The organism is Aliikangiella coralliicola, from assembly GCF_007004725.1.
GTDB lineage: Bacteria > Pseudomonadota > Gammaproteobacteria > Enterobacterales > Kangiellaceae > Aliikangiella > Aliikangiella coralliicola.
Genome location: NZ_ML660170.1, coordinates 115,343 through 337,161, shown reverse-complemented (window position 1 = coordinate 337,161; position 221,819 = coordinate 115,343). Strand labels below are relative to the sequence as shown.

Below are 221,819 nucleotides of genomic sequence, written 5' to 3'. Positions count from 1 at the left end.
GCGAATACGTTTCAGGAATGAATAGACAGTCACGAGTTTTGCGGTTGAGGAGTTAAAGCCTGACACCAATGCGGTGACTGTCTGCTAAAGAGTGCACTAAACGCAGAGACCAACAATATTGAGAAAATAAGCGACTGTCTGTTAATAGAGTTAATTTAGAGCATAGGGGCGCGTAACCATTTTCTGTGGTTTGGAGTGACCGAAAATCTCTCTGTAGCATCCTTCGCAAATTTTTAAGTCAGGATATTCTGAGAGTAGTGTTGCTAACGCATTTGTAATTTGATCTTTGGCCGAGCGCAGATGCGGGTGGTATTCAGAATTACTTCCGCTGAGATGGGTAAGCGATATAATAACTTTGTGAGCCTGCAGTAGAATATTGCAGGCCATTTCTACCTCGCCTTGGGCAGTGTAACTTTCGCTGTAATATTGGTATGAAGTTGTAACACACGCGATAGCTTCTTTTGGTACCGGCCAACGATAGTATAGATATTTTGAACGCTCCAGAGCTTTCAAATACTTTTGTTGGGATAAACTATACTGCCCGGCATTATAAAGTTTGTTGCCGTCTCTTATAAGTTTCTTCCATATGTCCACAATAATGACTCTTATTATTTGCTAATGAGAATCATTATCGTTAATAAGGGAAGAGTTGTCAATAACTCATTCGCGATATTAATTAACCATAATTTAAATTAGGAGCAAGCCATCTTTCAGCTTGTTCTAGACTCCAATTTTTTCTCTTGGCATAATCTTCAACTTGTTGTTTGGAGATTTTTCCAACACCAAAATATTGTGATTGGGGATGCGAAAAATACCATCCTGAAACCGCTGCAGTAGGAAACATTGCGAAACTCTCAGTGATGTTTAATTCAATATTTTCGTCTGGTTTTAACATTTCCCAGAGGGTCGCTTTTTCAGTATGATCTGGGCAAGCAGGATATCCTGGAGCGGGGCGAATACCTTGATATCGTTCTGATATAAGTTCTTCATTCGATAGATTTTCATCAGTAGCGTAACCCCAGAACTCTTTTCTGACTCTTTCATGCATCCTTTCTGCGAATGCTTCTGCTAATCTATCGGCGAGCGCTTTGAGAAGAATGCTCGAATAATCGTCATGTGCCTCTTCAAATCGTTTCACGTGCTGGTCAATGCCAATACCAGCGGTCACAGCAAACGCGCCAATATAATCGGTTACGCCACTATCTTTTGGCGCAATAAAATCTGCCAAAGCATGATTTGCTTTGCCTTTTCGTGTCTGCTTTTGCTGTCGTAAAAAATGGAGTTTATGAGAGACGTTATTTTTAGATTGATCTTCGTAAATCTCGACGTCGTCATGATCGACACTATTCGCGGGATAGAAGCCAATTACCGCTCGGGCGGTTAACCATTTTTCAGTGATAATCTTATCGAGCATTTTCTGGGCGTCGTCGTACAATTTTGTTGCCGACTCTCCAACCACTTCGTCTGTTAATATTCGCGGGAATTTACCCGCTAGTTCCCAGCTGCGGAAAAAAGGCGTCCAGTCAATTCTATTTCTCAAATCGTCGAGCGGATACTCATCAAATACCTTTGTCCCGAGAAAACAGGGTACAATTGGTTTGTATTCTTGCCAATTAATATCAATTTTATACTTGCGAGATTCGTCGAGATCTGTCGACTTTACTTTGGTTTGTTTTCCCTCTCTCTCTACTCTTAGAGTTTGATATTCAGTTTTTACTTTCTCGACATATTCAGGTTTGTGATCGTCGCTTAACAATTGACTCGCAGCGGTAACAACTCGTGACGCGTCGGTAATGTAAATGACAGAATGTTCATAGTTAGGTTCAATTTTCACTGCAGTGTGAATTTTAGAGGTTGTCGCACCGCCGATAAGCAGTGGAATGTTTAACCCGTGACGTTGCATTTCTTTAGCAACATAAACCATTTCATCAAGAGAAGGGGTGATCAACCCGGACAAACCAATAAGATCACAATTTTCTTTTTTAGCGACTTCAATGATTTTTTCACAGCTAACCATAACGCCTAAATCGATCACTTCATATCCGTTACATTGAAGCACTACACCAACAATATTTTTTCCAATATCGTGCACGTCTCCTTTAACTGTTGCGAGCAGGATTTTTCCATTTGATTTGGTTTCAAGGTTGAGCGTTTTCTTTTCTTCTTCCATAAACGGTTCAAGATAGGCTACGGCTTTTTTCATCACTCTTGCCGACTTAACCACTTGTGGTAAAAACATTTTTCCAGAGCCGAAAAGATCGCCAACAATATTCATTCCATCCATTAATGGGCCTTCGATGACATGCAGCGGCCGATCATATGATTGACGTGCCTCTTCGATATCTTCATCGATAAACTCGGTTATTCCTTTCACCAGAGAATGTTCAATTCTTTGATTTACAGGTTGTTCTCTCCAGGCAAGACGATTATCTTCTTTTTCAGAATCGGATGTTGCTCGAAAACTCTCAGCGATTTCTACTAACTTTTCAGTGGCTTCAGGATCAGCGTTTAGCACAACTGCTTCGACAGCTTTTTTCAGCTCAGGATCGATTTCAGAATAGACCTCCAACTGACCCGCGTTAACAATTCCCATGTCCATACCAGCGCTAATTGCATGATATAAAAAGACGGCATGGATGGCTTCTCTGACCGGATTGTTTCCCCTGAATGAAAACGAAACATTTGATACGCCCCCAGAGACCATCGCACCTTTTAGGTTTTGTTTAATCCAGCGGGTTGCTTCAATAAAGTCCACTGCGTAATTATTATGCTCTTCAATTCCTGTGGCTATCGCGAAAATATTTGGATCGAAAATAATATCTTCCGCAGAAAAACCAACATCTTTAGTTAAAATATTGTAGGCTCTTTCGCAGATTTCTATTTTTCTCTGATATGTGTCCGCTTGACCTTGCTCGTCAAAAGCCATTACGATCACTGCTGCACCATAACGGAGTGCTTTTTTTGCATGTGAAATAAATTCTTTTTCGCCTTCTTTAAGTGAAATAGAGTTGATAATTCCTTTTCCCTGAATACACTGTAATCCGGCTTCAATTACTTCCCATTTGGAAGAGTCGAGCATAATCGGCACGCGAGAGATATCTGGCTCGGCAGCTATGAGATTGAGAAAGCGTTTCATACTTTCAACAGAATCAAGCATTCCTTCATCCATATTGATATCAATTATTTGAGCGCCGTTTTCAACTTGATCTCTGGCAACGTCAAGTGCAGTTTCGAAGTCATTTTCTTTAATCAGCCTGAGAAACCTTGCAGACCCAGTTACATTGGTTCGCTCTCCAACATTAATAAACAGACTTTCTTTATCAATTGTCAGCGGTTCTAATCCTGACAAATGGCAAGCTGCTCGAAGCTCTGTGATTTTTCTTGGCGAGTGATTTTCAGCGAGCTGATTGAGCGCTTTGATGTGGGCTGGCGTTGTCCCACAACAACCACCGACAATATTGAGTAATCCAAGTTCAGCCCATTCTGAAAGTTCGTTAACCATATCTTCAGGAGTTTCATCGTAACCGCCAAATTCATTGGGTAATCCGGCGTTTGGATGGGCTGATACATAGCAGTTGGCCACACGCGAAAGCTCTGAAATATATTGACGAAGTTCTTTTGCTCCCAGGGCACAATTTAAACCAAAACTAATCGGTTTCGCGTGTTGCAGAGAGTTGTAAAAAGCTTCGGTAGTCTGGCCGGTCAGTGTTCTTCCCGAGGCATCAGTAATAGTGCCGGAAATCATTACTGGACGACGGATATTTTCATTTTCAAAATATTCTTCTACGGCGTAAATTGCGGCTTTAGCATTGAGCGTATCGAAAATCGTTTCGATTAAAATAATATCTGAGCCACCTTCAACAAGTGCTTTTGTCGATTCATAGTAAGCGGTCTTTAGCTCTTCAAAAGTAATTGCTCGATAGCCAGGGTCATTAACGTCTGGTGAGAGACTGCTGGTTTTATTGGTAGGTCCTAATACACCAGCAACGAAGCGCGGTTTGTCTGGAGTAGAAATTTCTTGCGCAACTTGCTTCGCTAATCGTGCAGATTCGAAATTAATTTCAGCACTAATCGCTTCCATTTCATAATCTGCCATTGCAATACTTGTTGCGTTAAATGTATTGGTTTCGATAATATCTGAGCCAGCTTCCAGGTACTCACGATGGATCGATTTTATGGCTTCAGGTTGAGTAATACTGAGCAGATCATTATTGCCTTTTAAATCACAATGCCAGTTTTTGAAACGATCGCCGCGGTAATCATTTTCTTCAAACTGATAAGACTGGATCATTGTGCCCATTGCACCGTCTAACAGCAGAATTCGTTCTTGAAGTAGTTGATTGAGTAATTCAGTTTTGTCGCTCATAGATCACGTCAGTATTTGTTAAACCAGGACTTATTTAAACTAGATTTATTATCAGCCCTTTGATCAATTTTTTATTGACTGGTTAGTAATAACTGACGATGGAAGCAGGTATTTTGCTAACCACCAGCTATTACTAGACCAGTTCATAAATACAGTTAATTCGCTTTTCTTTGTTAGTGTATCAAGTGCAATACTGATGATTGACTGACTACGCATTTCCTATTCGATGCATCGGAAGCGATTGTTCTTCTCCCTGACTGATAATGCCGCCGTCAACCGGGATTTCTTTATTGACATATCCGTTGAGCCACTCGCGTGTGATATGAGGTGCAAACAACTCGATAAAACTATACATGTAGCGGCGTAGCAATAAGTTTTTATTAAACGCAATCCAGGTCGTGCAGCGGGGTAAAATATTTTTTGCCGAAAAACCGATCAAGTCTTGATCTGTTCTTGGGTTAAAGGCCATGCTCGCAATAATTCCAATGCCGAGTCCATTGCGCACATAAGTTTTTATAACATCGGCATCTCTCGCAGTGAAGACAATGTTAGGTTGTAATCCTTTTGCTTTCATTGCTTTGACTAAGCTTGACTCGCCAACAGCTGGTTTTTTATAGGTGATGATTGGATACTTGGCAATGTCTTCAATCGTTGGTTTTGTTAAGTCTCCCAAAGGGTGGTCTTGTGGAAAAACAATAACCCGATCCCAATGATAACAAGGGATCTTAATTACATCGGGAGACAAGTTGGTATTATCAGAAGCAATTGCAAAATCAATTTGTTTTTTATCCAGAAGATCACTCATCTGTTCTGCTGAGCCGTGCTGCAGATCGATTTGTAAATTGGGAAAACGAGCGTGAAAGCGTTTAAAAACTTCTGGTAATACATATTTGGCTTGAGTTTGAGTTGTTGCCAGGCTAAAGCTACCTGACTCAACTTTGTTTTTATCTTGCGCAATTCGTTTAATATTTTCGACTTCTTGAAGTGCTCGACGTGCGTGTTTAACAACATCTTCGCCAAGGGCGGTTAGCCCGATTAATTGTTTGCCGCTACGCTCAAAAATTTTCAGGTCTAGTTCGTCTTCAAGCAAGCGTAATTGCTTGCTGATCCCAGGCTGGGATGTATAAATCTTTTCAGCGGCAGTTGTAATATTAAAATTGTTTTCAACTATCGCTACCAGGTACTTCAATTGGTGTAGCTTCATCGTATTCACTTCATCTATGGTTTGGTTACTGCTTTTATACAACTAAATCGCTATTTAGACGTCTAGACGTAAAGAAGGCGCAAATTTAACACCCTTTGTAAAGAATATCAACTTATTATTAATAATAGATATTAACAGCAATTATTACCATCAAACGCCCGTCGTTGTGCGGTATTTCCACTGGTTATGTATAAAGAGCGAATGTCTATTTCTTGAATTTGAGAAATAGTGGTCTTATGGTTATCGCAAAGAACTATCGGAAAATGTTGTGGATTACTTACCAATTACAGTACAAATGAAAGGTCGGCGTTGCCTCATCGTAGGCGGCGGAGATGTGGCTGCACGTAAATTAAAACATTTGCTAAAGTCAGACAGCCTGGTGACTATGGTAAGTCACGATTTTTGCGAAGAAGTGGCTGAAATAGCTGAAAACAATGGTGTTGAGCTTATTCGTGGAAGTTTTACCCCCGATATACTCGATAATATTTACCTGGTAATAGCTGCAACCGATGATCGAATGGCTAATCGCCAGGTGAGTATCGCAGCACAACAACGTAATGTGTGGGTTAATGTTGTCGATGACCTGGAATTGAGCACATTTATCATGCCCGCAGTGATTGATCGATCGCCACTACTAATTGCTGTTTCCAGTTCAGGCGTTTCGCCGGTTTTGGCAAGAAAAATTCGTGAAAAGATAGAGTGGTTACTTCCTAGATCGCTTGGTAAGTTATTGTTAAAACTTAAGGGTTTAAGGCCGGAAATTAAAAAAAAGTTTAAACAAATGACCGATAAACGCAGTTTTTCGGAATGGTATATCGAGTCAGCATTAAAAGATGAAAACCAGCTTGAGAAAGATACTCATTCTTTATTTGAAGATTATCAAAATAACCATCGACCTACAGGCAAAGTTTACATTGTAGGGGCAGGGCCTGGTGCCGTTGATTTATTAACCGTAAAAGCACTAAAACTCATCCAGAAAGCTGATGTTGTGTTACATGATGCGTTGGTAAGTGAAGAGATTTTAGCCAGTGTCCGTAAAGACGCTACTCTTGTTTATGTTGGCAAAAGATCGAGTCAACACTTTGTCACTCAGGACCGTACTAACGAACTACTAGTTGAATATGCTCAGAAAGGACTATCTGTCGTCAGATTGAAAGGAGGCGATCCATTTATCTTTGGGCGAGGTGGTGAAGAAATTCAAGTTTTAGCTGAACATGGGGTCGATTACGAAGTTGTACCGGGTGTTACTGCGGCAGCTGGTTGTGCTAGCTACGCAGGTATTCCTTTAACTCATAGAGATCATTCTCAATCTGTACGATTCGTTACAGCGCACGAAAAGGGAACTGACAGCAAAGTTGACTGGCAAAGTTTGGCGAAAGAAAATCAAACCCTTGTTTTTTATATGGGATTGATGCGAAGTAAAAAAATATCTGACTCGTTAATTAAGCACGGCGGTAAGCCCAGCACACCTGTCGCGATAGTCGCAAAAGGGACAACATCAGACCAAAAAGTCGTCGTTGGCGAGCTTCATGAACTATCATTAATGGTTGATAGATACTCTATTCAAGCACCAGCCCTAATCATTGTTGGCGAAGTCGCCAAGCTAGCGAAAGATTTACACTGGTTTAAACACGGTCAGCTGATCGAAGCGAAGCCAGAACTCAGTAAGATCGTTAATCAATAAACTTAATATCCAATCTTTAATACGGGAAATACTACTATGAAATACGAGTCAATTCTTGACACTATCGGTAATACGCCAATTATCAAGATTAATCGTTTGGCCCCGAAGCATGTCAATATGTATGTTAAACCTGAATTTTTTAACCCATTGGCGTCGGTTAAGGATCGATTAGCGTTTGCAATTATTAACGATGCGGAACAAAAAGGGCGTTTAAAACCAGGTCAAACTGTCGTAGAGGCGACTTCAGGTAATACCGGTATCGCGTTAGCGATGGTATGCGCCGCGAAGGGCTATCCTTTTGTTGCAGTAATGACTGAGACCTTCTCTGTTGAGCGCCGTAAAGTTATGCGTGCCCTTGGGGCCAAAGTTGTTCTAACTCCAGCAGCTGAACGTGGTACCGGAATGGTGCGAATTGCAGCGGAACTTGCGGAAAAAAATGGATGGTTCCTGGCGCAACAGTTTGAGAATGAAGCTAACCCAGAATACCACCGCAATACAACTGCTCCTGAAATTTTGCGTGATTTCGCTGGTGAACGGCTAGACTACTTCGTCAGTGGTTATGGTACTGGCGGTACAATTACAGGCGTTGGAGAGGTGTTGAAAGTTGCGCGCCCTGAAGTGCAAGTGATTGGAACAGAGCCTGAAGGTGCTGCGTTACTAAGTGGAAAAGATTGGGCTCCGCATAAAATCCAGGGTTGGACACCTGATTTTGTCGCGGAAGTACTAAATCGTGAAGTCATCGATCAGGTTATTCCAGTTAATGATGAAGTCGCACGGGATACCGCCCTTGAGCTGGCGCAAAAAGAGGGTATTTTCTGTGGTATTTCATCTGGTGCAACATTTGCGACTGCACTTAAAGTTGCTGAGACAGCGCCTGAAGGCTCAACCATTTTGGCGATGCTACCTGATACAGGAGAGCGTTACTTAAGTACTTTCTTGTTCGATGGAATTGCGGAAGGTTCTGATGAAGAAATTCTTGAGACCTTGAAATAGTCTGATTGTATTAGATACAAACTGATGACTGGCATCTCATAGAAGAAATTACCACGTTGAATATAAGCATATTCAACGTGGTTTACCAATATTTGATTGTAAAATATAAGCTGTATGCTCCAGTTCAGGTTTTTATTATTCCGGTGACTTTCATATCTAAGAAGTAACCAGAATATAACCTGAGGTGCCTTAAGTAACGACACAGAGTTCTAGCTTAAAGCAAAAAATCCATTTATTCTTAGTGCACTTATCAAGAACTTTTGCTTATATACTGGTTAGACCTTCCTTGCGCTATTCTGCGCTTTCATTGGACTCAACATACTCAAGGATATAGTCAGTTTTTTCCTTACTTAAGTCTTCGTCACTTGGTAGCGGCTGCCCAGTGTAAGCATGTAAAAACGCCTCACACAAAAGCTCGCTATTCGTTGCGTGGCGTAGGTTTGACACCTGACGGCGAGTTCTTTCATCCGTCAAGATTTTTAGCACCGAGAATGGAATTGAGACGGTAATCTTTTTGACATTCTCTTTTTTCGCACCGTGTTCAACATAGGGATTAATGAATTCCCCGTTCCACTTTTTAACCATAGAAACCTCAATTTTTAATAATCCACCGTTATTTTACACAATTTTAGCCATCTAAACATCTTGACATGACAAGAATAATGAATATACTGCTGGCCATATAGACGTCCAAACGGCTTTATGGGTATTAGCCTAGCTGTTTGAACTAGATAAACAGCTAATTGATATTCGAGGTAACAGCTATGACAACTTATAACTCTTCAGAATTCGCCAGCGATACCATCGCAGTACGAGCTGGTATTGAAAGCGATACTCAGCATGGTGCGATAACTCCGCCACTATATCTTTCCAGCAATTATAGTTTTGCAGGTTTTGATGAGCCGAGAGAGTTTGATTACACCCGATCCGGCAATCCTACTCGCCAAATATTAGGCCAGGCAATCGCAGATCTAGAAAAAGGAGCGGGCGGTGTCATTACCTCGAGTGGCATGTCGGCTGTTTTTTTAGTTCTACAGTTATTGAAAGCCGGTGACAAAGTTCTAGCGCCACATGACTGCTACGGCGGCTGCTTCCGACTTTTTCGCTCTTATAACGAGAAGGGCATCATAGATGTTGACTTTATCGATCAATCTGATGAAAACGCATTATTAGCTGGATTAGAGAAAAATCCTAAGATTGTCTGGATTGAAACCCCAAGTAATCCATTGCTCCGTGTGGTTGATATCGAAAAGATTTCTGCTTTGGCTAAAGAAAAGGGAGCACTAGTTGTTGTCGACAATACTTTTTTGTCACCGGTTTTACAAAAGCCACTGTTATTAGGTGCAGATATTGTTCTTCATTCAACCACTAAATATATCAATGGTCACAGCGATGTTGTTGGTGGCGCTGTTGTCGCAAAAGATGAAAAAGTGTATGAGGATTTAAAATGGTGGGCAAATTGTACTGGAATTACCGGTGCGCCATTCGACAGCTTTTTAACGCTTCGTGGTCTGAGAACCCTTGATGTTCGGGTGAAGCGTCACTGTAAAAACGCGGCCCGTGTTGCTGAATACTTACAGGCCCATCCGCAAGTAGAGAAAGTTTATTATCCTGGGCTATCAGATCATCAAGGTCATGAAATCGCAGCTCGTCAACAAACCGGTTTTGGGGCGATGATTTCTTTCAAATTAAAAGGTGATGTTGAAGATGCTAAAAAGTTTCTTTCCGGGTTAGGTGTATTTTCGCTAGCAGAATCATTAGGCGGAGTGGAGAGTCTTATTTGCCATCCTTCAACCATGACTCATGCTGCGGTAGCACTTGAAGATCAAGAAACTGCAGGTATTACTCAGAACTTGCTCCGTCTGTCAGTGGGTATTGAAAATATTGAAGATATTTTAACTGACTTGGATAACGGTTTTGAAAATTGCCGTTTACACGAGGTCAAAGAAGTTTCTAATGGCTAACGAAGTAGGTCTAATATTAACTCCCGCCCAAACTTTTGATCGACAAGCGATAGCCGTTCATAAGTTTGGTGGTTCGAGTTTAGCTAGTAAAGAACGACTAAACAATGTTGCTCAAATCATTGAGCAACAGACTTTGGCTGAAGATTTTATCGTTGTTTCTGCAAATGGAAATATAACAGATTGGTTGGTAGAGTTTTCAGAGGGAGAAAAAGAAGCATTAGATAAAATATCAGATTACTACCAGGAGCTTGTTTCACAAACTCTCAACAAGCCCGAGAATTGCTTAGCTGATTTTCAAAGAGATATCGATGAATTGAAAGTAAAGCCATTTTCTTCAGAGGAAATTTTGGCGAATGGCGAAATTTGGTCAGCAAAATTATTGGTAGAGTTACTCAATGAACGAAATGTCAGTTCGCTTTTTATTGATGCGAGAAGCATTTTGTCAACTGATTCAATTGAAGATTATCGTCATTTCGATGTGGACTATTTCGATAAAGGAATAGAAAGAGAGATTTATGGCAATTTTGGCAAGCGCCTTATTGTCACAGGATACATTGCGCAAGATTTTTGCGATGAAACTATCACTCTCGGTCGTAATGGAAGCGATTATAGCGCAACTCTTTTAGCGCGTTTTGGAGAAGCCGAAAGCGTGACTCTATGGACCGATGTTTGCGGTATTTATACTGCTGACCCTCGTCTGGTAAAAAGCGCGCATCCGGTTAATTTTTTGACCTACGAAGAAGCACGAGATCTTGCTTCTGTAGGCACTAATGTGCTTCACCAAAAAACCATAAGCCCGCTAGTTGATAAGAATATCCCGTTATTTATTCGTTCTTCACTTGAACCACAAAAGCAAGGTACGAAAGTTTGTTCTCAGTGTGATAGTGAGGAGAGGGTTAAATCAATCGCATTGAAAAATGACCTATCCAAAATCAATATAGCTTTCAATCAAGATATTTGTGTTGATACTCTATTACATCAATTTTTTGAAAAGCACATAGTTGCATTGATTTGTGAACACTCGTCAAACGATAAAAAGATATCACTACTTATCGGTAAGGCCGATTTACCTGCTGCAGAAAACATTTTGGAGCAAGAATCGTTACAACGAGATACGCTAACTTTTGAAATTCAGAATGAAACTAGAAGTTTGATATCTATCGTTGGAAAAGGCGTTTTGCAAAACTCAAAACTTTTCGAAAGCCTGGAGTTCAATCTTAAAGATAAAGTTCAGTACCGATTTTTTCAAGGAACTCAAAAAAACGCGATTAACCTGGTGATTCAAGAACAGGATGCAATCTCAATTTTAAACCAGGTTTATTCAGCATGCTTTGAACTTGAGTCGGAAAAGTCAACACACGCGAATCGGCAGTTTTCGAAACAGTCTAATTCTCTAGCGTTAAACCAACATCCACAAAAAATTGCAGAGGCGGTTGAATATGGGATTTAATCACGCGCAACAAGTTGAAATTTTAAACCAGAATTTGTTCGATCTTTCCGGCAAAGTAAATGTTTCGTTTGAGTTTTTTCCACCGAACAGTGCCGAAATGGAGAAAACGCTTTGGAATTCGGTTAAACGTCTTGAAGGGTTATCTCCAAAGTTTGTTTCCGTCACCTATGGAGCTAATAATTCGACACGTGAAAGAACCCACAGAATTATTTCGAGAATTCAACAAGAAACTGACTTAGTGGCTGTGCCTCACTTAACTTGTATTGGGGCTAGTCGTGAAGAACTAGTAGAAATAGCGCAGGAGTATTGGAATTCAGGTATCAGGCATATCGTTGCATTAAGAGGTGATTTACCTGATTCAGATAAAGTTGGGCAGCAAGCCGATATGTATGCCTTGGATTTAGTGAAGTTATTAAAATCGGTTGCCGATTTTGAAATCAGTGTCGCCGCTTATCCGGAAATTCATCCGGAAGCACCAAACCCGCAGTTTGATTTGATTAATTTAAAGCGCAAAGTTGATGCCGGAGCAAGCCGGGCGATTAGTCAGTTCTTTTTTGATACCGAGACCTATTTGCGCTATCGAGATAGATGTTTAGCATCTGGTATTGATGTCGAAATTGTTCCGGGAATCTTACCTGTGACTAATTTCAAACAACTGTTGAGATTTTCTAAAATGACGAATGTTACGGTGCCCGGTTGGATGCACCGTCTGTATCAGGGGCTTGATGAAGACGCAACTACTCGAAACTTGATTGCTGCGAATGTTGCGATTGAGCAAGTTAAAGTTCTCGCGAAGGAGGGCGTTAGAGATTTTCACTTCTACACACTGAACCGCTCTGATCTCACATACGCTATTTGTCACTCTTTGGGCGTTCGGGAAAAAGCGTTTGAACCACAAGCAATTGCTGTTTGATAAATTCAAGGGCACGTAAAGTGCCCAGCTTTCCTTAGATACATCAGTTCTATATCGCCGTCTATCTCAAAATCATTTCTGCATCGCTTTTCTATACCTAACCATCTCCAATTTGCTAGAATGCCCGACATTAATCTTTGTGGTTTTGTTTGCAGGTAATTCATGTCTTTAATTCGTGGTGACAAGCTATCTTTGTCTTTTGGCCCTCAGGTGTTATTAGAAAACGCTTCTTTTGCGATTGAAGAGAAGCAGAAAGTCTGCCTCGTAGGTCGTAATGGAACAGGTAAGTCTACTCTTCTCAAACTAATTAATGGCGAAGCAATGCCTGATGACGGTCTTATTAACCGTTCTCGTAGCCACCGTGTCGGTTTTTTACCCCAGGCTTTACCTGAAAAGTCAGCGTTATCTATTCGGGAGTACGTTGAATCTGGTTTGGCAGACGTTAAACAATGGGTCGAAGACTACCAATCATTGATTATGCAAGATGTTAATTCGCCAAAACTGGCCGATTTAGAATCGAAAATAAACACGCATGATGGTTGGTCCATCGAAACGCGGGTAAAACAGACGCTGTCTCGGCTGGATTTAAATGGTGATATTAAAATGTCGGACCTGTCTGGAGGATGGCGCAGGAGAGCTGCGTTGGCAAAAGCGTTAGTGCAAGACCCAGATTTACTGATTCTCGATGAGCCTACTAACCATCTTGATTTGAGTAGTATTCAATGGCTGGAGGAGCAATTGGTCGTATTTAAAGGTGCGCTCTTGTTTGTTTCTCATGATCGTCATTTTGTCAATAAAGTCGCCGATACGATTATGGAACTTGACCGGGGTACTTTACGTCTTTTTCCAGGCAATTATCAAAAATACACAGAGTTAAAGGAACAGCAGTTGAAGGATGAAGAGAAGGTCAACATGGAATTCGATAAAAAGCTGGCTGCGGAAGAGGTGTGGATTAGACAAGGAATTAAGGCCCGAAGAACGCGAAATGAAGGGCGAGTTAGAGCGTTAAAAAAAATGCGTCAGGAACGAAGCGAAAGGCGTAATCAATTGGGAACCAGTAAACTTCAAGCGAGCGTGTCTGTTGCAGGTAGTAAAATTGTCGCCAAAATGCGAGATCTTGAAGTAGGGCATGACCGTAGTTTAATTCTTCCTTTTAATTCAATTATCCAAAAGGGAGACAAGATTGGAATTTTAGGAGATAACGGTAGCGGCAAGACCACTTTCATTAAAACTCTTCTTGGTCAACTTCCTGCCTTTGCAGGAGAATTAGAAGCGAGTGACTCATTGGAAATCGCTTATTTTGACCAACTTAGGCAAGCTGTCGATTTGACAAAGACGGTGTCAGAAAATATTGGCGAAGGTAAAGAATTTGTCGTCGTTGACGGCAAAGAAAGGCATGTTATTAGTTACATGCAGGATTTTAATTTCACCGCTGACAATGTGAGGGCGCCAGCCAGTTCGTTATCTGGCGGAGAGGTTAACCGTCTTCTATTAGCAAAATTATTTACTCGGCAGGCCAATTTATTTGTATTGGATGAGCCGACAAATGATCTTGATGTTGAAACACTTGAAATTCTTGAGCAGATGTTAGTTGAGATTAAAGCAACTGTCATTATTATCAGTCATGACCGGTTATTTCTTGATAATTGTTGTTCGTCTTTATTAGTGTTCGATAATCAATTACCGCCGCTATATCAGGTTGAGTCGGATCAATATCAAATCATCGATATTGTCGGGGGCTACCAGGACTGGTTACATTATTTTAATAATGCGATGCCTGTAGAAAAGAAAAAAGAGACTGAAAAGAAAGAGAAAGTTAAATCTAAGTTAAAACCGGCAAAATTGTCTTATAAAGAACAAAAGTTACTCGATGAACTACCCGAGAAAATTGATGAGCTAGAAGGAAAAATCGCGGAAATTGAGAGCGATATGGGAGCACCGAACTTTTATCAGGATAGGGAAAAAGCTGATGCGGTGGTTAAGGAGTTTGAAAAACTTCAACAGCAACTCAGCGATGATTATGAGCTTTGGGACGAATTAGAGGCGAAGAGGGATGCGCTTTCAAAAAATTGATTTTATTCCGATAAATCTAGGCAAGAGTCAGGTTTTTGTTAAGATTCATTAGTTTGGTAATTGCCCGCTAATAAAGCAATTGCTTCGAGGGATACTCTATTTAATTATGTTCTGGAACCGTGCAGCGATAGTCGCAAATCAAGCATTGGCTAATGGCGATTTAATGCCAATAGCTACCGAGCCAATGACAGTCAGGCAAAATAATACTGATTTCGTTGTAAGAATTCGAAATGAAAACATGGAGAAGAAATTTACGCTCTCTAAGGAGCGTGGCAACCCTTTTTTACCTTATGATGATAGCATGTACGTACATGCCGCGGGCGACTCTCATGTTTGCCTCTTAAACAAGTTTCCGGTTCTGTCACCTCATTTACTAATTTGTTCTAATGAATTTATCGAACAAACAAAGCCACTTGAAAAAATCGATTTTAAAGCCTGGCTACTAGGGTTTTGTGAGTCTGATGTGCTTGGTTTTTACAACAGTGGCGGTGATGCAGGGGCGAGCCAACCGCATCGACATATGCAGCTAGTAAAGACAGGTATTCCACTTAGGTCAACGATTGAGAGTGGCGAGCTGCCATTCAATCATAAAATTGCGCGTTTCGAAGAGCTTGATGCGGAGCTGATACACGAGCGTTATCTAACGGGAATGCAAGAATTAGAGTTATATGACAAGAATGTTTGCAAACCACACAATTTGTTACTCACCTCAAACTGGTTGCTGATAGTTCCGCGTAGTCGTGCGAGTCTCAATCACATTTTTGTTAACGGATTAAACTATGCGGGCCAGTTTTTGGTCAAAGATCTGCAAAGTAAAAACCAGCTAGAGGCGCAAGGTATATTGAATATCCTCAAAAAATGTAGTGAATACTGAATGATTCCGAATTCAATTTAAGTCAAAGAATACTATTTACTAATTTGAAGAAATAAATCACGAAACACGAATTGATTTTACTGGTATCTCAAAATGAGAATTGATTAACTGTGGTGTCAGTAGTATAAGTGGTTTATCTAAATAGCCTCGTTCTGCAGTAACACGCGATTAGCTGATTGCGTTAAGAGCTAAACTGTAAGGACACATTCCACAAAATTTTTTCGTTAGTGAACTCTTCCTGAATCAGTTAGGCAAGTTTTTATTTAGATCAAACGAAATTGAGAACATGACTTAATAAAGGACTGAAACCATGCTATTTATTACCAATAGAGAACCTAAAGGATCAATTCGATTTAAAAGAGATCGCACCTATAAATTTGATTTAGACAAAAATGCGCCTTCAAATTCCGTTTATTATTGTGAGCGACTAGAAAAGGATAGCTATAAAGAAATCGGCGCAAATAACCTGTTGAGCCGATTGAAAGATTGTGAGGCGAAGCAGTTATTATTTTTTATCCACGGATTTTCAAATTTACCAGAAAAGCATATATTTCCAAGAGTGGAGCAACTACAAGGCTATTTTGATCAAAAACAAGCAGGTTTGATAGAAGTCGTTCCGTTGATTTGGCCTTGTGACAATGATTTTGGAATCATTAAAGATTATTGGGATGATCAAAAATCCGCGGATAATAGTGCGTTTGCTTTTTCTCGTGTGTTGCAGAAATTTATGGCGTGGCGCGACGAAGCAAAAGAAGATGACCCTTGTTTAAAGAGAATTAATGTTTTAGCCCATTCGATGGGAAATCGAGTGCTTCGAGAAACTTTGTCTAAATGGGACAAATATGATTTGGCTAACGGCGTTCCTTTATTATTTAGAAATACTATTTTGATGGCTGCAGATATTGTCAATGAGTCTTTAGAAGAAGGTGAGAAAGGTCGTTTGATCAGCCAATCTTCAAGGAACGTATCTGTCTATTATGCATCAGATGATCTCGCGTTACGCTCAAGTAAAATTTCTAATCTGAAAAATAAAGTCGCTTCGCGAAGACTTGGTCATACAGGCCCGGAAGATATGCGTAAAACCCAATCGAACGTGTACGCTATTGATTGTGATAACTTCAATAACAAATATGATAGGCCGAAAGGACATTCTTATTTTCTTGATAATGGTGATGATCAAATTGGCGCTGTTTTTGAACATTTATTTAATACTATTAAAACTGGCCGAGTCGACGTCGAAGGTAATATTAATCGGAAACATATACTAGGCTAACCTGCATTCTTATCTAGAATTTTAGCTAGCTTACTCAAGTAACAACAGGAAAGTTATTACTTGTGGTAGTCATTTTACTAAGTTAAGTGTTTTTGACTCATAAACGACACGGATTGTCGTGATTGAGTTTGATGGACAACATAAAACCGATAATATGCACGAGGTAGACCCTAAACTGAGAGGCTAGCGTTGAAGCGGTCTTTCCTGTATTTATTAGAATGAACGGATGATTAATATGAATAAAATAGTATCAGTATTAGTTTGGCTGTCATTACTTGTTGTAGCATCAGTGTTAAAAGCGGAAGTCCCTGTAGAAATAAAGCATGCGGTGGCCAGTAAGGAAAGAGCTCAATCTGATAAGTCGAGAGATCAGCATCGTAAACCTGCTGAGATACTGGCTCTGGCTGGACTTAAACCTGGAATGAAGGTGGTAGACCTATTGTCGGGCGGTGGTTATTACACGGATATTATTTCTAGAGTTGTTGGTGATAAAGGACAGGTTATCGCTCATAACGCTCCTTACGTAGTCAATCGTTTCGCGAACTTTTTTAATGATCAGGAAAAAGGCTGGCCGGCCAAGTTTCGCTCGCCCCAATGGAAAAAAAATGTGGTAAAAAGTATTGAAGAGTTAGACACGATTAATTTACCTGTTCAACTCGATGTTGCTTTGATGGTTTTGTTTTATCACGATACGGTATGGCAGGGGGTTAACAGGGATATGATGAATCGTCGCATATTTAATGCATTAAAGCCTGGCGGTGCTTATGTAATTGTTGATCATAGCGCGAAGGCTGGCTCAGGAATTAAGGACGTTAAGAAATTGCATCGTATTGACAAACAATTCGTGATTGATGAAATTACCAAAGTTGGATTTAAACTTGAAGCTGATTCTAATCTTCTTTCTCACCCGGAAGATACTCGCGATTATATTTTTACCAGGGACAGACAAACGCGACGTGACCAGACCGACAGAATGGTTTTGAAGTTTGTTAAACCGGCAGAATAGAAAAACGTTAGGTTTAAGATTGATAGGCGGCATATCTTAAGCATTTTTCTCAAGTTTGCTTTAATGGTTTTGCCGCCGATTGCCTGTTAGAAACTATTTACAGGTTATTTAAACCAGCGGGTAATTTGAGAGCTAATGGCGTTCATTAAATATTCCCGGTCTTCCTGCAAAATTTGAGTGTGTTCAATATTTGGAATGTGATCGACGGTGACTTTGTTAGCGAAGTCGATACCGTTAAACATTTCCGCCAATTGTTTTCTGTGATTAAACTTGGGTAGCATCGCACCGGTATAAATGTAGTGAAGTAGTGTTCCTCGACTAATTAACCCTGACAATATATTGCTCGACTCGGAGAAATCCATATATTGGTAATCAATTAAACTACGAGACTGTTGTTGCTGCTCGTGATCTGTTTTCTTATTTTTTTGCGTTAACTTATCCCATAAATTCATGAACTTGACGATAATTTTTTTTACGGTAAATGTCCCAAAATATTTTCGTCGATGAAAACCTGGAGTCTGGTAGCAATGGGGATCGATCATGACAACAGCATTAATGCGTGGGTCGAGACTGGCATAGCGAAAAGAATCTTCTGCGCCGGAACATAAGCCGCATAAAACAATATTTTCTGAATTCTGTTCGTTTACCAGGTAATCCACAGCATTCTCGATATCTTTGTTGGTTCTTTCTTGTAAAGTTAAGCTTGGGTGAATTTGTTCACTATTACCAATTCCACCCAGATCAAAACGCAAAGTTGAAAAACCATCCTCAGCCATCTTTCTGGCGAGTAAAGTGTAAAGGCGGAAGGGGCCTGGTGTCGAGAGAAAGCCGGCATTAACCAGAATAATTGATGCGCGTTTTTCCTTATTAATACCTGGTTGAGTCAAAATACCATGAAGTCGATTTTGTTGCCCAAATTGACAGCTTTTTTCAATCATTCTGGTTGATCCGTTATTAAGTTAATTAGTTCACTTAAAATTTGGTGATTGGTCAAGGCATTTTCGGTTTTCTGGTAGTCTGTCCAATGACAATTTTCCGTTAGCTCAACTACCTTGGACTGATCTAGATTGCCCACAAAATTTTCATACTCAATACTATTTTGTATCGATTCACTGGTTTTCAGTAGTGCTACTTGTTTGTGGTGATTTAACTGACATTGCGAGATATCAATTGAAGTTATTTCTTTGAGTAGCTGTTTGCTGTAGTTAAAGCCGATAAATTGATTTAAGTGAGGGTTGCGTTTGATCTTACTAAACAGTTTAAGAAAGCGCAGTTCTTTTATCAATTCCTTCTGGTTAACTTGTTGCTGATTTAAATATTCAGTGCCGTTTACAACAGGGTCCCATAATATGAGTTTTTCAAGATGACTTTCACTGAAAGCACTTGCAGCTATTGTCGCGCCCAACCGAACGCCCAGCACGACAAAATTATCAAATCCAGAGCGAACACTAAGTTCACTCAACGCGAGATTTTGATCTTGTTGCCATCGTTGAATAGTCGCCTGGTAATCAACACCGAGAGAATCACCGCAGCCAAAATAATCGAAACGCAATACAGGATGTCCTGATGCGGCGAGTTTTGTTGCCATATTTTTAAGGAAGTAATTACATCTGACGTGCTCTTGCCCAACTGGTGGACAAATAAGAACAGCCGTGTTTATCGCACCTGATTCGTTTTTAACGGGGCGGTGATAAGTGCCGTACAAACTTTTTTCATCGCCAAAATAAAAAGATTCTGTTGGATTTATCGTTATGGTTTTTACTGGTAGTTCTGACGCTTGTTCCTGGTGTTTGTCCGTTTGACAAATATTAGCTAATACACCCAGACACTCACGTGCAACGTCCAATCCGTATAATGATACGCCTAGCGTTGATTTAACTCGAGCAATCATATCAACCGCGAGCAATGAGTCTCCGCCGATATCAAGGAAGTTATCTTCAAGAAAAACATCTTTCAAGCGCAAGACGTCACACCATATTTTAGCAAGTTGTTTTTCAATATCTGTTTGCGGTTTAGTTCCAGATGAAGATGAGACTGAGCGGTCAACCTCGCCTGGATCGGGAAGGGCATTACGATCGACTTTAAGGTTATGGTTTAAAGGCAAAGCCTCTAGTCGAACAAATAAACTCGGCACCATATAGTCAGGAATATTATTTCTTAAATATTCTCTGATTTTTTCTGAAATCTTATTGGAGTCGGTGTCTGCGCCTTGCTCTGTTACATAGTAGGCAACCAGTGTTTTGTCTGTATTGCCGACAGCTTTTAACGCCGCAATTGCATCTCGGACTCCATCAACCTGTTTAACGTGATATTCAATTTCACCGGGTTCGATGCGCATTCCTCTGAGTTGAATTTGAAAATCAGAACGACCAACCAATTCCAACTGACCTTGGTAAGAAATTTTGCCTCTGTCACCGGTTCTATAAAATCGTTTTCCATCGTGTTGGATAAATTTTTCCTGGGTTAACTTTAAGTTGTTTAAGTAGCCGGTCACAATCCCGTCTCCGGCAAAACAAACATTTCCAGTTACACCGATTGGCACGGGTTTATCATAATCATCAAGTACAATGACATGAGTATTGCTGAAAGGTTTTCCCACAAAAGTTTTTTCAATAGCACCTTCGGTTGGCACTGGCCAGGTACAACCCATACAACTAATTTCGCTACATCCATAAATAACAAAAAGTTCAGCATGAGGAAACAACTGCCGCGCTATCTGCAAAACTTCCGGCGGAATCATATCGCCACCTGAAGACAGATGTCTTAGCTTTTTGAAGCTGCTATATTCCTGATAGTTGGACTTAACAAAATTGAGTAATAACTTAAGTAAGCTAGGGCCCATATGCAGAAAAGTAATTTCCTGTAGTGTTTTGGCCATGTGCTCGACATTGAGTATATGTTCTCGTTTTAAGATCTGTAATGTCGCCCCGTGAGACAGTGGAAACATCAGTTCGAACATGTTGATACTAAAAGTGTAGCGTGCACACGAAGCCATGATATCTTGATTATTAATCGCATATTTTTCCTGGGCGGAACGAATATAGTTAATCAAGTTATAGTGGTTCGCTAATATACCTTTTGGTTTGCCCGTGGTGCCGGAGGTGTAATAAATGTAGGCCGTTTGTTTCAGATCATAGTCTAATTTAAAGTTTTCTGTCGGTTGCTCAGAAAGTTGTTGTGAGATTTTGTCAATCGCAATGGTTTTCTTTTTGTCGAAATCCAATAACTCCATAAGATGAGATTGAGTGATTGCGATTGATGGACAAATGTCGTCGATAATTGTTTTAAGACGGTTTTTGGGAAACGATGGATCGAGCGGAACGTAAGTGCAATTATATTTTAAGATAGCCAGTAAGCTAATCGCGATTTCAAATCCAGGTTCGACAAAAACCAGAATTCGACTCCCAGGTTTGATTCCTCGCTCAATCAGGTAATGTGCAAGTTGATTCGCGTTAGCATTGAGCTCAGAGTAACTCAGCGTTTTGTTTTCATACTTAATTGCCGGATGGGAAGGTTGGTTTAGTGCGAGTTTCTCAATTTCAAAATGTAATGGCGTTTGCGGGTATTGACATTGACCACCGTCGCCAAAGGTATTTAACCAATTTTTCTCACTTTCGGAAAGAAAGTCTATTTTGCTTATCGCCCGGTCGACTAATTTCGGCGTTTGGATAATCAGTGAACGCAAGTTACCCGCCATAGACTCTAAAGTTTTCAAATGAAAAATCTGTTCGTTGAAAATCAGCGCAACAGATAGAGAATCTTGTTTTTTAACGATGGTGATACATAGGTCATTGTATTCATCTTGTTGCGATAAATGCTGCCGGGTTTGCTCGGTCCATTCTTGTACACTAATATTTTCTTGCGCTATATCGTGGCAGATTAACCGCAATGGGCTAGTTAATTCATTTTCTGCAAAACTTGGCTGACCTGGTGAGAAATCCCGTTGTACCTTTTCACATTGTGCTTTTATAGATTTTCTAACGGATTCAAATAATTCGTCAGCATTAAAATCTAATAAATATTCATGGTCAGGTAGTTTGATCCAATTGGTATCAAGTTTAAGACAGAGTGGAAGTTGTGACTGGCCGGAATATTTAGAAATAATAAAACCAACTGCCGCAACTAATAAACTCCATTGGTCACCACTTTGTTGCTGTTGCTCACTTCCCAATGGGCTAAGTTGCGTGCCATCAAGATTAAATTGGACACAAGCTTGCTGATAAGGTGTACCTGGCGTTTTTAAGTGCGAGTAGGGTAGTTGTAAGTCACAGTCACTTAAACAAGCAGAAGCGGCCTGATTTGCGCTGTTATCGGCTGGTAATGCGCTTTCGCTATTTAAGCAAGTTGCTTCTACCTTCTCTGACGCTAATTTTTTTGTTTTTAATTGATCGGAATGGCCGAAAACTTGTTGCCTTGATTCCATTTTCTTTTGCACTATTTAGTTCCTTGGTAGCATTAGACGTTTGTGAATCACTTTTGTTACATTATTGTTGAGTGTTAATGTTTAAACAATAATGAGACGAATAAACTCAACTAAAAACTTTGGGCAAAGAGAGCATTACTTGAATGAACTCCCTCCTTAATTGTATGCCTTATTGACAAAAAAATCTCAAATATAGACATTAGAATTAATCGAATTGACTTGAATTCCTGCAGATCAGCACAATGAAGAGAGTGTTGATTGTTGGGAGTTAGAATTCTTTTTATGTTTCCTATCATTGTTATTAGTGCTATTACATTATCTTTAATTGGATATATCGTATTTAAACCTAAATGGCGAGAATATCAGAGAAAGAAAATCAAATCGCAACCCTTTCCTAAATCCTGGCGTAGTATTCTTCGAAAAAACGTTCCTTACTTTTACCGAATGCCTGCTCATCTTCAGTTACAGTTAAAGCAGCATATTTTGGTGTTTTTGGCGGAAAAGCGTTTTTATGGTTTTGAGGGAATTGAAATTAACGATGAAATAAGAGTAACAATCGCTTCTCAGGCCTGCCTGCTGTTACTGAACAGGAAAACCGATTATTACCCAAAGTTACAATCTATTTACGTGTACCCTGCGGCTTTTATCACCAACCACCAGGGGGTTGACGCCGCAGGTGTGTTACAAAGCCAGCATCGAGTGCTGAGCGGTGAGTCATGGGAGCTGGGGAAAGTGATACTCTCATGGAAGGACGCGCACGAAGGCGCGAAAGATTATCTGGACGGTCAGAATGTTGTCATACATGAGTTTGCTCACCAACTGGACCAGGAAACGGGGGCCGCTAACGGTGCGCCTTTTTTACGGCATAATAACCGCGACTGCTGGTCTAAGGTGCTTTCCGATGAGTTTGAAAAACTGCGTCAGCAGGCCTTAAAGCAAGAAGATTCTTTGTTAGACCACTATGGCGCGACTAATCCCGCCGAGTTTTTCGCTGTTGCAAGCGAAGTCTTTTTTGAACAACCTCAGTTGATGTTTTCACGCCATCCTCAGTTATATAATCAGTTAAAAGGTTTCTACCAGGTTAGTCCATCGGACTGGCAGTAGATCACGGCTTCCTTTGCTTATTTCCGTTCTGGAGCGAGTATCGTATTTCTAAAATACACGAAGGTTAATCGCTTTATATTTGAGTCGTTCCGACTTTACTCACTTGTATTTTCCAGTTCTTGGTGTCTGTTTTGTAGCGGGATCTCAGGCTCGGCTGACAGTATCTTTTGTTGAACTCGCAGATTGACGGTTGCAGCTGCAATTATATCGTTGAAAAGACAATTTAACTTATCTTATAATAAATACCATCAATTTCAGGTGTTCAAAAAAAGACCTAGCTGTTGGTTTATATTGTATAAAATATAGCCATAGGCGGTGATTTAATTATCTTTTGAGGATGGTAATAATGGCTGTTGAAGCAATCGACATTAATTCCCCAAACCCCCACTTTGACTGGGAGAAAGTAGCCTATACTTTGCTTCTGTCGCGCGCGATGGATGATATTGAAGAGCAAAAACTGGTTCCGGCTAAACTGGTGTTTAATCAATTTTCTGCCCGAGGGCACGATTTAGCGCAAATTCTGATTGGTTCATTACTTAACCATCCCCACGATGGTGCTACTGGATATTACCGCTCAAGGCCTTTTGTGTTGTCATTGGGTCTGGATATCGTTGATGCGGTTGCATCACCCATGGCTAAATCTGGTGGTTATAGTGATGGCAGAGATATCGGTGTGGTCTGCAATTATCCCAATGTAAAACGGGAAGGTGCCATGCTGTTTCCTATGTGTGGTGGGGTTGGGTCACAATACTCTCCAATTTCTGGTTGGGCTCAGTCGATTTTATACCATCGTGATGAGCTGAAAGACGAGCGATACAGGGGCGCAATCGGTATATCAATGGGAGGCGATTCTTCCATGTCAACCAGTGGCTTCTGGGCGGCATTGAATATATCAACAACCAACAACCTGCCACACCTTTTTTACATTGAAGATAACGGCTATGGCATTTCGGTTCCACAAGAGGTGCAAACGCCGGGAGGCGATCAGGTTGCAAATCTTGCGGCTTACAAAAACCTTAAAATTGTTGATGGCGACGGCACCTGTCCGATAGAAGCGCCCAAGTTAGTGAAAGAAGCGGTTGATTTTGTGCGAGCGGGCTTAGGTTCCTGCGTTTTACGTCTAAAAGTGCCACGGCTATGCGGCCACACCTTTCAAGATACACAAACCTATAAGCCTGAGGCAATGATCGCAGAAGAGCTGGCGAAAGATCCGCTACCTAAACTGAAAGAGTACCTGGACGAATATGGCGTCATTTCCACGGCTCAATGGATCGCGCTGGAAGAGAAAGCTTATTCTGATGTGGAACAGGCAGTTGAAAAAGCGAAAGCGAGGCCAGAGCCAGATATTAGTAAGCTAAAGCGATACGTATTTGCAGAAAAAGATAACTACGATAATCCTGAAATTCAGCTCCGTGGCGGATTACATGCAGACGATCATCAATTTCCGGCGGTAACCGAGACACCTGCGCCGCAAGGGCCGCGTTTAAATATGCTCACGGCGATTCGCAATACGCTGGATTATGAATTGCAGACTAACCCTAAAGTGCTAGTATTTGGAGAAGATGTTGGTCCTAAAGGGGGCGTCCATGCGGCGACGCTTGGGTTAAATCAGAAGTATGGTAATAACCGTGTTTTTGATACCAGCTTATCTGAGGAAGGAATTATTGGGCGTTCAGTGGGTATGGCGTTAGCTGGTTTAATGCCGGTTCCTGAAATACAGTTTAGAAAATATGCAGAACCGGCCGCCGAGCAAATAACAGATACCGGAATCATGCGTTGGCGAACAAACAATCAGTTTGCTTCTCCGATGGTGGTGCGGATCCCTGGTGGGTTTGCAGGCAGAGGCGATCCCTGGCACTCAATGTCCGATGAGGTAGAGTGGGCACATAAAACAGGTTGGCAAGTCGTGATGCCGTCAAATGCCGAAGATGCGGTTGGACTATTGCGCTACGCGCTGCGGGATAATAACCCGACTATATTCTTTGAACATCGTTCTTTACTCGATAACCGCTGGGCCAGACGACCCTACCCGGGAGACGATTATGTCATTCCCTTTGGCAAGGCGAACACGCTGACAGTCGGACATAAGCTGACCGTTGTCACCTGGGGGGCGATGGTAGAACGCTGTGAGGCTGCAGCACTAGAGTTGGCCAATGGTGTTGAAGTGATTGATTTACGCACTATTCAACCGTGGGACAAAGCAACTGTGTTAGCGTCAGTTAAAAAGACCGGCCGTTGTCTGATTGTTCACGAAGATAATCTGACCGCAGGTTTTGGCGCGGAAATATCCGCGACCTTGGCAAAAGAGGCATTTTTCGATCTGGATGCACCGATAGAACGACTGACTATGCCTGATACGCCAAATCCTCACAACATCCACTTACTCAACGCTGCGGTACCGACTCAGGAACGTATCCAAGCGGCAATGAAAGACTTATTAGAAGTTTAACCCGGAGAGTTTATTAATGAGTAAAGTAGTTGATATCGTTCTACCGGAAGGACAACTGGAAGGGACTTCTGCCACGCTTGCAACCTGGTTGGTAAAAGAAGGAGACCGGGTAAAAGAAGGCGATCCGGTTGCAGAATTAGAAACTGACAAGGTAGTGATGGAAGTTTGCGCTGTGGAAAACGGTCAAATTCAGAGTCTTTCCGCGAATGTGGGCGATGATGTTGTTACCGAGCAGGTGCTAGGAAAAATCACAACGGAAGTTGGTGCAGGTTCGATCAGCCCGCAACAAGATAAAGGCGAAGAAAACAACGTCGTTAACCTGGAATCTGCGACTAACGAAACCGATGGTGAGCCGGGTGGCGCACATGAACATGCAGAACAACAAAGTGCCCGAGAGTTTATCAGTCCCGCAGTAAGGCGTTTACTGAGAGAAAATAACCTGACAATCGACTATATTCGTGGAACTGGAAAGCGGGGCAGGGTCACTAGAGACGATGTCATTGCCTACTTAAAAAATCCGACGCCAAAGCCAGCACCTAAAACAGAAGGTTCGGTTGTTTTGCCAACAAAAAGTGAGAAGCAGCCAACAGTCAGTCCAGGCACACCTGCCGCAAAAACTGCGTCTGGCACCTCACCATATTCTACCGTTGCGAACAGAGAAAGTCGTCCACTAGAAGGAACCAGGGTACCTCATTCGCAAATGCGCAAATCCATTGCCAGTCACATGGTAGAAAGTTTATTACATACTTCCCCCCATGTGACCAGTGTTTTTGAAATGGATATGACCAATATTATCGAGCATCGCAAATGGCATAAGAAAGAGTTTGAAGCGCTCGGCGTTAAATTAACTTTTACAGCATATTTCCTGTCAGCGATGGCTGCCGCAGTTAAACAGGTTCCGCAAGTTAATGCCAGGTTCCATGATGATTCGCTAGAGATTTTTAATGACGTCAACATTGGCGTTGGAACAGCGCTAGGTGATTCAGGATTAGTCGTACCTGTGGTTGAACAAGTTCAGGAAATGAATCTGTTTGAAATTGCACAAAACTTGAATAAGCAGACCGAAAAAGCAAGAGATGGAAAACTGACACCGGCGGATATGAGAAACGGGACGATTACTATTTCAAACCACGGTGTGAGTGGCAGCTTGTTCGCCGCGCCAATTATCATTAACCAACCTCAGGTGGCAATCTTAGGTGTCGGAAAGCTGGAAAAAAGAGTTGTGGTCGAGCCGGTTAGCGGTGTTGATACTATGGTGATTAAACCTAAGTGTTATGTTTCGCTGAGTATCGATCATCGCGCCTTAGATGCCCATCAGACTAATCTCTTTTTGAGTGCATTCGTTGAAATCATCGAAAACTGGGGGCAGTAATAGTTTCAATCATTGTCTTGCCTGTATTAGTTATTTATCCTGAACTCAGGTTATCTAATAGTGTCAGGCGTCGATTTCATTTTGACTTGAGTTTTTATTTGAGCCCTGGTTTTTATTTCAACTTTGGCGGTTTATTAAAAATTATTTAAAACTCAAACTTAGCATTTTAACCCTTGTGTTATGAACCCTGAAAAAATAATTTTCAGGGACAATTATTCAGGAATAAAACATGAAAATACAAAGTTATTTAGCTGGTGAATGGTGTAGTGGAGACGGTCGTACCGACACGCTGGTTAATTCTGTTAACGATGCATTCATCGGTGAAGTAAGTTCTTTGACCAGCGGCTTCGATCAATTCCTCAATTATGGTCGTACGGTCGCTGGACCGGCGTTACGCCGATTAACCATCCACGAACGAGCTGAAAGAATTAAATTTCTGGCAAAATATTTGTTAGATCGTAAAGAGGAGTTTTACCGGATCTCTTCAATGACCGGCGCTACCAGAGCTGATTCGTGGGTTGATATCGAAGGTGGTATCGGAACCATGTTTAGCTACTCAGGTATCGCAAGACGCGAATTAAATAATGATACTTTTGTGGTCGAAGGGAATGTTGAGCCATTGTCACAACAGGGAACATTTGTCGGTCAACATATTCTCACCTCGAAGGAAGGTGTTGCGGTTCATATTAACGCGTTTAATTTCCCTGTGTGGGGCATGTTAGAAAAAATTGCACCCAGCTTAATTGCCGGTGTTCCCGTTATTGTTAAACCTGCGACAGTGACCTGTTATTTGACTGAAGCTGTGGTTAAAGCCATTGTCGAGTCGAAGATTTTGCCTGAGGGCAGCGTGCAACTGATTTGTGGAAGCGTTGGTGATACGTTTGACCATTTAACCGAACAAGATATTGTGACTTTTACCGGTTCAGCTTCTACCGGACAAATGTTGCGAGTTCACCCGAATATTATCGCGAAAAGTGTTCCCTTCACGATGGAAGCAGATTCTTTGAACTGTTGTATTCTTGCACCGGATGTTTCTGTCGAAGATCCGGAATTCGATCTTTATATCAAAGAAGTTGCGCGTGAAATGACGACTAAAGCGGGCCAGAAATGTACCGCTATTCGCCGCGCAATTGTTCCCCAGGATAAAGTTGATGCCGTGACTGAAGCATTAATTAAAAGGCTTACCGGCACAGTAATTGGCGACCCTACTCAAGAAGGTGTTCGTATGGGCGCGTTGGTCGGCAAATCTCAGCGAGAAGATGTATTAGCAGCGGTTGAGCAACTGAAGCAGAGTAGTGAAGTTGTACTCAACGGCCTGGATAATTTTCAATGTGTTGGCGTTGAAGGTGATAAGGGCGCGTTTATGGCGCCGACGCTGTTACATTGTAAAGAACCACTCGTTAAAACAACCTCTCACGAAGTCGAAGCTTTTGGTCCGGTGAGTACTTTGATGCCTTATCAAAATCTTGAAGATGCAATCCAGCTGGCAAAAATGGGCAAAGGAAGTCTCGCTGGTTCGGTGTTCACAGCAAGTCGAGAAAATGCGCGTGATATTATTTTAGGAACGGCATCGCACCATGGTCGAATGCTAGTGATTGATAGAAATTGCGCCAAAGAATCGACCGGTCATGGTTCGCCACTCGCCAGTTTGGTGCATGGCGGCCCTGGCAGAGCCGGTGGCGGTGAAGAATTGGGTGGATCTCGCGCAATTAAACATTATATGCAACGTACTGCGATTCAAGGTTCACCAACGTCATTGATGGCCGTTACCAACCAATATGTCCGTGGCGCAGATGTTAAGCGCGATCGCGTTCATCCCTTTAGAAAATATTTTGAAGAGCTAGAAATTGGTGAGTCATTAACGACCCACCGCCGAACCGTTACTGAAGCTGATATTGTTAATTTTGGTTGCTTATCGGGCGATCATTTTTATGCACATTTTGACGAAATTGCGGCCAAGGATTCGTTTTTCGAAAAAAGAGTGGCGCACGGTTATTTTGTGATCTCTGCGGCTGCGGGAATGTTTGTCGACCCAGGACAAGGTCCGGTGATCGCAAACTATGGTATCGATAACTTGCGCTTTGTTGAACCGGTTGGGATCGGCGATACCATTCAGGTCAAGCTGTCGGTAAAACGTAAGATTAAAAAATCGAAAAAGCCAGATGATAAATATGTCACCGGTGTTGTTGTGTGGGATGTCGAAGTGGTTAATCAAAATGATGAGCCGGTCGCTATCTATGATATTTTAACGCTGGTGGAAAGACAAAACGAAGACTAAGAACGCTGTGCAAAGTGCGTGGGTTAAAGCTCCCTCCTTTAGCAAAGGAGGGCCGGGAAGGATTTAAATTGATGGAATTTTATCAAGCTAACTAAAAATTAATTCGGTGTATTAGCTTTTTGTCTGGTGAATTGAATCTTGAAAGCGTGGTCTGTTCGGTTGTTCTTCAATTAATGCTTCAGTGATTCGCATGGTGTTAATTGAACGCTCAGCGAGGTCAATATATTCTTGAGTACCTTGGCCTTTCCAGTGAATTTCCTGCTCGGTCATTTGCCGAATAACTTTCGCAGGAATTCCCATAACCATTGAGCGCGGCTCGCACTGGAATTTGGCACGAACAAAAGAGCTCGCTGCCACCATCGACTCTTTGCCGATAACAGTATCGTCCATGACGACGGCGTTCATGCCGATGAGAGAGTTTTCACCGATGCGACAACCATGTAAAACGGCACAATGGCCAATATGGCTATAAGGCTCCAGAAAACAATCTTTATCTGGGAAGCTATGAAGAACACAGTTGTCTTGAACATTACTATGATGGGATACGTGAATTCGGCCAAAATCTCCGCGTAATACCGCGCACGGGCCGATATAACAGTTTTCTTCAATGATAACATCACCGATAATCTCGGCGCTGGGATGAACATAAGTATTAGGTTTTACGACCGGAATAAAATCATCGATAGCGTAGATCGGCACGGTGGGTTCTCCAGTAATGGGCGGTAGTTTTAAAAATTGCGTAAATTATAAATGAGGCATCAATATGTACCAAACGATAGTTGTTGAAAAATCAGACGGGGTCGCAAAACTTACTCTCAACCGTCCTGACCGATTAAATAGTTTTAATGTCCAGATGCACGAAGAATTGCAAACTGCACTGGACGAAATATCGACTGATAAAGCGGTTCGCTGTTTATTATTGACCGGTGCAGGCAGGGGGTTTTGTGCCGGTCAGGATTTAAACGACAGGGCCGTCAGCGCTGATCAGGCGCCACCGGATCTGGGAATGTCGGTGGAGAAATTTTATAACCCGTTAATCCGGCGAATCACGAATTTGAAAATGCCGGTAGTTTGTGCACTCAATGGTGTCGCGGCGGGTGCCGGCGCCAGTCTGGTCATGGCATGTGATATTGTGGTTGCAGCTCGTTCATCGTCGTTTATTTTATCTTTTGCTAAAGTTGGGCTAGTACCAGACTCTGGAAGTTCGTGGCATTTTGCCAGAGCGATCGGCCTGCCTCGGGCAAAAGCAATGGCGATGCTGGGTAATAAAGTGAAAGCTGAACAGGCTGAACAGTGGGGATTGATCTACCAGGTTGTTGATGATGATGCGTTAACTGAAGAAACTGACGAGTTGTCAAAATACCTGGCAAAGCAACCCACTGAAGCACTAGCGAATATCAAGACGTTGGTTCACACTGCTTTTGACTTTAGCATGAACGAGCAGTTAGAACGGGAAAGACAAGCAATGCAACATTTGGGGAGAAGTCACGATTATAGTGAAGGTGTTGCAGCGTTTATTGAAAAACGCGAGCCAGATTTTAAAGGAAGGTAGGCTCTTCAGGTAAAAATCAGGACTATGTTGGTAAAATCTGGAAACTGCTGCTGGCCGATTTTGCCAACTGGCAATGGGCAGGTGTGCCGATTGCGAGCTAAACTCATGAAGCTATATTGGATGAAAATTAGGCGAATTGTGCATTGGGGAAGGTGATTGCTAGCGGCCATGGTCGATATTTGCGATTTTATTCAACATTAACTAATTTTTCGCAATTGCTTAAAAGCATGTATACTTTACGTTAAGGCTTGCTGCTCGATGCTGAGCCGGGGTTTAAAACGCTGTGCATCGAACCTATCAAAGTTGAGCAAGTCTAAAGTATCGCGTCATTTACGGAGATCTGCGTCTGTATACTTTTGTAAGCTAAGGTTTGGACTAGCAGTGTGATCCAGGGTAGAAGTTTAGGAATTCAGAAGTTCAGGAAGTTAGTTTTTGCGATTGTCGATAGCTTTTAACATTTTTATATTGCTTATTATGGGAGTCCTTCCCAGTGTTGCGGCGGCTTCGGATTCGGCTTCCGTGACCAATAAAATAGCAATATTTTACCCTGACGCCAAAAATCCCTATCGTTCAATTTATCAGGAAATCATTTCAGGTAGCAAAAGTCACAGTCACCTCGAATTTCACGAATTCCTGATAAAAAGAGATTTTGATAGCAATCAAATTATCGAGGAATTACGTAAGCTCGGTATTAAAAAAGTAATTGTCCTTGGCAGGCTCGGTTTTAGGCTGGCTAAAAAACTTCCTGAGGAATTTAGCGTTGTTTCAGGCGCATTACCCATTTCACCTAATGGTGTTTCTGGTATCAGTTTAATTTCTGACCCGGCCAACCTGTTTGATTATTTGAAATTAGTTGCACCGGAAGTTAGAAGGGTTCATGTTGCATTTAGCAAAAGAAGTGAATGGCTAATTAACAAAGCCAAAACAGCGGCGAGCGCACGAGACCTGGAATTAGTTTCTATAAAAGTGAGCGAAACGGCCGAAGCAGTCAAGTTTTATGAAAATTTGTTTGAGTCAGACATTTCAAGTCAGGACGCCATCTGGTTACCTGTTGATAAAATCTCTTCTCACGATAAAGTGACACTTCCATTTATTCTGGAGAAAGCCTGGTCTAAAGAAGTCGTGGTTTTTTCGAGTAAACCTTCTCATGCAAAAAGGGGGGCATTATTTTCTACTTACCCAGACAATTTTGGTCTTGGGAAACAATTATCATCAATGGTTCAGGAGTTAGCGGAAAAGCCAACTGAAAAAAAGTTTGCCGCGCTTACTTCTCTGCAACTCGCCGTTAATTTAAGGACAGCCGCACACCTCGGCTTTAAGTATAGCTCGGAGCAACAACAGAATTTCAAGATGACGTTTCCGGAGTAATTGCTGTTATGGTTATGGGATACGTCACATTTAAATCGTCGGCAACACTAAAACGTCAACTACTCAGTTTTTTTATTGGTAGCGTGGTTATTCTTTCGCTAACAACTTCAATTATTACTGCGTGGCAAACGAGCCGAAATGTGCGCCTGGAAACGATTGAAAATGGTTTACAAATCGTTCGAAATTTCTCAGATCAGGCGATTCTTGCTTTGTTAACCGGTAGTGAAGAAAATGCACAAGAAGCCGTCAACAGAACTTTAGGATTTGAATCAATTAACGGGGTCGCAGTATTTAAACCTAATGGTGAGTTATTAATTAGTTCCACTAAAAGTCCCAATAGCCAGTTTTATCTTGACGTTACTAAGTTAACCGGTGAGCCGCAGTTAATCGATGAATATGAAGATCATTGGGTATTTAGTGCGCCGGTTATTTTTGTGGATGAGCAGTTTGATCCGGAAACATTAGATCCTGATGAAGAAACCGTCGAAGAACAACTCATTGGCCATGTGCTCGTGGATTACGATAAGCACAGTTTGCGGGAAATTCAACAATCAATTTTTGTTAACAATATCGTTATTGGTGGGGTTATTACCGTTGTTTTGGCGTTTTTAATGAGCTGGGGAGTCAATCGACTAACGCTGCCTTTATCAGCGCTGTCACAAACAATGGAAACTGCCAGAGATTCAGGAAACTACACCAAGGCTGATGTCAACGGAGCCAGCGAAATTCGTCAAATGGCAGCAGTGTACAATCAAATGATGACTCATCTGGAAAAACAGAAGTCTCAACTGGAAATGCATCGAGCAACCCTGGAGTCTGAAGTTGAAATTAGAACGCAGGAACTCAGAGTGGCGCGAGATACCGCACTCACTGCCAACCGCCACAAATCAGAATTTTTAGCCAATATCAGTCATGAGTTAAGAACGCCGTTACAGGCGATAATTGGTTACACTGATTTGGTTAAAGAAGATCTAGAGCTTGAGTGTATGGATGCGCAGGCTGAAGATTTGGCTAAGGCAATTCGTAGTGCAAATACACTGTTAGGATTGATCAACAATATTCTGGATCTTGCTAAGATCGAGGCGGGTCGAATGGATCTCTACCTGAAGCCGGTCGATATGGAATTTTTAATCAACGACACTCTTGAAACAGTGCAACCGATGGCGGCCGCGAATAACAATCAATTACTGATTGATAAAGGTAATCTCAATAGTACTTTGGTTGTTGATCGCCAAAAGTTAATGCAGATATTTCTTAACTTGTTAAGTAATGCCTGTAAGTTTACCAAGAATGGCAAAGTGACCTTCGAAATTCGAAATGACAAGAATTTTCTTTATGTTTCTGTGACTGATACCGGCGTTGGTATTCCAAAAGATAAGTTAAACTACATTTTTGAAGAGTTTACTCAGGTTGACGGAAGCCAAACAAGAAAGTTTGAAGGGACTGGATTGGGCATGGCGATTACTAAAAATTTCTGTGACATGATGCGAGCAAAAATCGAAGTTGAAAGTCAGGAAGGTGAGGGAACCAGATTTTCAATTAAGCTGCCATTGCAACCTGAACAGGAAACCAGAAGAGTCGACCTATCTTCAGCTTGAGAAAACTGTATTCTCGACTAAACTATTTAGGGTCTGTTGTTAAAACAATGAGCTAATTTATTGCGTTGTCCCCGTATAAACAAAAACATAAGGTGGTTTCAATGTTGTTTCCCCGCAAGCTAGTCAGCCTCTCAATTGCAATTGCTTTATCATTGGGATCTGCTGCGATTTTAGCTGATGAGTATGATGAACTCGATGAGCTTGAAGATGATTTGGCAGATTTTTACGGGGATGAAGATTTTATTTCTTTAGCGACAGGTTCTAAAAAGCTCATTCATAAAGCGCCATCAGTGGCAACGGTAATTACGGCGGAGGAAATCGTCAATACCGGCGCTATGGATTTAGACGATGTACTTGAGATGGTGCCAGGTTTACATGTATCGAAATTACCCAATGTTTATTTATCTATCTATACTTTCCGTGGCATTTATAGCAGCTTTAACCCACAAGTTTTGATGCTCATTAACGGGATTCCGGTCACTAATGTTTTTACTGGTAACCGCTCTCAACTGTGGGGCGGAATGCCTGTTCATGCAATCGAGAGAGTGGAAGTCATCAGGGGACCTGGTTCGGCAATTTATGGTGCCGATGCTTTTTCTGGTGTCATTAATGTGATCACGAAAACTTCAGAAAACATCGAAAAAAATACTGTCGGTTTTCGAGCAGGTAGCTATGATACGACTGATTTTTGGTTTTCTCATGGCGGCAAACTCGGTAATGTTGCGACGTCACTAATTGTTGAAGTTCATAAAACCGATGGCCACGATGAAATTATTCAAAGTGACGCACAGACAATATTGGATGCTGTTTTTGGTACCAATGCTTCACTAGCCCCGGGGAGTGTTAATAATAAAAGAGATAATCTCGATTTAAGGTTAGATTTAGCATTTGAAAAATGGAAGTTGAGAGGCGGGTTGCAAAGTCGTGAACTGGGAGCTGGTGTCGGGATTGCAGAAGCACTGGACCCGACGAGTGTTCAATCCAGTAATCGATGGAATATTGATCTTACGTATAAAAATGATGAACTGGCAAAAGATTGGAATATTGAAGCTTTACTCAGTCATCTAAATACCACACAAGAAATTGACAATAACTTAATTATTTTTCCTCCCGGCGCTGATATTGGTTTTGGAGCCCCGTTTCCCGATGGTGTCATCGGTAATCCTGAAGTATTCGAAAAACACAGTCGATTAAACTTTACGACTAGCTATAAAGGGTTAGATAGTCATGAATTAAGAATTGGCATCGGGCACAATTATAGCGATTTGTATAAAGTCAAAGAGTCTAAAAACTTTGCGTTTGGACCAAACGGCGAGTTTCTTGTCCCAGGTAGTCCAGTGGTTGATGTCTCTGATACGCCTTTCGTGTTTCTTACCGAAGGTGATCGCAAGAATAATTACTTTTTTGTTCAAGATATATGGGCGTTTGCCAATGACTGGGAGTTAACCGCGGGCATTCGCTACGATGATTATTCTGATTTTGGTTCAACCACTAACCCAAGGCTGGCGCTAGTCTGGTCATCTTCGTTGAACTTAACGACAAAGTTTTTATATGGTAAAGCATTTAGAGCGCCTTCATTTGCAGAAACGCGTAATATTAATAATCCGGTCGCGCTCGGTAACCCTAACTTATCTCCCGAGCGAATCGAAACTTTTGAATTAGTGATGGATTATCATCCACAAACGGGTTTTAGCAGTGGTGTGAGTTTCTTTTACCATGAATGGAACGAAATCATTCAATTCGTTCCCGATACAGGCGCTACCAGCAATACGGCACAAAACATCGGAGAACAAACAGGTTATGGCGTTGAAATCGAATTTGAATGGGAAGCAACAGAACATTTCAAATTGAAAGGAAACTATTCCATTCAGCGCTCAACCGATGAATTGACAAAACAAGACATCGCTTTTGTGCCACAGCAGCAATTGTTTTTGCAGGCAGACTGGCAACTTGAAAAAAGCTGGCATATGAACACCAAGTTTAATTGGGTAATGGATAGAGAAAGAGCTCAGATAGATACAAGAAGTGCGATTGACGACTATCAGATTGTTGATGTTACTATCCGATGGCAAGCGCCTGAAAGCAATTTATCATTAGCCTTAATCGCTCGTAATCTATTCGATGAGGATGCCAGAGAACCCACAGCGAACAGTGGCCCCATCGCTAACATTCCTTTTGATTTACCGTTAGCGGGCAGTAATTTCTTTGCCGAAATATCCTATGTATTTTAAAACTATCAGTTAAGTAAGAATTCCTGGCTGTTTTGCTTAATGCTGTTATGTTTCTTTCATTTGCTCAAATTGTTTCAGCTTGCCTAAGCTGATAAATCAAAGTGCTGTTGAATGAAACATAAACTGAGAATTTCGAGTAATATCGCTTCGGTGCTTGGCCATTTTTGTTCGGGTTGATTTGGCGCCTGGTCGAGCATTTCAATAATTTTTTTATTATCAAAAAATGGTACTTTATTCAGCAAATCACTTCGCAAAGTATCCTGAACGAGTTGGTGCAATTTTTCTCCCGGGGTGATAACTGAGGGTGGTGCCAGGAAAGGGTGCTTTTGGCGGTTATAAACTTCTTCGGTGACAAAAGGCTTTATCGCTTCTCTCAAAACATACTTTTCCCGCATACCTTTTATTTTCATGTTCACCGGCATTTTTACCACTTGCTCAATGACTTTGTGGTCAAGGAAGGGGAGTCGGCCTTCCAGAGAGTGTGCCATTTCCATTCTATCGCCCAGGTTGGTAAGTACATAGTTTGGCAATGCTGATTTTGACAACATATACATTGAAGTGTGAACAGGATTGATATTATTAATTTGAGTAAAATCAAGTTGGTTCAAAAAACTTTTGATCGGATGAGATTTTCCCAGCGCGTGCGATGTTTCTGAATTAAAATTGGTTTTTATTTCGTTAAATATATGAACCAACGGAATCAACCAGGCAGGTTCGTAACCCAAATAACGATTGATGAACTCGGTGGACTGTGAACTTTCTGTTGCCAGCATTAGTCCGGCGGTAATTTTATTTTTCTGTTTTAACTCATCGAGTAATTTTTCTGAATTTGCTTTATCATCCAGCATATTAAGCATATCGCTGCGGAAAGGGGGATAGCCGGCAAAAACTTCGTCAGCGCCTTCGCCGGTTAATACGACTTTAAATCCTTTATCGTGAACCGCACGACTCAACATAAACTTTGCGACACTGTGTGCATTCATGCAAATGGTTTCACTATGCCAGATAGACTTTAAAAAGTTGTCCGCCAGATCTTCTTGAGAAACTGAAATAATGTGATGCTTTGCTTTCACTTTCTCTGCCATACGAGTTGCAATAGATGCTTCATCGTAGTCTTTATTAGAAAAGGAAAGAGTAAAGGCATCAACGGTGTTTTCTCTGAGGTGCGAAGTCATTCCTAACACTGCGCAAGAGTCAATACCGCCGCTTAAGTAAACGCCCACAGGTACATCTGCTCTCAGACGAGTTTGCGTTGCTTCTAACAAACTTGCCCGTAGACTTTCAACAAATTCTTCTTCTGTTTTATGGTCGAGCTGTTGGTCACTGACGTAGCCAAAGTCCCAATATTTAACGAGTTTAAAGTTGCCTTTTGAAGCAAGTAAAAAATGCCCAGGGGGTACCTGACTAATGCCGCTAAACAATGTTTTATCGGTAAAATAAAAACTTCGTCTTAAATAAGATTCTTTATCCCAAACCGCCGGAACACCGGCGGCGAGAATGGCTTTGATTTCGGAGCCAATAAATAGCTTTCCCTGGTAGTGCGCGTAGTACAAGGGATTGATACCTAAACGATCTCTGGCGGCAAATAAAGTCTGGTTGTTTTGATCCCAGATAGTAAATGCAAATTCGCCTCGCAGGTGTTGCAAACAAGCGGTACCGTGTTCGTGATACAAGTGAAGAGCGATTTCACTGTCTGATTTGGTTTTGAATTGATAACCTTTTGACTGCAGATCTTTTCTGATTTTTTCGAAGTCGTAAAACTCTCCATTTGCAACCAGGTGAGTTGAATCGTCGCCGTTAGAAATCGGCTGATCGCCGGTACTCAAATCAATGATACTTAACCTGGTGTGACCGAGCGCAACTTGTTTATCTGGCGAAAGCCAATAACTGCTGTGATCGGGGCCTCTGTGGTATAAAGTATCTAGACCTTTCTGGATGGCTGATTCTTCGATTGGAGAATCCGATGAAAATACCGATAGTATTCCACACATATTTCACTCCACACCTTAATTGCGTTCGAATATTTAATCTATTGTTCTGATGGGGTGACCATCATATTCGATGTCATCACAACGTTGTGGTAAAAAACTACCACTCGTTCTTTCGTAATAGTCCACGTAACAAGCCGTGACGCCGCTGGCAACCATTAATGATTTAATTCGATAAACTTCTTGCGGAGAAAAGCCCTGGTCTGAAAGAAATGCACAAGAATAACCGGCGACGTTCATCGCCAGGTCATGGTGTTGCTCAAGATAGTCATTAATCTCCCAGGCGAGTTTAAGGTGTTCTCCCACGCTGAAGCCTAATTTTTCAGTCATTCGCTGATGGGGTTCCAGTCTTTCGTCGTTTCTTGCGACCGGACGGGCATAACCGGTAATTACTGGTTTTCCATTTTTGTAATTTGCATTTTTAATAATTTGTTCGAGTGTCATTCCAGATTGTTTCTGTTTGAGGGCATTTTGAATAAACTTCATGCCGTAAACGCTGGTTTGACTGCCGCCGTAACCACGAGAATCTGCCGCCAGTGTTCCTGCAACCGTCGCTGAGACAACCGACGTTTTTGTTGTACCGGCCAGTGCGCCAATTGTATTACACCAGATTCTGACGTCAGGGTAGCTGACACCAATAAAATTACCTTCTAGCCATTTGGCAACTTTTTCATCTACCAGGCGGCCGGTAATATTCAGTACCAGCATTTGCATGTAGGAAATATTTCCCAATAAATCTTTCATCATCAAATGACCGTGGCAGATAACGTCTTCTCCACCGGTCCACTTGCCAACGCTTGTCGAAATTTTATTTCGCCTGGTTGTCCAGAAAGATAAGTTCTTATCTTTTTTGCTTGAGTTCATATTGTGAATCTTCCAGGAACGGCATTGATGATAGTGGCTTGTGAGTTTGTTCAAGTGCGTGGGCCGCAATACCCGGCGCACACAATAGTTGATAAAGTCCGATTCCTTCTCTTGGCTTGATCCCTAAATCCAGAAAAGTAGCGGCAGCCAGTCCAACAGGTAACCATCCCGCACTATTATTTTCGCTGTCGATAATTTGAGAGTGGAGCCAATTTAAATATTTGGTTTCAGGAAAGGCGATCAGTTGTTCTGCGATTTGATGGGTGACTGGGCATCTTTGGCTAAAGTAGGATCCGAATCCCGGCGCAATTTTAAAGTCGCCCTCAGAAGTGTCTGTCTTATCAAAGTCAAATGACGAATAGAATCGATTGTTGTTTGAAAAAGCTTCTAAAATAAAGCTCATGGATTTTTCTACTTCGGTGGCTCCGCCATCTTCACCACCTAATACCATTAAGCCAATAGGTAGCAGGTGAGGCGTGTTTGACTTACTAATCCCGGCGGTCATTGCGGCTCGCACGGCTGGATTTCTTGGTCCTGGGTTTATTAATCCAACCATGAGCGCGTTCATCAATGCCATAGCATTTGCGTTAGGCAACTCTCCGGTAAAAAGTAAAATAAGCACTTCTACAAATGACTTTTTACTGGTGAGCTCGGTTAAGTTATACCCGTGGATATAAACTGACTCGGCGACAAAAGGGTTGTCTTCGTTCGGTTTTTCATAAAGGATGCTAGTGCTGGTTTTCTTTGCGTAGCCAAAGTTTTTTTTGTTACTCACTTTAGATTTTAGCCTCCCGGAGTAGCTGACTCATTGGCCAACCCTTTGACCCTTTGACCCATGGGTGGAATTTCCTCACCGTCAACCAACAAATCGATCATGGTTGGTCCTTGTTTTTCACCAAGTCTTTTCCAGTCAATATTGACCAAATCTTCAGGGGTTTCCACCCGGATACCTTCAATGCCCATTGCTTCGGCCATTTTTGCGAAATTGATGGGCGGCAGTTGAAATCCAATCTGTTCGGCGCCACCGAGTCGTTGGCCGTGCATGACCATTCCCAGGGCACTGTCATTGAAGACCACGTAAATCACCGGTAACTTTTGTTGCAGTGCGGTTGTGATTTCCTGACCAGACATTAAGTAACTACCATCGCCGGTAATACAAACACTCGGCTCGTTGCTACCTAACGCGTTACCGACCGAAGCGCCAATTGCCCAGCCCATAGAACCCAGGCCCATCGCGATATGATAGTGGCCTTTAGCACTGGCGCGATGGAAATAGTGAGTGAACCACGACCAGACGTTGCCGGCGTCCAGGTGAATTCTGAAAGTAGATGGAATACGCCGACTAAATTCTGTGGCGATACGCTGAGGTTTAAGCGGTATGTCATTGGAAAAGCACTTATCTGGCTCGTTCTGACGGATTTGGTAGCCGTGGTTGGTACTTGGAATATGATGATCGAGATAGTTTTGCTTAACTGGATCAACGGCATCCCAAGTGCGACCCCATTTTATTCCTAGCCTCACATTTTCATTCAACTGTTGAAATATAGATTTCAAATCACCGCAAACGTGCAGCTGCGCCATGGGGGAGCGGGAAAAATGCTCGACGGTTGAGTCAATATGCACAAGTCGATCACTTAGTAATGATGATTGCCAACCCCCGGTTCCCAGCTCGGTAATCTGTGTCCCGACGGCCAACACCAGGTCGATAGTATCATCCTTCATGGTTTCTTCGGCACTTTGATGTCCTGCAAAACCATAGACACCGCGGTAGAGGGGATGAAACCCATTGATCCAGCGTTTACCGGCCGGTCCGGTCATAATCGGTGCCCTGGTCAGCTCGGCAAATTCCATGATTTCATCAATTGAGCTTCCGCAACCTTTACCTAAAAACAGGGCGACTCGCCACGCGCTGGAGAGCATGTCGGTCAACTGTTCGACCGCGGCATTGTCCGTTAAGGTAAATTCTTGTTTCAGTCGTTCGGCTTTAATCTTCACATTTTCAGAAGGTTTTTGCCGAAGAATATCAGACGGAATACTAATATGAGATGGTCCCGATGGTACTCGGTTAGCCGACATGATTGCGCTAATAACTTTGTTGTTTAGCTGCTCGGTATGGGAGACGAGTGTATTATACCGGGTGCAATGGCGGAATATGCCGACGGTGTCGATGGCGGTACACGATGACTCTTGCAGCGCATTTTTCCCAAATTTTGGTAGTGGTGTTTGCGCTGTGATAACCAGCATGGGGACATTATCTGCGAAAGCCGAAGCCGTGCCGGTGAGCAAGTTAGTTGCTCCCGGACCTGTGGTTGCACAACAAACGCCTAGTTTACCTGTTTCCCTGGCATAGCCTTCTGCCATAAATGCCGCGCCTGCCTCATGTCTCGCAATAATGGCTCTGGGGCCTCCCGCGGCTTGACTTCGGGCCAGGGCATTATAAAGCGGTTCGATCGCACCACCAGGTACGCCAAATACATAGTCAACTTCCAGTGTTTTCAGATATTCGATAATTAGATCTGCGTTATCTTGAGGATGGGGCATCTGAGCCTCAGGTTTCGAGTCGTCGTTGGCGATCAGTGATAAATTCATACCATACCTCTTACATCTTATTGTCTGGTAACTGCAAAAACAAAGCGCCGAGAAAACACTCAGAGTTATAAGCTTAGAACAAAAATTAATCAGAAGAGATTTTTTTGTCAAACAATCTCAATATTGCGATAGCCTAAAATAACCTAAAATGGCCGTATTAGTCATCTCAAGAGTCAATAAAAAATATTAATAACCCTCGTCACTAGTGCACTGCGGCATTTATAAGGACTGTAAAAGGGCAAATTTAGCAGTGATCTGAAATTATTAGTGAAAAATTAGGAAAGCGATGTTGTCTTTGGCCATTTTGGCAAAAAACGGAATGTTAAAACTGCACTCGTTGATTGCCTTTGGGGGGCCTTGGTCGTCATGAATTCAAGCTTGAAATCATATTGTGAATTTTCACATTTCATCGACGCTGATAACTAACAAACGGCACTTTGAGCAAATAGCTTTTCTACTGGCAGCGGTTTACCCAAATGGTACCCTTGCGCATAAGTCACACCTATCTTCTTCAAAAGAATGAGGGTTTGCTCGTTTTCGACAAATTCGGCGACCGTTTTTTTGTCTAGCGCTGTTGCGACTTCATAAATAGCTTTAACCAGGGCCAGGTCGACCGCATTGGTCGTTAAATCAACAATAAACGAGCCATCTATTTTTACCGATTGGGCCGGAAGTTGTTTCAGATAATTGAAAGTGCTAAAACCGGTACCAAAGTCATCGATGGAGAACTCGCAGCCCAATTCTCTGATTTTTGAAACAATTTGTCTGGTGGCAGTAATGTTGCTCAAACTAGCACTTTCAGTGAGTTCAAAGATGATACGCCGACCGTCAACTCGGTGTTGTCTGAGTTTTTCTTTTATCAAAGGTACCAGCCTCTCATCGCCGAAACCTTGGGCGGAGAGATTAATGGCTATTTTGTTGAGAGAAGGGTAGTCGTGTAAATATTTGATCGCCTTACTGACCACTTGGCGATCGAGTAAATTCATGTCGCCCTCGCGTTCAAGCGCGGGAATAAATTCTCCAGGTGATACTACTCGATTTTCTATTTTCAGTCTGACCAGCGCTTCATGGTAAACCGTCTGCCGACTGGCAATTTCAACAACTGGCTGAAAATAAAGTTCCAGATTATCGTCTGCGACTGCCTGGTGTAGTTTTCGCGCCCATTCTAAGCTGGCTTGTAATGCTTTGCTATGAGTGTCATTTTTATCATAAACGTGGGCTAGATTTCGCCCTTGCTTTTTGGCCGCGTAGAGCGCGATATCGGCCTGTTTCATGTATTCTTCGGCGCTGGCTTCGACGCCGCTGATTTCAGAAATACCAATCGAACAGTTAACCTTAAACGATTGTCCTTCGAGGCTACATTGATAATCATCTAATAGTCGACAAATATCGTCGGCGATCATGAGTGCCGTTTGTTGATTGGTGTTAGGTAGCAACAGGGCGAACTCGTCGCCACCGATTCTGGAAAGAATATCTGATTCTCTCAATCGGGTGGTAACAAGCGATGAAATATTTCTTAATACGATATCACCGTGATGGTGGCCAAGTGTGTCATTGATAACCTTGAAATGATCAAGATCGATGTAAAGTAGTGAATGTGGGCCGTTTCCACGGGATGCGGTGGCTGTAAATTGTCTGAGTTCAGTTTCAAAATAGTGGCGATTAAATAACCCGGTTAATCCGTCATGCATGGCCAGGTATTCAAGATCTCTTTGGGCTTTTTTGCGCGCAGTTACATTATCGATGGTGCCGGAAATACTGCGAGACTTGTGATCTTTTGAAAGGGTAATTTCAAATCTTGCCTCAACCCAAAGCTCTTCTTTGAATTTATTTTTCAATCGGAATTCAAAGCGGTGAGAAGTAACATTACCAGATAAAACGGTGTCTAACTCATTTGAAATGTAGACTCCCGGTGTATCTGGTTTCACCATAAAGTCGAGCAGGGAGCGTTGATGGCATTCCTGTATGGCGTATCCCGTGAGTTTTTCCCAGGCACGATTTAGAAAACAGATGTGGCCGCTAGTATTGAGTTCGATAACGACACTGCCTAACTGATCGAGCAAATGTTGATGGGCTTCAAAAATACGTTTGTATTCTTTTCGGCTTCGGTTAAGAGAGTCTACCTTCGCTGCAAATTCTTCATTACTGATAATAAAATCTTCACGGCGTGCCGCCGTTTCGCAGACGCGTCTGAGTTGCTCCGCTCTAAAGGGTTTTGTGACAAAATCAGCGGCGCCCTTGAGCATCAATTCCTCGGCCAGCTCCATGGTATGGTTTGCGGTCATTATAACGACAGATTGAGAGGGGGTTTCTTTTAAAATTTCGCCCAAGACCTGATTTCCGGAAATACCCGGCAGCATTACGTCAAGAAGCACAAGTGAATAATTACGCTGCCGCCATTTCTCCAATCCTGACTCTCCATCTTCAGCAACTTCAATTTGAAAACGGTGATTTAATATTCTGGTCACTAAATGTCGTGTATCCTGATTGTCCTCAATCACCAGAACAGAAGCTTTTTTCATGTCTTCCAGGGGAGTTAACTGATCGCCATTAATAATATCGAGGAGTTTGGGGTTTTCTTCAAAAGCAATCAGTCGATTAATACCAAATTCTCTCGCTGTTGTGCTGGCGATATGTTGACACCAGGTATTAGCGACAATGACGAAGGGGGTATCTGCGGCACATCTTAGCACTCCGGAGCGGACTAAGCGCGCTAAACGCCAACCGTCAAAATCCGGTAATTTAATATTACTGACCACAAAATGGATTATTTCTGCTTTAAGAAGTTCGACGGCCTCTTTTGCATTTGAAGCTGTTAAAATCTCGAAATCGGTTCCATTCTTTAATAAAGCCTCTAATGTTTTGAGACGGTCAGGATTTGAATTAACTAATAATAATTGTCTAGCTTCCGCCAACTGCGCCATATTACCTCGACAAAAATGGTGAAATATTCCTTAAACTACAGAGCCAGTTCTAAAACGCTTGTCTCAGGTCACAGTATAAACCATATCCTCAATATTGGTTAGTTTTACGCTCGATTGGTTAAATCAAATGATGATCGAGATAATTATTTGAGATAGTGCTCAATGTTATTAAAATATAAGGCAAAATTATTAATTCTGTTATGACCTAAACGATGTTTGTTGATAGAATACGTAGCAGTAAAATTTATTGTTAATTTGCTTGGAGATAGAAATGAGAGAATTATTGGTTATTGCAGATAAGGAAGGCGGAAAGCAGTCAGCTTTTTATCATGCGTTAGAAATAGCTAAAAACACGGGAGCGAAAATCGAGTTTGTCGGTTTTGTTCATGCGCCGGGTGTCGATAGTTCTGAAATTCTATCTCATGAAGAAAAACGCAAAGTCCATCATAACTACATCGACCGCAAACAAGAGGTAATGGATACCTTTTTAGAAGGTATCGACTTGGGAGATGTTAAAATCCATGTTGATGTTGTTTGGGAAAAATCTTTTGAGCGTTGGGTTATTGCACGATGTGATCAAAAATCGTTCGATATGGTATTTAAATCAGGTCATCGCTCCGAAGCGTTTATGTATACACCATCTGATTGGCAATTAATGCGCCACTGTCCTGAGCCTGTGATGATTGTTGGCGACAAACCATGGAAAGAAGGGGGTGTAGTATTAGCAGCTCTAGATTTAGGTTCAACCAGCCAAAGAACACTCGATCTTAACGAAGATATTATGCGCCAGGCGATTAAATTAGCCGGAGCAACCAACAGTGAAGTTCATGCGTGCTATTCGATCGCAGTGCCGAAAGCTTTGGCTGACCTGGACTTAATTGATCCGAAAACTTACGAAGATAAGATGAAAGCCTCGTTAGATCCGATGATTCGTCGATTAGTTGAAGACGCAGGACTTGATCGTAGCAAATTGCACCTGGTTGCGGGTAAGCCGGCAAAAGAAATTTGCCGAATTAGTCAAAACATTGATGCGGATGTTGTTATTTTGGGTAATAAAACTCGCACAAGCTTAAGAGGGCGCCTGTTAGGTAATACTGCTGAAAATGTATTGCATAAAGTACCGTCTGACGTTGTCGTGATTAAATAAAAATCGAACTAGTTTTTCGTAAAAAAAGCGGGAGTTGCATCTCCCGCTTTTTTATTGCTTAATAATTATACCCGTGCTATCTGGAAATTCAGGATTCAGGTTGCACGGGTATAAGCCTGTTGCCGTCAGCAAGATTTTCAGTTGTTTGAGTATAAACTCAAAGAAGATCGGATATTCAATTAACTACTAGTTTGGTTGTGGAAATTTGATAGATGAGTAGAGATAAACAAGCGTATCAACAAAATAGTCAAAATGAACAGCAACGGCTGAAGGACAGGCAAGGAGTCGAGCAAAAACAAAATCAGGATAGCATCGGGTTGATGGTTCATGCCTATAATAATTTCCTGTCAGGTATGATGGGCTTTAATGAGTTGGCGTTACTCGAATGTGAGCAGAGTGAAGTTGAGGAGCGACTTCAGATGGCGCTTAGCTCCGGGAAGAAAGCAGTCATATTCGGCAAGGAGTTATTATCATCTATTTCCAGGCTGCAAGTCGTTATTTCCCCGGTTGAAATTTTATCTACTTTGAAATCTGTTTCGAGTGAATCTAAATGCCCTATTGATATTCAAATTGATGAAAAGATGCTTTTTGTTAATGCTGAGACAGAATGGTTTAAACACTGTTTAACTTCTCTGGTCGGCTTCTGTCGTGATTACCTCGCAAGTCATCATTCTTCTCAAGATAAATCTGATACTCAAAATTTTGATGGTGGCGATATTGAAATGAGCGTTTTGCGACAGGATGACGAGCTAATTATTACTGTGAATTCGACTGAGCTTAGTTTTGACGAGGAACAACAGGAAAACCTTTTTGTGCCATTTTATTCCAGTCGGAATCTGCTTGGACAAAAAGATGTTGGCTTGGCAATGATTAAGGGATTCCTCATTCAAATAAAAGGCACATTCGAATGGCAGGAAGACAAAGGCTTTTTATTAAAGATGCCGGTAGTGGAGTTAGGCACTGATTAAGTGCCTGGTTTGCTAGAAATTAACACTCAATAATATTCACTGCGAGTCCGCCACGAGCCGTTTCTTTATACTTGGTTTTCATATCTGCCCCAGTTTCTCGCATGGTTTTAATTACTTTGTCCAAAGACACTTTATGGTCGCCATCGCCCTGCATTGCTAAACGTGCTGCGTTGATGGCTTTGACAGCGCCCATTGCGTTCCTTTCAATACAAGGAACCTGAACTAATCCGCCAACTGGATCGCAAGTGAGCCCCAGGTTATGTTCCATACCTATTTCTGCGGCGCATTCTACTTGTGCAGGAGAGCCGCCGAGGGCTTCAGTTAATCCGGCGGCGGCCATTGAGCAAGCCACACCGACTTCTCCCTGACAGCCAACTTCTGCGCCAGATATGGAAGCGTTGAGTTTGTATAAAATTCCAATCGCTGCCGAGGTTAACAAGAATCGGCGAATATTTTCTTGTCCGGTCGGTTGGTAAAAGTGCTCGTAATATTTAATTACTGCTGGAATAATGCCTGCTGCTCCGTTTGTCGGCGCAGTCACCACTCGGCCGCCTGCTGCATTTTCTTCGTTAACGGAAAGTGCGTAAAGATTAACCCAGTCCATCGCTGCGAGCGGGTCTAGATTATTACCACGAGACAGTAATTTTCGGTGTAACGAAGGGGCTCTTCGTCTAACTTTCAGACCGCCGGGAAGAATGCCTTCGGTACGAATGCCTTTATCAATACAGCCGCTCATGGTGCTCCAGATTTCATCCAGGCGGGAATTAATTGCTTCTTCTTCCTGCCACACTTTTTCATTTTCCATCATCAAGCTGCTAATACTTAATCCACTCGTTTTTGTTAAGTTAAGCAGTTCTTCGCCAGACTGAAAATCATAGGGCAGTTTCAGGTGTAAATCTTTTAAAGGTTGGGTATTGGTTTCGTCACTGATGACAAAACCACCGCCGACGCTGTAGTAGATTTTTTCCGACAGTACATTGCCATCTACGTCAAAGGCTGTAAATTTCATGCCATTTGCGTGGCGCGGCAGGGTTTTCTTTCGGTGGAATATTAAATCGTTTTTATCATTATAATGAATCGAATGTTGGCCGTTCAGGTTGAGTTCGTTTTGTGTTCGTATTTCCTTCATTCTGCCTGGAACTGAATCTGTATCAACCAGGTTGGGTTTTTCACCTTCAAGACCTAACAACACAGCCACATCGCTGCCGTGCCCTTTACCGGTGTGACCAAGGGAACCGAACAACTCAGATAAAACCCTGTGGACCGGTTTTTCCAGTGACAGTGCATGTAAAATAAATTTGCGCGCGGCGCGCATTGGGCCCACGGTATGAGAACTGCTTGGACCTATGCCAACAGTAAAAAGATCAAAAACTGAAACAGCCAATGGATACCTCTAATTAATGTGTCTTATTAAAACGAGTTGCGTGCTTTTGTGAGCATCGACACCACCGCTGGTAACTATGATTTACCAAAAGTTGTGGCATGGTAATGCTCGTTCATTTTTATTATCAGAGCCTGATAAAACCAGGCACTAGTTATAGTTAGTTATCACCGTTATTGGTTTTAACGTAATTTGTTTATGCTTAATTCGTTTATGTTTAATTCTCGTCGCGGTTTAGGCGACGGGTAAAATTGACCAGAATTTTAGCAGTCGCTCCCCAGATATTATAATGCTTATATTGTATAACGTAGAAACTATATTGTTTGCCTTTGATGGTTTCTTCCACCTTTTTCTGATTGGTCTGATCAGTAACAAAGCTAAAAGGAGCAGTGAAGACTTCGGCCACTTCATTGTCGTCAATGGCCAGTTGATAATCGGGATCGATAATACCGACATAGGGAGTCACGTTATATTGGGATATCGTTTGCTGTTGTGGCAGCCGTCCTATTAATTGAATTTGTTTTGGAGAAATGCCGATTTCTTCGAAGGTCTCTCTTATCGCAGTGTCGCCCAGTCCGTCGTCTTGAACTTCATAACCGCCACCGGGAAAGCTGATTTGACCGGGATGATGTTTTAAGTGTTCAGCCCTTCGCGTGAAAATGACTTCCCAATCTCCGCTGTGACTATTTTTAACAATCGGCATGAGCACTGCCGCGCATTTTAACGAATCCGATGACTCACTGGGGGTCGAAAGCGGGAGTAATATTGACTGTATTTTTTCGATCATGCTGTTTTTCGTCAACCCTGTTTATTTGAGCGTAAGCGGTTTTCAATCACTAGTGTCGCTTTATTTTGCTTGCTGAGTTTATCTGTATTCATCCAATATCGGTAATATTTTTACCAACTTATCAAAAGTTTCCTGGTACTCTGTGAGCGCATCTGAATCTGCGACCAGGCCACCACCTGCCCAGCAGTATAGTCGGTTATCTTTCGCAATTAGGGTACGAATGCAGATATTCGTATCCATATTCCCGGCAAAATCAATATAGCCGATAATTCCGCAGTAAAGATTTCTTCTTACCGGTTCCAGTTCTTCAATTATTTCCATGGCGCGAATTTTAGGCGCACCGGTAATTGAGCCACCGGGAAGAGTGGTTGCTAGCAAGTCTAAGTTGTCGAAGTCTGAGCCCAGTTTAGATTCGATAGTTGAAATTAAATGATGGACTGATGCAAATTTATAATGTCCGAATAACTCGGTGACTTTAACACTACCCGTTGCGGCGGTTCGACTCAGGTCATTTCGCAGTAAATCAACAATCATCAGATTTTCAGCCTGATCTTTTTCACTGTTGATCAGGGCTTGTGCGAGTTGCGCGTCTTCTTTGGGATCATTACTTCTTGGTCGAGTTCCCTTGATTGGCTGTGTGATCACTTTGTTATCGTGGCTCTCGATAAACCTCTCAGGCGATAAACTCAGAATCTGGTGATCATTAAAATTAAGATAAGCAGAGAAGGGGGCTTTGTTAGCTTCAGAAAGCCCCTGATAGGCTTGAAACACATCACCTGAATAGTCAGCACAAAATCGTTGTGCGTAATTCACCTGGTAACAGTCGCCTTCACGAATGTAATTCTGAATGTGATTAAAAGCATCTATATAGGTTTCCTTTGTTGTATTACTTTTCCAATCGGAAACTATTTTGAAATCTTGAGGAGGTTCTTGCCTTGAATCTATAGGCTGGGATGATTCTGCTGTCAGGTATGTGTTAATCAGTTGATTAACGGAGTGCCACTCTTTCTCCGGCAAGCCAAAGTTATAAAGCGCGGTTGTCTGTTTATGGTGATCAGTGATTAAGGCCCATTGGTACAAACCCATTTTGATGGCGGCCAGATCAATGTCATCGGAGGCAATCTCGGGTATTTTTTCAAGATGTCTGCCAAAATCGTAGCTGACATAACCCAGCCAGCCGCCATTGAAAGGTAAATCTGTTGTCCGTTCTTTTTGTGCCGAGGGTTTTAAGGTATTGAGGATTTTTCGCATGCAGCTTAATGGCTCATCCAGTTTAAGCGCAGGCAGGTTTATTTTAGAGTCAACTTTAACCTTTTCATTTTTAAAGGTTAATTGTACTGTCGGCCGACAACAGAAAATATCATATCGGTTATAATTAATGTCATTTCCACCGCTATCGAGCAACATTGCCCAGGGATGTTTGAGTAGGCCAGCAAGTGATTTGAGCTTGCTTTCTCGACTGAGGTAGGGCAGGTTGATCCCGTTCATTAATACTGCTTTTCGTAATTAATTTATTATCCAACACAGCATTGTATCCCATTCAGCGAAATCGACAAAAATAAACTCTGTGTAAAGCGTGTTTTTGTGATTGCTTCTGGTTATTCAACTGTGTTCAGATCCCCAGAATAAATTCAATGGGTCTTTTATGTTGCATATTTTTTCTCACTTTTTTATTCCCGCTCTGGTTGCGGTCGCCATTAGCCGGAAAAATTGGTTTAAAATCTGGCTGGTTTTGTGTTTAACCATGTTGGTGGATCTGGATCATCTGTTGGCTGATCCGATTTATGATCTAATGCGGTGTAGTATTAATTTCCACCCATTACATTCATATTGGGCAATCGCATTGTATGTCGGCTTAATGTTCCATCGTAAAACTCGGTTAGTCGCAACTGGTTTGCTCATTCATATGCTGTTAGATTGGCAAGATTGCCATTTTAAGTTGGCTGATTGGCTTTAAGTGGCTATTTGATTTAAAAGCGTGTTTTATGTCTTCCGTTTACTAGCCGATTAAGATTCAATAATTAGACGTTTTTTCCTTTGAGAGCATTATGTGTATCTAAAAAGTAGATATAGTTAATAAAAAATAATTATATAGTTAAAAGTCAATTTACTTTTCCCCGGTTAGACGTTTTAATTCTTCGCATAAACACAAACTGTGGACATTCACTCTTGAACAGAGAAATTATTCCAAACCAAAAAATCAATGCAAGTATTCAACTACCTGGCAGCAAATATGTCGCTAATCGCTTAGTACCAATGTGCGCGCTGGCAACCAGCAAGTCAAAACTAACCAATGTGGTTAATAACAAGGATATTAATACCGCCATCGAAGGGCTTTCAAACCTGGGTTATCACTTTGAAAAGACCGCCGATGGCGTCAATATATTTCCCAGAGAGCAGGGGATCCAATCTAAAGCTTCGCTTTACACCGCCCATAGTGGCACATTTTCACGCTTTGTCGCGGCTGTTGCAGCGTTGGAGCAACATCCGGTATCAATTGGATGTTCCGATAAAATGGCGACACGGCCGATGGTCGAATTGTTTGATGCTTTGACTGAGCTGTCAGTCAAGATTGACAGCCCTAATCAGTGTTTACCCGCGACAATAACTGGCCCGGTCATAGGTAATGAGTGCCACCTTGACGCAGCTAGAAGCAGCCAATACTTGAGTGCCTTGTTAATCATAGCGCCATTGCTAGCCGACGGTTTACAAGTCAAGGTTGACGGAGAAGTCGTTTCTCGAGCTTATGTTGATATGACCATTCAGCTTATGCAAAAGATGGGCGTTGAGGTGGTAGAGCAAGACAACTGTTTTAGTGTTAAACCAAATCAGTCCTATCAAGGATTGAATTATGCAATTCCTGGTGACTCGGTATCTGCGACTTACTTTATGGGAGCTGCTGCGATTTCTGGTGGAAAGGTCACGATCAAAAATTTCGATCTGGATTCTGTACAGGGAGAAGCGAAGTTCTACCAGGTATTGGAATCGATGGGGGCCAGGATAGAAATCAATGGTGCTGACTTGACTATTATTGGGCCTGAAGAGCCGTCAGCCATCGAAGTTGATATGGGGGGAATGCCCGATGCGGTCCAAACATTAGCCGCTGTCGCTTGTTATGCCAAAGGTACAACTAAGATCACCAATATCGCTCATCTTGCCTTTAAAGAGTCTAACCGAATAGAAGATACAGCAAAGGAAATTCGCAAAACCGGCATTGAGGTTGAGTCGGGAGAAGATTTTCTTATCATTCACGGTGGCGCAGTTGGTCCTGCCGATATCAACACCCATGAAGACCATCGGATGGCCATGAGTCTGGCTTTGCTAGGGATTAAGACCGCGGGAATTCGTATTGTGGCGGCGGATGTGGTGGAAAAATCTTTCCCTGATTATTGGGAATATATGACACAAATAGGCATTGATAGTCGGTGTTTCTAACTTCCCATCAATTCAGTCGCAATATTAAGCAAGGAGAACATCGCGGTGAATCAACAACCAATGATCAACGTCGATGAATTAACGCTTGAAGAAATAGATAAGCAGATTCATTTATTGAATGAATATAAACAGAAGCTGGTCGCGCAGGAAAAAACAGAAGATACACCATCACAAAAATACGAATGTGTAAAAAACGGTAATCGAAAAGTGGTTGTGATAGGTGGAAAGGGGCAGCTTGGGCGCTTATTTGTTCGGCTGTTTCGTGATTCGGATTACCCGGTAGAAACTCTCGAGAAAGATGACTGGCCTCATGCTAGTCAACTATTAGCGAATGCCGCTCTGGTGATAGTCGCGGTTCCTATTCATCTGACAGATTCAATTATCAGCCAGCTTAAAGGTCTCGCCGATGATTGTATTTTGGCTGATATTACCAGTATTAAACAAAAGCCGTTATCCGCAATGTTAGATGTTCATGGTGGGCCGGTGGTTGGATTGCACCCGATGTTTGGGCCAGATGTTGAAGATTTTTGTGACCAGACGATTGTGGTTTGTCACGGCAGGGAAGAGGAACAATATGAGTGGTTGTTGAGACAGTTATTAATCTGGAGAGTTCGTATCCATCGAGTGACTGCAGCCGAGCATGATCAAACCATGGCGATTGTCCAAGTACTACGCCATTTTTCGACAGTTGCGTATGGCGTTCATTTAGCCAAAGAAAATGGGACGTTAAGTGATATATTGGCGATGAGCTCTCCTATTTACCGACTTGAGTTGGCGATGGTTGGTCGATTATTTGCTCAAAACCCTGATCTTTATACTGAAATCATTTTTGCAAATCAGGATAATGTCGATATGATGCAACGGTTTATCGATCGCTTTGGCGAGTTGCTTACACTAATCAAACTTGACGATAAGGCAGCATTTAAAAAAGCCTTTTTGCAGACCCGCGAATGGTTTGGTGAATACGCTGATCGTTTTTTAACTGAGAGTGGTCAAATGCTCGCCGCGGCTCACCACTCGATAAGAGATAGCAGGTGATTATCTTTTATCGCAGTCGGTCTTACTTAAACCAATTAGATTTGAGTGGCAAACTGGTGATTAGCCATTTGTCGAAAATTAAAATTATTTACTAAAAAAGAGTATTGCAAGAGATGTCTGGAGATAGTCTTGGAAAATTGTTTAAAGTCACCAATTGGGGAGAGTCCCATGGCCCCGCTGTTGGTTGCGTTGTTGAAGGTTGTCCGCCAGGAATTGAGCTTAGTGAGCAGGATATCCAACCCTATCTGGATAAACGCCGTCCAGGTCAAAGCCAGCTAGTTACACAGCGTAATGAAGCCGATCAAGTGAGAATCTTATCTGGAACTGTCGATGGAAAAACCACCGGCACTGCGATTAGTTTAATGATCGAAAATAGTAACTCGCGCTCCAAAGATTATAGCGAATTTGCCAAGCTTTACCGTCCCAGTCATGCGGATTTCACTTATCAGCAAAAGTATGGCATTCGAGATGTTGCCGGTGGCGGTCGCAGCTCTGCCAGAACGACGGCAGCAAATGTCGCTGCAGGCGCAATCGCGCAAAAAGTTTTGAGTGAGATTGGCGTTGAAGTGCTTTCCTGGGTTGAAACGGTTGGCGCAATCAAATCGCAATTACCGATTGAGCAGATCACTGAGTCTTTAGTTGAGAGTAATCCTGTTCGATGTCCTGATCAAAATATAGCAAAAGAAATGGAACAAAAAATTCTGGAAATACGCAAACAGGGAGATACGATTGGCGGTGTGGTTCGATGTGTAGTTAGAAATATGCCGGTGGGATTAGGTGAGCCGCTTTTTGACAAACTTGAAGCTGATCTGGCCAAAGCCATGTTATCGATCAATGCCAGTAAAGGATTTGAAATTGGTTCAGGTTTTGACGGAACGACCATGGTGGGAAGTGAACACAACGATATATTCTATCGCGATGAAGACGGTGCGATAAAAACTCACGGCAATAATTCCGGTGGCGTACAAGGCGGCATATCCAACGGCATGGATTTGGATTTCAAAGTGGCGTTTAAACCGGTAGCAACACTAATGCAAAAACAGAAAACCGTCGATTTAAACGGTGATGAAATAGAATACCAGGGAAGAGGGCGTCACGATCCTTGTGTGTTGCCAAGAGCCGTGCCAATTGTTGATGCAATGGCCGCGCTGGTATTATGCGATCATTTGTTGCGATACCGCGCTTATCGCGCTTAAATTTTAGTTGTTTATCTTCCAGGCTGTCTGATGAAGGTTCAACCTGACTATCATTCAGCCTGAAAAGCCTATTTTTTTGAGTCAGAACTTTTGGGCAGCTGCAATCCGAGTTGCTCACCACGCCATTTCGCAAAGTACATTCCACCGAATAAAAACATTGCCGCAAACACCAGTTCTAGCAAAATGGCTGCGAGTTCTTCAAAATTAGTAACCAATGATGTCAAAGCGTGACAAATATAAATCACAGCGATAAAGCCAGACCAGGCATGAGTGTAAGCTTTTCCTTTGATTAATCCATACAATGGAAATATCAGCGGAATTAGCCAGAACCCAGTCAGAACTTCATTCGAAAACTTATCCGAAGGATACCAGAGCAGGTTCCATATCGGAATCAGAAGAATCAGACCAAAATAGCCAATCAGGGTCACTCGGTGCGCTATTAACATTTGTGGTGTCGGGGCCTGTATACTCATAATTTGATGTTCGATGTTGATGGGGTTTAAGTTTTACGGTTCGGAATTTAGAACCACGTTAATCGTATTTTCAGTTGTCAATTTTTTAGTTTAACTGCCAATTGAGCAACTCGTTTTCCTTGCGCAATGGCTAATCGTTTTTCGTGCTCGCTGATAGCCTGATCACTATTATGACCATCCCAGTGGCTAACTCCATAGGGCGTCCCGCCGGATTGGGTATGCAATAAGTCCGTTTCACTGTAGGGAAGTCCGCAAACCAACATTCCGTGGTGTAAAAAGGGAATCATCATTGTTAAAAGTGTCGATTCCTGCCCGCCATGCATTGAGCTGCTAGAGGTGAAAAAACTCACTGGTTTATTCGCCAATTTTCCGTTCATCCATAATTCGCTAGTTTGATCAAAAAAATACTTTAGCGGCGCGGCCATGTTACCGAAGCGGGTTGGACTGCCGACAATTAACCCATCACATTCTGCCAGTTCTTGCTTGGTTACATAAAGGTCACCGGTTTCAGGTATCGGATTTTCAACCGCTTCCGTTTTGCTCGAAATTGCCGGAACTGTGCGAATGACCGCTTCAATACCTTGGTGTTCCATACCCAGAGAGCCGGGTTCTTGATTTTCGTGTTCAAGACTAAATTCTCCGACACCGCGAGCAATCAGGTGGGCAAGGCGACGGGTACTGCCGCCTGACGAATAATAAATGATGAGTACTTTCAGCATTATTTGATCAGTTCCAGTACATTTTCAGGTGGGCGTCCAATTACCGCTTTGTCGTCCTTGATAACAATAGGCCGCTCAATCACTTTTGGATAAGCAATCATCAGATCGAGTTGGCTGTCGATGTTCAAGTCCTGGTTATCGAGCCCCGATTCTTTATACTCGGCTTCTTTTTTGCGCATTATGTCTTGTGGCTTCATGCCCAGAGCCTTTAGAACTTTCTTAAGCTGCGCTTTGCTCGGCGGCGTTTTCAAGTACTCAAGGATCTCAACTTCAACGCCATTGTCATTGAGTATTTGGAGGGTTTGACGGGATTTTGAACACCGGGGATTATGATAAATTGTAAAGCTTGCCATTTGTTATTACCTTTCTTGTTAGGTAGTATCTTTTAAAAGCCGTTATTTTAGGACTAAGTTGTAATGGAAGAAAGGGTTAAATACCTTGGTGCATTTATTTCCTACATTTTTAAGCAATATTCGAAGGATCGCTGCTCCTCAATTGCGGCTGAGTTGACCGTTACCAGCTTACTGGCTTTAGTGCCGTTAACCGCAGTGGTTTTTGCGTTGCTTGCCTTTATTCCCAGTTTTCAGGAACTCGGGCAGCAATGGCAAACTTTGATTTTTAAGTACTTTGTTCCCGGAACCGGAGAAACCGTTCAGTCTTATATTAATGAGTTTGTCACTAAGGCGAGGGGGCTTTCTGGTGTAGGCTCTTTGATGTTGTTGGTGACTGCATTATTAATGATGCAAACGATTGATAGCAGTTTTAATAAAATCTGGCACGTCAAATCGAATAAATCATTTGTCAGAACTTTCCTGGTTTATTGGGCCGTTTTAACGCTGGGGCCAATTTTGTTGGGGTCTAGCTTACTCATCACTTCTTATATCCAGTCATTACCAGTTGTTTCCGATGTGGTGAGTGAACATGGTCAGTGGCTGACTTTGTGGCTACCTTTTTTAATGGCCAGTGTTGCGTTTAGCATCATGTACTACGTCATTCCCAATCGCAAAATTTTGATTGCCCATGCTATTTCATCGGGGGTTCTGACCGCGACGCTGTTTGAAATCGCTAAGTTTGGATTTGGATTGTTTGTGTCGAGTTTTTCCACTTACCAGATAATTTTCGGTGCGTTAGCTGCAGTCCCCTTATTTTTAATATGGATTTACCTCAGTTGGGGCATTATTTTGTTTGGCGCGGAGTTTTGTCACGGATTAGAGGCTTTTGAACTAACGTTGGAAGAAAAGCGGCAACATCCATTTATTGAGGTGGTTGCTGTCTTATTATTTCTGGCTGAATTTCAGGCTACTGGAAAAACTCTGGATGAGGAACAGTTAAAGCAAATTTCAAAAAAGGGAAAGCGTGAAATTAATATTGAATGGATGGAAAAGTTAGTTGCTAAAGGTATCGCGGTAAAAACCCAAGACCAATCATACTGTTTGACAAAGGCTTCAGATAGTATCGATTTGTGGGGGATTTTTCAGGTGGCTGATAGAAGATTTCCTTCTTCTTCACAAATAGAGAACGCCGAGCTGCCGGAACAAACCAAACGGCAGCTGATGGCTTTTTCAGAGGAAATGCAAAGAGTGCTTAGTGATCGCCTGGTAGTCTCAAATCATCAAGACTCACCGGCTTTGAGTCATCTTCAAGTTGAAACTCATCGTTGATATTACCTTTCTCATGAGGAATGGCGGTCCAGGGAATAACATCCGAGACTTCTTCTTGAACTTCTTCAGCTAACTCGTCACGCAGTTCATAGGTTTGGAAGAAAAACCGTTCGATACAAGGAGTTACTTCAACTTTGACTCGTGGTCGTACTTCGACCGGCTTTTCTATACCAAGCATGGCATAGACTCGATCGCCCTGATACGAACCTCTGGTAGTGATAATGGTTGAAGAATTGCTGCCTTCCACCACCGTATCTGACACAACGATTCCTGGCTGGCCACCTTTTTCATTTTTACCTTGATAAAGAATAAGGCGTACTGGCTGGTATTTGCCTTCAATATATTTCAGACCCAACATTGTTCCGTTATGCTCATCGCCAGTATGCCAACGACACACGGCTAATCGCCAATGAGGGGCGGGCTTTCCATCCATATACTCACGGATCAGCGCCAAATCACCCAGCGATAATCGAGGGATCAGGTATTGACGAGAACAGAGGCCGATACCACCGCTGCTCACATTAATTGCGTCCCAGCTTAAATGATCGGGATCTTTAATTTCGGTTAATGCACTAATTTCGTCAAAAGAAAGTGGCTTGCGGCCATTTTGTTCAGCCCGGCCGAGCACTCTGCTGATATCGCTAATTCCCCAAACTACGTCAACCTTAGTGACTATGGGATAACGCCGCGCGGTTCTTTCGATTCTTTTACGCCAGTGTTTGTCCAAATGCTCCCACAAGTATTTCGCAGACGCGAAGTTGACCGAACGATGAAAAGATTTTTCTGGGAGTTTTTTGGATTCTTCAAAACTTTCCAGGTCATATTTCATCTGGCGCAATAAGTCATATGTGAGTAGTAAGCGAATTTTAGGGTCTTCAGGGTCGTCGAGTTCACTGGTGACAAAATTGGGTTTGTTTTCACTAGTGACATCGATAATAAAACATTCTTCCTTGCGGAAGTCGTCAGGATCTTCTGATATTCGGGCAAGGTGAACCCAGTTTTGTAAATAATAGAACACTTGCCAATGTTCACCTTTGTCCAGGTGATATGGGTCGGCGAGGGCAATCAGACAGTTCCTTACATAATTTTGTTCAACTGTCGCCATACAGTAAGATTGTCCGGTTTCGATTTCAAAGTTTTCCAGTTCATCTTTGCCTGCGTGGGCAAACAGCGCGTTAATTTCTCTCCACAAATAAATAGGGATAGGCGTGTAGACTTCATATTGTTCTATCAGCATCATGCCAAGGTAGAAAATAGCAAATGCTGTAGCCTTAGCCTTTAACTTGTTTTTTCCCCAGAGTTGTCTTTTATGTTGGCTGTCATTAACAATGATCTTATGGGCAAAAGCCATTTCACGAGTGAGATTATGAAGTTTTTCCTGGCTTTCTCTTTCCGCTAGTAGATTTTTACCGGCAGGTGAAATCTTGGGGCGATAGTAATCGTGGATAAGTCGATAGGTTGAGTCAAATAACTCGACTAATTCTGCTCGCTGTTTATAGGATATTTCGGTTCGATTGAGACTTGAAATTGCGCGGGTTACTTCAGGAAGCGTCTTGGCCATATCAGCGAGAGGTAATGACCGTAACCAATCGGATAGCTTGGCACGATCGGTTTCAACCAGAATATGTTGCCCTTCCTGTTGTGAGGGGATAGTTAATCTTAGACTTTCCATGACTTATAGACTGCGCTCTTGTTAAAAAACTGACCTAACTTGCAATTATCTACTGACTCGAATTGCTCTACCTAAATGTACTGACTCTATTATTGCTATTTTGTAATTCTTATTTAGCTTACTCTTACTTAACTTATTCTCACTTATATTATTCTGGTGCTTACTAAGTCCGACTTTGACAGTTTGCCTCTTATTAAACTATCTTTTTTATCAAGCTTTTCTAGTATTGCTACAATTATTGCCACAATCATAATTCACTTGATTCTTTGACTAGTAATCGCAGGTTAACATCTAAACCTGTTATTTTATTTTGTTTTTTGTTAGCCAACTGCTATCCTGCTTTCGGCGATTTTCGAGGCATCCAAATCCCTGCACTAAAGACCCGACATAAAGCATCATAACATCCTGTTTTCTTTAGTAAGTCGGAAATGAACTTGCTTTTACGGTCGACAAATTAGCAAAGTCTGGGGCTTTAAACTTCCCATTCAAAATCAATACGATAACTAGCGAAATATTACCAGATCTATGAAAACTATAGCATATTTTTTTTGTTTAATTCTATTCCCAGCGGTTTTATTTATCTCAAGTTGCAGTCAAAATGGTCAATTTCAACTGTTAGACGGCAAAAAATATTCGCTTGATGATTTTGAAGGGCAATGGTTGATTATTAATTTTTGGGCGGAATGGTGCGCTCCGTGTTTAGAGGAGGTTCCAGCTCTTAATCAAATTGCAGCAAACGGCGAAAGTCTTAATCTAAAGGTTATCGGCGTCAGTTATGACCCTTTACCCAAAAACAAATTAATTGAAATTATCCAAAAATGGGAATTTAAATACGCTGTTATGTTAACTGAGCCCACGCCGATTCTGCCGTTTGGATTACCACCAACCCTGCCATCCAACTACCTTATTAGCCCTGATGGACAAGTTGTTCACAAGCTCGTTGGCACTCAAACAGTTGAGTCACTGGAAAAAGCGTTAAATCATGCAAAGCAACAATATAACAAGTGAAGTTTAATTTTCTGACGATAGATATTTGTGGCGTGTTTTAATTTCGAGCTCAGACTCGTTAAGTTATTGTAAATTAATTATTTGTGATGAAATTGAATACTGTCCAGCTTAAATGACGATAAAATGAGGACTGGTATAGATTTTTTTATATGAGCTTGAGATAAAATCTGGGCAAGCTTTCACTTTTTGCAGTGGCTAATTTGCTTGAATTTAGTAATTTAGTGAATCTTTACTAGCTTTGTCATACGCAATTGGCTATTAATAGACATTGTTATCAATTTGAATAAAAGCGATTAATATATTGGTTTTATTGGGAATATCTGGTTTTTGCAAATGCAATAATGACCAAGATAGGCCAAAGAAACTGATTTTAGATTAAACTGTTACTCAATATTTAAGATTAAAGCAGGTGACCTTGCTGAGCATTGGTTTCAGGCGGTCAAATAGTCTATGGTCTTGAGAACAGATCGATAATGCAAAAATGAAGCGTTAGAAAGAGCACTGATGTATAAAATACTGAAGTAATGTATAAAGTGTACTGTCAGCATGACGACTACGTTGTGTGTGCAACCTACTTTTGCAGAACATTTAGTCCGGCCAACACCTATATTGTCATTGGGAATTAGTGGATAAAAATGCAAACTCGTTTGACTTGTTTCAAAAAAATATTGAAAAAATTAGTTTTTTGCCTTCTCTGTCTATTTTCTGTTGTGGCTGGCGCCGCAGAAGAGCAGACTACCGCCGCTAAGCTAGAAGCACTTAAAAAAGAAGTTTTGAGTGTTAACAGGGATCTCTTTATTCTTGAAGAAGATCTATTATTTCCTGCTTCCACCCAGGTCGCTATTTATATGTCGGTTGATGTCGGGCATTTCTTTGCTCTTGATAACGTCAAGCTAAAAATCGACGATGAAGATGTGACCCACTATTTATATACTAAAAATGACATTGACGCGCTGCACCGTGGCGCAATTCAAAAGCTTTATCTCGGCAATTTAAGCACAGGTAAACATGAAATTGTTGCAATTGTGATTGGGATTGGGCCTCGAAAACGAGAGTATCGTCGCGCGATATCTTTCGACTTTGAGAAAGGTAATGAGGCCAAAGCATTAGAAGTTCAAATTCGAGACGATCAATCTAAGCAACAGCCTCGGCTAAACATTGTTGAATGGTAAGAGTTTTTAAATGAATCTCTCAAAAGTTATGCAATGCTTGTTAAGACCGAGCGTTCGAAACTGTTTATTAGCGATTACTCTGAGTCATGGGATGCTTGTGTCAGCGGCTGAGCCCTCTGTTGAGACGACATCTACCGAAGCTTCCGCAAATGAAGCTGAGCAACCACCTAAAGAAGACCTCAAGAAACCGGTTATTCTGGAAGATTTAGCTTATGGTAATATTTTGTTCGAATATTATCGAGGCAATACGATTGAAGCGCTTAATGCGATTTTAGTCGCAAACGAAAGGCAACAATTGCCAAACCATCGGCAAAGTGCTCAACTTTTGTCAGGTGTTATTTATCTTGATTTGGGCATGTTGACCCATGCGCAGAAAATATTTAACGACCTGTTGAGTGAACAAGATCTGAAAACTGAACTCTTGGCCAAGTTAGAGTTTTACCTCGGAAAACTACACTATCGACAAGGGGATTTCACCCAAGCTCAGTATCGATTAAAGCGAGTCGTTGATGCGTTAGAAGCTTCGTTAAAGGACGAGTGCTTGATTATGTTAAGCAACATGGCTTTACACGCTGATGAAAAAGAGCAGGCAAAAAGTTGGTTAGCGGGAATCTCTCAAGACTCGTCAATGGCAGCTTTCAGTCGTTTTAACCTTGGAATCTTATGGTTGCGTGAAGCCAATCTTGTGGAAGCGGAGAAGTTTCTCAACAACATTCATCCGAGCTACACAGAAGATAAAGTCATTAGAAGTTTGCAAGATAAAGCAAAGGTAGCGCTCGGCTATTTTTATTTATCACAGAAAGATTATCAGAAAGCGCGGATTAATTTACGTAAAGTTCGTTTAAGTTCTCCCTCATCCAATAGTGCACTGCTAGGCATTGGCTGGAGTTATCTTGAGTCTGGTTCTTACCGCATGGCTTTGTCACATTGGCTTGAATTGAGTAAACGAGATGTTCGTGATACTGCCGTTCAGGAAGCGTTGTTGGCAGTTCCTTTTGCGTATCAGAAATTAGATTCGATGCAACTTTCTCTGGATAATTATCTACACGCGTCGGATGTTTTCCAGCAGCAAATGGACTTAATTGATGAGTTGACACAAAAAGTTGAACAGGGCGATCTGATTGATCGATTTATTGATAAGATAGTACTTGCTCAAATGAACGATAACGATCTTTTTGGTAATAACAAAGACATTAGAGATCAAGGCATTCAGGACTCAAAATTATTTGGCGATAAATACGATTACTATTTATTTGAGTTAATTTCCCAACATCGTTTTAATGAAAATTTCAGAAGTTATCAAAAGCTCGGTAAGTTAGCGAACCTTTTGCGTCATTGGGAAGAACAGTTGCCTATTTTTGACGAAATTCTGAAAGCAAACACTTTACGTTTTGAAGAAAAAATTCCGCTGGTTGAGCGGTATTTAACTGAAGGCGCGTTTGATAAATATCAACAAGCGTTAGCCCAGTTAGAGTCTGATATTCAAGCATTAAAAAATAATGAAAAACTTCACTTATTGGCTGATGCTAGTGAACTTAGAACCCACGCACGTATTAGCCGGCTGATGGAAAAAGTGGCGAGAATTCCCGATGATATGTTGACGCCAGAAAAAAGACTCAAAGCAAAGAGAGCACAGGGGGTTTTTCAGTGGCAGCTGGAAAGTGGCAAGGTGGGAAAGATCTGGTTACTAGAAAAAGAAGCGAAACAAATTAAGCGGATACTAGCCGAAATCCAGTCCCGTAAAGGTGGTCTGGAAAGAGCGCGCGCAAGTGCTAAAGTTCGTTTTAGTGGTTACCAGGAAAAAGTAGATGTGGGTAAAAATCAGCTGCTTGGTCTGAGAGATAAAATACAACTGCATATTCGAATTCAAGCGGCAGAGCTTAAGTCTCAAATCCTCGCTGTTTTAGCTAAACGCAGAACAACAATCGATCATTACCTGTTGCAATCGGACTTATCTGTGGCGAGACTCCACGAAAAAGCGGTTGTTATTCCGGAGATTGATTGACGTGAGCATTAATGAGTTTTTCAATCATTCTAATTTATCGGTTGGGTCGGGTTTGGTATCAAAGTTTTCTTGCCTGGTTAAAAAAAATAGAAAAGCGGTAGCGAAAAAATTGTTCAGATTGAGTTTAGGAGTTTCGCTCGCTTTGGCTATCGCTTCGTGTGCCAGTATTAAGCGGTTAATTCCTATTAGCGAATTGAAACCCGAAGATCTTGAGCCGCGCGTTGAATTTATCGATCAACAAGTTGTTGAAGTGGAAACTTCTCAGATAAAAGGTATTGATGCGGAGCAGGTGGTCAAAAGTTACGAGCGACTACTTAACCGCGGTAATCCAACAATTCGAAGAGAGGCTTTACACCGATTAGCCGATCTAACTATGCGTTTGGCTGAAGCTAAGATGTCGGCGAGTGAGTCAAGTAGTCAAAGTAATCTAACACCAGCGATGAGAGACGCGTCGTTTAATAAAGCTATTCAGCTATATCAGACTTTACTCAACGAGCACCCTGATTATAAAGCAATCGATGAAGTAAAGTATCAATTGGCTCGCGCGCATTCTCTTAATGCTGACCCAGAATCATCACTGAAAGTTCTCGATCAAATTGCTGTAGTTCATGTGGAATCTAATTCCTATGTTGAGAGCCAGTTTCGCCGTGGCGAATCTTATTTTGTTCGCAAACAATACCAGGTGGCGGAAAAGGCATATGGAGAAGTTATCACCAAGGGAGTTAACACCCAGTTTTATGATAAAGCGCTCTATAAAAGAGGCTGGTCGCTGTTTAAACAGAGTTTATTTCTTGAAGCACAACAGGATTTCTTTAAATTATATGAGAGATTACTTTATCAGCAAAAACACGCGGCCAATAAAAACAAACTGACTGATGATTTGATCGTCGATACTGGCAGAGTGATAAGCCTGGCATTCTATAATATGGATGGGGCAGACTCAGTTAAGAAATATTTTGAAACCTATGGTCGCCAGCCTTTTGAAGATCAGATATATGCTGGGCTGGCGGAACTTTACATTGAACAAGAACGCTTTCAGGATGCTGCAGATACCTACATGGGATTTATCAATCGAAATCCTTTGTCCTTGTCTTCTCCAGAATTTCATTCACGTGTAATTGAGGTCTATCGAAAAGGCGGCTTCCCGAGTTTAATACTGCCGGCCAAAGAAAGTTTCGTGGTGAATTACGGACGCCAAAGCGCGTTCTGGCAAAAATATTCTGGTAAAGTTATTGATGATTTAAAACCTTTGTTACGCCTTCACCTTGATGATGTTTCTAAGTTTTATCACGCCGCCGCACAAAAATCTAAAAAGCCAGCTGACTATTTAGTTGCAGCTAAATGGTATCGAGAAATTCTGGCGACTTTTACCGATCCGCAGATCGATTCTCAATATCGGTTCTTGCTCGCAGAAACTCTAACCGATGGCGGTGACTTACTACAGTCGGCGAAAGAATATGAGATCGTTGCCTATAAGAACGCGAAGAGTAAATTTTCACGAGATGCCGGTTACCGGGCGCTAGTTGCATACCAGGGAGTTACGCACCCTAAAAACGCAACCACGCAAGAAAAACTCTTACCATCAATCTTAAGTGGATTAAAATTTAGTAGCACATTCTCTAACGATGCAAAGGCACCTGAAATTTTATCCAGAGTGGCTGAGCAGCAACTCTCGATTAATGATGTACAAGGTGCCATTGATTCAAGTAATAAGCTCCTTGTTTTGCCGGCCAAACCAAACAAAAAGCAAGCTGAACGGGCAAAAATCATTATTGCTAACGGACTGTTTGATCTGAAGCGTTATGCAGAAGCTGAAGTCGCAATTACTCAGTTGTTAAACACAGTACAATTATCTAAAAAGCAACGTGCAGAGTTCAGGCAGAGACGAGTTGAGTCGGTCTATAAGCTGGCGGAAAATGCGAAAGCAGAAAATAAGCTTGATGAATCGATTAACCTGTTTTTAAAAGTTAAGCAGCTTGAACCTTCATCAAAAATTGCGATTAATGCCCATTTCGATGCTGCAACATTGTTGTTACAGACAGAAAAATGGCAACGAGCCTCTCAACTACTGGAGTCTTTCCGTAAGGCTTATCCGAAAAACGAGTTATCGAAAACGATTCCAGAGAAGCTGGCTTTAGTTTATGAAAAGCAACAAGATTGGAATAAAGCAGCCAAAGAATATATTACACTCGCTGAAAATCAAAACGACCCTCAACTTGCTCGTGAAGGTCGCTGGCGCGTCGCTGAGTTATACTTGAAAGCTGACAACAGCAAGCAAGCGATTGCAGCCTACAAACACTACGTTTGGACTTACCCGAGTCCTTATCTTCTTTCTCAGGAAGGCAGAAATAAACTGGTTGAGCTTTACGAAAAAACTGGCGACATTACCAAGAGTCACTTTTGGCGCCAGAAAATTGTTGAGTTTTATGCTAAAAATAAATCTGAAAATAATACCCGAACGACGTTTCTTGCCGCAGAGTCGAAGTTTATTTTAAGTGAGTCTCTATTTAGCCAGTTTAAGAAGATTAAACTGAAGCTTCCATTAGCTAAAAGCTTGAAGAAAAAACGTGCTGCGATGAAAAAAGCGCTAAGTGCTTACAATTCGATTGCGAAATATAATGTGGCAAAATTTACGACGGCAAGTACGCACAAGGTTGCCCAAATTTACCATTTACTATCCAAAGATCTAATGGCTTCGCAAAAACCGAAAGGTCTGAGTGAAGATGAGTTGGAGGAGTATGGTTACTTACTTGAAGAGCAAGCATTACCTTTTGAAGATAAAGCAATCAACTTTTATGAAGTGAATGCGCAAAGGACCGTTGATAAAATTTATGATGACTCAGTGAAGGCGAGTATCAACGAACTGAAGTTATTGAAGCCTGCACAATACGATAAGTCTGAAAGATTGGAGGCATTACCTGATGTTCATTTTTAAACGCCTTCAGATGTTGAAAAATATTCAATTCTCAAGGTTTTGCGGAATTCCAAAGTCTTTTCGGCTACCGTTAGCCATACTTGCATTTTTGACTATCAGCGGATGTGCCGGTCTGTTGCCGGAAGAAAAAACACAGCCGGATCAGACTGTCGCCAAAGAGCAGGTCGATGAGGAGCAACCAGCTGATGCGGCTGGTGCAGAGCAGGATGCAACCAAGGTTGCAGCAATTACGAAACCTGATCCAATGAAAGAAAAGGTCGCGCCGCTTGAATTGGTCAAGGGATACGGCGCTATCAATCAACTTATTAAAGGAAAAAAGACCGGGGATGCCATCGCAAAGCTCCAACAGTTGCAAACAACGCACCCTGAGCAATCTGGGCCAAGCTATCGAATGGCAAGGCTGTATATGCAACAAAAACAATTCGAAGAGGCGTTGAAGGCTGTTAATGAGAGTATTAAAATTGATCCGCAAAACTATTATGCGCATAACTTAAAAGGCGTTGTTTTACGCGAACTGGGAAGTTTCGATAAAGCCAAAGAGGCTTATGTCACAGCGATAGACTTATATCCGGGTTATCCTAATAGCCATCTAAACTTGGGCATACTGGCTGACATTTATCTGTATGATTTGGGGTTGGCTCAGCAACATTACCAAGCCTATCTCGACCTGATTGGCACGGAAGATAAGAAAGTTTCAGGTTGGGTGCTTGATTTGCAAAGACGAATTCAGAGAGGCAATTAAAATGAAAGTAGTTACTGGTCGTCTAGTTTATCCGTTATTAATTGTTATCAGCATTATTTATGCCGATTTTTTACCAGCTGCCGAGAATAGTACCGTCGATACTGAGCAAGAACAGACTGAAACTGAAAGCCAGAATTCTCAGCAGCAAGATTCACAACCTGCTAGTCAGAATAGGCCTCGATCGGTGATAGAAGAAACGGTTTTGGGCATGAATGTATCGGGTAATAAAGAATTGCCCAATGTCCTTTATATTATCCCCTGGAAGGCAAATGCTACCCAGGCTTTGCAACCGCAGGTTAGCCGGTTGGTTGACGAAATTTATGCACCGGTTGATCCTGAGGTTTTTAGTAAGCAGGTTAAGTTTTACTACCAGCTCACTTCAGAAGGTGAAAACTCGAAAATTAAATCGGGCCAATCACAAGATAATAACTAAGAAAAAATCAATAGCTAGCACCTTTTAATGTGAACTGTTCATGCTTTTATAGCAAAAATTATCGACTATACTTGTGTGACATTGAAATTCTGTTATTTTTAGTCGAATAAGTTTTGTTTTGAATTGTATTTATTTAATTAACACCCCCTAGAGGAATACCATGGCTCAAGTAGAATCTACCAACCTTATCGCCGCAGCGGAGCAATCAGATCCAGGACTTTTTACAACGATTGTCAGCTTTTTCCAGGACGGTGGGGCGTTTATGTATCCAATTATGATTGTTTTCATTTTTGGCCTGGCAATCGCAGTTGAGAGATTCATCTTCCTGAATTTGATGAAAGCGAAAAATCAATCAGCGTGGAAAAAATTATTGCCAATTTTGAATCAGGGAAATTTCCGCCAGGCGATGGAAGTCGCATCGAGCTCTAAGTCTGCTGTTGGTCGAATCTTAGCTTATGGTTTGTCGAAGGTAGGCAAAGGCCGTCGTCACGATGACCTGGAAATGGCGATGGAAGAAGGTTTGATGGAGATTTTGCCACGACTGGAAAAGAGAACACCTTATCTGGCGACCTTTGCTAACATCGCAACCTTGTTAGGATTACTAGGAACCATTTTAGGTTTGATTAAAGCGTTTACCGCAGTTGCCAATGTGGATCCTGCTGAAAAAGCTAACATTCTTTCCGCCAGTATTTCCATCGCTATGAATACGACAGCATTTGGATTGATGGCAGCTATTCCTTTATTACTTGCGTTCACATTCTTGCAAACTAAAACGACTGAAATTGTCGATAGTATTGAAATGGCGTCAGTAAAGTTTGTTAACCTGATTAGAGATGCAAGACCGTCGGAATCTGCTAAAACACCTGCAAGCAAGCCGAAAGCATAATCAATATTTTAGTGTTAATCATGCACATAGACAGGTGTTTTAATGTTTAATCGTAAATCGAAACGATCAAGAGAAGCAAACGCTGAACTCAATATTACAGCCTTTATGAATTTAATGGTTGTGTTGGTTCCGTTTTTGCTGATCACAGCAGTGTTTTCTCAAGTGTCTATTTTAAACTTGAATTTACCCACCGGAACCAGTGAAGCATTGCCCACAGATGAAGAGCCGCCAAAGGCATTGGAGGTGGTGATTCGAGCCGATAAATTTGATGTACTGGAACGTAATTCAGGCCTACTGAAGCGAATTGAAAATACCGAAGAAGGATATGATTTTAAAGGATTAAACGAGTTTTTACAGCAGGTTAAAGCACACCCCGAATTTAATATTGATACGGGCGTGACCTTGTTGATGGAAATGGATACTGAATATGACACTTTGGTACAGACAATGGATGCGGTTCGTTTGATTGTTCGTGATGAAAGAGAACTCGACGAATATGGTAATGTCATCCAGGGTGAATTATTTCCCAATATATCGATGGGGGATGCACCACCTGAGGCAGCCGCGACCACGGAGGTAAAAAATCCATGAAGAAGTCCTATCGTGCCGTGCGAATGGAAAGACACCACAAGCGCTTTGGAAGTGGTGGCCTGAACCTGGTTTCATTAATGGACATCTTTACCATTTTGGTTTTCTTTTTGCTGGTTAACTCTTCCACCGTACAGCAACTTCCAAGTAGTAAAGCGGTGAAGTTACCAGAGTCTACCGCGCAACAATTGCCTGAAGAAACGGTAATTGTGTTAGTTAACAATGAACAAATACTTGTGCAGGGAAGAGTTATTGCGACGGTGGCAAATGTACTCAAAAATGAGGACGCGATAATTCCAGAATTACTCGCGGAAATGAAGTTTCAGTCACAAAATAGCTGGCAACCAGAAACTGCAAATGAAGAAGAAGAAGGGCTTGATGTGACAGTGATGGGAGATAAGAAAATCCCTTACAAACTCTTGAGAAAAATTCTTTCTACTTTGAGTCAGGCTAATTACACCAATATTTCGATGGCGGTTATGAAGCGCAGCGAATCAAAATCAGCGGGAAGGTGATAGATAGGTTATGGCTAGTTACTTGTTAAGATCTATTGTTGACCCAATTCTTCCCTGGGACACTGACGAAAAGGAAGCTTCACGTTTCCGTCGAATTCTGGTCAGTTTCCTGGTGGCAAGTTTAATTTTGAGTATTATTATTCCTTTTCTCGAAGTGGAAAAAGCTGATCGGAATAAACGAACCAGTATCCCACCACGCTTGGTGAAGATGGTGTTGGAGCAAAAGAAAAAGGAAGTCAAACCGCCACCGCCACCGAAAGAAGAGCCTAAAGAAGAAGAGAAGCCTGAAGAAAAACCGGAAGAGAAAAAGCCGGAGGAGAAAAAGGAAGAGCCTAAGCCAGAAGAAAAAAAGACCGCCAAAGAAGTGGCTAAAAAGCATATAGCGGTTTTCGACGCGTTGGCAGACTTGCGTGACCCTGATGACATGCAAGATTTGAAAAAGAATCAGAGCCTCTCGAATGATGCCGGTCAGGCGGCAACAGTGACCCGTTCTTTAATTACTAAAAAAGCCACTCAGGGCAGTGGCGGTATTAAGGTGGCCACTGCAAGTCAATCTTCGGGCACGGGAGCCCTGGCTGGACAAAATACAACCAATGTTAAGAGCGATATTGGTGATGCAGTAGAGAACACTAAACGTCGCACTAAATCAGGTACTTTGAAACGTAGCTCCGAAAATATCCAGTTAGCGTTTGAAAAACACAAACCAGCGATATTTGCCTTGTATCACCGAGCGCTGCGTAAAGCGCCAAGTTTGCAAGGACGAGTTAATTTCAGATTAACCATTTTGCCCAGCGGTAAGGTGTCTAAGTGTTCGATTGTTTCCAGTGAACTTAACGATCCAGCCCTTGAAAAAAGATTAATCGCGCGAATTAAGCGAATTAATTTCGGTGCGATGGATGTTGCTACCTGGAATGATACTTACCTGATTAACTTCTTACCCACCTAGATTTAACCTGGTTTGGTGCTGGCTGATCAGATGTTGGATTGTCTGCCACAAGTTTTTGATGAATAATTGCGTTTAATTGATTTTGAAACTTGTGGCGTCAGCTTCTAGCCACCAACGGAATAGAAAAATGTCTAATATTCGAAAATACCTGAAAGCATTTGCGTCCGGGCTGGTTTTGCTGGTTTTAGCTCAAGGGGTGAATGCCCAATGGTTTAATCATTCCTTTGAAGTCATGGGAACCCAGGCAAAGGTTGAGTTTGAGCATAGTGATGAAGCGGAAGCACAAAAGCTGATTGCGCAAGTTGTCGATGAGATGCACCGAATTGACAGAGCGATGAGCCCTTATAAAGAATCGAGTGAACTCTCCAAAGTTAACCGCGAAGCTGCCATTAAGCCCGTGGTGATAACCCCGGAATTATTCCAATTATTGCAACGCTCGCTCTATTTTTCCCGGTTAACCAACGGCGCATTTGATATCAGTTTTTCAAGTGTTGGCTATTTGTATGATTATCGCGAGTCTAAGAGGCCAGACGAAAAACAGATAACTGAGCTCAAAGATTATATCGATTATCGACGAATTCAGCTGGATGAGTCCAAATCCAGCGTATTTTTTACCGATAAACGGGTAAAAATCGACTTGGGCGGTATCGGTAAAGGTCATGCTGTGGATCGATGTATCCAGATTTTACAGAAAGCGGGCGTGAAAAATGCTTATGTGAACTCTGGTGGCGATAGTCGGCTAATTGGTAAAAAGGCGGATCGCCTCTGGTATATTGGTATCAAGCATCCACGGGATGAAAATAAATTAATCGCTAATTTGCCGTTAGAAGAGATTTCTTTATCGACTTCTGGAGATTATGAGCGATTTTTCGAGGAAGATGGGGTGCGATATCACCACATTATTGACCCGAAAACAGGTAAGTCCGCCTGGGAAATTCAAAGTGCGACCATATTAGCGAACGATTCCACCACCGCAGATGCGCTTTCGACCAGCATTTTTGTTCTTGGTGTAGAAAAGGGGATGGCGCTGGTGAACAATATGCCCGATGTTTCCGCCATAATGGTTAATAAACATGGCAAGTTATTCATCTCAAAAGATCTCGCCTCATCAAATTAAACACCACATTACGCAAGTTCATTTCCTAATTTTGAAAGTTTCGTGAAGTAACTGATTATTAAACAGAAAAAATTGATTACACTGCGATTTTAAAAGCCTTGGTTCTCATAGAAACTTCGATTATCATTGGCAGCTTACTAGTTTTGGGAAAAATATGAGAATTTCGACCATTAAAGTCGTGACGTCTAAAGTTATGACATTCAAAGTGATTTTATGGGCAATTGCCATTTTATCGGGCATTTATCAGCCGATAAGCGAAGCTGTAGAAGTCACTAATTTATACCAAGTTAAGGTAGCTGTACCAGACCAGTCTGCTAAAACCCGTTGGGGAGCATTCGTGACGGGCTTTAAAGAAGTGCTGGTGCGCAAAAGTGGCAGTCGAAATGTCTTAGGTGCTTACGAGGTGCAACAAGCTTACGGCAAAGTCAGCGCCTTTATTCAGAGGTTTCAGTACGCCACGCTAACCGAAAAAGACGCTGAGTTTTCATTTGAGTTGCAGCTGGACTTCGATCCTCGCCTGGTGGATGAGTTAATTCAAGAAGCAGGCATGCCTATTTGGGGCAGCAACCGTCCAGTAACAATTCTTTGGCTGGCCATTGAAGAAAATTTAAAACGCCAAATCATTAAAGAGGATAGCGCTGCGCAAAATAGTGCAGATAGCAGCCTGACTGAGCAGCAAAATAACCTCAAATCCTTCGCCGAGGTGTTCAACAAACATGCTGAAAGAAGGGGCGTACCTGTCATTTTGCCATTAATGGACCTCGAAGATCAGCTTAGTATCACGATCAGCGACGTTTGGGGCAGATTTATTACACCGGTTATCGAAGCAAGTAATCGTTATGCGGCAGACTCAATCATCGCGGGAAGATTGCTTAAAGTGGGAGAGCAATGGCAAGCACAACTTGTATTCGTGAATGATGATCGAGAAACTCGACTGGAATTCAACGAAGCGACACCTGAGCAGCTTTTTGGCACACTCGCCAATCGCTTGGCAGAACTATTGTGTGAAAAATATTGCGTAGTGGAGTTAGCGGAGTCAAATCAAATAGAGATTCAGGTATCAAATGTTAAGAACTTTGCTAGCTACAAAAAACTGCAGACGTATTTGGAAGGTCTTTCGTCAATTCGTAAAGTCGAATTAAGTAAAATTGCAGGTACGTTTGTGAAATTAAACCTGCGCTTGCTCGGCGATCTGGAAAGTTTGAAGGACGGAATAAGGCTGGGTAAAAAACTCATCGAAGAAGAAGCACATAAAGTTGATCCCTTCGCTATTTCAACCGAGGCTGCTGTCGACGAATTTGGTAACCCGGTTCAAGTTGTTGATTGGCAACTCGATAAAGAATCCGATACATTATTAACTGATCCTCAACAATCGACTGATGAATTGACAGGCGAGCAGGTGGCAACATCGGAAGTTAATCAACAAAATGCCGACAATACCGGTGAAAACGCTGAATTGGTGACGCTTGAAAATAGCGACACCGCTCAGAGTATTATTCTCTACTATCGGTGGCAGGAATGAATTGGAGCATGTTGCCTAACTTTATCACTCTGCTAAGAGTGGTTTTGTTGGTTCCACTGTCATTATTACTGCTCGATGAGAATTATACCTATGCCTTGATGCTATTCATTGTTGCAGGATTTTCAGATGCTCTCGATGGTTTTTTGGCGAAACACTTTAGCTGGGTAAGTCGTTTCGGCGCAATCGTTGATCCGCTGGCGGATAAAGCGTTACTTGTGGTTACCATGACGATATTGGTCATTAATGGTGTGCTAAGCTGGACGCTACTTATTGTGGTGGCTATTCGAGATATTTTCATTGTGGCTGGTGCGTATTACTATCACTATCGGCTTGGTCCATACAAAATGCAGCCGAGCTACCTCTCTAAGTTTAATACTTTCATACAGTTGTTATTGGTCTCTGGATTATTGGTTTCTCTTGGGTATCATCCGATTCCGCCGACATTTATTACGGTGCTTATCTGGTTGACCTATTTCACCACCGTCTCCAGTGGCGTGCATTATGGGGTTGTATGGGGGAAAAAATTCAAACAAGAACTCCAACTGAAAAAAGAGTCACAACACGGAAATGACGAAGCCGATAAGGCCGGCGAAAATTCAGGAGAAGGAGAGTCCGCTGGTTAATTTCTGAATGATCAGCGTTTCAGTATTATGCTTCAACTACCTCTCAATGTTCAGCTTAACGATAATGCTAATTTTGACAACTTTCTGTCAGGAGATAACTTACAGCTAGTCGAAAAGCTAACAAAGCTAACCGCGACCAGTGCAGAGTTTATTTTCGTCTGGGGATCGGCTGAAAGTGGAAAAACTCACCTTGCTCAAGCGTTGTGTAATCACTTTAACCAACAAGCTTGGTCGGCTGCTTACTTACCACTCGCCAACCGTGACTTAAGTGCTGAAATTCTTGATGGTATGAGTGTTATGGAGTTGGTTTGTATTGACGACCTGGCGTCAGTTGAGAAAGATAAAGCATGGGAAGAAGGGCTGTTCGATTTGTACAATAACTTAAAATTAGAACAGAAAAATCTGGTTGTTTTTAGTGCGTCGCCACCGGCCAAGTCTTCTATCAAACTCGCCGACTTAAAGTCTCGATTATCGGCGATGGAAATATACAAGATTGAACCTTTGAATGATGAGCAAAAAATTACCTTGTTACAGAAGCGTGCGGCCAATCGTGGAATGGATGTTCCGGCTGATGTCGCCAAGTTTATTTTATCTCGCCAAAGTCGTTCAGTATCTGATTTAATCGATATTCTTGATCAGATAGACCATTCAAGCATGGTTTTACAGAGGAAAGTAACGATCCCTCTGATCAAAGAGATATTAGACCTTTAGGGCCTGTTTTCAAGCAAGGCGGGATTGAACCTGTTTAGTGCTTGACCAAAATAAGGATTGTGTTCTCCCTCCCTTTTGGGAAGGAGCTAGAGGGAGGGAATATAATATAGCTATTTTGGCTAAATCTCGAACTCACAACACTGTAGCGTATCATTTCCGCTTAGGATTAATGCCTTGTGCGTTTTAACACGCGGTAAAATTCGAGCGAAATAAAAGGTCATCGTCTGTTGTTTCGCCTGTTTGAAAGCCTCGCTTCTATTCGTAGTTTTAACAATTTCTGCTTGTTGCAACAGAATGTGCGCAACTGAAAGATATCCTGAGTACATTAAAAAATCGAATGCTGCTGCGCCGACTTCATCCATATCTTCTGAGGCTTTCTGACCGATTTGTTGTGCGAGGCCCAACCATTCGTCACAGTAGTGTGCCAATTGCCTGGCTAGCTCAGAGTTAGTTTCAGAAGATTTTAATGCTTGAGTTTTTACTTCACTGACCCAGTCTGCCAGCGCAGCACCTTTGTCTCTAAGGACTTTTCGACCCAATAAATCCAGCGCCTGGATCCCGTTGGTTCCTTCATAGATCATTGCGATACGTGAATCACGTACCTGTTGTTCAAGTTCCCATTCTGAAATATAACCATGACCACCAAGCACTTGAACCGCATGATTCGTCGATTCAAATCCAATTTCCGACATAAATGCTTTACAGATTGGTGTGAGCAGGCTGAGACGTTGCTCAAACTTGCCATCAGAATCATGATGAGTTTCTACTTTATCTACCAGCGAAGCGACGTAGTAGGCTAACCCTCGAGACCCTTCAACTAATGATTTTTGCGTAAAAAGCATTCGTTTGACATCAGGGTGAACAATAATAGGGTCTGCAGGTTTTTCCGGCGCTTTAATCCCGGATAACGACCGCATTTGAAGGCGATCTTTCGCGTATTCTAAAGATGCCTGACGAGACAGTTCTGCAATGGCATAACCTTGGACACTGGTTGCTAATCTCGCGACGTTCATCATAGTGAACATACAGGCGAGTCCTTTGTTAGGTTGTCCAAGCAAAAAGCCTTTAGAGTTCTCAAAGTTAATGACACAGGTTGCCGAACCGTTGATCCCCATTTTGTGCTCGATGGCACTACAGGTAACCTGGTTGTCAGTTAGGGTAGACGAGGCATTTGTATCCAGTATTTTTGGCACCAGAAATAAAGAAATACCGGCGCTGCCCTCGGGCGCGTCGGGAAGTCGAGCGAGCACCAGGTGAATGATGTTTTGTGACATGTTGTGTTCGCCGGCTGAAATAAAAATTTTGGTACCGGTTATGGCATAACTGTCATCTTCTTGAGGAATTGCTCGCGTTTTTAATAGTCCAAGATCGGAACCGCAATGAGATTCTGTCAAGCACATGGTGCCGGTCCATTCACCGGTAATTAGGTTAGGCAGGTATTGTTGTTTTAATTCGTCTGTTCCGTGATGCAACAGCGCACTGATCGCGCCATGGGTCAAGCCCGGATACATACTCCAAGAGGCGTTGGCTGCCGCGTTCATCTCTGAAGTAACCACTGATAGAGAGTGGGGAAGGCCTTGACCGCCATATTGGGTTGGAAAAGCCAGCGCTGACCATTCGGCCTCGCAGTATTGTTGATAGGCTTCAACGTATCCCTCGGGGGTTACAACCACGCCATTTTCTATTTTGCAGCCTTGTTGATCACCAGAGTAGTTAATCGGAGATAGCACTTCACCGGCAAATTTTGCGGCTTCTTCCAAGATAGCGTTAACTAACGATTCGTCAGCCGCATCCTGATACCCGATGTTTTCATAATGGTTGGTAATATTAAGACAGTCGTGCAAGATAAATTGGATATCTTCAAGTGGTGCGGTGTATTGAGGCATTGATTAGCTCCTGAGAATATTTCCCTTAATCTAACTGGTCAGATGAGTGTGGTCAAGTAGCAATTTGGCAACATTCGCTTTATCTCGATCGGCCGATTTGTTCGGTGATATAATCCGCAGTCTTCTTTAACCGACATTAATTCATAAAAGGTAGAGGGTTTGCAGAAGGATCAAGATATACAGCAGGTTCAAGATTTACGACAGACTCAGTCTATTGAAGACAGCAGGTTTGGCGGTACGCAGCGATTATACGGAAAACAGGGACGGGAAAAACTGGCGAATGCCAGGGTCACGGTTGTTGGTATTGGGGGAGTTGGTAGTTGGGTCGCTGAAGGGCTGGCAAGAACTGCAATTGGCCATATTAAGCTGATTGATCTGGATGATATTTGCGTGACAAATACCAACCGACAAATTCATGCCTACCAGGAAAATATCGGTCGCCTCAAAGTAGAAGCAATGGCTGAACGTATCAAAGCCATCAACCCGGCTTGTAATGTCACCGCGGTGAGCGATTTTATTAGCGCTGACAACCAGGCCGAATTATTGAGTGATAAGCCTGATTTTGTAGTTGATGCAATCGACAGCGTTCCAGCGAAGGTCGCGCTGATTGCTTATTGTAAGCGCAATAAGATAAAAATTATCACTGTTGGTGGTGCAGGTGGCCAGCAAGATCCGCTAAAAATAACCGTGGCAGACCTGAGTAAAACCTGGCAAGACCCGCTTGCGGCACGGGTGAGAAGTGAGTTAAGACGAAAATATAACTTTACTAAAAACCCCAAACGAAGATTTGGTATCGAATGCGTGTTTTCGACTGAGCAGTTGAGTTACCCAACCCCTGAAGGGGAAGTTTGCCAGCAAAAACAGTTTTCCGATGGTAGTGTAAAACTAGACTGTAGTGGCGGTCTTGGAGCAAGCGTTGTAGTGACATCAACATTTGGCATGGTGGCCGCGGCAAGGGTTATCAATAAACTTTCGGAATGCTGATTTTTGGAGTAGCCCGGTATATACCACATTGATTAAAATGCCAGGTTCGACCTGGGTCACCGGTAATGTGGCGTGAATGAACAAATTGTATGACTTTTAGTCAGCTTACTGCGTAATCTACTGCTGAGCTGTGAATTGATTACAAATTTCGTTGGCGTTACGAATGTAAATAATCAGCTCGTGCTCTGCTTCCAACTGAGAGACGTAAGGGCCTTTTTCTGTCTTTTCTCTAGTTAGAAACCACCAGCCTTCGTTGGTGTGATAGAATCGATCAGTTCTAAACCAGGGTCTCGCAGCTTCTCCTGCTCGTGTACGCATGGTCGAAACCTCCTTTGCTAAGTCGTCCAGACCTGGGTATCAGTTTAGCTCAAAAATTCGGCAATTCCATAATAAGAATTGTCGATTAAAGCTTTTGCCTTAATAGACTGCAGGCATTAGCCCTAGAGCACCTTTTATAAGAGCATTTTCAAGCGATAGGTTCAAACAAAAATCACAATATGAGATTGTTGAGTTAGTGAGAAAGCGGCTTGGCAGACAACTATTACACAGTTTGATTATCGCAGGGCGAATTCACACTTTTTAGACTAAAATAACTAGTGCCTGTTGACCAACCGGCCTTAATCGGTAATATGTTAATTCACACAAATTATTGTATTTGTTAAGATTTCAAGGACATCTCTAAAAAAGGCATTCTCCAAATAATAATGATTCAAAAAGACGGGGTTCATAAAAGAAATTCATTAAAAGAATTCAAAAGGCGGTTTCGTTTTAACCAATAGCTTCGTTCGTTAATAGCGGATTTTGTTTTTAATGGCATGAAAATAATAATATTAATAAAGCAACTAATCGGGATAACTTTGTGAGCGCGATTGAAATTCCAGGATATAAAATTGTTAGAACTTTGGGTGTAGGTGGCCAGGCAACGGTCTATTTAGCGATACAACAAGGGTTTGACAGAGAAGTGGCGCTTAAGGTGATGTCGCCTGCATTGGCTGCTGATCCAACTTTCGGCGAGCGATTTGTTCGCGAGGCTAAAATTGTCGCCAAGCTTTCTCACAAGAGCATTGTGACAGTCTATGATGTCGGCGAAAGTGGGAATTTCTATTATCTTGCGATGGAATATCTGCCCGGCGGTGACCTGAAAAAGCGGATTTCCGACGGCATGAAGGCGCGCGAGTGCCTGGCGATTATCAGTAAGATTGCGAATGCGCTGCACTTTGCCCACGAAAAAGGGTATATCCATCGAGATGTAAAGTCTGAAAATATCTTGTTTGACCGGGATAATGAGCCGTTGCTCACCGATTTCGGTATCGCTAAAGCATCTAATTCTTCTACTCAAATGACTCAAACTGGCAAACTAATTGGTACGCCCGAATATATGAGTCCAGAACAATGCCGTGGTAAAACGGTTGATGGCCGTTCCGATCTTTATAGTCTGGGTATTATTCTGTTTGAAATGTTAACTAAAGGTGTTCCTTTCAGCGGCGAAGATTCGGTCGCCGTTTGTATTAAACATGTGACAAAGCCCATACCTGAACTGCCCGCCAGGTTAAAGCATTTTCAGTGGTTGCTAGAGCTATTGCTCGCTAAAGAGCCTGCTAAACGTGTTCAGACCGGGGTCGAACTCGTTAAAGTTATCAGCGACTTCAAAGACACAGGAAAGCGAACCGAGGTGCCCAAAGCTGAAGCGCCACCAATAAAAAAATCCCGGGCTAAAAAACAGAGTATCCAGAAAACCGTTGCGACCAATAAACTTGATGAGCACGACGATTTTGATGATTTGCATTCGGAACGTCGCTTTCACGTGCAAGAGAAGGAACCCAAAAATAAAGTTCCTTTATTTGTCAGTATTATTTTACTCACACTACTGGGAATTGGCGGCTTTTTCACCAAAGACAGATGGTTACCGGCAACTATGGCTTGGTTCGATGAAAATATTTCAGGAAATGCCGCGTCCGAAAAGTCGACTTCAACTGCCGAGCAAAAATCTGATAAAACTGTTTCAACCGATAGTGGCGGACCAAATTCTGCCACTCAAACAGATAGTGGTTCAGAAAATTTATCTGCGAACAAAAATGGCGGCCAGTCCGTTAGCGGCTCTGAAAGTAACGGCGTGAAAAGAACGGCAAATGTTGAGGAACTGTTGCAAGAAGCTGACACGCTGGTTCAATTTTTACCACAGAAATTAGATGATATTAAGCAAGCGCTCAAATTGCTTGCAACCGTTAACACTTTGCAACCCGAAAACAAAAATGCGCAATTGATTTATCAAAATATCATTAGTGTGAGTTTATCTGAGGCGACAACACTGGCTGAAAATAATAACTTTGAGCAGGCGGGGGAGTGGATCGCCTTGGTTGAGTATGAACAACCGCAACACACCTTGCTGGACGCAACCAAGCAAAACATTGCTCGCTTGAAAGTTGATTTTGAATCGAAGGTGAAAGAACGTGAACAAAGCCAGATAAAAATCGATGAGCTCATATCTCAGGGAAATCTGGCGCTAAAAGAAGAGAGACTGTCCTCTCCTCAAGACAACAATGCTATCTATTACTTTCAACAAGTTCTCAAACTTGAACCACAGAATCAAAATGCGAAAGAAGGGCTTGAACAAGTCACTGATACATACGCTAATTTAGTTGAAGCAGCCATTAGCGAAAATACTTATTCTCGAGCACGGACTTTGTTAGCTCGATTTAGTAGTCTTTCTGACGATGAAGCCAAAAAAGTGAGTTTGCGACAGAAGATTACCCAAGGAGAGAAAGCTTATAATATCGCCAGGAAAGAGAGACAAAGACTAGCGGCAATCGCCGAAAAGAAAAAGCAGGCGGAATCTGAAAGGCAAGCCAGATTAAGTGATCCTTTGGTGCAGATGCGATTGCAAGGTAGTCTGGACGCTGCAAAAGCACTTGAGCAACAAAATTTGCTGGTTGAGCCAGAAGAAAATAATGCGCTCGCGAAATATCGACTAGCACTGGAAATGGATGATCGCAACGAAGAAGCAAAAAACGGTGTTGTTAGAATAGAACAAGCTGTGCTAAGTGGTTTGACTAATAGCATTGCGGCGTCAAACAAATCAGAGGCATTTAAATGGTTAAATAAACTCAAACTATTTGATGCTAACCATCCTCAGTATGCATCGTTTAACCGGGCTGTGGAGGATATTATTGAGATAACTCCCCAAACTGAAGAAAAACTACCGACGGACTCTGAGAATAATAATACAACATTGGATATTAATGAGGCAGAGTTGAGTGTCGATTCATCTGAACCTATAAATAGCACCGAAGGTGAGAGCAATAGCGCTTCTACAGAAGCGGCTGATGAATTACTACCCCAAGAATCTAAAACTGCAGATGAAACCGCGGTAAAAGCTGAGTTGCCGCCAGAAACAAAACCACTATCAGAAGTTGGTTCGAATTCTGGCGACGAACTAAATACAGAAGAATCGTCTGCTGATCAGAACCCACCGCCAGTAGAGCAACAATCTGAACAAAAGAACGAAGATAAAGACAAAGACGATCCGCCTTCGGCTTCATAACTTGAGCCTTTTTGTGCTAAAGTATTCTCTACAAATAAAACGATAAATCATGCTATCTGAAAACTGGTTAACGGATTTTGTTATCGGTCGACAGTCAAATAAGCAAGCTGCTGAATATTAAGGTTTCAAACTCATGCAAAACAAATTAATTTCATTAATTACGGCTTCATTTCTTTGTTTATTGCTCGCCTGTGGGGGAGCCAATAAAGCACTTATTTCTCAAGCGGAGATAGATGCGGCTCGTCACGGTGGCTCATTGGAAAATTTGTATGATAAAGCATCGGGATTTGTTGCTGAAAGTAAGGGAAGTGCGAGGAAGGATGCGGTTGAACTACGTTCTAAAATTGCACAGCTTCTGGTTGTAGATAAAGGCCAGCAAGTAGAATCTGTTTTGTCTAAATTAACCGAAGATAATACAAGTATTACTCGGCAGCAATTGTTGCAAACTCAACAGTCGATAGAAGGAATGCAACAATGGTCTGCGACTGACTATACGCGCCTAAACACTAAACTCGCACGAGCAATAGAGTCTTTAAATCAAAAAATAAAGCGCTTTGTCGATGAATCTAAAGAGTCAGGTAAAGATCAAGTTGCCAGTGTACTCGCGCTCAAAAAAGCAGCAACCTTGGCGGGTAAAGAACAGCCTGAAACTAAAATGTACCAACAAACTCATGAAAAAGTGATTTCTCAACTACTTTATCAAGGGAATGATGGGCTTTCCAAGCGCTTGTTTAGTACGGTGGTTAGCGCGGCCAAATCGGGGTTGTTACTTGACCCTGGGAGTATTCAGTTTGAGTCAATGTTATCTCAAGGACAAGCAGGCTTATTCGAAAAAGATTTTCGTTTTGCACTGGAAAATGGTAAGCCAGAATCTGCCTACCAATCTTTACTGCAGGTAGCTGACGAACCTATCTTTTTACAGCTAAAAAAATCAATGGGAACTAGCATTCCTGTGTTGGCAACTTATTTTGCCGGCGCCGCTAAAAAAGCCTATGAAAAAGGAGATTTGTTAACGGCTTATCAGAACTTCCAAAAAGGTCGAACAGTTCAGGAAAAGCTGGATGTTTCGCAGAAAGGTTTTATTCAGGAAAAACGATTCCTTGATTTAGTGATGTCCAGAGCTCGGCAAGAACAGAGTGGGGATGGTAAACGACAGGCATTAATGCGGGTTGTGAATGAATTTGATCCCAACTACCCAGGATTAAAAGCAGAGTTTTTAAAGCTTAGTGACGAAGTAAAAAACAGGGCGATGACAAAGTTATCTGTTGCTGAATTTAAAGAGGTTCAGTCAGGGGATTCTGTTGTCGCATCTGTTGGAAGAAGGGTCGGTAGTAAGTTAGAAAAAATTCTCTTTGAACAATTAGGCAATGAAGTGCTTATTGTTACCGATACTCCGAATTCGACAGCACAAAACTATCAGGGATTACTTCTGAAGGTTGATGGGGAAATTCTGCAAGCTGCGATCGAAACTTCAGTCAATAATGGTCAAAGATCACAGCAGGTTCAAACGGGAATAAATCGAGTTGAAACCGAAGAGTATAAAAAATGGGCAAAGCGAAAACGTGGCGAAGCGCCAAAGCAGTACAATGAGTCTCCGATTGTTGAAGAAGTGGTACTGAGAGTTGAACATGTTCGTAAACAGGCGATTGCGGAAGTTGCCTTTAGAATTATTGAACCTTCGACTGGAAAAATTTTATTAACTGATAATTTTGTTAAAGAAGCAGAGCATGCCGGCGAGTCTATCAATGAATACCAGAAAGGAGACTTTCATCAGCCTTATGTGCGAGCAGATTTACCATCAGATATTAAAATAATGGATAGCCTTGCCACTGAACTGGCAGCAATGCTGGGTGAAAAGTTGAGCAATTATTTACGTAGTCCTGAGCAGGTTTTTCACCACAAGTATGTCGAAGCCAAAGCACAAGGTGATGTGCCTGGTGCCACCGAACTTTTAGCCAATGCACTGTCAATTGCCGAGAGTAAAGGAAAAGACATTGATAATTGGTACAGTGAAATAAAAACTTTGGTGCTTCAATAAACCCGCGAGGGTTTTTCGGGAGGTGTTGGCTCAACAGCTCCCGTTAGTTATGCATCTCTTGGCAGCATGTTGGTAACGCAATTAATTAGTTTTTGAGTTTTTTTATTGACCGTTAAATCATTTGATTGGCGATTTTTTAATTGTGAAATAGCCCAGTCAATGTGTTCGCAGACTAAATCGTTTGCTTCTTGCTTCTTGTTAACGAGTAACTCAATGGTTTGTGGCTCGTAGACAGAATTACCGATTGCCACTGCCAGATTACGCAGCCAGTTTTGATATCCAATTCTTCGTATTGGACTACCCTGAAAATTATCAAGAAACTCTTTCTCATTCCATTGCCATAACTGGAGCAATGAAATAGTGTCGAGATTATTTTTGGGTTGAAACCCTGTTTCCTTAGATATTTGCGCGTATCGATTCCAGGGACACGCCAACTGGCAATCATCACAACCATAAATCCTGTTACCCATTTTACTTCGAAGCGATATTGGTATGGGGCCTTTATTTTCGATCGTTAGATACGAGATGCAACGGGTGGCATCTACTTTCTTGGAGTCGATGATAGCGTCGGTAGGGCATAAACTAATACAGGCGCTACAGTTGCCGCATAAATCTTCAACGGGCTCATCAATTGGCAGCGGTAAATTAATAAATATTTCACCGAGGAAAAACCAGGACCCCGCTTTTTTGTTGATAATCAGAGAGTGTTTTCCCTTCCAGCCTAACCCGGATTTTTCTGCAAATGAAGTTTCTAACACGGGCGCGCTATCAACAAAAACACGATAATCAACGGCATCGCTTGTTTCAATTTCAGCTTGAAGCTGACGACAGACAGCATCGAGTTTTTTGCGCATTAATTTATGATAATCGCGTCCTAATGCATACCTCGATACATTGGCTTGCTGAGGATGTTTTAGCGGTTTCACAAAGCCTGCATGTTCGGGAAGGTAATCGTAACGTAAAGAGACAACTCTGAGTGTACCCGGGTGCAATTCATCAGGTGATGAGCGTAGATTTTGATTTCTTTCCAAAAAAGACATATCGCCGTGAAATCCATCGTTGACCCATTGTTTAAATTTTGCGAAATAACCACTGGTTGAGGTGTCAGACACTCTGGCGTCTTGAAAGCCGTGTTCTCTTGCCTTGATGACAAGTTTACTTTTTATTTCAGTGAGGGCTTCTGTTGACAGCATCGGCGCTAAATTTAACTTGAAGGAAAGCAGTGAGTAACGAATGAACTCATTATCTAATAAATTACAGGTAGGCTCCAGATTTCTGATCTTAGATTCATAAATACATTGATTTTCGTTCAAAAATTCAACACTTAAAAATCAAATTGATCCTAATCTGAAAATTAATGAGAAAATTGCTTGAGTCTTTTATGGCATTCAGTTAGATTAAGCGCCTCAACACGCGCCATTAGCTCAGCTGGATAGAGCATCAGGCTTCGAACCTGAGGGTCGGGCGTTCGAATCGCTCATGGCGCGCCAAATTTTGTTAGTAAATTGACACTATTTGTGTCGTTAAAAAAAGTAATATTGAAAAGGTCACCATTGGTGGCCTTTTTTGTTTTTGGATTTACGACTATCGAATCACTTTTTTAACGGTGTGTACCAGGGTTTCCGGGTTAAAGGGCTTAACAATCCATCCAGTTGCACCTGCTGCTTTTCCTTGGCCTTTTTTCTCCGCTGCTGATTCTGTGGTTAGGAGCAGAATAGGGACAAACTTATAGTTATCCAGACTTCTGAGTTCTGATGTTAGCTCAAAACCACTTTTATTTGGCATGTTAACATCAGATAAAATCAGTTCGTATTGGGTTGACTTGGCTTTTGCCAGGGCCTCGTTGCCGTCTTTGGCTTCTTCTACTTCATGTCCTGCAGCTTTTAGTGTAAAGCTGACCATTTGGCGCATACTGGACGAGTCGTCGGCAATTAAAATTTTGGACATTGTGCTTTTTCCCAAATAAATCGGTGTTTTATGTGAATCAAATGATCTTGTTTAGTTAAGAATAGAACATATACTAAAAATCTCACAAAATAATTGCCGAAATGAGTGCCCGTCAGTATACAATAATCCAAAGTTTCTCCAATTATAGATTGAATATCAAAGGGTTGTAATGCGATGCTAATTGACTATAAAACGCTGTCTGATGAAGCCTTAAAAGGGGTGTGTGAGCAGTACGTTGTAACCCATTTATCGGAAACTGAACAAGATCCAAAGTATTCCGGCTGGGTTGATAGTGTGATAGAAAAAGTTAAGTCGGGAGAGTTGATCATTGAGTTTTCGGAAGTTGACGAAAGCGTCACTTTAAAATCACGTGACGAAGTTTTTGTAGATGGAAAGGATGGCTAAGAATCAGACAGAAATATGGTTTGATCGATATCATGATTTGAAGTTCGATGAGATTAAATTTTAAAGAAATTAATCTGTCGAGAAATTAAACAAACAGAACGTTGAGCTGGCTCGACTAAATCACGTTAGCCGCGGAAAATACCCCAAAAGACTGAGAGGAAAAATTAATGAAACAAGCAAGCATTTACTCAAGTTTATTTCGTCTGGTTTTGCTATTGAGTTTCTTTTCACTCAATAATGCGTCCGCTGAAAACCAAGTTAATCTCTCAGATATTTCAATGAAAAATGCCAAGATTTTTAATGGCAAACTCATTACTGGCGGCCAACCTTCTGCGGAAGATTTGGCAAAGCTTAAAGCGATGGGCGTTAACAATGTTATTAATCTGAGGACCGAAGGTGAATTTAATCAGTTCGATGAGTCTGAGCAAACAAAACTTTTGGGGCTTAATTATACTTCCCTCGAAATTTCTGGCGCAACAGGCATTACTTTTGAAAATGCGAATAAACTCGACAAAATATTAAGTAGCCATCAGGGAATGACGCTGATTCATTGCGCCAGTAGCAATCGCGTTGGGGCGTTGATTGCTTTGCGTGCTTATGGTGTTCAGCATAAAAGCCTCAAAGAGGCTATCGCCGATGGCCAAAAAGCGGGACTGAAAAGCTTAAAAGAAAAAGTGGTTAAATTGATTAATCAACGAGAGCAATGATCATTTGCGTAAATTACTGACTAGCAAGGTTTTACCTTTTTCTTCTGGCCTGCTGCATTTGGCGGAAATAGGGCGGGGCTATCTGGCAGCCTGTTTAATGTCATCTTTAGGGGTCACAAACTCCAGTTTGTTTAAGGTAAGCACGACATCCGGTTTATCTTGCTCAACCTGGGCAATTTTAATGGGAAAGTAGTTATACTCCGGGCTTAGCCATAATGAGAAGCGACTGTCATCGCCGCTGATTCTATCGAGTCTAATGGTGTTTATTTCACCCATGGGGGTGATGATAGTTTCATCTCCGGTGATTTGATAGCTATAAGTTTTACGCTTACCTTTATAGCTGATGATGTAGTTAAAATCTTTAGCTCCCGATAATAAATCTGAACGCAATTTCACCAAGTGGGACATGCGGTCATATAAATGTTGATCCAGCGGTAACTGCCAATTTCGTTTTCCTTTTTTACCCGCTTCCATTTTTTGTTGCCAGTCAAAAGATTGCTCTACTTTACGCTCAGATTTAAAGCTAATTTTAGTAGACGTGAAAAACTCATTGGTAAATAACTTGTTATTTTGAATGACGAACTTAGAAAACTCCCTGCTTTTTAGGGTCAGCATCCATTTTTTCAATTTAGTCGAGACCTGCAGTTTCCAGTTTCCATCTTCAAAAAGCATATTGCGAGAAGCGCTACCCAACCTGTCACCGTCGGAGTAAATATCATAGGAAGCGTTATAAGCATGAAGAAAAACCCAGGGATTTTCACGTAGGCTAGAGGTTAGCCTGTTGTGCTCGTTTGCAGACAAGCCACTGTTATCCGGAGTTTGTGGGTTACTTTGTTCCGCTTTAAAATCATCAAGACTGTTATTACCTTGTCGGTGGTTTTCGGCACGAGTGTCGTCAGGAGCTTGTTTGTCTTCATTGTTTTTGACGATATCTTCATCAATTTTTTCACCACTTAACTCGACAGTACCTTCCTCTATTTGATCGGTATGTGATTGTGAACCGTCGCCCACTTGTGGATTGTTTAAGTTGTTGGGAGCGGTTGAAGAGTTTTGATTGACTGTTTCAACTGGTTGGGTTTGTTCTACAGCAATTTCATTGTCGTTTTGTGTTTCATTTGTTGCTGTTTTATCCTGGTTTTGATTTGCCTGTTCGTTTTGAGTTGGTGTACTGGAATTGTCAGGCGATGTTGGTTCGGCTAAGGAAACAGGGGAGTTTAACGAGAACAGCAAGGATGCAATCAGTAATACCGAGTTCAGGCTCGAAGTTGGGGTCAATTTTTTAGCTAATCCTTTGCATTCGACTAAACGCACACTTTTTGCCAAATGGCCAAAAAGCGACATATCAGTCGCCAAAAAGAATTGGTCTTTCCAGTTTTTTGTGATCAAAATAAACGCCGTCCTTTTCCATTGTTAGCCTGTTATTCAAGTACCAGGATGCAACTTCTGGATATAATCGATGTTCGAGTTTCTGAATTCGTTGCATGACCTGTTGTTCATTGAGCTCATTTTCTTCGTTGGATTCTGAACCTACGATTAATCGCATTTGAGATTGCGCAATAAGTGGACCACCGTCCAGCTCTTCTGTTACAAAGTGCACGCTGGTACCATGAAATTCATCATTATTTTCCAGCGCTTTTTTGTGAGTGTGAAGTCCAGGATATTTCGGCAACAGAGAAGGGTGGATGTTCAATAATTTACCACGAAAAGTTTGCACAAATTCGGGCGTCAAAATACGCATAAATCCTGCGAGAATAATTAGATCCGGTTGGTCCTTCTTAATTTCTTCTGCCAATTCTTTATCAAAAGATTCACGACTAGCGTGAGTTTTATGGTCTAGTGATACTGCTTTTATTCCTGCCTCTCGCGCTCTGGTAAGGCCATAAGCTTCTGGATTATTGCTAATGACCGAAACGATAGTACCGCCTAAACTTCCTTGTTGTTGCTTCTCGATAAAAGCCTGCAAGTTTGAACCACTGCCGGAAATCAGTATAACTAGTCGTTTACTACCCATTTTAGATCCGTTAATTCGTTTAATTAATTGTAAAGCAAGAAAACAATAAGATCGCGCGCAACAGGCCTACTTTAATAAAACGATTTCATAAAGGCCGTTTCATAAAAACTAGCTCATAAAGCGTATAAAAACTAGTTTATTGCCAGTTGGCACGACTAAGTTAGTGAGAATAAACTGTCTCAGTAAAAGTCACTGAACAAATCGTCAGACACAGAGTTAAATGAAAGTCACCTGTTGTGAGTTTTCAGCGCTAACAATTTCACCCAAATGCCAGGCATTTTCGCCAAGCTTTCTAAGGAGGTCTAACGCTGTTTCAAGCTCTTCTGAAGAAACGACCAGAACCATGCCAATACCACAGTTAAAGGTTCGATACATTTCCTGCTGTTCAACATTCCCGTTACTTTGCAACCAATTAAATATTTCTGGCATTTGCCAACTAGAACGGTTTATCTGAGCACAAGTGTTTTGTGGCAGAACACGTGGAATATTTTCGAGTAAACCACCACCGGTGATGTGGGACAAGGCCTTCAAATTAATATTTTTGGCAAGTTCCAGGACCGACTTTACATAGATTTTTGTCGGCTCTAGTAAAGTTTCCGCCAGTGTTTTTCCGTGGAAGTCTTGCTTGAGATCGGCACCGGAAACTTCAATGATCTTGCGAATAAGCGAATAGCCATTAGAGTGGGGGCCGCTCGAAGCTAACCCGATAAGCTGGTCGCCGGTTGCAACCTGAGTACCGTCAATGACTTTTGATTTTTCAACGATCCCGACGCAAAAGCCGGCTAAATCGTAGTCTTCACCGTCGTACATACCTGGCATTTCCGCAGTTTCACCGCCAATTAAAGAACAGTTAGACTGTTTGCAGCCTTCGCCAATTCCTGTAACCACGCTTGTCGCGATATCGACATCAAGCTTTCCAGTGGCATAGTAATCAAGGAAGAACAGCGGCTCTGCACCTTGAACTATCAAGTCGTTAACGCACATAGCAACCAGGTCAATACCGACTTTATCATGGATGCCTGCGTCAATCGCTAAGCGGAGTTTAGTGCCCACGCCGTCGGTGCCAGAGACTAATACCGGCTCTTGATAACCTTTCGGTAATTCAAACATTGCGCCGAATCCACCTAGATTAGACACAACTTCCGGTCGGCTAGTCGCTTTGGCGACCCCTTTGATTCTATCAACCAACTGGTTTCCGGCTTCGATATCGACGCCTGCGTCTTTGTAACTGAGTGATTTATCGCTTGTTTCTGACATACTTTAAGCTCTCATGGTATTGCGGCAATAATTTGCGCGTATTCTACCATGGCTTATGCTGAGATCGAGGGTTTTGAGAATTAATTTGAAGAATAATCCAATATCGGCGATAAGCCGATTTCCCTAATCGGTGTCAGGCGAAGGGGTATTTTCGTTTGTCAGATCGATCGAGCTTTGCTTGTGCTAACTGGCCTTGCGTTCAAGTGACATCAGCGCTTCATTCATCGCATATTCGTTAAATGCCGGATCTTGGCGATCGATTTCAAACGGACCTGTCCAATCTTCAGGTGGTGCAGTTTCAATGGGGACCAATGTTTTCCATCCGCTAAATTCGAGCTCCTCGATTTCTCCGTCGAAATATTGGATTTCGATGCTTTGTTCGTCGTAGTCAATGGCGACAACTTCAAATAGTGTTTCACTGGAAAATGGGCGATACCAATGTCCGATTTCTGCGGAGATTTGTCCAGACATCATGGTCAGACTCCTTAGTCTTTTTATTGCGGGAAAATTTTGATATTTAACGATCTTCCTTCAATCTTTAACAATATCTACTTTTGAGAAAACCTTTATATAACAGGCTTTTCACCATAATCATCGTCTAAAAAGAGACATTTTCCAAGGACCGTTTTGTTAGCAGTGGAAGAGCTATTAGAATGTTTTTTTATTAAGCAATTGCAAACTTGACACTTAGCGGCTCGCGGCGCCACTTTTTATTTCATTTAAGGATAAAATCGGGTAGCTATCTATCTGTGAGATGAATGTGGCTTGCTCTTTTTCTAAGTGGGCATAGATTGTTTGATACGTGAGTACGTTTTTGACGTATTCGCGAGTTTCTTTATAGGGAATTTGTTCAATCCACTGAATAGCATTTTGAGTTTTCGATTGATTTAACCACTCTTTAACCCGACTTTTTCCCGCATTGTAAGCAGCGGTTGCCAACACTGGATGCGCTTCAAAGCTGCGATACATTTGCCCAAGATGGGCGGTACCCAACTGGATATTGGTGTCGGCTGTCAGTAATTGCGAGGCTCGCCGATAAGATTTCGATTTGCCGGCAACCTGTTTAGCTGTGCTAGGCTTAAGCTGCATTAACCCCCTGGCACCGGCGCTTGAGATCGCATCAGTCTTAAAGGCACTTTCCTGGCGGGTAATCGCGTAAGCCCAACTCACCGGAATTTTATTTCGTTTTGATTCGGCTGCGTAGGTTTGATAAAGGTGGAGCGGGAATCTTTTACTAACGTCATTGATTTGTCGGCTGCGGGCGAAAGCTAAAATTGCCTGGTGTTGCCACCCCCAATTATGCGCAATGACGGCTAGCTTAATCTGGGCGTCTATCGGTGTTTGAGATACAAGTTGATTCCATTCGCGTCGAGCATCGGTGAGTCGATTGAGTTCAAAAAACTCTTTCGCTCTTTTGGCTGAGGGCAAGCGAGAGATTTGTTGAAGCGCATCTGGGTCAACTGTCACAGGACTATCTTGTAATTGTGGTTGCTGGTTAAGTTGTCTGGCTGCGAGAAAACCATAATAACTACGTCTATCGGCAATTGATGAGAAAAGTGACTTAGCTTTGTCTAAATTTCCGAGCTGAGTTTCGGCGACACCTTGCCAATATTTCCACTTGTTAAAGTCGTCTCCATGAGTGGCAAAGCTTTGAGCGTATTTGGAAATGCTGTGCCAATCGTTGTTATCCAGCGCGGTTGCCAATAGCCATTGGCTTACGGTGGAGTCCTTGTGATCAGTGACTGAGTTTAACCAGGCGTGGGCTTTTGGATCTTTGTCAATTGCAAGACTGAGTGCGATAGCACGACGAGTTTTTGGGAGAGGGAGGTTAAAGCCATATTTTTGACTGAGCTTTTTCCAGGTTTTAATGGTGTGGTTAGGATCTCGCCAGGCCAGTTTGTTTAATCCAATTTGAATAATATCTTCTGCTTTTGCGGTCAAGGGGACACGAAAAGTAATTTTGCTTAAATGCTTCGGCTGTTTAGCCACTTTCACAAGGAGCTTACCGGCACCTTGTTGATTGGCAGGCAGCTGGCGATTAAGATAGTCTGCTAGTTGGTATCGTTTATTTTTTACCGTCAGTAACAGACGTTTCCAAATGAGTTGTGCTGTTAACCCACCAGACTTTTGCCATCGTTTTATTAAAGTGTCGCAAGCTTTAGGTAATGAATTTCCGTTCAGCCAGATTTTTTCAATTTGAGGGTAAATATCTTGTCTGGGTTCGCTGGTATTCAGTTTAAATTGGAGCTGTTTGCACTTTAGCGGCGTACTGCCAAATTCTCGATAATGATGTAAAAATGTGGAGGTATACCCGTTATTTGCTAACCAATTCAACCACATATAACGTAATTTTCGAGCAACGGCATCGTTACTGTGTTGATTCAAAAAGCTTGCGATTGCCTCAGTATTTTCGATACTGAAGTTGCTCTGCAGTTTATCTCTTTCCAGATAAATTTGTAGGGGATAGTCGGCTAGTTGTTGATAGTTTCGATTAAAAAGAGACCAATTCTTGTCTTTTATGGCTTGTTCGGCTTGCAAAAACAGCTTTCGCTGCGACTTCAGTGAATCGTTGTTGGCAAATACAGGCAAACAACAAAAAACCAGCTGTGTAATGATTAGCTGTACGATTAGCTGTCGTGATGACAACGCCTATCTCCCGATTATTGATTTTGGTAATCTGGTCTTAGTAATTCTAAATCTATTCTACTGTTATCGCGCCAATTCACAATAAGTTTAGAACATTCTTAAAGTTGTTGGCCAAAATTCATGTTGTTTATCAGATTCATTCAACTAATTGGGTTTGACCAAGTTGTGGTGTAAAAGATTCAATTATCGTCATAATAAAAAGTTATTGCGATGGGATTGATGGCTTGATTAGGGGATTTGAAATAAAAAAGGCATACCAAGAAGGTATGCCAAAGGGTGGAGGTAGGGAAATAACCTCGTATGGAAAGATGATTAATCCGATTTCCTGATTTTAGTTTTGTGCAACCAGTTCGTCGGTTTGGGTAACAAAGTTCACGCTAACTTTTCGAGCCATTGCGTAGGCGTCCATATTACCTTCAATGCCCGTTCCAGATACTTCGCCATGGGCTTTGGCAATTACTCGGTCAGCGCTAATTCCGTAGGTTTCAAAAGCTTGCTTAACGGCATTGACTCGATGTTGCGACAATTTCAGGTTGCTAGCCTTGGTTCCGCGGGGGTCGCTGTAGCCGTCGAGCTGAATGTTTAATTCTGGAAACTTGACCATTAAAGCCGATAATTTTCTGACATTTGCAAAGTCATTGTCTGATAACTCGGACGAATTGGTGGTAAACATGACATTGAGTGTTAATCCTTCGGTCATCCATTGGCTGTCTATGGCCGATTTGTCAGTATTGGTTGAGCTATGCTCGAATTCCATGTTTTCTTGAATCATCGCTATCTCCTGGCTAAGTTGTTTTTCTCGATTAATTGAATCGGAAAGTTCTTGTTTAACTTCTTCAAGGTCGTTGGCTTTTTCTACCTGCTCACCAAGTATTGCGCCGGTAGCTGCGCCAATGATTAATCCAATTGGACCACCTAGCGCCGCGCCTGCAATTGCACCTGATGCGAATCCGACGTTTTCTTCCTTGCTGGCTTCGGCGTGAGCCTGGCCTGAGTTAACGATAGCTGCAGCGACTAATGTTGAGATAACGATTGCTTTTTTCATTTCAATTTCCTCTGTTCCGGTTTGTTTAATTTCTGGTTTGTTTAAATTTCTTCAGTTTAAAAATCTATTCGCACTAACATTTGATATTCAAAATTCGTAACGACTAACCTGCGAGTTGACTACTTTTGCTAGTTGACCATCCCTGGTCTTCGTCTTTGTCCTTAACATCGTTTGGTCAGGTTTATGTCTAAGTTATCCAGGAGAAAGTGGCTGATGTTTAATTCCTGTGAGCTACTCTATTTGCTTCCCTTCGTCTGCCTCATTTCCCTTGGATGATGCTATTAAACCGCAACAATCGGGCAGGGAAACGAGTCAAAAGAGGTAAGTTTTAGTCAGAATGTGGCAAAATAATGGCATTGCGACTGATTGAATGTCTTTGCCGATTGATTCGGGTATTATTCTGAAAACATTCATTAGGTTCTTAATTAATAAAGCAGGTGAGTTAATGGCTAAGAGAATTGCGCTGGTAGAGGACGAAAAAGCGATTAGGGAAAATTATGTGGCTTCATTAAGAAAACAAGGATATGAAGTATATTCGTACGAAACTAAACAAGAAGCTTTATCTGCATTTGAAACTCGACTACCTGATTTGGCGATACTTGATGTTGGATTGGGTGATGAGCCTGAAGGGGGCTTCGAACTTTGCCGCTATTTACGTGCACAATCAGCCACTTTACCTATCATTTTTCTGACGGCGCTAGATAGCGAGTTTGATACGATTTCGGGATTGCGCCTTGGCGCTGATGATTATTTAACCAAAGATATCAGCCTCACCCAGGTTCTGGTCCGTATTTCGGCTTTGTTTAGACGGATTGATTCGCTAAAAAATACTCAGGATAACGCCGATGAGTTGATTGAAGTGGCGGCATTGCAGTTAGACGTCAATCGGTTTACTGCCAGCTGGCAATCTGAGCCGTTAGAAATCACTTTAACTGAATTCTGGATATTGCACGCGCTGGTTAAAAGACCTGGACATGTTAAAAATCGCGACCAACTGATGGAAGCCGCCAAGGCCATTGTTGATGATAGTACCGTCACTTCTCACATAAAAAGACTACGAAAAAAGTTTGTTGCGATTGACGCCGAGTTTGATCGTATTGAGACCGTATATGGGATGGGATATCGTTGGAAAGCGTAAACCCGGCGCGTTGGTCCTTAAGGGCGAAATTCACCTCAATTGTATTGCTGGTTTTATTAATCCCGGTGGCTGCAGTCGTTCTGCTTAAAGAAGTTGAGAAGGCACTGGTTGAAAATTTAAAACACAATTTATTGTTGTCTTCTCGACTCGTCAGTTTGCAACTTGAAGCTAATCAATCTTGGTTCACAGAGAGCATCTTGCCCGATAGCCAGAACTTTGTCGCTGATGAGTTGTTTGTTTTTCCGCTCAATCAGCCGGTATTACTTGATGGCTTTTTTGAAGAGTGGTTATTTATTGAGAAATTTCGACAATCATTTAAAACTGAAAGTTCGGCCAGTCAGCAAGGCGCTTTTTCTGCGCTTCTCGCCAGCTATGATAAGCATCTTTATTTATCAATTGAAATTGATGATGAATCGATTATTTATCCCGAACCTGATCTTAATTATTTTTCCGATCAGATAACGATTGATTTTCTTGATAATGAAAGTGGGCTAGAAAGAATTTATATTTCGCCAAGGGCTCCGGGAAATATTCCCGTTAAAAAATTTGCCGATGGTGAAATCCGAATTGACTGGCGATATTCGGCAGTATGGCAAGAAACCAACGACGGATTTAATCTGGAATTAAAATTCCCTTCGGGTTATCAACCCAAGCAACTACGTATCACTTATCTTAACGTAAATAATAAAGGGCTCAGCGAAGCGGAAAGCGTTGTTTCAACCAGCCAGTTTGAACTTAGCCCGGTGGTATGGCCCTCAACGAATATTAATCATTTTGTTTCTGAGCTTGATTTGTTACCTGGCCAGCGGGTTTGGGTGCTGGATCCTGATGGGAGGGTGTTGGCCCGAAATGGCAACTTGCAAAATATCCCACTAACAGTTGATACTAATCCGTTAGTCAACTGGTTGTTGAGTAGTCAGGCTACCGAGGTGATTGATCGGCGAGATGATAGAGTCAGGCTTGATTCCACTGTCATCTTTGAATCATTAAAAGGGAGGCCATCTTCATCAGTTGAGTCTTCTAAAGATGGCTCTTATTCTATTGCGCTAGCGTCAACGCCCATTTTGGTTGACAGCCAGGTTATCGGTGCTGTTTTTATCGAAGAAAATGTGGCGCGAGTTCAACTGCTTCAGCGTAAAACATTGGGGCAAATGTTGTATGTCATGACAATTATTTTTCTCGCGATTCTAGCTTTAGTGGTGTGGTATGTGTCGCGCGTCACTTTGAGAGTGAGTCGCCTTAAAAACAGAGTTAACCAGGTGGTTGACGAACAGGGAAGAATGCTGGCTCCAATGGAAATCGAAGCAAAAGTTGGTGACGAAATTGATGACCTGACCAATGCATTCATTCAAATGGGTAATAAATTATTTGATTATAATGATTATCTGGAAAAGCTTGCATCAATGCTTTCCCATGAATTAAGAACACCCATTGCAATCGTTAGAAGTTCGCTCGACAATTTATTGATTAACACTGACGATGCACAAGCTAAAGAGACTATTCAAAGAGCATTACAGGGAACCCAAAGGCTGGGCGAAATCATTCGCCGAATGCGACAGGCGACAGGCATCAAAGAGGCCATGCAGTCGGCGCAGTTCGAACAAGTAGATTTAGTTGACTTCGTAAACCAGGTTATTGCAGGTTTTCAACACTCGTTCGCTGACTATCAGTTTAAGTTTGAAAGTGAACAGAAACAACTTGAGAAGTCTGTCTCGACAGATCTTTTAGCAGAGCTGCTGGACAAGCTATTGTCTAACGCGATGGACTTTTCGAGTGTCGATGCGCCAATCATTATTGGATTAGAACGATCGGACAATCAAGTTACTTTGTCAGTGACTAATTCAGGCCCGACAATTCCGCGTAAAAATCAGAAAAAGATTTTTCAATCATTAGTTTCAATCAGAAATCACCAACAACCAGGTGGTGCTAACGCTCAAAAAGTTGATTCGCACAGCCCAAACCTGGGGCTAGGTTTATACGTTGTGAAGTTAATCGCCGATTTTCATGAGGCCAGAGTGAAAGCTGAAAACCTGGCTGATGAAAGCGGGGTCAAATTTAGCTTAACCTGGCAACTCTAGGTTTTGAATTTTCAGTTAGATAGTTTCAAGTGTTAGATAATTTTAAGTGTTAGGTAACTTCACGTGTTAGATACAGGTGAGACTATTTATTCCGAACTCAGGTTATTTACTCAATAAAAGTTTTGAGCATTGATATGAGTTCTTCACTTTTAGCGACATAGTAGTCTGAGCGCCATTGTTGTGGGTCTTTATCTCCCGGATATCCCCATCCTACACTCATAGAAATCATATTTGCTGCATTGGCCGCAATAATATCTCTTTCGTCGTCACCGACATAAATTGATTTTTCAGGAGGAACTTCAGCGCGCAAACAAGCTTGAATTAAAGGGTAAGGATCCGGTTTTTTTTGTTGAAAAGTGTCACCGGAAATAATCACCGATGCGCGAGTTTTGAGTTCGAGTTTTGCGAGTAAAGGCTGCGTTAAGAAATCAGGTTTGTTGGTGACAATTCCCCAGGGAATATTATGTTTTTCTAATTCAGTTAAACAGTTTTGAATGCCTGGGAACAAATGTGAATGAGAGTCAAGTGCTTGTGCGTAGTAATCGAGAAATGATTGTTTCAGTTGTTCGAAATCATTATGCTCTGATGTGATGTCAAACCCCAGTTTTATCAATGCCGGTGAACCACCGGAAACATAAGGACGAATAATTTCCTGAGGAAGGGGGGCTTTGCCATGTTCTGTCAGAACTCGATTAATGGCGTTACCTAAATCACGTGCTGTATCAACAAGTGTTCCATCCAGATCAAAAAATACTGCTGCTATCATTTTTATGGTATCTATTTTTATTTATAACGAAGGTTTCAAGTGTGCAATATAATTGACATCAACACCAGCAGCCAATTTATAATTTTTGGTAATAGGGTTGTAGTGCATACCGATCATGTCTTTGATTTCTAAATTTGCGCCACGAGACCATCGTGCAATTTCGGAAGGCTTGATAAATTTGTCGTACTGATGGGTGCCTTTGGGAAGTAATTTTAATAAATATTCGGCACCAACAATCGCAAACGCGAATGCTTTGGCTGTGCGGTTGATAGTTGAAAAGAATACATCACCGCCAGGCTTCACTAACTTTGCGCAAGCAGTGATAACTGATTCAGGATCAGGGACGTGTTCCATCATTTCAAGACAGGTAACAACGTCGAACTCTCCTGCATGTTTTTCTGCCATCGCTTCAACCGTTGATTGAATGTACTCGACTTGTTGACCAGATTCTAACTGGTGAAGTTTTGCAACGGAGAGCGGCGCTTCCGCCATATCTATACCAATAACGCTAGCACCTTTTGCTGCCATAGAGTCAGTTAAAATGCCACCGCCACAACCAACGTCAATAACTCTTTTACCGTTTAATCCTTTTGCTAACTTTTCAATGTAGCCCAGACGTAACGGGTTAATTTCATGAAGTGGTTTAAACTCACTTTCTTTATCCCACCAACGAGAGGCAAGTTCTGAAAACTTTTTTATTTCGGCCGGGTCGACATTTTGAGTTGTGTTCATTAATTTTTTCCGTATGACTTTTACAGTGTCAATTCACTTTGTTAAAAAGCGATGACTTAAATAGTTTTCAATGACTCAATAGTTGAGAGCAGTTTTACTCTTGTAAGTCGTTATCGATTAATAATTTTGTGCCGCCAGTTTTGAGCGTGTTGTAATATTAGCGGTGAATTTAAGGTGCTTAACTCGCGGTCTTTGAGTAGTTGTTTACCGTTAACCCAAACGTTGGTGACCTGATCTCGACTTGCTGCATAAACGATTTGAGAGATTGGGTTGTAAACGGGTTGAGTTTCTATTCGGTTTAGGTCTATGGCAATAATATCAGCGGCTTTGCCGACCTCCAACGAACCTATTTTTTCCTGAAGGCCCATCGCTTTTGCTCCACCCATAGTTGCTGCGTACAGAGATTGATAAGCGGTTAGTGCTGTAGGATTAAGGTAATCAAGTTTAGCTAGTAGTGACGCCGACCGTGTTTCATCAATCATATCAAGATCATTGTTACTAGCCGCGCCATCGGTACCAATAGCGAGATTAACACCGGCCTCTATCAAGTGAATAGTCGGGCAAACGCCGCTGGCTAGTTTCATATTTGATTGTGGACAGTGAATGACATGACAGGCAGATTCAGCTAACCATTCGATTTCGCCTTCGTTAAGTTGTGTCATATGAACGGCATTTAGTAGCGGCGATAAAAGGCCAATTTCTTTTAAGCGAGCAAGCGGCCTAATTCCATGTTCTGCGACAAATGATTCTACCTCATTGGCTGTTTCGTGCACGTGGATTTGCAACGTAAGATTGAGCTCGTTAGATAATGTGCCGAGCTTTTCCAATGTGTTTTTTGAAACGGTGTAAGGCGCGTGAGGTGCGAAGTTAAAATTGATGGTATTACTATGTTTGAATTGATCGAAAACGTCGAGCCCTTTATCAATACATTCTTGCGCATTTTTTGCCCAGCTTGTTTCAAACTCAACCACAACTAGCCCTATATTGGCTCGAATTCCAGACTCTTGGGCTGCTTTCGCAATTTGATTTGGCATGAAATACATGTCCTGAAAGCAGGTTGTGCCGGAGCGTATCATTTCGGCAATTGCATGCTGAGTTCCCTGATAGACGAAAGTATCGTCGACAAATTGCGCTTCTACTGGCCAGATAGCTTGTTCTAGCCATTCTTTTAAAGGGAGATCATCGGACAGACCGCGCAACAGATTCATTGCGGCATGACAATGGCTGTTGACAAATCCTGGCATTAACACTTGCCCGTTTAGGGTTGTTATCGGTGCCTGAGGATACTTGTCAATTGCCTGATCTCGATGAAGAATATCGGTGATTTTGTTGCCGGTGATAACAATCGCGTGATGTTCAAGCCAGTGATTAGCCTGGTTCATCGGAATTAACCAATCCGCGGTTATTATTTGCTCAATGTTTTGCTCTCTGGAATCTATCTGCATCAATTTGCCATTTTTTCTGTTGCACGCGGTTTAACTGACTGATATTTTACCTGTTTTTAGGTTGAGTCAAAAGCAGATCTAAACGCTAAAGGTGATTTAGTTTGTTAAATTCACCTGATGAAAGATCCTGATTTGACCCTTATTGTTCATCTATGATGAATCTTACTTAACTGTCGGAAGATAAATGATGGGAAAGGATAGTAGAGCAAAGACGCTGCGAATGCCGATTACGAATGTGTATGCAAGAGGTGGTTTTTCGGTGACTGTGAGTTTTGGCAGCGAAACTGATACTGCAGAGCTAGTGCTTGATACTGGAAGCAGCACATTGGTGGTTACTCAAGCGGCGTATGAGACAAAAATTGATCAGGAATTAAAACCAACGACTTATGCTCAATGTATACAATATGGCATGGGTGGTTGGTATGGGCCGGTTGTTAAGACTGGCGTTGATATGATTACACATAACGGTAGCATGCTATTAGACAACACTAATGTCTCGGTCGCGACTGTTTACTCTGAAGGCTCATTTGCCGATGCTGATGGAATATTAGGATTGGCATTTCATGAGTTAAATGATGGACACAATTTACAGGAATATTTGGTAGAGAAGCAGGTCAATCCAGAAGTGACGTTTCCCTGGCAAAACACAGGAATAGAAAAACAATCCGTTAGTGATTTTAGAAAATTTTTGAGGTCTCAACCAAAGGAAGACTTGAAACCTTATTTTACTAAGTTGGAAGAACAGGGAGTGTCCGCTAATAAGTTTTCCTTTGTCACTCGGCGCTCAAGTATTCATCACGCTGCGCCGAAATTAACTAAGGAAGAACTTAAGAAAGATCCGCTAAATCAGGGAATGTTTATTTTAGGGGGAGGCGAGGAAGACACCGATCTCTATGAAGGCGAGTTTACTCGTATAAAAGTGATTGACGATGTTTACTATAATGTTCGGTTGTTACAAGTAAAGGTTGGAAATTGCGAACCATTTGATGCGCCTCTACTTAAAGGCAAAAAACTAGAACGACACCATTCTAATGCTTTTGTTGATACAGGCGCTTCTTTAATGGTTTTGGATAATGTTGTTTACAACTACATCATTGATTGTTTTGAGAAAATAAACCCAACTTTTAAAGAAATCCTCGAACCATTTTTGACTTTTGAGTATAAGGAAGAGGGAATTCCGCTTGAAAAGTTAAATGTTGAAGAATGGCCTGATATTGAGTTTATTTTTGAAGCCTCGGAAGACTGTCAGGAAAAAGAGGTTAGTTTAATCTGCCGTTCAGACGACTATTGGCAAGTTAATGCACCGCAACATGGGCAGGCATCTTTTAAAATTATCTCGCAACTGGAAGGATGGCCTGATCAATCAATTTTAGGTTTGCCGTTACTAAGTGACTACTATGTGATTTTTGCTCGTTTTGAAAATGAGTTTGGAGACATAAAAGTTGCGAAAGCTAAGATCGATTGATTTAGCTTTAAACGTATAATTATGCAAACAGACATTCGATCTGGAGAATTAATTCTTAAGCCGGTGGAGGAAAGTGACGAGCAATTGTACATGTCACTTTTCCAGTGTTCACGAACGATGAAGCATGTCAGGTTTTTGAGTTTAACTGAAATTTCTTCAAATTTTAATTACATTGTTAATAATTCAAGAGAGTTATATTTCTCCATTTATCGAGAGGATTTGGGAAAAAAACTGGGGCTAATAGGAGTCAGTCTCGACAAAAAAAACGAAAAAAGTGGTGAGTTAGGCGTTTTATTGTTGCCGAAAGTTAGCCCAAAAGGGACGGCGAAGATTGCAATGATTACCTTGATTACCCACCTGTTTGATAGCACAGATATTGATGAAGTCAGGTATACAGTTGCCTTGGATAATAAAGCTGCGATTCGCTCTTGTCGATCTATCTATGTTGATTTTAGTCAGTCTGAATTTGACAGCGATCCGCAAATTGGTTGCATTAAAAAAAGTAGCTGGAAATTGTATTAATTAGGAAGTTTGTAATTATGGTTGAAAAAGATGGCGGGTTAGTTTTTGTCGGCACTGGTATATTGCTCGGCGGGCATATGACACCGCGTGCGAGAGAGTATATCACCAATGCTGACATTGTTTTTATGTCGGTTTCGAGCGGGATTATGGAAGCCTGGATTAGTGATATGAACCAGGATGTCCGAAGTTTACAGGTATTTTATAAAGAAGAGGTTTCTAGGAAAGAAACTTATAACTCGATGGTTAACGCAATTTTGAGTGAAGTTAGAGACGGAAAAAGAGTGTGTTGCGTACTGTATGGCCACCCAGGGGTATTTGCTTACGTATCACATAGAGCAATAGAATTAGCCAGGAATGAAGGGTTTACTGCAAAAATGGAACCGGGCATATCTGCGGAAGATTGCTTGGTTGCTGACTTAGGGATTGATCCAGGAAAATATGGCTGCCAGCAATATGAAGCCACCCAGTTTATGCTTTACCAGCGCAAAATAGACCCATCAGCTTATTTAATATTATGGCAGATTGGAGTCGCAGGTGATATTTCGTTGAAAAAACTTGAAACTAAAAGCTCTCATCGAAAAATTCTACTCGAATTATTAAGTGAACATTATCCTGATGACCATGAAGTCATTGTCTATGAGGCGAGTAGTTTACCGCTTAGTAAAACTCGAATTGAAAAAATACCATTAAATCATTTAATTGACATAAAGCTGCACGATTACTCAACATTAGTTATTCCACCAAGTTTACCATTGTCAATTAATAGTCGAGTTGAAGAAAAGCTAAGGCAATTTTCATACTAATTGTTTGATTTACATCGTTAATAACGTATTATTGACGGTTCCAAGCACTTGAACTTTATAATTAGGAATAAAAAATGAAAAAAATTCTTGAAGCTATCGAAAAACTAGGTTGCGGTGTGTCTTTTGATGAAGATTTTGCTAGTTTGGATAAGGTTTTGGGTGATATTGAATTAAGTGATGACGAGATATCTGCTCTCAAGAGCGGTGATCGAGCTCAACTAGAGCAATTACTTGGGACTCGTTCAAAAATTGTTTGTATGCTAGTTCCTGCGAAGGATGACGACGATGAAGATCAGGATTCAGATGACAAAGGAGATGACAAAGATTCTGGTGAATCTAATATTGTTGTTAACTTCTGATTTCACGATACCCAATGCGTATAGTAACTAAGTGGCTTTGCTGCTTAAGTCTTAGTTTGTGTTTATTAGGCGACCTGGCTGCGGCTGAGGTCGCCGATATCGATTTACTCCTCAAAAATGCCGATTTGGTAAAGTCATCAGACAAAACTCAGTTTTCTTCTCTCGTACAAGATTTGGAAACTAAGTTCGAAAAAATGTCTATTCGGCAAAAGTATTTCTTTCTATATTTAAGCGGGTATAAAAGTGCTTACAGTGGCGATGTGCCAAAAGCTATAAAGCACTATATGCACGTATTTGACAATTCGACAGATAATGAATTGCGCTATCGCGTTTCGCTTTCCTTGGTGAATCTGTATGCGTTTAGAAGAGAATGGGCTGAAGGCTATAAATTTATAGACGTCATAGAAAAATTAAAAGATCGCATATATGACAATGATGTTAAAACTCAAGGATTAATTGCTGCTGGTGTTTTTTACAACGAGGTTGAAAATTTTCAGCAGACCCACGACTACATGTCATCAATAATTCAGGAAGGTGTGTCAGGAAGAAATCTTTGCATGGCATCTGGCTTGAAACTTAATGCAGAGTTATCGCTTAAGAAAAGCGTAATTTCTGAAGAAAAGTTTAATGATGCAATTAAGTTATGTTTGCAAAGTAATGAAAAGCTTATTGCAAACGTAATTCGCAGTTACTTAGGAATGTTTTATCTAGATGAAAATCTAAGTGAAAAAGCAATCAATGTTATATTGCCGTACTTAGAAGAAATAGAAAAAAGCGGCTATCAACTCCTTATTAAAGATACCTATTCGATTCTGGCTGAAGCGTATTGGCTGGAAAATAAACTCGATTTGTCCGAGAAATATGCACTATTGTCTATAGAGAACAATAGTGATCGAGCGACGAAAATTAGACCTATTGTTAACGCTTATCGGCTGTTATATAAGATTTATTTTAAGAAAAATGAATTCGAAAAAACGGTGACCTATTTAGAGGAATTGCTTGAAGCAGAAAAGATTCACTTTAGTGACCTGAATGCAAAGCAGTTAGCAATTGAGTCGGCGAAGAGATATTCTGCGGAAAAAGACAACCAAATAGCATTACTCAACAAACAAAATGAAATCCTTCAATTAGAAAAAGAATTATCCGAAGAAACGGCTACATACAACAAGTGGATAATCGGTTTATTAATCTTATCAGTGTCTTTGCTCATAACCTGGATGTTCTATGTTAAGCGTTCTCAGCAGCGTCTTAAATACCTGGCTGAATACGATAGCCTTACCGGGATTTGCAATCGAGCCCACTTTACTCAAAGCACTGAAGATGTATTAGAGTACTTGTCAAAGTCAGGAAGAAGCGCGAGTTTAATCTTGTTTGACTTGGACAACTTCAAGAAAATCAATGACACATACGGTCATCCTGCGGGTGATGAAGTGTTGCGATTGGCGGCCGGCTCTTGCAAAGACAGTGTGCGTAAGGTGGATATCTTTGGACGAGTCGGTGGTGAAGAGTTCGCTCTCCTGTTGCCAGGGTGTGATATAGAACAAGCCCATAAAATTGCTGACGAGTGCAGAATTCGAATTAGCGAGATGGAAACCTCCATCACTGGATATGACTTTGATGTTAGTGCGAGCTTCGGTATTGCCGACACTAAGTCCAGTGGCTACCTACTGAAAGATATCACTGCAAATGCGGATGAAGCGATGTATCTGGCAAAAAGGCGTGGACGGAATCGAGTTGTGGTTCACGCGGCCGAGTAATTTTTTTGATTGTTTTTTGTACAAAGACAACCTTTTTCTAGACCAATAGAAACCTTCGATTAATTTGTAACAATCCCCTCAACTAAGGCTAAATTAACTGGGCAATAAGTCGTGCTTTTGTGATACAATCCCAAGCTTTATATTGTCATTAATAGCGACAAAATTTGAGTGTTTTTTGAACAATTTTTTGTTAATAGTTGAAAAACAAAAAAGCACGTAAAATCAATAAGATAAGGAACGATGACCGTTTATGGGTGAGTTTGCAAAAGAAGTCCTTCCAATTAACATTGAAGACGAGTTAAAAGTATCCTACCTCGATTATGCGATGAGCGTTATTGTCGGGCGCGCATTGCCAGATGTAAGAGATGGTTTAAAGCCTGTTCATCGCCGCGTTTTATACGCCATGAATGAGCTTGGAAACGATTATAATAAAGCTTATAAAAAATCGGCCCGTGTTGTCGGGGATGTCATTGGTAAATACCATCCTCATGGTGATACTGCGGTTTACGACACAATTGTTCGTATGGCTCAGCCATTTTCTCTCAGGTATATGCTAGTCGATGGCCAGGGAAATTTTGGTTCAGTTGATGGTGACTCCCCAGCTGCGATGCGATATACCGAAGTCCGCATGGATAAAATGGCGCATCAGCTGTTATCTGATTTAGAAAAAGAGACAGTAGATTGGGCTGAAAACTATGATGGAACCGAATCTGAACCAACTGTACTACCAACCCGAGTCCCCAATTTATTAGTAAATGGCTCTGCTGGAATCGCGGTTGGTATGGCGACCAATATCGCGCCTCATAACCTGAACGAGGTTATTAACGCTTGCCTTGCGGTGATGGATGACTCCGAGATTGACGTTGCAGGTTTGATGGAGTATATCCCAGGCCCAGACTTTCCAACGCAGGGAATTATTAACGGCCGTGCAGGTATCGTTCAAGCGTATACGACCGGACGAGGACGAATTTACATTCGCGCCAGACACCATATTGAAACTGATGATAAAAACGGCAAAGAAAGCATCGTTGTTACCGAGCTACCGTATCAGGTAAATAAAGCGAGACTCATCGAGAAAATAGCCGAGTTAGTGAAGGAAAAGAAGGTCGAAGGAATTACTGCGCTGCGTGATGAGTCTGATAAGGACGGCATGCGCATGGTGATCGAACTGCGGCGAGGCGAAAACTCCGAAGTGGTCATGAATAATCTTTATGCGCAGTCTCAGATGCAGACCGTATTCGGGATTAATATGGTTGCGCTCGAAAACGGACAACCTAAGTTATTCACGTTGAAGGAAATGCTTGAAGCGTTTATTCGTCATCGTCGTGAAGTTGTGACTCGTAGAACCGTTTTTGATTTACGCAAAGCAAGAGAAAAAGCACACGTTTTGGAAGGTCTTGCTATTGCACTCGCTAACATTGACGAAATTATTGAGCTGATTAAAAAAGCACCGACCCCTGCTGAAGCCAGAGAACAATTGATGGCCAAAGGTTGGGAAGCTCGCGCTGTGCTGAGTATGTTAGATGCGGCTGGGTCAGATGCCTGCCGTCCAGATGATTTGGAATCTCAGTATGGTCTTCATGATGGCATATACCATCTTTCTCAGGTTCAAGCACAAGCCATTCTAGACTTACGACTACACAAGTTGACCGGTTTGGAACATGAAAAAATCATCAATGATTACAAAGACTTAATTGCTGTAATTAGTGAGTTGTTAGCCATTTTGGCAAGTACTGAGAGATTGATGGAAGTCATTCGTGAAGAGCTTGTTGAAGTGAAAGAAATGTTTGGTGATGAGCGTCGAACTGAGATTACCAATAGCTCTGCTGATCTTTTAATTGAAGACTTAATTCCTGAGGAAGATGTTGTTGTTACCCTGTCCCATGAAGGGTACGTAAAATACCAACCATTATCGAGTTATGAGGCACAACGTCGTGGTGGAAAAGGCAAATCTGCCACCAAGATGAAAGATGAAGATTTTATCGAAAAGCTTCTTGTTGTTTCTACTCACGCAACCATTCTTTGTTTCTCAAGTATCGGTAAAGTTTATTGGTTAAGAACTTTTGAATTGCCACTTGCTAGTCGGGGTTCTAGAGGGAAGCCAATTGTTAATATTCTACCTTTGGTTGAAGGCGAAAGAATTACGACCATATTGAACGTGAAAGAGTTTGATAAAGACCAATTTGTCTTCATGGCTACCGCAAACGGTACTGTTAAGAAAACTTCTCTTGAAAACTTCTCTCGACCACGTTCTAACGGAATCATTGCATTGAAGTTAGATGAGGGCGACCAGTTGATTGGTACTGTAGTTACCAATGGTGAAGATCATCTGATGCTATTTAGTGACGCAGGAAAAGTAATACGTTTCCACGAAGATAATGTCAGACAAATGGGCCGCACCGCTAGAGGTGTTCGCGGTATGCGACTGGGCGAGGACCAGTGTGTCATTGCTTTAGTCAGGGCCGATGAGAATAGCCAGATTCTTACAGTGACAGAAAATGGATACGGTAAGCGAACTTGCATGACCGAGCATCCTGTGAGAGGCCGTGGTGGACAAGGTGTTATTTCGATCACATTAAGCGAGCGAAACGGTAAAGCAATTAGCGCGGTTCGTGTAAGCGATGGTGATGAAATTATGCTGATCAGCAAAGGCGGTACGCTAGTTAGAACACGAGTTGATGAGATTCGAACAATGGGTCGTAATACCCAGGGTGTCCGACTAATTCGCCTACAAGAAGGAGAAACACTGGTTGGATTGCAGCGAATTGATGAATTAGAAAACGATGATGAAATAGAACAAAATGATGCTGAAGTATCAACTGAAAAGGGAGAACAAAACTCTTCTGTTAGTGAAAATACTTCGGCCGAAGAAATACCTTCTAATTCTGCTGAGCAAGACGATTCTGACGATGAGTAAAACATATAATTTTTGCGCGGGGCCGGCTGCGTTGCCTGAGCCTGTGATGTTAAGGGCACAGCAAGAGCTGCTTGACTGGAATGGTCTTGGCGTTTCAGTGATGGAAATCAGCCATCGCTCGAAAGACTACCAGGAGTTAGCCAATAAAGCCGAAAAAGATCTTCGTAACCTGCTTGATATTGGTGATGAATTTGCTGTTTTGTTTTTACAAGGCGGCGCGTCGTTACAATTTGCCAGTATTCCAATGAGTTTGTTGCACTCTGGAAGAGAAGCTGAGTATGTTGAAAATGGCGTATGGTCGAAAAAAGCAGCTGAGGAAGCCGCCAGATTTGGCAAAGTTAACATGATCAATGCAGTAAATATCGACGAAAATGGTATTCGCTCGTTAACAGATTCGCAAAGTTGGAACCGGACTGAAAACCCTGCTTATACTCATTTCACTTCAAATGAAACAATAGAAGGTATGCGTTTTAGTCAAGTCCCGCAAACCAACGGGCCGCTTATTGCAGATATGTCATCGTGTATTTTATCTGAACGCCTTGATATGAAAGCGTTTGATTTGATTTATGCTGGTGCCCAGAAAAATATTGGGCCGGCGGGAATGACCATTGTTATTGTGAAACGCGAACTTTTCGAACAAATGAAGTTTGACGGTTTGCCAAAGGTATTCAACTATGAGGCACAGGCTAAAAACGGTTCTATGCTGAATACACCACCAACTTTTGCCTGGTATTTAGCCAGTCTAGTTTTTGATTGGTTGCAAGAGCAAGGTGGGGTGATGCGGATGGAAGAACTGGCGAAACAAAAATCTCAATTGGTTTATGATTGTATTGACGAAGATGATTTTTTTACCAATCCTATTGCTGTTAAAGATCGTTCAATGATGAATATTCCCTTTTTCCTCAAGAATGAGTCGTTAAGCGAAAAGTTTTTAATACAAGCCCAAGAAGCTAAATTAATGGGGTTGAAGGGGCACCGAAGCTTAGGTGGTATGAGAGTTAGTTTATACAATTCTGTGCCACTTGAAGGCGCTCAAGCATTGGTTAAATTCATGAGAGAATTTAAGACATTAAATGGTTGATATAAAAAAAATAATAACGATTGATGGTCCATCAGGATCTGGCAAAGGCACAATCACACAACTCGTTGCGCAAAAGCTTAATTGGCATATTTTGGATAGTGGCGCGCTATATCGCGTGCTAGGACTAGCAGCACAGCGCCATGGGATCGCTTTTTCTGAAGTCGCGACTGTTGCTGAGCTTGCGCGAAATATGGATCTTCAGTTTCGCATCAATGATGAGAATGGCGAAGTAGAGCCAATATTAGAAGGTGAAAATTTAGCGCCTTTTGTTCGCACAGACGAAGCTGGGCAGGCTGCATCTCAAGTCGCCGTGATTGCTGAAGTTAGAGAGGCGTTATTAGCGAGACAGAGAGATTTTTATCAAAGCCCAGGTCTTGTGGCTGATGGTCGAGATATGGGGACGATCGTGTTTCCCGACGCACCTGCCAAGATTTTCCTTACCGCTAGCGCTGAATGTAGGGCAGAAAGACGCTTTAATCAGTTGAAAAATAAGGGTGTTAATGCTAATATGCGCGCGCTTTTAGACAGCATTAAAGCACGCGATGAGCGTGACCAGACGCGTTCCGTGGCACCATTGGTACCTGCGGAAGGCGCTTTTGTTGTTGATAGTTCAAATTTAACTATTTCCGAAGTGCTTACTCAAGTGCTTGAATTCGCTTCTAAAAGCATGCCGGATTTACTCCCAAATTAGAAATTTGGTGGGATGATTATCCGGTGTAAGAAGTCGAATATCTGGGGAGTTTAACCTCAAATTTGATTTCCTGTCGTATGTTTCAGATGCATTTCTATGTTTCTGTGCGGCAGCTTTGTATTAGTTAAATATTAATTTTATATTTTTGGCTTGTTGAGGGAATAACTAACCATCCATTAATAATCCCGAACTAACTGGAAGTTATTCGGAGTTTAAAACAAGTGCAATAGATATTTTTATTGTGCAATTTTAGGTAACTTAAGATGAGCGAAAATTTCGCAGAACTGTTTGAACAAAGTTTAAATGAAATTGAAATGCGCCCTGGTGCGATTGTTAGAGGCACAGTGGTAGCAATAGATAGTGAAACGGTCACCGTTAATGCAGGCCTTAAGTCTGAAGGTGTTATTTCTCTATCTCAGTTCTTAAATGAACATGGTGAATTAGAAGTTAATGTTGGCGATGAAATCGATGTTGCATTAGACGCAATTGAAGACGGTTTTGGTTCAACTCAACTATCTCGTGAGAAAGCTAAGCGATTCGAAACTTGGTTAGATTTAGAAAAAGCTTGTGAAGCGAACGAATCAGTTATCGGTATTATTACTGGTAAAGTTAAAGGTGGTTTCACGGTTGAAGTTAAAAATGTTCGTGCATTCTTACCTGGTTCTTTGGTTGATGTACGTCCAGTTCGAGATACTGCTCATCTTGAAGGAAAGGAATTAGAATTCAAAGTTATCAAACTTGATCAAAAACGTAACAATGTTGTTGTTTCAAGAAGAAGTGTTATTGAAGCAGAGAGTTCTGCAGAAAGAGAAGAATTGTTAGCTCGTCTTGAAGAAGGCGCACAAGTTAAAGGTATCGTTAAGAACTTAACTGATTACGGTGCTTTCGTTGATTTGGGTGGCGTTGACGGCTTACTTCATATCACCGATATGGCTTGGAAACGTGTTAAGCATCCATCTGAAGTTGTACAAGTTGGCGACGAAATCGACGTTAAAGTACTTAAGTACGATCGTGAACGTCAGCGTGTTTCTCTTGGTATGAAGCAGCTTGGAGAAGATCCATGGGCAGACTTGAACCGTCGTTATCCTGAAGGCGCTCGATTATTTGGTCGAGTTACTAACCTTACAGATTACGGATGTTTCGTTGAAATCGAAGAAGGTGTTGAAGGTCTTGTTCACGTTTCTGAAATGGATTGGACGAACAAAAACATCCACCCAAGTAAAGTGGTTAATCTTGGTGACGAAGTTGAAGTTATGGTTCTTGATATCGACGAAGAACGTCGTCGTATTTCACTAGGACTTAAGCAATGTGTACCAAATCCTTGGACTGAGTTTGCGAGCAAGTTCAACAAGAACGATAAAGTAACTGGTAAAATCAAGTCGATCACTGACTTCGGTATTTTCATCGGTCTTGACGGTGGAATTGACGGTCTGGTTCATCTTTCAGACATCTCTTGGACTGCAACTGGTGAAGAAGCAGTGAGAGATTACAAGAAAGGTGATGAAGTTGAAGCAGTTGTATTATCTGTGGACGCGGAAAGAGAGCGTATTTCATTGGGTATCAAGCAAGTTGATTCTGATCCATTTGCTCAATACTTGGCTGAACACACTAAAGGCACAGTTGTTAATGGTACTGTACTTGAAGTTGAAGCTCGAGGCGTTAAGATTGCATTAGCAGACAACGTAGAAGGTTACTTACGTGCCTCTGAAATTAGTGATGAGCGAGTTGATGATGCGGCTAAACACTTCAGCGTTGGTGATGCTGTTGAAGCTAAGTTTACCGCGGTTGACAAGAAAAATCGCGTAATTACGCTTTCAATTAAAGCTAAGCATAAGCAGGAAGAAGCTGAAGCAATTGCTGAGTTCAGTAAAGATGCTGACGGTTCTGCTGCACCAGCAACACTTGGTGACCTGTTAAAAGAGCAGTTAGATCGAGAATAAATCGGTCATATAAAAACTCAAAAATGCCCATAATCTATTGATTTTGGGCATTTTTTTTTGCTTTTTACAAATAAATTGTCTATTGTATGTTTATTGAATGGTCCCTAAGAAAAGCAAAGGAATGGATTGATGACAAAATCCGAATTAATCGAAAGACTAGCAGCACGACAGACACAGTTGTCGCTTAAAGATGTTGAGTTAGTTGTTAAAAGCATATTAGAGCATATGGCACAGTCGCTTGCTAAAGGAGAGCGGATTGAGATCCGGGGCTTCGGGAGTTTTTCGCTTCATTACCGAGCGCCGAGAGTCGGAAGAAATCCCAAAACAGGGCAGTCTGTTGAGCTTGAGGGTAAGTATGTCCCTCACTTTAAGCCAGGCAAAGAATTGAGAGATAGAGTTAACGACGGGCTCAATAAAATGGACTAGTTGCCAATAGGCAATAATCTCAAAAAAGCATATCTTGGATATGCTTTTTTTGTATCTAAGCAAAACCACTAAAAGCTTATCGACCATCGCCTGTGTTCTGAGATAAAATGCGACGAGACTTGATAAGGGGATCAAATTGCGAAACTTTATTACGATTATTTTATCTTTACTTCTGTTCGTTGTGTCTGCGTTATTTTTCGCACAAAATGACTCATTAGTGATGATTAATTATTTTAGTGGGCAATTAGAGTGGCAACTCAATTGGGTTATGGTACTTTGCTTGCTAGTTGGTTTTGCACTAGGAGTTGCCTCCGTTATCGGTAATTTATTTAAAACCAAATTTCAATTACGCCAAGCAAAAAATAAGTTAGAAGGATGCCAGAAAGAAGTTAATAACCTGAGAGCACTACCTATAAAAGATGAATATTAATTTAGGGATTAATTGATTAAATATGAACGAGTTATTATTAGTCTTTGCTTTGCTGCTTCCGGTGGCATGGTATTTTGGCTATGCAAAGGGAAAATCGTCGAAAAGCACACAAGCTGATCATCAGCATTCAGGGTTATCAAGAAAGTATTTTGTCGGCCTTAATTACCTGCTTAATGAAGAGGCTGATAAAGCTATTGATACTTTTGTCAGTATGCTTGAAGTTGATTCTGAAACCGTAGAAACACACCTGGCACTTGGAAATCTCTATCGACGAAGGGGAGAGGTCGATAAGGCGATTAGAATCCATCAAAATTTAATTGCTCGTCCTTCTCTGAGCGCTTCTCATCGCAAGATGTCATTGATGGAACTCGGTTATGATTATATGGCGGCGGGTTTGCTGGATAGGGCGGAGAATATTTTTAAAGAACTGGTGAACGATCAGTCACACAAGCAAGCTAGCTTCAAGCAGCTGTTGCATATTTATCAGCAGACTAAAGACTGGCAAAATGCGATTAAAGTATCTGAAAAACTACAACATAGCGCATCGCCAACACTAAAAATAGAAATCGCCCATTTTTACTGCGAATTAGCAGAAAACTGTATGTACTCTGAAGCGCCAAGAGAAGCCGTTGCCTACGTTAAAAAAGCGTTAAACGTCGATCCTGGATGTGTGAGAGCAACCTTAATCAGCGGCGATCTACACTACTCGATGGGACGGTACAAGCAGGCAATTAAAGCTTACCGTGAGCTAATTCGTCAGGACATAGGTTTACTACCCAAAGCAATTGAAAAGATTCATTCGAGCTTTATCCAGCTTAATGACAGAAAAGGATTGTTAGCCTTTCTTGAAATGGCGATTGAGCAAGGAGCCGGTGTATCAACGATATTAGCCTATGCGCAAGAAATTCAGTCGTCAGACGGTGATCGAGCTGCGGCGGAATTTATCGCAATGCAGATGGTAAAACATCCCTCAATTAAGGGGTTACTCAAGTTAATCGATTTACATATTAAACATGCGAGTGAAAGTGGTAGGCCAAGTTTAATCATGCTGCAAGGTGTTGTATCAAAGCTTCTGAAAAATAAACCGGTATATCACTGTAATCACTGTGGGTTCGATTCAAAAACATTATTCTGGCAATGCCCAGGGTGTAAAACCTGGGGAAGTGTAAAACCTATCCAGGGGATTGAAGGAGAGTAAGTTTCAAATGCACAACGAAGAATCATCAACGCAAGAATCAAAAATAATCGTCGCTTTAGATTTCGATGATTTATCAAAAGCAAAAACACTAGTTAGTAAACTTGACCCTAATTTATGTAAACTGAAAGTTGGTAAAGAGATGTTTACTTTATTTGGGCCCGACTGGGTTAGATACCTTGTCGAAAAAGAATTCCAGGTATTTCTCGATCTCAAGTTCCACGATATTCCTAATACGGTTGCTAAAGCTTGCAAGGCGGCGGCGCAACTAGGTGTTTGGATGGTGAATGTCCATGCGTCTGGCGGGGTAAAAATGATGCAGGCTGCGGTTGAATCATTAAACTCTTTAGGAGGCAACAGACCGCTACTCACCGGAGTTACCATATTAACCAGCATGGACAAGCATCAGTTTGACCAGATCGGATATCAGCGTGATATCGAATCTCAAGTATCGCATTTTGCTCAAATGGCTGAGTCAGCAGGATTAGATGGTATTGTCTGTTCGGCTCTAGAAGCAGAAATGTTGCGCAAAGAAATCGGCAAGGAGTTTAAGTTAGTCACGCCTGGAATAAGGCCCGTTGGCAGTGATCAAGGCGATCAATCACGAGTAATGACTCCAGAGCGAGCCTTAAATGCGGGTGCAAATTACCTGGTTATTGGGCGTCCTATCACTCAGGCGGAAGATCCGCTAAGTGCTTTGTGCGAAATATCTGAAAGTGTTGCGAGCCTGTAGTCAACTCAAAATTTTTATTGTAAAGTTTGGCTACCTTTTGAGGGAAATTACTTACTTAATCTAAGGAGAGACTATGAAAAAACTATCTTTAATCGGTACTGCACTATTAGCTGTTCTTGCATTTTCGCAGCCTGCTTTTGCCAAACCTGATAACATTCAGCCAAAGACGACTAAAACAATTGTCAGCAAAACAGTCAATAAAATTAACTTAAATACTGCTGGCGCAAAAGAAATTGCTGATGTGTTAACTGGAATTGGGATGAAAAAAGCAATTGCGATTGTCGATTACAGAAAAGCTCATGGAAAATTTGAAAAAGTTGAAGAGTTAGCTGCAGTTAAAGGAATTGGTGTTGGAACAATTGCCAAAAACGAAGATAGGATTATTCTTAAATAAAACTGACTAATTGTTAAAGAATTGGCTAAGGAAAGACATTTTATAAAAAGGATTTTTTATTCAGAAAGGCGCTACTTAAGCGCCTTTCTCTCGTTTTAAAAACAGTCGATAAGATGTAATGATTGCAAAATAGATGATGGCTGAAATTGCCCCATATAAATGTGCTTCCTCGACTACATTGGATTTAATAAACTCTGCAGTAACCTGATTAATATCCCAGTTCAATTCCGCGAACAGTTTCCCGGTAACAACAATTAAAATCAGCGCGTTGATTAGCTTATCCCGTTTGAAGCTTAAAAGCGCACCGCCCACCAGATAGCCATGTAATGCCCCTGAGAGTCCAACATACCACTCAAGCTTTAGGATTACATGTAATAACACTACGTTGAACAGCATACAGAAAAGAAGCAAGCAGGCACGGTGAATTTGAGTAATAACAGGTTGATAGAAGTAATCAATCAGAAGTAAACCTGCTAGATTTAACAACAGGTGATTCCAACTACTGTGAGTAAAATTTGCTGTTAGTATGCGCCACCATTCGCCCTGTAACACTGAGTCTCTTTGGTATCGAAATAAGGCCACCGAATCTGGTTCTAGCAATTGCACTAATAAAGCGAGACATGAAATTGAGATAACGAGTAGAAAAGGTTTAATTAGCGCTGTTTTTAGCATATTAGAGTTGCAGCTATGGGCATTTTGAATAGACGATTTAATTGTTAGCCCATGATAACACGATAAAATAAATGACAAACTACAAATTAATACATAAAATAAGTAAGATCTTTAAAAAAAGCAAAGGGATAAGTGTGAATATTAAACTAGTTTCTACAATATTGTTGCTGCTGATTAGCTTCCAGGTTGCAGCCAGACAAAACGATTCGGCGAGAGAGATTGCTTTTAAACCAGAGTGGAATATGTTCATGGAGGTCGCTGTTCAATCGGGGGGAGACGGCACTGAACCGCTGCCGCTTTATAATCGTGCAGACGGTCAGTTTTACAGCGGCATTCCGATAAGGGTAGTAGGGCCGTGGGCTGGCATTGATAACCAAACCTGGGAAGATGAAGCAAAGGCTGGTGGGTTCCTGAAATTTGCTGCGGGTGTTGAAATCCCGTTGTTTGATCAATTTAGCCTCTCAACTGCTTTTGGTTACCAGTTTGACGACATCGAAGGGGATTTAACCGATGGCTCAAATGGTTCTGGTTTTGTTTCAATGAGTCGACGAACCATCGATTTTATCGGGTTTTATAATTATGGACGACACCGGTTTGGCCTGGGCGGAACTTACCACTATCAACCTCAAATTGTACATAAAGAATCCAGCGCTGGCTTTAGCCTGACGTCCCGTTATAACTTTGATGACGCTATTGGAGCCGTTTTGCAGTATGACTATCTTGTTACTCAAAATCTGTCATTTGGGCTACGCCTGACTGAAATCGCTTACGATTTTTCTGATCTGTCAGTTCGTTATAATGTTGGGAATGTGAGCATCGATGCGAATTGTACTGGAAACTGCAAAGAGCTAGTAAGTGCAAATAGTTTTGGGGCGCATGTGACTTATCGGTTTTAGTGAGAATTGAAAAGAGGGTGCATTCGCACAATGCTTTTAAATTTACAAGGTAGAGTAATATCTAATTAATTTAATCGATAAGAACTAATCAGTGATATGGGGACGGGTAATACTGTCCTTTTTAGTTTATAATCTCGATTCGAGTTTTGTTAGTGTTTTCTAAAAGGTTTAGCAATATGAATAAAGTTTTTTTGATGTTAGTTATGCTAATGGTGAGTATACCAGTTTCAGCGGGAACTGATTTCATTAATGTAAAAATATCATCCATTTATGTCCGAAATGAAGCGCCCAAAAGCGTATATATTAAAATATCTCCTACACCTACTAATTGTGGTGGCCCGGACTATTTACTGACTAACGATGCGACGTGGGACGACTACACAAACGCGCTTTATTCGTATGCCCTTGCCGCCCATGTGAGTGGAGCGAGTGATCTTCAAATTGAAATATCATGTGATCAGGCAACTAAAAGAATAATACGAATAATGAAAGCTAATCAGTAGGAATATTGCGATTAAAATATACAGGGCCCGCACTATGCGGGGCTTTCCGGCAACATTGTTATATTGCTAAATACCGCTCTGAATACATTACGATTTACCAACTTGTTGATTCGATACCAAACAATTTCGAAGCGTCTTCTTTAGCTTCTTCAATGGTTTGATAGTGATAATCAACCACTCCAAATCCTTCAGGTTCCATTATTAAGTGCAACCCGTTTTTTGTATCTCCAATCATAGAAAGTTTAACACTTAGCACCTTTCCATATTTTGGGTTATCAGATTCTTCTGCAATCTTCCATCCGCCTTTAAGGACTCTGATTATAGACTTTACTCAGTTTTTCATTTTGTACGAAGTAAATATCAGTAATATTATTAAGAAATTCTACCTGGGGATTTTCAATATAGTCTAGTTACTGGGTTAAAGGTTGAATAGTCATGCTCTCATAAATTATTAGCGTGTTGACCCATAGTGTTTTCAAACTTATATTTATTTATGGTTTTACTTCACGAGTAACTACATATGAGATTTGATGATGAAAATAAAGGAAGAGATTTGCGGCGCACAACTAACGCCAGAGAGATAGGAAAAACACCTGCGAACTTGTCGCAAAACACTCATTCACCCGAGTCTTTACGCAGCTCTAAAGCTGGTCAAGGTGCTTGGCCAAAGATAAGGTTGGATGAAGCTAAGACTGCCATTATTAAACATGACACAGCAGGAAAATTCTTATTGCAAGTTAAGAATGTAGGGCGCAAGTCGTAGCATTTCTCCCACAATAATACCAGTAATCGGATATCCACAATTGCTAATTCTCCTTAAATTCCAGGTGCGCGAAAGCACCCATGAGAGGGGGGTAGGATGATAAAAAACGAGGAATATTAAGAAAAAATATTAGGAAAAATTCGGAAAACAAAAAAGCAGTTACAAATTGAATTTGTAACTGCTTGATTTTGAACCAAAATTTGGCTCCCCCTCCCCGACTCGAACGGGGGACCTGCGGATTAACAGTCCGTCGCTCTAACCAACTGAGCTAAGGGGGAATTGCGTCTCTCCTTGAGAGCGAGCGCAATAATAATGAAGAATGGTCGGGCGGTCAACCTTCAATTTTAAAAAAACTGAAATCTTTTTAATAGTTACGCGGTTTCGCCCAAAAACTGGTCAGTTTTGTCTAAAAAACAGGCGGTTATGTCAATTCTGTGGCTTATTGGTGATAGGTGAAGTCTGGTGGCGAGAAGATTAAATACTCTTATTAACCACTTCAAGACACATAGATAGTGGTGGTATAGTGCTCGTCCAATAAACGAAATTGATTAACTTAAATTGCCTTCTATGTCGACGGAACAATCATTCTCTATTCAGTCCGATTTTAAACCTGCCGGGGATCAACCAAAGGCGATTCAACAACTTATCGAAGGTTTAGATGATGGCCTCAGCCATCAAACACTTCTGGGGGTTACAGGCTCAGGCAAAACTTTTACTGTTGCCAATGTTATCCAGCAGACGGGGAGGCCGACAATTATTCTCGCGCCGAACAAGACACTAGCGGCTCAGTTGTATGGGGAGATGAAAGAGTTTTTCCCGAATAACGCGGTGGAATATTTTGTCTCCTATTATGATTATTACCAGCCAGAAGCCTATGTTCCCAGTAGTGATACTTTTATCGAAAAAGATGCTTCGATAAACGACCATATAGAGCAGATGAGACTATCTGCGACAAGAGCGCTATTAGAAAGAAAAGATTGTGTGATAGTTGCCTCTGTATCAGCAATTTATGGTTTGGGCGATCCGAAACAATTCCATGGTATGGTCATGCACTTGCAGCCTGGAGACGAAGCTGATCAACGCCAAATACTAAGAAAGCTGGCGGAGCTTCAGTTTACTCGGAATGATATGGAGTTGCAGCGAGCTACTTACCGAGTGCGCGGGGATGTGATTGATATTTTTCCGGCGGAATCTGAGCGAGATGCTATCAGAATCGAGTTATTCGATGATGAAGTTGATTCGATTAGTCGATTTGACCCGCTAACAGGCGAAGTCTTACAAAAACTTCCAAGGGTCACTATCTACCCCAAAAGCCATTATGTTACCGCCAGGCAAACGCTGTTAGATGCGATTGAAGACATTAAAGTCGAGCTTGCCGAACGTCTGGAAAAACTAAAGGAACTCAATAAACTAGTAGAACACCAGCGCTTGGAACAAAGAGTTAGGTTCGACATTGAAATGATGCAAGAACTGGGTTATTGCTCAGGTATCGAAAATTACTCGCGGTTTCTCTCTGGTCGAAAAGTTGGCGAACATCCGCCCACGTTATTTGACTATTTGCCAGCGGACTCATTGCTGATTATTGACGAATCTCATGTCATGGTTTCGCAGATAGGGGCAATGTATAAAGGCGATCGATCGCGCAAAGAAACGCTGGTGGAGTATGGTTTTAGACTGCCATCTGCGTTAGATAACCGTCCGTTGAAATTCGACGAGTTTGAAAAGCTGGCCCCGCAAACGATATTCGTTTCAGCGACACCGGCTGATTACGAAAAGACGCACTCTGGTGAAATTGTTGAGCAAGTTGTCAGGCCGACCGGATTGTTAGACCCTGAAGTAGAAGTGAGACCTGTGGCTTCGCAAGTTGATGATCTTTTATCGGAAATTACTCAACGGGCCAAAATTAATGAAAGGGTGTTGGTAACCACATTAACAAAACGAATGGCGGAAGATTTAACGGATTACTTAACCGAGCATGGAACTCGGGTCAGATACTTACATTCTGATATTGATACCGTCGAAAGGATGCAGATTATCCAGGATTTAAGAAAAGGGGAGTTCGACGCGCTTGTAGGCATTAACCTGTTACGAGAAGGGCTAGATATGCCGGAAGTCTCGCTAGTGGCGATTCTTGATGCTGATAAAGAGGGTTTTCTTCGTTCAGAACGGTCCCTGATTCAAACGATTGGCAGGGCTGCACGAAATTTAAGCGGAAAGGCGATTTTGTACGCGGATAAAATTACCGGTTCAATGGAACGTGCCATTGGAGAAACTAACCGACGTCGTGATATTCAACATGCCTTTAACCTCGAACACGGTATAAAACCGAAAGGGGTAAGCAAGAAAATTAGTGATATCATGCAAGCTGGCGGCGCAGAAGATAGGAAAAGTCGACAAAAACTCAAGAAAGTTGCAGAAAACACGGCGGATTATCAAGTTGAAAGTGCGGCTAAAGCCGGTCAATCTATTGCGAAGCTAGAAAAACTGATGATGGAAGCGGCTAAAAATCTTGAATTTGAAAAGGCGGCTGAATATCGAGATCAAATTGCGCTTTTGAGAGAAAAACTGTTCAAGCAATAAGGGGCTATTAAATCCTGTTGATTTGGAAAGTAGTCGACCAGCTTAGTGATAATGACTCTGCATGATCGACTTTTGTTGATTGCGGTTTAGTAAGTAAACCGAGTAATCTAATTGCTCGAATTTGCTTTTTCTTCAAAAAGAAAATCAAGACTTTCTGCAGCATGGCGAGCGTGGGGAATGACTATCGAACCGCCGACAAGCATGGCGATCCCTATCGCCTCGTCGATTTGCTCTCGACTAAAACCAAGTTTAACCGTTGTTTCCAGATGGTAATCTATACAATCATTACATCTCAATACCATTGATGCCGTCAATGCCATAAGCTCTTTGGTTTCCACTGGCAACGCGCCGTCACTGTATGCCTGCTTATCGAGCGAAATAAAGCGTTTAGTCACCAGGTTTTTTGTATCAATGAGCTTCTCGTTACCTTGTTGGCGTTTTTTTCTGAATTCTTCAAATGGGTGTGACATTGTTGACCCTCAAATTTTCAAGTTGATTGAATGATTTTCACTTAAAGTGAAAGTACTGCTTTAGTCTGTATTCTGCCAAAATCGTTATGATCGCAGAAATATGCCTGTATTTTTACCGAAACACCATATTTTTCCATATTCAAGGTGGGATTTATGGCATTATAAAATAACTGCAATATAATACCGCAATATCACATAATTACGCTTACATCGGTCGAAAGAAAGGATAACGTGGAACTAGCTATGAATAAGGCGCTGACTGACCCGCTCTTTTTTGTCAAAGCGGAAAACTGGCAAAGATGGAAGGATTCCCATGGGAACAAAGATATTGTCATTGAAGATCTTGAGTTTAAAGATTTTGATTTTTCGGGCCTCGATTTTTCCAATGTTCATTTTATTAATTGTCTATTTGATAGTTGCTCATTTCGTGAAACTAATCTGATATCAACCAACTTAACCCGCTCTAATTTTCAAGGTTGTGATTTTGCTAATGCCAAATTAATTGCGAGCAACCTTTCGCACTCTGAATTTAGAAAATGTAACTTTGAAGAGGTCAATTTTTTGACCGCTATTTTAAATGACACTTCTGTCATTAATTCTGATCTGACTCACTTAGATCTGCAAAGTTTTAACCTGATAGGTATTACGCTTGACCTTTGTGATCTCCGCAAACAAAATCTAGCGGGCAAAAACTTGAGTAATGCCAGCCTGAAGCGTGCTGATTTACGTGGAGCAAATCTGGACAAAACATTACTCAACCATACCGATCTCACTGATTGTTTATTAAGCGGTGCGCAAATCAAGAATACACAATTTAAGTCGGCAAATTTAACGGGAATTGACTTTTCCGGCGCTGATTTATCACGGGTTAATTTTGAAAATGCGAAGCTGAGAGGCTGTGATTTTCGAGATAGTGATCTTTCCGGCACTTGCCTGGCCTATGCTGATATTACCGGCGCTAGCTTATTTAATGCGGATACAATGGGCTGGGATATTCGAGATATTAAATGCCAATATGCTTATTGGGACAGAGACAGTACCTTAAAAACCGAATATCAACCCCATGAATTTGAAAGAATTTACGCAGAATCGCTGATTATTGAGCTCAAATATGAGTTCCGTTTAACAGCGAATGAAATTGCGACCTTGCCAATACTGATAGAACATTTACAAGCGTGTCACTGGGGCGTATCGCTACGACTCAAATCGGTCAAAGATATCGCAGGCGGTGCATTGGTACAGCTGGTGGTTGATGAATCAGGTAGCTATTCGCTTAATGAGTTAGAGATCTCCTTAAAGGAAGAGGCTAGCAGAATTCAATACGCCCAACTCGCACTGCGTGCGGACAGAACCATGCAACGCCGCTTAAAAGAGTCAATCGCGGGAATTAAAGAGCAGTTCTGGCCCAGATTGCTTGAGTTAGCGGCAGAACACGAAATTGATCAGGTGCGTAATTTTTGCGTCCTGTTTATTGATTTGAAGGACTTCACCCAGTGGAGTGAAGGTGTTGTGTCCGAAAAGCTTTCCCTTTTCAGGGGATTGCTAAAACCGATTCTGGCAAAATGGAAGGCGAGTTATCCTAATATGGAAGGTGATTCTCTTCGCGCCACATTCAGAAGTGCTAAAGCGGCGGTTGAATGTGCCTGTATGATTAGAAACGTGCTGATGTCCGCTGAATTCGAATTGCGTATCGGGATTGACCTGGGGCATGTCAATATTGTTCACAATGAGGTGACTAATCAGTCTGATTTAGAAGGTAATGCTGTTAATATGGCTGCACGCTTGGAATCAATGGCTGAGGCCGGTGATATTGTTGTCTCAGAAAAAGTGAAGCACTATTGCGAACAAGAAAGTGGCGATTTCACTTTTTATCCTCATAAAGGCCAGCTGACGAAAGGGATCGGCAATAAGAAAGCGGGTGATTGGTTAAACATTTACCATGTACATAAAAAGTAAGCTATGACTCGACGTCTATTTACAAATATTATTATCGCTTCCCTGATGGTTGGGGCGGTTTACTGGATTTTAGTATTTAATCCTGAAGCAACTGATCATGACATCGTCGTTTTTCAGTTAGACGCTAATGGCGGCGAACTTAGAATCAAAGAGCCTGTGATGGTTGCGACTAGTCCTGGTTATGATAATCAGCCCTATTTTAGCGAGGACTCTGCTACGCTCTATTTTACACGCATGCTTGATGAGAATGCGGATATCTGGAAATGGTCAGAAAAACAGAAACAATCAACCAGAATGACGCGAACACCCGAAAGTGAGTTTTCGCCGACAACAATGCCGTCAGAGAAGGGCAGCCTTTCGGTGGTTAGGATTGAAGCTGACGGTCGTCAGAGATTGTGGAAGTATTCTCCCGAAAATGGATTTAGCCCATTATTTAATAGTGTTCAACCCGTGGGCTACCATACCTGGAACAAGGATAATGTTGCCTTATTTGTTCTCGGAACCCCACACCAATTACAGGTGGCAAAGCTTGGTCAGGAAACGACGCAGGTGATTGACAATGATATTGGGCGTTGTTTGCAAAAAATTCCTGGTAGTAGTTTGATTAGCTATACTGTTATAGAAGGTGAGAATCATCGTTTAAAAAGCTACGATTTCGAGACTGGAAAGATTACAACGCTTAACAAGTTGCCTGGAAAAGCTCAGGATTATGTTTGGTTTGATGACAACGTTGTTATTTCCTCCGATGGTAAGAATTTAATGTTTACCAATTTAAGCCGTGATTCTGAATGGAAAATAATTCCAAACTTACCTGACATTGACTTGTCTGACATTACTCGCCTTGCACTGTCCCCAGATAAACAAAAATTGGCAGTGGTGTTTGCGAAATAGGTTTCCTGAAAATTCGCTGGATGACGATAAAACTGAATCACAATAAAACTGGATCAAAATAAAAAATACACTCAGTTAAGCAGGAACTGAATTGAATTATTAAGCGTTAGTTTAAACATCGCTGACGAACGACTATCAAGAGAGGACGATAGAATTTCATCAATGATTATCGAGAAAGACATATCACAGTTAGGGGCCGGTTCTTACGTGATAGAAATAGTGAAACAAACCGGTCATTTCAAAATTAAGAATCCAGGCTGGGTGAGAGATTTTCACGCAATTGAAAAATTAATTAGTAAAGGCGTGTTGAGAGTTAAAGTTGATACCAGTAAAACAATACCTGCAGATGAACTGGAAAGTGCAAATGATGATCAACTGACTGAAGTTGATAGTGCGTTGCTATCCGAAAATGATAAGTTGGATAAGAATAAAACTGAAAACAGTTCCGTCAGTGATCAGGTCGAAAAAAGCAAGCGCTCAGAAGCTGCGAAAAGTAAAAATCTAGCGGTTCAGATTGTCGAGGCGAAACATCTTTATGATGAAGCCAAGTCGATTCAATCGAAAGTGCTTAATGACATACAAGAAGGTAAACCGATTGATTCAAGTCAGGTAAAAGACTTTACTGAGCAGTCGATTGAAACTATTTTTGAAAATCCTGACGCGTTAGCGTGTGTTATGAACATACGATGCAAAGATGAATATTTGTTGGAGCATTCGGTATCCGTTTCCATATTAATTTCAATATTTGGCAAGTTTCTGAAACTTAAAAAGTCATTAATTAATGAGTTGGCAGTCGGAGCATTCTTGCACGATGTTGGGAAAATAAAAATTCCTGACAAAATTCTTAACAAACCTGGAAAGTTGACCCCCGAAGAATTTGAAGAAATAAAAAAGCATGCAGTTCATTCTAAAAATATAGTTGACCAGACAAATGGCATCTCTGATCTCTCTCGAGCAATTGTTGCCAATCACCATGAAAAGCTCGACGGTACTGGCTATCCCAGGGGATTAAAATCTGAGCAGTTGTCAAAATATGACAGGATGATCACTATCTGTGATATATATGACGCCTTGACCGCTGACAGAGTTTATAAAGATGGAATGGCGCAAATCAGAGCGTTCGCGATTTTGCGCGAACTGGCAAGTAATGGTCAATTAGATGCGCCGCTGGTTGATCAATTTATTCGTTGTTTAGGTGTCTATCCTGTTGGTTCTCTGGTGAAATTAAGCTCTGAAAAATTGGCGATAGTAGAAAGCCGTAACGCTGACAATCCAACTCGACCAAAAGTTAAAGCCTTTTTTAGTTTGCGCAACAATGTTTTTACGATGGCGAAAGAAATTGACTTATCTGTGGCGGAAAACGAGCAAATCGAAAGAGGAGTGAGAGCTGGAGATTTCGATCTGGACATGAACAAAATCACCGAGTTCTTATTAATGCAGGGATAATATTTTCAAGGGCATATTTGAGTGGTTTTTACTGATTGATCGGAAACCGGCACCAGTGACCGCCGATATGCTGTCAATTTCATTTTTAATTCAAAAGCTTTTCACACAAAATTAAATTGATTCAGCTATATCAATTTAACTGATTGCAATTATTTAAATTGTTGACTTCCCTTTACTGAGCTTCAGTTCAAATTATTTTGTTATAGAGATGATGAATCTCAAATTGGTATAAAATTCTGATTAAACAACAAGATACTGGTAGCCGCGAAATAAAAAATATTGAATTGTTGGGAGAATTTGATAGTTTAGTTTGAATAATTCGGGGGTAAGTCCGGTATTAACCGGCATTAGGTAAATAAATAAAAAAATGAATTTACTACGATTCTTCACACTTGTGTTGCTTGTGTGTGTGATCGCCGTTGTTTTTGCACAGCGATGTGAAGCTGAAGTGACTGTCATCGGTGAAATCCCACAAATAAAGCAAGCTGTAGTGCTTGATGGAGAAATTTCTGAGGATGTTTGGTCACAATCTTTGACCATTCCAATTCGCTATGAAACGAGGCCTGGAGAAAATATCGCTGCGCCCGTTGATACGCAAGTTTACCTATTTGAAGATGGCGAAAACCTGTTAGTCGCTTTTAAGGCGATTGATCATGATCCACGGAAAATAAGAGCCTACCTGTCTGATAGAGATAAAATAGCCGCTTCTGACCTGGTTGCTATTAAACTGGACACTTTTAATGATTCCCGCAAAGCATTCCAATTTTTTGTTAATCCGCTAGGCATTCAAGCTGATACGGTGATCGACGAGCATACCGGTAACTCAGATATTAGCTGGGATGCTATCTGGTATAGTGCTGGAAAATTGACAGACGATGGTTTTACCGTTGAACTAAAAATTCCTTTTAAAGCGCTCAGGTTTGAAGATAGTAAAGACATAAAAACCTGGGGCATCGAGCTGACACGAATTTGGCGCAGGGATGTAATGCATCGACTATCAAACCAGCCAATTGATAGAAATATCAGTTGTAGTTTGTGTCAACTAAATAAAGTGGTTGGATTTAAGAGTGTCGAGGCTCCGCAAAACTTAACAATCATTCCTTCATTGACTGTCGTAAAAAGTGATACACGAGATCTCGAGAATGAAACCGGTTGGCAAACTGGAGATGCAGAAGAGCGGGGCAGTTTGGATTTACGCTGGGGATTAAACCACAATTCTTTTGTCAATGTGACTGTCAATCCCGACTTTTCACAGGTCGAAGCCGATGCCGTTCAACTGGATATTAATAATCTTTCAGTTTTATCTTTGGAAGAAAAGCGTCCTTTCTTTCTTGATGGCCTTGATTACTTTAATAATTGGAGTCGACTGGTCTATACGAGAGTTTTCGAAGAGCCTGAATATGGCGTTAAATACACAGGTAAAACAGATAAACACAGTTTCGGCTTAATTAATCTGAAAGATAAACACACGAACTTTCTGGTGCCATTTAGCCAAGGTTCTTTCTTTGAGCGAAACAATAATAGCGAAAGTGATAATACCGTATTTCGATATCGTTATGACCTTGGAGAAAGTAGCAATGTGGGAATGACCATGACTTATCGGGACGGAGAAGGCTATTCAAACCGAGTTGCAGGTGTCGACGGAAAACATTGGTTTAGTAAGACAGACTATTTTAAATACCAGGCGTTTTGGTCCGAAGGAAATTACCCTCAGGAACTTGTCGATAAATACAGCGACACAGAACGTTTTGGTGATATCCCGCTGGTTAAAAGTGATATGTCTGATAGTGCTTATTCATTCAATTATACGCATCTGAGTCGCGACTGGTATTGGTTTGCCACTTACCATCACTTTAATAAGGATTTTAGAGCGGATTCTGGTTTTATGAGTTTTAGTAACTGGAAGCGAAAAGCGGTAGGAACGACACGAAAATGGTATGCGGATAACGGCACCTGGTGGAAGCATTTTTCCATTCACGGCGGATGGACTGATACGCAAGAAGTCGAAGGTGGAAAGTTAAGTGAAGACTTTAATCTTAATTTTGAAGTCGCGGCGATTTATGAATCCTTATTCGGTTTAGACTTAAATGAACGAGAAGAATACTATCGAGGTATCCACTTCGATCTTCAGAAACAGATCATATGGGCAGAATTCAACCCGATTTACAATTTGCTGGTTAATTTCGAGTATGCTAATGCTGATGCAATTGATTTCAGCCAAGCTCGCCAGGGGAAAACTGACACTTTTGACCTCACATTGGAGTATCAAGTCACTCGGCAGCTAAGTAGTGAATTAGAGTTTATTAATCAGATATTTGATTTGCCACAGGGCGAGTTATACGAGGCTGAAGTAGCTAACTTGAAGTTGGGCTATCAAATCAACTTAAAGAATTTTTTGCGTTTGACTGTTCAGTCTCAACGATTCAAGTATGGGCTGGATGTGGCCGACGAGGTTAAATTTATGGGGACTCAACTAATTTATTCATATAAAGTTAACCCATTCACATTGGCCTATATCGGTTATTCGGATAATGCCGAAAACGACCCAAACACTCTGCAACTTCGCAAAACAGATAGAACTTGGTTCATAAAATTCTCTTACGCGTGGCAAACTTAAGAGCATCGCGAAAACATCTTAGTGTCATCTTAACCATCCATTAAAACTCAGGCATTTCGGATTACTCGGAACTCTATTTGAGTATTCCGTTTAATGTAATCGATAAGTAATCAACGGTAAATTTCAACAAAATCCAGAAAAATAGGCTAAATTTATTAATTTTGGCGGCTTATCATCATATTTTTAGACTCTCGCTATTCTTAAAGTTGATTGACGCTGGTATGATCGCCACAAATTCGTTTTAGGACAACAGGACATTTGGCCAATGACAAACTACTTTAAAAAAATACCAACAATTTTAGCGTTAGGGTTAATATCCTCTTCCGCTTTTGCCGATGATTTCTTCCTTGGAAAACCGGCAAGTTCAGAGGAAGTTGATGAAAATTGTGAGCAGACCGAACAGGGTTGCGAAGGCAAATGGGCTGGTAGCGTAGAGTTTGGATACGTCGCTGTTTCTGGAGATAATGAATCAGATTCTCTTAATGGCAGATTTACTTTGGGATATGAGGTTGGTCGATGGAGACATGCGGGAGCGCTCGCCACTCAGAGCAGCTCTACTGAAGATTCAAATGGTGTCAAAACAGAAGCGCGAAAGTTTACGGCTCAAGCTAAGTCAGATTATAAATTTAGCAAATATGCTTACGCCTTTGGAATAGCCGATTATGATGATACCAAAGATTCTGGTTTTGATTATCAGGCGTCGCTGGCGTTGGGTGCTGGTTATCGATTTATAGAAGATGAAAGTCACACTTTAGATGGCGAGCTTGGTTTTGGTACACGTGAAAGTAAAATTGAAGCAACGTCAGAAACCAATAGCGAAGGAATTGTCAGGTTAGCGGGTTTGTATAAATGGAAGATAAACAAAAATGCTGAATTTGAACAAAAACTATCCAGTGAAATTGGCGATGATAATACCGTATCGAAATCTTACTCCGGGTTGTCCGCAAATATCATGGAAAGCCTGGCGTTGAAGGTTTCATACTCTGTTAAGCACCAATCTGATGTGCCTGTTGGAAATGAGAAAACGGAAAGCGTTACTTCGTTTACCGTTGTCTACTCGTTCTAATTGAAGTCACTCGAAAACAGTGTTTTGACTGGATAAGTCGTTATCAGCTGATTATGTGGGCAGCATAATCGCTGATAGGGGATTTAATATTTTCAAACTCAGACTCAATATCAAGTTTGTTAATATTAAATCCCTTGCAAAGTTATGCTGATGCGAGTTTAGCGTCGGAAACGAAGGCGTTACTTGCTCTTTCACTCGCAAAATCAGAAATGGGTCCATGCCCGGAAACGAATCGTGTTTTATTTCCCAGTGGCCACAATTTAGTGGTAATCGAATTAACTAATGTTTGAAAATCACCACGCGGAAAATCAGTTCTACCGATACTACCTTTAAATAATACATCGCCTACAAATGCTAGCTGCGATGATTGGTGATGAAAGATAATGTGCCCTGGCGTATGGCCGGGGCAATGATAAACATCGAGTTTTTCCTTACCTACGTGAATGCTTTCTCCTTCATTTAACCAGCGATCCGGCACACAAACTTCAACGCCTGAAAAGCCATAGTTTTGCGCTTGTTGCTCCATACCTTGAAGCCAAAAGTCATCGTCCTGATGTGGGCCTTCTACAGGGATACTCAATTGCCGAGCCAGGGCTGCTGCACCACCTGCGTGATCAAGATGGCCGTGAGTCAAAAGGATTTTCTCAATATTGAGTTGATGTTTCGATATGATCCCCAGGATCTTATCGAGGTCTCCGCCCGGGTCGACAACTGCAGCTTTTAATGTTTCGCTACACCAGATAACTGAACAGTTTTGTTGAAACGGTGTCACTTTGGTTACTTCGACGCGCAAACTCATAATCTACCTGAGATTCTTCAATTAAAATAGGGTAATGTTGTAGAATATCTTACCGCATTCAGCGTTAAATTTGCACAAGCTTTAGCACTATTTGTCGAAGATATTCCTGCGCTTGTTTTTTGCCTGTGAATGTAAAACTGTCAGCGAGTAATTTCCAGTCGTTGGCTTTGAATAGGCAACAAATTAAGAAATGTAATTGTCGGTTATCAAGTAGTTTCTTGTCCGTTATTAAATGTCTTTTGGCTTGAAAAAGTTTGAGTGCGAGATCATCAACCATCTCAAAACTTCTTGCGCTATTCACAAACTTTTTTAACTCATCAAGTTCATAGTCGGTCAGCTCGACTGGTGAATATCGCCATTGAGAGAGAATAATTTCACTAACCATATCGTCAGACAAATCTGCTAATTGATTTTTGAGTTTATAGATAAATGATCGACTGAATCGGCTTGTCAATAAATCTAGTATTTCCGTCGCTTCGGCATTTAAAGAGCTTAATACTTCGAGACTATGAGAACCTGACGAAGAGTCTTTGCTTGAACCAAATCGAATACACTGATAATTATTTTTTAACCAAAATTTTACTACGTCATTGGTAGCTGCAAAGCTGGCGCCGACAAAATCAATCTGGCTGGCCTTCGCTAACTTTTTGATGTGGTTTAACAGTTGTGTTCCGACACCATGCTGTTGACAGTTGGGATGTACGGCGATTCTCATGATTCTAAAATACTTTTTCTCGCCGGCTTCAACAAGCCCAAAATGGCTTACTATAGATTGCGGTAGTAGTTCTCCTTTGATTCGTTTTTGTCCATCGCTGAGCAGTCTACAATCCTCAGGACTAAGTTCGCCTTCCTCGCTAATTAGAGCAACCGCTATAATGGTATTTGATTGAGTTTCTTGGTTGCTATCTTCTTGACCGGGGTGGCGCAAAACAACAACTCTTAGTTTATTGTTGCTGAGTAGTTGCTGTAGATCAGCCGGTCGTGTCTGATAGTGCGCGTTAACGAGCAGGGCAAAAATATTAGTGAGATCTTGGTTGTTCTCTCTAAGCTCTGACTTTGATATTTCTTCGAATAATAGCGAGTGTTTTAGATCGGTCTCGCCAATTGAGGTTTGTGTTAATTCAGCATTCAATAATAGGGCGTTAAAGGTTGCGGGCTCTAACTGATCATTTCGATCCCAGCGAATCGGCAGTGAAAGTTGAGCAAAGCGAGTCTGGGGCCTGATGTCCAACAATTTTTGTTTGAATCGAACTTCAAAACCTTTGCCATTTCCTTCGTATCCATGACTAGTTGTGGCGAAAACTAACCGAGTAAATTGTAAAGTTATTCGATTGAGTATATTGACAGGAATGGCCGCTGCTTCATCAATCATCACAAGTGATGGTGTTTCGTTTTGTTTTAGTAATTGATCGGGTGGTAAGAAGCGGATCGCCGAACCGTTTTCTAGCGAGACTATGTTTCCTTTGCTTTGATAAGCGACGGAGTTCTCGGCGAGTTGTTGGTTTAAATGTTTATAAAATGACGGTAAGTTATTTTTACTCGGAGCAGTTACAAATATTTCGATGGTTTTCTCTGAAGCAATTTGCGCAGCGGCAATACCAAGGGCCGCTGATTTTCCGCGCCCTCGGTTAGCGGTAATTACCAGTGGTCTTTTACTATGTCCATTGGCAACTCGGATAATTTGAGAAACAACAGTCGCCTGAGAATCAAGGGCGTTGTCATGACCATCGCAATTAGTTAATTGTGCTTTATCGTTTGTTGTATAAAAAGTATCATTGCAAATAATTGCAACCGAGCTTTTCTTAGCAGAATAGCGTAAAACTCGATCCAGAAGAGGGCAAATAGTCTCTGGAGAATTTACTGTTGATACATTTTGGACCGGCGAGTCTCCGCAAGACAAATTCGGTTGGGCCAAATGCATTGCATATCGAAGGGTAGTTTTATCAACCACCAGAAATAGTAGCCCACCACCGACTAAAGTGCCGGTAATGGCGGCAAAAAGGTTAACGTCGAAGGTACTATTGGTTAATTCAAAGTAAACGTATTTAAACTCTCCTCCAAGAATATGATCGACCTTGGTACCAGAAGGCTTTATTGAGTGCGCTAAGTTCGAAAAAACAGAAGAGGGGGATTCACTGATTTGCCCTGTTTTTATTTGCTCGAACAGAGCACTTTCTCGCGCAGTAATGATCACCCCTCTAATATTAAGAGCCTCAATTCGGGAGTGCCACTGATAATAATTTTCTAATTGATTCTGGCTTTCTGCCATCGAAAATAATCTTAGTATTGTTACCTGGAAAGTATGACTTGATTATAAACTAATTTTATCAATAGTTTGGTATCCAAATCGTCGCTTTATAATCATTAGCCGAAATTACTGAGTCAATATTCATGATTTAATATAAGCTAGCGAAGATTTTAGCAGCTTTTTCGATATTTCCAGCGTAACTTGACAAGTGCCTGTTTGTTTTTATCAAACTGTGCAGGACTTTGTTTGGTTCGCAAACGGTTTTGATGGAGTTCGATTTTTGAAGCTAGTTTCGCGCAGTTGGCTTTTTTGTTTTTCTTTTTATCAGTCTGCTTTTGTGAATTTTTTCGATTCGACTTTCGCTTATAGTGGTTAATTTGTGGCGTTTCCTGCCACTTTAGGGTATTAATTTCAAGTTGGGCTCGTTCTTTGAATTCTCCTTTAGCAGGAGGAATATCTGAGAAAACTTTATTACCGTTTTCGTCTTGATAAACGTAGAGGGCAAAGCTATTCGCGGGAAAGCTGAGTAAAATATAAAGACAAAAATAAAATAGTCGAATTATCATCGGGCGTCCTTGTCTGATGCAATGAGTTAATTATCGTAAAGGGGTTGGTTTTAAACATGACACGAAAGTCAGTGAATGATTCTAGTACCCGGCAAATTAATTTGAAAGCGAGATGTTTACTCATTGGCGTAGGAAAATAACCTGTCTTGTTGCAGGGGATTAACCAAAAGTGCAAAAAAGTATTGATTATCGACAATAAAAAAAGCGGCCATCGAAAAATGACCGCTTTTGATCTTACGAGATAATCCCTATCTCTAAAGTGAACGAATAGTGAATTCGAACGCTTAGCCTGCAAAGTTTCCTGATACGAAGTCCCAGTTAATAATTCCCCAGATAGATTCCAGGTATTTAGGACGTGCGTTTCGATAATCGATGTAGTAAGCGTGTTCCCAAACATCGATGGTTAACAACGGAGTATAATTTTCCGTCAGAGGGCAACCGGCGTTACTGGTGTTTACTATTTCCAATGAGCCTTCAGCATTTTTTACTAACCAGGTCCAACCTGAGCCAAAGTTAGTAGTCGCGGAAGTGATAAATTTAGACTTGAATTCATCGATTGAGCCGAAGGCTGCGTTAATTGCTTCAGCTAATTCTGCAGAAGGGGCTGTTTCATTTGGTGTCAAACAGTTCCAGTAGAATGTGTGGTTCCAAATTTGAGCGGCGTTATTAAAAACACCACCTTCTGATTTCACGATAACTTCTTCCAAACTCATTGATGCAAATTCGGTGTCAGCAACCAGTTTATTGAGATTGACAACATAAGTGTTGTGGTGCTTGCCATAGTGAAAATCAATGGTTTCCTCAGAGATTGTCGGTGCAAGTGCATCCTTAGCATAGGGTAATGCTGGTAGTTCAAAAGACATTTTAGCTCCTAGAATGGTTATTTTGTTGTGCTGTTGTATTTTAGTCGCTTTTTAATTCAGGATACAGAAAAATGAAAGACCGCTTTCAGGACCTGATAGAAAAAATCAATATATCGATTAACCTGATATGTTCCAGTGTTAAAGATTAAGGGTATGCGTAGCCTTCTGCATTAATAGCGTTTACAATCAATACTTTGACATTATGGTCTTAAATACTACTTAGATTTTAGCTCCTGCAGTCTCTCGCTGAGAAGGTTGAAGCAAAAATCTAGCCATTGAGTTCGTTGTATTGAGGAAAATATGGAAACTATTGATAGAATTAAGCAACAGATAGAAGAGAACAAAATCATTCTGTATATGAAAGGCTCACCTGAAGCGCCGATGTGTGGATTTTCTGCCCAAGCTTCTCAAGCATTAATGTCTTGCGGTAAAGAATTCGCCTATGTGGATATTTTGCAGAACTCTGACATTCGAGCAGAGCTTCCAAAGTATGCTAACTGGCCAACTTTTCCACAGTTGTGGGTAAATGGTGAATTAATTGGCGGTTGCGATATTGTGTTAGAGATGCACCAAAACGGCGAACTTACTGAAGTTATTAACGCTGCATAGAGACTAAAAATGCATCGGCAATTGATAATATTGCCGATGCATTTCTCTATTAACTAAGCCTTTTTTTGTCTTTTCAGACTAAAGCGAATTATTGAAATTGATAAACCAGGCGCTTATTGAAGCTAGTCTAACCAAGCTGAAATTTGAGTTAGCCCTGCATTTTGGTAATTACTGGCTTCCTCTTGCAGTGCATTAATAGCACCCTCAAGATTTTCTTCTAAAGCTTCCTGTGAATTTTCCATATTTTGAAGTTTTGTCGGCATTCCTTGCTCCATTTTTGTTGTATTTTGTTTGTCTAACATCGAATACTCCAATGAGCAATTATAGAATTTGTCGCGGCTTTAATGGTAAGTACAATTTTTCATGCCAAAAAAGTGGCGCGCTGTATTATTGATTTTGTCGTTTATTTTTTCGTCAGAATACCAGTCTTCAGGAAAGGAGCCGATCAACTCTACATGTTCAACTCTTAGCGGTGCCGTAATTTTCTCAGGTAATACCACGTCTGTGGCAATGTGAAAATTAGCGTACTGTTGTTTATCTGTCCCCAGGCACAAACGGCCATTGTCAAGCGTATACCATCTCATTTTAACCCCACACAACACTGTTAATTATTTATTGATGATTTTTATTGCTATTTGCATTTTTTGAACAACCGATACTAGCAAATGTTTGCAAAGGTTTTGTGAATTGGTTCACGTATTACAAATTTGGTGGAACTTTATAACATGTTTTGAAAATCAATAAGTTATTGACTAAATCAGTGAAAAAATTTGAATCTGAGATTTATTACAGGCGGATTAAATAAAAAAAATATTGCAACGTAAATATTGCATGTATAAGTGGTCATTTTTTTATAATTAAAATACTTCTTGTTACAAGTATTTGACATTATGGACTAGGTGGAAAAAGTCTGTCAGCGTATACTTTGTTGCGTCAAAAAGTGAGGGGAAGCTATTGAATTTTAATGGTAAAATAGTTTGGGTTACAGGCGCATCTTCTGGGATTGGGCGAGAGCTTTGCCTGAAACTCGATCAATTGGGCGCGAAGCTTATTATGTCATCGAGAAATATTGAAGCGTTGGAGCGGGTGCTTAGCGCTTGTGCAAATCCTGATGAACATCGTTTACTGGCTTTCGACCTTACGGATACACAAGCGAGCCAATGTATTGTAGAAAGAGCTCTGGGATTTCACCAAAGAATCGATGTCTTGTTCAATAACGGTGGAATAAGCCAACGGTCGCTTGCGGTCAATACCACTTTGGAAGTCGACAGAAAGATTATGGAGGTCGATTACTTTGGTACCATCGCGATAACCAAGGCGATATTACCTCATATGATAGACAGGGTTGAAGGGACGATCATTAATATTGCCAGTGTCGCCGGAAAACTTGGGTCGCCTATGAGAAGCGCTTATTCTGGTGCAAAGCACGCGTTAATAGGTTTCATGGATTGTTTGAGGGCTGAGGTGGCGAGTCAGGGAGTTAATGTCATTGTTGTATGCCCCGGTTTTGTCAAGACCAGCATCAGTGAAAACGCGCTCACTGGTGATATGTCGAAGTACGGCAAAGTCGATGATGAAATTGAACATGGGTTACCGGTAGAGCGTTTTGTCGAAATATTGTTAAAGAAACTGAACACCTCTAAAAAGGAAATTATAGTCGCGAATGGGTTGCCAAAATTGGGTTATCAGATCCGACGTTTTCTGCCCAATGTGTACCATTGGGTATTGCCAAAAATCTATAAAAGAAAGAGCTGATTGTTTTAAAGGAGTATGAACAGGTGTTAAAAAAAATAATAATTTGGCTAATCACTCTGATTTCAATCATGGTGATTTTAGGCGGTTTATTTTTTTGGCATGAGTGGTCGGCAAGACCATTTTATATTAATAATTTCTTTAACCGATTTGCCTTAAAAATTGTTTTACAAAGACCCGAAGCATTAACTTCTTTACATTTCCTGGAGCCTAAAGGGATTAACGGGCATAACGCAGAATTGGACGATGCGAGCCCTGAGTTTACCGATCAATTATTTGAATATTTTGCCGAAGAGTACGAAGTTCTTAAAACTTACCGCAACGAAGACTTGGATGAAAATGAAAGAATTTCCAAGCGAATTGCAGAATATTTATTCGAGTTTGCTAAAGAGGCTGCACCATTCGCCCGCCATAACTACCCGGTTAATCAACTCTTCGGTGTGCAAAATAGTTTCCCGTCTTTCATGGAGTCGCAACACCAAGTTAATACGATAGAAGACGCAGAGCACTATATTTCACGGTTGCAAAAATTACCGAGAAAATTTTCTCAGGCTTTGAGAGGCATCAAACTGAGAACCGAGCAGGGAATTATTCCACCAAAATTTGTGATCGCACGTGTTGTTGAGGAGATGCAAAATTTTTCCAATACCAAGGTTGAGGAGAATATTCTCTACGTGGCGTTGAAAGATAAGTTGGCAAAACTTTCGGAAATCGAACAGGCGGAGAAAGACGCTATTCTGCAACAGGCAAAAACGGCAATTGTTGAAGATGTTTATCCTGCCTATGTTGAAATGACCCGTTATTTTGTTGGCCTGGCTGATAGAGCAGATGATAGAGATGGCATCTGGAAGTTACCGAATGGTGATCAAGCTTACCGTTTAGCATTAAAGTTGTTTACCAGTACTGACTATACGCCCGATTATATTCACCACGTCGGTATTCAAGAAGTTGCCAGAATACAAAATGAAATTCTCGAAATCTTAAAAAGTGAGGGCTTTGACACTACCCAGGGGTTTAGTGCCGCAATTGGTGAGCTGGCCGCCCAGGAGAAATTCTATTATCCAGATACTGAGGCGGGAAGGGAACAGATACTAGCAGATTATCAGACGATTATCGATGAGATAAATGACGGGCTAGGGCAAGCATTTAATATTCCATTTGACGCGGAAGTTGAGGTAAAAAGAATACCTAAGTTTAAAGAAGAAACCAGTGCCGGCGCTTACTACATTCCACCGGCAATTGATGGTTCGAGACCGGGCGTTTTTTACGCCAATTTATACGATATTAAAGCAACACCTAAATATAGTATGAGGACGCTCGCCTATCACGAGGCGATTCCCGGACATCATTTTCAGATAGTTGTCGCACAAGGCCTGGAAAATATCCCATATTTTAGACGTTTTGCGCCATTTACTGCTTATACCGAGGGGTGGGCTTTGTATGCCGAAAGGGTTGCCTGGGAGTTGGGTTTCCAACGGAATCCATTCGACAATATTGGTCGTTTGCAAGCGGAACTTTTCAGAGCTGTCAGATTAGTCGTTGATACCGGCATACACGCAAAACGCTGGACTCGACAGCAGGCAATAGATTACATGAGTGCCAATACCGGCATGGCGATATCGGATGTTGTGTCAGAAATTGAACGCTATATCGTAATGCCTGGACAAGCTTGTGCTTATAAGGTTGGAATGATGAAAATTCTTGAGCTCAGAGCAAAAGCCAAGGAGTCTTTGGGTCAGCAGTTTAATTTGGCTAAGTTTCACGAAGTTATACTCAATAATGGTGCAGTCCCGCTGGATATTTTGGAAGAGCTGGTTGATAGATACATTCAGGAAAATAAAAGCTGAGATAGTAATACTCATTGTATTAAGAATAACAATGGCGTTAAAATAAATATTAAAAACAAATAGTTAAGGAGAGGGTCTCTGTCTCCGATTGTATAATCGGGCTTCGGTTTTTGTCCCTTTTAGCAAAATCATAAAAGCTAACCTATACTCTAAGTTAGTAAAAATCTCATTTATGAAGTTTGTTAAATGGCACAAGAAATTATTGAAGAACTTGATGACTTAAGACGCCAGGAGCGGCGGCAGAAAAGGCACTCGATTGTTATTCGGTACTCAAGTCAAGATGGCAGTGCCCGGCAGGAAACTCACGAGTGTAACACTGAAGATATCTCTGCTGGAGGCTTAAAGCTCGTCATTCAGAGACCATTACCACTTGGTTGCGTGTTGCCGGTGATTGTTCAAGCGAGCAAACCGGATTCACGTTTCGAGTTTCTGGGAGAAGTGAAGTGGTGCCTGGAAGTCGATGAAGTACCCACTTATTTTATTGGGATTAAACTGCTACAAATTATTGAAAATAGCTATGAAAACTGGGTTTCATTAGCATCACATTAATACAAAATAATGATAAGTTGATTGCAACGTAATATTAAACCACACGTTCTAAATAGTGGGAGCGGTATAAGTTTTGATGGTCGTAACGCAGAACTTGTATACAAGGAAAGGTTGAGAAATATTTAAATGAGTATTGAGCAGAGAAAACATCACCGTCAAACCAGGGAAGAAAAAATCTTCATAGAAGTGCTTTCTGCGTCGGACAACGGAGCCGATGACAATGTTATGCTGGAGTGCACGACCCGTGATATTTCAGAGAGCGGTTTAAAAATTCAATCCCAATATCCCTTCATTATCAGCTCCATTCTAGAATTATTGATTAACTTCGAATCTGGTGGTTATAAGTTTTTGCTAACAGGTGAAGTCAAGTGGTTCGAAGAAGTTCCCGGCGGGGAATACCTGGCTGGATTTGAATTGATCGATGCTGAACACTCTGATTTTCTGGTTTGGCAAAACATGTTTACAGCCAGCGCTGAGAGTTAGTCTAGAGCGTTTCTATTCTCGATATATCTTCAAAAATTGGAAAGTTGACTTTGCTGCTAATAGAAGCTGCAGGTAAACCCAGATCATGCTAATTCCGGGGCGAGCTAAATTGAGCAGAGCATAAGAAAAAGATTAAATTTATTGAATTTATTGAATTTTTGTTCTCATAATTTGATTTAGCGGCTTGTTTGCAGATATAGTCTGTGGTTATTAGCTTAGGCGTCGCTTGTTTTTCGGGGGAAATAATGTCGACAAAACTACAGCCTACTCAGGCTGAATTGCAAATTTTACAGGTTCTATGGCAAAAAGGTGCGGTGACCGTAAGGGAAGTGCACGAGGTTTTGTCAGCGGATCATGCTACCGGATATACGACCGTTCTAAAAATCATGCAAATCATGTACGAGAAAGGACTGCTTACGCGAGATGAATCGGCTCGTGCACATGTCTATGAAGCTTGTGTTGGTCGCGCTGAAACTCAGGGGCAATTAGTGAAAGACATGATTTCAAAAGTATTTCAGGGATCGGCCTCCCAGCTAGTTGTTAGTGCTTTACATGGTCGAACGAGCAAGGAAGAGATTGCTGAAATTCGGGAAATTCTTAATCAGCTAGAGCACAATAAGTAATATGGAATTTATTCTGCAGTCGTACGACGCGCATTTAATATCAAGCCTGGCGTCAACGCTATTGCACTTTTCTTGGCAAGCGGCACTTATTGCGCTGTTTTTAAAGAGTATTCTTTTAGTCACTTCTAATAACTCTTTTCATTTTAGATATATTTCGGCGATCTTAGCGTTATTGATGTGTTGTATAGCGCCGATAGTTACTTTTGGATATTTTTATCAAGACCCGACAATAATCAATCAGGGGCTTACACTAGCCACCCACGGCGAGGAAATCGTGGTTCAATCCCTGTCGAGTGACATGGGGAAAGATGAACCCAAAAACACCTACTTTATCGAATTTTTAGGTAAATCTATTAACCAGTCTTACCTGGTTCTTTTATGGGCTGTGGGAGTCTTTCTCACACTACTAAAATTCGTAATTGATGTGCAGCGAACTTACGTTTTATCGAGAAAAGATACTTGTCCGGTTTCAGCGGAAATCCAGGCAATGGTCGACCAGATTGTTTCGCAGCTAAAAATTACACGGCCAGTTAGAGTTGTAAAGTCAGGTTTGGCAAATGTACCGGTTGTTATCGGTTGGTTAAAACCAACAATCTTATTACCTGTGGCTATCACAATTGGGCTGGATAAACAGCAATTAGAACTCATACTTGCTCACGAGTTGGCGCACGTTAAACGGTTAGATTTTCTGGTTAATCTAATACAAAGTACCATTCAGGTGCTGTTTTTCTTCCACCCATGTATTTACTGGATTAATCGAGTCATTCGTGAAGAGAGAGAGTACATTTGCGATTCCGTTGCATTAAAGGTCGTAGGAGATGATCAGGGGTCGCGTTTAGAGCTCGCAAAGGCCTTGCTAAGTACTGCAGAGTTAAAAGAAGGGAATTTGTCTCTCATTGCTGTTGCCGCTTCGGATGGACATCTGAAAAACCGAATTACCCGGATTGTATCAATTGAGCGTCAGCGATTACCCTCGTTAAACGCATTGTTGTTTTTGGTTTCGGCGATCGCATTTAGTTTCGCAGCGATGGCAGCAACGAATAGTATTGATATGGTTAAAGATAATGCCCTGGTTCTCCCAAAAACTGAACCTTCTAACGAGACTCAACCTGGTGTTGTTTCTGATACAACATTTCGTGATCTTGACGATGGTGGAAAGGCAAAATCTAAAGCCGTCGATCTTCCCGCTAAAATAGCACCTGCTAAATCCTTAGAAAGAGGGCAATCAACTTCGGACAAATTTAATATCGAGAGAATAGTTTCGAAAAAGAAAAGTTCGACGCTCAATTTTACGCCAAAAACTGAAAATGAAAAGGCTGATTCTCATTTGAGTGAGCTTGTTGTTGATAAATCCAAAATTGAACAGCGAGTAAAACAAGTCCCTAAGTATGTAAAGAAGAATAGCACAGATAACAACTCGAAATCTGACAGCAGAACTATCAAAAATGATGTGACTAAGAAACCTGTGATGGAGCTTGTTGTTGATTCTGAAAGAAGAAATCTGAACTCAAATCGTTTGGTCAAGCCGCTAAAGGTTTCCAAAGCCGATAGTTCAACAGAAAAAAGAATCATTGAGTTCCAAAAATTTATTCGAAACTCAAACGCAGAAAGTAGAGCTGTTGTTGCGAAAGTTAAATTGGCTAAAGAGTTAGAAGTTGAGAAACAAGCGCTTAAAATTGCTTTGTTAGATGCTAAATCCCATGCCAGAACAGAATATGTAGAGCCAAAAGCGTTAAAAACCCCTTATCCTGCCTATCCAGCAGAGGCATATTATCAAAAACTGAGAGGCAGCGTAAAAGTTGATTTCGTGATTGATGAGCGAGGGAATGTAAGTAATATGCGCTTTAAAACTGACGGCCCTCATGTTTTTGTGAATGAAATCAAGTCAAAACTTCGACGCTGGAAATACGAACCAGCACAAAAAGATGGCGCATACGTTGCTCATCGAGCCTCGATGTATTTCGAATTTGAAGTACCTTCTAATCAGCCTTACTATAAAGTTAAAACAGGATCGCGTATTAAGCGGCTATAATTGATAAATTGTCGTTTGATTGTCCAATCAGATATTCGTATTATTGGACCACTCTCTAATTTTTAGTGAAAGATAATGTTTAAAAAGCTGATCGTAATTATTATTCTTTTCGGACTCGTTGTTGCTGGTCTGCAGATGTTTGGTGGACGAGATTTTGGACAGGTTTCCTTAGCTTGGGACAAATATAATCACGGCGGCGATATTTCTTCGTTTTTGTCTGATATAGGGACAATTTTCAGTGGCGGCCGTGTGAATGAGTCGGCATTGCCGATGGGACGATATGCTGATCAAGTAATGTACCGATGGAAAGATGAACTTGGTCAAATTCATGTCAGTGAAAGAAAGCCCAATGTTGATGTTTTCGAAGAGATCAGACTTGGCGATATGAAGTTCGATATTCAAGAAGGCATGTCGAAAGAAGAAATAGAAAAAATTCTCAAGAAAAAGGACGAATAGGTGTCGCTGACTACAGACGCCGTTTTGTTTAGCTGTTAACGGATTTGTTGATTCACGGCATTGCTCGAAGACTGACCTTACTTTCTCCCTAGTCGTATTTAGCCTGGTTAATTTTATCGGGTTCAGTCGGCTTTTTAAGTAGCACATAAACTGATCCCGTACCACCATGACGAGGCTGAGCTGAGTGAAAGGCAACAACAATGTCCACCTGCTGAAGCCAGTGATTAACGTAACTTTTTAGCCTCGCCGGTGGATTGCTCATAATCCCTTTTCCGTGGGTTATTAATAATGAGCGATGTCCTAATCGGTTGGCGTTTCTGAGTAATTGATAAACTTCGTTACGCGCTTCGGCAACCGTTTTTCGGTGCAGATCCAGATGATACTCAAATCCATATTTTCCCTGTTTTAACTTTTTAAATACACCGGGTTGAATACCGCTCAGTTTAAAGTTGAGAATTGCCTCGGGCTCAACCGGCTCAACTTCTCCATCAGTTAAAAAGTTAGTGTCTTTACGCGCGAAAGATTCGGCAACTTTTTTTCGATACTCGTTGTTAATGACATCTTTTTGAGTACGAATTGACGCCACCTTGTCTTGATTTAAAGGTTTTACATCTGCTATTTCTTCGAGAAAATCGCCTGATTCTGAGTTCGAATGACTATCTGAACTGCTCATATTACTGCTGTTTAAGATTGATTTGAGACCGTTAAAGAAATGATATCACTTGTTAAATCGGATGCAAATTCTATTGTGATTTTCTATAATCCTATTATCACAGTGGATAAATTCTGGAAAATCAAAATGATAGAAGGAAAGTTTGACGTGGTTTTCAGAGGCCAAATCGTTAAATCCTTTGAACTTGATGATGTTAAAAACAACCTTGTGAAACTTTTTAAGTCGTCACCGCAAGCTGTAGACCGATTATTTAGCGGCAATGAAGTGGTGATCCGTAAAGGAATTGATTATGGCGATGCCATGAAATATCAATCGGCATTAAGAAATGCTGGGGCTCTCGCATTAATTAAAGAGGTTGAAAACGACGAAAGTTCAGCTTCAGAAAAGCCTCAGGCCGCTCCTGCTAAAGCCCCACAATCAGCAGGGCCAACGACCGCTTTCCAATCTAATGATTCCTCATCAGGTTCTAATTCTTCCAATACAGAAGTGACGCAAACCGCCGAGGCTTCTGCTCAGGAGGGGGCGCAAAGTGACGGACTGACCGTTGCTGCGGTTGGTGCCCAGATTTTACCAGATAAGGTGTATGAGAAGAGAGAAGTAGATACGAGCGCCTTGTCTTTAGCTAAGGCCGGAGAAAGGATTCTGCCGAAAAAGCCACCGGAAGAACACCCTCAGCCTTCGACTGATCACTTGTCGCTCGACGATAAGTAAAATTAGTAAAACAAGGTTAGAAAAATCTTTTTCGCACTGTCCTGAAATACTTCGAAGCCCACTTACCAAAATTGGTTCATGATGGTCAATCGGGCTTCGGTTAACTGCATCCTATACTTGAGGCTTGGTTGTTTGTCTCTTATTTAAGTTTTATTCCCGGTAATGATCAAACCAGAGATTCGTTGCGCCGGCGACTGCCACCGGCATGACGAAAATATTGACCACTGGAATCATGGTCAGCAGCATTACCACTGCGCCAAAACTAAATGGACCGGAACGCCTTTGTTTGATCATATCTAACATATTGCGAAAAGGCACTTTATGGTTATCCATTGGGTAGTCAATATACTGGATTGCGGCCATCCATGAATTAAACAAAAACCAGATAATTGGCGCGATAATCGCCAGTGGGGTAACAAATAAAAGCAGGCATCCCAGCGCTCTGGGTAAGTAATAGGTTAACTTACGCCACTCACGGGCTAAGAGTCTTGGAATGTCAGCTACAAGAGACTTCATGCTGGTTGGCTGTTGATTAAGGGAACCACCTGCAAGGTGCCGTTCTACGGCTTCAGATAACAGTCCGTTAAAGGGCGCAGCTATCCAGTTGGCGATAAAGGCGAAAAAGAAAATGACAACGCCTAAAACACTAATAACAATCAGAGGCCACAGTAACCAACCCATATTTTCGACCGACCATTGTACGATAGAATACTCACTGTTCTTCAGACCTTCGTACCAATCTGACAGATTGCTGATGGCATAAAAAGTCGCACCGGAAAGAAGCACCAAATTGATTAACAATGGTATAAAAACAAATGCTCTTACCCCTGGTTGCCATATTAAAGACAAGCCTTTGCTCAAATATTGAGCACCACCAATTGTAGATTGCGGCATATGGAAAGTTTTACTCCTAATTCTTATGTTTTTGATGTGTTTTAATCTGGAAATAATTTAAACTAATGCGTTTGATAAAACTAGCCGAAAATTGTAATGAATTAATTGTCGCCATTGCGACTTTATTAAAAGTAATTCGTGGTATTTCATGTCTTAATTTCGGCGAGCGATGATACAAATTGTTTATGGCTAAGCGCACATAAACCGAGATAAACATAAGAACTTAGACAAGAACATAAAGAGTATTGGTAATAGAATTTTATAATGCGATTAAAACAAATAAAACTAGCAGGCTTTAAATCATTTGTTGACCCAACCAGCGTCCCTTTTCCAGAAAACTTAACGGCCATTGTCGGTCCTAATGGATGCGGAAAATCTAACCTGATTGACGCGGTCCGTTGGGTAATGGGAGAGTCTTCAGCCAAACACCTGCGCGGCGACTCTATGACGGATGTCATATTCAACGGTTCTACATCACGTAAACCAGTGGGTCAGGCGAGTATTGAGTTGGTCTTTGATAATACCGATGGAACTGTCCAGGGTGAGTACGCTAATTATGCCGAAATCTCTATTCGAAGAACCGTTAACCGTGACCCCCAGGCCAGTTACTATCTCAACGGAACTAAGTGTCGCCGTAAAGACATTACCGATATTTTTCTCGGAACCGGGCTAGGCCCAAGAAGTTATGCGATTATTGAGCAGGGCATGATTTCAAGGCTTATCGAATCTAAACCACAAGAACTACGAATATTCCTGGAAGAGGCCGCCGGTATTTCTAAATACAAGGAGCGCCGTCGGGAAACTGAAAATCGTATTCGCCATACGCGGGAAAATATGGAGCGTTTGGCCGATATTCGTGAAGAATTGGGCAAACAGCTCGCTCACTTGCAGCGTCAAGCAAACGCTGCCACTAAATATAAAGATTATAAACAACAGGAAAGGCAACTGAAGAGCGAGCTTTCAGCGCTAAAATGGAGAAAGTTCCATGGCCAGGTTGAAACGCTTTCTTCGGAAATCACCAAGCTCGAAACCGAATTGGAATCGCGCATTGCTGAGCAACGGCATGCCGATAATCAGATTGAGCAAACTCGAGAAGCCCATATCGATTTAACCGAACAGTTTAACGCTGCTCAGGGTCGATATTATGGTGTTGGTGCAGATATCGCCAGACTTGAGCAAGGTATCGCCCATAAAAAAGAACGCCGTGGGCAGCTGAACGATGACTTACAACACGTTACTTCATCGCTCAAACAACTGATGGAACAGATGGGTGAAGATGAAATACAAATTGAAGAATTTAAGGCAAGACTGTTAGAAGCCGAGCCAGAACTCGAATTGCAGCGAGATACAGTGGAGCAGGCTCAAGAGTCTCTGACTGAAATTGAAGCAGCGATGTTAGAGTGGGAACAAGAGTGGGATAGCTATAATAAACTGAGTTCCCAAAATAGTCAGAAGATGGAAGTTGAGCGCACTCGGATCCAGCATTTTGAAAAAGTCATCGAGAGACTGGCTAAGCGTATCGAGAGCAATCAGCAAGAGAAAGAAAACCTACAAGCGCAGCCCATAGAGGCAAGTATGCTTGAGGCGTCTCTGGAGCTTTCGAAAGCCGAAGAAGAGACGCTGTCATTGAGTGAATCGGTTGAAGAGCTGCTCGATCAAATTTCTGAACTCCGCGAAATTCGTAGAAACCGACAGTCAACAATTGATCAATCTCGCCGCGAATTACAACAAACGCAAAGCCGTCATATCTCTCTTTCTGCTTTACAAAAAGCCGCGTTAGGCGTTGACAACAAAGCTGCCGATGAGTGGCTGAGTTCTAAAAACTTAAGTGAAAACAAAAAACTAGCACAATCTATTAAAGTAGAATCTGGATGGGAGCTTGCGACGGAAATCGTATTGGGCGATTATCTTGAAGCTATATCAGTGGATGGTTTAAGTGACTTACTGGCAGATTTTGAACAATTATCAGCCGGTAAACTGACATTGCTCGGTAGCGAAATCAATGGTCAAGTCATTGCTGAGTTTTCGGATAACTTATTGGCGAAAGTCTCTAATGCGCAGAGCGTTGCTCACATTTTAGACAAAGTGAAAGTTTGTGAATCTGTTGAAGAGGCAATTGCGATTCGCTCATCACTGACTGGAGACCAGTCTGTGATTACCCGGGAAGGTTTCTGGATCGGGCCAAACTGGGCACGGGTCGCGAAAAGAGAAGCTAATGAAGCGAATGTTTTAGAACGCGAAGCGGAAATCGAAGAATTAGCTGCTGAACTTGAAACAATGGAAGCCAAGCTAGATGAGCTCAATGAGCAGGCTGATATTGAACGAGATAAGCTAAAAGATCTGGAAGCTGCGTGGGAAGCGAAACAGCGCCAATTGGGAACGGCCAATAAAAGATACAGTGAGTTAAGAGCGCAAGTTGGTTCGCAGCAAGCAAAGCTAGAGCAGATAACTAGTCGTAAAGACACGCTAGCAAAAGAATATCTGGATCTGACTCAACAACTTCAAGCCGATGAACAGTTGGTTGCGCAAAGTCGTTCTTCGCTGGAAGGGTTGGTTGATGCAATGGCCGACGATCTCGAGCAAAAAGAAGCCCTGACGCGTTTAAAAGATGAGAAGCGAAATGCGCAAGAACAAGCGCGCGTTCAACTTCAGTTAGCCAAAGACAATGCCCACAAAATTGAGCTTAATGTTGCTAACTTAAAATCAGAAATCAACTCGGTTCAATCCACCAACCAGCGAATGAATTCTCAGATAGCAGAATTACAATCGCGTAAGATTACTCTTGAGGAAAATCTCGGCCAGGTGAATTCTCCCGATGACGATCTACAAATAGAACTAGAATCGGCGCTGGAAAAACGGCTTGAGTCTGAGCAGGAGTTAGCAAAAGCGCGTGAAGCTTTAGAAGAAGTTGATAAGCAAATTCGAGTTTTCGAAAAACAACGACATGATGCAGAGCAAGCGTCCCAATCGGTTCGTGGTCGATTGGAACGATTGAGAATGCAGTGGTCTGAAAATTCAACCATGCAAAAAAACCAGGCCGAGACTTTGTCTGAAGAAGAGCAGGATATTGAACAGATTCTGGCGAATATGGAAGAGGGTGCTAACGAGCAGGAATGGGAATCCAGGATAGAAACGATTGCTGCAAGAATACAAAGGTTAGGGGCGATTAACCTGGCGGCTATTGAAGAACATGAACAGCAATCAGAACGTAAGATCTATCTGGATGCACAGAATGAAGACCTTGAAGAATCTTTACAAACGCTGGAAGGCGCGATCCGCAAGATCGATAAGGAAACCCGAACGCGATTTAAAGAAACTTTTGATAAAGTTAATTCTGGAATGAAAGAACTGTTCCCGAAAGTATTTGGTGGTGGTCATGCTTATCTTGAAATGACCGGCGAGGACCTTCTTGACACCGGTGTTGCTGTAATGGCGAGACCACCAGGAAAAAGAAATAGTACCATTCACCTGTTATCGGGTGGAGAGAAAGCGCTAACGGCACTATCGTTAGTATTCTCAATATTCAGATTAAACCCAGCGCCATTCTGTATGCTTGACGAAGTTGATGCGCCGTTAGATGATGCAAATGTTGGACGATTCTGTAAGTTGGTTAAAGAAATGTCAGAAACCGTACAATTTATTTATATCACTCATAACAAAGTATCTATGGAAATGGCTACCGCACTGGCCGGTGTGACAATGCAAGAGCCGGGTGCGTCAAGACTGGTTGCTGTAGATGTTGATGAAGCGGCTCAATTAATCACGCAATAAGGAGAGTCAAACACAGTGGATTGGCAAATACGTATTGCTTTACTTATCGCAGGAATCGGCGTTATTGGTTATATTCTGTATGACTATCAGCGCCGGAAAAAAGCACAAACCGAAAAACAGCGGTTAATCGAACAGATGCGCAATGCTGCTAATCAAGTTGATTCGCAAGGCTTTGACTTTACTGGTGTAGGCAATGTCCGTAAAAAAGATCAAAGTGATAGTGAGCAGCAGGAGCCAACTGGCGAGCCAGAGATTGACAATCGATCGACAGGAGCACACACAGATTCTGACGTTAAAATGCCCAAACCTAGTAAACCAGCGAAAAAGCAGCCGACCGAACAACTCGCACTGGGAGACTTGGCTGATTCACAGAACCAGGTTGACAGTAAAGTTGCTGCCGAGCCTGATTTAGTTTGTTCACTAATATTGCGGGCTGAAGAGGGTAAAGCTTTTAGCGGTAAAGATTTTATGCCGATTTTGTTGTCACAGGGACTAAGACATGGCGAACTCGGTATCTTTCATCGACATACCGCAGGCGTTTCAGGCAAGCCCGGCGCGGTTTTATACAGTGTGGCTAACGCAGTCAATCCTGGAACTTTTGATTTGTCCAATATCGAAGCTTTTGAAACACCAGCATTCGCCTTTTTTATGACTTTACCTGGACCGAAAGAGCCAGTAAATGCTTATGAAGGGATGGTGAAGACAATTCGATTGATTAAACAAGAACTCGGTGGCCAAATTCTCGATCAATCGAAAAGCGTTTATACAGAACAAACCCATCAACACCAGGTCGAGCTACTACGAGACTATCAGACGAGACATTCGCTGTTAAAGAAATAGACAGAACAAACTATCTAAAAATATTAAAACGGTTAGTTTTAATATCACTAGTTTTGCATTGCGTACCATCAATATTATCAGGCCGTGAGTTGTATGAAATCAGATGTCATTGAAACCATTAATAAAAAAATAGACCAATTAAAGCGTCAGATAGAAGAGTATAACTATCAATACTATGTACTTGATGATCCTACTGTACCCGATGCTGAATATGATCGTTTAATGCGTGAGTTACAGGCGATTGAAGCAGAGCATCCTGAGTTAGTTACAGCAGACTCGCCAACCCAGAAAGTGGGTGGAAAATCAGATTCGGTTTTTCAACCAATTGAGCATTTAACGCCAATGTTGTCGTTGGATAACGTGTTTAGTGAAGAAGAGTTCGCTGCATTTAATCAACGCTTATTCAATCGGTTGGATGATTCAACAGAACTGGAGTTTACTTGCGAGCCGAAGCTTGATGGGCTGGCAATCAGTATCGTTTACCGTGACGGTGTTTTAGAATCCGCTGCGACGCGAGGCGATGGTAAAACTGGAGAAGACGTTACCCAGAATATTAGAACGATTAAGAGCATTCCCCTAAGATTGCGCGGAGATTTTCCACCATTACTTGATGTGCGTGGCGAAGTTTTCATGCCTAAAAGTGTGTTTGAGGAAATTAATCGAAAAGCGCTGGAAAATGACGAAAAGACTTTCGCTAATCCTCGTAATGCGGCCGCTGGAAGTTTGCGCCAGCTCGATCCCGCTATTACTGCTGAGCGAGAATTATCAGTCTATTTTTACTCGATTGGAACCTTACAAGAATCTGAGCCAGTTGAATATCACTACGATAGATTACTTCAGCTGAGAAAATGGGGCTTGCCAGTCTGCCCAGAGACCGAAAAGGTGGCCGATTCAAAGGGATGTCTGAGTTACCATGAGAAGATTCTTGCTCGCCGAGAATCTTTACCCTATGAAATTGACGGTGTTGTTTATAAAGTTAACGATATAGCAACTCAGCAACAATTGGGTTTTGTTGCAAAGGCACCCCGTTGGGCGATTGCCCATAAGTTTCCCGCACAGGAAGAACTCACCAAACTGGTCGCTGTCGATTTTCAGGTTGGGAGAACTGGCGCAATTACACCAGTGGCGCGACTAGAGCCGGTATTTGTCGGTGGGGTAACCGTATCGAATGCAACATTACACAATATGGATGAAATAAAGAGACTCGATGTACGCGCCGGCGATACCGTGATAATTAGACGGGCGGGTGATGTGATTCCCCAGATCGTCTCAGTTATTGTTGATAAGCGCCCGAGCGATACTGTTGAAGTCGATGTCCCTGAAGAATGTCCAGTTTGTAAATCTGCGGTAGAAAGAGAAGCTGACCAGGCCATTTATCGATGTACCGGCGGACTTTTTTGCGATGCTCAGAAGAAGCAGGCGATCAAGCACTTCGCGTCTAGAAAAGCGATGGATATCGAGGGTTTAGGCGATAAACTGGTGGACGTTTTATGTGATGAAAACCTGTTAAAAACTGTTGCTGATATTTATCGATTGCCGAGAGAGCCACTACTAGCATTGGAAAGAATGGCCGAAAAATCCGTTGATAACTTGTTGTCAGCGATTGAAAAGAGCAAGCAGACAACCTTGGCGAAGTTTATCTACTCGCTCGGAATCCGCGAGGTCGGTGAAGTTACAGCAATGAATTTGGCGAATCGATTCCTGACCATTGAAGCTGTCCAGGCTGCGACCAAAGAAGAACTGGAAGCGGTTAAAGATATTGGCGAAGTTGTCGCGGAGCACCTGGTGTCATTTTTTGCCAATGAACATAATAGAAAAGTGGTGACGGAGCTACTTGAAAGTGGTGTTGTCTGGCCTGAAATTGAAGTGCCTGATGAAGACCAACAGCCATTATTAGGGCAAACCTGGGTATTGACCGGAACTTTGGTTGAAATGAAGCGAAATGACGCGAAACAGCGTTTACTAAAACTCGGCGCAAAGGTCAGCGGTAGCGTTTCGAAGAAAACCACTATGGTCGTGGCGGGGGAGTCTGCCGGTTCAAAACTGACTAAAGCTCAAGAGTTGGGAGTGGCGGTCATTAATGAAGAAGAGTTTATCGCGCAACTAGCAACTTACGAAGGCTAGTTTATTTCGCGTCGACAACCTCTAAAATTAATAGCCGCTTATAATCTAAGCGGCTATTGTCAACAATAAGCGGCATTTCACAATAAACATAATAAGAGGTTTTTTTAGATTAATCTCAAATGCCAATATTTATTTAAATAGCAAACCATTCGAAAACCGCTGATTTTTATCTCACTAGAGAATTTAAGGCGAATTTCTTACAAATATTGAGACATATCTCACAAAAAGCCCGGCAAATTTGCCACACCTCTTTCAGATTCCTGTCCTATGCTTTCATTGCAAATTCGTGGAAAATGCTCCCATAGAATATCCAAGGAGCTTTAAGAGGAAACTAGTTATGGTTAAGATTAAACACCAATGGGCAACTTTTCATAAAGGTAGAATGAAAGTTAAAGCATGTGCTACTTGTGGAGAGTTACACTTACCGAGCAATTCTGAAAAAGAATGTGAAGGAAGTGATGTTTTGGATAGCCAAATAGTTAAAGCTGGCTACCGATTGTATGGCGGCCATTCATCCTTACATTGATACTTTTATCGAAGTTTGTATTAATTTATTTGTATTTGTATTTGTATTTGTAGAGTTACTTAATCCCCGTCTGTAGGTTACTTCAAATCCCTGGACCTCTCCAGGGTATTTTTTTAGCTCTTATTTTTATTAGTTATTTTTTTGATAGTTCTTATTCAGTATTTATTCGTCTTTTTGATTATTTTATCTTGAACCTAAATTCCGCAGAATAGGTGTCTTTATCACGAAATCTGCGGATTCAAGGTTGAAGCCAGTTTGAATCAATTTTTGAATCTGACTTTCTTTTCTCATGTCACAGCCTGGTTTATCGAGAGGCTGGTTGTCGATTAATCGGCAGACAAAAACTCGTGTAACCAGTTGTTCACTTCTTTGTGCCATTGAATGCTATTCGCTGGTTTCAAAACCCAATGATTTTCGTCAGGAAAATAAAGAAGCTTGCTCTTTATTCCCTTGCGTTGCAGTGCGGTGAATGTTGCCAAAGACTGAGTCACCGGAATTCGATAATCCAGTTCGCCTTGAATAACGAGCATCGGTGTTTTCCAGTTGTTAACATAATTAGCGGGGTTATACTTCTCATGTGTTGCAGATGCCGCATAGTATGGACCACCGTGTTCCCACTCGACAAACCATAATTCTTCGGTTGTGTAATACATCATTCGATTATCGAAAATACCGTCGTGATTGACCAGACAATCAAATTCATCTTGCCAGTTTCCTGCTATCCAGTTAACCATGTAACCGCCATAGGAAGCACCCAGTGCACAGCTTTTTGTACCGTCAATAAATTGATACTTTTCTAACACAAAAGCTAAGCCTTTCTGCAAATCTTCCAGTGGCTTGCTACCCCAGTTTTGAGAAATTGAATCGGTGAACTTTTGCCCATATCCTGTTGAACCGTGGAAGTCGATCATTACAGCGACAAAGCCTTGTCCAGCATAAGTTTGGGGATTCCAACGGTAATGGAAATGATCACTAAAACTACCTTGTGGGCCACCGTGGATGAGAAATGCTAATGGATATTTTTTATCGTGCTGAAAATTAGCTGGTTTTATGACATAGCCACTTACCAATTCATTATTCCAGCCTTTAAATTGAAACTGTTCGTATTCGCCGAATGCTATGTTATCTAGTTTGTTTTGGTTGTTAAAGGTAACTTGCTTTTGATTTTTTCCGTCAAGATCACTGCTATAAAGTTGTACTGGGCTTTTTAAGGAGTCTTTAGCAAAAACAATCTTATCATCGGAAACCGTCACGCCAACAACCGCGCCTTCTTGATTGATTTGTATTTTTTTCCCTGTTTTGATATCCAATTTCCAAAGTGCTTTGATTCCTGAATGGTTACCGGTTAAATATAGTGATCTATCGTCTTTGGAAAATTGTAAACTGTTGAATGAACGATCCCAATTCTGTGTTATTCGAGAAATTTTTCCAGTACGAATATTTCTTATAATCACTTCAAAACGATCAGCTTCATATCCGGGGCGAGTTGTTGCCAGATAGGCGAGTTTTTCACCATCATTGCTGATTACAGGATGAGTATCCCAGGCAAGATTTTCTTTTGTTAAGTTGATTGCTTTTTCTGGTTTATCAATTGACACACGATAGATATCAAAATTGGTTGATGTCGGTTCTTTTGAATTTTGTAGTCGTGCCGAAAAATAAACCGCGCTACCATTTCGAGCAAATTCATATTCCTCGTCGCCACCAAATGGGTTGGACGGAACATTAGCGTTAACTGACTTAGATACCGGGGTAATTTTGTTATTTTTTAACAAACCTTTGTGATTAAGCTCAGTTACAAATAGCTGCGACTGAGTTTGGTCGAGCCAGTGATCCCAATGTCGCACGAATATTTTGTCATAAACGACGCCACTCGACTTTTGATTTTTCAAATGTTCTAAACGTGATTGAGTACATTTAAAATCATTACAGTCGGGAAAGACTTTTGCTGAAAAAGCGATGCGGTTATTTTCCGAGGATAATTTAAAACTAGACACATCGACTTCAAATTGCGTTACTTGCTGTAGTGCATTTTTATTTATATCGAGCTTCCATATTTGTGAAGAGCCACTTCTTGACGACAGAAAATAAAGCGAGCGACTATTTTTAGTCCATTTAGGTGAATAATCCGCGCTGTGATTAGTTGTTAGTTGCCGAGTTTGGTTATCACTTAAACGTGTTAGCCAAATATCTGTAAGTCCCTTGTTCGCCTGTAAATCAGTTTTACGTACCACGTACGCAACATGTTTTCCATCAGGTGAAAGGGTGGCACTTCTGATCCTCTCCATTGAAACTAAATCTTCTGCGGTAAATGGTTTTTTGTTTGCCAAACTCGAAGAGGAAATAAAAATTAATGAAAGATAGGTGAGGGCGTGTATTATTTTTATCATAGACGCGTTTATTATTTTCGGTTTCATTAAAAGGTTTCCTATTTTTGTTGATTAACTTGGAAGCGAGAGAAGAAAAAACAAAATTGATAAGCTCTGCTCAATTCGTCAATATATCAGTTTATCTTTTTGATTACTTTATGAGCTTTTCCTTCGCTTTTTTAATTTTTCATTTGCGTCCAATCACCAGGCCAATTCATTTAGAATCTGACGCAGTCACCAGGCGCTTAAGATTTGTTCAATTTAGTTGCTGAGTTGTTATTCTGCTGACTAAATATCGATAATTCAAGTCAATAAACACGCCCATTAAACTCAATAAAATCGATCATGTTCCGGGAGTCGGAACAATTACGTAATAAAAATATAACAAAGCGGTTGACAGGCCCAAGGTTAGCCCTTAGAATTCCCGCCGAATTTGGGGCTATAGCTCAGCTGGGAGAGCGCTACACTGGCAGTGTAGAGGTCAGCGGTTCGATCCCGCTTAGCTCCACCAATTTTTCAACTGACATTTACTTAATGTAGACATCAATTGAAAAATAAATTCACAATCTAGTCCCCTTCGTCTAGAGGCCTAGGACACCGCCCTTTCACGGCGGTAACAGGGGTTCGAACCCCCTAGGGGACGCCATATTTAACTGGAAAAGAAATTCGAAAGAAGTAACTTAACCAGAATATCTATTAAAAGTAGATCTTAGTAAAAAGCCAGTCTTATGACTGGCTTTTTTATTGCAAAATTTTAGTTTGCAATAGGTCTGACAGGTTGTTTCGCGATAGTCTTAAACGAACGCTTTTTTCAGAGTGATAAGGAAGAATATCTCTGAATCATTTAAAATCAGGGCTGATCAATTTAACCAGTTGATCTATAATACGCGCACCTGAAAACGGGACTTTATTATGATTGGTTCCACTCGCTCCAAATTGTAATTTTCTTGCACTAGTCACACGTTTTAGTGTATTGTCCCAAATCAACAACTGGACAGACCAGTTTCCTGCTTCGCAATCTTAAGGACTATTAAAAATACCAGTTCCGGATTGTCACATTCCAGGAGTCATACCAGGAGATTTTTGAATGACGGTCATTAATAAAACTGACTTTATTGATAGCGTAGAAAGTGCGCTCCAATATATTTCCTATTACCACCCCAAAGATTTTATCGATTCGCTTTATAGCGCTTACCAGAAAGAACAAAACCCTGCAGCTAGAGACGCTATGGCTCAAATGCTGATCAATTCTCGCATGTGTGCGGAAGGAAAAAGGCCAATTTGCCAGGATACCGGGATTGTCACTGTATTCGTCAAAATTGGAATGGGTGTTCAATGGGATTCTGATTTAACGGTACAGCAGATGGTTGATGAAGGTGTGAGGCGCGCTTATCTGAGCGAAGATAATCCACTCCGTGCTTCCATTGTCGCAAACCCGGTCGGGCCACGTAAAAATACCAAGGACAATACGCCTGCTGTTGTGCATGTCAAAATGGTTTCAGGAAACACTGTCGATGTTACTGTTGCTGCAAAAGGTGGTGGTTCTGAAAACAAATCTAAGTTTGTGATGTTAAACCCGAATGATTCTATTGTTGACTGGGTACTGAAAACTGTTCCTACAATGGGCGCAGGCTGGTGTCCGCCAGGGATGCTGGGTTTAGGGATTGGTGGAACCGCAGAAAAAGCGATGGTGTTGGCTAAAGAGTCTTTAATGGACCCGATCGACATCCATGAACTGATTGAAAGAGGCGCGGAAACCCCGGTTGAGAAGCTACGCCTTGAATTATACGAAAAAGTGAATCAGCTCGGTATTGGCGCGCAAGGTCTTGGTGGTTTAACAACTGTTCTCGATATTAAGATTAATGATTGTCCAACGCATGCTGCGTCATTGCCTATCGCGATGATTCCAAATTGCGCCGCGACACGACACGCCCATTTTGTGCTCGACGGAAACGGCCCGAGCTTTGTTGAAGCGCCAAGTTTGGAAGATTGGCCCGTGATTACCCAAGAAGCAAGTGACAGTGTTAAGAAAGTCAACTTGGACAACATCACTCAACAAGAAATAGAGTCATGGCAACCTGGAGATACTTTGTTGCTATCCGGCAAGATATTGACTGGTCGCGACGCTGCTCACAAAAAGATTAAAGATATACTCGACCAAGGCGAGAGCTTACCTGAAGGCGTCGATTTTGAAGGTCGGTTTATTTATTACGTAGGACCGGTTGACCCGGTTGGTGACGAAGTGGTGGGTCCGGCAGGCCCGACAACTTCAACCAGAATGGATAAGTATTCAGACATGATGCTCAATGACAAATCGGAAGGCGGTCTCGGTCTGATGGGAATGATCGGTAAAGCCGAAAGAGGTGATGCGGCGTTGGCATCTATCAAGAAAAACAAATCAGTTTATCTGATGGCCGTTGGTGGTGCTGCTTTTCTTGTTTCGAAAGCAATCAAACAATCTCGTGTCGTTGCCTTTGAAGAGTTAGGAATGGAAGCCATCTACGAATTTGAAGTTCAAGATATGCCTGTCACTGTCGCTGTTGATACTAATGGCGATTCAGTACATAAAACAGGCCCGCAAATATGGAAAGTCAAAATTCAGGAAGCTGGTTAATTCTCGATAATTAATCAGCATTCGTTAACTCATTATTAGCCGGTTGATACCAAAGTCTAATAGTGAGTTGGCGCTTAACAGAGTTTAATTAACAAGGGAAAGACTTTACCAGGCCTCTGTTGCCGGTAATTACATTTATTTTTATCACACTATTTGAACAGGTTTAGACAATGACTGAAAAGCAAACTCCAGGTGCTCGTTTTCGGCAAGCTGTTGCCGACAGTAGTCCACTTCAACTTGTCGGGACAATTAACGCGTTTACAGCTCATATGGCTAAACAGGCTGGTCATAAAGCAATTTATTTGTCTGGCGGCGGGGTCGCAGCTAATTCACTCGGAATACCTGACTTAGGTATTAGCACGATCGACGATGTCCTCACCGATGTCAGGCGAATTACCGATGTTTGTGATTTACCGTTAATGGTTGATGCGGACACCGGTTTTGGTGGCGCATTTAACATTGCACGCACAATTCGCTCGTTGACCAAGTTTGGAGCTGCCGGTTGTCATATCGAAGACCAAGTTGCCGCCAAACGGTGTGGCCATCGACCTGGTAAAGAAATCGTTAGTTTGCCTGAAATGGTTGATCGAATTAAGTCCGCTGTTGACGCGCGAACAGATGACAGTTTTGTCATTATGGCTCGAACTGATGCGTTGGCGACTGATGGCATTCAGGCGGCTATTGATCGCGCTAATGCATGCATTGAAGCAGGTGCTGACATGATTTTCCCTGAAGCAGTATCTGAATTGGCACAGTACCAACAAATTAGCGATGCAGTTAATGCGCCAATCTTGGCGAATATTACCGAGTTTGGCCAAACGCCACTTTTTTCAACGCCTGAACTTGCGGAAGTCGGCGTTGATATTGTGCTTTATTGTTGCGGTGCTTATCGAGCAATGAATAAAGGCGCTGAAACTTTTTATCAAGCGTTAATTAATGACGGACATCAACGCGATGTTGTAGAAATAATGCAAACTCGGGATGAATTGTACAACTATCTTAACTATCACCAATATGAGCAAAAACTGGATCAACTTTTTGCTAACAATAAGGAGAAGTAAGCATGAGCGATTTGTCAAACCAAGACACATCTAAATCTGAATCTGTACTACCAAAACCGAAAAAGTCGGTAGCGCTGTCAGGTGTGCCGGCGGGTAACACCGAATTGTGCACAGTCGGTCGAACCGGAAATGATCTTGCTTATCGTGGATACGATATTCTGGAATTTGCTGAAACAGCAGAGTTTGAAGAAATAGCGCACTTATTAATTCACGGTCGGCTTCCTAATAGAGCCGAGTTGGCTAACTATAAGCGCAAGCTGAAGTCTTTGCGTGGACTACCAACAGTTGTCCAGGAAGTGCTAGAGTCAATTCCTGCGGCAGCTCATCCAATGGATGTTTTACGGACTGGTTGTTCTGTGCTTGGAACCGTTTTACCAGAAAAAGATGAGCAAGCACCGGCGGACGCACGTGATATTTCTGACCGCTTGTTGGCATCTTTTGGTTCAATGTTGCTTTACTGGTATCACTATAGTCATAACGGCAAGTGTATTGATGTTGAGACCGATGATGATTCTATCGGCGCGCATTTCCTGAATCTGTTACATGGTGAAAAGCCAAGTGAGCAGTGGGAGCGGGCAATGCATACGTCGCTGATCCTGTATGCCGAACATGAATTTAACGCGTCTACCTTTACCAGCCGAGTGATTGCCGGGACAGGTGCTGATATGTATTCTGCGGTCAGCGGTGCAATCGGTGCGTTGCGTGGACCTAAGCATGGTGGCGCTAATGAAGTGGCACTAGAAATTCAGAAGCGCTACGCCACGCCGGACGAAGCAGAAGCAGATATTAAAGAACGAATTGCACGTAAGGAAATAGTCATTGGTTTTGGTCATCCTGTTTACACGGTTTCTGATCCACGTAACGAAGTGATTAAAAAAGTAGCTAAAGAATTATCTGAAACTCAAGGTGATTTAAATCTGTTTAGCGTTGCGGAACGATTAGAATCTGTAATGTGGAATGAGAAGAAAATGTTCCCTAACCTGGACTGGTTTTCGGCCGTTTCCTATCACATGATGGGTATTCCAACTGCAATGTTTACTCCTATTTTCGTGATGTCTCGAATTACTGGTTGGGCGGCTCACATTATGGAGCAGCGAGTTGATGGAAAAATTATCCGTCCGAGCGCGAACTACACTGGTCCAGATGAGCGTCCCTGGGTATCAATAGAAGAAAGATAAATAGAGAGTGCTATCCTGTTTATGAGTTATTGATTTTGATTTAATAATTTTGAGATAGCCGAATTCAGCAAAAAAATAGCTGCGATGAAATGGAAAGGTATTTATTATATCTTTCCATTTTCTGTTTTTAGCGGTCCTGATCCTAATTCAGAAAGACGCTATTTTTCATTATTTTTATCGGAGTCACTAAATGAGTGCAAATGCAGAGCTGAACATTAAACCTGATTATGATCAGCCGATCAGGGATATCGCTGAATATGTCACCGAGTATGTTGTTAAAAGTGATTATGTTTTTGATGTCGCCCGTTACTGTTTGATGGACTCATTGGGCTGCGGTCTACTAGCGTTACGCTATCCAGAATGTACTAAGCATCTTGGTCCAATCGTTTCAGGCACATTAGTGCCCGGAGGGGCGAGAGTTCCCGGCACTCAATTTGAAATGGATCCGATAAAGGCTGCGTTCGACATAGGCTGTATTATTCGTTGGCTGGATTTTAACGACACCTGGCTTGCGGCAGAGTGGGGGCATCCTTCTGATAACATTGGGGGAATTCTGGCAATTGCTGACTATATATCACGTCAAAGATTAGCCAGTGGCTATGAACCCTTAACGATGAAAGAAGTGTTAGAAGGCATGATTAAAGCGCACGAAATTCAAGGCGTTATGGCGCTTGAAAATAGCTTTAATCGTGTCGGTCTAGATCACGTGATATTGGTAAAATTAGCATCTACTGCTGTTGTTACTCAAATGTTGGGTGGTGATCAGGAAGAAATCATGGACGCTGTTTCACAGGCGCTGGTCGATGGCCAAAGTTTACGAACCTATCGTCATTCACCAAATACCGGTTCGAGAAAATCTTGGGCAGCCGGTGATGCCACCAGCCGTGCTGTTCGTTTGGCACTGATTACAATGAGCGGTGAAATGGGCTACCCGAGCGCATTAAGTGCAAAAACTTGGGGGTTTTATGATGTGTCGTTTGGGGGCCGCGAATTTAAATTCCAGCGATCCTTTGGCGAATACGTTATGGATAGTGTGTTATTTAAAATTTCTTTCCCGGCGGAGTTTCACGCTCAGACGGCTGTTGAGTGTGCAGTAAAACTTCATTCTCAAGTAGTCGAACGACTGGACGATATTGATCGAATCGAACTGAGCACCAATGAATCAGCCATTCGAATTATCAATAAACAAGGTGAGTTACATAATCCGGCTGATCGTGATCACTGTTTACAATATATGGTCGCTGTTGGTTTGATTTTTGGTAACCTGGAAGCTGATCATTATGAAGATAATGTTGCTATGGATCCGAGAATTGATGCTTTGCGCGAAAAGATGATTGTGAGAGAAGATAAGCGTTACAGTGAAGACTACCTTGATACTGAGAAGCGCAGTATCGCTAACGCGATAGAGATTTTCTTTACCGATGGTTCGTCAACGAAAAAAATTGAGGTTGAGTATCCCATCGGACATAAGTTTCGCCGTGAAGAAGGCATTCCAGTATTGCGCGCCAAGTTTGACCGTAATGTTAGAACTCGTTTCCCAGACAAGCATGCGAATGAGATCGTTGAGTTATGCGACAATAAGGAAGTTTTTGAAAACTTACCTGTGAATGAGTTTATGGATCTGTTAGTGATCTAGATTATGATTATTAAAACTGATAAAAGGGCGTCAGGTTACGCCTTTTTGTTTTCTATTTCGCGCACCAATGACACCTCTGACAAAGAAATAGCAACTAATAGCCAGCCCTGTTCCAATGACTGCAATGATTACCCATTGCATTAAATTGACCCCTTCCATGATGCTAGTTCTAGAATCAATATCGCTATTTGCGACAAGCCCAAACCAATTTAGTATTTTTACGCCTGCACCATTTGCACAGGCAAAGTTAAGCGTTAAAACCGTCGCTGCCATCGCTAACAGTGCTCTGATAGCATAAGAAAAATAGTCAGGCTTTTTCATACTTTTTAGTTGCATTATGTTGGGATAGATTTAGCAGAACTGGCAGCTGTGTTCGTTTGCCAGTTGTCATTCAATCAGTGAAATTATTTTTCTAGATTAACACAGTTTCGACCAAGATCTTTAGAACGAAAAAGTGCTTTTTTGGCTTTGTCCATTGAGAGATCAAACGAGCCTTTTCCGCTAAATTCTGCTACGCCCACTGAAATGGTAAAATGAACAGGGGACAGGCTACCTTTTTTCTTGAGCGAAAGGCCTGAAATTTTCTTACGTAATTCATCGGCTAAGGAAACACCATCATTGATTGTTGTCTGTAGGAGAACCACAATAAACTCATCTTCTTCGAACCTCGAAATAATATCGGCTTCTTTCAAGTGGCTAGACAAAGATTTGAACAGATTTTTGAGCACTGCATCCCCCATCATTTTTCCATTAGTATTATTAAATAACTTAAAATGATCGATATCAATTCGCAGTATCGACATCGGAAAATTTTTGCTCTCGGTGAATGCTTCTTTTATTGCCACAATAAGTCCTTTCTTATCTAGAGCCTGGGTTAATTCGTCCCTTGAGGCTACTTCCTTGGCAATGGCGCTTTTAACTTTACTTTTAGTTTCTATTTTTTCAGACCCATTTTTTTCGGTCTCTGTTTCTGTGTGGGAATTGGATTCGTTTGAAAAATGCGATTTAACTTTGTCGACTACTTTAGACATATCTCCTAGTTCTTCTTGAGAATCGACCAGTAATGCAAGTATCTCTGAAACATACTCGTGAACATTTTCACCAGACATGGAGAGGTTAGAGTAACGCCTGTTAAGGATGTTTTCTTTATAGATTTTTTCCAGAGAGTGTTTGTAATCTTCGGATGAAAGGTCGAGAGAATCGACATTTTGCTTAAGCTCTGAGTTTTCGGTAAAAAGATATTCGTAAGCGACGGTATAACAGATTGGTTCAGCAGGTAAGTGATGGTCTCTCAACCAGGCCATTGCAGTCCTTGATTTTAAGCCCGCTTCTCGGATATCTGTTTGTCGCTCTTCCGGCACGCCATACACCATTAATTCGCCATTCTATCTAATAGTATAGGTGAAATTCTCGCTTAAATCTGAACGAAAAATAGGAGTTGAATATTGAATTTTAAGAGTTTTAGCAAAGCCAACCGATTGAAATGCCTGAATCATGCAGCGGCGTGACTCTAAGGCATTGATAACCCCTGAACACTTATTCTTTGACTGGTGAAGCGATCAGGTGTCGGATCCCTTCAAGTAGCTGTTTTTTCCTGAACAGAAAATGCCAGCGGGAGCCACCTGATTGGCGCCACAGAAAGCAAGCTCTGATGGCGGCGAGAAGAGCCGCTCTCACTCTGGCCTGATTCTCAGGGATTTTTAAAAATTTGGGCTCTCCTTTGACCTGAATACGATTAGGCAAACGCGAGAGCGTCTGTTTATAAGTTTCAGAACAACCATTAACCAGATCCGCAAACAATCCTTCTTCACTATAAAAAGCCTGATCTGAATATTCTGTTGAGAGCTGTTGGATCCGCTGAGTTAAAACGTCCATGAGTTTCTGGTTGCGATCCAGCTGAGTTTGCAGAGACATGACATTAATCGCCAAATTTACGAACTCTGGGTCTTTATCTCGGTGCTGCGGATCAAGTTGCTGATTGAGTATTCTTAATCCGCTACTCACTTCAAAAGAACCATTATAAACTCCAGCAGCAGATACCGCGTCAATTCGTAACAGGCTTGCAATAACGGCTTTAAAATCCGATTCGCTTGTTTGACCTTTCCAGGCAAGGTTTTGGACGACTCTAACTGATTGGGCTAACCCGGCAAGAGCAATACATTGGTCAATAATTTTTTCGTTAAAACTCATAAAAGTCCGATTATAAAGCGATTATTAATGTTATTGAGTTTTCACAGCATCTAGCCAATTTTAAGCTTAAAACTCATTCAATTGATATTCGATATCGACCGTTACTGATTACTTGAAGATCGAATCGATGATACCGCCGCCGAGGCAAATGTCACCTTGATAAAAAACCACTGATTGGCCAGGGGTCACAGCTCTCTGTTTTTCATCAAAAGTTACTTTCCAGTTTTCATGGTCCAGTTTTTCAACCTGACATTCGAAATCCTGTTGGCGATAGCGGCTTTTTGCTGTGCATTTAAATTGATCTTCAATTTTATCCGGTTCAACCCAGTGGAGTTGTGACGCCACTAAACCCTGGCTTTGCAAGCGCGGGTGGTCGTGTCCTTGTCCTACAATCAACACGTTTCGCTCAATGTCTTTTTCTAATGTATACCAGGGCGCTTCTCCCGCGTTACTCATACCGCCAATACCGATGCCTTTGCGCTGGCCAAGGGTATGATACATCAGTCCGGAATGTTGCCCGATTATATTACCTGCGTCGTCTTCGATATTTCCAGGCTGTGCGGGAATGTACTGTTGGAGAAAATCTTTAAATTTTCTTTCACCAATAAAACAGATACCTGTACTATCTTTTTTGCTCGCAGTCACAAAGTTTTGTTCTTCAGCAATTTTGCGAACTTCAGGTTTTTCTAACTCACCCACGGGAAAGAGTGTTTTGTTAAGTTGTTGCTGCTGTAATGTGTAAAGAAAATAGGTTTGATCTTTATTGTTATCAACGCCTCGGAGCATAACAGAATGATCATCTTTGTGTTCGACTCGTGCGTAGTGTCCTGTGGCAATATAGTCTGCACCGAGCACTTTTGCATAATCAAGAAATGCTTTAAATTTGATTTCCTTATTGCACATGATATCAGGATTTGGCGTTCTTCCTGAACGATACTCTTGTAAGAAATATTCAAACACTCGGTCCCAATATTCCGCAGCAAAGTTTATCGTTTTAAAGGGGATTTCTAACCTCTCAGCCACTGATTTTGCGTCGGCCATGTCTTCGGCTGCAGCGCAATAATCATCGGTATCATCTTCTTCCCAGTTTTTCATGAAAACGCCGATAACATCATAGCCCTGTTGTTTTAATAAATATGCGGCGACGGATGAGTCGACGCCACCGGACATACCGACGACAACTTTCGTGGCAGAATTCGGTGTATCAGCAGCAGTTTGAGAATTTGAATGGGAGTTTGGCATAACTTGTTAACATTGAACCTTTAATATTCGTATGTCCTTATTAATTTTCGATTGCAACCCTTTAGATGATTTTACTGAGCAACTTGAAACAGTTTTCTCCTAAAGCAACTTCATTGGAAGAAAACATTAAGGATTCGAGTGGAATTCTCTTTCCTTCCTGGTAGTCACAAAGACATTGAAGCACCAAGGCACTGCGCAGCTCTTCTCGGGGTAAAAGTGCAATTTCCTTAACGCTCATCCAGCAATTATCGAGAATATCGCTATCCTGCGGGCTCGGCTGCTGTTCATCGGGGACATCACCAACAAAACAGAAACGCAAATAGGTTTTACCATTGGCGGCAGGACTTAATAAATAAGTTCCCAGCAATGCCGTTGGAGTGTAGGTTAATCCGGTTTCTTCAGCAACTTCTCGCACAACCGCATCAGTTAATGATTCGTTAAGCTCTACATGTCCAGCCGGTTGATTGAATACAATTTGACCGCTGCTGGCTTTTTCTTTTACTAACAAAAATTGATCATTTCGCCTTATAATGGCGGCCACAGTAACGTGGATTGAGTCCATTTAACTATTTTCCTTAAAAACGACTTGAATAATATGACGCATTTTACTCATTTAAACGAAAAAGGCGAGGCCCAAATGGTCGACGTGACCGAAAAAGGCCACTCTAGCCGGGTCGCTATTGCATCTGGCTATGTCGAAATGCAACCTGAAACACTGCGCATGATTACCCACGGCGAACATAAAAAGGGTGATGTGTTGGCTGTCGCGCGAATTGCAGGAATTCAGGCAGCCAAAAAAACTTCTGAACTAATTCCTTTGTGTCACCCGTTAATGTTGACTTCGGTCAATGTTGAGCTAGAAGCGGATGGGCAAAATAATGCTATACGCATTTCTGCTACCTGTAAATTAAGTGGCCAAACCGGTGTTGAAATGGAAGCACTGACTGCGGTTTCTGTGGCTGCGTTAACGATTTATGACATGTGCAAAGCGGTCGATAAAAATATGGTTATCTCGGCGATTCAACTCGAACAAAAAACCGGCGGAAAGTCGGGTGATTGGCGGCGTGAATGAAACGAAAACGAGAATGGGAAGAATATGGTTAAAGTAAAAGTATTGTTTTTCGCAAATTATCGCGAATTATTAGATTGTAACGAATTAGAAGTTGAAATTAACAAAGGTTCTTCGGTCGGCCAGCTTTGCCAATTTTTGAGTCAAAAAGGTGATGTCTGGCATCAATTATTTGCCAACCCTGGCTCGACTATCAAAATTGCGCTGAATCAAGAAATGGCGGAATTGAGTAGCATAATCAATGAAAATGATGAAGTGGCTTTTTTTCCGCCGGTAACCGGGGGATAAAATGGGTCATTCACCGGAAAACATTATCATTACTTCTGAGCCGCTTGATATTGGTGAACTAACGCGTCAGGTGCATTTAAATCAAGGGGAGAGCGGCGCTGCGGTGACCTTTACTGGTGCCGTGAGAGTGTCCGCCGAGGAAAACGGCTTAACTGCGATGAGCCTTGAGCATTACCCGGGAATGACAGAGGCACAGCTTGCGAAGATTGTTGGTGAGGCTAATCAACGCTGGCAACTTAATAAAGTAATGGTGGTTCACCGAGTAGGGCATCTGAGTCCAGGCGAGCCGATAGTGTTTGTTGGTACTTGTGGCTTGCATCGCAAAGAAGCCTTTGAAGCGGCTGAATTTGTTATGGATTTTCTAAAGCAAAAAGCGACCTTCTGGAAAAAGGAACACTACGGTAGTCGTGAAGTTTGGGTTGAGGCAAAAAAGACCGACGCTGAAGCAGCTGAACGTTGGTAGGTTGTTCGGGTGGCAAAAGCGATTAAAGCAGTGCGTCTTGATAAGTACATCGCTCAGGCGGCAGGTGTAACGCGCTCCCAGGCAAAAGATTTGATTAAACACCGGCGAGTTAAAGTTAGCGAACAAATCGTCACTGATCCTGCGTGCAAGACCCATGTGAGTGATATTGTTAGTCTCGATGATGAGACGTTAAAAGGTGCCGGGAATTACTACCTCGCGTTACATAAACCTGACGGATTTATTTGTTCCACCCAAGACGAAATTCACCCGAGTGCGCTCAACTTAATCAAAGATATTCCTCCTCAAGATTTGCATTTTGCGGGCCGCCTGGATGTTGATACAACAGGACTGGTTTTAATTAGTAATGATGGCCAGTGGACTCACCGGGTGACTTCTCCGAAGCGGCTGTGTGCAAAAGTTTATCGCGTTTGGCTAGCTGAGAATATTTCAGAAAGTGCTTTAGAAAGGTTACGTAATGGTTTGATTTTAAAGAGTGATGTCAAGAAAACTCTCAGTTGCCATGTTGCTAAAGTGAGTGAGCGAGAGCTGTTGATGACGCTTTATGAAGGGCGTTATCATCAGGTAAAACGAATGATTGGTGCAGTTGAAAATCGAGTGGTTCGATTACACAGAGAAAAAGTTGGTGACATTGATGTCAGTGGCTTAGCTGAAGGGGAGTGGCGGTATTTATCGGACGAAGAAATTGCGGCATTTGAATAATATAACGCTTGAGTGAACCTGCTGAAATAACTGAAAAATAAAAGAAGCTAGCAAGGAAAACGCGCCAAAAGACACCAAACATTAAAAATGTTGGTGGCCGAAAGACTATTTTAATTAACTATCAAACTCCGATATCAGCTCGCATTTGCCATTTTTCTTTTTTACCAGTGTCACCCTGTCGGTGCGCAAGCTGGCAAATCCAATCAAAACTCTAACATTGCCGGTATAGACAGTTCCAGAATCACTTTCATGACTGCGATCAGCTTTGATATTCACATGACATGAAGGCAAATCAATTTTCTGGAATTTCCCATACTTGGCGGCTTCCACGGCGGGAGTCCCTGCGAGCAACAACAAAGGGAGTAAGCTGTTTAATTTTCTGTAAAACATCTTAACCTCAAGTTGAGCAATTATTTTTATTAAACACTGCTCCTACACTATACTCTTAAGTTCGGCAATTGTTAAGCTTTATTTTCCTAAAGAATCAAAGGGTTAAGTGTTCCTACTCCGTTTTTTGTTTAAATTCACAAAGATCTTCGATTAAACAGGAACCACATCTGGGCTTTCGAGCAACGCAAGTATATCGTCCATGAAGGATGAGCCAGTGGTGGGCATCCATCAGAAATTCTTTCGGCACGAATTTTAACAGTCGCTTTTCAACTTCAACGACATCTTTTCCTTTGGCGATTCCGGTTCGATTCGAGACACGAAAAATATGAGTATCGACGGCCATTGTCGGTTGTTTAAAAGCTGTATTGAGTACTACGTTTGCGGTTTTTCTGCCAACACCGGGCAAAGCCTCAAGCGCCTCGCGAGTTTGTGGCACTTCTGATTGATGTTCTTCAATCAGCATTTTGCAGGTTTTAATCACGTTAGCCGCTTTTGAGTTAAAAAGGCCGATAGTTTTTATGTACTCCTTCAAGCCATCAACACCCAGTTCATAAATGGCTTCAGGCGTATTAGCCACAGGGTAAAGTTTACTGGTTGCTTTATTAACACCTACATCAGTTGCTTGCGCCGATAAAATGACGGATATCAGCAATTCAAAGGGGGAGGAGTATTCCAGTTCGGTGGTCGGATTGGGGTTTTCGTTCCTTAAAATCTCAAATATTTTTTGTCGTTTTTCTTTATTCATTTTTTAAAGGATAGAGGGTCTTAGTTAATCGGAGGCCGGATCTTATCACAATGCTGGAATTGACTTGAACCTTCGAGCTGAAATTCAGTTCGAAGGTAAGGCTGGTAAAGATCGAGTAGTAAAGAACGACAGGCTAATTAAGAGAATGCTTTTTTAAGAGAATACTTTTGATATAGCCTGCATTAACGTTATATAGGTCAAGGTGAGTTGTATTTTTGCTAAATCTCGGTCAAAGACAACTTTAGCATTTCGACGATTTGCTCAACGATAGCCTTAGTTGCTTCCGGATCGTATTTTTGAATCCGGGGCGTGTGAATATGCCCGGTTGGAATTTGTGAACCTATCTGATTTCTCAATCGAATACTTCGATAGGATATTTCATTAGACAGATAACCGCCCCCTGATCCAGACACGGCGATAGCGTTTTTTAACTCCGAAAGTGACGTAGGTTCGAAAGTTTTTTGAGTGGTGGTCACTTGGTGATTGTCGTTAATTTTGTACTTTCCCCTGGCAGATTTCATTTTTGAAACAGGCAAGCTAAATTCAACAAATTCGGGACCAGGAAGCTGTTGATTACCGAGTTTTGAAATCACCGGTGATTTGCTGGTTCCTCCCGATAGTATGTTCAGATTGTCGGGCGCAGTGACACTGCGTCGTTTACCTGGAAATCTTTCAAGGTCAAAATCTTTACGACCCATACTAACCGTTGTAATCATATTCAGGTTGTTTAACAGATAATACGGGGAGAGGGTGGTTTCGATGAGTCCTTGATCAAAATCTCGATATCTGACCGGCGCCACAAAAGTGTTTATTTGTGCACTGATACCATCTTTTTCAATCACCAGTCCATCAAGTAGCAGAGCAACCACACCTGATGGGTTGCTTTGATTGATGTTTCTGTCAAGAAGAAAAGGATCAAAGCCTGTTAATAAGATTTTTTTATTGGCTGGCTGATCAAAATGAATATTGTTAATGCCACGACTTGACTGCTCTAAAATATTGAGTAATTCAGAAAGCTGCTTTTGATTGCAACTAAACTGAGGTTTTATCGAGCGAATAATTCGTGAAATTTTCAGTCTTTGCCAATAAAGAGAACGATCATCAAAGCTTTCAGTTTGCCTGATTTTGGTTTTGGCGTTATTCCAAAGCTGGTTACCTGAGTTCAATACGAGAACTTTGGCTTGCTCAAATGATTGGCTTTGTTGCCACTGAGACTGGAAGGTTTTGCTATGTTGATCCAGCAACGAAACAACTTTTGGAATAACTGATGCCGCTTTACTGACCCTGGTTTCTTCAACTGTCGTTTCAGCAACTTTTTTCTCAGAAACGCGTTTGGCTCCCAGGTTTTGAAACGCAATAGAATTAGGTAAGTAAATGCTACTTAAAACTATCAGGTAGCAAGAAAACTGCTTATTCATAATCTTTCTCTGTTGGTATTGACGTTATTAAAATCAAAGACGTTATTAAAATCATCGATGCTACTAAAACCATGATTTATCAGTCATTTCAATTTGATAACTCACATGGTCAAACCACTCCATTGCCTCGTCGTAGGGAATGTATGGAATAATAACTCTATCGGAAGCCAGGAAGAGTTTCAATGTTGCGAGCTTGCTTCTTTTTTGAATGAGCGATTGACTGATTTCCACTCGCTGAACCTTAAATAAAGGAAAAGTGATTTTTCTAAAGCCTACAAAACCAGTCCTTAAGGTAGCGAAATGGCTAGCCAACTGATAGCCGAAGTTTTTCCACCGCAGAACCACCAGTGGCCAGATTAATAAGCCGACAAGTAAAATCAAAAATGGCCAATAAGATTCTGAAACGATGGCGAGTAATATAGACAACAATAATGGAATGACCATAAGTTGAGACCAGGTTTTTAAAATATACCGCCGGTCAATTGATCTCAGGTTCGTTAACGGAGATTCGAGAGACAGAATCATGCTCAAAAGTTTATTCGATTGTTGCGCGGTTCGCGTTGGAATCACAAACAAACCGGAGCGGGCATTTTGTTGATTAGTTTGCCCGGAAGCTTGTTTCAAGATGACATTTTCAACTTTTAATCGTTTACCAATAAAGTTCGTCTGGCTGACAAAGGCTTGAATTTTGGCGAGCTTAGCAGATTCTTCATGGGTATTGAGTAAGCCACTGTGTCTTTTCAGCGTGTCGTCAGTTAGGGTTAAGCGATATCGATAGTAACGAAAAATTGAGCCGAGAATTGAAAATATTAGCATCGATGAAATAAGACCCAAAATAATCAGCACGACCAGAGTAATGCTACCTGTCACTCCGCCGCCAAAAAATTCGGCTGCAGATTTGAAACCCTCTTCACCAATCCACTTTTCTAATACATCATCCATCATTCCAAACAGGGGAGCAATAACCACGAGAAACCAGAACATTGCGTTACTGGTCAGTCCATATTTTACCAATTGCTTGATGTCGGCCGTTGCGATTGTATCGACCGTATTTTTTGCATTGTCGAATTCTTCAAGGGTATCATTCGGAGTTAAGTTATCGACTGAGGCAGCGTCGCTAAGTATTGATTTTTCTTGATGAGAGGACAAAACCTGGGCTTTGATTTCATCTGCATGGTTTGAATTGATTCCAGCCAAATTGGCTTCATTACTTTTCGAGCCGGCGGTTTCCAGTTGCAGGGTTACCAGGGAAAATGGCCGAAAGTAGGCTGGCTGAATTATATTAATATTTTGTATCCGTTCGAAGCTTAAAATACGATGATTTCTTTTTAACACGCCTTCATTAATGAGTACTTTGTCTGCCTGAATCTGAAATTGAAAAAATAAATACTGCAAAATTGCACTCGTGATAATAAGTCCGAGAACGCCAACAACAATTAAGCTGGTTAACCAGGCTTTATCATCTGAATTAAAAATAACCACGGCAAGAGGGGCTAAACCGGGGAGAGCATCTTTAAGTAATCGTGAAACGACTTTTCCCAAAAAGAACAAAACGGAAATGGGCGACAAACGATGCCATTTAAGATCACTTGTCATTGCCAATTAACCCATTTTTCTCAAGAATGTGAGTGCGAAGCGCTTCTGCATCCGATTGATTGAGACCACTTATTTTTAAGTCAGCAAATGCGCCGCCGGCGGTGAAAAATTTAATTGTCGCAATTTGAAAGTGCCGTTCGACCGGACCGTGTGAAATATCGATATGTTGAATGCGTTTAAAAGAGACGCCGGTTTGTTTTTTCCAGAAAAGGCCTTCTTTATATAAAATATCCCTTTCCCTGAGCGCGAAACCTTTGACTTTTGCGCCGAAGTAACCCAAAAGCGTGCTGAGTACCGCGATACCAATTAGCCCATAGTAAGCGGTTGGTGGTATGGAAAATTTGTCGACGAAGAAATCAATTGCGGTGGCAGGAATTAACAAAATAATCCAACCGATAAACGATTCAAATGCGGCTAACATCGGATATTTAGCAGCGAGCGGTTCAAACGCTATAGTGTTGAGTCGCGGAATTTCTCTAACGAGAATCTGTTCATTAGAAAGGTGTTCCATAGGGATCCTTATACGTAATTAACGGGTATGGCAATAAACATACGAGAGTGATGCCGAGATATTCCAAAGAGAATATACTGCCATAAATGTCTTAATCTTCAAATAGTTAGTATTCCGTTAGTTTTCGTGGGTGTGGGTTTCGAATTCGCCAGCCTTGTCAGACCAGTTGCAGATTTTGGAACCGAGGGCATATTTGTAATAGACTGATTTATTCTGCGGATGTTAGTGAGCCATCTGGTGAAGGTGTTGTTTGCGAAATCTGTAGGGTCTGAAATCAATAGGGTTTGAAATCGATAGCATCGATAGAATATTCATGGGGCTTATAGAATGACATTAGTCATCAATTATGCCCAAATTTTTGGTAGAATCCGGCTCGTGCTTTTTCTCATTGATTATAAACCAGGTAAAGATTCTAGAATAAGCGTTTGTTTTCAAACAAAACGCAATCGTTTTCCTCTTAAATCGACCTGTGAATTGACAATAAACTTAACTAATAAACCGGGAATTTTCAGCTAATGCAAATAAACAGTAACTTTGATGGAGGCAATATTCGTTGTTTGAAATGCGACGATCCTTCAGACATTCAATTGGAAATCGAAAATGATAATAACAGTGACTTTTACCAATGGTTTTATTTTCGATTAACCGGCGCCGAAGGTCAGGATTGTCAGATAAAGTTTGCCAATGCGAGTGGCGTTGCTTATCTCGATGGCTGGAAAGATTATCAAGCGGTAGCTTCTTATGATCGAGAGTTCTGGTTTCGAGTGCCCACCAGCTATCAGGATGGTGTGTTGCAAATTGATCACATGCCGGAATATCAGTCTGTTTATTACGCTTATTTTGCGCCTTATTCAACGGAAAGGTTGGCCGATTTCGTCGGCTGGGCAATCGGCGATCCTAAGGTTCAGCTAAATACTCTGGGCAAAACGCTAGACGGACAAGACCTTGACCAGCTTATTATTGGTCGCCCAGAGGAAGGGAAAAAGAAAATTTGGGTGCATGCTAGACAACATCCTGGCGAAACCATGGGCTCTTGGTGGATGGAAGGGTTTTTACATCGATTACTTGATGAAGACGAGGCGCTTTCACGCCAATTGCTTGATAAAGCCGTTTTTTACGTAGTCCCTAATATGAATCCAGATGGTAGCCGAAGAGGACATTTAAGAACCAATGCTGCGGGTGCTAACCTCAATCGTGAATGGCTAGAACCAACCATGGAGCGCAGCCCTGAAGTCTATTTAGTTCGAGAACAGATGCATAAAATTGGCGTGAACTTCTGCCTCGACGTTCACGGTGATGAAGGCTTACCATACAATTTTATAGCAGGCGCTGAGGGTGTACCTAAATGGAATGAGCGGTTGGCAGATCTCCACGGTCGGTTCGGCGAATCCATGATGAAAGTCAACCCTGATTTTCAGATGAAGTTTGGTTATCCGGCCGATGAACCTGGTAAAGCGAACATGACGATATGCACCAACTATATTGCAGAAACATTTGAGTGCCCATCGATTACCCTGGAAATGCCATTTAAAGATACCAATGATACACCTCAACCATTACAAGGTTGGTCTCCCGAGAGGTGTGTTAAGTTAGGTGCTTCTGCAATTGACGCTTTGTATGAGATTATTGATGATCTTTAGTTAGTCCTGCATTAAGTAAAAACCGTTCTGTAGAGACTGAACAGTCGATAAAAACCGCGTTTGTTACGCGGTTTTTTAATTCCGAAAAAAATTGATATACTCAATGTAAACACTAAAACTGTTTATCGAGTTATTTGATCGAAATGAACGATAATTTCAACTTAGTTTTTTTGTTGACGATCAAGCTTGAGTGAATTGTTAAAACCAAAAGCAAACGAGCAGATTTAGCGTAAGAATTCACTGACCAGATTTAAGAGATTAGCATGGAAGAACTAGATATAGAGCCTTCACTTAATGTATTTGATGAGCCTTTGATTCCTTGTAGTGAAGATCCAGTAACCGGTTTTTTTCGCGACGGTTGTTGCAATACCAGCAAACACGATTCGGGTTCTCACACCGTATGTGTTGAAGTGAATAAAGAGTTCCTGGAGTATTCTCGATTTCGTGGTAATGATTTGTCGACACCGATTCCAGAATTCGGATTTCCAGGGTTAGTACCCGGTGATCGCTGGTGTTTGTGCGCGGCGCGTTGGCTTGAAGCCCACCAGAGCGGTATGGCGCCTAAAGTTTTTCTGCAAAGAACACACAAAAAAGCACTGGAAATTGTACCGCTAAAATTACTCTGTCAGTTTGCTAAAGATCTTAATTGAGACAGAGCGCCTGCACTTGGCCAGAATCTGCACTTGTCATCTCTCCGCCGCGGTTGAGATGACAGTAGACTGTCCTCTGATCACCCTTTAGCTAAAATAACCTCACCTTTTTTAATCACCGTATGACAGGGATTTCCGCCAATTCGATAACTTAATTCGGCAGGGGAGTTAATGTCCCAAAGGACCAGATCTGCTTGTTTTCCTTCTGCGATACTCCCCACTTTGTGACTGATATTGAGCGCTTTCGCAGCATTAATGGTCACACCCTGAAGCGCTTCAAATGGTGTCAGCTTAAATAATGTTGTTGCCATATTGAGCATGAGTAATAACGATAAGCAGGGTGAACTACCGGGATTAGAGTCGGTGGCTATCGCTATGGGAACCTGGTGTTTTCTTAAGGCTTCGATTGGCGGTAATTGAGTTTCATTGAGGAAATAAAATGCGCCTGGAAGCAGCGTTGCGACTGTACCGGCATGTTTGAGTTTCGGAATATCTTGCTCATTGAGAAATTCCAGATGATCGACTGACCAGGCTTCAAATTCACACGCCAGCCGAGAACCGCCTAAATCTGAAAGCTGCTCAGCGTGTAATTTAACCGGCAAACCTAAAGATTTTGCTTTCTCAAATACTCGTTGCGTTTGTGACACAGAAAAACCGATACCTTCACAAAATGCATCAACACAGTCAATCAGTCCTTTTTGGTGGAGCGCAGGCATCATTTGCTCACACACCAAATCAATATAATCGTCAGCTTTTTCTTTATATTCCGGTGGAACGGCATGTGCGCCGAGAAAAGTCTTACTTACTTCAACCGGCGAGTACTGACCTAAATCACTAGCCACTTCTAACATTTTTTGTTCAGTATCGAGATCTAATCCATAACCAGACTTAATTTCTACAGTGGTAACACCTTCATCAATCAAGTAAGTTAAGCGTTTCGCAGCTGCGTCAAAAAGTGCCTGTTTGTCGGTCTCGCGAGTTGCTTTAACGGTTGAAACAATGCCGCCGCCTGCTTTGGCGATCTCTTCATAACTGGCACCTTCGAGACGCATTTCAAATTCGTTAGCTCGATTACCACCATAAACCAGGTGAGTATGGCAATCGATTAGGCCAGGAGTCATCCAGCGACCTTCGGCGTCAATCGCTTGTTCCGTTTCCAGGTTTCCCGATTGCTTGTCCATTTCAGAAATAATGGTATCGATTTGACCATCCTTAATACAAACGGCCGCATTATTGATAATGCCGTAATTGTCATTTTCAGCCATCGTGGCTAAATTTACGTTATGAATTACAAGATCAAACACTGTCGACATTGGATTACCTGATTTGTGTGATTTTGCGAGTCTAATTTGCCGGTAACTTTTAAGTATTTTGGTGCGACAAAACTTGCCATTTCCGATTGAGGTGGTTAAGGTTTCGCTTTAACTAAACGGGCAAAAATCACGGTTGAAATAAAAGTGAAATTATACGCTGAAATGGTTTTGATTGGGAACCAGTGGCAACAGAATAAAACCCTATCAATTGGCGAACAAGGTACGATTCTCTCGATAGACGATGGTCTTTTGAGCGGTGCGGAGAAAGTAAGTGGGGCACTTGTGCCGGGCATGGTCAATTGTCATTCGCACGCATTTCAGAGGGCTTTTGCCGGTTTTTCAGAGTATCGTGCAAGTCAGTTGGATAGTTTTTGGAGTTGGCGAGATATTATGTATCGCTTTGTTGCCAAAATGACGCCGGAAGATGCTCATAAGGTCGCCAAATATCTTTACCTGGAAATGTTGAAAGCAGGATATACCTGTGTCGCAGAATTTCATTATTTGCATCATCAGGTGGGTGGTAAATTTTACGATGACCCTGCAGAAATGTCTCACCAGGTTATTAATGCTGCAAAAGAAACTGGATTAGCGATTACCCATTTGCCTGTTCTCTATACCTACGCTGGTTTCGGCAAGCAAGCGCCATCGGAAGCTCAAATGCGCTTTATTCATCAACTTGATGAATATTGTCAGTTACTGACCGAGATTAACTCCGCTTACCAGCAAGAATCGACCATCGGATTAGGTATTGCACCTCATTCTTTAAGAGCAGTCAGTGAAGAGCAATTGTCTGAAATTGTCCCTTTTATTCGTAATATTAATCCCGGTGCGCCAGTTCATATTCATATTGCTGAGCAACTTCAGGAAGTTGAAGACAGTCTGGCATTTTATGGTAAGCGTCCAGTGGAGTGGTTGTTGGACAATCATTCTGTCGATAAGAACTGGTGTTTGATTCATGCGACTCACTTAACAGATCAGGAAGTGGCTAATCTATCAAAAAGTGGGGCGGTGGCCGGAATATGTCCAACTACTGAAGCTAATTTAGGAGATGGAATTTTTCCGACGAAAAGTTTTCTGGAACAGGGCGGAAAATTTGCAATCGGTTCAGACTCACATATTGCGGTCAATGTAGCCGATGAAATCAGAACGCTGGAGTATGGTCAGCGTTTAACTACTCACCAAAGGGCAGTATTAACCTCACAATCTTGTGCCTCGGTTGGGCAGAATTTGTATTGCCACGCGGCGAAACAAGGTGCGCTAACGGTGAATCAAAATGTTGGTGAGATCAAAGTAGGCAACCGTGCAGATATAGTAGTGCTTGATCGAAATCATCCAAGTCTTTATTTAAAGCAGGATAACTTTATTCTTGATGCAGCTATTTTCGCTTGTGCCGAATTACCGGTGAATGACGTCATGGTGGCTGGACAGTGGAAAATTAGAAATAAAAATCATCATGATGAGGAAAATATTCGACTAGACTATTTTGAAGTAATGAAGAAACTAACAGCTTAATATCAGGTATTCTTGATTATCTAGTGCCATCAAGTTGGAGTGCTTGCTCGGAGATAACATTTAGTTATTTGGGTAAGATAACTTTTGACTTGGTTGCACTAAGATTAACAGAGTGAGGTGCTCAATAGATTCAAATATTGAATAGACCTGACTATTCACTTGACTATCATTCGCATTGCGGCGCTTAAGATTAAAGCTATTCTAGAAATTATCAAAGCGCCAACCAAGACAAATTCGTTAAATAAGGATTATTTATGAATAAGTTTGTAGTAGTAGCATTCCTAATTTTCATTATATCTGCCTGTTCACCCTCTCGTGTTTCCGTGATGTCTACTCAGCAAATTGATAACCCGGAAAAAATCAGACAGAAAACTTTATTATTATTTGCGATAGATTCGCAGGCTTACATAAAAGAAATTCATCTTAGCGGCAAAAAGAATTTGGTGGTCGAAGCTAAGCCATATCAGGTCATTTCTTTGCCTCCTGGAGAGTACCAGATCAGCAAATTAGATTTTGGCCGTGGGTATATTTCGTTGGAAGACAGCCGCTTTCCTGAAACGTGGAAATTTGATGTTAAGCGTGGGGCACTCAACTACATCGGACATATTTATGTTCAGCATCTCGGTAACAATTACTACAATTATGATTTACTTAACCAGTCAACGGCTGCAGTAAAATACCTGGAAAATGAACAACCGTTGCTACTAAAAAATACAGTGCTGAATTATGGTGGAAAAGATCGTGATGATTTTATCAGCTATGCATTGAGTTTAATTGCCGCTGAGAAAAACAAAAAGTTAGAGGGTGGTGAAGCCGTCAATAACCCTGAAAGAGAAAAAGTCGAGCGTTCACAAATACCAGCCCCCGAGAAGCATCAACAAAAAGAGGCGGGAGCAAGTCATGAATAAACTATTTGCGCTGTTTCTTTTTCTTCTGAGTATTAACGTATTCGCTGCGGACTTTATTGCGACATCAAAACTATTTAGCTCGCGGGAACATAGCGCTATTAGTATTAGCCCTGGAGGAGAGTTTGCACTGGGGAGAAGAAATAGCCCGAATCACACCATTATTTTTGTTCGTGACATTAGAACCGGCGAAGAAATTAAGCTTATCGCCTTGGACAAAGATGAATTACGCCGGGTCTCGCAGGTTAACTGGGTTGATGAAAATACAGTGTTCATCAAATATCGTTTAAGATATTCCCACCTGAAAATAATGGAGATATTTTCAGACGAAGCAGGGATTCGATTTAACGAGTATTCCCCGAAAGTTGATGGGCATCTGGTTGATCCCATGTTAGAAGTTAAAGGCGAATTTATTTTCGCTCATTTGCTTGATGGAGAGTCGGATTATCGTGTTGTTCAGGCAAACCGAGAATTATTAATGTCTGGCGAACTCGCTAATCTAAGAAAGCTCAACAAGGGGGTTGATAATGCGGTTGGTTTTGTCACTGATGGCTTCCATCGACTACGATTGGCATTGATTAAGGAAGATGAAAAAATGTCACTCAATTACCGCCATTTGAAGGACAATAAGTGGATAAAAATTTATCAGAGGAAGCATCATCGCGATGTGTTTCGTCCGATTCAAGCGCTTGATAATGACGAAATTGTAGTGCTGTCTAATATTAAGAGGGATAAGACCGCTGTGATTCGTTATAACGTGAATCAACCGGAAAAAGCGCAGGTTTTATTTGAATCTGATATATACGATGTTATCGGCGCGACAGTCGACCACACTTCTGGAAAGCTTGCCTCTGTCACCTACGTTGAGCATGGGTTGCCGACTACACAATACTTGATGGAAGAGAGCAGTGATAGCCAATCAAAAATTGCGCAAAAATTCCCTCAGCAAAAAGTTTATTTAGTGAGTGAATCTCTGGATTCTAACCATTCGATCTATTTTATGATTAACTCTGATTTTCCAGGCGCTTATTATTACTATGACAAACAAAAAAGAGAGTCTATTCGATTATTTGATATTCGCCCCCAATTTGCTGAACTCAAATTTCAAAAGACCCTGACCAAGAGAATCAAAACACCAGAGGGGCATTTTGTTGAAATTTTTTTAACGCTTCCCAATACCAGTAAAACGAAATACCCATTAGTTGTGATGCCGCATGGCGGTCCAATTGGCGTCAGCGATACCAATTCATTTAACCTCGAAGTTCAGTATTTGGCTAACCGCGGTTTTGCCGTGTTACGAGTTAATTTTAGAGGTTCTGCCGGGTATGGAAAAAGTTTCCAGCAGGCCGGTGTTTCTCAATGGGGAAAAGGTATTGAAAAAGATATTGATAGCGCGGTTAATTATGCTATTGAACATTATCAAATCGATGAAAATAAAATGTGTATCATTGGTGGTAGTTATGGTGGTTATTCTTCACTGATGTCTGTGATCAATTACCCTGGAAAATATCAATGTGCAGTGTCTTATTTTGGTGTGACTGATTTGACTTTGCTGTATTCGGCGTCAAATATCTACCAAAGCGAAAAAATCAGAGAAGCAATTACTAATACCGTCGGTGATATTTTAAGTCATTTTGAGGAGGCGAAACGCAATTCACCTGTTTACCGTGCCGCAGAAATTAATGTGCCGATAATGATTATGGCAGGCGGCAAAGATAGGATTGCCCATCCTGAGCATTCATACCGATTGAGTTATGTTTTAGATAAACTAGGAGTTGACCATGAATTCGTGCTGTATCCAGATTCTACTCACGGCCATCCAACATGGAATGGGGAGCGACATCAATTTATAAAAATTGTGGAGTTTCTGCGCGAGCACTTGGGAATTGTTCGAGAATACAGAGGGGAAGATAGGCGCCAAATGGGAGACGATATGCATTTTATGTCGTTTCAATATCGGGCTACTGGAGTCGCCAAGGCAGATAGAGATAAAGTCATTAGTTATACCCAGCAAGCAGTCGAGCTAGGCAATATTGACGCTGCATATCGATTAGCCCGATTTTATGAAAGGGGGATTGGATTCGAACAGAATTATAAAAAAGCTTTTGATTGGTATCTTTATGCAGCAAAAGCAAATCATCTTGAGTCGCTGCTTAAAGTTGCAAAAATCTACCAATACGGGTTGCTTGGGATCACAAGAAATTGGCCATTAGCGTTTGAAAACTATGAGAAGGCCTTTCATATGAATTCTTATGCTGGCGGAAGAGAAATGGCTTATATGCTAATTTGCAAAGGTGAAAAACAAAAAGCGATAGAACTGGTGTCTTCTCTGGAGGGTAAAGCCGACGATTATCCCGCGTGGGCTATCAGTGAACTTGAAAAAGTGCATAAAGAGAAACTCACCTGTCATTAACACTCTGTCGTTGATTGTTACTTAGAGTCGAAATTACCGCAGTCTCCGGTGAAAATTGAGGTGGTCATTGATTTAAACCACCACCATTTCACCCGGCTTTTTCGCTGAGAGCATAACCCATCGGTGCAACAATAAAACTGCAGCCGTTGATAAACCGGCGATCAGTCCTATCCAATAGCCACTTGCTTGATAACCGAAATTTTCAGCCAGAATATAACCCACTGGAAAACCGACCAGCCAGTAAGATATCGCTGTGATGAACATCGGAATTTTAGTGTCTTTAACGCCTCGCAAGGCGCCTGCTGAAGATACCTGAAGTGCATCTGAAAACTGAAATATTGCTGCGTAAAAAAGTAGCGAGGCGGCTATTTCTAAAATTTGGTTATCGATGGTGTAAAAACCAACCAGAACAAAAGGAAGCAAGATCATCGTACTTGCAGAAAAGCCAGAAATCGCTGCTGACAGGCCAATTCCGGTGTAGCCCGCCAGTTGAGTCGCTGTGGGGTCTTTTTTACCAGCAAAGTAACCCACTCGTGCCGTAATTGCCTGTGAGATCCCTAACGGGATCATAAAACTGATCGAGGCGATGTTTACAGCGATCTGATGGGCGCCCATCACTTCTGTCGGGTAACGAGCTATCATCAGTGAGACTGCGGCAAACATGGTAATTTCAAAACCAAGCGTAACCGCCATTGGCAATCCGAGACGGAGTACTTCCTTGATTTCGACCCAGTGTGGTAGAGAAGTGTGTTTGAATATTTCCAGGCTCGCATATTTGGGCGTGAAGATCGTGTACAACAACAAGCCCAGACACATCATTGTCCACACCAGGCTGGTGGCGTAACCGACACCAATCGCACCCATTTCGGGAACACCATAACCACCATACATAAACCAGTAATTAAAGCCGATGTTAAACGGAATAGAAAACACCGTCGAAGCCATAATTGCCGGTGTAGAAAACATACCTTCGTTGCAAAATCTGAGTGCCAGGAATATCAACAATCCCGGCATCCCCCAAACGGTCGCGTGTAAATATCCAGTTGCTAACTCTGCAACTTCTGGCGCCACCCCCAACAGGTGCAATACATACTGTGCGTTAAGAAGCACTAAAATTGCGATGGGAGAGAAAGCGGCTGCGAGGATAATTCCCAGGCGGAAATGCATACCGATTTTGGTTTGCGAATCGGCTCCTCTAAAGTGGGCGATGATTGGATTGAAGGCTAAAAACAACCCCATGAAAAAAATCAGCACTGGGTGTAATAGACTTGTACCAATGGCGATAGCCGCCAAGGCGTCGTTAGAGTAGTGTCCGGCCATCACCGTGTCGATGACGCCCATAGCCATTTGTGCTAACTGAGACAGTACCGCAGGAATAGCGATAGGTAACAAGTATTTTGTCTCTTGCGATATTTTATTAAACACAATGAACCTGAGCGGAATTTAATAGATCCAAACCAGCGTTTGGTGAGGGGTAGCTGAGCCGCAATATACGTGAATTCTTTTTCTAACGCTAGATGATTTAGTGATAATCAATATTAGGGCGTGTTTATCTTTCGTTCTTTGAGATTGCCGAGGTCATTTTTTTGTTCAGCAAGACGAAAGATGAGCCATGTAGCCATTCTACAGGTTCATCTTTTAACGCAGCTGGGCGAAAAAATGGCCCGGCCCTTCGGGTTGCGGCTAAAATTTCGCCACTCTGCGTCGTTTGTTGCTCATTTAGAATAACTAAACCACGCTCCGCTCTTCTTGATTGGCAAAATTTTAGCCGCAACAATCTCAAAGAACGAAAGATAAACACGCCCTAAAGTATTGTCATCATTATGCATTGCCACTGTTTTAGAGCGGCGGTTAAATTTCTGGTTAAAGCTGCATTTATGCTCTAAAAAAATCAGTTCTAGTTAAGCTGCTCGGTCACCTTCAGGTAAAACCATCTTTTGTCGCTTCTTGAAGCGCTCACAGAGTAGTGGTTGTTGCCCGGTTGCTTTCGCTGATGAATCGCATTATTGCCACTAGTTGCCGTTGTGCCGGTGGAAGCGATCAAAACCCAATGACCGGGTGTCGCGTCAAAAACACTATTTGCCTTAGACGTTTGAATAGTTTGAGAGTGCTGCCCTTTGCGGTTTTGCTGTTGAGTTGATATAGAGACTTTAATTTTGTTACCAGGCATTTTATGAATTGTTGCATAGAAGCCGCTATTCACTTTTTTATCTTTTGTTTTCGGGATAAAGCTACCATAGTGTTTGACCAATTGGTGGGTTGGAAATGCTTCTCCCGTATTAATAAAACTTTGGTATCCTTCGGTAGTTCTCACAGAGAATGTTTTATCTATTTTGTTTCTGCCGGATGTTTGATAACGGGATACGCCGGCACTTAATTTTTTACCGGAAGACTTAAGCTGAGCTCCCGCCATTTCCCAGTTATCCAGCCGACGATCTAATACTCTGACCTGCACGAGAAAGTTTCCTGGTTTTTTATCCAGCATGAGCATCATCTGTTTAATTTTTTCGTAGTCCTTTGGTGTAGACTGAATAAACAATTGATATCCTTTGGCGGTCAATCGGGTTTGTTGGCTTAAATGCGGTTTTATCACAGGGATAACTTGCTCTGCTTTTAGATATTGCATTTGATGAATATAGGATTCGGCGTTGGCAGAAAATGAGAAAGCCATCAATATCAGGCAAAGTGAGATGCTTACGATAAACGGGTTAGTCGTTGATGATTTATTGATCTGAGTCGGATAACTAAGCATAAAAGACTCCTGATATTAGTAGATGATATTTCGCTAATGTTGATTCGTTGAGGAAAAAACTCCTGGCAACCAGCAGTGCGCTTTAGGCTTATAAATGAAGCGCCCTCAAGTGAATTGCCGGTGAACTTTTCTCCCAAACTTCATCAAAATACTTGGTTTTCTGTTTTAGATGACTGCTGGGCAACTGGTGAATTTCACTTTCATACCTGTCTGCGACATTGCGATAAATCAATGTTCGACCGTCAATTAAGTAAAATGCAAAGTGATTTTCGTGATAATCCTTTGGGATCACCTTAATTGAAACAAAACTGGTATATTTTTGTGCAAGACTCACTAACCGGTGATCAATACCCTGCAAATTTCTTTCCTCGGTTATCAAAATTTCCACTTTAACGAAACGACTGGAGCGAATGAAACGAGAGAGCGATTGTTCCAGCTCACGGCTATTTAATACCCTGGGATCAAGGTTCCGCGTATAGATTTGAATTTTCTGTTTGGCGGTTGAAAAGTAATCGTAAGTTGACTCACACAGCGCTTTTAGAGAAAGGACTCGCGTTATCTTTTGCGGTTGGCGGCCTTCATTTTGAGTGTCGTCGGTATTTTCGTTAGTAGCGTTCATTTCAGAATTATGGAATAAATCCGGTTTTATGTAAAAGTATATCCAAAATTCTCATCACAGACTGTCGAATAATACAAGAATATCGAATAATGCAGACAATCTAATGGAGAGCGCTTTTGCGTAATAATGAAGCTGTTATTTAATTTTGCTGCCCAGGCGCTATAATTTACTTTTCTTGTGAAAAAGTCGCTAATGTTAAGCTGACAATTACTGGACTGAATAAAAATGGAAAAAATCTTTGAACGTATTATGTATGCCAGTCGGTGGGCCTTAGCGCCCATTTACCTTGGGTTAAGTTTGGGATTATTGATGCTGGGGTTGAAGTTTTTTCAGGAGGTGATTCATGTTTTTCCTGATATTTTTAGTACCAGTGAGACCAATCTGGTACTTTTTATCCTGTCATTAGTTGATTTATCGCTGGTTGGCGGATTAATTGTGATGGTAATGTTTTCTGGCTACGAAAACTTCGTTTCTCAATTGGATATTGATGAAAGTTCGGAGAAGCTATCCTGGTTAGGCAAACTCGATTCTGGATCGCTGAAACAGAAAGTTGCCGCTTCTATTGTCGCCATTTCGTCGATCCATTTATTACAGCAATTTATGAACATTTCTACTAATGATGGGCCTAACGAAACTAAGTTAATGTGGTATGTCATCATTCATATGACTTTTGTATTATCAGCGCTAGGTATGGCCTGGGTTGATCGCATTAATCGAAATTAAGATATGATGCTCAATACAAGACATTTGAAATAAAACATTTGAGATAAGCCTGCCAAAATAATACAGGCAAAATCATACAGTAAGAATAATATAAACAAGTAAGCAGGAATCTAATATCAATATGACAATCTGGAAAAAGCAGGTTTCGGTCGAAGAACTTAACCAGGAAAGAAAAAAAACAATGGTTAGCCACTTGGGAATCGAAGTGACAGAAATAGGGGAGGACTACCTGGTGGCTTCTATGCCCGTTGACGAGCGAACTCATCAGCCGATGGGGATATTACACGGCGGCGCATCCATTGCTTTAGCTGAAACAGTGGGAAGTTTAGCAGCTAACCTGGCCGTTGATGAAAATCACTATTGTGTCGGTTTGGAAGTAAATAGCAATCATCTTAGGTCTATTCGCTCTGGAACCGTGCTGGCGAAGGCGTCCGCTGTTCATTTGGGCCGATCAACTCAGGTCTGGGACATTCGCATATCTGATCAAGCCGACAATAAAATTTGTATTTCTCGATTAACCATGGCGGTATTGAAAAGATAGGCTGAGACGAATACGAACGGTGCTTATTATCGTTCAGGCGAGACGTTTGGTCATTCTTTGGTGGGGGACGCCCTGCTTCATATAGACGGGTCCGTCAGCATAAAACTTTTGCTGGTCATAAAAAGGGCTCAGATCCGTTTCTACATTAAGAGAAAGACTGGGAATACTGCTTTTTTCGGCAATTTTAATGAGTTTGGCGAGTACCATAGTTCCAATACCCTTACCGCGATAATTCATTAAGACTGCGATTCTGCCGATGCGTCCGTTTGGGCAGAGTCGTCCGCAGGCGATAGGTTCTTTATTATTGTTGGTAACCAGAATATGATAACTGTTGTCGTCGCGGTTATCGCAGAGTATTTCCTTTTCGAATCGTTGTTCTATCACAAATACCCGCTTGCGGATTTCCATGATGTCACCCGCGGCCGTCGACCAGTCGACTTCTTTAAAATGTAAAGTCTCGGTTATGCCCATTGCCAATATTTAAGATTTATTGAGAATTTAATAACTCGTCAGAAAATACCCCTTATTTATTAGCCTAGCCAAAGATCTGGAAAAATCAAATTTAGGGTGATCTCTCTGAAGCGCTCTAATATCAAGGGGTTCACCGGAAAGTACACTTTCTATCAATGGTTGGCTCTCAATCGGAAACCCCAATGTTTCTCCCTCAATATTAACAATAATGCCATCTTTGGAAATAAACCAGTTGGCATTAACCCCATCTATCATTTTGATTGTGTGCAGTTTTTCGGACTGATTGACAGGAAGACTGACGACAGGATCCGGAGAGTCAATCTTAGGATTGCTTAAGAACTTGCTTAACAAAGACGTTATAAGCTCTTGATTATTAGATATTTTTATTATTTCTTTTTGAGCCCATTGGATGAGCTCTGGCTCTATTTTTCCCGAATAATTTGGTTTACTGCGGTATTTATCCGTAAAAAACTCATTGAGTGATTCTGTGGTTGGTGGTGTTAACGCGAAGTCTTCAGCATCAACTTCCGGGGTTACGTCCGGACACTCAAATTCACCAGCGAGCAGGGCGATCACATCTTTAGTTTGCAGCGTTCGGTAACCAACCGAGTATCCAATGGATTCACCAATGGATTCTCCCCAATGGGGTGTTCTTGGTGGAACATAAAGAATATCGCCCGGTTGCATAATGGCATCAATCTCGGCATCGAAGGGTTTGACGTGTTGAAGTCCTTCAATAACAGAGTCCGGCTGAGATATGTCATCTTTACGTCCGACACGCCATCGTCTTTCGCCGCTGGTTTGCACCAGAAATACATCGTAGTTATCAAAATGAGGTCCGACGCCGCCGCCATTAACTGCATAACTGATCATGAGATCGTCAAATCGCCATCGGGGGATAAAATTAAAATTCTTAAGAAATTCACTAACTTCAGGTAGCCAATAGTCAACGGTTTGAACCAACAGGGTCCAATGAGAGTCTGGTAACTGATCGAAAGTGGCTTCGTCAAATGGTCCGTGAAATAGCTGCCACTGATTATTATCACATCGAATAATTCGTGATTCGACTTCATCTTCAAGTGATAGTCCAGCTAGTTCCTCTGCGGATAGGTATTCGGGGCGATGGGTTAGTGCGTTTTTGATCAGGCAAGGTGACTTTTGCCAATGGGTAGTGAGAAAGTGGGCTGGGTCGAAATTGTGAAGCATGAGTCGCCGGTATTTTTCAGCAATGTTCGTTAATTGGGGTCGACATAGTAAGGTCCGACATTAATCATAATATCGGACCAACTGACTAATTAAACTTTCTTGGCCTGATCGACTGCATTGCCAATGTAGTTTGCTGGTGTCAGTGCTTTCAGTGAATCTTTTGCTTCCTGCGGTAATTCCAACTGATCAACAAAAGCTTGCATACCTGCTTGATCAACGCGTTTACCACGAGTGAGCTCTTTTAGTTTTTCGTAGGGCTTTTCGATGCCATAACGGCGCATAACTGTCTGGATTGGCTCAGCCAAAACCTCCCAGTTTTGGTCCAGTTCTTCCGCTAACGATTGCTCGTTAACTTCCAATTTCGAGATTCCCTTGAGCGTCGCCTGATAAGCAATTAAAGAGTGAGCTACACCCATTCCTAAAGCTCTTAAAGCGGTTGAATCGGAAAGATCACGTTGCCAGCGGGAAACTGGAAGTTTTTGACCAAGGTGTGTGAAAAGTGCATTGGCGATCCCGAGATTTCCCTCTGAGTTCTCAAAATCAATCGGGTTGACTTTATGGGGCATGGTCGACGAACCGATTTCTCCAGCCACTGTCTTTTGCTTAAAATGCCCAAGTGCAATGTAACCCCAAATGTCTCTATCGTAATCCAACAGGATTGTATTAAAGCGTGAAATCACGTCAAAGTACTCAGCGATATAGTCGTGGGGCTCAATTTGAGTGGTATAAGGATTCCAGGTTAAACCCAGGTTTTCAATAAAGTCCTGGGCGAACGCCGGCCAATCAACTTCTGGGTAAGCTGAAATGTGGGCGTTGTAGTTACCGACAGCACCGTTAATTTTTCCCATTAATTGTACGCGACCAAACTGGGCTTGCTGGCGTTGTAATCGAGCCACAACGTTCGCCATTTCTTTACCCAACGTAGTTGGTGAAGCGGGCTGCCCATGGGTTCTGGACATCAACGGAATTTCAGCGTATTGATGTGCCAGGTCGGCGATAGCATTGACAACTTCGTCCTGGTATTTGTTGATAACAACAGAAGCTTCTTGCAGCATTAACGCGTAGGAAAGATTGTTAATATCTTCTGATGTGCAGGCGAAATGAATGAATTCTCCTACTGCGCTAATTTCTTCGTTGTCGGCAGTTTTTTCTTTAAGAAAATATTCAACTGCTTTCACGTCATGGTTGGTCGTTTTTTCAATGTCTTTAACGCGTTGTGCATCAGCTTCACTGAAATCATCAATAATGGCACTGAGTATTTCGTTGGCTAATTCACTAAAAGGGCTGACTTCCTGAATTTTTTCGTTAGCCGCTAATGCTTGTAACCATCGGACTTCTACAATAACGCGATATTTGATTAATCCGAACTCGCTGAATATTGATCGAAGTTCTTGAGTTTTGCTGCCGTAACGGCCATCTGCCGGTGATATTGCGGTTAGCGCAGAGAGTTCCATGGTTGCTCCTTAGCAAAGGAATAAAGGTTGAATCAAAATAGGGCGCTATTTTAACCGAATTTCAGATAATTGCACACTTTGCAGAGCGGCTTTGCAATGGAAGCTCAGTTGCCGAGAAAATCTCTGTATTCTGCTGTTTTGAGGTCGCCAAGGTTGGCTAAAATGTCAGGCGAGGAAAATACTCCGACATGTTTTACATGCACTATAGGAATTAGCTCTAGAGAAACTTGGTCTATAGTTACAAGGGTTTCGTAAAAAATAGAATCAGGCCGTGATAAAAAAGATGCCGTCAACTTCTTGCGTTTTTATCTCAAAATTGAAGTTAAATAGTTAACTGCGGCACTTTGTATTATAAAAATATTCATTTAATATGCTTATTAGTAATTTTTTATTCGGGAATAACTTATGAAAAATACCATTTTTCCAAGTGCTGACCATTATCAAATTCCTCGTGCGCTTTATGTCGGTGCCTGGAAAGTCTGGTTTAAACGATTTTCTGATCATGAAGCCTGGCGCGAAGGTGTGATGCCCGCTGTTTCCGAGAATGCTAAGTTGCATCAGCTTATTGAGGCAAATAAACGATTTAGTCTTGAAGTGATCAACCGGCTGATGGTTCCCTGGTACTACCGTGATAAGTCGCAGATTTGTGAGTCGTTTTTTCTGATGAATCAAGACATGCTAAAACGGGTCAAGTCTGACGATAATCCTGAGCTGGAATTGGTGCGTCTGAGTGATCAGGCCCTCGATTATTGGGATGGTCTGACTTTTCTTGAACAAGATTTATTTACTGCCTACGCAGAAGCAAGGATTCAGGCGGATATCGAAACGCCCAGTCATGCACCTGTGGTTATTGACGACCATGGCCTGGAAGTTATCGGCGAAGATATTTATCCGCCGGTGGTGCCTGATAAGTCGGCTTCCGACAAAGAGTTCGCCAGCGCAATTGTTGCCTGGATTGAAGAAGATCCATTTACGCCAATGTACCAACGATTGCCGGTGGGCGAAGCGGTGAGTAGCTGGCATGATCGACTTGAAGCGTTTTTCTGGCCAAAGCCCCGCAACGGCCTCATGCAGGTTTCTCATTCGGCTGATGCATTAATGTATCGGGCGGAAATACTAGCGAAGGGGATCGAAACAAGCACGGCCAAAGATGGTTCCGAGTGGAATAAAGAAGACAGAGATATGGCTGTGAAAACAGCTAACGAAATATTTTTACAGGCCGGTGTACCACAAAAGGATGTCACCTGGGAAAATGTCTACCAGGTGATGAAATCGGCGATTTCTGCTGATGAAAATTCGAGTGCGAAAATGAACAGTGGTTGGAGTTTGTTGGCTTCATTTGCGACTCATTGGTTGAACAATAAACCCGATAGAATACCAATGGCATGCTGGAATAGCCGAGTATCGGCGTCGATTTTGTCCCGATTAGATTTTTTGATGGTTGAAGCTGGGTATGAAGACCATGAAAATCGGTTTGAACACATTGGTAGAGTTCCGGGCGTGGGAGGGACAAGACCGAGGGAGCTGAGCTTGAACTGGCCTGATGGCTATCGCAGCTGGAAAAATCAGGTGGCGGCCAGTCGGTTTATAAATCTGATTGTGGAATGTCTGAATAATGAAAAGAATTCCGATGGAAGTTTAAAATATGAGCCTATGCCAATTCCAACCGGCGGACGGGCACCTTGGTCCATTCAGGGCGTACAATTGGTATTATTTTCTGACGGATACTAATAGGCCGCAGTGGTAGTCAGCAAATATAAACAGGTCTAATAACCTTGTTATATCAAAAGAAAAGGGGGCAATTGCCCCCTTTTTGATGTCACAGTTTAGGTTGAACTACCAACCACACTGGCGCCCAGCATTTTGAGTATCAAGCCATTTTTGTAATGGTGCAAAATAGTCAAGAATAGCTGACGCGTCCATATCTCCTGAACCAGTCATTGTTTTAAGCGCTTCTTGCCAGGTTTTGCTCATGCCAAGTTCTAGCATTGCATTCAATTTAGCGCCAGCTTCTTTGCTGCCGTAAATTGAGCAACGGTGCAGAGGACCTTCACTACCGGCAATTTTACAAAGTTCACGGTGGAACTGGAATTGTAAAATATGAGCGAGGAAATAACGCGAGTAAGGAACGCTGCCCGGTACGTGATATTTAGCACCAGGATCAAAACTCTCTTCGGTTCTTGCGACTGGTGCTTTTACGCCTTGATACTCTTCGCGCAGTTTCCACCAACCTTCGTTATATTTATCCGCTGGAATTTCGCCGTTAAATACTCCCCAGCGCCATTTATCAACAATCAGGCCAAAAGGAACAAAAGCAATTTTATCAAGGGCCATCTTCATCAGAAACGGCAGATCCGCTGATTCGTCAGGGATTTGATCGATCAGGCCGATTTCCTTTAAGTAGCTATCATTGATCGACAGTGCAACAGTGTCGCCGATAGCTTCATGAAAACCGTCGTTAGCGCTAGAGCGATACAACATTGGTTGTTTTAGATTGTAAGCTCTTTGGTAAAAGTTATGCCCGAGTTCGTGATGGATAACAATAAAGTCTTCAGCATTTTTCTTAATGCACATTTTGATTCGGTAATCAGTAGTGCTTAAATCCCAGGCGCTTGCATGACATTGAACGGTTCTGTCTTTCGGTTCAACAAACAAAGAACGGTCCCAGAAAGTATCAGGTAGACGTTCAAAGCCCAAAGAAACAAAGAAATCTTCAGCGGTGCGAACCATCTCAACTTCACTATATTGCTTTGCTGTTAGACGTTCAGTGAGATTGGTTGCTTTGGCTTCGGTTTGTGGTGCGACATCTTCGAAAATATTACCCCAGCTTTGTGCCCACATGTTACCCAATAAATGAGCAGGGATCGGCCCGGTCTTGGAAACAACATCATCACCGTACTTTTCGTTCAGTTTTGCTCTAACATGGCACTGGAGAGAATTATACAAAGGTTTTACCTGTCCCCAGACACGATCCATTTCTTTGGCAAAATCATCTGCAGGCATATCATATTTTGAACGCCATAGCGCGCCGGTATCTGCAAACCCAAGCTCTTTCGATCCTTGATTAGCAATTTCTACCATTCGTTTATAGTCTTTGCGCATTTGTGGTGAGACTTGACGCCAGTTTACCCAGGCATCCAATTTTTCCTGGTTGCTTTTAGACGGATCGGCAAGAATGCCGCTTAATTGTCCAAGGTTAAAGCACTCGTTTTTATCAGTGCAACCTTTAGCATAAATGGCATCTAGGTTTGAAGTTATCTTGGCTAATTCGGCGTTTAGCGCGTCATCTTCAGGTGCAGGAAGCGTTAAGCCTGCCTTAAGAATTTCCAGTTTGCGGCGCGTATCGTAATCAAGCTCAAGGTCATTAAACTTTTTTGCGCCAAGTGCAAGAGATACGCCTAGCTTGGTTGCCTGCTCGCTTACTCTGGCCATCAGCGCATTGGTATCTTCAGTGACAAAGTTTGCCTGAACCCAGGCAGTCTGACCTTGATATTCGTAATCCTTTTCTAACTGTTTTTCTGCTTTTTCCACATAAGCCCTGGCATCAGCCGCGGTGGGGCCTGCTGGTTTGATTTCTTCTTTTTTAGCTTGTTCCGGCTGGCAAGCTGCCAGTGCGCCGGTCAGGCAAAGCGCCATCGCAAGCTTATTTAATGGTGTATTTTTTTTCATTTTGGATTTACCTTATTTGATATTTCCCGCCAAAAGGGATGAGTCATACTCGAATAATCAGGCATGAGGATATACTGCCAATTTACTGCCATCAAGGCGAAAATACGCCTGTCCTTGAATAAATAATCTGAAACGGAGATAAATAGGCGGAATTTTGCTCATGAGAGGTTTTTGAAGCGAGTTATCAACCTTTTTAGGGGCTTTAGGTGAACATTCGCTATTTCGTGTTGTCGAAAATTACGGCCTCGGGTTAATTGGCATTGTTAAGGTCCACTGCTTATTGTGGACAATTGCGTGAATTAATGTCCAAGTTGTGACCTGTATCTTAGATGTGGGTTAATTATTGTTCTATTATTGAGTTGCATCAGGATGTTTCTTATTGTAATCTCAGTCTTCGCAATCCTTTGACTACAATAAGAATGAGCTTCTCAAGGATTGGTTTTTTCACGTCGTACAATTTTTGGGGTGGGTTTTGAATCGAATTGCATCTATCTGTTTTTGTTGTCTTTTTAGTGCCTTTGGCATGTCTTCTTTGTGTGTCGCAAAAGAGTTAGCTGGTGTTGAAATAGAAGAGGTGGTAACTGTTTCTCCCGGCGGAGAGCAATTACGTTTAAAAGGTGCTGCGGTTAAAAGTAATGCGCGTCAGGCTGTTTATGTCGGTGGCTTATATTTGCAAAATGATACCGAATCGGTATCGGAGATATTGTCTAATGACGGTGCCAAGCGATTTGTTCTTTATTGTCAAAATTCATCTATTAAGCCCGACGCACTGATTCGTGCACTCAATTTAGGTATCACGGTTAATCACACTGAAGATGAGCTTGTGGCGCTAGAGCCAATGATCAAGCAGTTCAACAAAATCTGGAATTCTGAAATTAATCAAGGTGATAAAGTCTGGATTGATTTTTTACCTGGTAAAGGTACTTTGGTTACCATTAATGGCTCTGAAAAAGGGTTAATTCCCGGAAAAGCCTTTTATGACGCTTTTCTTAAAACCTGGATTGGTGATAAGCCACTAAACCCAACAATGAAAAAGCAGTTGTTAGGTAAAGAATAGTTAATTTATCCTTTTAATTTAAATCCCGCGATTGCGGGATTTTTTTTGCTTGTTAAAATAGCCTCCGGAAATTAAGTTAGGAACTTTTCAGCGCGGGGTTAGTCGGTTTTCTCCATGTATTCGATATATTGCCGAATCAATATAAAATGATGACTTTGTTGATGAACTCAGCTTCGCTGGCTGAGACCATTGGTAGTGCCGAAATACTTAATTTTTATATTTATTAATAGGTTAGCATATATTCTTAATGTTGATTATGGGATTGATCTAGTTCCAGATGGCTGAAACTTTCTTGTTGTTTCAGTTTTAAAAAACTTAATAAACAATATCGTTGAAAATAAAGAGAGCAAGTTTTATGGGAAATGTAGGACCGGTAATGCTGGATATAGAATCGACCCAGCTTTCAGACAAAGATCGCGAACTGATTGCGCACCAGCAAGTTGGCGGTCTGATTATTTTTAGCAGAAACTTCGAATCTGCGGATCAGATATTGACACTCACAAACCAAATTCGTGAAGTGAATGATTCAATTATCATTGCCGTTGATCAAGAAGGCGGGCGCGTGCAACGGTTTAAAGACGGGTTCTCTCGATTACCGTCTTTAGCGAAGTTTGGGCGGTTAGCCGAGCAAAATTTGCCGCAGGCTAAAGACTTTGCCCATGATCTGGGAGAGTTAATGGCGTTGGAAGTCCAGGCTGTTGGTTGTGATATTAGCTTTGCGCCTGTGCTGGATTTAGGTTTTGAGACCAGCCAGGTTATTGGCGACAGAGGGTTTTCAACTAAAGTTGAGCCCATCGTTCAACTAGGCAGTGCCTATATTTCAGGTATGAAAAAAGGGGGAATGAGAGCTACCGGTAAACATTTTCCCGGCCACGGTTCTGTTGAAGCAGATTCACATTTCGCAATTCCTTATGACGACCGCGAGTTGGAAACGATTAAGAACAATGATTTGGTCCCATTTGCCCGATTAGCAGAAGAACTCGGTGCGGTGATGCCTGCCCATATTGTCTATTCAAAGGTCGATTCTCAACCGGCTGGTTTTTCGCAAGTCTGGCTGCAAACTATTTTGCGCCAGGAGTTAGGGTTCGATGGAGTAATATTTTCGGACGATCTATCGATGAAAGGCGCTGAAGCCGCTGGTGATTATGGACAAAGAGCCAGATCGGCATTAGATGCGGGTTGCGATATGGTTTTAGTTTGCAACGATAGAGAAGCTGCGTTAAAAGTGCTTGCAGAGCTGGAGGGTTACCCAACGTCTCCGAAATCGAATCAACGACTTAATTCGCTTAGAATGTCTTCATCTCCAACAGGCTTAGCCGAATTAAAATTGAGTGACCGTTGGCAACAACTAAGTGCTCGATTAAACGAGTTTAACAATCTCTTTTAACAGGAGTTTTCTTGATGGATTTAACGAAAATTGAGATCTGGTTTGATGAAAATCTAGGAGATTCGACTTTTATCATCAAAGTGTTCCTGGTTGTCTTTGTGACACTTCTGGTTAACTTTTTATGGAAGAGAATCCATAACAAGCTACATAAACAGCTTCAAAGAACGAAAAACGAATGGGACGACGCGCTAGTGATGTCGCTCTTTTCACCAGTTACTTTGCTAATTTGGGGCGTTGGTACCTGGATTATTGTCAATTATCTGTTCGGATACCAGGTAAAAACAACGGTGCGAGATATTGGTCTGGTGATCGTTGTCAGCTGGTTTTTGGTGCGCTTTATCAGGGAAGGTGAAAATAACCTGATGCGGTCAAATGTTAATAAGGCCGATGAAGATAAAATCGACCAATCCACAATTGAAGCCATCAGCAAACTGCTAAGAGTTTCAGTGTCGATTACCACAACATTAGTGATTTTACAGACCATGGGTGTGAGTATCAGTGCGGTGCTGGCCTTTGGTGGTATCGGCGGTATTGCGGTTGGTTTTGCGGCGAAGGATTTGCTCGCGAATTTCTTTGGCGGATTAATCATCTATCTAGACCGACCGTTTTCAGTCGGCGACTGGATACGTTCTCCGGACCGCAATATTGAGGGAACGGTAGAATATATCGGCTGGCGGCAAACTCGCATCCGTACTTTTGATAAACGACCTCTTTATGTACCTAACGCGATTTTTAATAGTATTACAGTGGAAAATCCATCACGAATGAAAAATCGTCGAATTTATGAAACCATTGGAATTCGGTACGATGATATCAAGCAGATGGAACCGATTGTCGCTGAAGTTAAGTCAATGCTGCAATCGCACCCGGATATCGATGTGAATCAAACGCTGATTGTCAATTTTAACCAATTCTCTGATTCTTCAATCGATTTTTTTGTGTATACCTTTACCAAAACCACTGACTGGATAAAATTTCACGAAATAAAACAGCGGGTTTTACTGAAAATAGCGGAAATCATTGAAACGAATAATGCTGAAATTGCCTACCCAACTCAAAGAATTCAAGTGGATGAAGTTGAAAAGATAGCTGCGATAGAAAAAATGGCTCGATAAGAGCCATTTTTCATCCAATAAATCTGAGTTTAAGAAAAGTTATTACAAGGTAATTTATCGTCTGTTATCTAAGAACGATGCGCGACTGAGTGGATCACCTTGTCATGCTCAAAATAAACGGTAAAGTTGTCATAGCGCCAACGGCTAATTGGAGGTTCTCCAACAGCAGCCACTCGTTCAACTGGCGCGCCAAACGCGTTTTCGACCTGTTCCATTGACTGGCCATGTCTTGGTTTATCAACAGCTTGCTGTGATTGCTCTGAAACTTTTATCGGCGCGTTTTCAGCAGAGAGATTAAGTGGACAAAAGATCATCGTAGCCGCCATCAAGGGCGTTGCTAGTCCAAGAGATATTTTTTTGCTCATTCTATTTTTCAGCTGCACCATCAGTTTTGTTTCCGTAAAAGTCATTAATCCAGATTTGAAGGTGATCATGATGAATTCTCCAGATTAGAATTATTATTAATATACTCCGCTAACTCGCTGATTTGAAGCAATATTCCAATTTTTTAACAACGACTACCTCAGAATGTTAATTAGTACCATGTATGATTGATAATTTGAGGAGATTAGCGCGTACTATCATTGTTGTCCGGCCTCTGACTTCGAAGCTGTTCTGACTGGATCTTAAACACATGCCTTACAATTGCATCCCTGTCTGCTTCGCGTAACTTAATGAAAACCAGCGCTATTTCATGATGTGGCGTACCTTCGATTGGTTTGCAGTCGACAACTCGCCCATGGGCTAGCAGGCCGACACATTCTGGCACCAATACAATTTCCAGCTTTAATAGTTGGTCAATTGGATGTGGGTCGACGCTTTTGAAGCGAATTCCGCCGCCGCTGATGTCAACTTCGCGTAGCTCGTCTTTGTTGCCGCTTAGTGATTCGATGACAAAACGAGTGAGCAATTCCATCTTTTTATTCATGTTGATTAAATAGTTACCAAGCTGGCTTTGCTTATCGGTGAGTGAGCCCAGATAGTTTTGGTTTTCGGTTTCTAAGCGGGAAAGTTCCTGGAGTAAGGAGATTCGTGGTGAACTTTTAAAGCCAAAGTCATCTAAGTCTTGGTTATCCTGGTCTTCATCAATCTTTTCAAAGTTAATGATAATCCAGTTTTTGATACGGAAGTATTCTCGTCTTTCATTTTGGTTGTTGTTGTCTGTCATCGGCGAATTGGCTCTTAATTACTGAAAGTTTGGAATAGAGAATGCATGAATAAAGCAGTTCATTTGCAATATTTGCTTTTGTCCCAAGTGTGAGGTTGTTAGAATTCCATCACTTTCATAGATAGTAGCAGATATTGTGAAATTTTTTATAACTATTCAGTAGGCGTTCCATTTCCCATTTTGGCGCCGAACCGGTCAGTCGAAATAGATAGGTCAAAATAGAATAGTCATGAGAAAGATTCGACAAGTCGTTGCGTCTTTTCAGAAATAGTTGTTTAGGAGATATATGAAAAAATCTGTCGCGTTGATGGTTGGGCTGAGGTACACCGGAGCGAAAAAAAGTAATCACTTTATCTCATTTATTGCGCTGGTCAGCATGATCGGCATTGCCCTTGGCACTATCGTGCTGATAACCGTTATGTCCGTGATGAATGGTTTTCAGTCTGAGCTTCAGGAGCGAATTCTCGGTATGGTGCCCCATGTTGTCGTTGGCGAGCGAGGCGAGGGCGTCCATGATTGGCCAGAAGTTGAAAAGCAGATTGTTCAACATAAAGACGTTATTGCAGCCGCGCCTTTTATCGATACTCAGGCAATGTTTAAAGCCCGAGGTAATACCCGATATGGTCTGGTACAGGGAGTATTGCCTGAAAAAGAAAAGAAGGTGTCTATTATCAGCGATTACTTTATTGCCGGTTCGCTGGATAATCTTAAACCAAAGGAATTCGGCATTATATTAGGCATTGGCGTTGCGAGAAGTTTAGGGGTGAGCATGGGTGACAAGGTTACTCTGTTAATCGCTGATGGCGGAACGGTATCGCCGGCTGGATTTGCGCCAAGGCAAAAACGTTTTACCGTTGTCGGCATTTTCGAAGTACGCTCTGAAGCCGATAGCATGATCACAATGATTCACATGCAAGATGCTGCTGCATTCACCCGTAAAGGCCAATTGGTGTCAGCGTTGCGAGTCACAACCAATAATGTTCTTGATGCCCAATGGACAGCTTATGAGTTGAGAAATCAACTGGATGACAAGTTTTATGTCAGCGACTGGAATTACACCCATGGAACGCTTTTTAAAGCGATAAAAATGGAAAAAACCATGATGGGGGTTTTGCTCACTTTAATTGTTGCCGTTGCGGCTTTTAACATCATTACGACTTTGGTAATGGTGGTTAACGACAAACAATCAGATATCGCTATACTAAGAACGCTTGGTGCCAGCCCTGCGACCATTATGAAAATATTTATTGTGCAAGGGAGTTTAAATGGTTTTATCGGTACTATTCTCGGTGTCATCGGTGGCGTCGCGCTAGCGATTAACCTGCCGCAAGTAGTCGCTTTTGTAGAGCAACTTTTCGGGGTGAATGTAATACCTGGCGACGTTTATTTTATCGGTTTTCTACCTTCTGAATTACATTGGGATGATGTTATTTTAATCACCTCTGTTGCGCTCTCGTTAACAGTTTTAGCGACACTTTATCCGGCCTGGAAGGCTTCACGTACTAACCCGGCGGAGGCTTTACGCTATGAGTAATCCTGTTTTACGCGGTATTGATATCCACAAGTCATTTCGCGATGGTAAAAATAAAGTGGAAGTGTTGAAGGGCGTTAATCTGGAAATTGAGCAAGCCGAAATGACGGCTATTATCGGTTCTTCGGGGTCAGGCAAAAGCACTTTACTGCATGTGTTAGGTGGTCTTGATTCGCCGGATACCGGCCAGGTATTTATCAAAGATAAAGATATTCATAAGGTGTCTACTCGAAACCAGGGAAAAATCAGGAATCAACAACTCGGTTTTGTTTATCAATTTCATCATTTACTGGCAGAATTCACCGCCCTTGAAAATGTCGCAATGCCTTTGATAATTGGTGGAGAAAATCAAAATGCAGCTTATGATGCCGCTGAGCAGGTCATTAAAAAAGTGGGGTTGGGTGAAAGATTAACCCATAAACCATCGGAGTTAAGCGGGGGAGAGCGTCAGCGTATCGCAATTGGCAGGGCGTTAGTCACAAAACCCGCCTGTATTTTAGCCGATGAACCCACCGGTAATCTGGATACCATGACAGCGCAGGCGGTTAATGAATTAATGTTTGAGCTTAATGAGTCTGAAAAGACCAGTTTTCTGATTGTTTCGCACGATTTAAAACTGGCTGACAGCATGCAAAAAACCTATCAAATGAAAGATGGTGAGCTTGAATTGATTAAACATTGAACGTCAATGATCAAAGATTGTACATGACTAAAAAAATTATCAAAAAAAGTAAAATTAGACTTTGACATTCTGAATAAGCCTCTATAGAATGGCGCGCTCTTGAGGGAGCACTTCAAGAAACTTAGTCCCCTTCGTCTAGAGGCCTAGGACACCGCCCTTTCACGGCGGTAACAGGGGTTCGAACCCCCTAGGGGACGCCAAATTAAAAACCCAGCTTTTGCTGGGTTTTTTTATGCCCAAATTAACAGCCTTGGCGACAACAGCTGCTAGTCAAAATTCGCTGTACTAATCGAATCTGTGCTTAATTCCTTGATAAGCCAACAAACATCAAAACAACGATATTGTTGCGTTTTGCTATTTTCTCCACAATTGACTATCTTTTTCTCTAGCGCTGATTAACCAGTTGTTACCAACGGGCAGTGTCAGCCGATTCGATTTACCGGTAAATGTCAGCGATCTTTGCATAGGCATTAACAATAAAGAAAAACTAATTTAAAAATCTCGCTCTTAAGTATTAACTCTCATGAACTAACGCTTACGTATTCAACCGTTTCTCATTATGACGGCCAGTAAGCAAGGGATAACCAAGTGTTAAAGAAAGTTTCGTTTGAGAAAGTTTCGTGGTACAACAGCCTGCAGTTTTCGCTTGCTTTTAAGTCCTTGCTAATTTTCGTATTAGCTGTCCTTTCCTTTTTAATGATTCTTTTGTTTATCGTTAAAGATCTATTGGTGGAGGCAGAAAAACAGATCTTGATCGAAACCGGAGTTTCGGTTGTTGGTGAGATTAGTAAAATAACTCAGTCAACGGAAACTCTGACCAAAGCAATGGCAAGCGTAGCCACTTCTTTGCCAAAAGATCGTGCGCTTTTTAACCGCACAATTCCAAAAGTTATCGAACAGGCCGGACTCAATGAAGTTGTTGCCGGTGGAGGCGTATGGCCAGAAGAATATCGATTTGACCCCACGCTTAAGCGTAGTAGTTTTTTCTGGGCAAAGGACGAAAGTAACCAGCTACAATTTCTTAACGATTATAATTTACCGGGTGGGGAAGGTTACCATAATGAAGAATGGTATGTTCCGGTAAAGCACATTCCCAAAGATCGGTGTTACTGGTCAAAATCCTACCAGGATCCTTATTCTTTTGAACCCATGGTTACTTGCACTGTACCGATGAAAAATAAGAGGGATTTGTTCACTGGGGTTGTAACTATTGATATCAAGTTAGATGGTTTAACCGAGTTAATGAAACAGGCCACCGAAAAGACTGAAGGATACGCATTTGTGGTTGATAGAAATAATCGTTTCCTATCTTACCCTGACTGGGAGATATCAGGTGATAAACCACTTGAGCAGCTCAGCGAAAAATCTCAAGAATTTCTTTTAGCAAGTGATTTCGCAGCGAAATTTCCTGATTTTTTACCAGTATCTAAACAACTGGATATGATTAACGAAAATATCATTAACCTGTTTAGGCTTGGCAATGCTTATGGCAGTGAGCTAGCGAGCAACCTGGCATTTGATAGCTATCAGATTGATGAAGGTGAAGCGATTTTACTTGCCGCAATATTACTTGATGACGGCGTAAGAAGATTTGAGAAGGAGCGTTTCTTGTCATCAATTCATGTAGAACGAGATGTTTTGTTTAAAGAGCCGGTAATCGTGCAAATATTTTTGCTACCGGAAACTTATTGGAAGCTGGTATTTGTAACGCCAGAACGAACCTTTACCCAAAAAATTGATTCCGAAATCAATTCAATTTTATTCTACTTTATTGCCGTTGTGCTGTTAATTTTTATCCTCGGGTACCGGCTTATCGGAAAAAATATTATCAATCCTTTTTCTAAACTGGTTTATCAACTCTCTTCTCAATCGGACGAACCCCTTGATGAGTCTTCAAATGATGAGTTTGGTCTGGTCGCTAAACAGATTAATCGCAAAACTCAAGATTTGATCAACAGCAACAAACAAATGGCCATCGCGATTGATAATCGCGAGCACTCCGATAAATTACGCAGACTTTCCGAGAAGCGTTTTAGAGCGATTGCTAATACTGCACCTGACGCAATAATATCTGTTGATCAAGAGGGTGGTATTATCGATTGGAATACTGCAGCCTCGGCAATTTTTGGTTATCAACGGGAAAATATTTTAGGGCGACCTTTTACGCGTTTAATGGTGCCTGGAGAGGTCAACAAGGTATTGCAAGAGATTAAGCTTTACCTGGACGGTGAAATAGACGCTTTGGACAGTTCTCTCATCCAGGTACAGGCAGTGAGAAAGGACGGCGTTATTTTTACAGCAGAACTTTCTGCGACGTCATGGAGCGCTGAAGAAGATCGTTTTTTCTCAATTTTTATGCGCGATATTACAGAGCGTATCGAGGCGGAATATCGGTTAAGGCATCAGGCGTTGCATGACCCATTAACTGAGCTGCCGAATCGAAATTTGTTTAATGACAGGCTATGTAACGCGCTTATCCAGGCCAAACGCAACCAATCATTAGTGGCAGTAATGATTATTGATTTGGATAACTTCAAAATTATTAACGATACGCTGGGTCACGGCACGGGCGATAAGCTTCTGCAAGCTGTCGCCGAAAAAGTTAAAAAACAAAAGCGGGCGACAGACACCATTGCCAGGTTAGGCGGTGATGAGTTTGGAGTTATTCAAACCAACTTCGAAGATCCGGCGAAAGCGATGCTGTTCGCATCAAGAATTCGCACCGCGATTGCGCAGACTTCGACCATTGATAGTAACAGTTTTCAGGTGGGCTGCAGTATCGGTGTAACAATCTACCCAAATGATTCGACTACCAGTGAAAACCTGCTACGTAATGCCGACATGGCAATGTACCAGGCCAAAGAGGAGGGGCGTAATTCGATTCGGTTTTTTGTTGATGAAATGGATCAGGAAATTCAGAAGCGTAAAGAGATTCTGGAAGATATCGCCGTTGCGATTGAAGAAAACCAGTTTGATTTAAGTTTTCAGCCATTAATTAATTTGCGCAACGATAAAATGGTAGCAGCTGAGTCGCTGATTCGTTGGTATCATCCGGTAAAAGGACCTATCTCTCCAGCAGAATTTATTCCAATCGCCGAACAAAGTAATTCTATTAATGATATTGGTCGCTGGGTGGTAAAAAAAGTCTGCGAGTATATCAAAGAAATGGATAAACTCAGGCTCCCGCAAATTACCATGGCGCTTAATATTTCGCCCGCGCAATTCAGACGGGAAAATGTCTATCAAAGCGTTAGTCGTATTGTTGAAAGTGAAAAAGTATCACCAAGGCGAATCGAATGTGAAATCACCGAAAGTGCGGTGATGGATGATATGGAAAGAGCCATTGAAATCATGCACGGATTTAAACAAAGCGGTTTTAAACTTTCTATTGATGATTTTGGAACGGGCTATTCTTCATTAAGTTATTTAAAGCAATTTCCGATTAACAAAATTAAAATTGATCGGAGTTTTATTGCTGATATTGAAAACGATGAAGACAGTGCATCGATTGCTAAGTCGATCATTAATCTTGGACACTCGATGAATCTTGAAGTACTGGCTGAAGGCGTTGAAAACGAAGCTCAACAAAATTGGCTAATTGAGCATCAATGTGACTTAATGCAGGGATATTATCGTGCTAAACCCATGCCATTTGATCAATTCGTTGAGTGGATTGGTGATAACTGTTAGCATCGTTAGTACGATCGAATTTAATAATCTTACCTTAAAATATGACTCCGATAGATTTGTTACTAAGTCGAAAATCTCATAATAAATTAACCTCTCCAGCGCCTGATAATGACCAGCTAGAAATACTTTTCAAGGCTGCTTTGCGGGCACCCGATCATGCACTACTTAAACCGGCACGCTATCGTGTTTTTGAAGGTGATTCCCTGGCTCGTTTGGGCGATTATTTTGTGACTGCAGCGCTGAACAAAGAACCTGAACTGCCGCAGGAAAAACAGGATAAATTACGAGGTAAACCATTAAGAGCGCCAATGGTGATTGTTGCTTCGGCAGTATTGAAAGAGCATTCAAAAGTGCCTGAAGTTGAACAAATATTATCTGTTGGCGCTGGCGTTCAGAATATGTTGATGGCTGCCCATTTCCAGGGAATCGGCGCAATGTGGAGAACCGGTGGTATGGCGTACAACGAAAAACTGATGGAATTGCTCGAATTTGAAGCTGGAGAAATGATAATCGGCTTTATCTATCTTGGTACAGAAGAAGGTAATAAAAGAGCGGCGAAGCCACTAGAAATTGAAGAGTTTGTAACTCGATTTGGAGAATAACCTGAACTCATTTGTATAAGTTCAGGCTAAATCGCTTGTTAGTTGAGCTGAGACTTAGATCAACCAAGTCTCAGCAAAGCTAAAGCCCTTTGCTCGCAATTAAAACTCTGCGCTACCGGGAGCCCTTGGAAATGGAATCACATCCCTGATGTTCTGCATTCCTGTGGCGTAGGCAACCATTCGTTCGAAGCCAAGTCCAAAGCCCGAATGGGGCACTGTGCCATAGCGGCGTAAATCGCGGTACCACCAGTAATTTTCCTTAGGTAAACCCATCTCATCAATGCGCTTGTCTAAGACGTCAAGGCGCTCTTCACGCTGACTTCCGCCGATAATTTCTCCGATTCCAGGCGCTAGAACATCCATTGCAGCAACCGTTTTATTGTCATCATTAAGGCGCATATAAAAAGCTTTGATGTCTTTCGGATAATTCATCAAAATAATCGGGCGTCCTACTTTTTCTTCCGCAAGATAACGTTCATGCTCTGACTGAAGATCACAGCCCCACTCAACAGGATATTCGAACTTCTTGTCGCTTTCCTTGAGTATCTTGACTGCGTCAGTATATTCCATTCGCTCAAATTGGTTATTAACAATGGTTTCCAGTCGTTCGATAACCGTTTTATCGATTCGCTGGTTAAAGAAAGCAAGATCATCGGCGCGTTCGTCCAGAACTGCCTTACAAATGTATTGCAACATGCCTTCGGCCAGGTTTGCAGTATCTTGCAAGTCGGCAAAAGCGATTTCTGGCTCAACCATCCAGAACTCAGCCAGGTGACGGCTGGTATTGGAGTTTTCTGCACGGAAAGTCGGCCCGAAAGTGTAAACTTTTGACATCGCCATACAATAACTTTCAACGTTAAGCTGGCCTGAAACTGTCAGGAAAGCTTCTTTACCGAAAAAGTCCTGAGTGTAATCAACGTCACCTTTATCAGTTAGCGGCAGATTCGTCTGGTCCAGTGTACTGACCCTGAACATTTCGCCTGCGCCTTCGCAATCGCTTGCGGTAATAATTGGCGTATGGATCCAGTTAAACTGTTTCTCGTATAAGAAACGATGAATCGCTTGTGCGAGGCAGTTCCTTACACGTGTGACAGCCCCAATTGCATTAGTTCGTGGTCTTAAGTGGGCGACTGAACGCAGGAATTCCATGGTGTGAGGTTTCGGCTGAATAGGGTAGCTGGCCGGCTCGTCTACCAGGCCAAGTACCTCGATTGAGGTCGCCTGTATTTCAAAGGATTGGCCTTTGCCCTGACTGGCTGCCAACTGACCATGCACTACTAGCGAAGCACCTGTTGTGGCTTTAAGTATTTCTGACTGATAATTATTAAGTTCAGCGGGAGCAATAACCTGAATGGGATTAAAGCAGCTCCCATCGTGCAAATTAATGAAGGAAAAGCCCGCTTTCGAGTCTTTACGGGTTCTAATCCAACCTTTTACGGTTACTTCGCTGTCGGCGTCAACCTTTCCAGCGAGGAGGTCTGAAATTGACCAATGCTTGCTCATTTGCTTACTCCAAAAAGCTATTTTGTTTAATTAGTAAATACCGGTCGGCAATCTTAACCCTGAATGTCCAATACTTCCAGCATAAATGCTCGTAGGTATATAACCAGATTCTTGAGTAACGACTTATAACCAATCGGAGTTCGGGATAACCAAAAAGGACTTTGTTAAAAACGCCAGGATCAATTATCCTAATTATCGAATTAAATAGACCTGAATTTTGAAGGTATTCGGGTATCAATCTAAGAGAGTCGTTTTAGTGAGTGAATCGAAAGAACAATTTTATCAATCTTTGAGCGAACAACTAACAGCATTGTTAGAAGGTGAAACAAACTGGTTGACTAACTTAAGTCAGTTCAGCGCCTTCCTTAATATGCAACTTGAAGATATCAACTGGGTTGGTTTTTACCTCAGTCAGCCTGACAGTGATCTTTTATTGGGGCCATTTCAGGGCAATGTCGCTTGTGTACGTATCCCGCTCGGTAAAGGGGTTTGTGGTACAGCGGCTCAAAAGCAAAAGACGCTGGTTGTCGAAGATGTGGATCAATTTGACGGTCATATCGCCTGCGACGCTCGTTCACGCTCTGAAGTTGTCTGCCCGCTGGTCATTGATGGCAAGCTTTGGGGTGTGCTAGACATAGACAGTCCTAGTCTAAACCGATTTGACCAGCAAGACGCCGATGGTTTAGAAAATCTCATGAAAATTCTGATTGACGCTACTGAGTGGAGTCGATAATTGCTTGACGTTCAAGTCGAGTGAAAATATTCAACAACGAGTCTCTCAGTTATACCCAAACTACTTGAAGATGCAGGTTTCAGAGCTTAGCTAGAAAGCTTGAGTAAGGCACCGTCCGCAGGGAATGACTAGTCCTTTTCAAGGACGGTAACGCGACGCAAGTTTTCTAGCTAAGCTCCCGCAGGGCAAGGCGAAAAGCCGTTATCTTCTTTGTTATGGGTCCTTGAATTAGAGTGACTAATCCAGCGAACCCATGCCTCAAATATAACGGCTTTTCGCCTTGCTGAATCCTGCATCTTCAAGTAGTTTGGGTATAAAAGCACGATAATTTGAGACTCGTTGGTATTTGAGACTTTTTTATTCTGATTTCAATCCCATTGCTTCTTCGAGGTGAGGAGGGAGTTTCGGCAATGAAGAGCGAGGAATCAAAAAGGTCGACATGTTAAACAAATCTTTAAAAAAGCGATTGTTCTGAGTCGTCTGCTTTAAATAGTCGTGCCCAGAGCTTCCTCCGGTCCCTATCTTAGCGCCTAACATTCGATGCACCATAATTGTGTGTCGATAACGCCATTGGGTAAATTCTTCGTCAATATCGACTAGTTTGCCAATCAGCTGATAAGGCTGCTGGAAGGCAGGTTCATCGCGATATAAGTTAATAAACACGGCGCTTAATAGAGATTTCTGGCTCATTCTAAAATGCCCTTCAGCGCTCAAACGCTCAAAAGTCTCTTTGTTAAAAAGGGCGTCGAATTGCTGTCTGGTCTTTTCCAGGTCTTTGATTTGGAATTCTCGGTCTTTATCGGAGAGACAATCGATGTTATCAATAATTTCTCGATCATTGCTCAACATCTCCTCAACTGCATTTTGATAAGCTTCAACAAAGGAAAAGTTCTTTTTCTCAAGAAATGGCATTCTTTCAAGCCAGGCTTCCAACTGATCGAAGACTCCGGGCTTTTCTTCAAGCGCCATTAAATGTTCTCGGTCTTCGTCATTTAATCGGTTGTAGAAAGACTTTTTATCGAAGTTGATGCGATATTCCATTTTTAGCCCAAGCAGAATTTCGATCTCTTTAAATTGAATGCTCTGAAATCCGCTGGCAGGAACCAGGTAGTCTCTGAAATCGAGAAAATCCAGGGGAGTCATGGTTTCCAGTATACCGATCTGCTGATTCAGTAGTTTTTGAATCTGAATAATGCGATCAAGTCTCTGTACGATACGGCCATACTTTTTGGTATCCAGTACTGGTTCGTTAAATGCCTCGAGCACCCAATTAAGCTCATGGAGAATTTGTTTAAACCAAAGCTCGTAAGCCTGATGAACAATAATAAAAAGCATTTCATCATGGGCTTCTTTGTCTTGATATTGTCCACTGACCGGCTTCTGCGCGTCTAGAAATTTGTCGAGCTGAAGATATTCCCCGTAATAGCATGGAGTCGTATTTTTTTGCATTGCGCACATGTTATTTTCAGAATCCTTTTGGGTTAGTTATCTGTTGAATATTACCACTAATTATCATTACCAACTAGCGAGCTATTATTATGACTGGTTAAGAAAAGCAGATTAGTCTAAATTATGTTCAGGAAAAAAATAAATTGAGCATGTGGGCAAAATATACCGTTTAAATCTTTGTTTTTGCGATGGATTTAGCATGAATTTAAAATTCAACTCAAGTATAATCCCGAATCTCAATAATTGTATACAGAAAAAATAAGCTACAATTAGTCGCGAATTCGCAAAAGTGGTTGGCGACAAAATAACTAGCTAATCGTTATTTATAAGACCAAATAATAGTTGGTTGCCAGATTTACCAGTTAAATAAGTATTTATCCCGGTCGTTAATCGAAAATACTGCAAATAGTCATTAAAAAGTAGTCGATAATCATCTCAAGGTGATTATTAACATAGATAAAAATTGAGCTACTAAACTACGGATCTCTTTATTAGCTGAGGCTGACAGACAAGGCTTAAGCGACAAATAGAGATTGATTGATAAGGAACTATCAAGGAAGTCATTAATGAGTCGTATATTCGGTCATTACATACCAAGAAGTTTGACCATACTGGCATTTTTTGAGTTTGTTGCCGTGCTCACCGCATTTTATAGCGGGGTCGGTTTACGTTTTTCTAATGATTCAATCACACCTGAGTTCGAAGAACTGTTGCATTTAAAAGCGGCGGTGTTTTCAGTATCTGTATTTTTATCAATGGTTGCGGTCGGCCTTTACTCGAGGAGTATGCGAGAGGGTTTTGGCCAAATTATTGTCAAACTTGTGGTTGGAATGTTTCTCGCATTTTTTGCCCTGGTTGCCCTTTATTACTTGTCTCCCAGTTGGTTTGTCGGCCGTGGAGCCTTTGTTTTATCTCTAGTTATCGCATTTTTCGGACTCATTGGGGTTCGCTACCTATACTCATCGTTAATCGATACCAAATTGATGACATCCAGAGTGCTGGTGATTGGTACCGGCGCGATGGCACGTCAGCTCCAACAGCTCAAACGTCGCAGCGATTGGCGTGGGATTACCTTGGTGGGCTTTTTCCACTTAAGAGGTGATCAGGATGAAGTCGAGGAAGAGAAAATTATTCGGTCTGAGCAACCGTTAAGTAAATTAGTCACCGATTATGGGATTGACGAGCTCATTGTGGCGGTTGACGAACAGCGTAAAAATTATCCTGTGGATGAGATCATCGGCTGTAAAATGAAAGGCATTCAGGTAACTGAGATTAGTGATTTTTTTGAGAAACGATCTGGACGTCTGCAAATTGACACGCTGCATCCCAGTCGATTTATCTTTATTGAAGGATTTAACCAGGATTACACGCGTATTGTCGTTAAGCGATTTGTCGATATATGTTTAAGTTTATTGATGTTGTTAATCACAGTTCCGATATACCCAATTCTTATTTTCTTGATTAAGAAAGAGTCAGGTTGGAATGAGCCGGTATTTTACAGTCAGGTTAGAGTGGGGCAGGACGAAGAAAACTTCGTCATCCATAAATTTCGCAGTATGGTTGTTGACGCTGAGCAGCAAGGCGCACAGTGGGCATCTAAGAACGATGCTCGCGTAACCAAAGTGGGTAATGTCATGCGTAAAACCCGCCTCGATGAATTACCACAGTTATGGAATGTATTAAAAGGGGATATGAGTTTTGTCGGTCCACGACCAGAAAGACCGGAGTTTGTCGAAAAACTGGCAGAAAATATTCCTTACTATCGCATGCGCCATCGGGTTAAGCCCGGTATTACCGGTTGGGCTCAGGTCTGTTATCCTTATGGTGATGATGAAAAAGATGCCAAAGAAAAGCTTCAGTATGATCTGTATTATATAAAAAATTATAGTGTATTCCTGGATTTGGCCATTTTAGCGCAAACTGCACAGGTCATACTGTGGCAAAAGGGTGCACGTTAGCGCTAGTCAATCTAGAAGCCGAAGGGTGTTATTTAGAGAATTTTATTTAAACAAGGGTATCGAATGTACGAATCTTATTATAAATTGACCGGAAAACCGTTTCAGCTAGCGCCCGATCCGTTTTTCTTTTTTGGAAGTAGCACCCATAAAAGAGCGTTGGCCTATTTAAAATATGGTTTGTCACAGGGAGAAGGATTTATTGTCGTAACCGGCGATGTCGGTACCGGTAAAAGTACACTGGTGAGAACGCTGTTTGGCTCTCTTGAAGGTAAGGATGACGTTGTCGCCGCGGAATTGATCAACACGCAATTAGATTCTACCGATATTTTAAGAATGGTCGCAGCGACATTTGGCCTGGCTCACAAAGACAATGAAAAATCATCGCTGTTAAAAAATCTCGAAAACTTTTTTATTGCCAGAAGCCGCGAAGGTAAGCGTTGCATGTTGGTGGTTGATGAGGCTCAAAACTTGCCTTTTGAAACCATCGAAGAGTTACGCATGCTGTCGAACTTATACTACGATGGCAAGACCTTATTGCAGATTTTCCTGTTGGGACAATCTGAATTTAGAGAGCATCTTAGAGATCCTTCATTAGAACAAGTTCGTCAAAGGGTGACAGCGTCTTATCACCTGGCTCACCTCGACGTCGAAGAAACTCAGGCGTACATTGAGCACAGATTGAAAAAAGTTGGCTGGGAGGATTCTCCCGGTTTTACGGCAGAGTCTTTTCAACTGATCTATGAGTTCTCCGAAGGCGTTCCACGAAAAATTAATACCACCTGTGACCGCCTATTGCTATACGGATTCTTAGAAGAAAAATCGCGTATTGATGGTGAGATTGTTAAAGTCGTAACCAGCGAAATTACCGAAGAAAATGACGCTGGAAAAGAAGCTGCAGCAAAATCGATGACGCCCCTGGTGCGGGAACCAACATTGTCGGAAGATGCTTCGGTAGTAGAAGTTAAAGTTCATCAACTCGAAAGAGAAATACAGGATTTGAAAAAGCAATTCCGCAAAGAAAGAGAGTTTATGCGAAAAATAGTACAAATTTCTCTCAACTTTGATGAGGACTAGAAGGTACGCTAATTTTCTAATAAGTTAAAAAGAAAAAAGGCTCCGTATGGAGCCTTTTTTTCATATCAATCTGCAATAAAAGTTTTAGTTCATGACGTCCGCAACATTGCTTCTGCAAATTGCTTCTGTCACGATTTTATCGCTGCTCGATAGGTTGCACATCTCGACTAGATTCACCAGTGTACAATTGTCGAGGTCGACCTATTTTTTGCGTAGGTTCTGCAATCATTTCACCCCATTGAGATACCCAACCGACTGTTCTTGCCAGTGCAAAAATAACAGTAAACATATTCGTTGGAATGCCGATAGCCTGCAAAATAATACCTGAGTAAAAATCAACATTGGGATATAACTTCTTCTCAACGAAATACTCGTCTTCTAATGCAATTTTTTCGAGCTCCATGGCTACCTTTAAAATAGGATCGCTATCTTTGCCGGTTGCTGCTAATACTTCGTGAGCACTTTCACGCATTACTTTCGCGCGAGGGTCGAAGTTTTTATAAACGCGATGACCAAATCCCATCAGACGGAATGGATCACTTTTATCTTTAGCTCTGGCGATGAATTCTGGAATTCGGCTAACGTCGCCAATTTCGTTCAGCATATTCAAACAAGCTTCGTTTGCACCACCATGGGCTGGTCCCCACAATGAAGCGATACCTGCAGCTATACAGGCGAAAGGATTAGCGCCGGAAGAGCCTGCCAATCTTACTGTAGACGTAGAACAATTTTGCTCGTGATCTGCGTGAAGGGTAAAAATTCGATCCATTGCTTTGACCAGAACCGGATCAGGCTTTCCATCGTGCGATGGCATGCTGAACATTTGGTTAAGGAAGTTTTCGGCATAAGACATTTCGTTACGTGGGTAAACGAAAGGGTGGCCTTTTGAATAGCGGTAACACATGGCTGCAATTGTTGGAACCTTAGCAATCAATCTGAACGCGCTTTTTTCTCGGTGTTCAGGATCATTGATATCCAACGAGTCATGGTAAAAAGCAGAAAGTGCACCGACCACACCGACCATAATTGCCATCGGGTGAGCATCACGACGAAAGCCACGGAAAAACATTGCGAGTTGTTCGTGAACCATGGTGTGATTGTTAATTCTATCAACGAATGCTGCTTTTTCTGCGACGCCGGGAAGCTCGCCATTAAGCAGTAGGTAAGAGACTTCCATGAAGTCACATTTTTCAGCGAGTTGGTCAATCGGGTAACCACGATAGAGTAATACTCCCTTGCCACCATCAATATAAGTTATTTTAGATTCACAGGATGCGGTAGACATGAAACCGGGGTCATAAGTGAATACCCCATTTTTAACGAGGCTCGAAACATCGATGACATCGTTACCTTCGCTGGGAGAATACATCGGCAGGTCGAGTTCTTTTCCATCCGGTAAAGTGAGTTTGGCGGACTTATCCGTCATAATTGTTAGCTCCTGTATTTTCAATTTGCCTGTATTTTACGGCGACTTATCAACAAATGGTCGCATTTTCGTGTTGTATTAATTATTTTTGTTAGAGCGCGCTACTATAAAGCGAGAATGAGTTTTGTCAATTACAATTGTCGAGATATTTGTTTGAGTAGAACAATTATTAACCAGTTTTGACTAACATCAAGCTGAGTATCGTTAAATCAGATAATCATTTGTATTCACTGGCCTGCGCTTATATAATTCGCTCGCCGCGGGCGCTTGCCTGAATTAGAACAAAAGTACATAAAAGTTTAGCAGAAGTTGGCTTTTCTGCTTAAAATTACAACTTATCTCTACTCCTAATAATTGAGAAGAATCGATACCGTGAACAAAAATAGACCTGTAAATCTTAATCTGGCAGCCTTCCGGTTTCCAGTGACTTCGATTTCATCGATACTCCACCGAATAAGCGGTGTAATCTTATTCCTTTCTGTTCCGCTGTGCCTGTGGGCACTCCAGTCAAGCTTAACGCCTGGCGGTTTTGCGGAAGTAAAATCCGTGTTATCAAGCGGCATTGCTAAATTTATCACCTGGGCTATCTTGTCCATGCTCGCCTATCACATTATTGCTGGCGTCAGACACCTCTTAATGGACGCGGGAATCGGCGAGACGTTACAAGGCGGTAGATTCGGGGCTAATGCGGTCATAGCGCTTGGCGTGTTAACAGCTGTCGGTATAGGAGTGTGGATATGGTAACTTCAGCAACGAGTTTTGGTCGTAGCGGTTTACACGACTGGGTTATTCAGCGAGTCACCGCAGTTGTTTTAGCGGCTTATGTGATCTACCTGGCTGCATTTGTCTTTTCTGCTGAAAGCCTCGAATTTATCGTATGGCAGGGTCTTTTTGGCAAACTCTGGTTTAAGATCTTTTCATTATTAGCGCTTGCTTCGCTATGTTTCCATGCCTGGATCGGCATGTGGATAGTATCTACGGATTATATTAAACCGACCGGAATTCGAATGGTATTTCAGGTTCTGGTTATTTTAGCTTGTTTCGCGTTTCTTATTTGGGGCGCTCAAATCTTCTGGAGTGTGTAATGGGCGTACCAGTTTATACCTTTGATGCGGTAATTGTCGGGGGCGGTGGTGCCGGAATGCGCGCTTCATTGCAATTGGCTAAATCCGGTCAGAAAGTAGCATTAATATCGAAAGTTTTTCCAACGCGTTCTCACACTGTTTCTGCGCAGGGTGGTATTACTGTGGCTTTGGGGAATTCTCACGAAGACGATTGGCGCTGGCATATGTTTGACACCGTTAAAGGGTCTGACTATATCGGTGATCAGGATGCGATCGAATACATGTGCCAAAATGGTCCAGATGCAGTTTTAGAGCTGGATCATATGGGCTTACCATTTTCTCGTTTAGAAAATGGCAAAATTTATCAAAGACCATTTGGTGGCCAATCGCTGAACTTTGGGGGCGAGCAGGCTGCACGTACTGCCGCAGCAGCTGATAGAACCGGCCACGCGCTATTACATACGCTGTATCAGCAAAACTTGGCGGCTAAAACTCAATTTTTTAATGAGTGGTTCGCAATCGACTTGTTAATGAACGATTCTGGTCAATGTTGTGGTGTTTTCGCCATGTCCATTGAAACTGGGGAAGTCGCTTTGTTTAAAACTCGAGTTACGGTTTTTGCAACCGGCGGCTCAGGAAGAATTTATGCATCCACAACTAATGCACTCATTAATACGGGTGACGGTGTTGGAATGGCGTTGAGAGCAGGTATTCCAGTTCAAGATATCGAAATGTGGCAATTCCACCCAACCGGAATTGCGGGCGCAGGTGTATTGGTCACTGAAGGCTGCCGTGGTGAAGGTGGTTACTTGATCAATAAAGATGGCGAGCGCTTTATGGAGCGTTATGCGCCAAATGCGAAAGATTTGGCCAGCCGTGATGTTGTGGCGCGTTCGATGACCAAAGAAATCCTTGAAGGACGTGGTTGCGGACCAAACGGTGATCACGTCATGCTGAAGCTGGATCATCTGGGAGCAGACACGCTGAATTCTAAATTGCCTGGCATATTAGAATTATCACGCACCTTTGCCCATGCCGATCCAATTGAAGTGCCGATCCCCGTTGTTCCGACTTGTCACTATATGATGGGCGGTCTGCCAACCAATAAATATGGTCAGGTTATCGGTAAAAAAGCTGGTCAGAAAGAATATATTGTTGACGGTCTATATGCCGTTGGTGAAATTGCCTGTGTATCGGTTCACGGTGCTAATCGACTTGGCGGTAACTCTTTGCTTGATTTGGTTGTATTCGGTAGAGCGGCAGGTATGCATCTTGAAGAAGCACTTGCGGAAGGAATGCCTCAGAGTGAATATACCGACGAAAATGTCGACACTGCGATGAGCCGATATAATCGATGGGAAGCGAGTGAAAAAGGTGAAGATCCTGTAGAAATTCGCAAAGAAATGCAGCAAATCATGCAAAATCACTTCGGCGTTTTCCGAACCGGTGAATTGATGGAAAAAGGTATGGTTGCATTAGAAGCTGCCGCCGAAAAACTAAAATCTGCTGCGCTTGCCGATAAATCTAAAGCATTTAACACTTTGCGAGTGGAGTGTCTTGAGCTTGATAATCTGATGGCTACAGCCCGTGCAACTGCTAAAGCAGCCAATTTCCGTGAGGAAAGCCGTGGTGCACACAGCCGCGAAGATTTTCCAGACCGTGATGATGAGAACTGGTTAACCCATAGTTTGTATTATCCAGAGACTCATGAAATGGATAAGCGTCCGGTGAATATGTCACCGGTTACTGTCGAGGCTTTCCCGCCTAAAGCTAGAACTTATTAGTGCAAGTGAGAGATGACTATGCAATTTTCGATTTATCGCTATAACCCGGAAACAGACAAAAAGCCACGTATGCAAGACTACGAGCTTGAGATTGAGGCCGGTTCAGATATGATGTTGCTCGACGCTCTAATTGCGCTGAAAGAGCAAGATCCAACATTAGCTTTTCGCCGTAGCTGTCGCGAAGGGGTTTGTGGTTCAGACGGACTCAATATTAATGGAAAGAATGGCTTGGCCTGTATTACGCCTGTCAGCGCGCTAAAAGGTAAAAAAGTGATTGTGAGACCACTGCCAGGATTACCTGTTATTCGCGACCTGGTTGTTGATATGGCGCAGTTTTATCGTCAATACGAAAAAATACGCCCTTATTTGATTAACAATGACGAGCCGCCAGCACGCGAACATTTACAGTCGCCGGAAGACAGAGCCAAGCTTGATGGATTGTACGAATGTATCTTGTGTGCATGCTGTAGCACCGCATGTCCTTCATTCTGGTGGAACCCGGACAAGTTCGTTGGACCGTCTGGTTTGCTGCAAGCTTACCGCTTTTTAATTGACAGTCGTGATACGGAAACGAGCTCGCGTCTAGCAGATTTAGACGACGCTTACAGCCTTTTCCGCTGCCGTGGCATTATGAATTGTGTTGATGTTTGTCCAAAAGGGTTAAACCCAACTCGGGCTATCGGTCACATTCGCTCAATGATGTTGCAACAAGGTTTGTAATCGACTCCTTTGGCGGGCTAACCATTTTTACAATTATGGTTAGCCCGCAAAATGACTTATCTAATAGGCATTTCTGCTGTTTTCTCATCGCTAATTTTACCCCGCATTTAGGCTAAATAGTCTATTATCTAGTAAGTAGAATTATTTGAATGCTAATTGTTGCGTATACCGCGTACGACTGGCTGAAATCGTCAGCTTGTTTGGGAGTTGGCGGGGCATTAAATTTAGTTTAGGTGGTGGTTGATCTAAGTTCATTTAAATCATTGGTTTAACTTAGTCAGATCCGGTCTATAAACATTGATCAAAGCGGTGGTCAATTGGCGCGTAAGCCACTATAATACGCGCAAATTTTAAGGTGATTGATAGACTTGATAAAGACCTTAGATGGCTTGGTATTAGTCTTAATCGAAAAAAGTTAATTGAAGTCGCTAATCGATAAAAACTCAACCGATCAATTCCTTAATAAAATTATTTTTGAGAACTCTTTAATTTCAACCAAAAGTGGAAAGTAAATCATGAACTTACACGAGTATCAGGGTAAACAGTTATTCAAAGAATACGGTTTACCTGTTTCTAATGGAATCGCAGTTGATTCTCCGAAAGCGGCTTTTGAAGCGGCTGGTCAAATTGGCGGCGATAAATGGGTCGTTAAAGCACAGGTGCATGCCGGCGGTCGTGGTAAAGCAGGCGGTGTAAAACTGGTCGACAACAAGGAAGATGTTAAAGAGTTTGCAAAACAGTGGTTAGGTAAAAACCTGGTTACTTATCAAACAGACGCTAATGGTCAACCGGTCACTAAAATTCTGGTTGAAGATTGTACCGATATCGCACAAGAACTTTACCTCGGTGCTGTAGTTGATCGTTCTAGCCGCAAAGTAGTTTTTATGGCTTCTACCGAAGGTGGTGTAGAAATCGAAAAAGTAGCTGAAGAAACTCCTGAAAAGATTCACAAAGCCATTATTGACCCATTGGTTGGTGCGCAACCTTATCAAGGTCGTGATTTAGCGTTCAAGATGGGACTTGAAGGTAAAAATATTAAGCAGTTTACTCATATTTTCCTGCAGCTTTCTAAATTATTCCACGACCTTGACTTAGCGCTACTTGAAATCAACCCACTGGTGATTAAAGAAGACGGCGACCTTCATTGTCTTGATGCAAAAATCAATATCGACGGTAATGCAATGTACCGTCACCCACAACTTCGTGATATGCACGATCCAAGTCAGGAAGACGAGCGAGAAGCTCACGCTGCATCTTTCGACCTGAACTATGTTGCACTTGATGGCAACATCGGTTGCATGGTTAACGGCGCTGGATTAGCGATGGGAACCATGGACATCGTTAATTTACACGGTGGATCACCGGCTAACTTCCTTGACGTTGGCGGCGGCGCGACGAAAGAGCGCGTTGTTGAAGCGTTCAAAATTATTTTGACTGATGAAAATGTTAAAGCGGTATTAGTGAATATCTTTGGCGGTATCGTACGTTGTGATCTGATTGCGGAAGGTATCATCGGCGCTGTTGAAGAAGTCGGCGTAAAAGTCCCGGTTGTTGTTCGTCTTGAAGGGAACAACGCGGAATTAGGTCGTAAAGTTCTTGCAGAAAGTGGATTAAATATTATCGCTGCGAGCGGTTTGGCAGATGCAGCACAAAAAGTTGTTGCAGCAGCGGAGGGCAAATAAATGAGCGTCTTAATTGATAAAAACACCAAAGTTATTTGTCAGGGCTTCACTGGTTCTCAGGGAACTTTCCACTCAGAGCAAGCTATCGAGTATGGTACGCAAATGGTCGGTGGTGTTACCCCTGGAAAAGGTGGGCAGACCCATTTGGGATTACCAGTATTTAATACTGTTGCAGAAGCTGTTGAAACAACTGGCGCTGATGCATCAGTAATTTATGTACCAGCACCTTTTTGTAAAGATTCAATTTTAGAAGCGGCTAATGCAGGAATTAAATTAATCGTTTGTATTACTGAAGGTATTCCGACGCTTGATATGCTTGACGCAAAAGTCAGGTGTGATGAGCTTGGTGTTCGATTAATCGGACCTAACTGCCCAGGTGTTATTACTCCCGGTGAATGTAAAATTGGTATTATGCCTGGTCATATTCATAAGCCCGGAAGAGTTGGAATCGTTTCTCGTTCTGGTACTTTGACTTATGAAGCTGTTAAGCAAACTACTGACGCTGGTTTTGGTCAATCAACTTGTGTGGGTATCGGTGGCGATCCAATTCCTGGCACTAACTTTATCGACGTATTGGAAATGTTCCAAAACGATCCTAAGACCGAAGCGATTGTGATGATTGGCGAAATTGGTGGTACTGCTGAAGAAGAAGCGGCTGCTTTTATCAAGGCGAATGTGACCAAGCCAGTTGTTTCATATATTGCTGGTGTTACTGCTCCTCCAGGAAAGCGCATGGGCCATGCCGGCGCAATTATTTCTGGCGGTAAAGGAACTGCTGATGAAAAATTCGCAGCTTTAGAAGATGCGGGTGTAAAAACAGTTCGCAGCCTGGCTGACATTGGTAGTGCATTGCAAGAAATTACTGGGTGGTAAGCCAGTGATATTTTGTTCAGAAATGTAATTCTGGATTAAATATTATCTGTTCAATCACAGAGAAAAAGCCGACAATAATGTCGGCTTTTTTGTACCTGCGTTGTTTGCTCTAACGCGATTGTTTTTTCATGATAAGCATTTAGGACTATTATTCATTCATCGATAAGAGAGGCGAAATATGTCATTTTGGGTAAATTCAACTGAACTGAAAGGCCGACAGGTTTCTCTTGAGCCCATGACAATTAAGCACAAAGAGGAACTGTGGATTGCAACCAAAGATGGCGATTTATGGAATTTGTGGTATACCCATGTGCCTCATGAAAACGATTTAGATAATTACATCAAATCAGCCTTGGCCAAGCAGAGAGAAAAGCGAGAATTGCCTTTTGTTATTCGACACAATCAGAGTGGCAAAATAATCGGTAGTACCAGGTATTGTAATATTGATAACGATAATCAACGACTGGAAATCGGTTATACCTGGTATGGTAAGAGCTTTCAAAAAACAGGCGCTAACACCGAGTGTAAATTTTTGTTGTTAAAACACGCTTTCGAAGAACTGGAAGCAATTGCCGTGGAATTTAGAACCCATTGGCTTAATCAGGCGTCGAGAAATGCGATTTTAAGATTGGGAGCAAAACAAGACGGTGTTTTAAGAAATCATGTCAAATTGGCTGATGGCTCTTATCGAGATACCGTGGTTTTTTCGATTATCAATTCGGAGTGGCCTGCGATTAAAAATCATTTAACCCACAAGATGAAACAGAATTATCAGTCGTGACTCAATTGATTGAGATCTAATTCGACTAAAGCTTGTTCATTTATCACGAGTTCAGTTTCTTTAGAACAAGAGCTTGACCCAAATCAATTTGATACCATCTGGTATCATTAGAATAAACTCACTTTTAATCAGGTGTAAATATGTCTCAAGTTGAGTCTTCGAACGATAGCGAATTATTCGATGTCAGAAGGGAAATCGATCAGATTGATGAGAAAATTATCCAATTGCTGACGTTACGATCAAAATGTGTCGAGCAAATCGCTGAAATAAAATGCCGTCAAAATTTATCCATCTACGATAGTAGCCGAGAAAATAACATTATCGAAAAGTTTACTCGGGATAATCCGACTCATTATCAGTCAGTGGATATGGCCAATATTTTTCACGCGATACTTCGTGCAGGACTTAATCAGCAACTTTTATACCGAGCTGAACATGAGGGTTAGCTATGGAGCTGATTTGTCCGGCAGGGAATTATCAATCGCTAATTAAGGCGGTTGATCACGGGGCCAATGCGGTTTACATCGGCCTTAAGAATGAAACCAACGCTCGTCATTTTTCCGGTTTAAACTTTTCTGAAAAACAGATCTCCAAGGCTATCGATTACGCACACCAACAAGGTTGCAAAGTTTACTGCGCGATTAATACTTTTCCCAGAGAACAAAAGTGGAGTCGCTGGACTAATGCTGTTGATCAGGCAATGGGTTCTGGTATTGATACGTTAATTGTTGCTGACATTGGTGTGATGGATTACATTCGATCCCGCTCTAGCGATTTTCCTATTCATTTGTCAGTTCAGGCATCATCCACAAACCTGGAGTCGCTAAATTTTTATCATCAACAATTTGCCATTCGGCGAGCCGTATTACCGCGGGTTTTATCATTAGCTCAAGTCGAAAAACTAGCTAAAAACGCGCCGGTGGAAATCGAGGTATTTGGTTTTGGCAGCCTTTGCATTATGGCAGAAGGACGCTGTTACCTGTCATCTTATATGACGGGCGAATCTCCAAATACACAGGGGGTGTGTTCTCCAGCCGCTTATGTTGAGTGGGAGGATAAGGGGGCGCAACTTGAATCGCGATTGAACGGCTTACTGATTGATCGTTTTCGTGAAAATGAAAATGCTGGTTATCCTACGCTGTGCAAAGGGCGATTTGAAGTTCATGGGCAGGTTGAACATGCGCTAGAAGAGCCGACTAGTTTAAACACCATGGATATTCTTCCCCAGTTAGAATCTGCCGGCGTTGCTGCGATTAAAATTGAAGGACGTCAACGAAGCCCTGCCTACGTCACTCAGGTCACACGCGCTTGGCGGCAGGCAATTGATAGCCTCAGTAATAAAGATGCTGACGGAAAAACTCGGCAAATTGTCACTGAGGATTTGGCTGACCTGGCTGAGGGCAAGCAAACAACCATTGGTGCCTACGAAAGAAGTTGGCAATAAGGAGTTGATGATGAAAATATCGGTAGCCAGCGTCCCTTATTTCTGGTCAAAAGAAGCTTACGGTGCATTTTATTCTGCGCTCTCTCAAACGCCAGTTGATATTGTTTATTTGGGGGAAACGGTTTGTTCCAAGCGACGTTCAATGAAATTTTCTGACTGGATAGAAATCGCGGAGGTTTTACGTGATTCCGGTAAACAAGTCGTTTTATCGACTTTGACTTTGCTTGAAGCGGAGTCTGAACTGAAATACCTGACAAAAATTGCCAGACAAAAGGATTTTCTAATCGAAGCTAACGACATGGCGGCGGTTCAGGTTGCCTCAGAAAATGGCAACTCATTTGTGACTGGTTGTGCGATCAATGTCTATAACAACCAGAGTTTTTCAAGGCTAAGTCGGCTTGGTATGAAACGGTGGTGTGTCCCGGTAGAACTTGGGCAGCGAGATATCATCCCTATGGTTTCATTGGCCGACAAGCTTGGAGTTGAAGTTGAATACCAGGTTTTCGGTCGGATGCCGTTAGCTTATTCTGCGCGTTGCTTTACTGCCAGACATCATCAACTTGATAAAGATAATTGTCAGTTTAAATGCTTGAATGACGAGCAGGGGATTCTGGTAAAAACGCAAGATGGCGACAGCTTTGCTCAAATAAACGGCATTCAAACTCAGTCTGCGAAAGTGAGTAACTTGATTAATCGTTGGTCTGAACTCAAGGAAGCGAAGATTGATATTGCGAGAATCGTTCCTGTTAGCGCAGAGGACACGTTACAGGCTGTGGATGTCTTAAGCAATTCAATCAATAAAAAGACTCAAAGCAGTTCTACATATTTGGCACAGGATTACGAGTTCTGCAATGGTTACTGGTTGCAAATAGAGGGAATGAAATTCGTCTCTTAAACTTACCTATCTTAGCTTATCTTTTTAGCCGTAACTTACAGTCATTCACTCCGTTTTCGCCAATTGTGAGTGACTAATCTTTAATTGCTTAGTCGACTAATATGCGCGATTGATAGTCTGATATTAATTTCATTATTACAGGCGGAATTAACTCTGGGTTTAATGTATCAACTGTATTTTTAATATGGTGGGCAAGCTCTGTGTCACCACTAATTTTTAATCGACGTTGAAAAAATAATGTATCAGGATCAACTTCCTGTTTGATAAGACGAATTGCGTCCGCTGTGATTATTGATAGATCTGCGTCTGCAGAGTTTTTTATCTCACTAAAATGTTTACAGTGTATTTTATTGTTGTCGAAACTAAATGCGATAGACAAATTTGCATCTGAAAAACTAATTTGTACCGTTCTATTTTTTAAAATATCAAAATCTCCTTCATGAATTTGTTCATCAAAAATACGATTACAAAGTTTGCTTACCAGGTTCGTATTGAGCGCCATTGGAAAACGCGTGACCATTTTAACCAGTTTTTTGGGCTGGAAAAGACACTGAGCTATGGAACTAAGCGATTGATGAATATTTTTGCTGAAGAGAGAGGTTGGGAATTTTACCGGGTGTGTTGTCATTAGTTTGGTGTTATTGTTTTAGTGAATACTAGGGAGTATAAGCTGTGGTGAGGGAAAAGCTTTGATCCGAGTCAAATTTGAATGGCGATTATTTAACATCAACACTATGCTTCATTTGGCCACTATAGATATCTATTTCAATTAGGTCCGTAATTCAGAATAACGAGCGTTGATTACAGATTAATAAACCATATTAATGCGAGGAAAAAAATGAAAACTATCATTCTAACTATTTCAATTGTAGTGATTTCGGCTTTTTCGGTACTGGATTTTAACAGCACTGTTGTTGCAAAAGAAAAATCTAATAAGACTGTCCAGTTTTTGAATTCCGAACGCTCGGGTCTATCTGACTTACCTTTTTCAGAGGCCGTCAGAGTTGGTAATACCCTGTATTTATCGGGAAAAATCGGAACTGATCCGTCTACAGGCAAACTTGTTTCCGGTGGTATAAAAGCGGAAGCCAGGCAAACAATGCGTAATATTAAAAGCACGCTTGAAGCTCACGGATATCAAATGAGTAATCTGGTTAAGTGTACAGTAATGCTTGCAGATATCTCTGAATGGAAATTATTTAACAGTGTTTATGTTACGTTTTTTACCAAACCTTATCCTGCGAGAAGTGCATTTGGTGCCAACGGTCTGGCGTTGAATGCGCGAGTAGAAGTTGAGTGTATTGCCGCGGTAGGTGATTAGCTAAGTGGGTTTTATTATTGATTGTGATTGATATCACAATCAATATTCCCCAAGAACAATACTGACATTAAAAAGAAATAAAACAAATTTAGTATCTTCTCAAAACAAATATTAATAATAACGAGGAGTTTTTTATGTACAGATTTATCGCGTCGTTTTTATTCATCTTCTTAACCGTCTCACCGGCGTTGGCTGACACCTATGTTTATTTAACTAACAGTACAATGGAAACATTGTCTGTTTCTACAGTGCAAACGGGTCACAATAATATCAGACAAGGTAACCATTGGGAGCAGTTGGAAACTACTGTGCCGCCGCTGGCGACAGTGAAATTTTTACGCTACAACCGGGACCAGGGAATTAAATGGGGCAAAGATTATTACTTCACGACGACGATAGAAGGGGTGAGTAATTCTGTACAGCTGAAACAAAAATTAACCGGTACTATAACTTTTAGTAAAATGTGGTTATCAGCAGAAAACGAACCCTGGTATTACGACCGCAATATCCACGAAATTCCGATGAGTTTTGACGGTAAAGACTCCACACTCGCGTTTCGTTCACAGTTTGCTCGCGTATCGGGAGATGATATTTATTACGTGATTAATAATGATTGGTCACAACAAAAACGAGAATTAGCCGGCAATCATTTTAAGGTTTTGACCTACAATGTCTGGACTTTGCTTCCTGGCATCGAATCAAAAAATTCTCATAATCGTCTGGACACTATCGCAGAATATGTAAAAGGCTATGATGCAGTAGTGTTTCAAGAATTATTTGATCCGGTTTTAACCGCGCATTTTCGAAATAAAATTAGCCATGAGTATCCTTATCTGACAGAAATTCCTTTTAAAGTTGGTAAGTTGTTAACCGGTGGATCATTTATTGCCAGCCGTTATCCGATTATTAAACACGATAGTAAAGTGTATGAAGCTTGTCGCAACGACGGTTGCTTAGCTTCAAAAGGAATGAATTACGCGAAGATCAACAAAAACGGCAATATTTATCATTTGTTCGGCACTCACACTCATGCTTATGCAACAGCTGAAGATATTGCCGTTCGTTTTAAACAACTAGCTGAGTTAAAAACTTTTATTGATAGTAAATATATTTCTTCTGACGAGCCGGTTTTGATGGCCGGTGATTTTAATGTCGATAAGGTTCATTTTCCGCAGGAGCATTATGATTTTCTTAACTTGATGAATGCCAGTGAACCTATGGGAATTGGCGAATATCCACATTCTTATGCCGGTCCGGTTAATGTCTATGCCGATGATCAGTACACTGAGTACCTCGACTATGTGCTTTATTCTAACGAGCATTTACAGCCTTTTTATTCACATAACAAGTTACTGGTACCGCGCAGTATTGAGCCCGAGCATTGGACCAGTTGGGACCTTTCTGATCATTTTCCGGTGGTCGGTGAATTTATTTTCGCGCAATAATCTGAGTGATTCTTACACTAGGATTACTAAGTGAGCGGCAGGTTAAAATAAAGGGGCTGTAGATAATTTAGTTGAAGGTTTGAGCGTAGCCCGCTTGAACATAATACTTATTGAAAATAATACGTTTGAAAATAATCCACCTGAAAATAAAAAAGGGCGCTTAACTAGCGCCCACTCATTCGATTTTGAAAATGTAGTTTCTAAATTGTCCGAATTATTTTTCCAGGTGTTTTAACTTATCTTTCACACCGTCCCACTTGGCTGCTTCGGGAAGCGGGTCTTTTTGTTCAACAATGTTATCCCACTTTTGCGCCAATTCAGCATTGAGTTCAATAAAGTGCTTTTGATCTGCTGGCACATCATCTTCTTCAAAGATGGCTTCTGCTGGACACTCTGGTTCGCACAGCGCGCAATCAATACACTCATCAGGGTCGATAACGAGAAAGTTTGGACCTTCATAGAAACAATCGACAGGGCATACTTCCACACAATCGGTATACTTACATAAAATACAGTTGTCAGTTACAACAAACGCCATCGCAATTCTCCCGGATATTGCTGCATATTAACAAAATAGCAATTTTGGCGCTATTCTACCCAGTTAGCCAAAATTGTCCAGTCGCTATTGAGCTAATTAACCTGAGATTCGGATAAGGGAATTCAGGCAAATGGATATTCAACACCAATTAAAACCAACATGCTCGATTAAGATTGCCGAGTCAGTTGGTAAATAAGCTCTAAAGCTTCCCTGGGAGAAACATCATCGGCGTTGATTGATTCGAGTAGAGTTATTCTCGGATCGGCTGCAATCGCCTTCGCTATCGTTATTTCCGGCTCGGGGTCTGAGGGAATAGAGTCTAACGGCATAGACAACTGTGTTGTTTCGTTTTCGCCGTGGTGTTTTCCCTGTTCAAGATGCATTTGATAGTCACGGGCCATTTGCAGAACACTGTCTGGAACACCGGCAAGTTTCGCCACATGAATACCGTAACTCTTGCTGGTTGGACCCGGATGTATCTGGTGATCAAGAATGAGTTTATGGCCGTGCTGGATGGCGCCAAAATGCATATTTTTAATGCGTGAATTTGTTTGAGTGATCTGGGTTAGTTCGAAATAATGTGTCGCAAAAAGTATTAGTGGGTCGATTCGATTGTTCAGGTAGTCGAGGGTAGCCCAGGCCAAAGCTAATCCGTCATAGGTACTTGTGCCGCGCCCAATTTCATCGAGAATAACCAGACTATTACTACTCGCATTATTCAAAATATTAGCAGCCTCGCTCATCTCAACCATGA

At 41.7% G+C, this 221,819-nt stretch carries 190 protein-coding genes and 5 tRNA genes (1 of these 195 cut by a window edge); 123 read left to right on the top strand and 72 right to left on the bottom strand.

The window, feature by feature from the left end:
• Nucleotides 1-150 precede the first annotated feature (150 nt).
• The 4 genes from FLL46_RS23540 to FLL46_RS23530 form a co-directional block, all read right to left on the bottom strand.
• Entirely contained in the window at nt 151-594 is a 444-nt protein-coding gene (locus tag FLL46_RS23540; protein WP_142934322.1) for a hypothetical protein, read from the bottom strand.
• An 82-nt stretch (nt 595-676) separates the two neighbouring features.
• Nucleotides 677-4,366: a methionine synthase gene (gene metH, locus FLL46_RS23535; RefSeq protein ID WP_142934320.1), complete on the bottom strand. Its 3,690-nt coding sequence runs from the start codon at nt 4,364-4,366 to the stop codon at nt 677-679.
• A 63-nt stretch (nt 4,367-4,429) separates the two neighbouring features.
• On the bottom strand, nt 4,430-4,582 hold the full coding sequence (locus FLL46_RS27225; RefSeq protein WP_168204301.1) for a hypothetical protein: 153 nt from the start codon (nt 4,580-4,582) through the stop codon (nt 4,430-4,432).
• Complete coding sequence (locus tag FLL46_RS23530) at nt 4,575-5,570, bottom strand: LysR substrate-binding domain-containing protein (protein WP_142934318.1); 996 nt, start codon at nt 5,568-5,570, stop codon at nt 4,575-4,577. Before FLL46_RS23530 ends, FLL46_RS27225 begins: the two co-directional genes overlap by 8 nt.
• A 268-nt stretch (nt 5,571-5,838) precedes the next feature.
• Here FLL46_RS23530 and cysG point away from each other — a divergent pair, with 268 nt between their 5' ends.
• Both cysG and cysK read left to right on the top strand, forming a co-directional pair.
• Nucleotides 5,839-7,254 (top strand): siroheme synthase CysG, encoded by a 1,416-nt coding sequence (cysG, locus tag FLL46_RS23525; protein WP_142934317.1) that lies wholly within the window; start codon nt 5,839-5,841, stop codon nt 7,252-7,254.
• A 36-nt stretch (nt 7,255-7,290) separates the two neighbouring features.
• Nucleotides 7,291-8,247, top strand: coding sequence for a cysteine synthase A (cysK, locus tag FLL46_RS23520; protein ID WP_142934315.1), 957 nt, complete (start codon nt 7,291-7,293; stop codon nt 8,245-8,247).
• A 291-nt stretch (nt 8,248-8,538) separates the two neighbouring features.
• Here cysK and metJ read toward each other — a convergent pair whose 3' ends face one another.
• Nucleotides 8,539-8,832 (bottom strand): met regulon transcriptional regulator MetJ, encoded by a 294-nt coding sequence (metJ, locus tag FLL46_RS23515; protein ID WP_142934313.1) that lies wholly within the window; start codon nt 8,830-8,832, stop codon nt 8,539-8,541.
• A gap of 179 nt (nt 8,833-9,011) precedes the next feature.
• On the opposite strand from metJ, the gene metB reads away from it, so the two are divergent.
• From metB to FLL46_RS23480, 7 genes are all read left to right on the top strand, one after another.
• Nucleotides 9,012-10,211, top strand: a complete 1,200-nt coding sequence (gene metB / locus FLL46_RS23510; RefSeq protein ID WP_142934311.1) for a cystathionine gamma-synthase — start codon at nt 9,012-9,014, stop codon at nt 10,209-10,211.
• A complete protein-coding gene (locus tag FLL46_RS23505; RefSeq protein ID WP_142934309.1) occupies nt 10,204-11,661 on the top strand; it encodes an aspartate kinase in 1,458 nt (485 codons plus the stop codon). The genes metB and FLL46_RS23505 overlap by 8 nt, the downstream gene beginning before the upstream one ends.
• On the top strand, nt 11,651-12,574 hold the full coding sequence (gene metF, locus FLL46_RS23500; protein ID WP_142934307.1) for a methylenetetrahydrofolate reductase: 924 nt from the start codon (nt 11,651-11,653) through the stop codon (nt 12,572-12,574). Before FLL46_RS23505 ends, metF begins: the two co-directional genes overlap by 11 nt.
• 162 nt (nt 12,575-12,736) lie before the next feature.
• Nucleotides 12,737-14,647: an ATP-binding cassette domain-containing protein gene (locus FLL46_RS23495; RefSeq protein WP_142934305.1), complete on the top strand. Its 1,911-nt coding sequence runs from the start codon at nt 12,737-12,739 to the stop codon at nt 14,645-14,647.
• Nucleotides 14,648-14,753: 106 nt separating this feature from the next.
• A complete protein-coding gene (locus FLL46_RS23490; protein WP_142934303.1) occupies nt 14,754-15,521 on the top strand; it encodes an ATP adenylyltransferase family protein in 768 nt (255 codons plus the stop codon).
• Between the two features lie 310 nt (nt 15,522-15,831).
• Entirely contained in the window at nt 15,832-16,794 is a 963-nt protein-coding gene (locus FLL46_RS23485; RefSeq protein WP_142934301.1) for an alpha/beta hydrolase, read from the top strand.
• A 235-nt stretch (nt 16,795-17,029) separates the two neighbouring features.
• Complete coding sequence (locus FLL46_RS23480; RefSeq protein ID WP_168204300.1) at nt 17,030-17,800, top strand: class I SAM-dependent methyltransferase; 771 nt, start codon at nt 17,030-17,032, stop codon at nt 17,798-17,800.
• Nucleotides 17,801-17,904: 104 nt separating this feature from the next.
• Here FLL46_RS23480 and FLL46_RS23475 read toward each other — a convergent pair whose 3' ends face one another.
• Entirely contained in the window at nt 17,905-18,738 is an 834-nt protein-coding gene (locus FLL46_RS23475; protein WP_142934297.1) for an alpha/beta fold hydrolase, read from the bottom strand.
• Nucleotides 18,735-22,235, bottom strand: a complete 3,501-nt coding sequence (locus FLL46_RS23470; protein WP_142934295.1) for a non-ribosomal peptide synthetase — start codon at nt 22,233-22,235, stop codon at nt 18,735-18,737. Before FLL46_RS23470 ends, FLL46_RS23475 begins: the two co-directional genes overlap by 4 nt.
• A gap of 270 nt (nt 22,236-22,505) precedes the next feature.
• Between FLL46_RS23470 and FLL46_RS23465 the strand changes: the two genes are divergently transcribed.
• The 4 genes from FLL46_RS23465 to paaZ all read left to right on the top strand — a co-directional run bounded on the left by FLL46_RS23465 (nt 22,506) and on the right by paaZ (nt 29,426).
• Nucleotides 22,506-23,327, top strand: a complete 822-nt coding sequence (locus FLL46_RS23465; RefSeq protein ID WP_210418803.1) for a M90 family metallopeptidase — start codon at nt 22,506-22,508, stop codon at nt 23,325-23,327.
• Between the two features lie 346 nt (nt 23,328-23,673).
• Nucleotides 23,674-25,776, top strand: a complete 2,103-nt coding sequence (locus FLL46_RS23460; RefSeq protein ID WP_210418802.1) for an alpha-ketoacid dehydrogenase subunit alpha/beta — start codon at nt 23,674-23,676, stop codon at nt 25,774-25,776.
• A 16-nt stretch (nt 25,777-25,792) separates the two neighbouring features.
• Nucleotides 25,793-27,148 carry a dihydrolipoamide acetyltransferase family protein gene (locus FLL46_RS23455; RefSeq protein ID WP_142934293.1) on the top strand — a complete coding sequence of 452 codons (1,356 nt, stop codon included), beginning with the start codon at nt 25,793-25,795 and terminating at the stop codon, nt 27,146-27,148.
• Nucleotides 27,149-27,377: 229 nt separating this feature from the next.
• Nucleotides 27,378-29,426 (top strand): phenylacetic acid degradation bifunctional protein PaaZ, encoded by a 2,049-nt coding sequence (gene paaZ / locus FLL46_RS23450; RefSeq protein ID WP_142934291.1) that lies wholly within the window; start codon nt 27,378-27,380, stop codon nt 29,424-29,426.
• A 111-nt stretch (nt 29,427-29,537) separates the two neighbouring features.
• On the opposite strand, the gene FLL46_RS23445 is transcribed toward paaZ, so the two are convergent.
• Nucleotides 29,538-30,125, bottom strand: coding sequence for an acyltransferase (locus FLL46_RS23445; protein WP_142934289.1), 588 nt, complete (start codon nt 30,123-30,125; stop codon nt 29,538-29,540).
• A gap of 64 nt (nt 30,126-30,189) precedes the next feature.
• Here FLL46_RS23445 and paaG point away from each other — a divergent pair, with 64 nt between their 5' ends.
• The 4 genes from paaG to FLL46_RS23425 all read left to right on the top strand — a co-directional run bounded on the left by paaG (nt 30,190) and on the right by FLL46_RS23425 (nt 36,175).
• On the top strand, nt 30,190-30,978 hold the full coding sequence (paaG, locus tag FLL46_RS23440) for a 2-(1,2-epoxy-1,2-dihydrophenyl)acetyl-CoA isomerase PaaG (RefSeq protein ID WP_142934287.1): 789 nt from the start codon (nt 30,190-30,192) through the stop codon (nt 30,976-30,978).
• A gap of 432 nt (nt 30,979-31,410) precedes the next feature.
• Nucleotides 31,411-32,346: an ABC transporter substrate binding protein gene (locus FLL46_RS23435; RefSeq protein WP_142934286.1), complete on the top strand. Its 936-nt coding sequence runs from the start codon at nt 31,411-31,413 to the stop codon at nt 32,344-32,346.
• An 8-nt stretch (nt 32,347-32,354) separates the two neighbouring features.
• Nucleotides 32,355-33,944 (top strand): sensor histidine kinase, encoded by a 1,590-nt coding sequence (locus FLL46_RS23430; protein WP_142934284.1) that lies wholly within the window; start codon nt 32,355-32,357, stop codon nt 33,942-33,944.
• Nucleotides 33,945-34,045: 101 nt separating this feature from the next.
• A complete protein-coding gene (locus tag FLL46_RS23425; RefSeq protein WP_142934283.1) occupies nt 34,046-36,175 on the top strand; it encodes a TonB-dependent receptor plug domain-containing protein in 2,130 nt (709 codons plus the stop codon).
• Nucleotides 36,176-36,258: 83 nt separating this feature from the next.
• Here the strand turns inward: FLL46_RS23425 and asnB are convergent, their stop codons facing one another.
• From asnB to FLL46_RS23400, 5 genes are all read right to left on the bottom strand, one after another.
• Nucleotides 36,259-38,166, bottom strand: a complete 1,908-nt coding sequence (gene asnB / locus FLL46_RS23420) for an asparagine synthase (glutamine-hydrolyzing) (protein WP_142934281.1) — start codon at nt 38,164-38,166, stop codon at nt 36,259-36,261.
• 33 nt (nt 38,167-38,199) lie between these two features.
• Nucleotides 38,200-39,027 carry a citrate synthase family protein gene (locus FLL46_RS23415; protein ID WP_142934279.1) on the bottom strand — a complete coding sequence of 276 codons (828 nt, stop codon included), beginning with the start codon at nt 39,025-39,027 and terminating at the stop codon, nt 38,200-38,202.
• Nucleotides 39,005-39,802: a citrate synthase family protein gene (locus FLL46_RS23410; protein WP_142934277.1), complete on the bottom strand. Its 798-nt coding sequence runs from the start codon at nt 39,800-39,802 to the stop codon at nt 39,005-39,007. Before FLL46_RS23410 ends, FLL46_RS23415 begins: the two co-directional genes overlap by 23 nt.
• An 8-nt stretch (nt 39,803-39,810) precedes the next feature.
• On the bottom strand, nt 39,811-41,616 hold the full coding sequence (locus FLL46_RS23405) for a thiamine pyrophosphate-binding protein (protein WP_142934275.1): 1,806 nt from the start codon (nt 41,614-41,616) through the stop codon (nt 39,811-39,813).
• 422 nt (nt 41,617-42,038) lie between these two features.
• Nucleotides 42,039-44,540 (bottom strand): GGDEF/EAL domain-containing response regulator, encoded by a 2,502-nt coding sequence (locus tag FLL46_RS23400; protein WP_142934273.1) that lies wholly within the window; start codon nt 44,538-44,540, stop codon nt 42,039-42,041.
• A 271-nt stretch (nt 44,541-44,811) separates the two neighbouring features.
• On the opposite strand from FLL46_RS23400, the gene FLL46_RS23395 reads away from it, so the two are divergent.
• Together FLL46_RS23395 and FLL46_RS23390 are read left to right on the top strand one after the other, a co-directional pair.
• Nucleotides 44,812-45,687 carry a universal stress protein gene (locus tag FLL46_RS23395; protein WP_142934271.1) on the top strand — a complete coding sequence of 292 codons (876 nt, stop codon included), beginning with the start codon at nt 44,812-44,814 and terminating at the stop codon, nt 45,685-45,687.
• A gap of 212 nt (nt 45,688-45,899) precedes the next feature.
• Entirely contained in the window at nt 45,900-46,655 is a 756-nt protein-coding gene (locus FLL46_RS23390; RefSeq protein ID WP_142934269.1) for a sensor histidine kinase, read from the top strand.
• Nucleotides 46,656-46,674: 19 nt separating this feature from the next.
• Here the strand turns inward: FLL46_RS23390 and FLL46_RS23385 are convergent, their stop codons facing one another.
• The 3 genes from FLL46_RS23385 to pabB all read right to left on the bottom strand — a co-directional run bounded on the left by FLL46_RS23385 (nt 46,675) and on the right by pabB (nt 50,311).
• A complete protein-coding gene (locus tag FLL46_RS23385; RefSeq protein ID WP_142934267.1) occupies nt 46,675-48,039 on the bottom strand; it encodes an L-serine ammonia-lyase in 1,365 nt (454 codons plus the stop codon).
• A gap of 214 nt (nt 48,040-48,253) precedes the next feature.
• Nucleotides 48,254-48,823: an NUDIX hydrolase gene (locus tag FLL46_RS23380; RefSeq protein WP_142934265.1), complete on the bottom strand. Its 570-nt coding sequence runs from the start codon at nt 48,821-48,823 to the stop codon at nt 48,254-48,256.
• A gap of 78 nt (nt 48,824-48,901) precedes the next feature.
• Nucleotides 48,902-50,311: an aminodeoxychorismate synthase component I gene (gene pabB / locus FLL46_RS23375; protein WP_142934263.1), complete on the bottom strand. Its 1,410-nt coding sequence runs from the start codon at nt 50,309-50,311 to the stop codon at nt 48,902-48,904.
• A gap of 157 nt (nt 50,312-50,468) precedes the next feature.
• Here pabB and FLL46_RS23370 point away from each other — a divergent pair, with 157 nt between their 5' ends.
• From FLL46_RS23370 to aroC, 4 genes are all read left to right on the top strand, one after another.
• Nucleotides 50,469-50,780: a DUF6122 family protein gene (locus FLL46_RS23370; protein ID WP_142934261.1), complete on the top strand. Its 312-nt coding sequence runs from the start codon at nt 50,469-50,471 to the stop codon at nt 50,778-50,780.
• A 212-nt stretch (nt 50,781-50,992) separates the two neighbouring features.
• A complete protein-coding gene (gene aroA / locus FLL46_RS23365) occupies nt 50,993-52,258 on the top strand; it encodes a 3-phosphoshikimate 1-carboxyvinyltransferase (RefSeq protein ID WP_168204299.1) in 1,266 nt (421 codons plus the stop codon).
• A 45-nt stretch (nt 52,259-52,303) separates the two neighbouring features.
• On the top strand, nt 52,304-53,296 hold the full coding sequence (gene tyrA, locus FLL46_RS23360) for a bifunctional chorismate mutase/prephenate dehydrogenase (RefSeq protein ID WP_142934257.1): 993 nt from the start codon (nt 52,304-52,306) through the stop codon (nt 53,294-53,296).
• Between the two features lie 113 nt (nt 53,297-53,409).
• On the top strand, nt 53,410-54,492 hold the full coding sequence (gene aroC / locus FLL46_RS23355; RefSeq protein ID WP_142934255.1) for a chorismate synthase: 1,083 nt from the start codon (nt 53,410-53,412) through the stop codon (nt 54,490-54,492).
• Nucleotides 54,493-54,560: 68 nt separating this feature from the next.
• Here the strand turns inward: aroC and FLL46_RS23350 are convergent, their stop codons facing one another.
• From FLL46_RS23350 to arsC, 3 genes are all read right to left on the bottom strand, one after another.
• On the bottom strand, nt 54,561-54,965 hold the full coding sequence (locus FLL46_RS23350) for a DUF2069 domain-containing protein (protein ID WP_142934253.1): 405 nt from the start codon (nt 54,963-54,965) through the stop codon (nt 54,561-54,563).
• 77 nt (nt 54,966-55,042) lie between these two features.
• Nucleotides 55,043-55,684, bottom strand: a complete 642-nt coding sequence (gene wrbA / locus FLL46_RS23345; protein WP_142934251.1) for an NAD(P)H:quinone oxidoreductase — start codon at nt 55,682-55,684, stop codon at nt 55,043-55,045.
• Nucleotides 55,684-56,037, bottom strand: a complete 354-nt coding sequence (gene arsC, locus FLL46_RS23340) for an arsenate reductase (glutaredoxin) (protein WP_142934249.1) — start codon at nt 56,035-56,037, stop codon at nt 55,684-55,686. Before arsC ends, wrbA begins: the two co-directional genes overlap by 1 nt.
• A gap of 63 nt (nt 56,038-56,100) precedes the next feature.
• On the opposite strand from arsC, the gene FLL46_RS23335 reads away from it, so the two are divergent.
• A complete protein-coding gene (locus FLL46_RS23335; protein WP_142934247.1) occupies nt 56,101-57,345 on the top strand; it encodes a YihY family inner membrane protein in 1,245 nt (414 codons plus the stop codon).
• Here the strand turns inward: FLL46_RS23335 and FLL46_RS23330 are convergent.
• A complete protein-coding gene (locus tag FLL46_RS23330; RefSeq protein ID WP_142934245.1) occupies nt 57,269-59,017 on the bottom strand; it encodes a hypothetical protein in 1,749 nt (582 codons plus the stop codon). The two genes, FLL46_RS23335 and FLL46_RS23330, sit on opposite strands and share 77 nt — an antisense overlap.
• Nucleotides 59,018-59,542: 525 nt before the next feature.
• Here FLL46_RS23330 and FLL46_RS23325 point away from each other — a divergent pair.
• The 14 genes from FLL46_RS23325 to hda all read left to right on the top strand — a co-directional run bounded on the left by FLL46_RS23325 (nt 59,543) and on the right by hda (nt 74,220).
• Complete coding sequence (locus FLL46_RS23325; RefSeq protein WP_142934243.1) at nt 59,543-60,025, top strand: TlpA family protein disulfide reductase; 483 nt, start codon at nt 59,543-59,545, stop codon at nt 60,023-60,025.
• A gap of 635 nt (nt 60,026-60,660) precedes the next feature.
• Nucleotides 60,661-61,197: a hypothetical protein gene (locus tag FLL46_RS23320; protein ID WP_142934242.1), complete on the top strand. Its 537-nt coding sequence runs from the start codon at nt 60,661-60,663 to the stop codon at nt 61,195-61,197.
• 10 nt (nt 61,198-61,207) lie between these two features.
• The gene (locus tag FLL46_RS23315; protein ID WP_142934240.1) at nt 61,208-63,202 is read left to right on the top strand and encodes a tetratricopeptide repeat protein; all 1,995 of its coding nucleotides are present in this window, start codon (nt 61,208-61,210) and stop codon (nt 63,200-63,202) included.
• Between the two features lies 1 nt (nt 63,203).
• Nucleotides 63,204-66,137 carry a tetratricopeptide repeat protein gene (locus tag FLL46_RS23310; RefSeq protein WP_142934238.1) on the top strand — a complete coding sequence of 978 codons (2,934 nt, stop codon included), beginning with the start codon at nt 63,204-63,206 and terminating at the stop codon, nt 66,135-66,137.
• Nucleotides 66,124-66,879 carry a tetratricopeptide repeat protein gene (locus tag FLL46_RS23305; protein ID WP_142934237.1) on the top strand — a complete coding sequence of 252 codons (756 nt, stop codon included), beginning with the start codon at nt 66,124-66,126 and terminating at the stop codon, nt 66,877-66,879. Before FLL46_RS23310 ends, FLL46_RS23305 begins: the two co-directional genes overlap by 14 nt.
• 1 nt (nt 66,880) lies before the next feature.
• Nucleotides 66,881-67,312, top strand: a complete 432-nt coding sequence (locus tag FLL46_RS23300; RefSeq protein WP_142934235.1) for a hypothetical protein — start codon at nt 66,881-66,883, stop codon at nt 67,310-67,312.
• A 160-nt stretch (nt 67,313-67,472) separates the two neighbouring features.
• Entirely contained in the window at nt 67,473-68,198 is a 726-nt protein-coding gene (locus FLL46_RS23295) for a MotA/TolQ/ExbB proton channel family protein (RefSeq protein ID WP_142934233.1), read from the top strand.
• Nucleotides 68,199-68,240: 42 nt separating this feature from the next.
• Nucleotides 68,241-68,789 (top strand): ExbD/TolR family protein, encoded by a 549-nt coding sequence (locus FLL46_RS23290; RefSeq protein ID WP_142934231.1) that lies wholly within the window; start codon nt 68,241-68,243, stop codon nt 68,787-68,789.
• Nucleotides 68,786-69,301, top strand: a complete 516-nt coding sequence (locus FLL46_RS23285) for an ExbD/TolR family protein (protein ID WP_142934229.1) — start codon at nt 68,786-68,788, stop codon at nt 69,299-69,301. Before FLL46_RS23290 ends, FLL46_RS23285 begins: the two co-directional genes overlap by 4 nt.
• Before the next feature lie 10 nt (nt 69,302-69,311).
• Nucleotides 69,312-70,247 carry an AgmX/PglI C-terminal domain-containing protein gene (locus tag FLL46_RS27220; protein ID WP_168204298.1) on the top strand — a complete coding sequence of 312 codons (936 nt, stop codon included), beginning with the start codon at nt 69,312-69,314 and terminating at the stop codon, nt 70,245-70,247.
• Between the two features lie 127 nt (nt 70,248-70,374).
• Nucleotides 70,375-71,364: an FAD:protein FMN transferase gene (locus tag FLL46_RS23270; RefSeq protein ID WP_142934225.1), complete on the top strand. Its 990-nt coding sequence runs from the start codon at nt 70,375-70,377 to the stop codon at nt 71,362-71,364.
• A gap of 154 nt (nt 71,365-71,518) precedes the next feature.
• Nucleotides 71,519-72,886 (top strand): DUF2066 domain-containing protein, encoded by a 1,368-nt coding sequence (locus FLL46_RS23265; RefSeq protein ID WP_142934224.1) that lies wholly within the window; start codon nt 71,519-71,521, stop codon nt 72,884-72,886.
• Nucleotides 72,883-73,509 carry a CDP-alcohol phosphatidyltransferase family protein gene (locus tag FLL46_RS23260; protein ID WP_142934222.1) on the top strand — a complete coding sequence of 209 codons (627 nt, stop codon included), beginning with the start codon at nt 72,883-72,885 and terminating at the stop codon, nt 73,507-73,509. Before FLL46_RS23265 ends, FLL46_RS23260 begins: the two co-directional genes overlap by 4 nt.
• Before the next feature lie 27 nt (nt 73,510-73,536).
• Entirely contained in the window at nt 73,537-74,220 is a 684-nt protein-coding gene (hda, locus tag FLL46_RS23255; protein WP_142934220.1) for a DnaA regulatory inactivator Hda, read from the top strand.
• 119 nt (nt 74,221-74,339) lie between these two features.
• Here the strand turns inward: hda and FLL46_RS23250 are convergent, their stop codons facing one another.
• Nucleotides 74,340-76,106, bottom strand: a complete 1,767-nt coding sequence (locus FLL46_RS23250) for an acyl-CoA dehydrogenase C-terminal domain-containing protein (RefSeq protein ID WP_142934218.1) — start codon at nt 76,104-76,106, stop codon at nt 74,340-74,342.
• Nucleotides 76,107-76,265: 159 nt separating this feature from the next.
• On the opposite strand from FLL46_RS23250, the gene tcdA reads away from it, so the two are divergent.
• Entirely contained in the window at nt 76,266-77,090 is an 825-nt protein-coding gene (gene tcdA / locus FLL46_RS23245; protein WP_246119390.1) for a tRNA cyclic N6-threonylcarbamoyladenosine(37) synthase TcdA, read from the top strand.
• A gap of 117 nt (nt 77,091-77,207) precedes the next feature.
• On the opposite strand, the gene FLL46_RS23240 is transcribed toward tcdA, so the two are convergent.
• Nucleotides 77,208-77,408 carry a DUF6316 family protein gene (locus FLL46_RS23240; protein WP_142934217.1) on the bottom strand — a complete coding sequence of 67 codons (201 nt, stop codon included), beginning with the start codon at nt 77,406-77,408 and terminating at the stop codon, nt 77,208-77,210.
• Nucleotides 77,409-77,949: 541 nt separating this feature from the next.
• On the opposite strand from FLL46_RS23240, the gene FLL46_RS23235 reads away from it, so the two are divergent.
• On the top strand, nt 77,950-80,631 hold the full coding sequence (locus FLL46_RS23235) for a serine/threonine protein kinase (protein ID WP_168204297.1): 2,682 nt from the start codon (nt 77,950-77,952) through the stop codon (nt 80,629-80,631).
• A gap of 133 nt (nt 80,632-80,764) precedes the next feature.
• Nucleotides 80,765-82,669 carry a hypothetical protein gene (locus FLL46_RS23230; RefSeq protein WP_142934214.1) on the top strand — a complete coding sequence of 635 codons (1,905 nt, stop codon included), beginning with the start codon at nt 80,765-80,767 and terminating at the stop codon, nt 82,667-82,669.
• 47 nt (nt 82,670-82,716) lie between these two features.
• Here the strand turns inward: FLL46_RS23230 and queG are convergent, their stop codons facing one another.
• Nucleotides 82,717-83,982: a tRNA epoxyqueuosine(34) reductase QueG gene (gene queG, locus FLL46_RS23225; protein ID WP_246119389.1), complete on the bottom strand. Its 1,266-nt coding sequence runs from the start codon at nt 83,980-83,982 to the stop codon at nt 82,717-82,719.
• A 100-nt stretch (nt 83,983-84,082) separates the two neighbouring features.
• On the opposite strand from queG, the gene FLL46_RS23220 reads away from it, so the two are divergent.
• Nucleotides 84,083-84,159, top strand: a tRNA-Arg gene (locus tag FLL46_RS23220).
• Nucleotides 84,160-84,253: 94 nt separating this feature from the next.
• Here FLL46_RS23220 and FLL46_RS23215 read toward each other — a convergent pair.
• On the bottom strand, nt 84,254-84,616 hold the full coding sequence (locus FLL46_RS23215; RefSeq protein WP_142934212.1) for a response regulator: 363 nt from the start codon (nt 84,614-84,616) through the stop codon (nt 84,254-84,256).
• Nucleotides 84,617-84,790: 174 nt separating this feature from the next.
• Here FLL46_RS23215 and FLL46_RS23210 point away from each other — a divergent pair, with 174 nt between their 5' ends.
• Together FLL46_RS23210 and FLL46_RS23205 are read left to right on the top strand one after the other, a co-directional pair.
• Entirely contained in the window at nt 84,791-85,021 is a 231-nt protein-coding gene (locus tag FLL46_RS23210; protein ID WP_142934211.1) for a YheU family protein, read from the top strand.
• 167 nt (nt 85,022-85,188) lie between these two features.
• On the top strand, nt 85,189-85,728 hold the full coding sequence (locus tag FLL46_RS23205; RefSeq protein WP_142934209.1) for a protein tyrosine phosphatase family protein: 540 nt from the start codon (nt 85,189-85,191) through the stop codon (nt 85,726-85,728).
• Nucleotides 85,729-85,806: 78 nt separating this feature from the next.
• Here FLL46_RS23205 and FLL46_RS23200 read toward each other — a convergent pair whose 3' ends face one another.
• The 6 genes from FLL46_RS23200 to FLL46_RS23175 form a co-directional block, all read right to left on the bottom strand.
• The gene (locus FLL46_RS23200; RefSeq protein WP_142934208.1) at nt 85,807-87,069 is read right to left on the bottom strand and encodes a DUF3108 domain-containing protein; all 1,263 of its coding nucleotides are present in this window, start codon (nt 87,067-87,069) and stop codon (nt 85,807-85,809) included.
• 1 nt (nt 87,070) lies between these two features.
• Nucleotides 87,071-87,739 (bottom strand): phosphoribosylglycinamide formyltransferase, encoded by a 669-nt coding sequence (gene purN, locus FLL46_RS23195; protein ID WP_142934206.1) that lies wholly within the window; start codon nt 87,737-87,739, stop codon nt 87,071-87,073.
• Nucleotides 87,740-87,955: 216 nt separating this feature from the next.
• Nucleotides 87,956-88,996: a phosphoribosylformylglycinamidine cyclo-ligase gene (gene purM, locus FLL46_RS23190; protein ID WP_142934205.1), complete on the bottom strand. Its 1,041-nt coding sequence runs from the start codon at nt 88,994-88,996 to the stop codon at nt 87,956-87,958.
• A gap of 183 nt (nt 88,997-89,179) precedes the next feature.
• Nucleotides 89,180-89,470, bottom strand: a complete 291-nt coding sequence (locus FLL46_RS23185; protein WP_142934203.1) for a DUF6763 family protein — start codon at nt 89,468-89,470, stop codon at nt 89,180-89,182.
• Nucleotides 89,471-89,683: 213 nt separating this feature from the next.
• Nucleotides 89,684-91,642: a transglycosylase SLT domain-containing protein gene (locus tag FLL46_RS23180; RefSeq protein WP_142934201.1), complete on the bottom strand. Its 1,959-nt coding sequence runs from the start codon at nt 91,640-91,642 to the stop codon at nt 89,684-89,686.
• Nucleotides 91,643-91,973: 331 nt separating this feature from the next.
• Entirely contained in the window at nt 91,974-92,687 is a 714-nt protein-coding gene (locus FLL46_RS23175) for an OmpA family protein (protein ID WP_142934199.1), read from the bottom strand.
• 445 nt (nt 92,688-93,132) lie between these two features.
• On the opposite strand from FLL46_RS23175, the gene pdsR reads away from it, so the two are divergent.
• A complete protein-coding gene (gene pdsR / locus FLL46_RS23170) occupies nt 93,133-93,825 on the top strand; it encodes a proteobacterial dedicated sortase system response regulator (RefSeq protein ID WP_142934198.1) in 693 nt (230 codons plus the stop codon).
• Nucleotides 93,813-95,903, top strand: coding sequence for an ATP-binding protein (locus FLL46_RS23165; RefSeq protein ID WP_142934197.1), 2,091 nt, complete (start codon nt 93,813-93,815; stop codon nt 95,901-95,903). Before pdsR ends, FLL46_RS23165 begins: the two co-directional genes overlap by 13 nt.
• A 106-nt stretch (nt 95,904-96,009) precedes the next feature.
• Here the strand turns inward: FLL46_RS23165 and gph are convergent, their stop codons facing one another.
• From gph to FLL46_RS23150, 3 genes are all read right to left on the bottom strand, one after another.
• Nucleotides 96,010-96,669, bottom strand: coding sequence for a phosphoglycolate phosphatase (gene gph, locus FLL46_RS23160; protein WP_142934196.1), 660 nt, complete (start codon nt 96,667-96,669; stop codon nt 96,010-96,012).
• Between the two features lie 21 nt (nt 96,670-96,690).
• Complete coding sequence (gene ubiG / locus FLL46_RS23155) at nt 96,691-97,401, bottom strand: bifunctional 2-polyprenyl-6-hydroxyphenol methylase/3-demethylubiquinol 3-O-methyltransferase UbiG (protein ID WP_142934195.1); 711 nt, start codon at nt 97,399-97,401, stop codon at nt 96,691-96,693.
• A gap of 110 nt (nt 97,402-97,511) precedes the next feature.
• Entirely contained in the window at nt 97,512-98,846 is a 1,335-nt protein-coding gene (locus FLL46_RS23150; protein ID WP_142934194.1) for a TRZ/ATZ family hydrolase, read from the bottom strand.
• A 184-nt stretch (nt 98,847-99,030) separates the two neighbouring features.
• Between FLL46_RS23150 and FLL46_RS23145 the strand changes: the two genes are divergently transcribed.
• The 14 genes from FLL46_RS23145 (at nt 99,031) to FLL46_RS23080 (ending at nt 113,559) form a co-directional block, all read left to right on the top strand.
• Complete coding sequence (locus tag FLL46_RS23145; protein WP_142934193.1) at nt 99,031-100,311, top strand: pepsin-like aspartic protease; 1,281 nt, start codon at nt 99,031-99,033, stop codon at nt 100,309-100,311.
• Between the two features lie 21 nt (nt 100,312-100,332).
• Nucleotides 100,333-100,833, top strand: coding sequence for a GNAT family N-acetyltransferase (locus FLL46_RS23140; RefSeq protein WP_142934192.1), 501 nt, complete (start codon nt 100,333-100,335; stop codon nt 100,831-100,833).
• A 17-nt stretch (nt 100,834-100,850) separates the two neighbouring features.
• Nucleotides 100,851-101,636, top strand: a complete 786-nt coding sequence (locus FLL46_RS23135) for an SAM-dependent methyltransferase (RefSeq protein ID WP_142934191.1) — start codon at nt 100,851-100,853, stop codon at nt 101,634-101,636.
• A 74-nt stretch (nt 101,637-101,710) separates the two neighbouring features.
• On the top strand, nt 101,711-101,995 hold the full coding sequence (locus tag FLL46_RS23130) for a hypothetical protein (RefSeq protein WP_142934190.1): 285 nt from the start codon (nt 101,711-101,713) through the stop codon (nt 101,993-101,995).
• A 14-nt stretch (nt 101,996-102,009) separates the two neighbouring features.
• Nucleotides 102,010-103,752 carry a tetratricopeptide repeat-containing diguanylate cyclase gene (locus tag FLL46_RS23125; protein ID WP_142934188.1) on the top strand — a complete coding sequence of 581 codons (1,743 nt, stop codon included), beginning with the start codon at nt 102,010-102,012 and terminating at the stop codon, nt 103,750-103,752.
• 250 nt (nt 103,753-104,002) lie between these two features.
• On the top strand, nt 104,003-106,669 hold the full coding sequence (gene gyrA, locus FLL46_RS23120) for a DNA gyrase subunit A (RefSeq protein WP_142934186.1): 2,667 nt from the start codon (nt 104,003-104,005) through the stop codon (nt 106,667-106,669).
• Nucleotides 106,662-107,750 (top strand): 3-phosphoserine/phosphohydroxythreonine transaminase, encoded by a 1,089-nt coding sequence (gene serC / locus FLL46_RS23115; RefSeq protein ID WP_142934184.1) that lies wholly within the window; start codon nt 106,662-106,664, stop codon nt 107,748-107,750. Before gyrA ends, serC begins: the two co-directional genes overlap by 8 nt.
• Nucleotides 107,743-108,441, top strand: a complete 699-nt coding sequence (gene cmk / locus FLL46_RS23110; RefSeq protein ID WP_142934182.1) for a (d)CMP kinase — start codon at nt 107,743-107,745, stop codon at nt 108,439-108,441. The genes serC and cmk overlap by 8 nt, the downstream gene beginning before the upstream one ends.
• Nucleotides 108,442-108,704: 263 nt before the next feature.
• A complete protein-coding gene (rpsA, locus tag FLL46_RS23105) occupies nt 108,705-110,381 on the top strand; it encodes a 30S ribosomal protein S1 (RefSeq protein WP_142934180.1) in 1,677 nt (558 codons plus the stop codon).
• Between the two features lie 129 nt (nt 110,382-110,510).
• Nucleotides 110,511-110,807, top strand: a complete 297-nt coding sequence (ihfB, locus tag FLL46_RS23100) for an integration host factor subunit beta (RefSeq protein WP_142934178.1) — start codon at nt 110,511-110,513, stop codon at nt 110,805-110,807.
• Nucleotides 110,808-110,943: 136 nt separating this feature from the next.
• Complete coding sequence (locus FLL46_RS23095) at nt 110,944-111,237, top strand: lipopolysaccharide assembly protein LapA domain-containing protein (protein ID WP_142934176.1); 294 nt, start codon at nt 110,944-110,946, stop codon at nt 111,235-111,237.
• 22 nt (nt 111,238-111,259) lie between these two features.
• Entirely contained in the window at nt 111,260-112,435 is a 1,176-nt protein-coding gene (lapB, locus tag FLL46_RS23090) for a lipopolysaccharide assembly protein LapB (protein WP_142934174.1), read from the top strand.
• 7 nt (nt 112,436-112,442) lie between these two features.
• Complete coding sequence (gene pyrF, locus FLL46_RS23085) at nt 112,443-113,165, top strand: orotidine-5'-phosphate decarboxylase (protein ID WP_142934173.1); 723 nt, start codon at nt 112,443-112,445, stop codon at nt 113,163-113,165.
• 73 nt (nt 113,166-113,238) lie between these two features.
• Nucleotides 113,239-113,559, top strand: coding sequence for a ComEA family DNA-binding protein (locus FLL46_RS23080; protein WP_142934171.1), 321 nt, complete (start codon nt 113,239-113,241; stop codon nt 113,557-113,559).
• Nucleotides 113,560-113,634: 75 nt separating this feature from the next.
• Here FLL46_RS23080 and rrtA read toward each other — a convergent pair whose 3' ends face one another.
• Nucleotides 113,635-114,231, bottom strand: a complete 597-nt coding sequence (gene rrtA, locus FLL46_RS23075; RefSeq protein ID WP_142934169.1) for a rhombosortase — start codon at nt 114,229-114,231, stop codon at nt 113,635-113,637.
• A gap of 134 nt (nt 114,232-114,365) precedes the next feature.
• Here rrtA and FLL46_RS23070 point away from each other — a divergent pair, with 134 nt between their 5' ends.
• A complete protein-coding gene (locus FLL46_RS23070; protein ID WP_142934168.1) occupies nt 114,366-115,127 on the top strand; it encodes a hypothetical protein in 762 nt (253 codons plus the stop codon).
• 194 nt (nt 115,128-115,321) lie between these two features.
• Complete coding sequence (locus FLL46_RS23065; RefSeq protein ID WP_142934166.1) at nt 115,322-115,630, top strand: hypothetical protein; 309 nt, start codon at nt 115,322-115,324, stop codon at nt 115,628-115,630.
• Between the two features lie 94 nt (nt 115,631-115,724).
• Here FLL46_RS23065 and FLL46_RS27215 read toward each other — a convergent pair whose 3' ends face one another.
• Nucleotides 115,725-115,865: a hypothetical protein gene (locus tag FLL46_RS27215; protein WP_168204296.1), complete on the bottom strand. Its 141-nt coding sequence runs from the start codon at nt 115,863-115,865 to the stop codon at nt 115,725-115,727.
• A 285-nt stretch (nt 115,866-116,150) separates the two neighbouring features.
• Between FLL46_RS27215 and FLL46_RS23060 the strand changes: the two genes are divergently transcribed.
• On the top strand, nt 116,151-116,393 hold the full coding sequence (locus FLL46_RS23060) for a hypothetical protein (protein WP_142934164.1): 243 nt from the start codon (nt 116,151-116,153) through the stop codon (nt 116,391-116,393).
• Between the two features lie 201 nt (nt 116,394-116,594).
• Here the strand turns inward: FLL46_RS23060 and FLL46_RS23055 are convergent.
• Nucleotides 116,595-116,671 (bottom strand) — tRNA-Asn (locus FLL46_RS23055).
• Nucleotides 116,672-116,960: 289 nt separating this feature from the next.
• On the opposite strand from FLL46_RS23055, the gene uvrB reads away from it, so the two are divergent.
• Nucleotides 116,961-118,973: an excinuclease ABC subunit UvrB gene (uvrB, locus tag FLL46_RS23050; RefSeq protein WP_142934162.1), complete on the top strand. Its 2,013-nt coding sequence runs from the start codon at nt 116,961-116,963 to the stop codon at nt 118,971-118,973.
• 107 nt (nt 118,974-119,080) lie between these two features.
• Here the strand turns inward: uvrB and FLL46_RS23045 are convergent, their stop codons facing one another.
• Nucleotides 119,081-119,443, bottom strand: coding sequence for a carboxymuconolactone decarboxylase family protein (locus tag FLL46_RS23045; protein ID WP_142934161.1), 363 nt, complete (start codon nt 119,441-119,443; stop codon nt 119,081-119,083).
• A 243-nt stretch (nt 119,444-119,686) separates the two neighbouring features.
• Here FLL46_RS23045 and FLL46_RS23040 point away from each other — a divergent pair, with 243 nt between their 5' ends.
• The 5 genes from FLL46_RS23040 to FLL46_RS23020 all read left to right on the top strand — a co-directional run bounded on the left by FLL46_RS23040 (nt 119,687) and on the right by FLL46_RS23020 (nt 127,419).
• Nucleotides 119,687-121,399, top strand: a complete 1,713-nt coding sequence (locus tag FLL46_RS23040) for a pentapeptide repeat-containing protein (protein ID WP_142934159.1) — start codon at nt 119,687-119,689, stop codon at nt 121,397-121,399.
• Nucleotides 121,400-121,402: 3 nt separating this feature from the next.
• Nucleotides 121,403-122,290 (top strand): TolB family protein, encoded by an 888-nt coding sequence (locus tag FLL46_RS23035; protein ID WP_142934157.1) that lies wholly within the window; start codon nt 121,403-121,405, stop codon nt 122,288-122,290.
• A gap of 162 nt (nt 122,291-122,452) precedes the next feature.
• Nucleotides 122,453-123,736: an HD-GYP domain-containing protein gene (locus FLL46_RS23030; RefSeq protein ID WP_142934155.1), complete on the top strand. Its 1,284-nt coding sequence runs from the start codon at nt 122,453-122,455 to the stop codon at nt 123,734-123,736.
• 367 nt (nt 123,737-124,103) lie between these two features.
• Nucleotides 124,104-126,353, top strand: coding sequence for a carbohydrate binding family 9 domain-containing protein (locus FLL46_RS23025; RefSeq protein ID WP_142934153.1), 2,250 nt, complete (start codon nt 124,104-124,106; stop codon nt 126,351-126,353).
• A gap of 265 nt (nt 126,354-126,618) precedes the next feature.
• A complete protein-coding gene (locus FLL46_RS23020) occupies nt 126,619-127,419 on the top strand; it encodes a DUF481 domain-containing protein (protein WP_142934151.1) in 801 nt (266 codons plus the stop codon).
• Nucleotides 127,420-127,561: 142 nt separating this feature from the next.
• On the opposite strand, the gene FLL46_RS23015 is transcribed toward FLL46_RS23020, so the two are convergent.
• The 4 genes from FLL46_RS23015 to FLL46_RS23000 form a co-directional block, all read right to left on the bottom strand.
• Nucleotides 127,562-128,218, bottom strand: coding sequence for an MBL fold metallo-hydrolase (locus FLL46_RS23015; protein ID WP_142934149.1), 657 nt, complete (start codon nt 128,216-128,218; stop codon nt 127,562-127,564).
• A gap of 64 nt (nt 128,219-128,282) precedes the next feature.
• Nucleotides 128,283-130,487 (bottom strand): GNAT family N-acetyltransferase, encoded by a 2,205-nt coding sequence (locus tag FLL46_RS23010; RefSeq protein ID WP_142934147.1) that lies wholly within the window; start codon nt 130,485-130,487, stop codon nt 128,283-128,285.
• Between the two features lie 149 nt (nt 130,488-130,636).
• Nucleotides 130,637-131,032 (bottom strand): DUF4124 domain-containing protein, encoded by a 396-nt coding sequence (locus FLL46_RS23005; RefSeq protein WP_142934145.1) that lies wholly within the window; start codon nt 131,030-131,032, stop codon nt 130,637-130,639.
• 284 nt (nt 131,033-131,316) lie between these two features.
• Complete coding sequence (locus FLL46_RS23000) at nt 131,317-131,895, bottom strand: superoxide dismutase (protein WP_142934144.1); 579 nt, start codon at nt 131,893-131,895, stop codon at nt 131,317-131,319.
• Between the two features lie 300 nt (nt 131,896-132,195).
• Here FLL46_RS23000 and grxD point away from each other — a divergent pair, with 300 nt between their 5' ends.
• Nucleotides 132,196-132,504: a Grx4 family monothiol glutaredoxin gene (gene grxD, locus FLL46_RS22995; protein WP_142934142.1), complete on the top strand. Its 309-nt coding sequence runs from the start codon at nt 132,196-132,198 to the stop codon at nt 132,502-132,504.
• A gap of 122 nt (nt 132,505-132,626) precedes the next feature.
• Here grxD and FLL46_RS22990 read toward each other — a convergent pair whose 3' ends face one another.
• Entirely contained in the window at nt 132,627-132,806 is a 180-nt protein-coding gene (locus FLL46_RS22990) for a hypothetical protein (RefSeq protein ID WP_142934140.1), read from the bottom strand.
• 39 nt (nt 132,807-132,845) lie between these two features.
• Entirely contained in the window at nt 132,846-133,088 is a 243-nt protein-coding gene (locus FLL46_RS22985; protein ID WP_142934138.1) for a hypothetical protein, read from the bottom strand.
• Between the two features lie 370 nt (nt 133,089-133,458).
• On the opposite strand from FLL46_RS22985, the gene FLL46_RS22980 reads away from it, so the two are divergent.
• The 7 genes from FLL46_RS22980 (at nt 133,459) to FLL46_RS22950 (ending at nt 140,246) form a co-directional block, all read left to right on the top strand.
• Nucleotides 133,459-134,259: an SDR family oxidoreductase gene (locus FLL46_RS22980; RefSeq protein ID WP_168204295.1), complete on the top strand. Its 801-nt coding sequence runs from the start codon at nt 133,459-133,461 to the stop codon at nt 134,257-134,259.
• A 23-nt stretch (nt 134,260-134,282) separates the two neighbouring features.
• A complete protein-coding gene (locus FLL46_RS22975) occupies nt 134,283-136,103 on the top strand; it encodes a DUF885 domain-containing protein (RefSeq protein WP_210418801.1) in 1,821 nt (606 codons plus the stop codon).
• A gap of 186 nt (nt 136,104-136,289) precedes the next feature.
• A complete protein-coding gene (locus tag FLL46_RS22970; protein ID WP_142934134.1) occupies nt 136,290-136,652 on the top strand; it encodes a PilZ domain-containing protein in 363 nt (120 codons plus the stop codon).
• Nucleotides 136,653-136,778: 126 nt separating this feature from the next.
• Entirely contained in the window at nt 136,779-137,135 is a 357-nt protein-coding gene (locus FLL46_RS22965) for a PilZ domain-containing protein (protein ID WP_142934132.1), read from the top strand.
• Between the two features lie 245 nt (nt 137,136-137,380).
• On the top strand, nt 137,381-137,758 hold the full coding sequence (locus FLL46_RS22960) for a BlaI/MecI/CopY family transcriptional regulator (RefSeq protein ID WP_142934130.1): 378 nt from the start codon (nt 137,381-137,383) through the stop codon (nt 137,756-137,758).
• 1 nt (nt 137,759) lies between these two features.
• A complete protein-coding gene (locus tag FLL46_RS22955; protein WP_142934128.1) occupies nt 137,760-139,790 on the top strand; it encodes a M56 family metallopeptidase in 2,031 nt (676 codons plus the stop codon).
• Between the two features lie 75 nt (nt 139,791-139,865).
• Entirely contained in the window at nt 139,866-140,246 is a 381-nt protein-coding gene (locus tag FLL46_RS22950) for a hypothetical protein (RefSeq protein WP_142934126.1), read from the top strand.
• An 88-nt stretch (nt 140,247-140,334) separates the two neighbouring features.
• Here the strand turns inward: FLL46_RS22950 and smrA are convergent, their stop codons facing one another.
• Nucleotides 140,335-140,919 (bottom strand): DNA endonuclease SmrA, encoded by a 585-nt coding sequence (smrA, locus tag FLL46_RS22945; protein ID WP_142934124.1) that lies wholly within the window; start codon nt 140,917-140,919, stop codon nt 140,335-140,337.
• A 126-nt stretch (nt 140,920-141,045) separates the two neighbouring features.
• On the opposite strand from smrA, the gene FLL46_RS22940 reads away from it, so the two are divergent.
• A complete protein-coding gene (locus FLL46_RS22940; protein WP_142934122.1) occupies nt 141,046-141,630 on the top strand; it encodes a hypothetical protein in 585 nt (194 codons plus the stop codon).
• 150 nt (nt 141,631-141,780) lie between these two features.
• On the opposite strand, the gene cysZ is transcribed toward FLL46_RS22940, so the two are convergent.
• Nucleotides 141,781-142,524 (bottom strand): sulfate transporter CysZ, encoded by a 744-nt coding sequence (gene cysZ, locus FLL46_RS22935; protein ID WP_142934121.1) that lies wholly within the window; start codon nt 142,522-142,524, stop codon nt 141,781-141,783.
• 264 nt (nt 142,525-142,788) lie between these two features.
• Here cysZ and smc point away from each other — a divergent pair, with 264 nt between their 5' ends.
• The 4 genes from smc (at nt 142,789) to FLL46_RS22915 (ending at nt 149,785) form a co-directional block, all read left to right on the top strand.
• Nucleotides 142,789-146,295, top strand: a complete 3,507-nt coding sequence (gene smc, locus FLL46_RS22930; RefSeq protein ID WP_142934119.1) for a chromosome segregation protein SMC — start codon at nt 142,789-142,791, stop codon at nt 146,293-146,295.
• A gap of 15 nt (nt 146,296-146,310) precedes the next feature.
• On the top strand, nt 146,311-147,135 hold the full coding sequence (gene zipA / locus FLL46_RS22925; RefSeq protein WP_142934117.1) for a cell division protein ZipA: 825 nt from the start codon (nt 146,311-146,313) through the stop codon (nt 147,133-147,135).
• Between the two features lie 93 nt (nt 147,136-147,228).
• Nucleotides 147,229-149,259, top strand: a complete 2,031-nt coding sequence (ligA, locus tag FLL46_RS22920) for an NAD-dependent DNA ligase LigA (protein ID WP_142934115.1) — start codon at nt 147,229-147,231, stop codon at nt 149,257-149,259.
• A gap of 337 nt (nt 149,260-149,596) precedes the next feature.
• Nucleotides 149,597-149,785, top strand: coding sequence for a hypothetical protein (locus tag FLL46_RS22915; RefSeq protein ID WP_142934113.1), 189 nt, complete (start codon nt 149,597-149,599; stop codon nt 149,783-149,785).
• Between the two features lie 326 nt (nt 149,786-150,111).
• Here the strand turns inward: FLL46_RS22915 and FLL46_RS22910 are convergent, their stop codons facing one another.
• Nucleotides 150,112-152,202: an alpha/beta hydrolase family protein gene (locus tag FLL46_RS22910; RefSeq protein WP_210418800.1), complete on the bottom strand. Its 2,091-nt coding sequence runs from the start codon at nt 152,200-152,202 to the stop codon at nt 150,112-150,114.
• Nucleotides 152,203-152,589: 387 nt separating this feature from the next.
• Here FLL46_RS22910 and FLL46_RS22905 point away from each other — a divergent pair.
• From FLL46_RS22905 to FLL46_RS22880, 6 genes are all read left to right on the top strand, one after another.
• Nucleotides 152,590-152,665 (top strand) — tRNA-Ala (locus tag FLL46_RS22905).
• A gap of 59 nt (nt 152,666-152,724) precedes the next feature.
• A tRNA-Glu gene (locus FLL46_RS22900) sits at nt 152,725-152,800 on the top strand.
• A gap of 441 nt (nt 152,801-153,241) precedes the next feature.
• Nucleotides 153,242-154,768: a fumarate hydratase gene (locus FLL46_RS22895; RefSeq protein ID WP_142934111.1), complete on the top strand. Its 1,527-nt coding sequence runs from the start codon at nt 153,242-153,244 to the stop codon at nt 154,766-154,768.
• 170 nt (nt 154,769-154,938) lie between these two features.
• Nucleotides 154,939-155,829 (top strand): methylisocitrate lyase, encoded by an 891-nt coding sequence (gene prpB / locus FLL46_RS22890; protein WP_142934110.1) that lies wholly within the window; start codon nt 154,939-154,941, stop codon nt 155,827-155,829.
• Nucleotides 155,830-155,831: 2 nt separating this feature from the next.
• On the top strand, nt 155,832-157,007 hold the full coding sequence (prpC, locus tag FLL46_RS22885; RefSeq protein ID WP_142934108.1) for a bifunctional 2-methylcitrate synthase/citrate synthase: 1,176 nt from the start codon (nt 155,832-155,834) through the stop codon (nt 157,005-157,007).
• A gap of 190 nt (nt 157,008-157,197) precedes the next feature.
• Nucleotides 157,198-158,643 (top strand): bifunctional 2-methylcitrate dehydratase/aconitate hydratase, encoded by a 1,446-nt coding sequence (locus FLL46_RS22880; RefSeq protein ID WP_142934106.1) that lies wholly within the window; start codon nt 157,198-157,200, stop codon nt 158,641-158,643.
• A gap of 30 nt (nt 158,644-158,673) precedes the next feature.
• Here the strand turns inward: FLL46_RS22880 and FLL46_RS22875 are convergent, their stop codons facing one another.
• The 5 genes from FLL46_RS22875 to FLL46_RS22855 form a co-directional block, all read right to left on the bottom strand.
• On the bottom strand, nt 158,674-158,964 hold the full coding sequence (locus FLL46_RS22875; protein WP_142934104.1) for a hypothetical protein: 291 nt from the start codon (nt 158,962-158,964) through the stop codon (nt 158,674-158,676).
• Nucleotides 158,965-159,047: 83 nt separating this feature from the next.
• The gene (locus FLL46_RS22870) at nt 159,048-160,004 is read right to left on the bottom strand and encodes a GGDEF domain-containing protein (RefSeq protein ID WP_168204294.1); all 957 of its coding nucleotides are present in this window, start codon (nt 160,002-160,004) and stop codon (nt 159,048-159,050) included.
• 175 nt (nt 160,005-160,179) lie between these two features.
• Nucleotides 160,180-160,833, bottom strand: a complete 654-nt coding sequence (hflD, locus tag FLL46_RS22865; protein ID WP_142934101.1) for a high frequency lysogenization protein HflD — start codon at nt 160,831-160,833, stop codon at nt 160,180-160,182.
• Nucleotides 160,834-160,941: 108 nt separating this feature from the next.
• Nucleotides 160,942-162,075, bottom strand: a complete 1,134-nt coding sequence (gene mnmA, locus FLL46_RS22860; protein ID WP_142934099.1) for a tRNA 2-thiouridine(34) synthase MnmA — start codon at nt 162,073-162,075, stop codon at nt 160,942-160,944.
• A 61-nt stretch (nt 162,076-162,136) separates the two neighbouring features.
• Entirely contained in the window at nt 162,137-162,637 is a 501-nt protein-coding gene (locus FLL46_RS22855; RefSeq protein ID WP_142934097.1) for an NUDIX hydrolase, read from the bottom strand.
• A gap of 33 nt (nt 162,638-162,670) precedes the next feature.
• Here FLL46_RS22855 and moaC point away from each other — a divergent pair, with 33 nt between their 5' ends.
• Genes moaC through FLL46_RS22835 form a run of 4 tightly spaced genes read left to right on the top strand, consistent with a single transcriptional unit; the run spans nt 162,671 to nt 164,615 of the window.
• On the top strand, nt 162,671-163,147 hold the full coding sequence (gene moaC, locus FLL46_RS22850; protein ID WP_142934095.1) for a cyclic pyranopterin monophosphate synthase MoaC: 477 nt from the start codon (nt 162,671-162,673) through the stop codon (nt 163,145-163,147).
• A 24-nt stretch (nt 163,148-163,171) separates the two neighbouring features.
• A complete protein-coding gene (gene moaD / locus FLL46_RS22845; protein ID WP_142934093.1) occupies nt 163,172-163,432 on the top strand; it encodes a molybdopterin converting factor subunit 1 in 261 nt (86 codons plus the stop codon).
• Nucleotide 163,433: 1 nt separating this feature from the next.
• Nucleotides 163,434-163,895: a molybdenum cofactor biosynthesis protein MoaE gene (locus tag FLL46_RS22840; protein WP_142934092.1), complete on the top strand. Its 462-nt coding sequence runs from the start codon at nt 163,434-163,436 to the stop codon at nt 163,893-163,895.
• Between the two features lie 9 nt (nt 163,896-163,904).
• Nucleotides 163,905-164,615: a pseudouridine synthase gene (locus tag FLL46_RS22835; RefSeq protein WP_142934090.1), complete on the top strand. Its 711-nt coding sequence runs from the start codon at nt 163,905-163,907 to the stop codon at nt 164,613-164,615.
• Between the two features lie 114 nt (nt 164,616-164,729).
• On the opposite strand, the gene FLL46_RS22830 is transcribed toward FLL46_RS22835, so the two are convergent.
• The 5 genes from FLL46_RS22830 to FLL46_RS22810 form a co-directional block, all read right to left on the bottom strand.
• Nucleotides 164,730-165,005, bottom strand: coding sequence for a hypothetical protein (locus tag FLL46_RS22830; RefSeq protein WP_142934088.1), 276 nt, complete (start codon nt 165,003-165,005; stop codon nt 164,730-164,732).
• A gap of 112 nt (nt 165,006-165,117) precedes the next feature.
• Nucleotides 165,118-165,750, bottom strand: a complete 633-nt coding sequence (gene nth, locus FLL46_RS22825; protein ID WP_142934086.1) for an endonuclease III — start codon at nt 165,748-165,750, stop codon at nt 165,118-165,120.
• A 218-nt stretch (nt 165,751-165,968) separates the two neighbouring features.
• Nucleotides 165,969-167,168, bottom strand: a complete 1,200-nt coding sequence (locus FLL46_RS22820; RefSeq protein WP_142934084.1) for a C15 family peptidase — start codon at nt 167,166-167,168, stop codon at nt 165,969-165,971.
• 63 nt (nt 167,169-167,231) lie between these two features.
• Nucleotides 167,232-168,764, bottom strand: coding sequence for a PH domain-containing protein (locus tag FLL46_RS22815; RefSeq protein WP_142934082.1), 1,533 nt, complete (start codon nt 168,762-168,764; stop codon nt 167,232-167,234).
• Complete coding sequence (locus FLL46_RS22810) at nt 168,754-169,275, bottom strand: PH domain-containing protein (protein ID WP_142934081.1); 522 nt, start codon at nt 169,273-169,275, stop codon at nt 168,754-168,756. Before FLL46_RS22810 ends, FLL46_RS22815 begins: the two co-directional genes overlap by 11 nt.
• A gap of 515 nt (nt 169,276-169,790) precedes the next feature.
• Between FLL46_RS22810 and FLL46_RS22805 the strand changes: the two genes are divergently transcribed.
• Together FLL46_RS22805 and FLL46_RS22800 are read left to right on the top strand one after the other, a co-directional pair.
• Nucleotides 169,791-170,915 carry a M14 family metallopeptidase gene (locus FLL46_RS22805; RefSeq protein WP_142934079.1) on the top strand — a complete coding sequence of 375 codons (1,125 nt, stop codon included), beginning with the start codon at nt 169,791-169,793 and terminating at the stop codon, nt 170,913-170,915.
• A 263-nt stretch (nt 170,916-171,178) separates the two neighbouring features.
• The gene (locus FLL46_RS22800; RefSeq protein WP_142934078.1) at nt 171,179-171,565 is read left to right on the top strand and encodes a DUF2237 family protein; all 387 of its coding nucleotides are present in this window, start codon (nt 171,179-171,181) and stop codon (nt 171,563-171,565) included.
• An 80-nt stretch (nt 171,566-171,645) separates the two neighbouring features.
• On the opposite strand, the gene hutI is transcribed toward FLL46_RS22800, so the two are convergent.
• Nucleotides 171,646-172,878, bottom strand: a complete 1,233-nt coding sequence (gene hutI, locus FLL46_RS22795) for an imidazolonepropionase (protein WP_142934076.1) — start codon at nt 172,876-172,878, stop codon at nt 171,646-171,648.
• Between the two features lie 144 nt (nt 172,879-173,022).
• Between hutI and FLL46_RS22790 the strand changes: the two genes are divergently transcribed.
• The 3 genes from FLL46_RS22790 (at nt 173,023) to FLL46_RS22780 (ending at nt 177,708) form a co-directional block, all read left to right on the top strand.
• Nucleotides 173,023-174,390 carry a formimidoylglutamate deiminase gene (locus tag FLL46_RS22790; RefSeq protein WP_142934074.1) on the top strand — a complete coding sequence of 456 codons (1,368 nt, stop codon included), beginning with the start codon at nt 173,023-173,025 and terminating at the stop codon, nt 174,388-174,390.
• Nucleotides 174,391-174,644: 254 nt separating this feature from the next.
• Nucleotides 174,645-175,298: a hypothetical protein gene (locus tag FLL46_RS22785; protein ID WP_142934072.1), complete on the top strand. Its 654-nt coding sequence runs from the start codon at nt 174,645-174,647 to the stop codon at nt 175,296-175,298.
• Nucleotides 175,291-177,708, top strand: a complete 2,418-nt coding sequence (locus tag FLL46_RS22780; protein WP_142934070.1) for a prolyl oligopeptidase family serine peptidase — start codon at nt 175,291-175,293, stop codon at nt 177,706-177,708. Before FLL46_RS22785 ends, FLL46_RS22780 begins: the two co-directional genes overlap by 8 nt.
• Before the next feature lie 72 nt (nt 177,709-177,780).
• On the opposite strand, the gene FLL46_RS22775 is transcribed toward FLL46_RS22780, so the two are convergent.
• The 3 genes from FLL46_RS22775 to FLL46_RS22765 form a co-directional block, all read right to left on the bottom strand.
• Entirely contained in the window at nt 177,781-179,133 is a 1,353-nt protein-coding gene (locus FLL46_RS22775; RefSeq protein ID WP_142934068.1) for an MATE family efflux transporter, read from the bottom strand.
• Between the two features lie 472 nt (nt 179,134-179,605).
• On the bottom strand, nt 179,606-180,460 hold the full coding sequence (locus FLL46_RS22770; protein ID WP_142934066.1) for a hypothetical protein: 855 nt from the start codon (nt 180,458-180,460) through the stop codon (nt 179,606-179,608).
• Nucleotides 180,461-180,548: 88 nt separating this feature from the next.
• A complete protein-coding gene (locus FLL46_RS22765) occupies nt 180,549-181,079 on the bottom strand; it encodes a DUF7931 domain-containing protein (protein ID WP_142934064.1) in 531 nt (176 codons plus the stop codon).
• Between the two features lie 225 nt (nt 181,080-181,304).
• Between FLL46_RS22765 and FLL46_RS22760 the strand changes: the two genes are divergently transcribed.
• The gene (locus FLL46_RS22760) at nt 181,305-181,802 is read left to right on the top strand and encodes a TIGR00645 family protein (protein WP_142934062.1); all 498 of its coding nucleotides are present in this window, start codon (nt 181,305-181,307) and stop codon (nt 181,800-181,802) included.
• A 121-nt stretch (nt 181,803-181,923) separates the two neighbouring features.
• On the top strand, nt 181,924-182,343 hold the full coding sequence (locus FLL46_RS22755; RefSeq protein WP_142934060.1) for a hotdog fold thioesterase: 420 nt from the start codon (nt 181,924-181,926) through the stop codon (nt 182,341-182,343).
• A gap of 33 nt (nt 182,344-182,376) precedes the next feature.
• Here the strand turns inward: FLL46_RS22755 and FLL46_RS22750 are convergent, their stop codons facing one another.
• The 3 genes from FLL46_RS22750 to purB all read right to left on the bottom strand — a co-directional run bounded on the left by FLL46_RS22750 (nt 182,377) and on the right by purB (nt 185,474).
• Nucleotides 182,377-182,814, bottom strand: a complete 438-nt coding sequence (locus tag FLL46_RS22750) for a GNAT family N-acetyltransferase (RefSeq protein ID WP_142934059.1) — start codon at nt 182,812-182,814, stop codon at nt 182,377-182,379.
• 27 nt (nt 182,815-182,841) lie between these two features.
• Nucleotides 182,842-184,020 carry a cupin domain-containing protein gene (locus tag FLL46_RS22745; protein WP_142934057.1) on the bottom strand — a complete coding sequence of 393 codons (1,179 nt, stop codon included), beginning with the start codon at nt 184,018-184,020 and terminating at the stop codon, nt 182,842-182,844.
• Between the two features lie 89 nt (nt 184,021-184,109).
• Complete coding sequence (gene purB, locus FLL46_RS22740) at nt 184,110-185,474, bottom strand: adenylosuccinate lyase (RefSeq protein WP_142934055.1); 1,365 nt, start codon at nt 185,472-185,474, stop codon at nt 184,110-184,112.
• Nucleotides 185,475-185,879: 405 nt separating this feature from the next.
• On the opposite strand from purB, the gene FLL46_RS22735 reads away from it, so the two are divergent.
• Entirely contained in the window at nt 185,880-187,205 is a 1,326-nt protein-coding gene (locus FLL46_RS22735; protein ID WP_142934054.1) for a hypothetical protein, read from the top strand.
• A 105-nt stretch (nt 187,206-187,310) separates the two neighbouring features.
• Here the strand turns inward: FLL46_RS22735 and FLL46_RS22730 are convergent, their stop codons facing one another.
• Nucleotides 187,311-189,143 carry a M2 family metallopeptidase gene (locus tag FLL46_RS22730; protein WP_142934052.1) on the bottom strand — a complete coding sequence of 611 codons (1,833 nt, stop codon included), beginning with the start codon at nt 189,141-189,143 and terminating at the stop codon, nt 187,311-187,313.
• A 523-nt stretch (nt 189,144-189,666) separates the two neighbouring features.
• On the opposite strand from FLL46_RS22730, the gene FLL46_RS22725 reads away from it, so the two are divergent.
• From FLL46_RS22725 to FLL46_RS22715, 3 genes are all read left to right on the top strand, one after another.
• Entirely contained in the window at nt 189,667-190,200 is a 534-nt protein-coding gene (locus tag FLL46_RS22725) for a chalcone isomerase family protein (protein ID WP_168204293.1), read from the top strand.
• A 355-nt stretch (nt 190,201-190,555) separates the two neighbouring features.
• Nucleotides 190,556-191,587, top strand: a complete 1,032-nt coding sequence (gene nagZ / locus FLL46_RS22720) for a beta-N-acetylhexosaminidase (protein WP_246119388.1) — start codon at nt 190,556-190,558, stop codon at nt 191,585-191,587.
• Nucleotides 191,588-191,601: 14 nt separating this feature from the next.
• Entirely contained in the window at nt 191,602-192,702 is a 1,101-nt protein-coding gene (locus FLL46_RS22715; protein WP_142934048.1) for a mechanosensitive ion channel family protein, read from the top strand.
• A 68-nt stretch (nt 192,703-192,770) separates the two neighbouring features.
• Here FLL46_RS22715 and FLL46_RS22710 read toward each other — a convergent pair whose 3' ends face one another.
• Both FLL46_RS22710 and FLL46_RS22705 read right to left on the bottom strand, forming a co-directional pair.
• Entirely contained in the window at nt 192,771-193,136 is a 366-nt protein-coding gene (locus FLL46_RS22710; RefSeq protein ID WP_142934046.1) for a hypothetical protein, read from the bottom strand.
• A gap of 134 nt (nt 193,137-193,270) precedes the next feature.
• Entirely contained in the window at nt 193,271-193,870 is a 600-nt protein-coding gene (locus tag FLL46_RS22705; protein WP_142934044.1) for a PilZ domain-containing protein, read from the bottom strand.
• A gap of 286 nt (nt 193,871-194,156) precedes the next feature.
• On the opposite strand from FLL46_RS22705, the gene FLL46_RS22700 reads away from it, so the two are divergent.
• From FLL46_RS22700 to FLL46_RS22680, 5 genes are all read left to right on the top strand, one after another.
• Nucleotides 194,157-195,404 carry a lipoprotein-releasing ABC transporter permease subunit gene (locus FLL46_RS22700; protein WP_142934042.1) on the top strand — a complete coding sequence of 416 codons (1,248 nt, stop codon included), beginning with the start codon at nt 194,157-194,159 and terminating at the stop codon, nt 195,402-195,404.
• Entirely contained in the window at nt 195,397-196,083 is a 687-nt protein-coding gene (gene lolD / locus FLL46_RS22695) for a lipoprotein-releasing ABC transporter ATP-binding protein LolD (protein WP_142934040.1), read from the top strand. Before FLL46_RS22700 ends, lolD begins: the two co-directional genes overlap by 8 nt.
• A gap of 124 nt (nt 196,084-196,207) precedes the next feature.
• Nucleotides 196,208-196,283 (top strand) — tRNA-Glu (locus FLL46_RS22690).
• A 388-nt stretch (nt 196,284-196,671) separates the two neighbouring features.
• A complete protein-coding gene (locus FLL46_RS22685) occupies nt 196,672-199,773 on the top strand; it encodes a bifunctional diguanylate cyclase/phosphodiesterase (RefSeq protein ID WP_142934039.1) in 3,102 nt (1,033 codons plus the stop codon).
• Nucleotides 199,774-199,814: 41 nt separating this feature from the next.
• Nucleotides 199,815-200,375: a nitroreductase family protein gene (locus FLL46_RS22680; protein WP_142934037.1), complete on the top strand. Its 561-nt coding sequence runs from the start codon at nt 199,815-199,817 to the stop codon at nt 200,373-200,375.
• A 99-nt stretch (nt 200,376-200,474) separates the two neighbouring features.
• Here FLL46_RS22680 and asnS read toward each other — a convergent pair whose 3' ends face one another.
• Nucleotides 200,475-201,878, bottom strand: coding sequence for an asparagine--tRNA ligase (asnS, locus tag FLL46_RS22675; RefSeq protein ID WP_142934036.1), 1,404 nt, complete (start codon nt 201,876-201,878; stop codon nt 200,475-200,477).
• A 256-nt stretch (nt 201,879-202,134) separates the two neighbouring features.
• On the opposite strand from asnS, the gene FLL46_RS22670 reads away from it, so the two are divergent.
• A complete protein-coding gene (locus tag FLL46_RS22670) occupies nt 202,135-202,611 on the top strand; it encodes a GAF domain-containing protein (RefSeq protein WP_142934034.1) in 477 nt (158 codons plus the stop codon).
• A gap of 357 nt (nt 202,612-202,968) precedes the next feature.
• Here the strand turns inward: FLL46_RS22670 and FLL46_RS22665 are convergent, their stop codons facing one another.
• Nucleotides 202,969-204,069, bottom strand: coding sequence for a tryptophan 2,3-dioxygenase family protein (locus FLL46_RS22665; protein WP_246119387.1), 1,101 nt, complete (start codon nt 204,067-204,069; stop codon nt 202,969-202,971).
• A 557-nt stretch (nt 204,070-204,626) separates the two neighbouring features.
• Here FLL46_RS22665 and FLL46_RS22660 point away from each other — a divergent pair.
• Together FLL46_RS22660 and FLL46_RS22655 are read left to right on the top strand one after the other, a co-directional pair.
• A complete protein-coding gene (locus FLL46_RS22660; protein ID WP_142934032.1) occupies nt 204,627-206,018 on the top strand; it encodes a TIGR03013 family XrtA/PEP-CTERM system glycosyltransferase in 1,392 nt (463 codons plus the stop codon).
• Between the two features lie 63 nt (nt 206,019-206,081).
• Nucleotides 206,082-207,092 (top strand): XrtA/PEP-CTERM system-associated ATPase, encoded by a 1,011-nt coding sequence (locus FLL46_RS22655; RefSeq protein WP_142934030.1) that lies wholly within the window; start codon nt 206,082-206,084, stop codon nt 207,090-207,092.
• A 136-nt stretch (nt 207,093-207,228) separates the two neighbouring features.
• On the opposite strand, the gene gltA is transcribed toward FLL46_RS22655, so the two are convergent.
• Nucleotides 207,229-208,518: a citrate synthase gene (gene gltA / locus FLL46_RS22650; RefSeq protein WP_142934028.1), complete on the bottom strand. Its 1,290-nt coding sequence runs from the start codon at nt 208,516-208,518 to the stop codon at nt 207,229-207,231.
• Between the two features lie 372 nt (nt 208,519-208,890).
• Here gltA and sdhC point away from each other — a divergent pair, with 372 nt between their 5' ends.
• From sdhC to FLL46_RS22600, 10 genes are all read left to right on the top strand, one after another.
• On the top strand, nt 208,891-209,262 hold the full coding sequence (gene sdhC, locus FLL46_RS22645; protein ID WP_142934026.1) for a succinate dehydrogenase, cytochrome b556 subunit: 372 nt from the start codon (nt 208,891-208,893) through the stop codon (nt 209,260-209,262).
• Nucleotides 209,256-209,603 (top strand): succinate dehydrogenase, hydrophobic membrane anchor protein, encoded by a 348-nt coding sequence (gene sdhD / locus FLL46_RS22640; protein WP_142934025.1) that lies wholly within the window; start codon nt 209,256-209,258, stop codon nt 209,601-209,603. The genes sdhC and sdhD overlap by 7 nt, the downstream gene beginning before the upstream one ends.
• Complete coding sequence (gene sdhA / locus FLL46_RS22635; RefSeq protein WP_142934023.1) at nt 209,603-211,366, top strand: succinate dehydrogenase flavoprotein subunit; 1,764 nt, start codon at nt 209,603-209,605, stop codon at nt 211,364-211,366. The genes sdhD and sdhA overlap by 1 nt, the downstream gene beginning before the upstream one ends.
• 18 nt (nt 211,367-211,384) lie before the next feature.
• Complete coding sequence (locus FLL46_RS22630) at nt 211,385-212,086, top strand: succinate dehydrogenase iron-sulfur subunit (RefSeq protein WP_281282002.1); 702 nt, start codon at nt 211,385-211,387, stop codon at nt 212,084-212,086.
• 515 nt (nt 212,087-212,601) lie between these two features.
• Entirely contained in the window at nt 212,602-213,768 is a 1,167-nt protein-coding gene (gene sucC / locus FLL46_RS22625; protein WP_142934020.1) for an ADP-forming succinate--CoA ligase subunit beta, read from the top strand.
• The gene (gene sucD / locus FLL46_RS22620; protein WP_142934018.1) at nt 213,769-214,641 is read left to right on the top strand and encodes a succinate--CoA ligase subunit alpha; all 873 of its coding nucleotides are present in this window, start codon (nt 213,769-213,771) and stop codon (nt 214,639-214,641) included.
• Between the two features lie 178 nt (nt 214,642-214,819).
• Nucleotides 214,820-215,422, top strand: a complete 603-nt coding sequence (locus FLL46_RS22615; protein WP_142934016.1) for a GNAT family N-acetyltransferase — start codon at nt 214,820-214,822, stop codon at nt 215,420-215,422.
• 140 nt (nt 215,423-215,562) lie between these two features.
• Nucleotides 215,563-215,868, top strand: a complete 306-nt coding sequence (locus FLL46_RS22610) for a chorismate mutase (RefSeq protein WP_142934014.1) — start codon at nt 215,563-215,565, stop codon at nt 215,866-215,868.
• A 2-nt stretch (nt 215,869-215,870) separates the two neighbouring features.
• Nucleotides 215,871-216,866: a ubiquinone anaerobic biosynthesis protein UbiU gene (ubiU, locus tag FLL46_RS22605; protein ID WP_142934013.1), complete on the top strand. Its 996-nt coding sequence runs from the start codon at nt 215,871-215,873 to the stop codon at nt 216,864-216,866.
• A gap of 7 nt (nt 216,867-216,873) precedes the next feature.
• A complete protein-coding gene (locus FLL46_RS22600; RefSeq protein WP_246119386.1) occupies nt 216,874-217,761 on the top strand; it encodes a U32 family peptidase in 888 nt (295 codons plus the stop codon).
• An 88-nt stretch (nt 217,762-217,849) separates the two neighbouring features.
• Here FLL46_RS22600 and ubiT read toward each other — a convergent pair whose 3' ends face one another.
• On the bottom strand, nt 217,850-218,263 hold the full coding sequence (gene ubiT / locus FLL46_RS22595; protein ID WP_168204292.1) for a ubiquinone anaerobic biosynthesis accessory factor UbiT: 414 nt from the start codon (nt 218,261-218,263) through the stop codon (nt 217,850-217,852).
• Nucleotides 218,264-218,599: 336 nt separating this feature from the next.
• Between ubiT and FLL46_RS22590 the strand changes: the two genes are divergently transcribed.
• Together FLL46_RS22590 and FLL46_RS22585 are read left to right on the top strand one after the other, a co-directional pair.
• Nucleotides 218,600-219,082: a RidA family protein gene (locus tag FLL46_RS22590; protein WP_142934007.1), complete on the top strand. Its 483-nt coding sequence runs from the start codon at nt 218,600-218,602 to the stop codon at nt 219,080-219,082.
• A gap of 134 nt (nt 219,083-219,216) precedes the next feature.
• Nucleotides 219,217-220,527, top strand: a complete 1,311-nt coding sequence (locus FLL46_RS22585; RefSeq protein ID WP_142934005.1) for a sphingomyelin phosphodiesterase — start codon at nt 219,217-219,219, stop codon at nt 220,525-220,527.
• A 214-nt stretch (nt 220,528-220,741) separates the two neighbouring features.
• Here the strand turns inward: FLL46_RS22585 and fdxA are convergent, their stop codons facing one another.
• Together fdxA and mutS are read right to left on the bottom strand one after the other, a co-directional pair.
• Complete coding sequence (gene fdxA, locus FLL46_RS22580) at nt 220,742-221,065, bottom strand: ferredoxin FdxA (RefSeq protein ID WP_142934003.1); 324 nt, start codon at nt 221,063-221,065, stop codon at nt 220,742-220,744.
• Between the two features lie 167 nt (nt 221,066-221,232).
• Nucleotides 221,233-221,819, bottom strand: partial view of a DNA mismatch repair protein MutS gene (gene mutS / locus FLL46_RS22575; protein ID WP_342779817.1) — the 3' portion only. Its footprint extends 2,038 nt past the window's final position; the window shows 587 of its 2,625 coding nt (coding positions 2,039-2,625); its start codon lies beyond the right edge, outside the window; its stop codon occupies nt 221,233-221,235.

Excerpts from the sequence above, each read along its gene's own strand:
- FLL46_RS22585 (WP_142934005.1), top strand. The coding sequence starts at position 219,217 with ATGTACAGATTTATCGCGTCGTTTTTATTCATCTTCTTAACCGTCTCA.
- wrbA (WP_142934251.1), bottom strand. The coding sequence starts at position 55,684 with ATGCTGAAAGTACTCATCATTTATTATTCGTCAGGCGGCAGTACCCGT.
- FLL46_RS23495 (WP_142934305.1), top strand. The coding sequence starts at position 12,737 with ATGTCTTTAATTCGTGGTGACAAGCTATCTTTGTCTTTTGGCCCTCAG.
- rrtA (WP_142934169.1), bottom strand. The coding sequence starts at position 114,231 with ATGCTAAAAACAGCGCTAATTAAACCTTTTCTACTCGTTATCTCAATT.
- cmk (WP_142934182.1), top strand. The coding sequence starts at position 107,743 with ATGGTTGATATAAAAAAAATAATAACGATTGATGGTCCATCAGGATCT.
- FLL46_RS22700 (WP_142934042.1), top strand. The coding sequence starts at position 194,157 with ATGAAAAAATCTGTCGCGTTGATGGTTGGGCTGAGGTACACCGGAGCG.
- purN (WP_142934206.1), bottom strand. The coding sequence starts at position 87,739 with ATGGGTAGTAAACGACTAGTTATACTGATTTCCGGCAGTGGTTCAAAC.
- FLL46_RS22955 (WP_142934128.1), top strand. The coding sequence starts at position 137,760 with ATGGAATTTATTCTGCAGTCGTACGACGCGCATTTAATATCAAGCCTG.
- FLL46_RS23230 (WP_142934214.1), top strand. The coding sequence starts at position 80,765 with ATGCAAAACAAATTAATTTCATTAATTACGGCTTCATTTCTTTGTTTA.
- FLL46_RS23295 (WP_142934233.1), top strand. The coding sequence starts at position 67,473 with ATGGCTCAAGTAGAATCTACCAACCTTATCGCCGCAGCGGAGCAATCA.
- FLL46_RS22780 (WP_142934070.1), top strand. The coding sequence starts at position 175,291 with ATGAATAAACTATTTGCGCTGTTTCTTTTTCTTCTGAGTATTAACGTA.
- FLL46_RS23215 (WP_142934212.1), bottom strand. The coding sequence starts at position 84,616 with ATGTCCAAAATTTTAATTGCCGACGACTCGTCCAGTATGCGCCAAATG.
- pabB (WP_142934263.1), bottom strand. The coding sequence starts at position 50,311 with ATGAACGGGATCAACCTGCCCTACCTCAGTCGAGAAAGCAAGCTCAAA.
- FLL46_RS23325 (WP_142934243.1), top strand. The coding sequence starts at position 59,543 with ATGAAAACTATAGCATATTTTTTTTGTTTAATTCTATTCCCAGCGGTT.
- FLL46_RS22710 (WP_142934046.1), bottom strand. The coding sequence starts at position 193,136 with ATGATCACCTTCAAATCTGGATTAATGACTTTTACGGAAACAAAACTG.
- FLL46_RS23485 (WP_142934301.1), top strand. The coding sequence starts at position 15,832 with ATGCTATTTATTACCAATAGAGAACCTAAAGGATCAATTCGATTTAAA.
- FLL46_RS22760 (WP_142934062.1), top strand. The coding sequence starts at position 181,305 with ATGGAAAAAATCTTTGAACGTATTATGTATGCCAGTCGGTGGGCCTTA.
- nth (WP_142934086.1), bottom strand. The coding sequence starts at position 165,750 with ATGAATAAAGAAAAACGACAAAAAATATTTGAGATTTTAAGGAACGAA.
- FLL46_RS22665 (WP_246119387.1), bottom strand. The coding sequence starts at position 204,069 with ATGTGCGCAATGCAAAAAAATACGACTCCATGCTATTACGGGGAATAT.
- FLL46_RS22660 (WP_142934032.1), top strand. The coding sequence starts at position 204,627 with ATGAGTCGTATATTCGGTCATTACATACCAAGAAGTTTGACCATACTG.
- hda (WP_142934220.1), top strand. The coding sequence starts at position 73,537 with ATGCTTCAACTACCTCTCAATGTTCAGCTTAACGATAATGCTAATTTT.
- FLL46_RS23330 (WP_142934245.1), bottom strand. The coding sequence starts at position 59,017 with ATGGAAAGTCTAAGATTAACTATCCCCTCACAACAGGAAGGGCAACAT.
- FLL46_RS22730 (WP_142934052.1), bottom strand. The coding sequence starts at position 189,143 with ATGAAAAAAAATACACCATTAAATAAGCTTGCGATGGCGCTTTGCCTG.
- FLL46_RS22855 (WP_142934097.1), bottom strand. The coding sequence starts at position 162,637 with ATGGACTCAATCCACGTTACTGTGGCCGCCATTATAAGGCGAAATGAT.
- serC (WP_142934184.1), top strand. The coding sequence starts at position 106,662 with ATGAGTAAAACATATAATTTTTGCGCGGGGCCGGCTGCGTTGCCTGAG.
- FLL46_RS22830 (WP_142934088.1), bottom strand. The coding sequence starts at position 165,005 with ATGTTTTACAGAAAATTAAACAGCTTACTCCCTTTGTTGTTGCTCGCA.
- prpC (WP_142934108.1), top strand. The coding sequence starts at position 155,832 with ATGAGCGATTTGTCAAACCAAGACACATCTAAATCTGAATCTGTACTA.
- FLL46_RS23025 (WP_142934153.1), top strand. The coding sequence starts at position 124,104 with ATGAATTTACTACGATTCTTCACACTTGTGTTGCTTGTGTGTGTGATC.
- sdhA (WP_142934023.1), top strand. The coding sequence starts at position 209,603 with ATGGGCGTACCAGTTTATACCTTTGATGCGGTAATTGTCGGGGGCGGT.
- FLL46_RS23045 (WP_142934161.1), bottom strand. The coding sequence starts at position 119,443 with ATGTCACACCCATTTGAAGAATTCAGAAAAAAACGCCAACAAGGTAAC.
- FLL46_RS23290 (WP_142934231.1), top strand. The coding sequence starts at position 68,241 with ATGTTTAATCGTAAATCGAAACGATCAAGAGAAGCAAACGCTGAACTC.
- arsC (WP_142934249.1), bottom strand. The coding sequence starts at position 56,037 with ATGGCAAGCTTTACAATTTATCATAATCCCCGGTGTTCAAAATCCCGT.
- FLL46_RS23125 (WP_142934188.1), top strand. The coding sequence starts at position 102,010 with ATGCGTATAGTAACTAAGTGGCTTTGCTGCTTAAGTCTTAGTTTGTGT.
- FLL46_RS22875 (WP_142934104.1), bottom strand. The coding sequence starts at position 158,964 with ATGAAAAAGCCTGACTATTTTTCTTATGCTATCAGAGCACTGTTAGCG.
- FLL46_RS23315 (WP_142934240.1), top strand. The coding sequence starts at position 61,208 with ATGAATCTCTCAAAAGTTATGCAATGCTTGTTAAGACCGAGCGTTCGA.
- FLL46_RS22735 (WP_142934054.1), top strand. The coding sequence starts at position 185,880 with ATGAAAAATACCATTTTTCCAAGTGCTGACCATTATCAAATTCCTCGT.
- FLL46_RS22705 (WP_142934044.1), bottom strand. The coding sequence starts at position 193,870 with ATGACAGACAACAACAACCAAAATGAAAGACGAGAATACTTCCGTATC.
- aroC (WP_142934255.1), top strand. The coding sequence starts at position 53,410 with ATGTCTGGAGATAGTCTTGGAAAATTGTTTAAAGTCACCAATTGGGGA.
- FLL46_RS23200 (WP_142934208.1), bottom strand. The coding sequence starts at position 87,069 with ATGTCGCTTTTTGGCCATTTGGCAAAAAGTGTGCGTTTAGTCGAATGC.
- FLL46_RS22600 (WP_246119386.1), top strand. The coding sequence starts at position 216,874 with ATGATGAAAATATCGGTAGCCAGCGTCCCTTATTTCTGGTCAAAAGAA.
- FLL46_RS23370 (WP_142934261.1), top strand. The coding sequence starts at position 50,469 with ATGTTGCATATTTTTTCTCACTTTTTTATTCCCGCTCTGGTTGCGGTC.
- FLL46_RS22765 (WP_142934064.1), bottom strand. The coding sequence starts at position 181,079 with ATGAACGCTACTAACGAAAATACCGACGACACTCAAAATGAAGGCCGC.
- FLL46_RS23185 (WP_142934203.1), bottom strand. The coding sequence starts at position 89,470 with ATGATGTCTGGACAAATCTCCGCAGAAATCGGACATTGGTATCGCCCA.
- FLL46_RS22810 (WP_142934081.1), bottom strand. The coding sequence starts at position 169,275 with ATGGAACACCTTTCTAATGAACAGATTCTCGTTAGAGAAATTCCGCGA.
- FLL46_RS23210 (WP_142934211.1), top strand. The coding sequence starts at position 84,791 with ATGCTAATTGACTATAAAACGCTGTCTGATGAAGCCTTAAAAGGGGTG.
- FLL46_RS23150 (WP_142934194.1), bottom strand. The coding sequence starts at position 98,846 with ATGCAGATAGATTCCAGAGAGCAAAACATTGAGCAAATAATAACCGCG.
- FLL46_RS22770 (WP_142934066.1), bottom strand. The coding sequence starts at position 180,460 with ATGCTTAGTTATCCGACTCAGATCAATAAATCATCAACGACTAACCCG.
- FLL46_RS22970 (WP_142934134.1), top strand. The coding sequence starts at position 136,290 with ATGGCACAAGAAATTATTGAAGAACTTGATGACTTAAGACGCCAGGAG.
- FLL46_RS23490 (WP_142934303.1), top strand. The coding sequence starts at position 14,754 with ATGTTCTGGAACCGTGCAGCGATAGTCGCAAATCAAGCATTGGCTAAT.
- ihfB (WP_142934178.1), top strand. The coding sequence starts at position 110,511 with ATGACAAAATCCGAATTAATCGAAAGACTAGCAGCACGACAGACACAG.
- FLL46_RS22880 (WP_142934106.1), top strand. The coding sequence starts at position 157,198 with ATGAGTGCAAATGCAGAGCTGAACATTAAACCTGATTATGATCAGCCG.
- moaD (WP_142934093.1), top strand. The coding sequence starts at position 163,172 with ATGGTTAAAGTAAAAGTATTGTTTTTCGCAAATTATCGCGAATTATTA.
- FLL46_RS22725 (WP_168204293.1), top strand. The coding sequence starts at position 189,667 with ATGTCTTCTTTGTGTGTCGCAAAAGAGTTAGCTGGTGTTGAAATAGAA.
- FLL46_RS23350 (WP_142934253.1), bottom strand. The coding sequence starts at position 54,965 with ATGAGTATACAGGCCCCGACACCACAAATGTTAATAGCGCACCGAGTG.
- FLL46_RS22750 (WP_142934059.1), bottom strand. The coding sequence starts at position 182,814 with ATGGGCATAACCGAGACTTTACATTTTAAAGAAGTCGACTGGTCGACG.
- FLL46_RS23140 (WP_142934192.1), top strand. The coding sequence starts at position 100,333 with ATGCAAACAGACATTCGATCTGGAGAATTAATTCTTAAGCCGGTGGAG.
- FLL46_RS23060 (WP_142934164.1), top strand. The coding sequence starts at position 116,151 with ATGAGATTTGATGATGAAAATAAAGGAAGAGATTTGCGGCGCACAACT.
- grxD (WP_142934142.1), top strand. The coding sequence starts at position 132,196 with ATGGAAACTATTGATAGAATTAAGCAACAGATAGAAGAGAACAAAATC.
- FLL46_RS23390 (WP_142934269.1), top strand. The coding sequence starts at position 45,900 with ATGAGTAGAGATAAACAAGCGTATCAACAAAATAGTCAAAATGAACAG.
- FLL46_RS23265 (WP_142934224.1), top strand. The coding sequence starts at position 71,519 with ATGAGAATTTCGACCATTAAAGTCGTGACGTCTAAAGTTATGACATTC.
- FLL46_RS22990 (WP_142934140.1), bottom strand. The coding sequence starts at position 132,806 with ATGTTAGACAAACAAAATACAACAAAAATGGAGCAAGGAATGCCGACA.
- FLL46_RS23335 (WP_142934247.1), top strand. The coding sequence starts at position 56,101 with ATGGAAGAAAGGGTTAAATACCTTGGTGCATTTATTTCCTACATTTTT.
- FLL46_RS23455 (WP_142934293.1), top strand. The coding sequence starts at position 25,793 with ATGAGTAAAGTAGTTGATATCGTTCTACCGGAAGGACAACTGGAAGGG.
- FLL46_RS23040 (WP_142934159.1), top strand. The coding sequence starts at position 119,687 with ATGAATAAGGCGCTGACTGACCCGCTCTTTTTTGTCAAAGCGGAAAAC.
- FLL46_RS23135 (WP_142934191.1), top strand. The coding sequence starts at position 100,851 with ATGGTTGAAAAAGATGGCGGGTTAGTTTTTGTCGGCACTGGTATATTG.
- lapB (WP_142934174.1), top strand. The coding sequence starts at position 111,260 with ATGAACGAGTTATTATTAGTCTTTGCTTTGCTGCTTCCGGTGGCATGG.
- FLL46_RS23035 (WP_142934157.1), top strand. The coding sequence starts at position 121,403 with ATGACTCGACGTCTATTTACAAATATTATTATCGCTTCCCTGATGGTT.
- FLL46_RS23015 (WP_142934149.1), bottom strand. The coding sequence starts at position 128,218 with ATGAGTTTGCGCGTCGAAGTAACCAAAGTGACACCGTTTCAACAAAAC.
- FLL46_RS22910 (WP_210418800.1), bottom strand. The coding sequence starts at position 152,202 with ATGAAACCGAAAATAATAAACGCGTCTATGATAAAAATAATACACGCC.
- hflD (WP_142934101.1), bottom strand. The coding sequence starts at position 160,833 with ATGAGTTTTAACGAAAAAATTATTGACCAATGTATTGCTCTTGCCGGG.
- FLL46_RS27225 (WP_168204301.1), bottom strand. The coding sequence starts at position 4,582 with ATGCGTAGTCAGTCAATCATCAGTATTGCACTTGATACACTAACAAAG.
- gltA (WP_142934028.1), bottom strand. The coding sequence starts at position 208,518 with ATGACGGATAAGTCCGCCAAACTCACTTTACCGGATGGAAAAGAACTC.
- sucD (WP_142934018.1), top strand. The coding sequence starts at position 213,769 with ATGAGCGTCTTAATTGATAAAAACACCAAAGTTATTTGTCAGGGCTTC.
- rpsA (WP_142934180.1), top strand. The coding sequence starts at position 108,705 with ATGAGCGAAAATTTCGCAGAACTGTTTGAACAAAGTTTAAATGAAATT.
- FLL46_RS23320 (WP_142934242.1), top strand. The coding sequence starts at position 60,661 with ATGCAAACTCGTTTGACTTGTTTCAAAAAAATATTGAAAAAATTAGTT.
- FLL46_RS23405 (WP_142934275.1), bottom strand. The coding sequence starts at position 41,616 with ATGAATTTATCACTGATCGCCAACGACGACTCGAAACCTGAGGCTCAG.
- FLL46_RS23430 (WP_142934284.1), top strand. The coding sequence starts at position 32,355 with ATGGTTATGGGATACGTCACATTTAAATCGTCGGCAACACTAAAACGT.
- FLL46_RS23475 (WP_142934297.1), bottom strand. The coding sequence starts at position 18,738 with ATGATTGAAAAAAGCTGTCAATTTGGGCAACAAAATCGACTTCATGGT.
- purB (WP_142934055.1), bottom strand. The coding sequence starts at position 185,474 with ATGGAACTCTCTGCGCTAACCGCAATATCACCGGCAGATGGCCGTTAC.
- FLL46_RS23000 (WP_142934144.1), bottom strand. The coding sequence starts at position 131,895 with ATGTCTTTTGAACTACCAGCATTACCCTATGCTAAGGATGCACTTGCA.
- FLL46_RS22915 (WP_142934113.1), top strand. The coding sequence starts at position 149,597 with ATGGTTAAGATTAAACACCAATGGGCAACTTTTCATAAAGGTAGAATG.
- FLL46_RS23260 (WP_142934222.1), top strand. The coding sequence starts at position 72,883 with ATGAATTGGAGCATGTTGCCTAACTTTATCACTCTGCTAAGAGTGGTT.
- metH (WP_142934320.1), bottom strand. The coding sequence starts at position 4,366 with ATGAGCGACAAAACTGAATTACTCAATCAACTACTTCAAGAACGAATT.
- FLL46_RS23305 (WP_142934237.1), top strand. The coding sequence starts at position 66,124 with ATGTTCATTTTTAAACGCCTTCAGATGTTGAAAAATATTCAATTCTCA.
- FLL46_RS23205 (WP_142934209.1), top strand. The coding sequence starts at position 85,189 with ATGAAACAAGCAAGCATTTACTCAAGTTTATTTCGTCTGGTTTTGCTA.
- FLL46_RS22680 (WP_142934037.1), top strand. The coding sequence starts at position 199,815 with ATGACTCCGATAGATTTGTTACTAAGTCGAAAATCTCATAATAAATTA.
- FLL46_RS23130 (WP_142934190.1), top strand. The coding sequence starts at position 101,711 with ATGAAAAAAATTCTTGAAGCTATCGAAAAACTAGGTTGCGGTGTGTCT.
- mnmA (WP_142934099.1), bottom strand. The coding sequence starts at position 162,075 with ATGCCAAACTCCCATTCAAATTCTCAAACTGCTGCTGATACACCGAAT.
- FLL46_RS23080 (WP_142934171.1), top strand. The coding sequence starts at position 113,239 with ATGAAAAAACTATCTTTAATCGGTACTGCACTATTAGCTGTTCTTGCA.
- FLL46_RS22815 (WP_142934082.1), bottom strand. The coding sequence starts at position 168,764 with ATGACAAGTGATCTTAAATGGCATCGTTTGTCGCCCATTTCCGTTTTG.
- FLL46_RS22800 (WP_142934078.1), top strand. The coding sequence starts at position 171,179 with ATGGAAGAACTAGATATAGAGCCTTCACTTAATGTATTTGATGAGCCT.
- sdhD (WP_142934025.1), top strand. The coding sequence starts at position 209,256 with ATGGTAACTTCAGCAACGAGTTTTGGTCGTAGCGGTTTACACGACTGG.
- uvrB (WP_142934162.1), top strand. The coding sequence starts at position 116,961 with ATGTCGACGGAACAATCATTCTCTATTCAGTCCGATTTTAAACCTGCC.
- FLL46_RS22655 (WP_142934030.1), top strand. The coding sequence starts at position 206,082 with ATGTACGAATCTTATTATAAATTGACCGGAAAACCGTTTCAGCTAGCG.
- cysK (WP_142934315.1), top strand. The coding sequence starts at position 7,291 with ATGAAATACGAGTCAATTCTTGACACTATCGGTAATACGCCAATTATC.
- FLL46_RS23270 (WP_142934225.1), top strand. The coding sequence starts at position 70,375 with ATGTCTAATATTCGAAAATACCTGAAAGCATTTGCGTCCGGGCTGGTT.
- FLL46_RS22820 (WP_142934084.1), bottom strand. The coding sequence starts at position 167,168 with ATGAATAAGCAGTTTTCTTGCTACCTGATAGTTTTAAGTAGCATTTAC.
- FLL46_RS22895 (WP_142934111.1), top strand. The coding sequence starts at position 153,242 with ATGACGGTCATTAATAAAACTGACTTTATTGATAGCGTAGAAAGTGCG.
- FLL46_RS23505 (WP_142934309.1), top strand. The coding sequence starts at position 10,204 with ATGGCTAACGAAGTAGGTCTAATATTAACTCCCGCCCAAACTTTTGAT.
- FLL46_RS22715 (WP_142934048.1), top strand. The coding sequence starts at position 191,602 with ATGGATTTAACGAAAATTGAGATCTGGTTTGATGAAAATCTAGGAGAT.
- FLL46_RS22615 (WP_142934016.1), top strand. The coding sequence starts at position 214,820 with ATGTCATTTTGGGTAAATTCAACTGAACTGAAAGGCCGACAGGTTTCT.
- hutI (WP_142934076.1), bottom strand. The coding sequence starts at position 172,878 with ATGTCGACAGTGTTTGATCTTGTAATTCATAACGTAAATTTAGCCACG.
- metB (WP_142934311.1), top strand. The coding sequence starts at position 9,012 with ATGACAACTTATAACTCTTCAGAATTCGCCAGCGATACCATCGCAGTA.
- nagZ (WP_246119388.1), top strand. The coding sequence starts at position 190,556 with ATGGGAAATGTAGGACCGGTAATGCTGGATATAGAATCGACCCAGCTT.
- FLL46_RS23465 (WP_210418803.1), top strand. The coding sequence starts at position 22,506 with ATGTTTCCTATCATTGTTATTAGTGCTATTACATTATCTTTAATTGGA.
- FLL46_RS23010 (WP_142934147.1), bottom strand. The coding sequence starts at position 130,487 with ATGGCAGAAAGCCAGAATCAATTAGAAAATTATTATCAGTGGCACTCC.
- gyrA (WP_142934186.1), top strand. The coding sequence starts at position 104,003 with ATGGGTGAGTTTGCAAAAGAAGTCCTTCCAATTAACATTGAAGACGAG.
- FLL46_RS23395 (WP_142934271.1), top strand. The coding sequence starts at position 44,812 with ATGAGAGAATTATTGGTTATTGCAGATAAGGAAGGCGGAAAGCAGTCA.
- FLL46_RS23415 (WP_142934279.1), bottom strand. The coding sequence starts at position 39,027 with ATGAACTCAAGCAAAAAAGATAAGAACTTATCTTTCTGGACAACCAGG.
- FLL46_RS23020 (WP_142934151.1), top strand. The coding sequence starts at position 126,619 with ATGACAAACTACTTTAAAAAAATACCAACAATTTTAGCGTTAGGGTTA.
- asnB (WP_142934281.1), bottom strand. The coding sequence starts at position 38,166 with ATGTGTGGAATACTATCGGTATTTTCATCGGATTCTCCAATCGAAGAA.
- ubiT (WP_168204292.1), bottom strand. The coding sequence starts at position 218,263 with ATGGCGCTCAATACGAACCTGGTAAGCAAACTTTGTAATCGTATTTTT.
- FLL46_RS23030 (WP_142934155.1), top strand. The coding sequence starts at position 122,453 with ATGATTATCGAGAAAGACATATCACAGTTAGGGGCCGGTTCTTACGTG.
- smrA (WP_142934124.1), bottom strand. The coding sequence starts at position 140,919 with ATGAGCAGTTCAGATAGTCATTCGAACTCAGAATCAGGCGATTTTCTC.
- FLL46_RS22940 (WP_142934122.1), top strand. The coding sequence starts at position 141,046 with ATGATAGAAGGAAAGTTTGACGTGGTTTTCAGAGGCCAAATCGTTAAA.
- gph (WP_142934196.1), bottom strand. The coding sequence starts at position 96,669 with ATGATAGCAGCAGTATTTTTTGATCTGGATGGAACACTTGTTGATACA.
- pyrF (WP_142934173.1), top strand. The coding sequence starts at position 112,443 with ATGCACAACGAAGAATCATCAACGCAAGAATCAAAAATAATCGTCGCT.
- FLL46_RS22755 (WP_142934060.1), top strand. The coding sequence starts at position 181,924 with ATGACAATCTGGAAAAAGCAGGTTTCGGTCGAAGAACTTAACCAGGAA.
- FLL46_RS27220 (WP_168204298.1), top strand. The coding sequence starts at position 69,312 with ATGGCTAGTTACTTGTTAAGATCTATTGTTGACCCAATTCTTCCCTGG.
- FLL46_RS22805 (WP_142934079.1), top strand. The coding sequence starts at position 169,791 with ATGCAAATAAACAGTAACTTTGATGGAGGCAATATTCGTTGTTTGAAA.
- fdxA (WP_142934003.1), bottom strand. The coding sequence starts at position 221,065 with ATGGCGTTTGTTGTAACTGACAACTGTATTTTATGTAAGTATACCGAT.
- FLL46_RS23005 (WP_142934145.1), bottom strand. The coding sequence starts at position 131,032 with ATGATAATTCGACTATTTTATTTTTGTCTTTATATTTTACTCAGCTTT.
- ubiU (WP_142934013.1), top strand. The coding sequence starts at position 215,871 with ATGGAGCTGATTTGTCCGGCAGGGAATTATCAATCGCTAATTAAGGCG.
- FLL46_RS23240 (WP_142934217.1), bottom strand. The coding sequence starts at position 77,408 with ATGCGTACACGAGCAGGAGAAGCTGCGAGACCCTGGTTTAGAACTGAT.
- metJ (WP_142934313.1), bottom strand. The coding sequence starts at position 8,832 with ATGGTTAAAAAGTGGAACGGGGAATTCATTAATCCCTATGTTGAACAC.
- smc (WP_142934119.1), top strand. The coding sequence starts at position 142,789 with ATGCGATTAAAACAAATAAAACTAGCAGGCTTTAAATCATTTGTTGAC.
- FLL46_RS23065 (WP_142934166.1), top strand. The coding sequence starts at position 115,322 with ATGTTAGTTATGCTAATGGTGAGTATACCAGTTTCAGCGGGAACTGAT.
- moaC (WP_142934095.1), top strand. The coding sequence starts at position 162,671 with ATGACGCATTTTACTCATTTAAACGAAAAAGGCGAGGCCCAAATGGTC.
- ligA (WP_142934115.1), top strand. The coding sequence starts at position 147,229 with ATGAAATCAGATGTCATTGAAACCATTAATAAAAAAATAGACCAATTA.
- FLL46_RS22965 (WP_142934132.1), top strand. The coding sequence starts at position 136,779 with ATGAGTATTGAGCAGAGAAAACATCACCGTCAAACCAGGGAAGAAAAA.
- FLL46_RS23530 (WP_142934318.1), bottom strand. The coding sequence starts at position 5,570 with ATGAAGCTACACCAATTGAAGTACCTGGTAGCGATAGTTGAAAACAAT.
- FLL46_RS23460 (WP_210418802.1), top strand. The coding sequence starts at position 23,674 with ATGGCTGTTGAAGCAATCGACATTAATTCCCCAAACCCCCACTTTGAC.
- FLL46_RS22960 (WP_142934130.1), top strand. The coding sequence starts at position 137,381 with ATGTCGACAAAACTACAGCCTACTCAGGCTGAATTGCAAATTTTACAG.
- FLL46_RS23145 (WP_142934193.1), top strand. The coding sequence starts at position 99,031 with ATGATGGGAAAGGATAGTAGAGCAAAGACGCTGCGAATGCCGATTACG.
- paaZ (WP_142934291.1), top strand. The coding sequence starts at position 27,378 with ATGAAAATACAAAGTTATTTAGCTGGTGAATGGTGTAGTGGAGACGGT.
- FLL46_RS22985 (WP_142934138.1), bottom strand. The coding sequence starts at position 133,088 with ATGAGATGGTATACGCTTGACAATGGCCGTTTGTGCCTGGGGACAGAT.
- FLL46_RS22840 (WP_142934092.1), top strand. The coding sequence starts at position 163,434 with ATGGGTCATTCACCGGAAAACATTATCATTACTTCTGAGCCGCTTGAT.
- FLL46_RS23300 (WP_142934235.1), top strand. The coding sequence starts at position 66,881 with ATGAAAGTAGTTACTGGTCGTCTAGTTTATCCGTTATTAATTGTTATC.
- sucC (WP_142934020.1), top strand. The coding sequence starts at position 212,602 with ATGAACTTACACGAGTATCAGGGTAAACAGTTATTCAAAGAATACGGT.
- FLL46_RS23250 (WP_142934218.1), bottom strand. The coding sequence starts at position 76,106 with ATGCCTCAATACACCGCACCACTTGAAGATATCCAATTTATCTTGCAC.
- FLL46_RS27215 (WP_168204296.1), bottom strand. The coding sequence starts at position 115,865 with ATGATTGGAGATACAAAAAACGGGTTGCACTTAATAATGGAACCTGAA.
- pdsR (WP_142934198.1), top strand. The coding sequence starts at position 93,133 with ATGGCTAAGAGAATTGCGCTGGTAGAGGACGAAAAAGCGATTAGGGAA.
- metF (WP_142934307.1), top strand. The coding sequence starts at position 11,651 with ATGGGATTTAATCACGCGCAACAAGTTGAAATTTTAAACCAGAATTTG.
- FLL46_RS22745 (WP_142934057.1), bottom strand. The coding sequence starts at position 184,020 with ATGCTTCACAATTTCGACCCAGCCCACTTTCTCACTACCCATTGGCAA.
- FLL46_RS22950 (WP_142934126.1), top strand. The coding sequence starts at position 139,866 with ATGTTTAAAAAGCTGATCGTAATTATTATTCTTTTCGGACTCGTTGTT.
- FLL46_RS23400 (WP_142934273.1), bottom strand. The coding sequence starts at position 44,540 with ATGGCGCAGTTGGCGGAAGCTAGACAATTATTATTAGTTAATTCAAAT.
- FLL46_RS23380 (WP_142934265.1), bottom strand. The coding sequence starts at position 48,823 with ATGATCGAAAAAATACAGTCAATATTACTCCCGCTTTCGACCCCCAGT.
- ubiG (WP_142934195.1), bottom strand. The coding sequence starts at position 97,401 with ATGAACACAACTCAAAATGTCGACCCGGCCGAAATAAAAAAGTTTTCA.
- lolD (WP_142934040.1), top strand. The coding sequence starts at position 195,397 with ATGAGTAATCCTGTTTTACGCGGTATTGATATCCACAAGTCATTTCGC.
- FLL46_RS22785 (WP_142934072.1), top strand. The coding sequence starts at position 174,645 with ATGAATAAGTTTGTAGTAGTAGCATTCCTAATTTTCATTATATCTGCC.
- cysZ (WP_142934121.1), bottom strand. The coding sequence starts at position 142,524 with ATGCCGCAATCTACAATTGGTGGTGCTCAATATTTGAGCAAAGGCTTG.
- paaG (WP_142934287.1), top strand. The coding sequence starts at position 30,190 with ATGTACCAAACGATAGTTGTTGAAAAATCAGACGGGGTCGCAAAACTT.
- FLL46_RS22590 (WP_142934007.1), top strand. The coding sequence starts at position 218,600 with ATGAAAACTATCATTCTAACTATTTCAATTGTAGTGATTTCGGCTTTT.
- prpB (WP_142934110.1), top strand. The coding sequence starts at position 154,939 with ATGACTGAAAAGCAAACTCCAGGTGCTCGTTTTCGGCAAGCTGTTGCC.
- FLL46_RS23480 (WP_168204300.1), top strand. The coding sequence starts at position 17,030 with ATGAATAAAATAGTATCAGTATTAGTTTGGCTGTCATTACTTGTTGTA.
- FLL46_RS22610 (WP_142934014.1), top strand. The coding sequence starts at position 215,563 with ATGTCTCAAGTTGAGTCTTCGAACGATAGCGAATTATTCGATGTCAGA.
- purM (WP_142934205.1), bottom strand. The coding sequence starts at position 88,996 with ATGTCAGAAACAAGCGATAAATCACTCAGTTACAAAGACGCAGGCGTC.
- FLL46_RS23175 (WP_142934199.1), bottom strand. The coding sequence starts at position 92,687 with ATGAAAAAAGCAATCGTTATCTCAACATTAGTCGCTGCAGCTATCGTT.
- FLL46_RS23425 (WP_142934283.1), top strand. The coding sequence starts at position 34,046 with ATGTTGTTTCCCCGCAAGCTAGTCAGCCTCTCAATTGCAATTGCTTTA.
- asnS (WP_142934036.1), bottom strand. The coding sequence starts at position 201,878 with ATGAGCAAGCATTGGTCAATTTCAGACCTCCTCGCTGGAAAGGTTGAC.
- FLL46_RS23285 (WP_142934229.1), top strand. The coding sequence starts at position 68,786 with ATGAAGAAGTCCTATCGTGCCGTGCGAATGGAAAGACACCACAAGCGC.
- FLL46_RS22630 (WP_281282002.1), top strand. The coding sequence starts at position 211,385 with ATGCAATTTTCGATTTATCGCTATAACCCGGAAACAGACAAAAAGCCA.